The sequence below is a fragment of the Streptomyces europaeiscabiei genome (assembly GCF_036346855.1).
GTDB classification, from domain to species: Bacteria; Actinomycetota; Actinomycetes; order Streptomycetales; family Streptomycetaceae; genus Streptomyces; species Streptomyces europaeiscabiei.
Genome location: NZ_CP107841.1, coordinates 5971332 through 6201027 on the forward strand (window position 1 = coordinate 5971332; position 229696 = coordinate 6201027).

Here is a 229696-nt window from a genome sequence, read left to right on the forward strand (position 1 = left end):
GTCGTGGGCCAGTTGGCGCAGGACCTCCTGCACGGTGGTTCCCGCGAGCTCGACCAGCGCCTGGGTGAGGCGGATCCGCGTCGCGGAGTCCGCGGTGGGCGCGGCGAGTTCGTCGACCAGGGCGGTCGTGATCCGATCCGTGCACGCGGGGTCCAGGGACAGCGTGCCCAGAACCTCCGCCGCGTCCACGTCGTTAAAGCCCTCCACCACCATGCTGACGAGTGTGGGCACGGCCGCGGCCACGCCCTGCCTGCCCAGAGCCAGAGCAGCGTGCCTGCGCACCGTCGTGTCCGGGTCCCCGAGGGCGTCCGCGAGCACTGCGGTAGCACCCGGAGCCTCAGGCATCTCGGCGATCGCTAGCACCGCGCGCCGCCGGATGTCAGCGTCCCCCGAGTGCGTGGCGGCGTACAGTGTCGCCACACCGTCACCGCCCGATCGGGCGAGCGCCCAGCGCAGGGCGCCTGCGACGTGCGGGTCTGATTCGGTCAGGACCGCCCCAGCCAGCAGGTCGGCGGGTACCGACACGTCCTCCGGCCGGGCCAGGACGGCCTGCTGTCTGCGCGCGGCGCTGGGCGAGTTGAGTTCCCGCATGAGTGCGACGATGCGCAGCACTCCCTGCCAGTCGGTGGGCGCCGACGCGTCGATCGCACGGAGCCGCTCGAGCAGCTCCTGTTCCCGCGCCAGGCGGTCCTCAGTCCGCCGGATGAGGTCGCTGACCAGGGCGGACGGCGTGAAGGCCGGGTCCTCCAGCGCGCGCCCGATCTGCTTGAGCGAGAGCCCGAGGGACCGCAGGCTCTCCACATGGAAGATCCTGCGGACATCCTCGGCGGAGTACTCGCGGTAGCCACCGACAGTGCGGCCCGTGGGCCGCACCAACCCCAGGGCGTCATAGTGCCGGAGCATCCGGGTGCTCACCCTGGAGCGGCGGGCCACATCGCCGATCAGCAATCCCCGCCCTCCGATGCCTCTGCAGCCTTCGCGGCCTCCATCGACTCGGTCGTCTCCGCGGGCTCGGCGGCCTCCGAGGTTTCGGTGCCTGCTGACGCAGCCGCGGCGGCAGCGGCTCGTTCCGGGCCGAGTGCGACCACGCGCTTCGCCTCGTCGAGGGCCACGTCGAAACCGGTCTCCGGGTTCTGCCGGAGCAGCTCGGTGGCACGGGCGTGCGCGGCCACCGCCGGGTCGGAACTCTCCGCGGCCCTCTCCAGGGCCGACCTGATCACGTCACCGAGGTCGGCCAAGGCCCGGCTCAGACTCAGCTGCACAGTGCGGTCGCCACGGCCGAGCTGCAGAACCAGTTCGTCGGCCAGGTCCTTCTCCTCGCCCTCGGGCACGAGGACGACTGCGACGCGCCACGCGGTCCGCGCGACCTCGTCGTCGGCGTCCCGCAACATGTCGCGGGTGACCCAGGCCCACGTGCTCTTGTCGCCGATCTTGGAGAGTGTGTGCAGCGCCTGGCTGCGGGCCTGGGTACGCCTGGAGTCGAGCTCCTGGCGGATCCGGGGCAGGGTGGTCTCCGGCGGGAGGCGGGTCAGCGCCCAGGACAGCATGTCTCGTACGAAGAAGTCCGGCTCGACCGCGCACCGCTCGACGATCGTCTCCAGAAACACGGGGTCGGGGTTCGAGCCGACCGCCAGGGCCGTCTGAAGCCGGACCGACGAGTCCTCGGCGCCCAGGGCGTTGGTCACACGGGTGTTCTGCGGGGTTACGTCGGTCGTGTTGATCGGGACCACCTCCTGCGCCCAAGTGAAAACCTTGTCACCGTGTCAAGGTCAAGTTAGTGGCCGGCGAATACGGCGACGTCCTGGTCGCAGCGCGGCGTTCAGGGCTGCGGGTTCTTGCGGGCGGTGAGCATCGCGCGGAACGCGTCGATGGCGGCCTGGTCTCCGCGACTTTGTCGCCAACGCGCCGAATCGCTGCTGGGTCGCCGACTTCACCCACGTCGCCACGTTCTCCGGCGTCGTCTACGTCGCCTTCGTCGTGGACACCTTCTCCCGCCGGATTGTCGGCTGGTCCGCCTCGACCACGAAGCAGACCCGGCTCGTCCTGGACGCCCTGGACATGGGAACTGTGGCAACGCGACCGCGACCAACACCCGTACCTGCCAGGTGAGTTGATTCATCACTCGGACGCAGGATCGCAATATACGTCCTTCACGCTGGCCGAGCACTTGGAGAAGGCCGACATCGCCGCCTCCATCGGATCGGTCGGGGACGCATACGACAACGCGCTGATGGAGTCGACGATCGGCCTCTTCAAAACCGAGGTGATCAAGCCGCAACGGCCCTGGCGGTCCCTCGCCCAGGTCGAGCTGGCGACCGCCGAATGGACCGACTGGTACAACCACACCCGGCTCCACGGTGAAATAGGGCACATCCCGCCCGCCGAATACGAAGCCAACCACTACCTGAGCACCACGAAAGCCCAGGTCACAACCAACATCTGAGATCTCTACCGAACCCGGAACGGTTCAGTCCGCGGTCGCTGAGGATTCGCGATAGCGGCTGCGGAAGGATCTACGTCGGGCATCGCGCACGATGGCCCACTCGGCGAAGGGGCGGATGATCCGCAGGTGGTGGGAGAGGAGAGGTTCGAGGGCCTGGCGGAGCCAGATCTCTAGGCGCGCCAGGAACTCGTCGCGGCTGGGCAAAACTTGTGTGGTGATCAGGAGGTTTCGGACCGCGCGTGTGTCGTGGTCCTGAGGAAGGTCGTCCAGCAGATCATGAGTGATCTCAGCCTGCCCCGCGGCCAGGCTCGCCAGCAGCTGGCCGCCGCTTCGGCTCAGCCAGTTGATGACGGAGCGAGGGGAGGTGGCCGAGATGAGTGCCTCTGCCAGCGGGACGAGTTGGGGGCCCGGCTGGCCGTTTTCGCCGCTGAGGAGATCGCGGACCCGGTCACTGGCGACGCATCGCGTGCAGCGCCCGTCGGCGTAGATGTCGCCGGGGTAGGCGCAGCGTTGGCAGGTGAAGTCGACGTCGATGCCCCAGCAGGGCCCGCATGCTTCGCCGCCGACTTCGGTCGGGCCCACGAGGACCCGGGTGGTGCCGCAGAGAGTGCAGGGTGCCGGATTGCGGCGTCGGCGTCCGTAGCAGGTGGGGCAGAGCGGGCCAGCTGGCCAGGTCGCGAGACTACGGTCCGTGCGGCCGCAGTCTCCGCACTTGTGCAGGGGCCGAGGGCGGCAGCTGTTGCAGTGGAAGGCTCCGCCCCCTGCCGTACGTGCTTGCCTCTGCGGAAACGGCCACAGACGACACAGATGCCTTCGATGACGCGGCAGGTTGCGCAGAGCCCGGGTTCGCCGTTCCCGCCGCGCTTCGATATGTGGCGGAGCTGGCCGCACTTCCCGCAGATACGTTCCGGGGCGCGGTAGCAGCGTTTGCAGACGGGCCCTTCGCCCTTGGGGTTGGCATGCGCGGGTCCAGTGACGCCGCAGCGGACGCACTCGCGATCTGGTGTCTTCACGCAGGCGGAGCACACCAGGACCGCGGCTCCGTCCCTCTTTCGCCGGGTGTGGTTGCCGTGTCTGTGCATCGCCATGCGCATCCGGACGGCGTGGTGTCGCCCGCCGTCCGCGTCGTTGCCAGGGGCGGGGCGGGCCGGTGGTTCACGGCTTCTGCCTGGTCGGCCGGTCGGCGTAGTCCTCGACCAGGTCGGCGATGAGTGAGAGCAGGGCGTCGGCGCGGTGCCGGTCCTCGCGCTGGTCGCGCAGGGCCTGGTCCAGCGCCCGGAGCCGGTCCAGGGCGGCCGGAGCCCGGTCCCGCACCTCGTCGAGCAGCGGCGTGGTGATCAGGTCCAGGCATTCGGTGAACAGGAGTCGGGTGGCCGGAGCGGGGGGCGCCGGGTCGGGGGCGGCGAAGCCGGTGGTCAGGTACCGCGCAGGGTCGGTGAGGCTCCAGCCGACGACGGTGCCGTGCTGGACGAGAAGCGCCACGTCGGGGGCGATGCCGATGCGGGCTTCCAGCGGCTCGTCCAGGACGTCGAGGTCGCGTAGGCAGGTGAGCGCGGTGTCTCCGGGGGCGCGGCAGAGCTCGGTGGTCACCTCCAGGCGGAAGTCCCGGACTTCGTCCGCGCGAAGGCCGCCCGGGCGGACGGGGGGTGTGGCGGGAAGGCGGGCGGAGTCCTCGGCGTCGGTGGCCTCATAGGGCAACCGGAACCCTGCGCCGACCAGTTCCCGGCCGGCCTGGTCGAACCGGAGCTCGTCGGGAGCGTCCCACAGCCACTCCCGGCTGCCGAAAGTCTCCACGAGGAACCGCTGCCATTCCGTCACGTCCGCGTACTCCGCGATGCGCACACACTGGCCCGGGAAGTCGAAGCGCGGGGTGCTGCGCAGTGGATCGTCCGTCACCGTCGCGGTCCAGCCGTCGTCGAGGGTGAGTCTCATGGTGAATGCCGCCCTTATCGAATCTGCACAGCGGGAGCCATGTAGCCGTTCTTGGCCGGAATCCTGCCTTCCACCACGTCTGCGTGGGTAATCGGCCCACCGGGATCGGTGGGCAAGCCGCCAAGCGCCCTCACTCCGGAGTCGCCTCTGATGCCGGACGGGCCGTATGCCGTGATGACGTTGCCTGCCCCGGCGCCGCCACCCTCCGCCACCACGATGTCCTCCCCCTGTCGGAAGGTCAGCCTTCCGCTGCCCGCCGTTGAGTGGTACACCGCGTCCGGGTTCTTGAGGATCTCCAGGACCCGTTCGTCGCTGAAGCCGTGCATGGAATCCGCGTGGTAGTTGCCGGCCTTTCTCATCCGGTCTCCCTGAGCTCTCTCGACGACGTCGTCCGCGGTCTGGATGGCCCTTTCCCTGGCCTGTTGGGCCTTCTCCTCCTTCGTGTACTTGGGCATGAGGCCCAGCGGGTCACACCCGCTGTGCGGGTTGTCCACGTACGCGACGGGGTTCGGGGCAGGAGCGAGGCCGAGGGGGTCGGGGGAGGTGTAGCGGCCGGTCTCCGGGTCGTAGTGGCGAAAGTAGTTGTAGTGGAGACCGGTCTCGGGGTCGTAGTACTGGCCGGGGAAGCGGAGGGGGGTGTAGGTGCTGCTGTCACGGGCCCAGGCGGTGGTGCCCCACAGCGTGGTCCGGGAGCGCCACGCGATGTCGCCGGACTCGTCGATCAGTTCGGTGGGGGTGCCGATGAGGTCGGTGGCGATGGCGAAGAACCGGCGGTCGATCTCCTCCTGGCGATCGTCGGCCGTGAGGAGGCGCTCGGTCTGGGCCACGGGGACGACGTCCCGGTGGTCCCAGGTGAGGGCGACCGTGTTCGGGAAATCCGGCTGGTGGCTGGTTTGTTCGCACAGGGTGAGGCCGTCCCAGGTGAAGCGGATCTCCTCCACCACGCTCTCGCCGTCGGCCGCCAGGCGCTGTTTCGCGCTGCGGCGGCCCAGGGGGTCGTAGCGGTACCTCCACCGTGTCCCGTCGGGGGTGGTGACGGACGTAAGGCGGTTCTCCGTGTCCCACTCGTAGCGCCAGGTGTCGGGCTTGCGGGAGAGGCGGGTCTTCTGCCGCTGGACGACCCGGCCGAGGGCGTCGTGTTCGAAGCGGACGTCTCCGGCCCGATTGATGGTGGTGCCGGTGTAGGCGCGCGGTCCGGTGGCCTCGCTGCCGGGGTGGCGGGACGGCCAGGATGCCGAGGTCTGGTTGCCGGCGTCGTCGTAGGCGTACCGCTCCGTCCAGCCCTGGGCGTGGACGGCGGTGACGCGGCCCGCCTGGTCGAGATCGAAGGTGCGGGTGCCCGACAGCCGGTCGGCGAGGGAGATCAGGTGACCGTCGGCGCGGTAGGAGTAGGCGCGGCTGTTGACGGCGCGGGCTCCGGCAGAGATGTGCTGCGCGGAAAGCCGTCCGGCCTCGTCCCAGGTGGAGGACACGGTGACCGCGTCGCCGAAGACGCGGGTGAGCTCCCGGCCGGCGGCGTCGTGCGTGAAGTCGATCCGGTGATCGCCGCAGGTCAGGCGGTGGGGTAGCCCGTCGGCGCCGTAGGCGTAGGAGGTGACGTGACCGGTGGGCGTGGTGCGCTTCCTGCGGCGGCCCAGAGCGTCGTAGGAGTAGGAGACGGGACGGCCGTCCACCAGCTCGGTCTTGACCTTCCCTCGGCGGTCGTACTGGTACCGGAGTTCGCTGTCCGGCCCGGCCGCCTCCAGCAGGCGTCCTGCCCTGTCGTGGACGTAGGTCGTCACGTGGCCGTCGACGTCCTTGCGGACCACCTGGCCGAGCTGGTCACGCTCGAACGAGATGGTCCCGCCGAGCGCGTCGACGCGCTCGGCGAGCCGGCCCGCGGCATCCACCCGGTAGGTGAGGGTGCGGCCGTCGAAATCGGTCTCGGAGACGACGTCGCCGGCGGCGTCGTACTCGTAGGTCCAGGTCAGCCCTTGCGGGTTGATGACGCGAGTGAGGCGCAGCTCGGCGTCGTGCTCGAACTCGTAGCGGGCGCCGTCGGGTCGGGTGCGGGCTACCGGCAGGTCGAAGTGGGTGTACTCGAAGCGGGAGACGCCACCGGACGCGTCGGTGTGGGTGAGCAGGTTGCCCTCGCCGTCGTAGATCCACGACTCCGTGGCGCCGTCGGGGCCGGTGCGCCGGGCGAGCTGTCCGTCGGCGTGCCACTCCAGGCGGGTGACGCCGCCCATCGGACCGGTGATGCGGACCGGCCTGCCGAGGGCGTCCCGCTCCGTGCGGGTGATGGCGCCGGCCGGGTCGGTCGTCTCCACGGGCAGCCCTGCCGTGTCGCACACCACGCGTGTCGTGGCCCCGAGGGCGTCGGTGACCGAGGTGAGCCGGCCGGCGTGGTCGTAGCTGTAGCGGGTGGTGGAGCCGGCCTGGTCGGTGACCGCCGTGCGGTTGCCGCGTTCGTCGAACTCATGGACCATGCGGGCGCCGTCCGGCCCGACGACCTCCACCGGCAGACCGAACGGGCCGCGCACGGTACGCAGTTCGCTTCCGTCGGGGCGGATGGCGGAGACGGCCCGACCGTCCTCGTCGTAGGAGAAGGTGGTGGTGAGACCCAGCGGGTCGGTGCGGGTCAGGAGGTTGCCGCGCGGGTCGTAGGCGAACCGGGTGGTGTGGCCGAGCGGGTCGGCGACGGCCAGGAGACGGCAGCCGGGGCCGAACAGGTGGCGGGTCGCGTGCCCGTCGGCGGTGGTGAGCGTGGTGGTGTGGTGGCCGGTCTCGGGGTCGGGTTCGGTGTAGGCCAGCGTGATCTGGACGTGGCCGGCCTCGCCGCCCTCCGCCACGACGCGGTCGCGGTCGTCGTAGACGTAGTCGTAGCGGCTTGCGTTGGAGTCGATCCAGGCGACGACGCGGCGGCGGTCGTCGTAGACGAAGGTGGTGGTGGCGCCGGAGGGCTTGGTGACGGCGATGAGGTTGCCGTCCTCGTAGCCGTAGCTCATCAGGGGCAGGTCCGCGCCGCCCTCGCCCGCGCCTGCCAAGGACAGGGCGGTGACCAGGCCGTCGGTGAGGGACAGCTTCATCTGACGGCCCGCCGAGTGGACCAGGGCCAGCGGCAGGCCGTCCTCGCCGCGGTCGACGGTGATCGTGTGGCCGTTGCGTTCGGTGATGCCCGACAACCAGGCCGTACCGTCGCCCCCCGGCTCGCTGCCGGACGGGGTGGTGAAGTGGAAGGTCAGGCCGCTGTCGGGGTCGGTGACCGTGTAGTCGCCGTCGGCGTCGCGGGCCAGCAGGGTGTGGGCCCTGCCCGATTCCGGCGTGGTGGGCGCGCCGGGGACCGGGTGCGGGTACGTGATCAGGAGCCCGTCGGCGGTGACGTGGACGACGCCGATGGCGTCGATCTGCAGACGCTCGTCGACGGTGGACGTCCAGGCGGGCCCCAGGAAGCGCCCGACCGCGCAACCGGACTCGGTGCGGCGGGTGAAGACCAGCGGCAGGATGCCGGGGAGTTCGACGTCGGTCTGGGGCAGGTACATCCGGCCCGTGGCGAGGTCCACCGGGTCGCCGCCGGGGTTGCGGTCGCCGTCCGGGGTGTTGTGGGTGCCGTCCGGGGTGTCGTCGATCAGCTTGCGCGCCCGTGCGGCGTCGGCGGCCTCCTCTGCGATGCGCACGCCCTTCACCGCGGCGCCGCCGCCACCGGTGGCGGCGGTCAGCGCGAGGTCGGGTATCAGCCGGCCGAAGCCCTCGGCCGGGTCCTTCATGAAGTCCTTGACCATCTGGGTGCCGGTGCCGATGGGATCGTTGGCGGCGACCACCAGCCCCGCGGCCAGGCTGTTGAGGGACATGGCGTACTCGGCCGGGTGCGTGAGGTTGTACGGGTCCATGGGATTGACACCGCGGACGAAGTTGAGGATCCCCGCCGTGCCCTTGATGATGCCGCCGCCCACATGGTCGCCCATGATCTGAAACTCCTGGAGCCCGTCGTTCAACTGCTCGGCGTACGACGGCTTCTCAGGGGCCATGTCGCGGGCGGCGCGGACCGCGGTGCGCGCGGTCTCCGCCGCCGAGTTCCGCTGCTTGCGGGCATCGGCGAGGAGGTCCTGGGCATCCTGCATCAGCTTCTTGCCAGGGTCGTCGAACGTCGCCGCGGGCTTGGGAGGGAGCGAGGACGGGTCGCGCTTGTCGGCCGGCTGGGCGTTGTAGCGGTCGACGGCGCCGTTGTAGTCGTCGACCTTCTTGCGGTGGGCGTCGGCGGCGTCCTCGGACGCCTTGACACCCTCCTTCCACTTGTCGATCGCCATCTGCGCCTGTCCCTGCGCCCAGGTGACGGTGTCGGCGAACGCCTCGAGCGCGCCGACCGCCTTCGCGCTGGCATCGGCGGCGGCGTACCACTTGGGCGGCTGGGTGCTCACCGCGGTGCGCAGCGCGTTGGCCGTCTCGCCCTTGAGCTGGGAGGAGTCGAGGCCCTTGAGACCGTCGCCGGTGTCGTCGAAGGCCGTCTGGAAGGCCCGGAGTTTCCTGGCGGTGGCGTCGAGCTTGCCCGCGCTGCCGTAGATCAGCTTGGTCTTGTCCTCGGTCTGCCCGAGGTCCATCTCGTCGACCTCGGCGCCCATCCGGTTGGCGACGGAACGGGACTGCTCGCGCACCCAGTCCGCACCGGACTCCCAGCCGACGTCGTCCAGCCGGTCGGCGGTCCAGTTCCCGGCGTCCTCGACCCGGTTGCCGGCCCACTCGACGCCGTCCTCGACCGCGTTCTCGACCGAGTCGGGCGTGATGTCACTGATGAAGTCGCCGACACCCATGGTCAGTTACCCCCGGACTCACCCTGCTGCTGCGCCTGCTGGGCGCGTTCCTCCGGCGACGGGCCGAAGGTGTCGTCCAGTGCCTGGTTCCACTGGTCGTCGGAGATGCCGAGCGCGTCGTTGAGCATCTCGGACCGCTGGCCGCCCTGGCCCTCGGTGAGGACGGTGCGGCCCGTGTCCTTCCACGTCTGCTCCACCTCCTGACCTGCCTGCTCCCACGACTCGGCGCTCCAGTCCGGGTTGAGGGCGTCCGGCGTGAACACGTCGCCCCAGTCCTGCTGGGTGATCTCCTCCTCGGTGGCGTGCGGGTTGCCACCCATCACGGAGTTGACGCCCACCTTCAGCGCGCCCTCGACGTACTGGTCGTGCTCCCACTGGGTGCCCGCCGCCAGGCCGAGGCGGTTCGCGATCGCGCCGGCGTCGCTCACCAGGGCTCGCACACCCCACTCCCAGCGCTCGCAGAAGTCCTCGAAGTCGACCGAGAGGCCGTGGTGCCCGGCCTCCATCCCGGTCATCGACAGCTCCGAGAAGCCCTTGCCCATCACCGAACCGGTGGCGCCGCCGAGTTCACCGAGCTCGTCGATGGTCGCGCCCATGCCCTGTGTGAACTTCGCGACAGCCGCCTTGTCGAACCGCAGGTCAGCCCCGTCCCCGCCCATGACCGCGCCCCTCCTGTGCCTCGCCGGAGTCGACGGCGACGCCGTCCGGAACGACGCCGACGACCGGCGGGAAGAACATCGACCCGTCCTCGGTGGCGATGTCGACGGCGAGGCCGGCGGGCTCGTCCAGGGACGGCACGACCTCGTCGACGATGCGTGCGCCCAGCAGCGCCGCGTAGTCCATGGGCTGATCACCGGATCCGTGAAAGAGGGCGAACCGGGCCAGTGCGGCCTCGTCGGTGAACCCGCAGATCCACCGCACCCCGCCCGACCGCGCCGACCAGAGGCCTCCACCGGCCGTCGGAACCAGAAGGACCGAGCGCCGCATCTCACCGACCAGCGCACGAGGGTCACCGACTCCCCTTCTCCGCTCGGCAATTCGCTCGGCGAGCGCTGTCCTTGTCTGTTCCACGGCCCCTCCCCCTCGTAGGTGACTGATGGCACCGTAGATCAAGACGTGCGGCACGCCAGGGTCGGTTCTCGTGAAGGTTCTGCGCGGGGCCGACTGGCCTCAGGGCACGGGAGTCGCCGGCCGATGCCCGGCCCCTGCGGGCGGGACGCGCTGGTGGCCCGGGTACCTGCCCCCACGCCGATGACGATCACCAGTCTTGCCATGGCGGCCTCCGTCGACGGCTCTTGCTTGGTGGTCCTCGTGTCCGCGAAGAACCGAGCCCACAGCCGTACGGAATATTCGCGGCTACTCGGCTACTCGGCTGCCCGATCGTGTCGGCCAAGGACCGGCCACTTCTCCAACACCACCGCGCAAGGTTCCCATGACCCCCTTTTGTAGTTTTCTGGCCCTCCATGTCCTATTCACTCCACCGTCACGAACCGTCGCGGTCTGGTAGTGACCCCTGGCTGATTGTGATCATTTCGCATGCTCATGTCATGATCAGAGTGGGGCCGGGAGCAGGTCGCGGACTTCCACGGGGGTTCGGTGTGTGATGTGTCGACCACGAGTGGAACAAGGCCAGACTCTGGCTCCCGTCACAGTGGGCGAAGACACAGCAGCCGCGGTTGCACGGGCCGAGGAGGTCGCCGCCCTGGTGTCCGTCCACACCTCCCCGTCCGCCGAGGGTGAACCGCCCACCCGTCGCCTGCCCAGTGCGGAGTGCTGGACCTGATGACCGGCCGCAGCAGTACGAAAAGGACGTCCGTGCAATCGCCTGACTCCTACTGGCTCTCTACCGGACCCAAGTGGACTCGCGGCAGTGGCACACTGCCCCGGCTCGACCGGGGCGCATACGCGCGCTGGATCGACCGTGGACGGCCCCAGCCGAGCCATCGGGAATGGGCCGACTACCTGGAATGGGCTGCAGACCGGGTGGGCCTCAGGACTGTCACCGGAGAGGTGCAGCGCGCCGAACTCGTCGACGGCGGTTGGGCTTTGAATGTCGACAGCGCCGGCGGTCGGACTACGGTGCACGGCTGCGGACTCGTGGTCTCGGGCCCGGGTCCGACCACTGGTGTCGTGTCCACCGACGGTGACCGCGTCCTGAGCACCGGCGACTTCTGGCGTCTCACCGCCGAGGGACTGCCCGATTCGGCACGCAGGGTGTTGGTCGTCGGGGCCGGTGAGACCGCGGGCACGATCGTGCGTGATCTCTCTCTGTCGCTGCACCGTGATGTCACTGTGGTTACACCGTGGGCCACCATCTACAGCCGTGGCGAGAGTTTTTTCGAGAACCGCTACTACAGCGACCCCACCGGCTGGACCAGCCTCACCGAGGCGGACCGGCGAGAGTTCATCCGACGCACCGACCGCGCTGTCTTCTCCCAGGAGGTGCAGCGAGAGCTGGCCCTCGCCGCGAATGTCACCTGGGAGCCAGGCCGAGTGATCGGCACGCACCACATGACCGACGGGCAGTTCGCGGTGGACCTCGTAGTCAGTTCCCCCTTCCTTCCACGAGCGCAGGAGCATTACACCCGTGACCCGACAGACGATCACCGATCCCTTGGAACAGAGCGTGGATTTTGTCCAGTTGCTCTTCACCGACATCGCGGGACGCCTGAAGACGTTGGAGGTCCCCGCCAGCCGCTGGGCCGAGGTACGCGGCCAGGGCTGGACCCTCGACGGGGCAGTGCTACTCGGGTACGGCGACGCCCGGCACAGCGACCTCCGGCTGGTCCCGGACACATCGACACTCATACGCAGGCCCTGGACCACCCCCTCCGGGCGGGCGATCGCGATGGTCTTCTGCGACGTCCTGGATGCTACGGGCCGGCCGTTCGCAGCCGACCCGCGAGCCGTGCTGCGCCGGGCCGTGGAGAGCTCGGAAGCCCGCGGGCAGCGCCCGGTCTTCGGTGTGGAGGCCGAGTTCTATCTGCTGCGCCGATCAGACACCGGTGCCGTCGGGCAGCCGGCCGACAACGCCGGCTACTGGGACCTGGGCGTCGACGAACAGGCCGACGAGGTCTGCCGGGACATCAGCGAAGCACTGGAGCAGATGGGGCTGACCGTCGACGGGCATCATCACGAGGTCTGCCACGGACAGCGTGAGATCGTTTTCCGGCACGGAGGCGCCCTGGAGACGGCGGACCGGCTGCTGCTGCTCAAGCACACGGCCCGGGTCATGGCACGCCGCCGTGGCATGGCGGCGGTCTTCATGCCCAAGCCGCTCGCCCATCTCTACGGCAATGCCCTGCACGTCCATGTCTCGCTCGAGGACACTGAAGCGGACTCGGCACCGCTCTTCCACGATGCCGCCGATCCGCAGGGCATGTCCGCCCTCTTCCGTAGCTCTCTCGCCGGTGTTCTCGAGCACGCTCCGGCGCTGACGGCGCTGGGCAACCCGAACGTCAACTCGTACAAGCGGCTGGTCCCGGCCTCCGGCACGCCCATGCACCGCAGCTGGGCGCGGCACAACCGCTCCACGGCGTTCAAGGTCGTCGGCCACAACATCGCGCCGCGCTCGATGCGGCTGGAAATGCGCAGCCCGGATCCCGCGGCCAATCCGCATCTGTTGTTCGCCGGGGTGCTGGCAGCATTCGCCGACGGCCAGGACAAGAATCTCAAGCTCGCTGACGCGTGCGAGCAGCCGGCGGATGAGCTGACCGCAGACAACCTCGCCGTGCACGGGATCACCGCTCTGCCCTCGGACCTTCCTTCCGCCCTGCAGGCCCTGGCACAGGACACCACGGTCCGCGGCGCACTGGGTGACCTTGCCGCACAGGCCGTCGACCGGGGCGCCCGAGCGGACTGGTCCGCATGGCACCGCATCGTCACCCCCTGGGAGACGGAGCAGTACGCGGAGACCGTCTGACCCTCTGTCGGCCGTGCCGACGCCGGCCGCCATGACCGCCTTGTCGACTCACCGAGGAACCACCACCATGCACTTCACCGCCGAAAGCACCGATGGCCCGATCGGCGTGCCCTCCCCGGACCACGAATGGACCGCTCTGTTCTTCATCACCGAACCCGGCATCGGCGAGATCCTCCCCGAACTGGCGGGCTGCACGACGGGCCTGTGCTCCGCCCGCGACGACGCCGCCCGCTTCGCCCGTGCCGGAGTCCGGGTGCTCGGCGTCAGCGCGCATGCCCCTGGCCACCTGGCCGACTTCGCCCGGACCCAGGACCTGGGCTACCCCCTCATCGGTGACGGTGACCTGACGCTCGGCCGAGCCCTGGGTGTGCCCGAGGTACGAGCTGACGACCGCGTCCTGTTCGCCCGGGCCGCGGTGATCCTCGACCGTGCCGGTCGGATACGGGCCCTGCTCCACCCGGTGCCGAAGCCGGAGCACCACGCCGCACTGGTCCTGGAGAGGGTCACTCAGCTCAAGGCCGCGGAAGCCGCCGGGACCGACCGTGACTGAGGGCGGTACCACGCTCGTCTACGCCCCCGCCGAAAAGGACCTGGTCGAGAGGTTCCTTCCGTGGACGCGCGAGGTGCGGCTTTCCGACGCCTTCCACGGGACGGCCTTCAACAGCTCGACCGCGGACCGCCGCTGGGCGTTCTGCTCCACGATCTCGATGTTGGCGTCATTGATCGCGTCGAACATCCTGTCCAGATGGTTCACACGCAACTTGTCCAGGTAGAACAGGCCGAGGGGGGCATATGCGATCGGCGCCAGGAAGAAGATGGCGAGGGCCGGTTCGAGGAGGCTTACCCCGGTGGTCCAGCCCAGGACCCGCAGGGATCCGAGCCAGGCTGTACAGGGTGACCAGTGCGCTGACGCAGGCCAGCTGCCGCGCTCCCCGGCGACCATTCGATGAGGGACACCAGACAACTCATCGGAGGTGGGGAAGGCCGACACATACTCATCGGTCGGCACTGCCGGGCGGAACGACCCATTCGGTGGGTTGGCCGGTGAGGGAGGCGATCATGTCGAAGTCTCCGTCGTAGTGGAGGAGCGTTCGCCGGTTCAGTTCCGCTGTGGCGGCGATCAGCAGGTCGGGGAGGGAAAGAGCACGGTGGAAGCCTGCGTTGAGGGCATGGCGCTGGATCTCGAGAGCGCGGGTGAAGACGTTGTCGTCGGTGCGGAGGTAGTCGAAGGCGTGGAGCCAGGTGCTGATCCGTGTAGCTTCCGAGCTGTCCCGTGCGGAGTGGATCATTTCGAACTCGGTGGGCTGGCATACGGCGAGGAGGTAGCGCTCGTGCAGAGGCTTGAGCACCTCCTTGACGCTCGGCTTCGTCCAGCGGGCAAGGGCGGACTTGTCGATCAGGTAGCGGTCCTGCATCAGGCGGCCCGGCCTCCGTCGCGGTCGCCGTTGTGCTTGAGGGAGCCGTCTGCGTTGCGGGGCCCGGTGTTCTCGACGATCTCACTGAAGTCGAGCTCGCCGGCCTCCATGGCGTCGAATCCCTCCTGTCGCAGGTGCCTCTTGACGGCGTCTTCCATGGCGAGGCGGACGGCTTTGGCCTTCGTTTTGGTCCCGAAGATGCGCATGGCCTCGGTGACCATGTCTTCGTCGAGGTCGATGACGGTTCTGGCCATGTGGATGATCCCTTCGAAGACGTTCCTGCCAGCGAAACGATACCATTCTTCGCCCATGAGAGATATCGTTTCGATCGGAGGTGTCGTCGTGGATGGAGGCTGCGGCGTTTCGTGATGAAGCGCTGCGTGGTCGCCCCTTGTGAGGAATGGAAAGTCGTCCTCGTGCCTGGCTCTACCCCTGCCGGGATTTCGTCAGAAGCGAAGGGGTGGCGAGAGGCGGCTGGCCAAGCAGCCCTGTCGGTGGGCGGCCGGTGGACAGACGCCTGGATGGTGCATCACGTGGTAGCACGAGGTAACCAGCCCGCGGGTGCTCTGATCAGGTAAAACGTCACCACGCAGCATGGCAGGACACCATGTGACGCGAACGCTCACGGTCTCGTCATGCGTAGGTCTCGGGTTCGAATCCCGAAGGCGGCTCGGATTAACCCCAGGACTCACTCGCCGTGACCTGGGGTTTTTTCATGTCTGGGACATGCCGAGCCGCACGACGGGATGCCGTGGAAGTGCTTGCGTGAGCGATGCGAGAGCGGAGCGGCTCGACGACGTACTTCTTGGGCTTCACCCGCTTGGCCTTCACGGCGGCCTTGGAGCCTGCTTGCTCCGAGCGCAGGGCATCTCCGCATGGGCGCTGCGCTCGGAGCGAGGCGTACTGACACACACCTGCGGCGGTGGTCGTCTCATCTCGCCCGCTGCTTGTCGTGGTGATCTCTCGTAGCGCGGGGCAGCTGTCGGCCCGAAGCGATTCTCGGCGGGCTGGTCGTCGCGTATCGGACAGAACCTCGGGCCCCTATATATGGCCCCTCTTGTCCTCGGAGCATTGATGCGCCTCATCCACGGCCTGCCCCTCGGGGGGCGTTCGTGCCGTAGCTCGCCGACGTCCGCCCGGTGGTACCGGGCAACCGCGTTCCACGGAGGGCGAGGATGAGCGTCGGGAGTGTGGGTATTCCACGGCTGCAGGACCTCGCGTACATCGAGATCGCCATTGCCAACGTTGCTCAGGGCGCAACCTTCGAGCAGGTGCGTCGTGCTCTCGTCGACCGAGCTGCTGCGGGTGGCGCGTGAAGGGGATACGTACGGCTCGTACTCCGCCCGCAAGTTGGAGCTAGCGCGGTCGGACACCAGGGAAGCACGTCCACAGCACTGTCGACGTCCTCAAGGAGCTGATGCGTCTCCGCGAGACTTCGCTCCTGGATATCCCGGTGTACGCGCCGAGGGCTTTGACCGGGTCGACCGACCGTGTGGACACACCGTGGACGTAAGCCTCCATGATGACGGCGTACTGGGCCTGGTCGATGCGGCGGCGCCGCTCCAGCAGCGCGGGGAAGGGGCTCCTCGACCGCAGCTTGGGGATCGCGAGGTCCAGGTCGCCGGCTTGGGTGGTGAGCGTCCTGCCGCGGTTGGCCGTTGCGAAGCGCGGTGCGCGTCTGGGTGTGCTCGTTCCACTCCGCGCCGATATGGGCCTCGGCCTCGGCCTGTTTCTGGAGCGTCTGCCCGCCCACACCACGAACGAGTTCGAGCCCATCCGTTGAACGTAGTGACTCCAACAACCGGAGTAAGTCATGCCGAGACGGGGTCACCCTGCACCTCCCGTGCTGAACTGGCCGTTCACGACGCAGAGTTGCACGGTGGCCCGCCCTGGGGCAGGAGCGGCAATCACGTCAGCGCGCGCCCCCGTCGAAGTCCAGCTGGTCGAGCGACACGGCGGTCCCGCAACAGGGGGTGTCGACGGAGAGGGACGGGAAGCCGTCCTGGGGGTCCTCGATCAGGTCCCTCACCGGGCCGAGAGAGGCGGTGATGCGGCCGGTGCGGACCGGCGTGCCCCAGCGTCTGCGCGAGGATCCAACAGTTCCGTGAGCGCTCCGTCCATCCGGCTCCAGCAACAGCCCCACGGTCAACTCCCCTGCTGTGCCCGCACCCCTCTCCGCCCTCACATGCGGCGCTGAACGGCTGAGACATCGGAACTTCAGCTGCCGTGTCAATGGGCGTGGGCGCCTCGTAACGTGCGTCACACTGTGCGCCATTATCGCATTCCGGCCGGCGAGGACCGGCCGGGCACACGTGCCGCTCACGCCCTCCTGATAAAGGCGGGAATGGCGCGGATAGCGCCAGGCATGCATATCGCGACCATGTTTCACCAAAGCGGACATAAGGGTGCCAGTCGCTTCAGGTGAATTAGGATCTTGGAATGGTTGACCTCGAGTCGCGCTATCGCCTACGATCTTGATCATTACGCGGGAAATTTTTGACTGGCAGCGACGCGGGGGGCGACTGCTTGTGTTCTTCCTTCTACCTTGGGATTTTGCTGCGCCTGGTGGGCCCTGCCCGAGATGAATATCCATGACTGACTGACCCACGGATTCCGTGCGGAAGTTCATCCGTCAACTTCTACTGATCGCTGTGGCGCCCACGACGTTTGCGGCTTTTGGCATCACTCATGCCCTGGCCCGGTGGCTGGCTTCGCCATGCCGTGACGCGGCTCCGAGTGCTCTCCAAATGAACCATCGCCGACCTCAGAGTGAGATTTCGAGGAACTTCTGTGTCTTTTCGTGTCCTAGTGGTGCAGCCGGCGTTCTCGGCGAACGCCTATGTCGCGCACGCCCGTTCCGTCGGCTGGGATGTCGTCGTGGCCTCCTATGAGAAAGGGGGTCGCGTAATCGCCGACGCGGTGCGCTCGCTTACCACCGAGATAATCACGGTGGACACCAATGACAACGCCGCCCTCGAGGCCGCTGTCGTGGAATCCCATGAGCGAAACGCGATTCATGCCGTGGTGGCCGGAGGTGAATACTACGTACCCGGTTCCGCGCAATTGTCGGCGCGTCTCGGACTGCCTGCACTGACCCCCACAGCCGTCGATCAGGTCCGGCACAAGGGGAAAATGCGCCAAGCGGTGGCCGAGGCTGGCCTGGAAGTGCCGACTTTCGTGGTCGTGAGCGACCCGGCGGACCTCGAAGAGGCCTGTGCGCACGTCGGGTTCCCCGCGGTCATCAAGCCCGTCGATTCCGGCGGCAGCGTGCACGTCTCGCGCGTCGACAGCATCGAGGAGGCGCGCGCGGCACTGGCCGCGATGCACGCCGAAGAAGGGCTCGAATTCGACCGCGCGCTCACCCGCGACGCGATCCTCGAACAATACGTGCCCGGTACGGAGTACAGCGCCGACGGATATGTGCGCGACGGAGAAGTGGTCGTCGTCGCGGTGACCCGGAAGCTGCTCGGCCCCGAGCCCCGGTTCCTGGAACTCGGACACCTCACGCCCGCCCCGCTGGATGAGGCCACGCGCCACGAACTGGCGTCGTACGCCACGCGTGTCGTCGAGGCCGTGGGCATCACGACCGGTCCGTTCCACTGCGAACTGCGCCTCAGCGAGGGTCGCCCGATCCTCATGGAGGTGGCCGCGCGGCTGCCCGGCGACAAGATCACCGAGCTGATGGAATTGGCCACCGGCCTCATGCTGCCGGGCAAGGTCCTCGCGGGCATCACCGGCGCCGACCCGGAGCGCTCGGGTGCATACCGCGAGCCCGTCGCCAAGGCAGCCGGCATCCGCTTCCTGACGGCCGACGGCGCGGGTTCGTACGCGCGGCTCGAAGGCTGGGGCGAACTCGCCGCCGAGCCCTGGGTGGTGGCGAGCCACGTCCTCGTCGAGCCCGGCGCCGGGATCAAGACCGACGAGGCCGACTACAGCTGCCGGATCGCCGCCGTCGTCTTCACCGCAGACTCCCCCGAAGAGGCCCACGAGCGCTGGTCGGAGATCGGCGACCGCGTCCGCGTGCTCAACGCCTAGAAGTCAACGCGTGCCCGATGTCCGCAACGGAAGAAAGAATCACGATGGAACCCCTCCGTCTCCACTGGTGCTCCCCGCCCGACACGGGACAGGCGACGCCCACGGACACGTACAAGATCGGCAAGTTGGACATGGGCGAGGTCAGGGACTTCGTCCAGGAAGCCGAAGAACTCGGCGTCGACAGCCTGCTGTTCGGTATCTCCAACTACCTGCCCGACCCGCTGCCGGTGCTCGGCGCCCTCTCGCAGGTGACGGACCGCGTCAAGTTCATGCTGGCCTACCGCCCTGGCCTGATGTCGCCGACCCTGTTCGCGCAGGTCGTCAACACCCTGTCCTGGATGACCGACGGGCGCATTTCCCTCAACATCGTCTCCGGCATCTCCCCGGCGGAGCAGGCCGGTTACGGAGACTTCCTCAGCCACGACGAGCGCTACGCCCGGTGCAACGAGTTCCTCGAGGTCATCCGCGGCCTCTGGGAGGGCGAGTCGCCCATGAGCTACGACGGGCAGCACTACACCCTCAAGGACGCCGCGCTCGGCCTCGGCCACAAGGACGGCGGCCGCCCGGAGATCTACATCAGCGGAGCCTCCGCCGTCGCCCAGCAGACGGCGATCGCCTCCGGCGACTGCTGGCTGCGCTACGGCGACACCCCCGAGGGCATGGCCAAGGCGAGCAAGCCGCTCCTGGACGTCGGCCGCCGCGTGGGCACCCGTATGCACGTGCTCTCCCGCGACACGCGCGAGGAGGCGGTGGCGGAGCTCGCCAACCTCATGCGCAACCCGGACGAGGACCACACGGCGTGGATCCGCCAGTGGGTGAACACCACCGACTCCGAGGCGGTCAAGTCCTCGTACCAGCTGGCGGAAAGCGCCAAGGACGAGTGGCTCTCGCCCTACATCTGGACCGGTGCCGTGGCCTACCGCGGCGGCCCGGCGCTGTGCATCGTCGGCAGCCACGAGGAAGTCGCCCGCTACATCCACAGCTACAAGGCCGCGGGCATCAGCGAGTTCATCTTCTCCGGCTGGCCGACCCGCGACGAGATGCGGAACTTCTTCACCCACGTCGCCCCCCTGATCCGTCGTCTCGAAGAGCAGGGGTCATGAGCGGGCGGGAGGAGCGCGAACTGCTCCTCGTCGGCGTCGGGGTCATGGGCCGCCCCTACGTGGCATCCGCTCGCCGGCTCGGCCTGAGGGTCCGCGGTATCGAGTCGCAGGACTGGGCCGTCGGCATCGAAGGCCTGGTCGACACCGTCGAGCCGAGCCAGGGCCAGTACGGCTCGCTGGACGAGCTGTGGGCAGAGACCGCCCACGACGCCGCCCTGCGCAGCCGCCCGGCCGGGATTCTCGGGTTCACCGAGTGCCACGTCCTGGGCGCTGCCCTGGCCCAGGAAACCCACGGGCTGCCCGGACCGTCCCTGGGCGCGGCCGTGGTCTCGCGGAACAAGGCACTGCAGCGCGGGCGCTTCCGCGCCCACGGGATCGGCCAGCCCGACTACCTCCTCATCAACGACTTGGCCGAGGCGGCCGAGTGGGCCAAAGCCCGCCTCCCCGTGGTGATCAAACCGCTGTCGTCGGCCGGCAGCGACGGCGTCGAACTCGTCACCGACGCCGCCGCCTTCGACGCCGCGGCGGTACGACGCGCCTCGGAGCGGCCGCTGCTGGTGGAGACCGCGGTCGAGGGCCCCGAGTACAGCTGGGAGGCCCTGGTCCGCGACGGCGAGGTCTGGTTCGCGAGCCTGACCGCCAAGACCACCACCGGCGCGCCCAACTTCGTCGAACTGGAGCACCGGGCCGCGGTGTCCCTGCCGCCCGCCGAGGCCGAGCAGGTCGCCGAACTGGGTCGGTCTGTCATCGCCGCCATCGGGATGCGCACCGGCATCGTGCACCTGGAATTCCGGATGACGAGCTCTGGCCCCTCGGTGATGGAGGTCGCGGTCCGCACGCCCGGCGACTACATCATGGAGCTGTGCTCCCTGGCGTACGGGATGGACTGGTTCGAGCTGGTGTTGCGGCTCGTAGTCGGTGACGAGCTGCCGCCGCCGCCCGAGGGGCCGGTGAAGTTCGCAGCCAGTCTCTTCGTGGTCTCCGACCCCGGCGAGGTGATCGCCGTCGACGGCCTCGACGAGGTCCGCGCGCACCCCGCCATCGTGGACGCCGCCGCCAAGGTCAAGGCCGGCGACACCGTCCAGCGGACCTCCTCCTCCCTGCAGCGCACCGGGTACGCGGTGCTCGCCGCGGACTCGCGCGAGGAGCTGGAAGAAGCCATCGAGTTCGTCCGGCGAACCCTGTCGATCAAGACGGTTCCCGTGGCGACGGAGGAGTGAGCCATGCATATTGTCGTCGTCAACCGCTGGCCGCGGTTCACGAAAGGGCCGCGCTGGGACTTCTCGATGGGCCGCTTCGAGGAACTCATCGACCATGAGCGGCACCGCGTCAGCTACGTCGTCGATGCGGTCGGCGCCACTGGGATCCTTGCCGATCCCGAGCGGATCGCGAGCACCGTCCAGATCGAGGACGTCAACGACTTCGAGGCGTTGCGCGACGCGGTCCGCCGGGTCGCGGACGAGGTCGGCCCGGTCGACCGGCTGATCGCCGTCTCCGAGTTCACCCTCGGCATCGCGGCCGAGGTCCGCGTGGCGCTCGACATCCCCGGGCCTCGCCCGGAGGACGTCGCGGTCTACCGCGACAAGCTGCGGATGAAGGAGCTCGTCGCCGAGGCGGGCGTCCGCGTGCCCCGATTCGACGCCTGCGGAAGCGCCGAGTCCGCGCTGGAGTTCGCCCGGGCCACCGGATTCCCGCTGATTCTCAAGCCGGTTTCCGGGGCCGCGAGCATGGGTGTGCACCGGGTCGAGCACGAGGCCGCGCTCACCGCGCTGCTGTCGGAGGTCGACCTTGGCGGCTACGAGCTCGAGGAGTTCATCGAAGGCGCGATCTATCACGTCGACGGGTTCGCGGACGAGGACGCCGGGATCCCGTTCATGGCGGTGTCCCGCTACATCAACGACTGCCTGGCCTTCGAGGCCGGCGGGCAGCCGCTCGGCTCGGTCGTCGTCCAGGACTCCCCGCTGCGCACTCGTGTGCACGAGTTCGCCCGGCGCTGCGTGTCGGGGCTGGGCATGACCTCCATGCCGTTCCACCTGGAACTCTTCGTCACGCCCGACGGGGACCTGGTGTTCCTGGAGATCGCGGGCCGCATCGGCGGAGCCGAGGTGCCGTACCTCACGGACAAGCTCTTCGGGGTCAACCTCTTCGAGCTCTGGCTGGACGCCCTGTGCGAGGGCCGGGCGACGGTCCCGCCGCAGACGGGTGACCCGTCCGGCGGCTGGCTGATCATCCCGAAGCCCGCCGGACTGCCGGCCGAGGTCGTCTCGGCAACCTCCATGCGGGACCGCTTCGCCACGATCTGGCGGGAGTTGTTGCCGGCCCCGGGCGAGGTGATGGAGCCCGGCGGCAGCTATGACGCGGTGCACAGCGGACGGTTCATCTTCACCGGCGACGAGCTGGCCGTCGAGGAGGACATCCGGAAGATCATCGCCGATTTCCACATCGAAACCGTTCCGGTGGCGCAGTGAGAAGTCTCGGGCCGGGCCGCTCCCGGCCGAGCACAAGGGAGCGATCGATCTTATGACCACGCGATCCGTGCTGCACCAACGGCTCTTCGCCTGCGGTGTCCTTCTCGGGGTCGTTGCCGAGCAGATGGTGATGTTCGCCATCCCTCTGCTCATCTTCCAGGACACCAAGGAGGTGTCGGCCCTCGGCCTCGCCTACGCGATCGAGTGGCTCCCGGCCCTCCTCGCGTACCCCTTCGCCGGTCTCCTCGCCGACCGTGACGGCGGGGCGCGGCTGTTCTCCGTCGTCACGGCCGGCCGGGCCGTCGTCCTCGGCGGCGCCCTCGTCGGCTGTCTGGCTGCGCCCTCACTCCTGACGCCCATCCTGATGACGGCCGCGCCACTGCTCTCGTTGCTGATGGCGCCGGTGCGCATGTCCGTGGAGAAGGTCGTGCCCCAGTTGGCCAAGGGCACCGAACTGGCCAAGATCCAGGGCCTGGTGCAGAGCATGGAGGTCTCGGCGATGGCCGTCGGGCCCGCCCTGGCGATGCTGGGCGTGGCCTTCATCGACAAGGTCTGGCTGCTCGGCGCAGCGGCGGTGGTCTTCGCCGCCGCCGCTGTCTGCTGGCTGCCGCTGCCGCGCGGGCTGGGCACCCCGAGCAAGGGCGGTGGAGCCGCGGAGATCGTCGCCGATCTCCGGCTGGGCTGGTCCATGCTGGTCCGCAGCAGGCCCCTGGTCCTGCTGGCCTCGCTCAACTTCTCGATCAACCTGGTCTTCGCCGTGGTGCTCGCCGCCAACGTCGCACTCGTCACGGGTGTGTTCCACGCCCCGGAGTCGGCGTTCGCCCTGCTGAACATCTGTATCGGCGTGCTGGGGATCGTCAACCTCCTGGTCATCCCGTTCCTGCTCCGGTACGTCAACGTGCGGATGCTCGGGATCTTCGGCCTCGCCCTGCTCTGCTCCTGTCTGCTGCTCATCGGCTTGGCCTCCTCCATGCTGCTGTACGCCCCGGCGTTCGTGGCGGCCATGGTCGGCGTGACGTACTTCAACGTCTTCAACCGGACGCAGCGCATCAAGGTCCTTCCCCAAGAACACCTCGGAAAAGTTATGGGGCCGTTCTATTTGCTCAATATGTTGGCCATGCCCATCGCGGGAATTCTCGTGGCCGGCTCCGGATCCAATGTGGGACCGCAACAACTCGTCCTGATGCTGGCCGTGGCGCTCACCGCGTTCGGTGCGCTCATGCTGCCGCTGACGATCCGGGCTTTCGGCCACGCGATCGCCGCACGTGAGGCGACTCTCGCGGGCGCGACCGCAGAATAACCGCTGCCGCGAAGGGGCGGCCACGGTTACAAAAACACCATCATGGGCCGTTGGTTTCTTCGGCCTGCCCGAAAAAGATTCACGAGCTGTTCCGCGGAGGAACTTGATGGATGTCGGTTCTGTGCGCTTCAGCGAACTCTTTGGCTCGTTCCCGACCCCGATCGCCATCGTGACGGCAACGGACGGAAAGGGTGAGCCGTACGGTTTCACCAGCAACGCCGTCTGTGCGGTGTCGGCGGCGACGTCGACGCTGCTGGTCTCCGTCGGCAAGGAGTCCCGCACACTGCCGGCGATCATTTCGTCGCAGGCGTTCGCGGTGAACTTCCTCTCCTCGTCCGGGCGCGACGCCTCTCAGGTTTTCGCGAGCAAGGCAACGGACAAGTTCGCACATGTCGAATGGCGTCCCTCGGTTATTGCCGAAGGTGCGCCGCTGCTTATCGAAGTTTCGCTAGGCTTTGCGGAATGCAGGGTTGAAAATGCGATCGAGGCGAGCGATCATTGGCTTGTCGTAGGCCGGGTGGAAGGCGCCGCAGTCTTCCCCCGTGAGCCACTTCTCTACCGTCAGGGCGACTACGGTGTCTGGTCGCCGCTGAACGAGTTCTCCACTCTCTAGGGCGATGTTCGGAGCCGAATCTCTCGATTCACCCGCTCGCCACTCCCTGAAAACATCTCGACTTTCTCCTGCTCGAACATGAAAACAGAAGGGTTTTGCATGGATATCGGGGCCGTAGACCACGTCGAGTTCTACGTCGGAGATGCCCAGCAGTCCGCGTTCTATCTCTGCACCGCTTTCGGCTTCCGTATTTGCGGCCAGGCCGGTCCCGAGACCGGGCAGGCCGACTACCGCTCGCTGCTGCTGCGCCAGGGCGGCATCGAGGTCGTCCTCACCTCCGCCCTCAACCCCTCCCACCCGGCCGCGTCCTACGTGATGCAGCACGGTGACGGTGTCGCCAACATCGCCTTCGAGGTCAGTGACGCCGCCAAGGCCTTCGAGGTGGCCGTCGAGCGGGGCGCCACCGCCGTCGAGCAGCCCACCGTCCACAGCACGGACGGCACCGAGGTGGTCACCGCCACGGTCCTGGGCTTCGGCGACGTCGCCCACCGGTTCGTCCAGCGCACCGGCGACCGCGAGCAGTTCCTGCCCGGCGTGATGGACATCATCGCCGCCGACCCCGAAGCGGGCGAGGAACTGCTCAGCACCGTGGACCACGCGGCGATCTGCCTGCCCGCCGGCCAGCTGCGCCCCACGGTCGCGTTCTACGAGAAGGTCTTCGGCTTCTCGCAGATCTTCGAGGAGTTCATCGAGGTCGGCACCCAGGCCATGGACTCCAAGGTCGTCCAGAGCCCGTCCGGCAAGGTGACCTTCACTCTGATCGAGCCGGTCACCGACCGTGAGCCCGGCCAGATCGACACCTTCCTGACCCGCCACGGCGGCGCCGGTGTGCAGCACCTGGCGCTGCTCTGCGACGACATCGTGGGCACCGTGCAGACCCTGGAGAAGCGGGGCGTCAGCTTCCTGCAGACACCGGGCTCGTACTACGAACAGCTCCAGGAGCGCTTCGAGCGCCCGAACCTCCAGGTCGAGGACCTGCGCCGGACCAACGTCCTGATCGACGAGGACCACTGGGGCCAGGTGTTCCAGATCTTCACCCAGTCCCAGCACGTACGGAAGACGTACTTCTGGGAGGTCATCGACCGGCACGGCGCCCGGACCTTCGGCAGCGGCAACATCAAGGCGCTCTATGAGGCGGTCGCCCGCGAGAAGGCCGTCTCCTGACCCGGCTCCGCGCGCCGTCTCCGCACCGAACCACGCACCTGTAAGGAAGACCATGACCATCCAGGACGCCCAGAGCTTCACCCTCACCGACGAGGAGCGCGCGCTGCTCCCGACGGATGAGGACATCGTCTTCTACGCCGAGCACGGCTGGTACCTGTCGAAGAAGCTGTTCACCGACGAGGAGGTCGAGCAGCTGGAGGCCGCCAGCGAGCGCTTCTACGCCGGCCACCGCGACCGCACCCTGCCGGTACGCCCGCCCAAGCTGGCGTACTGGGAGCCGGAGAAGGGCGACGTCCAGCGGCACAACGACTACATCCACTACGAGGACGACACGATAGGCCGCATCCTGCGCAAGCCGCTGCTGGGCGCCGTCGCCGCGCGCCTGGCCGAGGCCGAGCAGATCCGGGTGTTCCAGTCGACGCTCATCTACAAGCCCCCGGTGGCGCAGGAGCAGTCGAACATAGTGCCCTGGCACTTCGACCGCCACTACTGGTCCACCTCCACTTCCGAGCGGATGCTGACCGCGTTCATCCCCTTCCACGACTGCGGTGAGGAGATGGGCACCATCACGATGGTCGACGGCAGCCACCTGTGGAAGGAGACGGCCGACAACGACGCCACCTCCCTGCACTTCGCCGAGCGCGACCGCTCCGAGCTGGACCAAATGCTGGAGGACAACGCGGCCTACAACGGGGTCGAGGTCAACAAGATCCCGGTCTACATCCCCAAGGGCCACGTCAACTTCCACCACTGCCGCACCTACCATGGCAGCGGTGCCAACGTCAGCGACCGCCCGCGCCGTGCCATCTCCCTCCACCTGCAGGACGGCGAGAACCGCTACCGCGACTTCGTCCGCTCGGACGGCACCCAGGTCAACTACAACCACGACGTGCTCGTGCGGCGCACCGCCGAGGGCACGCCCGACTACAGCGACCCCGAGTATCTCCCCCTCCTGTGGAGTCACCACTGATGCGGAGTGCCGCAGTGGTCGGAACCGGCCTGATCGGTACCTCGATCGCCCTGGCCCTTCGGGGCCGGGGCGTGACCACCTACCTGATCGACGCAAACCCGGAAGCGGCGCGCACCGCCGCGGACCTCGGGGCCGGAATCGCAGGAACACCTCGTGGCCCGGTCGACCTGGCCGTCATCGCGGTACCACCGCGGCACGTCGCGGCGGCGCTGAAGGAACACCAACTACAGCGGCTCGCCCACGACTTCACGGACGCCGCGAGTATCAAGGAACTGCCCCAGCGGGAAGCGGACCAGGCAGGCTGTGACCTGACCCGCTTCGTCGGCGGACACCCCATGGGCGGCCGGGAGCAGTCCGGCCCGCTCGCCGCCCGGGACGACCTGTTCCACGGACGGCCCTGGGTGCTCACCCCCTCCGTGCACACCCGGGCACAGACCGTCGAACGCGCACGGCGCCTGGCCGAGTTGTGTTGCGCCCGGCCGGTCGTGATGGCCCATGCCGAGCACGACCGTGCGGTGGCGCTCACCTCGCACGCCCCGCACCTGGTGTCGAGCCTGATCGCGGGGCAGTTACTGCACGGCGACCCGTCCCAGCTGGGGCTCGCCGGACAGGGACTGCAGGACATCACCCGCCTCGCCGCGGGCAGCGCCGACCTGTGGACCGACATCCTCGGCTCCAACGCCGTGGCCGTCGCCGACGTCCTCGCCGGTTTCGCCCAGGACCTGCACCAGGTGGTCGACGCCCTGCAGAGCCTGGGCACCGCCCACGAGCCTGAGCAGCGGCGCGCCCACACGGATCGGCTCACCACGGCCTTGGTCCGCGGCATACAGGGCCGAGCCCGGATCCCCGCACGCGCCACGGCCCCCACCCTGAGCACGGCTTACGCGGCCGCGCCGAGAGGAGTCTGAGCGGTGAGAGAAGCCGCCCTGCCGTCCCCGCACGCCCTGGCGCTCGACGAACTGCACGGGTCGCTCAGCGACGCGGTCCTCGACGCCATGAACTTCCTCAACGAGGTCGTCGGCCGGTTCCCGCAGGCCATCTCCTTCGCGCCCGGTCGGCCCACCGAGGGCGACTTCGAGCCCGAGGACCTCGCGCGTCACCTGCACACGTACACCAGCCACCTGGAAGAGACCCTGGGCTGGTCGCGCGACCAGGTGCGCACCCAGTTGTTCCAGTACGGCCGCACCAACGGGATCATCCACGAGCTGATCGCCCGGACGGTCGCCAACGACGAGGGGATCGAGGTACCCCCGGAAGCCGTCGTGGTGACGACCGGCTGCCAGGAGGCCATGCTTCTCATCCTGCGGGCGCTCTTCGCCGCTCCCGAGGACACGCTGCTGGTCAGCTCGCCGTGCTACGTGGGTATCACGGGCGTGGCCCGGCTCCTGGGCATCCGGGTGCGGCCCGTGCCCGAGGGCCCCGCCGGTCCTGACCCGGAGGCCGTGTCGGCGGCCGTGCGGGCCGCCAGGGAAGCCGGCGAACGGGTCCGGGCCTTCTACGTCGTCCCGGACTTCGCCAACCCGTCCGGCACCAGCATGAGCCTCCCGGACCGCGAGCGCCTGCTGCGGGTGGCCGCGGAGGAGGACCTGCTCGTCCTGGAGGACGACCCCTACGGCTTCTTCGTACGGACCGGCTCGGCCCGCCCCACGCTCAAGGCCCTCGACACGGGCCGCCACGTGGTGCACCTGGGCTCCTTCGCCAAGACGGCGCTGCCCGGGGCCCGGGTGGGCTACGTCATCGCCGACCAGGAGGTCATCGGCCCGGGCGGCCGGCGCTCACTGCTCGCCGATGAACTGTCCAAGATCAAGAGCATGACGACCGTCAACACCTCGGCCGTCAGCCAGGCCGTCATCGGCGGACTGCTCATCGAGAGCGACTGCCGACTGCGCGAGGCGAACGCCGGGGCCATCGCGTACTACCGCACGAACATGGACACGCTCCTCGGCGAGCTGGAGCGGCACTTCCCCGCGGAGCGCCGGGCCGAGCTCGGCATCTCCTGGAACCGTCCGGACGGCGGCTTCTTCGCCGTCGTCACCGTGCCCTTCGCCGCCGACCACAAGGCCCTGGAGCTGTCCGCGCGCACCTATGGCGTGCTCTGGACGCCGATGAGCGACTTCCACCTGGATGGCGGAGGCACCCACCAACTGCGCCTGTCATGCAGCGCGCAGAGCCCGGAGGTCATCACCGAGGGCATGGCCAGGCTGGCCGCCTTCATCACCGCGCAGAGCACCGGCACCGCCGCCTGACGGCGGTGTCCCGAACCCCCTGACCAGTACGGCGAACGGAGAAGATGTGGTGCTGCTGCGCGCCTACGAGGCAGCGGCCAAGGAGCGGCTGCCGCGACCGGTGTGGGACTTCTTCGCGGGTGGCAGCGGCACCGAGTCGATGCTGACGGCGGGACGGGAGGCCCTGGACCGGATCCGACTGCGGCCGCGTTGTCTCGTCGACGTCTCCCACTGCGACCCCCGCACGGAGCTGCTCGGGGCGGACCTCGCCGCCCCCCTGGGCATCGCCCCCATGGCGTACCACCAACTCGCCCACCCGGCGGGCGAGGTGGCGACGGCTCGGGCCGCGGGTGAGGTCGGCGCCCTGCTCACGGTCAGCATGTTCGCGAGCCGGACGCTGGAGGACATCGCCGCCGCGGCCACCGGCCCGCTGTGGCTGCAGCTGTACTGGCTCAAGCGCCGCGACCTCCTGGTGGACCTGATCCACCGAGCCGAGGCCACCGGTTTCCGCGCGCTGGTCCTCACCGTCGACGCGCCCAGGGTGGCGTTCCGTCCCCGGGACGCCACCAACGGGTTCGCGGTGCCCCCGGGCATCCGGGCAGTCAATGTGGCGCACGACGTGATGGCCGCCTCGCACGGCGGCCGGGACGGGGAGTCGGCCATCGCCCGGCACTCCAAGGAGCAGTTCGACGCCTCGATCACCTGGGAGGACCTCGCCTGGCTGCGCGAAGTGACCTCCCTGCCCGTGGTGCTGAAGGGCGTACTCACCGGGGAGGACGCCGAACTGGCCGTCAAGCACGGCGTCTCGGGGCTGGTCGTCTCCAACCACGGCGGCCGTCAGCTGGACTTCTCCCGCAGCGCCCCCGATGCCCTCGCCGAGATCGTGGACACCGTCGCCGGGCGGTGCGCCGTCGTCCTCGACGGCGGGGTCCGGCACGGCGCCGACATCGCCAAGGCCCTGTGCCTGGGCGCGGACGCGGTGATGGTCGGACGCCCGGCCCTGTGGGGGCTCGCCCACTCCGGAGCGGAGGGCGTCGCGGACGTCCTGCGGCTGCTCATGGGCGATTTTGAGGAGGTCATGGCCCTGATGGGGGCGCCCACCGTGGCCGACTTCGAGCGGTCCGGGGTGGTCATTCCCGGGTGTGCCCACCTCTCCGCCTGACGCCGCGCGTGGACCCGGACGCCCGAAGGCGCCCTCGGCCCGCACCGCGTGGTACGCGGCGGGGGCCAAGGGCGCCATTTCGTATGGTTGTCGGGAGCGCGGCGTCAGCCGAGCTGCCCGGCTGGCCGCATGGTGATGTGGTTGATGTCCACGCCCGCGGGCTGGTTGACGGCGAAGACGATCGTGTCCGCGATCTGCTCGGCGGTCATCGACGGCGCCGCCTCGGGGGTGCCGCCGCGCTTGTCCCAGAACGGGGTGTCCACCACCCCGGGGGCGACGACGGTCACGCCGACCCCGTCCTTGCCGACCAGCAGCCGGGTATTCTCGGCCAGCGCGTGCGCGGCCCACTTGGTGACCGAGTACAGGTTGCCGGGCGTGTTGCGCACCCCGGCGACCGAACCGATGATCACGATCCGGCCCTTGTACTCCCTGAGGTGCGGCAGGGTCTCCCGCACGAGCAGGGCCGGGCCCAGGACGTTGGTGAGGACCATGGCGCGCATGTCCTCGGGGGCGTGGCTCTCCAGGTTGCCGGGCAGCGAGAAACCGGCGTTGGCGATGACGTTGTCCAGCCGGCCCCACGCGTCCACCACGTGGCGCACGGCTGAGGCGACATCGTGCTCGTCGCTGGTGTCGCCGGTGATCGTCAGCAGTCGCCCGCCCGCTCCGGCCGAAGCGGCGAAGGCGGCCAGCTTGTCCGCGTCACGCCCGGTGACGGCCACGCGCTGGCCCTGCTTGAGCAGGGCGCGGGCGGTGGCGGCGCCGATTCCGGTCGAGCCACCAGTGATCAGCGTGACGGGTTCCATGCCGGCCTCCTCAGTGATGTGGTCATCGGGGGTCCGCCAGGGTCGCGGGCGTCGATGAGCGCGAGGTTGCGCGTGAGGCCGACCGACACCGGCCGCCGCCGGTTCTCCGAAACGCCTGCACTATACCCAGAGATCTTCCCGCCGAACCGGTACACCATCGCTGACCAGGCACGATGCCGTACGAAGTGCCGAACCGGAGCCGTCGGTCGCCGAGTTGGGCCCGGCGCGGCGCACAGGGCCCGGGCCACGCTCACGCTCCCTCGACAAGGTCATGGTGCGGATGGTGGCCACGACCATTTCGCCGGACCCCTCGGGGATCAGGGAGAACGCGTTCCTCAGGAAGTGCACCCGACAACGCTGCCAGGCGGGCCGAGCATGACCTTGCGGATAGCTGCCACCAGGCCGCTGTGGCTGTCGGAGATGACCAGGCGGACTCCGCCCAGGCCGCGTTGGCGCAGGGAGCGCAGGAAGTCGCTCCAGAATGCTTCGGTCTCACTGCCACCGACCATCACTCCCAGCACCTCGGGGCCGCCGTCCTCGCTGATGCCGGTGGCGATGACCAGGGCCTGGGAGACGATCCGATGGTTTACGCGCACCTTGCATTAGGTTGCGTCCAGGTAGAGGCAGGGGAGTCGGCTGTGATCCAGGGGTCGGCCGCGGACGCCCTTCTTCGGAAAGCCGGTGTCATCGACGATCAGAACGGCATTCCGGTCTCCGAGGTGCTCGACGACGTAACCGCGGAGGCCGTCCAGGACCTCGCCGGCGTCCCACTCGATCCGGTTCAGTAACCAGTGGGTGCGATCCTGACCTGAGTGCCCGGTCTGCTCCCCAAGTGTCCAGCCGTTCTTCCGCTCTGGTCGAGCGATGGGGCCAGCGGGTGGGCCGGTGTCGACCGGCGTGGGTCCTCCCTGTCGAACCGGTGCGCGAACCGCTCGGGCAGGGCGCGCTGTTCACCGGCTCGTGGCCTGGCATCGGCGAGGTCCCCGCTCGTGACCACGCCGATGGTCGAGCCGGTCGGCGATCACGACGGGCGCCGTTGCCGTACCAAGTCCTCGTAGACACAGGCGTGCGGTAGTGCGGACGGGGCTTTTGGGCGATATACAGTCATTTGGGTGTTCAAGCTTGCCGTCAGGCCTGATTCTCTGGAGTCCTTCCGATGACGTCGATGAGCCGCCTGACATGAGGCCCCACCCGACGCGGGGGCGGATCACGGCGCTGGACGCCTACGACATCCGGTTTCCCACGTCTCGTCGGCTTGAAGGATCGGACGCGATGAATCCCGATCCGGACTATTCGGCGTCCTATGTGATCATCCGCACCGATGCCGGGGACGGGCTGGAGGGGCATGGGTTCTGCTTCACCATCGGCCGGGGCAATGAGGTCGAGGTGGCGGCGATCAACGCCCTGCGCCCGCATGTGGTGGGGCTGCGGCTGGGAGAGGTCCTGTCCGACCTCGGGGGGTTCTGCCGCTCGCTCGTCGGCGACAGCCAGCTGCGATGGCTGGGGCCGGAGAAGGGCGTGGTGCACATGGCCATCGGGGCCGTGGTGAACGCCGTGTGGGACCTGTACGCGAAGCGGGAGGCGAAGCCGCTGTGGAAGCTGCTGGCCGACCTCGCGCCCGAGCAGGTGGTCTCGTTGATCGACTTCCGTTATGTGGAGGACGCACTGACCCCCGATGAGGCGCTGGGGATTCTGCGGCGGGCGCGGAGCGGGATGGGGGAGAGGGAAGCGCGGCTGCTCGCCGAGGGGTATCCGGCGTATGCCACGTCTCCCGGCTGGCTCGGCTATCCGGACAGCAAGGTCGCCGGGTTGGCCCGGGAGGCCGTGGACAGTGGGTTCACGCAGATCAAACTCAAGGTCGGCGCCGATCCTGAGGACGATGAGCGGCGGTGCCGTACCGCGCGGGGGGTGATCGGCCCCGGGGTGCGGATGGCGCTGGACGCCAATCAGCGCTGGGGGGTCGCCGAGGCGGTCGGGTGGGTCCGGCGGCTGGCGGAGTTCGACCCGTACTGGATCGAGGAGCCGACCAGCCCGGACGACATTCTCGGTCTCGCGGCGATCCGCCGGGAGGTGGCGCCGGTGCGGGTGGCGGCGGGCGAGCACGTCCACAACCGGGTGATGTTCAAGCAACTGCTCCAGGCGGAAGCGCTCGACTTTCTGCAGTTGGACGCCTGTCGGGTCGGGGGAGTCAATGAGAACCTGGCGATCCTCCTGCTCGCGGCCAAGTTCGGGATCCCGGTGTGCCCGCACGCGGGCGGGGTGGGCCTGTGCGAACTCGTGCAGCATCTGGCGATGTTCGACTATCTGGCGGTCTCCGGCACCCTCCAGGACCGGGTCATCGAGTACGTGGATCATCTGCACGAGCACTTCCTCGACCCGGTAGTGATCGTCCGGGGGCGGTACGCGGCCCCGACCGCCCCCGGCTTCAGCTCGGCGATGCGGCCCGAGTCGCTCGCCGCGTACGCGTTCCCAGGCGGCGCCGCCTGGCAGGCCCCGTACGACGAGTCCTCGGCCGGACCGTACGACGAGTCCTCGGCCGGACCGTACGACGAGTCCTCGGCCGGACCGTACGACGAGTCCTCGGCCGGACCGTACGACGAGTCCTCGGCCGGACCGTACGACGAGCCCCCGGCTGAAGGACCCGCGGCCGAAGGGCCTTCGGTATGAACACCGGGGAGGAATTCCAGGGGCTGGCCGCGGTCGTCACCGGCGGGGCGTCCGGGATCGGGCTGGCCACCGCCGAGACCCTGGCCGCGCGGGGATGCCGGGTGGCGGTGCTCGACCGGGTTCCCGGGCCCGTGCCCGCGTGGCTGCATCCGGTACAGGCCGATGTCGGGGACGCCGTGTCGGTGGCCGATGCCGTGAGCCGGGTGGCGGACCTGTTCGGAGGCCTGGATGTGCTGGTCAACAACGCCGGCATCGGCGCCCGGGGCACCGTCGAGGACAACGCGGACGAGGAATGGCACCACGTGCTGGACATCAATGTGCTCGGCATCGTCCGCACCAGCCGGGCGGCACTGCCGTATCTGCGCCGGTCTCCCAGCGCGGCCATCGTCAACACCTGCTCGGTCGCGGCGCTGGCCGGGCTGCCGCAGCGGGCGCTGTACGCGGCCAGCAAGGGCGCGGTGCTCGCGCTGACCCTGGCGATGGCCGCCGACCACATCGGCGAGGGCATCCGGGTCAACTGCGTCAACCCGGGCACCGTGGACACCCCCTGGGTGCGCCGACTGCTCGAACACTCCGACGACCCGGAGGCCGAACGCGCCGCGCTCATCGCCCGCCAGCCCACCGGCCGTCTGGTCACCGCCCAGCAGGTCGCGGACGCCATCGCGTATCTCGCCGGGCCGCTGGCCGGTGCCACCACCGGGACGGCACTCGTCGTGGACGGAGGGATCCAGGGCATCCGCACACGTCCGGACACCTTCCACTGACCTGACCTGACCTGACCGACCACCGACCGATCACCGACCGACCGCCGACCGACCACCGACCGCTGACCCACCACTGAGACCGACCGATCACCGACCGATCACCGACCGCTGACCCACCACTGACCACGCACTCGGAGCCGAGCACCATGAAGCGACGCATCGCCGCTGTCGGAACAGCCCTCGCACTCGGCTGCGGGCCGGCCGTCACCGCCTGCGGCGGGGACACGAGCAGCACCGACGACACCGCCTCGGGCGAGGTCGGGGTGGTGCTGCCGCTGCTCACCTCACCGTTCTGGGAGTCGTACGACTCCTACATCCCCGAACAGGCCGCCGCCCAGGACGTCCGCCTGCTTCAGACGGTGAACTCCGACTCCGATCCGAGCAAACAGATCACCGACATCCAGAATCTGCTCGCCCAGGACGTGAAGGGCCTGGTCGTATCGCCGCTGGACTCCGCGGCGATCGTCGCCGGGCTGAACGCCGCTCAGCGCAAGGACGTGCCGGTGGTCGCCGTCGATGTGGCGCCGGACAAGGGCAAGGTGGCGATGGTGGTCAGGGCCGACAACCGCGCCTACGGGGAGAAGGCCTGTCGGCACATCGGTGACGCGGTGAAGACGGGCAAGGTCGTCCAGATCCAGGGCGATCTGGCGTCGGTCAACGGACGGGACCGGTCTGAGGCGTTCAGCGCGTGCATCAAGAAGAACTACCCGGGCATCAGGGTGCTGGACATTCCCGCCGTCTGGAAGGCGGAAAGGGCGGCGGCGGGTCTCGAGGCGCTGTACACCGCCAACCCCGATATCAAGGGCATCTACATGCAGGCCGGCGGTGTGTACCTGGCACCCACGCTGAGCACGCTGCGGCGGCACAACGCGCTGGTGGCGGCCGGTAGTCCCGGGCACGTCGTGATCGTCTCCAACGACGGGATCCCGCAGGAGCTGGACGCGATCCGCAAGGGTCTGATCGACGCGACCGTCTCCCAGCCGGCCGACCAGTACGCCAAATACGGCATCTACTACATCAAGCGGGCGATGGAGGGCGAGACCTTCCGCCCGGGCCCGACCGACCACGACAGCACCATCGTCCGGCTGCCCAGCGGAATCCTGGAGGACCAGCTCCCGGCACCGCTGGTGACCGAGGACAACGTCGACGACGCGTCGCTGTGGGGCAACCAGATCGGCAAGAGCTCCTGACCGGGGAGACCGTCTCCCCGGGCCCCCAGGAAGCGAGACCGCGATGAACCGGACGCCACCGACCGACCCCCGCGCCGATGCCGCCGGACGCCCCGCGGTGGCCGAGGCCCGCGGCATCCACAAGCGCTACGGGCCCACCGTGGCCCTGGACGACGTAGGGATCGCCGTACGGGCCGGTGAGTCGCACGCCCTGGTCGGCCGTAACGGGGCAGGCAAGTCGACCCTGGTGGCCATCCTGACCGGGCTGCAGCGGCCGGACCGTGGCGTCGTTCTGTTCGACGGCGAACCCGCGCCCGGCCCGGCGGACCGTGAGGCGTGGCAGCGGCGGGTCGCCTGCGTCTACCAGCAGTCGACGATCATCCCTGATCTCACGGTCGCCGAGAACCTGTACGTCAACCGGCAGCCCACGGGGCGCGGCCAGGTGATCAGCTGGCGACGGATGCGGGCGGCGGCCCGTGCGCTGCTGGACGAATGGGGTGTGGAGGTCGACGAGAACGTGCCGGCCGGCGGGCTCACCGTCGAGGACGCCAAGATGGTGGAGATCGCGAGGTCGATCTCGCGCGGAACCCGGTTCATCATTCTGGACGAGCCGACGGCCCAGCTGGACAGCCGGGCCATCGACCGCCTGTTCACGCATGTCCGGCGGTTGCAGCGGGCCGGGATCACCTTTCTCTACATCTCCCACCATCTGGAGGAGGTCTACGCCGTCTGCCAGGTCGTCACCGTCCTGCGGGACGCCCGCTGGATCACCACGGCGCCCGTGGGCGAGCTGGGCCGGACCGAACTCGTCGAGGCGATGACCGGCGGGCGAGGGACGGGTGCGGTCCCCGGCTCCGGCGCGATCCGGCCGCGGTCGTCGGACGCGCCCGTGGCGGTACGGGTGCATCGGCTGAGCGGCCCGCACTTCACCGACGTCAGCTTCGTCGTCCGGTCCGGCGAGACGGTGGGGCTCACCGGGCTCGCGGGTTCAGGGAGCCATCAGGTCGCCGAGGCGCTGGCCGGGCTGTACCGGCCCGACAGCGGGCGGATCGAGGTTCTCGGCCGGCCGACGCGGCCGGGCAGCGTCCCCTCGGCGCTCGCGGCGGGCGTGGGCTGTGTGCCGCGCGACCGGCACCATGAAGGGCTGGTACCGGAACTGTCGGTGGCCGAGAACGCCTCCCTGAGCATCATGGACCGGCTGGGGCGGTTCGGCGTGATCTCGCGCCCGGCCCGGGACGCCTTCGCCCGGCGGACGATCACCGGTCTCGACATCACGACGGACGGCCCGCACCAGCCGGTCAAGGACCTGTCGGGCGGTAACCAGCAGAAGGTCGTCATGGGCCGGGCGCTGGCCACCGACCCGGGGGTACTGGTGCTCATCGACCCGACGGCGGGTGTCGACGTGCAGTCCAAGCGGGCCCTGCTGTCGGTCGTCGACCGGGCCAGGGCCGCGGGACGCGCGGCGCTCGTCGTCTCGGACGAGCTGGCGGATCTGCGGAGCTGCGACCGCGTCCTGGTGATGTTCAACGGTTCTCTCGCCGCCGAGTACACCGTCGGCTGGACCGACGAAGAACTGGTGGCCTCGATCGAAGGGGTCGGCACCGGCCATGAGTGACACCGCGTCGAACGGCCCGACGAGCGGCGGCCCGACGAACGGCGGCCCGACGAACGGAGGCCCGATGTCCGGTGGCGGGTCGGACGGAGCGGTCCGCCGTCCCGTCCGCGCGATCGCCCTGGGGCGGATCCGGGACCTGGCGCTGCTGCCCGCGGTGCTCCTGCTGCTGCTCATCGGTGCGGTCAGCAACGACAGCTTCCTTGAGCGGGACAACCTGCTGAACGTGCTCAGCGCGTCCTCGGCGCTCGGGCTGCTGGTGCTCGCCGAGGCGATGATCCTGATCAGCGGCAAGATGGATCTCTCGCTGGAGTCGATCGCGGGGCTCGCCCCGGCCCTCGGTTTCATGGCCGTGATCCCGGCCGCCTCGGCGGGGTTCGGCAGCGAGTTGCCCGTCTGGTTCGGCCTGCTGATCATTCCGCTCACCGGGGCGCTGATCGGCGCCGTGAACGGTCTGCTGATCGTCAAGCTCCAGCTCAACGGATTCATCGTGACCCTGGCGATGAACATCGTGCTGCGCGGAGTCCTGGTCGGCATGGTGTCCGGCAAGACCTTGTTCGATGCCCCCGCCGCGTTCCTGGCCCTCGGGTCCGACACCTGGCTCGGCGTCCCCGTCTCCGTGTGGGTGACCGGCGCCTGTTTCGCGGCCGCCGGGTGGGTGCTGCGCTGGCACCGGCTGGGACGCGCGGTGTACGCGGTGGGCGGCAACGCCCCCGCGGCGCGGGCGGCGGGCATCCGGGTCGACCGGGTGGCCTGGGGGGTACTGGTCATCGGCGGGACGCTGGCCGCGGTGGCCGGTCTGGTGATCGCCGGACGGGTCGGGGCGATCAACGCCAATCAGGGACAGGGCCTGATCTTCACCGTGTTCGCGGCCGCTGTCATCGGCGGCATCAGCCTGAACGGCGGCAAAGGATCCCTGGCCGGGGCGCTGCTCGGGGTCCTGCTGCTGGGCATGCTGGAGAACCTGCTCACCCTGGCGCAGGTGTCGTCCTTCTGGATCCAGGCCATCTACGGCGCGATCATCCTGGTGGCGCTGATGATCGCCCGGCTCACCACCGGCGAGGGCCAGGAGTAGAGCGAGGGCCAGGAGCGGAGAGAGGCCCAGGGGCGGAGAGAGGCCCAGGAGTGGAGAGAGGCCCAGGGGCGGTCCGAGGGGAGAGCAGTGTTGGGCGATACCTCATAGAATGACCCATATGCCATCCGTCAGATGGGACGGCCGTCATGATGTTCCCCAAGGAGGTAACAACGGACGGAACGCATGGACCGTTCGAGATGGCGAACGTGGCTGCCGTGGTGATCGACGCGAACGGCACGGTCATCGGCTGGACGGGGGCCGCCGAGCGGCTTCTGGGATACGGCGCGGCCGAGGTCCTCGACCGCTCCGCCGCCACTCTGCTGGCGCGGCCCGAGGACGCGTCACGGGCGGCCGAGGTCGCCGAGGAGTGCGGGACCCGGGAGAGCTGGGGCGGCCTGGTGGGCGCCCGGCACCGTGACGGCCACCGTCTCGAGGTCGGGCTGCGGGTGACCGCGATGTCCGACACCGACGACCGCAGGGCCTGGCTCGTCTCGGCGATCGACGTGGCGAAGGCTCCGACCTGGGCGGTCAGCGGGGAGGTGCTGGAGGGTTTTCTCACCCGCTCACCGCTCGGCATGGCCGTGCTCAGCCCGGACCTGCGGTACGTGTGGATGAACGACACCCTGGAGCGCTACGGCGGTGTGCCGCGCGAGGAGCGGCTCGGGCGCCGGATGTCGGAATCGTTGCCGGGCCTGAACACCGAGGCCCTCGAAGCGCAGATGCGGCGGGTGCTGGAGACCGGCGTGCCGGTCATCGACTACGAGTACCGGGGCTGGACCTGGGCGGATCCGCACCGGGAACACGCCTACTCCACCTCCTTCTTTCGGCTCGACGACCCGGACGGCAGCCCACTGGGCGTGTGTTACATGGGCATGGACGTCACCGACAGATGGCGGGCCCGGGAGCGCCTGGCCCTGCTCAGCGAGGCCAGCGCCTGTATCGGGGGCACGCTGAACGTGATGCGGACCGCCCAGGAGCTGGCCGACTTCTCGGTACCGAGGCTCGCCGACTTCGTGACCGTCGATCTGCTGGAAGCGGTGCTGCACGGTGAGGAACCCGGTTCGCGGCCGTCCGACGGCACGTATCCGGCGCGGCGTGCCGGGCAGCAGTCGATCCACGAGGGCTGTCCGGAATCGGTGATCGCCACCGGCGACCCGATCGCCGCCCCCCTGTCGTCGCCGTACATCCAGTGCATGGTCAACGGCACCTCGATGCTGGATCCGAGTCTGGACCCCGACACCACTCCTTGGATCGCCGAGGACCCGGCCCGGGCCGCGAGCATCAGGGAGTTCGGGATGCCCTCCGCGATGTGGGTGCCGCTGTCCGCGCGCGGCACCGTGCTGGGCGTGGCCACCTTCATCCGTACGGCCCATCCGGAGCCGTTCGAGGAGGACGATCTGCTGCTCGCCGAGGAACTGGTCAGCCGGGCCGCGGTGTGGGTGGAGAACGCCCGCCGCTACACGCGTGAGCACGCCGCGGCGCTGGCCCTGCAGCGCAGTCTGCTCCCGCAGGGGCTGAACGGCGGGACCGCCATGGAGGTGGCCTCGCGCTATCTGCCGGCCGATGCCCGGGAAGGGGTGAGCGGCGACTGGTTCGACGTGATCCAGCTGTCCGGCGCCCGGGTCGCCCTGGTCGTCGGTGACGTGGTCGGGCACGGCCTCAACGCCGCGGCGACCATGGGCAGGCTGCGTACCGCCGTACAGACGCTCGCCGACATGGACCTGCCGCCCGATGAGCTGCTGGCCCACCTGGACGACCTGGTGATCCGCCTGACGGAGGAGAAGGGCGGTGACGACGAGCCCATCGCCACCGCGGTACTGGGCGCCACCTGCCTCTACGCCGTCTACGACCCGGTCACCCAGCTGTGCACCATGGCCCGGGCCGGACATCCGCCGCCCGCCGTGGTCACCCCCGCCGGCAAGGTCGTCTTCCCGAAGCTTCCGGCGGGCCCTCCGCTGGGCCTCGGCTCGCTGCCCTTCGAGTCCGCCGAGATGTCCCTTCCCGACGGGAGCCTGATCGCCCTCTACACCGACGGCCTCATCGAGAGCAGCGACCAGGACATCGACGTCGGGCTGTCCCGCCTCAGCGATGTGCTCGCGCAGTCCGGCCTGCCGCCGGAGGACCTGTGCTCGGCGGTCGTGAACAAACTGCTGACCGGCCCGCAGACCGATGACGTCGCTCTGCTCCTGGCCCGGCCGCATGCGCTGGGCGCCGACCGGGTCGCGTCGTGGGACCTGCCGACGGACCCGGCGATCGTCGCGAGCGCCAGGGAGCTGGCCGTCCGCCAGCTCCTGGGGTGGGGGCTGGAGGACCTGGTGATGACCACGGAACTGGTGGTCAGCGAGCTGGTCACCAACGCCATCCGGCACGGCACCGCGCCCGTCAGGCTGCGCATGATCCGGCATGACAAGTTGATCTGCGAGGTGTCCGACGCCAGCAACACCTCGCCCCGGATGGGCCATGCGCGGACCACCGACGAGGGCGGCCGGGGGTTGTTCCTGGTCGCCCAGCTGACCCGCCGTTGGGGTACGCGCTACACCCGGGCCGGAAAGATCATCTGGGCCGAGCAGGACCTGCCGAGGCAGGCGGGCAAACAAGCGGGCGCTGACGGCCCGGGTGCTTGAGAGCCCCTCGCGAACCCCACGCGTCATGCATGCCGAGATGCTGTCGCCACTGTCGCCACCCGTGCTGGACCGACCGTACGGCGTGCCGGACGGCATCGTCCGACCCGTGTCTTCGCAGGACGCCCCGGTGACTCGTGACTCCGGGACAAGCGTCGTCGGTCGTGTCGCTGAGCGGCTGCTCCGGAGGCATGGGTGGGGACGAGTCGGACTCTGATCACGCGGACGCGGGGGCCGCACCGCATGTGGGGGTCCTCGGGGTCCGACGTCAGGACGGTCACCCGGATGCCCTCGGCCTCGGCGGCGGCGAGCCGTTCGGTGAGTCCGAGTGTGCGGCGTACGAGCTTGGACAGGCCCTCGACCGGGCCGGGCTCGGTTTCGGCGTCCTCGATCCACCGCGAGAACTGCAAGTACCGGTTCCGCGGTCCGGCGGCGGCGTGGGCGGGCCGCACCTGGGCGGGCGCCGGAACCGGTACTGGTTCGCGAAGGCGCACTCGAAGCACACGAGGATCCTCAGCGGGGTGTGGCACATGGGGACCTCGGATGTCGCCGGGCGGACCCTCACCGCGACCGACCATCGATCACATGATGGTCGTCACCGGGCTGTACCGGGGAGGATGACGTCGATGCCACACCACCCAGGGAGGGGAAGTGCAGCGCAGATGGCTGCTCGGCGCCGTGGTTGCCATGACGATCACGGCGGCCGGGTGCACAGGGGACGAACAGGGCACGGCGGACGACAAGGGGGCCCGGCAGGCGGTGAAATCCTACGTGGACGCCCTCAACTCCCGTGACGCCACCGCACTGATGCGTATCGGTGGCGTCCCGGAGGACCGGCGGGCGAAGAAGGAAGCCCGGCAGATCCTCGCGGAGAAGGGCGGCCGGGATCTGAGGATCGTCGATCTGGAGGTCGACTACGAATTCGGCCCGGACGTGGGCTCGGCCAGCCTGGCGGCGGAGGCCGAGGCAGGGGAGGACCTTCGCGAAACGGTGACCGTCATGCGGGAAAGCGGCGCATGGCATGTGGTGATCTTCGTTGACCGCCCGTCGGACAAGTCGTCATCGGCGACGGACAGACCCGCTTGATCGCCGGGCCCCGACGACAACACCCACACCGTCGGGGCCCGGCCTCCGTACGCTCCCGAGGGGCGGACGCCAGGCGGCGCCGGTGCCTGTCCGGCTGAGGGAATCGGCATGCGGCAGCCGTAAGGGCCGCTGTCGGTGGCCCCGCAGCGGTTGTCGCCTGCTGTCGCAGCTGCTCCGCACGGGCTGTCAGGGGAACCGAGAGGAACGCCGGGTGAAGGGAAAACCGAGATAGACAGAGAAAGGCCGACAAGGAAGGGGAAAAGCGTGAAAGGACCGAGAGAGAACGAGAAGGGCTGAGAAGGGCAAGTGGGGGCAAGTGGGGGTGAGGCGTCGGCTGTCGTTCGACCTGCAGAAATGTCATGGATCAAGCAGGGGCGAGGAAGTCTGCCCGGGAATTCTTTCGGCTCGGCGCGCGGGGGTTCCGGTTCGAATCCCGAAGGCCGTCGCATCCCGTCTCGTGGGCTCGATCGATGGGCGCCGACGGCGTCTGCCGCCCCGCCTGGGCGAGAGGGGCGGGCAACAGGGCCCGACGAGTGGACCGTTCGGCCTCTCGGCGGGTGCTCGTGGGTGGTGCTGCTCGGGAGTGTCACCGATGGGGTGCGCGTGGCGGTTGGGGATGAGGTGACAATCTGGTGAGGCGGGTGTGGCAGGAGTTCGCCGGAGCGACTCAGGTTTGACGTGATGTGCGTCACATTCGCTTTGTTTGTGCGAAGGTTGCGCGGGGCTGGATGCAAAGTGTCGGTGGGGAGGTCGGTTCCTGCTCGGGTTGCCCACAAGTGCTTTGCTGCTGATGAGGTTTGGGGATGCGTCAGCCGCGCGAGCCGTCTGGGGGCGGGTGCTCGGGTGGAGTGTGCTGTTCGCTGATGCGGATTCGCTCTGTGGAGTATTCGTGACTTCGACAGGTGAATTCTGTGTTTCTCGTGTGTCGAGAGAGGTCGATTCGGCCCTAGATTTCCCCGCGTAGACCGCGCACGTCGCACATTTCGGCCACGTGTTTGGGCAAGGCTCCGGCTGGGGGTTCTGGGTTCGTGTCGGATTTCTTCGACGATGTCTGGTCATGGATGGTCATGGTGACCGCCGAGACATCGTGGCGCGAGTTGATGCCGCTGGGCATCGCCGGCGCCTTCGTCTGGGGCCTGTGGCTCTATCGGGCAGTGCTCTCCCGGTTCGCCAAGCCAGTGGTGAACAACTACCGGACCACGGTGTCCGTGGTGGTCCCGGCATACCGGGAGGACGCGAGCATCCTGCTGGACTGCCTGGACACCTGGCTGGCGCAGGATCCCACCGAGGTCATCATCGTCCCGGACGTGGAGGACACGGAAGTCCTGCGCAGGCTGGCGCAGGTGACGGATTCCCGGGTCCGGGTGCTGGCGTTCGAGCACCGTGGGAAGCGGTCGGCCCTGGGGGTGGGGATCCGGGCCGCGACGAGCGAGCTGGTGGTGCTCGTGGACTCGGACACCCGTTGGGAGCCGGGACTGCTGGCCGCCGTCCAGATGCCCTTCGTCGATCCCGCGGTCGGCGGTGTCGGCACCCAGCAGAACGTCTACCAGCGCCGGACCAGCGTCTGGCGGCGCATCGCCGACTGGCTGGTCAACCTCCGCTACTACGACTACGTCCCGGCCATGGGCCGCGCCGGCGCCGTGGCCTGTCTGTCCGGCCGGACGGCGGCGTACCGGCGGGCCGCGATCGAGCCCGTGCTGGAGAACCTGGAGAACGAGTTCTTCCTGGGCCGGCGCTGCGTCGCCGGTGACGACGGGCGGCTGACCTGGCTGGTGCTGGCCTCCGGCTACAAGACCGTGCACCAGTCCTCCGCACGGGCGATATCGATGTTCCCGTCCTCGTTCCGCGCCTTCGTCAAGCAGCGGGTGCGCTGGAGCAGGAACTCCTACCGCTGCTACCTGACCGCCCTGTACAAGGGCTGGCTGTGGCGGGTCCCCCTGGTCACCAAGATCACTGTGCTGCAGATCCTGCTGACGCCGGTGACGATGGGCATGGCGCTCGGGTACCTGTTGTTCAGCCGCCTGGAGCTGACCGGCCGGGGCGTGGTCCTCGTACTGATCTGGCTGCTCGTGGGGCGTGGCATCCGTGGCTACTCCCACCTGCGCAAGCATCCGCAGGAGCTGCTGCTGCTGCCGCTGCTCGCTCTCGTCGTCATCATGATCTCGCTGCCGATCAAGCTGTTCGCCTTCCTCACCATGAACAGGCAGGGCTGGCTGACCCGCACCAGCGACCGCATCGGCGGAGAGGGACAGGACTCCTCCTCCCTGGGAGGTGCGACGCGGGTCACCGCGTCCTCGTGGCCGGAGGTGCAGCAGTCATGACGCGTCAACAACTCTCGTCCGTCCGGCGGACACTGCGGGGCGCGGTCGTGCTGCCGCTCGCCGCCGGTCTGCTCCTCGCTTCCGCGGCCATCTCACCGGCCGCCGACGGAGACGGCAAGCCGCAGGTCAGTGCCGCCGACGCGGAGAACGAGACCGCGCTCGTGGCAGCCGAGGACCATCGACTGGACCAGGTCCGCGCGGTCGCCGCCGTCGCCCCCCTGAAGGGCGGCGAGTGGAAGGCGCCGTACCGGCTGGACACCGGGGACGGCTACACCCTGGTCCTCACCCAGCGCAGCAACGCCTACACCGTCTCGGACCTGCTCGAACTGGCTCCGCAGACGTTCGTCCGCCAGCCGGACGGCGCGTATCTGCTGACCGAGAACATCTATCTCAACGCGGGTGCCAAGCTGAAGCTGTCCAACCCCGGCGGACTGACGCTGCGGATGGCCAGCAGCAACAAGGGCTTCGTCAGCATCGTCTCCTTCGGCGGCCGGCTCACCCTGGAGGGCACCCCGCAGGCGCCCCTGCGGATCACCAGCTGGAACGACAACAAGAAGAAGCCGGACAAGGACGTACGGGACGGCCGGGCCTACATCCGCGCCATCGGCGGCCAGTTCTCCATGAAGTACGCCAAGGTCGGCGATCTCGGGTTCTGGAGCGGGCGCACCGGCGGCCTGAGCCTGACCGGAACCGACCGCCCCGACACCGGCAACATCGACGACTCGACGGTGGCGCCGGGCTCGAAGGGCGGCAGCGGCGGCGTCGTGGCCCAGCCCTCCGGCTCGCTGGCCACGCCGGACACCCGGTTCTCGGTGCCCAGCCTCTCCTACGTCTCCGCGGAGATCGGACACTCCACCCTCACGGGCAACGCCTTCGGGCTGTTCCTGTCCGGCGCCAACGGCGTCAGCATCAGCGACAGCACCGTGCGCCGGAGCCTGGAACACGGTGTGGTCCTGCACCGGTTCGTCACCAACGCCGTGGTCGAGCGGACCGTCTCCAAGGACAACGGCGGCGACGGGTTCGTGCTCGCCCGTGCCACCGAGCAGGTCCGGGTCAGCGGTTCCACCGCCGAGGGCAACGGCGGCAACGGGTTCACGCTCAGCGGCCGGCCGCTCGCCAGCGGCCCCTCGGCATCCGGCGAGTCCATCAGCAGCTACGGCTCCAACTCCGTGTCCGACAGCACCGCCAGGGACAACGGCCACTACGGCATCGAGATCTTCGGCGGCAAGGACGTCGGTGTGCAGAACAACCGCGTCGAGGGCGGCGACATGGGCATCGTGGCCCGCAAGGACGCCACCAAGGTCGCCATCACCGGGAACCGGCTCGTCGGCCAGTCACGGCAGGGCATCTCGGTGCGTGACGGAGTGACCGCCGCGACCATCACGGGCAACATCGTCGAAAGCACCGAAACCGGCATCTACATACGGGACTCGGTCGGCGAGATACGCGGCAACACGATCCAGGACGGCACCAACCACGGGATCACCCTCGTCGGCGGCGTCGCCGAGTCGATCATCACGTACAACGTCATCTCCGGGGTCGGCCCGAGCGCCGTGGACACCACCCGGGCCCACGGTGGCATCGCGGTCAGGGAGAACCAGACGTTCGCCTGGCACGACACCAGCTCTTTCTGGGTCAAGTTCCGGCACTACGCCAGCCCGATGACGCTGCTCTGGACGTTCATCCTGCTGCTCATCCTGTTCTCCGCCGTTCTGGGCCGACGCCAGGCCCGCAAGGGACACCGTCACGGCGGACAACGCCTGGGCAGGCACCCGTACGAGGACAAGAAGTCGGTGACCAACAGCGCGTCCGTCGTCGAGATCCCCGTCCGTCAGGCGCCCGAGCGCAGCTGGTTCTCCAAGGAGGACGAGGAGACCACCAGCCTGCGCGCCCTGACTCCCCAGTCCGTCCCAGCCGCCCGTCCGCCCCGATGACGACGCGTTCCCGCTAACCGGAGTTGCCTCCCATGTCTTCCGAACCGACCACGTCGAACCCGCCGCCCACCCCCGAGCGCGGTCCCGCCCGGCAGCCGGCCCTCTGGCTGGCGGGGGGTGCGTTCCTGCTCGCCCTGACGGCGCTCATCGTGGCGGTGACGGGTGACGGCGACGGATCGGAACCGGAGGTGACGGCCGGGGCCACCACCGCGGGACCCAGGACGCCCGAGGCATCACCGAACGAGGAGGAACCGTCGGCCCTGCCGACCCGGTCGGTCATCGAGGAAGCCCCGACCGAACAGGCCACCAGCGGTTCGGTGCCCGACGCCGCGGTGACCTGCCCGGCCGCCTCCGTCAAGGTGAGCGACACCGCCACGCTCGAACAGGCTCTCGCCCAGGCGCGACCGGGAGACAGCATCTCCCTGGGCAACGGCACCTACGTGGGCAACTTCACCGCCGAGGTCTCCGGCACCGCCGCGAAGCCGATCTTCCTGTGCGGTGGTGCCGGAGCGGTCGTCGACGGCGGCGACACGGACGACGGCTACGCCTTCCACCTGGACCGCGTCAGCAACTGGCGGCTGGTCGGCTTCACCGTCCGCAACGCCCAGAAGGGCGTGATGGCGGACGGCACGGTGGGCACCGTCATCCAGGGCCTCACCGTCGAACAGATCGGTGACGAGGCCATCCACCTGCGTAACTTCAGCTCGGACAACATGGTCCGGGACAACACCATCCGCGACACCGGCCTGCGCCGCGAGAAGTACGGCGAGGGCGTCTACATCGGCACCGCCAAGTCCAACTGGTGCACCGTGAGCGACTGCAAGACGGACGCCAGCGACCGCAACGTGGTGCTCGGCAACCACATCAGCGACACGACCGCCGAGTCGATCGACATCAAGGAAGGCACCAGCGACGGCAAGGTCATCGACAACACCTTCGACGGATCGAAGCTGAGCGGCTCCCACAACAACGACTCCTGGGTCGACGTGAAGGGCAACGGCTGGCTGCTTCAGGGCAACACCGGGAGCCACTCCCCCGAGGACGGCTTCCAGACCCACAAGCTGGTCAACGGCTGGGGCACCGGCAACATCTTCAAGGACAACACCGCGAACGTGGACGGGCCCGGCTACGGCTTCCACCTCACGTCCGACGGCAACAAAGTCACCTGCGACAACAAGGCGAAGGACGCCGGCGAGGGTCTCGCCAACGTCGACTGCGCCTCCTGACCGCCTCCGCCCCATCGCTTCCGCAGGCCGGCACCGGCTCGTGCGGCGGGCCGACATGCCCGACACACCTCTGGAGACCACCATGACCTCGTCGGGCGACACCGACACAACCGCGCCGCGCCTCACCGTCATAGGCACCGGATACCTCGGTGCCACCCACGCCATCTGCATGGCCGTCCTGGGCTTCGACGTCCTCGGCGTGGACGTCGACCCCGGCAAGATCGAGCGGCTGAACTCGGGCGAGGTGCCGTTCTTCGAGCCCGGACTGCCCGAACTGCTCGCGAAGGCCCTCGACAGCGGCCGGCTGCGGTTCACCACGAGCTTCGCCGAGGCCGGGGAGTTCGGCGACGTCCACTTCGTCTGCGTGGGCACGCCCCAGCAGCGGGACTCGTACGCGGCGGACATGACCTTCGTCGACGGCGCGGTGAGCGAACTCGCCCAGCACCTGCGCAGGCGCACCCTGGTGGTCGGCAAGTCCACGGTCCCGGTGGGCACGGCCGCCCGGCTGACGGAGATCGTCCGGCGGACCGCCCCGGCCGGGGCCGACGTCGAACTCGCCTGGAACCCGGAGTTCCTGCGCGAGGGCTACGCCGTCGACGACACCATGCGGCCCGACCGGCTGGTCTTCGGCACCGCGTCGCAGTGGGCCGAGGAGCAGCTGCGTGCCGCCTTCGCCCCGGTGATCGCCCAGGGCACCCCGGTGGTCGTCACCGACCTGCCCACCGCCGAGCTGGTCAAGGTGGCCGCCAACTCCTTCCTCGCCACGAAGATCTCGTACATCAACGCCATGGCGGAGGTCTGCGAGGCGACCGGCGCCGACGTCACGGGTCTCGCGGAGGCGCTGGCCTACGACGACCGGATCGGCGGCCGGTTCCTCAAGCCGGGCCTCGGCTTCGGCGGCGGCTGCCTGCCCAAGGACATCCGGGCCTTCAGCCATCGCGCCGAGGAACTGGGAGTCGGCCAGGCCGTCTCCTTCCTGCGCGAGGTCGACGCCATCAACCAGCGGCGCCGGGCCCGCACGGTGGACCTCGTCCGCGAACTGGCCGGCGGGGAGCTGGCCGGTGCCAAGGTGACCGCGCTGGGGGCGGCGTTCAAGCCCAACTCCGACGACATCCGCGATGCCCCCGCCCTGGACGTGGCCAGGACCCTGCACCAGGCCGGCGCCCAGGTGACCGTCATCGACCCGGCGGCCGTCGAGAACGCCCGCCGCGCCTACCCGGACCTGACCTACGGTACGGACGTGCTCACCGCGGCCACCGGGGCCGATGTGGTGGTGCTGCTCACGGAATGGGCCGAGTTCCGTGAGATCGACCCGCATGCCCTGGGTGCGGTCGTGGCCCGGCGCCGGATCGTCGACGGACGGCACGCCCTCGACCCGGCGCAGTGGCGCGCCGCGGGGTGGGACTACCGCGCACTGGGCCGACCCTGACCGCACGCCTGCCGCGCGCTGCGGCGGCCGGGCCGGGTGTGCCGCACGGAGGTCACGTCCGCTGCTCCGCCGGTCGTCGGTGGAGCGGCGGCGACGAGAGCCGGGGTCGGAGTCGAGGGCCGGGCTCGTGGCTCCGGGCGGGCGGACACTCGGGATGCTCGGGGCCCCGGGCGGGGCGGGTACCCGAACGGCGCGCTCTGCGCTGCGGCGCGCACCTCGTCCGTGCTGCCCCGTGGTCTCGTCCGGAACGGCCGGCCGGCCACGCCCGCAGCCGACGGACCGTCATCCGTGGCTCTGGTGCTGCTCGGTCAGCCGGCTCTCGGGGTGTACCCACAGCACGACGTTGTCGAGATGCCCGACCGCTCCGCTCTCCAGCTCGTTCCGGAAGAACTCGACGACCTCCCGGTCGGAGTGGCGCAGGCTGAAGTGGGTCAGCACGAACAGGTTCTCCGGATGTGCCTCGACCACCGGACGGAGTTCGCTCCACACGGTGTGTCCGACCTCCCGGGCCCGGGTGAGCCGGTCGTCGTCGAGGTAGGTGCACTCGGTGATGATGACCGGGTAGTCGAACAGCCAGGGGTTCCGAGCGAACACGCTCGCGTGGGTGTCCCCGAGGAAGGCGAAGGCGGGGCGGCGGATCTCCCGGTCGACCGTGCCGGCGCCCTCCTTGCGTCGCTCGGCGATGATCCGGCCGAACTCCCGGGCCCGGCCCGCCGCGACCATCGATGCCTTCAGCTCTTCGTACTCCGGCTTCAGGACCGTCTTCTTCTCCGCGAAGCAGTAGCCCACGCACGGCACCTTGTGCAGGCACTCGACGACGCGGACCGCGTACTCCCCGCGGCGGCCCACGGAGAACTCCTCACCCGGTCGCACACCGTGCAGGCGGCACCCCGCGGAGAGGGACGGATCGAACCCCGCCCCGTGGTTCAGCTCGCTCGAAGCACGCAGATAGGCCTGCGCGTAGGGTTCGGCGTCGGCCGGCAGGTAGATGTCCACCCCCGCGTCCCTGGCGGCCAGATAGTCGAGGTCCTTGGAATGGTCGAGATGGGTGTGGGTCAGGAGCACCGTCTCCACCTGCCGGCCCTCGGCCAGACCGGCATCGAGGCCGCACCGCAGCTCGGGGACGTGGAAGAAGGTCTTGTCGTTCGCCCGTGAGTACCCGGTCAGGGTCAGACCGGTCCCGGGTATGCGCCACGTCTTCCACTGGCGGAACGGATGCCCCTTGTCGAGCCGTTGAGGGTGGCTGACACGCTGCTCAGGTCGGTGGGTCATCCCGGCTTGCTCCCCGGCCTCGTCGTCACGGTTCCTCACGTGCACGGATTCGGCTGATCGTACGGGGCGTCACCGGACTGGTTACGGTATTTTCCGCGGCCACTGCCCAGCGGTCCCCGCCTTGCCCCGCGACGAGGTGCTTGCGGAACGGGGGACTTGGCCGATCCCGATCCCGATCCGATCCGGGGCGGGCGGCTGCGGTCGTCGACGCCTGTTGGACCTGGTGGCGCCGGACGCCGCCGGTTGTCGTGGCCGACATGGGAGCGAGCCCAGGCCCGGCCCGCCCGCGTACTCCACCGGGACGTCATCCGGGGGGACTTCCCCACGACTGTGGATCTCTGTGTAGGGCTGATCGCGTGCGTGGTCCTGTCGGTCGCGTACAGAGCGCGCGCGGTGCGTCCGGCAGTGTTCGGGGTCTTGCTGGTGGCGGTTCTCGTCCACTCCGCCATCGAGGGGTGACGCCCGCGCCCTCCCGGCAGGAGGCTCCGGCTCCCGGGTCGGCCGCCGCGCCCCGCGCCCACATCGCGGGCGCCGGACGCGTGACGCCGGAGCCCTCCAGTGCCCCGGACGCGAGACCGCGGGCTCGGGCTAGGCCGTTTCTGACGGCTCTTGAAGCCGTTCGTGAGCGGTTACGGGCGAGTCCGGTGAGGCGGCCGGCGCCTCACGAGTCACCTCGCGCGGCGCCGATCGGCCGGATGATCTCCGACCAGGAGCCATCAGAAGCGCCCTAGTCGCGGGAGAGGGAGCCGGCCGATGGGTCCGGGCGCTCGGGGGTGGCGGGGTCCTCGCGGCTCACCTCGTGGTGGTGGCCGCCGGGGCCGGGGAGGGGTTTGAGGTCGACCTGGATGCGGTGGGTGGAGTCGTGGCTCACCGAGCCGCCGAGGCGGGCCTCGACCACGCCCAGACGCAGGCCCGCCCCGCCCTCGCCGGACCGGTGGAACTGGACCGCGAACTCCAGGCTGACCTGCTCCACGCTGAATCGCCAGTCGCTCGCCGCGCCTTCGGCCTGGGCCCTGGCCAGCTCCGCGCGGACCGTGCCGATGGCCTCCGCGAGACCGACCGGTTCGGTATCGCCCATGTGAACACCCCGTCGGATTCCGTTGACGGTCCGTTGATCGACCGATCCAAGTTGGTTCACAAGTCTAGGGACGCACGATGCTCCGCGCGTAGTGTGAGGCAACATGGGGGAATTGCGTGCGGACTGGAGGCTCAGGCTGCGGCGCGGGGGCGCGCACGGCCCCATCTGCGGCGCCGGCGTGCTCGTCGACCAGCACACGGCGCTGACCTGCGCACACGTGGTGCGCAGTCCGGACGCCGTGATGTGGCTGGAGTTCGCCGAGAACAGCGAACTCGCTCCGGTGTCCGCGCGTGTCCCGCCCGGTGGCTGGCTGCCCGAGGGCCCCGGGGGCGGTGAGGACGTGGCCGTGCTGCGGCTGGACAGTCCGCGGCCGCAGGCGCGGCCGGCCCGGCTGGAGACCCGGCTGTGGGGTGGGATGGAGGTGTCCGCGACCGGTTACGCGCAGGGCTTCGACGACGGCATGTCCCTGTGGGGCCGTATCGGCGGGGTCAGCGGTGAGCGGGTGCAGCTCGACGCCGTCACCAAGGCCGAGGTCGTGCGCCGGGGATTCAGCGGAGCCGCCGTGTGCACACGGCCGGACGAAGGGTGCCCCGCCCGGGTGGTCGGCCTCGTCGTCAGCTGGCGCGGTGACATGGGCGAGTTGCTGCCCGAGAACAACCGGCTCGCATTCTCGTATCTGATCCCCGTCGAGCGTATCGCCGAACTCTCGCCGCTGGTGAAGGAGTTGACCGGCCCGGACGCCTGGGACCACGACTTCGGGGAACGGCTGATCCGGTGGTTCGAGGACCCCGACGAGGGGCCGGTGAAGATCACCGTGGTGCCTCCGGGCAGCGGCAAGGACCGTTCCCTGCGCCATCTGCTGCACCGGGCCCCTCTCGTCCACCGCGCAGGGGGTACCTCCCGCTCGAGCGAAGCCGAGAGTGGGGGAGGCTCCGGCAGACCCGATCTCGCCGACCACGCCCTGGGCCACATAGCCTTCCCGGCCGGCCAGTACCTGGCCTACTGGGACTGGCTGCTCGGCGCCGGGCCCCGGCCGGCGCAGCCGCCCGTCCTCGCGTCCGGCGGCCGGGTCACCGTCCTCGTCGACGGCCTCGACGAGGAGCCCGAGCCGGGTCCGCTGATCGAACTCCTCGCCCGATTACGGTCGGTCGGCTTCCGCGTGCTGCTTGTCTTCCGCCATGAGGGCGGCACCGGCTGGACCGCCGCCCGTGACGAACTCCTCGCGCCCGCGCTCCTCACCCACGCGGACGCGCTGCTCGCCCGGCTGGAGCGCGCGGAGTTCAGCCGCGCGGTCCGCCACGGTGTCGTCGACAGCTCCTCCCTCGGCTCGATGACGGAGACGGCCGACCGGCGCAGGGCCGAGCGCCGCCTGATCGACGAGACCAGGGACCCGCAGTGGCGGCTCGACCGGCTGCGCAAGCTGATCAGGACCCTGCGCGCCGATCTGCGGCGCTCCGGAGACCTGGCATGAGGCCCGGCATGAGGCCCGGGGCGACGCCCGGGACGACGCCTGGGACGACGCCCGGCATGGGGTCCGGTGCCCGGCCGAGGCAGGGGCCGGACGACGGGAGGGCGACGCTCTGCCCGCACCGGCGCTTCACCGGCGCCCCCTGCGGCGGCACCGTGCTGCCCACCGGCCACTGCGCCGTGTGCGGCCGTGCGGAGAACGGCCCCCGGCTGCCCGCACTGCCCGAGGACCCCCGCGAGTTCGGTCCCGCCGAGCTGCTCGCGCTGCCCGAGCGGGTGCCGCGCCCCGCGCAGGAACGCCTCATCCACCCCGAGGCGCCGCTGCGCGTCCGCATGAGCTGCTCGTCCCCCGAGTGCGGCATCACCTTCGCACCGCCCTACACCGTGGGCCGGGTGCCGGTCGAGGGGTACTGCCCGGCCTGCGGCGAGCCCTACTCGTACCGGCCCGAACTCGCCGAGGGCGACGTGCTGCGCGACCAGTACCGGATCATGGGGCCCATCGCGCACGGCGGCCAGGGCTGGGTCTATCTCGCGGAGGACACCCATCTCGGTGACGTGGTCGCCGTCAAGGGCATGCTCAACCGCTACGAGCAGGACGGGGCCCGGCTCGCCGACGTCGAGCGTCGCAACCTCGTTGCCATCCGCCACCCCCGCATCGTCCAGATCCGTGACTTCGTCGCCCGGCGCGACGGCACCGGGCAGGTCACCGGCGGCTACATCGTCATGGACGACGTCGGCGACGGCACCCTCGAAAAGGTCGTCAAGGAGACCCGGCGCGGCGAGTCCGTCCTCGACATCGAACACGTCGCCGCGTACGGCTGCCAGATCCTCGAAGCCTTCGTCCATCTGCACGCGGGCGGCGAACGGGCCTTCGTGTACGGGGACATGAAGCCGTCGAACGTCGTGCACCACGGGGACGGCGTCAAGGTCATCGACCTCGGCGGGATGCGCGAACAGGGCCAGAGCCAGCCGCCCGCCCATGTCACCCCCGACTACATGGCACCCGAGACGGCGTTCTCGCCCATGCCCACCACCGCCCACGACCTGCACACCGTCGGCGTCACCCTGCGGGAACTCGCCGGCTGGGCCGTCGACGAGGTGCCCGGCCTCGGCACCGCCTCCTTCCGGGGGGTCCTCGACCGCGCCACCCGAGGCGACCCAGGCCTGCGCTTCGCCGACGCCCGGGAGATGGCGGGCCAACTGCGGGGCGCCCTGCGGGAGATCCGCGCCCTGCGCGGCAAGAGCGACCCGCCCGAACCCTCCGACTACTTCTGGCCGTCCCCGCAGCTGCTCGGCGCCCGGCTCGGCACGGTGCCGGGCATCGAACACTGGCTGGACCGCCCCCGCCGCGACCGCTACGACCCGCCCCTGGCCCCCGCCCTCGACCTCGGCGCCCCCACCCCCACCGAGATCGCCCGCCGGCTGCCGGTGCCCCGGCGCTACCCGGGCGACCCGCAGACCACACGGTTCGAGGTGAGCAGCGGCTACGACCCGGGCCGGCTCCTCGACCAGGAGGACGGCAAGCCGCCCTCGGTGGAGATCCGGCTGCACAACGTACGGGTCCTGCTGGGCCGGAACACACGGGACGACCTGGAGCGGGCCCAGGAGGAACTCGACACCGCCGACTCCCTGCCGGGACCGTCCGCCGTGCGCCGGTGGCGGCTGGAGTGGCACCGCGCCCTGGTCGCGCTGCGCCGCGCCGACCTCGACGACGACCCGCGCCAGGTCGCCGAGGCCCAGGGCCACTTCACGAAGGTCCGCCTCGAACTGCCCGGCGAGTACGCGCCCAAGCTGGCCCTCGCCTACTGCGGGGAGCGGCTCGGCGACAGCGCGGCCGGGCCCACCGCCAAGGAGCTGTACGAGGCCGTGTTCGCCCGCAACCCCGCGCACGGCGGCGCCGCCCTGGGCCTCGCCCGGCTCGCCCTCCGCGCGGGCGACCGCCGCACCGCCCTCGACGTCCTCGGCGGGGTCCGCCCCGGAACCCTGGACCACACCGTCGCCCGGATCGCCTCCCTGCGCATCCGCGCGGCCCGGCTGCCCCGGGACACCGCTCCGCTGCCCGAGCCCACCGAGGTCGACACGGCGCTGGCCGAACTGCGGGGCCTCGTACGCCGGGAGCCGGGCGCCGGCGGGCCGAGCCTGTCCGAGGACGAGGCGCTGCGCCTGAGCACCGAGCTGCACGAATGGCAACTGGACGCGCTGTACAGCCGCGACGACCGGCCCGGCCCCCGGGAAGGGGGCGGCGGCGGACGGCTCGACGCTCGCGGCCTGAGACGTCTGAGCGCGCAGGAGCGGCAGCTGCGCGAGCGGATCGAGTCGCACTACCGGCAACTGGCCGCCCGGCACGGCGGCTCGGCCGCCGCCCACGAACACCTCGTGGACCTCATGCAGGCGGTACGGCCACAGACGGTGGTCTGAGTGCCGGGCGGACGGGGTGCGGGGTGCGGTGCGGTGCGTGGTGGCGGGGCAGGAACGTGGGGTGTGACTTCCGTGGATCGTGATCCGCCGTGTGGCAGCGGTTCCGTGATCGCGTGGTGCGGCAGTGGTTCGGCGGGCGGCGGGCGGCGGGCGGCGGGCTGCGGGGTGGGGGCGGTGGTGGCGGGGCAGGGAGGTGGGGTGTGACCTTCGTGGATCGTGATCCGCTGTGTGGCAGCGGTTCCGTGATCGGGCCGCGCGGCGGTGGCTCGGCGGGGCGGCGGGGCGTGGGTGCGGTCGGTGGTGGCGGGGCAGGAACGTGGGGTGTGACTTCCGTGGATCGTGATCCGCCGTGCGGCGGCGAAACGGCGGACGGCAGCCGCGCGGTCCGCTCGGCGAGGACGGGGGAAGGAACGGTGACGCACGGCATGAGCAGGCACCCGAGCCGGGACACGAGCGGCCGTCCGAGCAACCACACCCGGCTGCCGCAGCCGGACATCCGGCTGCGCGTCGACCTCGGCGGCGATCTGCGACCGCACCGCAGCGCGAAGATCGAGGCGCATCTGCGGGTCGACGTGACCGCCGGTGGCGCGCCCGCCGAGCTGCCCGCGATCGAACTCGCCGTGATCATCGCGATCGACGTCGCCGAGCCCCTCCGGGCGGCCGTCCGGCACGCCCTGCCGGCCGCGCTGCGTGCCCTGCCCGACGGCATCTCCTTCACCGTGCTCGGCGCCGGCCCCGAGCCCGTCCGGTGCCACCCGTCCGGCGACGCCGAGTGGGCCGTCGCCGACGGGCGCGAGAAACGCCGGGCAGCCTTCGCCGCAGGCGCGATCCCGCTGCACCGGGACGGTCCGCGCCCCGCCGGGTACGCCGCCTGGGCGGCCATGTCACGCGCCCTGCTCGCCGCCCGCCCGCTGTCCGTACGTCATCTGCTGCTGATCACCGACGGCAGCAGCGCCCCCGGCGAGACCCGTCTCGACGAGGAACTCGACGCCTGCGCGGGGCACTTCACCTGCGACGTGCTCGCCGTGGGCGCGGACTGGGCCCCCGAACCGCTGCTGACACTCGCCGAACGGCTGCACGGCACCGCCGAGTTCGTGGACGACGGCCTCGGCGGTGCGATCACCGCCGCGATCCAGCGGCTGCGCCGGGTGCACACCCCCCAGCTGCCGATCGAGGTGACCGTACGGCCCTCGGTGCGGCAGGTCGCGCTGAGCGAGAAGGCGCCCCGGCCGCACCGCCTCGGCGGGCTGCCCCAGCCCGGCCGGCCGCACCGCTGGAGCTTTCCGACGTACCAGTGGGAGGAGGGGGGACGCGACTACCTGCTCACCCTCGTCGCCGACGCCGACAGAGACCCGTTGGAGACCTGCCTGCAGTTCGCGATGGTCTCCGTCGGCGACGTCCACGCGTCCGTCACCGCCCGCTGGCACCGCCCCGAACTGCCGCCGCCCGATGTGCCGGCGGGCGCCGCCAGTGTGCGCGACCAGAAGTCCACCACCGTGATGCGGGAGGCGCTGCGCCGGGGCCTCGTCGCTCTCGGGGAGGAGCAGCGGAACGCCGCCGAGGGCCACCTGGGGCGGGCCGCGCGCCTGGCGGACCGGTTCGGCACGGACTGGGTGCTGGACGAGATCCGCGCGGTCGCCGACATCGAGGACGCGCCCGCGGGGCGGGTCCGGCTGCGCCACGCCGTCGCCGCCGACACGCTCGGCCCGATGATCCTGCGCGCCGGGTCCCGTCCCGTGCCCCTGACCGACTCCGCCGGTCCGCTGCCGGGCCCGCGCTGCGGCCGGTGCGCCACCCCGGCCGGGGGTGAGGCCCGTTACTGCGTCGCCTGCGGGGAGAGGCTGCTGTGACGACCGGAAGCACGGGCTCCCGGAGCGGCCGGCCCCTCGCCGCTTCCCGGCACGGACACTCCCCGTACGCCTCTCCCTGTCCCTGGTACGCCCGGTACTTCCTGCACGCTCCCTCCTCCCTCGGCGCCTTCTGGCGCGAGCGGCTGCGCGGGCGGCGGACCCGTCGGCTGCTGGAGGCGCATCTGCTGGTCCTGGCGGTGTGCGCGCTCGTGGCGGCCGGCGCCCTGTACGTCTCCTGCCGTCAGATCCAGGGCGGCGCCCAGGCGCTCGCCACCGAGGAGGCGCCGGCCGTGCAGGGGCTCGCCGCCACCCGGCTCGCGGTGCTGCGCGCCGACCACGAGGCCCGGGTCCTGGTGGACCTGGAACTCGTCGACGTCGCGGGCGCGGGCGAGGCCTATCGGGCCCAGCTCTCCGCCGCCGACCAGGGGCTGTCCAGGATCGCGGACCGTACGGACCAGGACCTCGGCACCGTCAACGGGCTGCTCGCCACCTACAGCAACTCCATCAATCTCGGTACGTCCACGTACCGCGACCGGCCGCTCATGCGCGAGCAGAAACTCGCCGAGGCGCGCTCGCTGCTCACCCGGCCCGGTGTGGGACTCGTATTCCGCCTGGACGACATGCAGACGGTCCAGCTGAAACACGCCGAGGCCGTCGCCACCGAGGGGTGGCTGCAGCGGAGCGGCTGGTGGCTCGCCGAACTCGCCCTGGCAGCCATGGCGTTGGCCCTGCTCTCGGCGCTGTTCGTGCTGCGCGACCGCTGCGGCCGCGACTGGAACCCGTACCTGCTCGCGGCCTTCGCCCTGACCGTCCTGCTCGGGATCGTGCCGCTGCTGACCATGTCCTCCGCCCAGGACGACCTCGACAGGGTGGTCGGGGGCCTGGGGGACATCACCGGGGTCTCCCGGGAGCGCAGCGGTGGCCCGGAGCTGGAGGGCTTCCAGCAGACCGTCACGGACAGGTCCGAGGACATCCGGCGCGTCCTGGCCGACGACACCTGGACCGAACGGGTCCACCAGGGCACCCTGACCGGCGGCCTGCTGCTCGTCGTCCTGCCCGTGGTGGGGCTCGGTCTCCGGCTCGACAGCGACTACTGGAGGCGACGGTGACCCGGCGGTTCAAGGTGCTGGTGCTTCTCGTGGTGCTGGTGATGGTCTCGGCCGGCAGCATGGTGGCGGTCTGGTCGCAGCGGGACGACGAGCCGGTGACCATTCTCGGGCCGTGGACCGACGAGCAGGGCGCGCAGTTCGAGCACGTGCTGCGGGGCTTCGGCATCCCCTTCGAGTACCAGGGCACCGCCGCCCAGCGCGAGGTGCTGCTGTCCAAGGTGCAGTCGGGGGAGCCCCCGGACATCGCGATCATGCCCGGCGTCGGCGAACTCGCCGAGTACGCCGGCCAGCACCGCCTCAAGGCGCTCGACGGCCTCTTCGCCGAGGAGGAGTACGGGGCCCCGTGGAAGCCGGTGAACGAGTCCTCGCAAGACGCGTACTGGGTGCCGGTCAAGGCGGACCTGAAGAGCATCGTCTGGTACCGCAAGGGTGACAGGCCGGCCGGCTCACCGGCCCCGTCGGCGAGTTGGTGCATCGGCATGGGGGACGACGGTGCCTCCGGCTGGCCCGGCAGCGACTGGATCGAGGACCTCGTGCTGCAACGGGAGGGCCCGGCCACCTACGGGAAGTGGGCGCTGGGCGACGCGGAGGTGCAGTGGACCGGGACCGCGGTGCGCAGCGCGTGGGAGGCGTGGGCCGGTCTGCTGCGGCAGGACAGGAAGGCGGCCGAGCGCGCCCTGCTCACCGATCACCGCGGCGACCCCGCCGGGTACGGGCTCCTCTTCGAGGGCCTCCACGGGTGTGCCCTGGAGCACCAGGGCTCCTTCGCCCGCTCCTTCTACCGGGACAAGGGGAAGCAGGCGGGCCTCATGGACTCCGCCCCACTGCTGCCCGGAGGCCCCTACCGGGTGCGGGCCCATGAGGTGACCGGTGACTTCGCCGCGCTGTTCAGCGACCGTCCGCAGGCCCGTGACCTGATCGAACGGCTGGCTTCCCGGGAGGGCCAGCAGAAGTGGGCCGACTCCGCGAACGTCTTCTCGGCGAACCGCCGGGTGCGACCACGGGACCGACCCGTCGAGCAGGAGATCGCCAAACGCCTCACCGGCACGGGTCCCCGCTGCCTCGACGCCTCCGACGTCATGGCCCCCGCAGTCCGCGACGCCTTCTACGAGGCCGTCCTGCTGACCATCGCCAGGGCCGCCGCCGGGGAGGACCTCGACGTACCCGGCCTCCTGACGGACGTACAGAAGGTGGCGGCCGCACAGCCCGACCGGCGGCCGGCCCTGCGGACGGTGTGCAGCACGTAGGCGGGCGCCCGGCGGGAACTTCGCCGGCTCCGGTTCCGAGGCGCCGGAGTCACTGGCCGACGGTTCCGCTCGGTGCGCCGAAGGTGGCTGTACCCCGCAGTCGTCCTTGCTCGATCCCGTGCCCGCGCCGCCCGGACCGCGCGTACGCGCAAGGCCGGGGCGCCCGGCACCAGTACGCCAGGCAGGCCCAACGCGGCACAGGGCAGGATCACTTGGGCCAGGCTCGCGGTCCTGGCCCATCTGCGGCGCTGACCACCCCGCGGCGTCGTCAGGTGGGGTCGGCCACGGCCCGCACCTGGGCCTCCGACTCCGAGTGGGCGATGGTTCACCGGCGTCGACCTCTCCCGTGGCCGACGTCCGTCAGCGGGCGTCGGGGCGGGTGGCGTGGAAGGTGCGGCGGTAGGTGTCCGGGGGGACGCCGAGGGTGCGGTTGAAGTGGCGGCGGAGGGTGGTGGCGGTGCCCATACCGGTGGCGGTGGCGATGGTGTCGATGCTGTGCGGGGTGGTTTCCAGGAGTTCCTGGGCGCGGCGGATGCGTTGGGTGAGGAGCCACTGGAGGGGGGTCGTGCCGGTGGCGGCGCGGAAGTGGCGGGTCAGGGTGCGGGAGCTCATGTTCGCCCGGCGGGCCAGGTCCTCGACGGTCAGGGTGTGGTCGAGGCGTTCGAGGGCCCAGGGGAACAGGTCGGTCAGGGGATGGTCGCTTCGGGTGGGGACCGGGGCGGGGACGAACTGGGCCTGGCCGCCGGAGCGGTGTGGGGGTACGACCAGTCGGCGGGCCACCGCGTTGGCCGCCGACGAGCCGTGGTCCAGACGGACGAGGTGCAGACAGAGGTCCATCGCGGCGGCCTTGCCCGCCGAGGTGAGGACGCTGCCGTTGTCGACGTAGAGGACGTCCGGGTCGACCTCCACCCGTGGGAAGCGGGCGGCGAGGACGTCGGTGTGCGCCCAGTGCGTGGTCGCCCGGCGGCCGTCCAGCAGACCCGCGGCGGCCAGGACGAACGCTCCGGTGCACAGGGAGGCGATGCGTGCGCCCGCCTCGTGGGCCGCGCGGACCGCGGCGACCAGATCGGCGGGCGGGTCCTCGTCCACGTCGGCCCAGCCGGGGACGATCACCGTGGCGGCGTGGGCGAGTCGGTCCAGACCGTCGTCCGGCTCCAGGCGGAAGCGGTCCACCGTGACCGGGGCCGGGCCGCACAGGACCAGCTCGTACCAGGGGGTCACCAGGTGCGACAGGTCGGCGCCGAACACCTCGTAGGCCAGAGACAGTTCGAAGTGCAGCATGCCGTCGGTGACGGCCATCGCGATGGTGGTCCTGTCCGGTGCGGGCATGTCGGAAATTGTACGGGGCTCGTCGTTTCGGACACTCGTGGTCGGTGTCCGCTCTCGGAAGGATGGACTCGGCGGGGCGGTGGGCGCCCTGACGAGAGTGGGGAGAAGTCATGGGGACGGGGCGTACGGTCGCGGTGTTCGGGGCGTATGGGCACACCGGGCGTTTCGTGGTGGCGGAGTTGCGGGCGCGGGGGTTCGTGCCGGTGCCGGTCGGGCGGGACGCGGAGAAGCTGCGGGAACTCGTCGCGGATCAGCCGGGGCTCGAGGGCCGGGCGCGGGTCGCCTCCGTCGACGAACCGGCCTCGCTCGACCGGGCGTTCGCCGGAGCGGATGCCGTGGTCAACTGCGCCGGGCCCTTCGCGAAGACGGCCGCGCCGGTGATCGAGGCGGCGTTGCGCGCCGGGATCCCGTATGTGGACGTGGCGGCCGAGATCGAGGCCAATCTCGACACGTTCGCGGGGTTCGGGGAGAAGGCTCGTGCGGCGGGCGTGGTCGTGGTGCCCGCCATGGCCTTCTTCGGCGGGCTCGGCGATCTGCTCGTCACCGCCGCGCTCGACGCGGGTGACTGGACGGCGGCCGACGAGGCGCACGTCGCGTACGGGCTGAGCGGATGGCACCCCACGGCGGGGACGCGGGTCGCGGGCGCGGTCTCGCGGCAGCGCAGGGGCGGACGGCGGGTGCGGTACGGCAACGGGCGGCTGGAGTACCGGGACGACGCGGCGCCCGCCACGAAGTGGGACTTTCCCGAGCCGATGGGGACCCGGGCCGTGATCGGGGAGTTCAGCATGGCGGACATCGTCACCGTGCCCAGCCATCTGACCGTCCCCGACGTGCACACGTACATGACGGTCGAGGCCGCGCGGGACCTGGCGGCGCCCGACACACCCGCCCCGGCCGCCGTCGACGAGCACGGGCGGTCCGCGCAGACCTTCCTCGTCGACGTCGTCGTGCGCTCCGGGGGCGTGGAACGGCGGGCCACAGCGCGCGGGCAGGACATCTACGCCGTCAGCGCGCCCCTCGCCGTGGAGGCGGTCCAGCGGGTGGTCGAGGGGCGGACGAAGGGGGTCGGGGTCCTCTCCGCCGGGGCCGCGTTCGAGGCGGCGGACTTCCTGCGTGCGCTGTCCGCGCATGTCTCGGTCGAAGTGGGCCGGTAGAGGCCGGGGCTTATCCCTCCGGGGCCGGGGGCCCGGCTGCCGTTCCCGGCACGACGCCTGCCGTTCCCGGCACGATCAGGCCCGTCTCGTACGCCACCACCACGGCCTGCGCGCGGTCGCGGAGGTGGAGTTTGGCGAGGATGCGGGCGACGTGGGTCTTGACGGTGGCCTCGCTGAGGCGGAAGTGGGCGGCCAGTTCGGTGTTGCTGAGGCCGGTGGCGAGAGACCGGAGGACCTGCAGTTCGCGGGGGGTGAGCGGGGCCAGGTCGCGATGGAGGGCCGGGGTCTCGGGGGCGGGCGCGACGAAGCGTTCGATCAGGCGGCGGGTGATGGCGGGGGAGAGGAGGGCGTCGCCGGTGCGGGCCAGGTGGACGGCGGCCACCAGGTGTTCGGGGGTGACGTCCTTGAGGAGGAAGCCGCTGGCGCCGGCGGTGAGGGCGGCGTAGACGTAACGGTCCAGGTCGAAGGTGGTCAGCATGACGACGCGCGGCGGGTCGGGGACCGCGCCGCCGAGGATGCGGCGAGTGGCCTCCAGGCCGTCGGTGCCCGGCATACGGATGTCCATCAGGACGAGGTCGGGGCGCGTGCGATGGACCGCTTCGACGGCCTGGTCGCCGTCGGCCGCCTCGCCGACCACGTCGATGCCGTCGGCGGAGAGGATCATGCCGAAGCCGGTGCGGACCAGGGCCTGGTCGTCGGCGATGACCACACGGGGCCGATCGGCCTCTGCGGGGCTCGTGACGAGGGGGCGGCCGGCTGCCGTCATGAGGCGTGCCCGGGGGGTGGGTTGCCGGTGGCCGTGGCCGTGGGGTCGCTGGGCAGGTCCGCAGCGGGTGGAATTTCTGCGGCTTGGGCCCGGGCGACTGGGGGGCCGTCGGGTGGGGCGGCCACGGGTGGGCTGACTGCGGGCGGGCTCACTGCGCGTCGGTCGGGGGTGGGTGGGGGCTCGGCCGGTCGGTCTGCGGTGGGTGGGTCTGCGGTGGGTGGGGGCTCGGCCGGCCGGTCTGCGGTGGGTGGGTCTGCGGTGGGTGGGGGCCCGGCCGGTCGGTCTGCGGCAGGTGGGGGCCCGACCGGTCGGTCCACGGCGGGTGGGTTCGTGGTTGATGAGTCTTCGACGGGTGGGTCCTCAAGGGACGGGTTCCTGTCGGTTGGGTCTGTGTCCGTTGGGCCTACGGCTGCAAGGTCTACGGCCGTTGTGCTTACGGCCGTTGTGCCTACAGCCATTGTGTCTACAGCCGTTGTGCCTACGGCCGTTGGGTACGCGGCGGTTGGGTCCACTGGGCGCGGGCCCGCTGCCGGTGAGGCCCCGGCGGGCCGGTTCTCGGTGGGGGCGTCGTCGAGCGGTATGACCGCCTGTACGCGGTAGCCGCCGGTCGGGCGGGGGCCCGTGCGGAGGGTGCCGCCGTGGACGGCGAGACGCTCGCGCAGGCCGAGCAGGCCCCGGCCAGTGCCGGACGCGGCGGCGGAGGTGCGGGTGCCGCCGGTGTCCGTGACCTCCAGGCGGACCTCGGTGGGCGTGTGGTCGACAGTGACCCGTACCCGGGCGCCCGCGGCGTGCTTGACGGTGTTCGTCAGGGCCTCCTGGACGACGCGGTACGCGGCCAGACCGGCGCCCGGGGACAGCGGGGACGGTGTGCCGGTGACGGTCAGCTCGACCGGGACGCCGGAGGCGCGGACACGGGAGGTGAGGGCCGGGAGCTGGTCCAGGCCCGGCTGCGGGGCCAACTCCGTGTCGACGGCCGGCCCCGCCCAGGAACCAGCCGCCCCGGGCCCACTCCAGGAACCTGCCGGCCTCGCCCGACCTGCCGGCCTCGCCCGACCTGTCGGCCCGGCCCCGAAACCGGTAGGCCCCGCCTCATGACCGCTCGGCCCCGCCCCACCACCCGCGCCCACCCCGGCGGTCGCGGTCTGATCGTCTTCGGTCATGGTCAACAGGCCCATCACATGGCGCAGTTCGGTCATCGCCGTACGACCGCCCGCCTCTACGGCCAGAAGGGCCTCGCGGGCCCGGTCGGGGGCGACGTCCATCACCTTGCGTGCCGCGCCCGCCTGGATCACCATCACGCTCACATTGTGGGTGACCACATCGTGCAACTCGCGGGCGATACGCGAGCGTTCGTGCTCGACCGCGAGACGCGTCGCCGCTTCCTGCTGCTCCTGGAGGGCGTGCACGCGCTGCTTCCAGGTGTGGATCGCGTTGGCGCCGAGTCCCACGCCGAGCAGCACGAGGAACGGGATCACGGCCGGGGTGACGTACGGGAAGTTCTCCTCGACGAAGGCCGCGATCAGGGCGGCACCCGCCACCAGGCTGGTGAGCGCGCGCAGCCGGTACGGGCTGTGGACGGCGGCGCTGTACGCGGCGACCAGGCACGTCAGGAACGTGTACACGGTCGTGTCGCCCGCGCCCAGGCGCTGGTTGAGCACCATCGTCGTGACGATCACCGCCCAGAACGCGGTCAGCGGGTAGCGGCGGCGTACGAGGAGCGGCAGCGCGGTCAGGGCGGCCAGGAGCAGCTGCCAGGTGTCGACCCCGCCGAGGTCCTGCCCCGGGTACGCGGGGCTCGGCAGGGGTGGGGGCGGCGGCACCGGCACCACCGGTCCGCCTCCCGGACCCGGCGTCACCACCGCGCTCGGCAGCTGCAGGACCGCGCTCACGTCCTGCGCCAGCGCGGCCCCCACCGTGCAGGCGGCCAGGAGAAGGGCGAGGGACGCGTCGGCCGTCCACGCCCAGCGGGAGGGGCGGGGCAGCGGGACCGTGGTGTGCAGGAGGAACGACAGGCCGCTCCGCCAGAGCCGTGCGAACGCCGCCCACGACCCCACCCGAACCCCGCTCGACGGCGACCCGCCCGCCCGCGCCCCCGCCTGCGCCTCCCCGCCGTCCATGGGACCAGTGTGGCAAGCGGCGACGGCCGTCACATCCCTCGCGGTGGGGACGGGCCGTACATCATCCGCGTACATCTCGGGGATGACGAGGGCGCGGGGTCCCTCCGGTACGGCAGAGGGGTTCGCCGTCGTGGGTGACGACCGGGCGCGGGGCCCCTCCCTAGCGTCGGGGCCACATGTCAACCACTCTCCTGGGGAGGCTCCGTGGCCACGACCACGACCCCGTCCAACGCCGCGCCCGGCACCTCCGCCGCGCCCGTCATCGACATCCGTGAGGTGAGCAGGGCGTACGGCGGTGAAGGGCCGCCGGCGCTCGACGGGGTCTCGCTGTGCGTGCGGGCCGGGGAGGCGGTGAGCGTCATCGGGCCGTCGGGGAGCGGCAAGTCGACGTTGCTCAATCTGATCGCCGGGCTGGACCGGCCGAGTTCGGGGAGCGTCACCGTCGACGGGGTACGGGTGGACCGGCTGGGCGAGGCCGGGTCGGCGCGGTACCGGCGGGCCAAGGTCGGCATGGTCTTCCAGTTCTTCAATCTGCTGGACGACCTGACCGTCGCCGACAACGTGCTGCTCCCCGCCCAGCTGGCCGGCATGGCCAGGGCCGAGGCGCGTCGGCGTGCCGCGGGCCTGCTGGAGTACCTCCGCATCGACCGGCACGCCGACGCGTATCCCGGCCGGCTGTCCGGCGGTGAACGGCAACGGGTCGCCGTGGCCCGCGCGTTGATGAACCGCCCGGCCCTCCTGCTGGCCGACGAGCCCACGGGCGCGCTCGACACCGCGTCCGGCAACGACGTCCGGGCCCTCCTCACCGAACTCAACGCGGACGGCCAGACGATCGTCCTCGTCACCCACGACCTGCGCCTCGCCGAGTCCTGCGCCCGCCGGACGGTGGAGCTGGTCGACGGGCGGGTCGTGCGCGATGTGGTCCGGGACGGCGAGCGGGGCGGCATCACAGACGGCCTGGAGGGCATCGTGGAGGGCGGCTCCGGCACGGCGGCGGTGCGGCGGTGAGCGCGCTCGGGCGGGTGGTGCGGGCCGGGGTGGGGCGGCGGCGGGTGCAGACCGTGGTGATGGTGCTGACCACGCTGATGGCCGTCACCGCGTCGGTACTCGCGGTCGGGCTGCTCGTCGCCGCGCGGGCACCCTTCGAGCGGGCCTTCGCGGAGCAGCGCGGCGCGCATCTGACCGGACAGTTCGACGGCGCGAAGGTGACGGCCGCGCGGCTCGCGGAGACCGCCGACGCACCCGGTGTGACCGCCACGGCCGGGCCCTTCCTGGCCCTCTCGGTACGGCCCCGCACCGTCACGGGGTCCGACTTCATGCCGGCCGGGGTGGATCTGCCGCCGTTGACCGTCGTCGGCCGGGAGGACCCGGGCGGACCCGTCGACGAGATCGACCTGATCGCGGGCTCCTGGGCCACCAGGCCGGGCCAGATCGTGCTGGCCGCCGACGGCACCCCGCTACGGCCGGGCGCCCGCCTGACCGTCCCCGACGCCCCGGGCGCCCCGACCCTGACCGTCGTCGGGCTCGCCCGCTCGGTGACCGGCACGGGCGACGCCTGGGTGACACCGGCACAGGCGGAGGCGCTGGCGGAGACATCGGCAGGGAAGAACGCGAAGAACGCGAAGAACACAAAGAACGCGGAGAGTGGCAACGGCGGTGGCGGTGGCGGTGGCGTTGGCGGTGAGGGCGGTTCGGCGTCGTACGAAATGCTCTACCGCTTCCGTCACGCCGCCACCGACTCCGAAGTGGCCGTCGGCCGTGCCGCGATCGTGGCGGCCGTGCCGGACGGGGCGATGAGCGGTGCGCGGTCCTACCTGACGGTGAAGCAGGAGGAGACGGCGAACGCGATGGCGTTCGTGCCGTTCCTGGCGGCCTTCGGGGTGCTCGGGCTGTGTCTGTCGGTGCTGGTGATCGGGATCGTGGTCGGCGGCGCCGTCGGGGCGGCCACCCGGCGGATCGGTGTGCTCAAGGCGCTCGGGTTCACACCCGCGCAGGTCGTACGGGCTTACGTGGTGCAGGCGTTGGTGCCTTCGGCGATCGGCTGCGTCCTCGGGGTGGCGCTCGGCAACGCGCTGGCCGTTCCGGTGCTGGCCGAGGTCGGGGAGGCGTTCGGCGCGCCGGCCGGGGGGATCCCGGTGTGGGTGGACGTGGCGGTGCCCGGCGCCGCGCTCGTGCTGGTCGCCGGTGCGGCCGTGGTGCCCGCGCTGCGTGCCGGGCGGCTGCGGACGGTGGAGGCGATCGCGGTCGGGGGCGGGCGCGGGGTCGCCGGGCGCGGTGGGCCCGGACGTGGGCGGGTGGCCCGCCGGTTGCGGCGGTTCGCGGCCCGACTGCCGTTGCCGAGGGCGGTCGGGCTCGGGCTGGCGCATCCCTTCGCGCGGCCGGCGCGGTCGGCGACGGTGGCCGCGGCGGTCGCCTTCGGCGCCGTGTCCGTCACCTTCGCCGTCGGGCTGGCCCTGACACTGGGCGCGGTGCAGGAGGGCCGCAGGCTCGACTCGGCCGGAGCGGTCGTGGTGGAGGCGGGTGGCGGGCAGGGGCCGCCCGGCGCCGAGGTGGTGCGTGCGGACGGGGGCGGTGTGGCGGAGAAGGCCGATCCGGAGGCCGTGACCGCCGTGCTGCGGGCGCAGAAGGGCACCGGACGGTTCTACGGCACCGCCCAGGCCCAGGTCGGCGCCTCCGGGATCACCGGTGCGACGACCGTCGTGGCGTACGAGGGAGACTCGGCGTGGGGCGCTCCCGAGCTCGTCTCGGGGCACTGGCTCGACGGGCCCGGCCAGGCGGTGGTCACCTCGCGCTTCCTGACGGCCGCCGGGATCGGCGTCGGCGACACGGTGACCCTCACCGAGAACGGCCGACGGGCCACCGTACGGATCGTCGGCGAGGCCTTCTTCACCCAGGGCCAGGGCATGGTCCTGCTCACCTCGACCGCCACCCTCACCGAACTCGGGCTCGGCGCACAGGCGTTGCCGGGCCGGTACCACGTACAGACCGAGCCGGGCACCGATCCGGCGGCGTACCCGGACTCGCTGAACCGGGCGTTCGACGAGGCCGGCATCGGTGCCTTCGCCCTCGCCGCCACGGCCGACTCCTCCAGCGTGATCGTGGCCATGGACGCACTGATCGGGATGCTCACGCTGATGCTCGTCGTGGTCGCCGGGCTCGGCGTCCTCAACACGGTCGTCCTCGACACCCGCGACCGCGTCCACGACCTCGGCGTCTTCAAGGCCCTCGGCATGACACCCCGCCAGACCGTCGCCATGGTCGTCACCTCCGTCGCCGGGGTGGGGCTGCTCGCGGGGCTGGTCGCGGTGCCGGCCGGGATCGCGCTGCACCGGGCCGTCATCCCGCTCATGGGCGACGCCATCGGTATGACCCTGCCGGCCACGGACATCGCCGTGTACGACGCTCCCGTGCTCGCGTCCCTCGCGCTGGGCGGGCTGGTCATCGCGGTGGCGGGGGCGCTGCTGCCGGCGGGCTGGGCGGCGAGGGCGGGTACGGCCGCGGCGCTGCGGACGGAGTGAGTGGGCCCTTCACACGTCACTGTCGTGGAGGAGCGGCCACGCGGTTCCGGGATCCGGGGGCCGGGGTCCGCGTCGCTGGGTGCGCGTGCCGGGGTCCCCGGTTCCCGGAAGGCGTCCCGCGCACCCATGGGGTGCGCGGGACGCCCGCGTTCCCCCGTGCCCCCTGTCCAGCCCCTTCCCTTCCCCCTCCCCTCCGCCCTCCCCTTCCCCCGCCCTGCCCTTCCCCCTCCTCCTTTTCAATCGGCGTGTCCGGCAGGGGCGTTGACCGGTCCCGGGAGCACCAGCAGAATGAGCCCTCACGCGCTTGAGAGCGCTCTCAGAACGTGACTGCGGGCGCGCCCTCAGGCCGCACTTCCAAGGGAGACCCATGACCGGCAGCATCGACAGCACCGGCATGACCGGCGCGACCGGCAGACAAGGCCCGGCAGACAGACAAGGCCCGGCAGCCCCGGCTTCACCGGCGTTCAGCCGCCGGGCACTCCTCGGCACCGGCCTCGGGACCGCGGCGGCGCTCACCGTCGTCGGCTCCGGCCCGGCCCACGCGGCGCCCCGGACGGCCGGGGCCTCGGCCCGACGGCGCGGACAGGCCTTCCTCGCCGCCGCCATGGACGCCTACCCCGACCACGGCGCCATCCGGCTGACCCAGAGCTACACCGACCAGGCGGGCCTGTTCAGCACGGCGTTCACGTACGACAACGCGCTCGCGATCCTCGCCCACCTCGCCGTGGGCACCGAGGACGGCCGGGCCAGGGCGGTGATGCTCGGGGACGCGCTGATCCACGCCCAGGAGCACGACCCGGCGTACGACGACGGCCGGCTGCGCCAGGCGTACAACGTCGGGCCGTACGTCTACTACGACGGCGTACCGCAGCCGGACGGGTTCGTCCGGGCGGACGGGACCGCCAACGTCGGCACCCAGTTCGGCTTCACGGGCACGGCCGTGGGGGACATGGCCTGGGCGGGGATCGCGCTGAGCGCGCTGGCCCGGCGGACCGGGAAGCGGCGCTTCCTCGCCGCCGCGGTGCGGATCGGGGAGTGGATCGAGCGGACCGGCCGTACCGACGAGCCCCTCGGCGGCTACAAGTTCGGTGTGAACGGGGCGAACGAGAAGCTGCCGTTCACCTCGACCGAGCACAACACGGACCTGGTCTGCCTGTTCGGACGGCTCGCCCGGCTCACCGGCGACCGGGTGTGGTGGACGCGGCGCGCACGGGCCGAGGCCTTCGTGAAGCGGATGTGGGAGCCGGCCCAGGGCGCGTCGGGCGGCTTCTTCTACACCGGTACCAACGACGGCGTGACCGTCAACAGATCGCCGATCCCCGAGGACACCCAGACCTGGACCCACCTCGCACTCGACTCCGGCCGGTACGCGCGCTCCCTCGACTGGGCGGCCCGGGACCTGGCCGTTCTCGACCACGCCGAGCGCCGCAACAGCACGGTCCCCGCCGGGCAGTCGTACGAGGGCGTCACCTTCAGCTCCGTCAGCCTCCTCGCCAACGAGGACGCGCCCATCGCCGAGTTCCAGCCCAAGCCCAACCGCAACGGCGTCTGGTTCGAGGGCACCGCCCACCTCGCGCTCGCCCTGCGCGACCGGGGCGCGCGTGGCGACGAGACCCGCGCCCGGCGCCTGCTCACCTCCCTCGAACGCGCCCAGGACCACCTGGGCACCGCCCAGACCGTCGGCGGCCGCCCCCTCCCCGCCCGCTCCGGCATCGTCTCCGCCAGCAGCCCCCTCGACACGGGGTTCGGCTTCGGTTACTACCCGTACCGGCACACGGGCGCCACGGCCTGGTACCTGATGGCGGCGGTGCGGGCGAACCCGCTGCGGGCCTGAGCCCGACGCGGGAGGGACCCGAGCCTCAGCCCGGCGTGGACCAGCCACCGGCGAAGTCGCACAGCCGGGCCATGGCCGCCCGCTCCCGGTCGGGTGCGTACGCGGCACGGTCCGACTCGTGGATGACGGCGTCCACCCAGCGCTGATAAAGCCCGTCGGGTGCGGTGAAGGGCGCCGCGCGGGCCGTGCCGAGGCGGCTGTCGAGGTGCAGGAGGGTACCCAGGGCGACGGGCTGGTCGTAGCGGAGGTCGGTGCGGGGCAGGTAGCGGTTCAGGTAGGCGGTGAGGATCTCGGCGTCCTCGGGGGCGCCGAAACGGGCCAGGGCGAAGCAGTAGCCCGATCCCGCGAACATCACCTCGCTGTCCAGCAGCAGTTCACCGATGCGGGCCCGGTACGAGGTCCGCCGGGAGATGCCGATCAGCCAGGCCGCCGTGAGGCGGGGCCGCCAGCCGTGGGAGAGCAGGGAGTTCAGGTCGGCGTCCGTGATCGACGCGGCGTCGAGAAGCAGCGGGCGCAGGAACCGCCTGCGGGTGGCTCCCTCGAACCGCAGGAACCGGCCGCTCCCCAACTCGCCGTACCGGCCGATGCTCCGCCGGTCGGCGCGTGGACGGACGTACCGCCTGACGGCCTTCCAGTGGGCGACCTCCTCCGGCGTCATGCCCTTGCCCACCCGATTCCTCCGCTCCTGCGACCTGCGCTGTTCCCCGGACTCCGCCCTGCCGAGAGCGTAGATCCACACCACCCGCCCCACCCCTCGCAGAAGGGCCGGGAATGACCGGTGAGACCGGCTCCCGCGTCCGTACTCAAGTCTGTACGGAGGGCGGAGAGTCGGCGTATGCGCCGAGTCTGTGCGAAGCCTCCGACGTGAACGGCTAGCATCCCGGCCGTAAACAGTCGATGGAAACGGGATGTGGGCCGGCGGTCGTCGGCTCCGCCGCATGTCGTCGGCAGTCCGTGGACAGGATGGGGTTGGTGTCGTGGTGGAGGCCGGGCCGCGGGTCGCTGTCGCCGTGGTGACGATGGGCAATCGGCCCGCCGAGGTGGACGCGCTGCTCGCCTCCGTGGCCAAGCAGGACGTCGCGCCCGAGCGGATCGTGGTCGTCGGGAACGGGTGCCCCCTCCCCGAGTTCGCCGAACGGCTCGGCCTGCCCGGTGAGGTCACCCTCATCGAGGTGGACGAGAACCTCGGCTGCCCCGGCGGCCGGAACGTGGCCCTCGAACGGCTGCGGGAGTTCGGGGACGTCGACATCGTCGTCGAACTGGACGACGACGGGCTGCTCGTCGACGCCGATGTGCTGCGCCGCGTGCAGGACTTGTACGCCGCCGACCCCCGCCTCGGCATCGTCGGCTTCCGCATCGCCGACGAGCACGGCGAGACCCAGCGGCGGCACGTGCCGAGGGTCGGCGCCAAGGACCCGATGCGCGGCGGCCCGGTCACCGGGTTCCTCGGCGGGGGACACGCCCTCTCCATGGCCATGCTCGGCGAAACGGGCGACTGGGCCGCCGAGTTCTTCTTCGCGCACGAGGAGACCGACCTGGCCTGGCGGGCGCTCGACGCCGGCTGGACCGTGCTCTACGCCCCCGAACTGCTCCTCCAGCACCCGAAGACCTCGCCCGCCCGGCACGCCATCTACTACCGCGTCAACGCCCGCAACCGCGTCTGGCTCGCCCGCCGCCGCCTCCCGTTCCCGCTCATCCCCGTCCACCTCGGGGTGTGGGTCCTCATCACCCTGCTGCGGATGCGCTCGGTGGGCGGACTGAAGGCGTGGTTCGGCGGCTTCGTGGAGGGCTGGCGCGAGTCGGGCGGCGAGCGCCGACCCATGAGCTGGCGGACGGTGTGGCGCCTGACGCGGCTGGGACGGCCACCGATCCTCTAGGCCCAGACGATCCTCCGGGCCCAGACGATCCTCCGGGCCCAACGATCCTTTGGGCCCGCCGATCCTCCGGGCCCAACGATCCTTTGGGCCCGCCGATCCTCCGGGCCCAACGATCCTTTGGGCCCGCCGATCCTCCGGGCCCAACGATCCTTTGGGCCCGCCGATCCTCCGGGTCCGTCGATCCTCTAGGCCCAACGATCCTCTGGGCCCGCCGGGCACAAACGGGCAGGTCCAAGCCCAACAGGCCGGTCCGGCAACTGATTCGGCCGTTCGGTGGCCGAGTCGGCCTGCCCGGCCGCGGATGCTGACCGTCCCGCGACACACGAGTGCCCCGGTCGTTCACCTCCACCGACCGGGGCACAGCGCTTTGTGCGGTTCCCGGATCCGGCAGCGGCGGCGTCACTCCCCCGAGCTACGCGTACCACGCGTGCGCCGTCGTCGCCGGATCCGATGAAGTGATCACATCAGGTCCCGCCAACGGATCGCTAACATGAGCCCAACGGTTCCACGGGGAGCCGTACGGGAGGCGGCGGCAGGTCGCCGCGGGGCGGGCCCGGAACGACGGCGCGGGAAGGCAGCGGTCGGGTTCTATGCGGGACGGGCTGCGGTTCGGACTGCTCGGTCCGCCGGTTCTGTACGAGGCCGGGGATGCCGGGGACACCGGGGGTTCCGGTGACGGCCGTGCACGTGGTGCCGCCGACGGTGACGCCGGCCGTTCGGGCACCGGCTCCGGCGATGTCTCCACCGGTGTTTCCCGTGGTGTCTCCGGCAGCGTTTCCCGTGCTGTCTCCGGCGGCGGCGTGAGGTCCGTCGGCAGCGGCAAGATGCGGGCCCTGTTCGTCGCGCTGCTGCTCGAACCCGGGCGGGTCGTCTCCGTCGACACCCTCAAGGACGTGCTCTGGGACGCCACGCCACCGCCGTCCGCACAGGCTTCCCTGCACAACCATGTGACCCGCCTGCGCAGGCTGTTGGACGACCCCGAGCGGCTGCGCGCGATCCCGCCGGGCTATCTGCTGCGGGTCGACGACGGCGAGCTGGACGTCCGCGTCTTCGAGGCCCACGCCCGCGCCGCCCGCACCGCGCACGCCGGGCGGGACTGGACCCGGACGGTGCGTGAGTCCGCCGCCGCACTCGCCCTCTGGCGGGGGACACCGCTCGGCGGCCTGCCGGTCGAGGAGTTCCGCGCCCAGGCCTTCGTCCAACGCCTGGAGGAGGCCCGGCTGTTGCTCCTGGAGCGACGGTACGAAGCCGAACTCCACCTCGCGGCCGACACGGCGCGCGAGGAGGCCACCGGAGCGCACGCGCTCGGCGCCCTCGCCCCCGAACTGACCGCCCTCGTCGCCGAGCACCCCCTCCGCGAGGCCTTCCACCGGCTCCTCATGCTCGTCCTCCACCGCACGGGCCGCCAGGCCGAGGCCCTGGCCGTCCACCGGGACCTCCGCGCCCGCCTCCTCGACGAACTCGGGGTGGAACCGGGCCCCGCCGTACGCGACGCCCACGTGGAGATCCTGCACGAGCACGAGCACGAGCACGAGCACGACCCCGAGCCCCTGGCGACCCCGGCCGACCCTCCCCTCGACGAGCTCCCGCCCCGCCCGGCCCAACTACCGCTTCCGCCGGCTCATTTCACGGGCAGGGGAGAGGTGCTGGGCGAGCTTCGCCGTGCACTCGACCCGAGCATCAGCGCCTCCTCAGGGGTGCGGGGCGGCAACGATTCCGCGGCTGCCGCCGCGTGGACGCGACGCACGACCACGACGGACCCGCACCCGCCGACCCACAGCCCCTCCCGCGCACATGGGTGCCCGGCCCCTCCCAAGGGGACCGTCACAGCGGTCATCAGCGGCATGGCCGGCGTGGGCAAGAGCGCCCTCGCCCTCCACCTCGCCCACGAACTCGCCGAACACTTCCCCGACGGCCAGCTGTACATCAACCTCCACGGCGCCACCCCGGGCATGACCCCGCTCACCCCCGCCCAGGCCCTCGCCGCGCTGCTCCGGGACCTCGGCACCGCCCCGCGCCGCATCCCCGAACACCCGGACGCCGCGGCCGCGCTGCTCCGCTCGACGCTCGCCCCGACCCGCACCCTGATGGTGCTGGACGACGCCGCGCACGCCGCCCAGGTACGCCCCCTGCTCCCGGCCGGCGCCGGCTGTGCGGTCATCGTGACGAGCCGGTCGCCGCTCACCGCACTGGACGGCGCCCACCGCTTCCCGCTTGCCCCGCTGTCGGACGACGAGAGCGCGGCCCTGCTGCGTGCCGCGTCGGGCCGCGCGGCAGGCCTGGACGCCGCGCACCCCCTCGTCGAACTCACCGGCCGCCTCCCGCTCGCCCTCCGCGTCGTCGCGGCCCGCCTCGCCGCCCGCCGCGCACTCACCCCGGACGCGCTGGCCGGTCAACTGGCGGCCACGGAAGGACGGTTGCAGCACCTCGAATACGACGACCTGAGTGTCCGCCGCTCCCTCGCCGTCGCCCACGAGGCCCTGCACGCCTCCGACCGCGAGGCCGACCGCGACGCCGCCCACGCCCTCAGCCGTATCGGCGCCCTCGACCTGCCCACGTACGGCGCACCCCTCCTCGCCCGCCTCGGCGGCACCGACGAGTTCCGCGCCGAGAGCGCCCTCGACCGCCTCGTCGACGTGGCTCTCCTCGACGAGACGACGTACGGCCGGTACGTCCCCCACGACCTCGTACGCCACTTCGCCCGCGAACTCGCCGACGCGACGGACACGGCCGACACCACCGGGGCCGTCGAACAGGCCCTCCGCTGGTACGCCGGTCGCGCACGCCAGAGCCTGCTGGTGATGCTCCCACCGGGTTACGAGCGCGACGAACGCCTCCGTACGACGGCGTCCACGGCGGAGCCGCAACCGATGGAGCCGCCCTTCACCTCCGCCGAGGAGGCGTTCGTCTGGGGCGACCGCGAACTCCCCAACATCGTCGCCCTGGTGGAACGCTGCTCCCGAGAGCACGGCGGCGGCGGGTCCGACGGCGGTGTCGACGGCGGCAGGCGGGACAGCGGGGCCGCGGTGGCAGCACTCGTCCCCGCCCTCGTCCGCCACCTCTTCCCCTACCTGCACCGAGGTGGCCGGCTCGCGGAGCTGGACGTCCTCGGGCGGTTCGCCCTGGACGTGGCGAGATCGCTCGGAGACGACGAGGCCGAGGCGTTCGCGTTGACCGACCGGGCCGGGCTGCACTTCATGTCCGGCCGGGCCTCGGAGGCGCTCGCCCTCAACGACGAGGGCCTGACACTGTGGCGGCGCCTCGGGGTCGTGTCGTGCGTACGGCGGTGCCTGAACAACCGGGGGCTCGTACTGGAGAGCCTCGGCCGGTACGAGGAGAGCGAGGAGACACTCCGGGAGAGCCTGGAACTGTCCCGGCAACTCGGTGACCCGTACGGCGAGGCGGTGACCTTCAGCCACCTCGGCAACCTGTACAAGCACACCGACGCGCGGGCCGCCATCGCCCACCACGAACGGAGCCTGGCACTGGGCGAGATGGCCGACAGTCTCGTCGTACGGCACACCGCGCACTGCAACATCGGCTACGCCCACCTCAGACTCGGCGAACCGGCCGCCGCCGTACGCAACTTCGAGCAGAGTCTGCGCATCCTCGGCGACGACGAGGACTGGCAGGGGGAGTCCAAGTCCCGGCTCGGCCTGGTACGGGCCCTGCGCGAGCTGGGCCGGCCGGACCGCGCGTCCCACGAGTGCGCCCTCCTCCTCGACCTCGCCGAACGCCGCGCCGACCAGTACGCCGTCGGCCTCGCCCGGCACCAGCGCGGGCTGCTCCTGCGGGATCAGGGCCGCGTCGAGGAGGCGTACCGCGAGTGGGAGCGCGCCCAGACGGTCCTGGACGACACGGACTCGACGGTGGCGGTGGAACTGAGGGAATTACTGAAGGACCGCGCCCCGTAGTCCCCGCGCTCGACAGGGACCGCGACTGTCAGGGAGAGGCGGAGCACCGCGCGAGGGCCGGCCCCCGACCCCCCTCGCGCCCTGGAACGAGCGGCGCTCATTTCGCATCGGCATAGCACTCCACCACCGCCGTGGTGAACGGAAACCGCACCGGCGTCTGCCCGAACGTCAGCCGCCCCGACAGCTCGGACGCCTCCCGGATCGCCGCCACGACCGCCTCCGCCTCCTCCTGCGGACAGTGCACGATCACCTCGTCGTGCTGGAAGAAGACCAGCTCGGCAGCCATGCCGTCGAGGGCGCGCCGGAGGGCGGCGAGGAGGAGCAGGGTCCAGTCGGCGGCACTGCCCTGGACGACGAAGTTGCGGGCGAACCGCCCGCGGGCACGGGAGTTGGTGGAGGCGTACCCGGGCACCCACTCGCTCCCCTGCCCCTGCCCCTGTTCCGGGGATTCGAGGTCGGGGTCGGCCTGGGGGATACCCGCCTCCTCGGCCGCCGCGTCGGAGGCGCCGACCGCCGGTGGACACGTACGCCCGAGCCAGGTCCGTACGAGCCGGCCCTCCTCGCCCGCGCGGGCCGCGTCGTCGACGTACTGCACGGCGCGCGGGAACCGTCGGCGCAGTGCGGCGAGATTCTTGAGCCCGTCCCCGGACGTCTGCCCGTAAACGGCACCCAGCACGGCGAGCTTGGCCTGCGCGCGGTCGCCGGAGAAGGCGCGGTCGGAGACGGACTGGTAGAGGTCGGTGGCGCGGCCCGCGACCTCCATGAGGCCGGGGTCGCGGGAGATGGCGGCCAGCACCCTGGGTTCCATCTGGTCGGCGTCGGCGACGACGAGCCGCCAGCCGGGGTCGGCGACGCAGGCGCGGCGGATCACCTTGGGGATCTGGAGCGCGCCCCCGCCGTTGGTGACCCACCGCCCGGTGACGGTGCCGTGCGCGAGGAACTCGGGCCGGAACCGCCCGTCCCGGACCCAGTCCTGCAGCCAGGACCACCCGTGGGCGACCCAGATCCGATACAGCCGCTTGTATTCGAGGAGGGGCTTCACGGCAGGGTGATCGAGGGCCTCGATCTCCCAGCGACGGGTGGAGCGGATGCGGATCCCGGCCTGCCCGAAGGCTTTGACGACATCGGCGGGCAGATCGGGCCGCACGCGCCGCCCGAAGGCGTTCGACACCTCCTCGGCGAGTTCGGCGAGCCGACGCGGTTCGCCTCCGCCCGCGTACCGCTCGCCGAGCAGCTCGCGCAGCACCTCCCGGTGCACATCGGCCCGCCACGGCAGCCCCGCCCGGTTCATCTCGGCGGCGACGAGCATCCCGGCCGACTCGACGGCGGTCAGCAGCCGCATCCGGTCCGGGTGCGCGGTGGCGTCGTGCCGTCGCTGCTGGTCCGCGTACACCTCGACGAGGTCGGTGAGGGGGACGTGGACGGGGCGGGGCTCGAAGAGGGACGGCTGGGCGCCGGGGTCGGCCGACCGCAGGGGCGGATCCGGCGGGACGGGACCGTGACGGAGCCGGGCGAGCGCGGCCGCCGCGGAACGCGGCTCCCCGAGCCGCCCCTCATGCCCGAGGAGCAGGCTCTCGGCGTCCTCGATGTCATAACACCGCTCCACTCGCACCCCCGTCGCGAGCAGCCGCGGATACACCTCCCCGGTGGCCCGCCACACCCACCGCCCCACCTCCGGCCCCCGCCGCCGCACCGCCTCCCCGAGATCCGCCTCCCACACCACCGGCCCCGCGAGCACGCCGTCCACCCCGAGGGGGGCGACCTCCACGCCACCGTCCTCGGTCGTCGCGAGCGCCCACCGGTCGGTCATGGGTGCGAGTGTGGCAGGGGGGTCTGACAATGGCCGTCGGAGCGGAGGCAGGGTGGCCCCTACTCTTCCTCCTGCCCCTGCACGATCGACTGCAGGGCCTTCGCCACGTCCGCCTCCGTGGCCTCCTTGGTCGCACCCAGCCCGCTCAGCACCCCTTCCCCGTTCTCGAACTCCAGCAGCGCGAGCAGGATGTGTTCCGTGCCGATGTAGTTGTGGCCGAGGCGGAGGGCCTCGCGGAAGGTGAGTTCGAGGACCTTCTTGGCGTCGGGGCCGTAGGGGATCAGCTCGGGGACCTCGGCGGAGGCCGGCGGGAGGACGGCGGCGGCGGCTTCCCGTACGGCCTCGGGGGAGACGCCCTGGGCGACGAGCGCCTTGGCGCCGAGCCCCTCCGGCTCGGCGAGGAGGCCGAGGGCGAGGTGGGCGGGCAGCCCCTCGACGGCACCGGCGGCCTTGCCCTCGTTGTGCGCGGCCGTGACCACGTTGCGGGCGCGCGGGGTGAAGCGGCTGAACCCCTGACTGGCGTCGAGGTCGTTCTCGCCCTTCGGCACGAACCGCTTCTGTGCCGCCTGCCGTGTCACCCCCATGCTCCTGCCGATCTCCGTCCAGGACGCGCCCGAACGCCGGGCCTGGTCCACGAAGTGGCCGATCAGATGGTCGGCCACTTCGCCGAGGTGGTCCGCGGCGATCACCGCGTCCTGGAGCTGGTCGAGCGGTTCGGGGTGGACCTTCTTGATGGCGTCGATGAGTTCGTCGAGACGGATGGACGCGGTGACTCGCGGGTTCGTCGTCATGTGTCAACCTTAGGTTGACACCCTCTTGGTGTCAACCTTGGGTTGACAGCTGCTGTGCGCCCGCGGCTTCCCTCACCTCGGCGAGGTCGCCAACCGCACCGCCAGCCCCGCGAACACCGTCCCGGTGAAAATGTTGAGCCCCCGCGCCACCCGACGGCTGCGGCGCAGGACCTGGGTGAGACGACCGGCGACGAGCGCGACCGAGCCGTCCCACAGGAAGCCCATGACGACGATGGTGCAGCCGAGCAGCAGGAGCTGGCCGGGTACGTGTCCGAGAGAGGGGGCGACGAACTGTGGCAGGAACGCCACGTTGAAGAGGATCACCTTTGGGTTGAGGAGATTGGTGACCGCGCCCTGCCAGAACGCCCGCCGCAGCCCGGTGCCCCCACGGCCGTCCGCCGCGAACCCGGGGCCCGTGCCTTCGTCCCCCGGCACCGACCGGTCCCGGAACGCCTTCACCGCGAGGTACAGCAGATACGCCGCCCCCAGCCACCGTAGAACGTAGTAGAGCACCGGCAACGCCTCGAACAATGCCGAGAGACCCAACGTCGCCGCCACGGTGTGCACGAGCATCGCGCTCGCCACCCCCGCCGCCGCCATCACCCCGACCACGGGCCCACCCCGCCCCCCGACGGCCACGATGAACATCATGTCTGGCCCCGGCGTGACACACAGGGCGAAGGCCGCGACCAGGAACGCCGCGTAGAGAGATGCGTCAACCATGGCGCCATGCTTGGCGGTTCGGGCGGGGCAGGGCGACCGAGTTTCACGGATCGGACGTGCGGCGGCGGCCCCTGGCACGCACCCCTGGATCCCCGGATCGGCCCGGACACCCTGTCAACGGACGAGGGCGTCCGGGAGTTCGTCGAGCGTGGTGATGACGCGTATGCCGTCGTCGGTGGCGCCGCCGGTGCCGGTCTTCGCACGGTCGAGCCAGTACGCGTGCAGTCCCGCGTCACGGGACCCGAGGGCGTCGAGTGTGTACTTGTCCCCGACGTACGCCACTTCGTGCGGAGGGAGGCCGAGGGACGCGCAGCCCGCGAGGAAGATGCTCGGCGCGGGCTTCGCCGCGCCGTGCTGGTCGGAGCAGACGAGGACCTTGTCGATGTCGAAGTAGGGCAGCAGTCCGATGGCGTGGAGCTTGTGGCGCTGGTGGTCGGCGGACGAGTTGGAGACGATGCCGAGGCGGTAGTCGGCCGCGAGCCGTTCGAGAACGGGCTCGGCGTCGGGGAACGCCGCCCAGGCCGCGTTGCGGTGAGCCTCGTATGCGGCGAACCAGGCGGAGGCCTCGGCGTCCGACATGGCGGAGGTGTCCCGTCCCGCGTCGGAAAGGAAGCGGCGGGTGCGTTCGAGCCGCTGCTCGGCGAAGGTGAGTTCGCCGCTGAGGAAGCGCCCGTACTGCACCTCCATGATCGTCCGCCAGAACGAGAGTGCCGCGGCGGGGCCGGGGAATTGGTCGAGCAGCCCTTGCGCCCGCAGGTGGGCGAGCACGCCGACCTCCTCCGAAGTCGAGTAGTCGAACAGTGTGTCGTCCACATCGAAGAGCACACCCCGGATCGGCATGCGACCGCCCTTTCTGGCCTGGTGGGAGAACCGCTGTCGGCGTGGCGAGCATCCCACGAGCACGGGCGGGGAGTCAGGCTCCGGCCGGAACGCACCCGCCCCCGTACTGCGCTCCGCCCCCGTACTGCGCTCCGCCCCCAGTCCGGCGCATCCGCTCTCGCCCGCATACCCGGTCTCCGCCCGCGCACCCGCTCCCCACCCGCGCGCCCGGAAGGCGCCCACCTCATCTCAGCGCCGCCCCAGCGCCCCGCCGGCGGCGACCACGGCCACGACCCCGCACACCCCCACACACGCCCCCACGACCTCCCACGGCACCATCACCCCCACCGGCGCCGCCAACGACCCCAACGCACCCACCACCCCCGCCAGGTTCACCGCGGTGACCGCCATTCCCAGCACCACTCCCACCAGGACCGCGACCAGCGCCTCACCCACCACAACCACCCGCACCTGGCCCCGAGTGGCCCCGGCCAGTCGCAGCGACCGCAGCTCCGCACCCCGCGCCGACGTGGCCATCAGCAACGTCCCGGCCAGCGAGATCCCCGCGTACACGAGCGCGATACCCAGCACCACGAGAAACCCGAGCCGGGTGTGCGCCTTGGTGCCGGGACGGTTCGCCGCGAGCCACTCCTCGGCCGACCGCACCGTCCCACCGGCCCCCGCCGCCCCGTCCGCCGCCCTCTCCAGCACCGCCGCGACCCCCTCCCGGTCCACCCCGCTCCCCACCCGCACCTCGACCCGGTCCACGGTCGCCCCGCCGGCGTTCGCGGCCGTCACGTACGCCCCGTTGTCCCCGGTGCCCTGCGCGAGCACCGCCACGATCCGCAGCCGTACGGGACGCCCGTCGCCGAGCCACACGCGCACGCTCTGCCCCACCTCGTGCCGCTCCCACTCCTCGTTCACGACGATCGACCGGTCGTCGAGATCACGCACGTCACCGGCGACCACCGGCAGCCGCGACACCGCCGCGAAGGCGGCCACATCCGTCACCGCCCGTGCCTCGGACCGCACCAGCGCGCTCCCCTCCTCCACCACATACACAGCGGTGGAAGCCGACTCGGCCACGGTCGCCCCGGCGACCTTCCCGCCATCGATCCGCAAGCCCTCACCCGTACTTGTCTCACCCGCCGCATCCGACTCGCTCGTGACCACGAAGTCCGCCCGAGTCCGTGTGTGCGCCTCCGCCCCCTTCGCCTCCGCGACCGTCCCCGCGGCCCCCAGCAGGGAGCCGGCCAGCGCGACGGTCACCAGCACGGGCGCGGCGACGGCGGCGGTACGGCGCACCGACGTGGCCGCGTTCTCCCTGATCAGCAGCCCGGCGGCCCCGGGAACCCCCGCCCCCACCAGCCGTACGACCGGCCGGACGAGCAGCGGTGCGAGCGCGGCCGCCGCCGTGATCAGCAGCATCGGCTGGGTGGTGTACGTCTTCCGCTTCAGCAGTCCGGCGGGGTCGGTCCCCAACTTCCAGGCCAGCAGCCCCAGTCCAGCCGCCAGCAGAGCGGAACCGATCACCCGGCGCGACAGCGGCAGCACCCCCGTGTCCACGGACGCCTCCCGCAACGCCTCCACGGGCCCGATCCGCCCGGCCCGCCGCGCGGCCACCCAGGCCCCGGCGAGCGCCACCGACACCCCCGTCCAGAAGGCCACGTGGTACGGCCACACCACCGCACCCGGCACCGCGAACCACGTCGGCGCGATCCCGCCGTTCACCAACTCCCGTACCAGCACAGGCGCCCCCCACGCCCCCAGCGCACACCCGGCACCGGACGCCACGACCCCGACCGCCAAAGCCTCCCCGAGCAGCAGCCGCCGTACCTGACCCGGTGTCGCGCCCGCCATCCGCAACAGCCCGAACTCCCGCCTGCGCAGGGCCACCACGAAGGCGAACGTCGACGCCGTCACGAACACCGACACGAAGGTGGTGACCCCGCCCGCCGTCCCCAGCAGCGAGTTCACCGCGACCAGCGCCTCCGCGTCCCGCCCGTACGACGGATCCACCTGCCGCCGCGCGTCACCCGTCAGCACCCGCGCCCGATCCCCGACCACCGCCCGTACGTCGGCGACGGCCGCCTCCACCCCGACCGCGTCCGGCCCGGCCGGGCCCCGGCCCGCCGCGTCCGTCGTCACCGGCCCCAGCGCGCGCAACTCCGCGAGCAGTCGTTCGTCCACAGGGTGTGGATCCGCCAGCTTCTGCGACACCCGGGCCGTCCCCGGCCCCCGCCGCACCTCGACCGTCAGCCTGTCCAGGCCCGCGACCACGACGGGGGAGTCGCCGAAACGCTCCGGCGTACGCGCGGGCGGGTCGAGTGTCGCCGCGAGCCCGAGCCCCATGGCGGTCATCACCCCGACCCCCAGCGCCACCGCGACGAACGACCCGATCAGCGCCGCCCACCGCGTACGCAACGACGACAAGGTCAGCACGTCACACCCCCGACGATCCCGCTGCCGGCAGTACCGGCAGTACCGGCAGTACCGGCAGTACCGGCAGTACCGGCAGTACCGGCAGTACCGGCAGTACCGGCAGTACCGGCAGTACCGGCAGAACCGGGAGCACCGGGAGCACCGGCCGTTCCAGCCGCCCGCTCCAACCCGGCCATACGCGCCGCCACGCCCTCCACCGACGGCCGGACCAACTCCCCGCTCACCCGCCCGTCGACCAGGAACACCACCCGGTCCGCGTACGACGCGGCCACCGGATCGTGCGTGACCATGACCGTGGTCTGGCCCTCCCGGTCCACCAACTCCCGTAGCAGGCAGAGCACGTCACGGCTGGTCGTGGTGTCGAGCGCCCCGGTCGGCTCGTCGCCGAAGAGGACCGCCGGGCGGGTGATCAGGGCCCGGGCCAGGGCGACCCGCTGCTGCTGCCCGCCGGACAGCTGGGCCGGCCGGTGTCCGGCCCGCTCGGCCAGCCCCACCCGGGCCAGGGCCTCGCGCACCGCTCCGCGCGAGGGCCGCCGCCCGGCGAGCCGCAGCGGAAGGGCGACGTTCTGCGCGGCGGTGAGAGAGGGGAGGAGGTTGAAGGCCTGGAACACGAATCCGATCCGTTCCCGGCGCAGCAGCGTCAGCCGCCGCTCGCCCAGCCCGGCCAGTTCCACCCCGTCGACCCGCACTGTCCCGTCCGACGGCCGGTCCAGCCCCGCCGCACACTGCAACAGCGTCGACTTCCCCGACCCCGACGGCCCCATCACCGCCGTGAAGGTCCCGGCCCCGAAGTCGAGGTCCACCCCGTCGAGGGCGACGACCTCCCCGTACGACCGCCGCAGGCCCCGTACGCGTACGGCCGCGACCTCCGTCTTTCCCGCCTCTGCTACCGCTGTCGTGGTCATGCCCCAAGCGAACCGTCCGCGCGCCGCCCGCACACGACCACTGGAGGGTGTCCCGGGGGTATGGCCGGCCCTACCTCCCTGCGACTCATGACACGACCGCGCCTCATGACACGATCGAACACGTGAGTACGACCAGCACGGTGGACCGCGCCTTCGAAGCGGCCCTCTACGCCGACACCGACGCCGCCCTGGACACCGGGGCCTCCCTGCTCGCCGCCGACCCGGCGGCCGACGCGGAACTCGCCCGGCGCGGACGGGAGTTCGTCGCCGGGGCCTGGCGGCGCGGCTGGCAGCCCGCCGACGTCGTACGGTTCGTGCGGCGCGAGCTGGAGGACGAGCACGTCCGTCTCCTCGCGGTGCTCATCGTCGAGGAGCACGAGCGGGAGCAGGAGCAGAGGGCGACGGAGGGGAACCGGCAGTCACCACGCGGCCCGCGCTGGACCGCCCAGCTCGACGAGGTCGGGGAACTCGCCGCACACCCCACCCGCACGGACCGCTTCTCGTACGCCACCACGGCCCTGGAGCTGTACCGCCTCCTCCTGCGCCTGCCCACCCTCGAACCGCTGGACCACCCGCGGGCGGCCGGCGACGCCAAGAACTCGCCCCACCCCGAATCCCGCATGCTCGGCCGTATCCGCGCGCTCCTCGCCAAGGCGGAGGCGACGGGCTTCCCGGAGGAGGCGGAGGCCCTCAGTGCGAAGGCGCAGGAGCTGATGGCGCGGCACAGCATCGACGAGGCACTGCTGGCGGCCCGCGCGCACAGCAAGAACACGCCCGGCGCCTGCCGGATCGGCGTCGAGCCGCCCTACGAGACGGCCAAGGCGGTGCTCCTCGACGCCGTGGCGCGGGCCAACCGCTGCGAGACCGTCTGGAACGACGACCTCGGGTTCTCCACGGTCGTCGGGTTCGAGGCAGACCTGGAGGTCGTCGAACTGCTCCACACCTCGCTCCTCGTCCAGGCCACCACGGCGATGACGAAGGCGGAGGCCGCCCAGCGCAGGGGCGGCCGCAAGCGGACCAAGACCTTCCGACAGTCCTTCCTGGCCGCCTACGCCCACCGGATAGGGGACCGGCTGGCCGAGGTCGCCGAGGCCCAGGTCGCCGAGGCGGAGGCCGAAGGCGCGGGTCCGCACGGGGCGGGCGCCCCGGAACAGGACCTCCTGCCCGTCCTCGCCGCCCGCGGCGTCGCCGTCCGCGAGCAGTTCACCCGCATGTTCCCGGACACGGTCACCACCCGCGTCCGGGGCGTCAGCGACCTGGCCGGCTGGCAGCAGGGGGCGGAGGCAGCCGACCGCGCCCAGGTCAAGGCGCGGCCCCGGCTGCCGTCATGACCCGGACGCGGCGGCTCAGTCGCCCGCCGGCAGGAACGGCCCCACCGTCGCCTCCAGCGTGCTCTCGGACTTGACGGCGACCTCGGGGTCCGGCCACTTGAAGCTGCTGACCTTGCTGTCTCCGGGCAGGGTGAGCTTCAGCTGGTCCACGGCGGCGCTCTTCTCCGTGTCACCGGCGACCCCGCGCACGTACGCGATGGTGAAGGTCATCGACTGACCGGCCTCCAGCGTCGCCTCGGTGTCCTCGGACGCGCCCTCCTGCGGCTGGAGCGCCCAGGACCTGTCGCCGGCGAACAGGTCGACCCCGGCGAGGCCCTTCAGCGTGCAGGCGGCTTTGCCCTTGTTGGTGACGGTGACCGGCACGGCACCCTCGTCACCGGCGGCCGGGGCGGCGCTGCTGGGCCCGACCTCGAAGCCGGCCTGCGCGGCCGTGCAGGCGCCCCCCTTGCCGCTGTCGGCGGTGGCGGCGCCGGTCTTGCCGTCACCGCCCCCGTCACCTCCGTCACTTCCGTCACCCCCGCCACAGGCGGTCAGCGTGAGGGCCGCGAGGAGGGCGGCGGCGATGGCGGTCGGAGCGGTGCGCATGGAGTTCCCGGTGGAGTTCGTGGCTGTCACAGCACAGCCGATGACGGTGTGAAAGTGCGAACGGGCCACGAAACCCGGAGGTTCCGCGGCCCGTCCGACACATGATCTACGATCCACGGCTCGTCGTAGACCGGATCCTCAACCTGATCAGGACCGGATCCTCAACCTGATCGCGACCCGATCCGCGCCCCGATCCGCGACCCGATCCAAGCCCTGCTCTACGACCCGGCGCTCGCCGTGGGCAGGTCCGTCGGCAGCCCGGACGGCAGTGACCCCGCGGCCTTCTGGAACGTCTCCTCGCCGACGCCGCCCTCCCACGTGATCGTGAGGGACTTGGAGCTGACCTTGTCCACCATGCCCTCGGTGCGCTCGTCGCTGCCGTCCTGGCACTTGAGGCTGATCATCTGCATGTTCGCCGCGTCGGAGACCTTGCCGCTGCACACCGAGGTGTTCACGAAGACGGCGACCTCGTCACCGTTGACGAACAGGGCGACCGCCTTGCCGTCGGTCGTGGCCAGCCAGTTGCCCTGCAGCTCGGTCTTGGCTCCGGAGGAGTCCCCGGAGCCACCGCTGTCCGAGCTGTCCGTCGGGGTCGGGGCGGCCGACGACTCCTTGGCGTCGGAGCCGCCGTCGTCGCTGCTGCACCCGGTCAGCACGAGCGCCGCCGCGAGCCCGGCCGCCGCGGCCGCGACGCGTATGCGTGGGCGGGCGGAGGAAGCCCTGGTCACGGGCCTTGCCGTCATCGCCGTACTCGCCGTAGTCACTGGAGGTCTCCCAAAGCTGTGGCCGGATCCGGTCGCCGCGGCGACAGCGGCAAGCTACCAGGAGTGGCTCTGCGGCAGATGGCCGGGAACTGTGAGGACCCCGAGGACGACACAAGCCGCGACGGCCCGGCACACAAGCCGCGACGGCCCGGCACCTGACGAATTCCGCGATGCCCGTGGTGCCCGTCGGAAGCCGCGCCGCCCCGGTGCCTGACGAGATCCGTGACGGCGTGTACCCGTCGGAGGCCGCGCCGCCCCGGTACCTGACGAGATCCGTGACGGGCGAGTACCCGACACAAGCCGCGACGGGCCGGCACGCAAGCCACCGGCGGCCGGGCACCCGACGAGATCCGCGATGCCCCCGGCCCCGACGAGATCCGCGCTACCCCGGCCCCGACGAGATCCGCACCGCCCAGGCACCGACCAAACCCCGACACGCACCCCCTCCGCCTCCTCTGCCCTTACCAGGACGACTTGCGCACCCCCGGCAGGAACCCCGCGTGTGCCTGTTCCCGCAGGCTCACCCGGGACAGCCCGAACGTCCGGAAGTACCCCCGGGGCCGCCCGTCCACCTGGTCCCGGTTGCGGACACGGGTCGCGCTCGCGTCGCGCGGCTGTGCGCGCAGTTCCCGCAGGGCGGCCTCGCGTTCGGCCTCCGTTGCGGACGGCCGTCGGATGATCTCCTTCAGCTCGGCCCGTCGCACGGCGTACCGCGCGACGATCTCCTGCCGCTTCTCGTTCTTCGCGATCTTGCTCTTCTTCGCCATCAGACCCGCACCCCCCGGGCACGGATCCGCGCGACCGCGGCCTCGACGCCGATGACGTCCACGGTCTTGATCCCCTTGGTGCTCAGCCGGAGCCGCACATGACGGTTCTCGCTGGGCAGCCAGTACCGCTTGGACTGGATGTTCGGGTCGAAGCGGCGGGACGTACGCCGGTGGGAGTGCGAGATGCGGTTGCCGAAACCGGGCTGGGCGCCGGTCAGCATGCAGTGGGCGGACAAGGGTGATGCACCTCTCTCGATCCAGTGATGCAAATGGATGTCATTTTCAGTAAGGTACCAGCATGGCACGCAACGAACTCCGCCCGGTCGTCAAACTCCGGTCCACGGCCGGCACCGGTTACACCTACGTCACCCGCAAGAACCGCCGGAACGACCCGGACCGGCTGACGCTGCGCAAGTTCGACCCGAGGGTCGGCCGCCACGTCGACTTCCGAGAGGAGCGCTGACCGACATGAAGAAGGACATCCACCCCTCGTACGGGCCCGTCGTCTTCCGGGACCGCGCCGCGAACCACACCTTCCTCACCCGCTCGACGATGACGAGCGGGAAGACGATCGAGTGGGAGGACGGCAACACGTACCCCGTGGTCGACGTCGAGATCTCGAACGTGAGCCACCCCTTCTACACGGGCACCGCGCGCGTGCTGGACACGGCGGGCCGCGTGGAGAAATTCGAGAAGCGGTACGGCGCCGGGAAGAAGCGGGGCTGACCGACATGACCCAGCTGTCTGTCGCGATCGTCGGCGGGCTGCACGCCGACGCCCGGCGGGCCGCCGTCGAGGCGCTGCTCGCCGGGGTCCCGGGCAGCGTCGCGCTGCACCACGACCTCTCCACCGCCGCGGACGGTCCGGACGCCAAGGTCGTCCGGACCGTCCGGGACGCCACGGGCGTCGTCTCCACCGGTGAGACCCCGCTCGTCAACGACTGCGCCTGCTGCGCCCTCCGCGAGGACCTCGTCCCCGAACTGGAGCGCCTGGCCGACGCGGGGCTGACCCGCCTGGCCGTGGTCGAACTCTGGGACTCGGTCGAACCGAAGGCGATGGCCGAGGTGGTCGCCGCGAGCGGCCTGCGCCTCACCTCGGTGATCACGGCTGTGGACCCTGCCCTCCTCCTGCCCTGCCTCGGCGACGGCGACGACCTCGCCGACCGGGGCCTGGCCGCCGCCACCACCGACCAGCGCACCGTCGCCGACACCTTCGCCCGCCAACTGGAGTACGCCCCCGTCCTGGCCGTACTCGATTCGGACGAGGCCGACGAGGAGGACAGGGCGCTACTGGCCCAACTCCATCCGACGGCACGGAAGGTGCCCATCGGTGACGGCGCGTCCGAGAGCGCGGGGGGCGCGGCCGACGCATGGTCGGGCTGGTTCACGGAGGTGGACGCGATCGGCGCCCTTGAAGGGGCCGAAGGCCCTGAAAGGGGCGCGGGGCAGCATCGATATGCGGCTCCGCCGCAGGGCGCGACCAGCCACAACGAACCCGCACTCGGCAGCTCACGGCACGCCCCACGGCGCCCCCCGGCCCTGATCGCCGCAGCGTTCGCCGGCTTCGACGTCGACGCGGCCGCCGCCGCCCAGCATCCCGCCTGCGCCCTTCTCCCCACCGACGCCGACGAATGCGGTGTCACCACCCTGGTCTGGCGCCGCCACCGCCCCTTCCACCCCGAGCGGCTGTACGCGGCGCTGGAAGACCTCTGCTGCGCGGCCGCCCGCAGCCGCGGCAGGTTCTGGCTGGCCGAGCGCCCCGACACCCTGCTGCACTGGGACGCGGCCGGCGGCGCCCTGTGCGTGGAGTCGGTCGGCCCCTGGCTCGCCTCGCTCCCGGACGCGGCCTGGGACCTGGTCCCCCCGGTCCGCCGGGCCGCCGCCGCCCTCGACTGGCACCCGGAACACGGTGACCGCTGCCAGCATCTCGTCTTCACCTCCCCGGGCCTGGACCGCGACGGACTCGAACAGCTGCTGGAGTCCTGCCTGCTCACCGACGCCGAGTACGCCGCCGGACGCGCAGCCTGGGAACGGCTGCCGCGCCCCTTCGACACCTTCCTGGAGGTCTGACCCACCATGCCCCGCAAGCCGGAGCGCAAGCCCGTCAAGTCCCGCCCCAACCCGCTGGACCAGGCGAAGATCACGTACATCGACTACAAGGACACCGACCTGCTGCGGCGCTTCATCTCCGATCGCGGCAAGATCCGCAGCCGCCGTGTCACCCGCGTCACCGCCCAGCAGCAACGACAGCTCGCCCGCGCCGTCAAGAACGCCCGCGAGATGGCCCTCCTGCCGTACTCCACCCGCTGACTAGCACCCCCTGAGCCGTCGTCGAACCACGATCGACCACCGCCCGACCACCACCCCCACCCGGCCCCCGGGGAGGCTTCACGGCCTCCCCGGGGGCACTCGTTTCCCGCCATCCTGCGAAGACCGGCCCCACCCCCTGAACCGCGCGGACCCGCCCCCCGTAGGGAGGGACATGGGGCCGTGAATCGGACGACAGCAGTCGCCGGACCCGCCGATGGAACAGGATCGCCCTGTCTTGCGTCTCTCCAGTGCTGTAACCGCAGGACCACCCCTCGTGCACGTGCATCTGCTCGTGCATGTGCAGGTGCATCCGCTCGCGCGTCAGCACGTGAACAAAGCTATGATCCGGAGCAGTTGACCGTTGCATCACTGGCATCACTGGCCACACCAGTGCCCATGCGCATCAAGCGCACCACTGCACCACCCGGGGAGCGACCTGTGGACCACGACGTGTACGGCGTGGATGACGTGTACAACGGCATGGCCGCGACGGAGCTGACCCAGCTCCACGCGGTGGCCTGGCAGAAGAGTCGGCACAGCAACTCGCAGGGCAACTGCGTGGAGTTCGCGAGGCTGCCCGGCGGTGAGGTGGCGGTGCGCAACTCCCGCTTCCCCGACGGCCCGGCGCTCGTCTACACGCGCGCCGAGATCGAGGCGATGCTCCTGGGCATCAAGGACGGAGAGTTCGACCACCTGGTCGGATAATCCCGCCCAGCGGCGGGGAAGTCGGCGGTCCCGACGATGTGACACGCGTAGAACCGCGGCGCCGAAAAGCGCCGCGGTTCGTCAGTGGGCGGAGGGCAGACCCTGCGGGGACGGGACCTGGAACAGCGCCCACACCACCTTGCCGCTGAGCGCGCCGCCCAGCGGATGCCAGCCCCAGCTGTCCGCGAACGAGTCGACCAGGAACAGTCCGCGCCCCGACTCCGCCGAGAAGTCCTCGGAATCGCCGGCGACCGGGCTGTCGTGACTGGGGTCGCGCACCGCGCACACCAGCCGCTCGGTCCAGCGCATCAGGTGCAGCCGTACGGGCGGGTCCTGGGCCGGGCGCAGCCCGTTGCCGGAGGGCAGGCCGTGCCGCAGGGCGTTGGTGACGAGTTCCGAGACCACGAGACAGACGTCGTCGAAGCGGTCGTCCAACCGCCACTGGCCGAGGGTGCCCCGGGTGAACTGCCGTGCCTCGCGCACCGCTTCGTAGCGGGGCGGCAGAGCGCAGGACGCCGCGTTGGACACGGTCGCGGGATCAAGTGGCGGAAGCCCCTGCCGTAAGGGTTCGAGCATGGTCGATCCATTCGTCCCCATGCGAGGCACTCCCGGGTGTCTGCGGTCGTTGCGATGCAGCGGTGGCGCGAGACCATGGTTTCTGATGCGTACAGCAGATGCAAGGGCAGATGCACGTGCACGCGCCCGAAATGGACCTCCCCATACCGCTTGCTCAACATTTCTTCTGTCACTCTGCTCCCTCTTCCCCTCCGTCCCGTGCGTCTCAGACGTTGAAGACTTTCCATTTCTGTAACCGGGCGAGTGCGGATCGGAGTGGTTTAGTGGCAGACTGCGGCCCTTGAAGAAGTTGGGGAGGCTGGACGAACGTGGGCGCCGGTGAATCAAGCGGGTCGGTGGTGAGGCGGATGCTGCTGGGCTCGCATCTCAGGCGGTTGCGCGAGTCGCAGGGGATCACCCGGGAGAAGGCCGGGTACTCGATCCGCTCCTCCGAGTCGAAGATCAGTCGGATGGAACTCGGCCGGGTCAGCTTCAAGACCCGTGACGTGGAGGACCTGTTGACCCTCTACGGCGTCACCGACGAGGCCGAGCGCACCTCGCTGCTCTCCCTGGCGAAGGAAGCCAATGTCGCCGGCTGGTGGCACAGCTACTCGGACGTCCTGCCCAGCTGGTTCCCCACCTACGTCGGCCTCGAAGCCGCGGCCCATCTCATCCGCAGCTACGAAGTCCAGTTCGTGCACGGCCTGTTGCAGACCGAGGCGTACGCCCACGCGGTCGTCTCCCGGGGCATGAAGGGCGCGAGCGAGGCCGAGATCGACAAGCGGGTGGCCCTGCGCATGGAGCGCCAGAAGTACCTGGTGGCCGAGAGCGCCCCGGAGTTCCACTGCGTCCTCGACGAGGCCGCGCTGCGCCGGCCGTACGGCGACCGGGAAGTGATGCGGGGTCAGCTCCAGCATCTGATCGAGATCTCCGAGCGCCCGAACGTTCGGATCCAGGTCATGCCGTTCAGTTTCGGCGGACATGCCGGCGAGAGCGGCGCCTTCACCGTGCTGAGCTTCCCCGAGTCCGACCTCACCGACGTCGTCTATCTCGAACAGCTCAGCAGCGCGCTCTATCTGGACAAGCGCGAGGACATCGCCCAGTACGAGCGGACGATCAAGCAGCTCCAGGACGACAGTCCGTCCACGGACGAGAGCCGGGACCTGCTGCGGGGGCTGTTGCAGCTCTCCTGAGCCTCCCCGCCTTCCCTGTCTGCCTCCCTGAGAGTCTTCACGGAGTCTCCCGAGTAGCTCTCCAACTCCCTTTACCCACAAGTACGATGACGAGTGATCAATCTTGATCGATGCCGACTGATTGAGGATCACATGTCGTCCTACTTCACCGACCTGGCCCAGCAGTACATCGGCGGCGAGTGGCGCCCGGGCTCGGGTTCCTGGGACATCATCGACTTCAACCCGTACGACGACGCGAAGCTCGCGTCGATCACGATCGCCACGGTCGACGAGGTGGACGAGGCCTACCGGGCCGCCCAGGCGGCCCAGAAGGAATGGGCCCAGGTCAACGCCTACGCGCGTCGCGCGGTCTTCGAGAAGGCCCTCAAGGTCATCGAGGAGCGCGAGCAGGAGATCGCGGAGGTGATCATCGCCGAACTCGGCGGCACCCACCTCAAGGCCGGGTTCGAACTGCACCTCGCCAAGGAGTTCCTGCGCGAATCGATCCAGTTGGCGCTGCGCCCCGAGGGCAGAATCCTTCCGTCACCGGTCGACGGCAAGGAGAACCGCCTCTACCGCGTGCCGGTCGGTGTCGTGGGCGTCATCAGCCCCTTCAACTTCCCCTTCCTGCTCTCCATCAAGTCGGTCGCCCCGGCCCTCGCCCTCGGCAACGGCGTGGTGCTGAAGCCGCACCAGAACACCCCCATCACCGGCGGCACCCTGGTCGCGAAGATCTTCGAGGAGGCCGGCCTGCCCGGCGGGCTGCTCAACGTCGTCGTCACCGACATCGCCGAGATAGGCGACGCCTTCATCGAGCACCCCATCCCCAAGGTCATCTCCTTCACCGGCTCCGACAAGGTCGGCCGCCACGTCGCCACCGTCGCCGCCGCGAACTTCAAGCGCACGATCCTCGAACTGGGCGGCAACAGCGCCCTGGTGGTCCTGGACGACGCCGACGTCGACTACGCCGTCGACGCGGCCGTCTTCTCGCGCTACGTCCACCAGGGCCAGGTCTGCATGGCCGCCAACCGGGTCCTGGTCGACCGCTCGGTCCAGGCCGAGTTCACCGAGAAGTTCGTGACGAAGGTGAAGTCCCTGAAGGTCGGCGACCCGAGCGACCCGCAGACGGTCATCGGCCCGGTCATCAACTCCTCCCAGGCGGACTCCCTCAAGGCCGTCGTCGAGCAGGCCCTCGCCGAGGGCGCCACGGCGCTGGTCCACGGCTCCACGACCGACAACCTGGTCGAGCCGTCCGTCCTCACCGACGTCCCCGCCGGCTCCGCCCTCCTCCAGCAGGAGGTCTTCGGACCCGTGGTCTTCCTCATCCCCTTCGACGGCGAGGAGGAGGCCGTCCGTATCGTCAACGACACCCCGTACGGCCTCAGCGGCGCCGTCCACACCGGTGACATCGAGCGGGGCGTGAACTTCGCCAAGCAGATCGACACCGGCATGTTCCACGTCAACGACGGCACCGTCCACGACGAGCCCCTCGTCCCCTTCGGCGGCGAGAAGCACTCCGGCATCGGCCGCCTCAACGGCGAGACGACGGTGGACGCCTTCACCACCCAGAAGTGGATCTCAGTCCAGCACAAGCGGAGCTTCTTCCCGTTCTGACCCCCCGCTTCGCGCATTTCCTCTCCGACGGGCCCTTGCGGACAGAACCTGACCGCAAGGGCCCGTAGCTTCGTCGGTGTCAGAGGGGCTCTCCCGAGGCCCCCGGTCCGGCGAAAGGCAGACGGTCATGGTCACGCACGTGAGCGCGGAGGCGAAGGGCGACGAGCGAGGGGCGCTGCTGGCCTTCGTGGCGGAGCAGCGCGGCGGCATCCGCCGCGCGCTGCTCGGACTGACCGACGAGCAGGCCTCCAGCAGGCCGAGCGCCAGCGAACTCTCCCTGGCCGGGCTGCTCAAGCACGTCGCCGAGGTCGAGCAGGGATGGATCGCCCGGGCCAAGGGCGAGCCCCCGACCGTGCACCGGGACGAGTCGAACTGGCACGAGTGCTTCACCCTCGTGGGCGACGAGACCGTGGAGTCGCAGCTCGCGTACTACGAGAAGGTGGCCGCCGCCACGGAGGAGTTCATCCGCGCGGTGCCCAGCCTCGACGACACCTTCGAACTGCCGAGGACGTCCTGGAACCCGAAGGACGAGTGGCTCTCGATGCGCTGGCTGTGCCTGCACCTCATCCGCGAGACCGCCCGGCACGCGGGCCACGCCGACATCATCCGCGAGTCGCTGGACGGCGCCACCGCCTTCGAGCTGGTGGCGAAGGAGCAGGGTACGAGCTGGGGGTGACTCCTCGTGGTTCTACCCTGGGCCCATGTCAGCGATCCGTCTTCTCGTGCTCGGCGCCGTGCGCCAGCACGGGCGGGCCCACGGCTACCAGGTGCGCAACGACCTGGAGTACTGGGGCGCGCACGAGTGGTCCAACGCCAAGCCCGGCTCGATCTACCACGCCCTGAAGCAGATGGCGAAACAGGGACTGCTGCTCGCGCACGAGATCGCCCCCTCCACCGTCGGCGGACCGCCCCGCACCGAGTACGAGATCACGCCGCAGGGCACCGAGGAGTACCTCAGGCTGGTGCGCGAGTCCCTCACCGCCTACGACCAGAAGCCGGACATCCTCTCCGCCGCGCTCGGCACCATGGTCGACCTCGGCCGGGAGGAGGTGCTCGGACTCCTGGAGGAACGCGTGCGGTCCATCGAGAAGTGGCGCAGGTCCGTCACCGAGTACTACACGCCCGAGGACGGCCCCGGTCAGCTCGGCCACATCGGCGAGATCATGAACTACTGGATCCACTCCGCCGACACGGGCGCCGACTGGACCCTTGGCCTCATCAACCGCATCCGCGCCGGCGCCTACACCTTCGCGGGCGAGGGCGAACCGTTCGTCGGCGTCCTGGCGGAGGGCCAGAAGAACCCGTACGCGACGGGGGAGCGGCATCCGGACGACGACCACTGACCCCGCCCTCGCCTTTCAGGGGCGATTCGGGGAACGGCGCGAGCACCCACCCACAGCCCGCAGCCACCCACAGCCCGCAGCCACCCACAACGGCCCCACCCGCAACCCGCACCCACCCCCTAGGGCGCTTCTGATGGCTCTCGGTCGGAGCTCATCCCGCCGATCGGCGCCGTGCGAGGTGTCTCGTGAGGTGTCTCGTGAGGCGTCGGCCGCCTCACGGGACTCGTCCGTAACCGCTCACGAACGGCTTCAAGAGCCGTCAGAAACCGGCTAGTGGTGGAACCCTGTGGCAGTCCCCTTCTCCCGGATCAACGGCCCGGACTGCCGCCGGAGTTCAGGCAGCAGACTCCCGAGATCCTCCAGGAACAGCCCCGCGAGATCGGACGTGAACCCGTTGCGGCACACCACCCGGAGCACGGACAGATCCTCCCGGTTCTCCGGGAACGTGTACGCCGGCACCAGCCACCCTCTCTCCCGCATCCGCCGGGCCACGTCGAAGACGTCGTACGCGGTCACCCCCTCATCCGTCGTGAAGGCGAACACCGGCAACTCATCCCCCCGGGTGAGCAGCCGGAAGTCCCCGAACTTCCCGACCGCTTCCGCGAGCCCCGTCGCCACGTCCCGCGTCGACTGCTGCACCGCCCGGTACCCCTCACGCCCGAGCCGCAGAAACGTGTAGTACTGCGCGACGACCTGCGCCCCGGGCCGCGAGAAGTTGAGCGCGAACGTGGGCATGTCCCCGCCCAGGTAGTTCACCCGGAAGACGAGCTCCTCCGGCAGCTCCGCGGCGGACCGCCACAGCGCCCAGCCGACCCCCGGATACACCAGCCCGTACTTGTGCCCGGAGGTGTTGATGGACGCCACCCGAGGCAACCGGAAGTCCCACACCAGCTCCTCGTCGAGGAAGGGCGCGACCATCGCGCCGGACGCGCCGTCGACATGGACGGGCACATCCAGACCCGTACGTTCCTGAAGGGCGTCGAGCGCCGCGCACAACTCGGCGATCGGTTCGTACGACCCGTCGAAGGTGGAGCCGAGAACGCCCACGACCCCGATGGTGTTCTCGTCGCACAGCGCCGCGGCCGCCGCCGGGTCGAGATGGAACCGGTCGCCCTCCATGGGCACCTGCCGGGCCTCGACCTCCCAGAAGTTGCAGAACTTGTCCCAGCAGACCTGGACGTTGACCCCCATGACGAGGTTGGGCCGGGCGCCCGAGGGGTACCGGTCGGCGTTCCGCTTCGCCCACCGCCGCTTGAGGGCCATCCCGGCGAGCATGCAGGCCTCGCTGGACCCGGTGGTCGAGCAGCCGACGGCGGCGCTCGGATCGGGCGCGTTCCACAGGTCGGCGAGCATCGACACACACCGCCGCTCCAGCTCGGCCGTGCGCGGGTACTCGTCCTTGTCGATCATGTTCTTGTCCCGGCACTCACCCATCAGGACCCCGGCCTCCGGCTCCATCCAGGTGGTGACGAAGGTGGCGAGGTTGAGCCGTGAGTTGCCGTCCAGCATGAGTTCGTCGTGGACGACCTGATAGGCCGTCGAGGGGGCCAGCGGAGCGTCCGGGAGCCGGTGCTTGGGCGGGGCCTCGGTCATACCGCCGACCGGGTTGGCCTGGCCGTAGAAGGGGTTCACGGCGAGCCGGTGCCCGTCGTTCCGGTTGCGCCCGCCGTCCTGCGGGTCGTCGCTGTCCCATCGGTGCAGTGGCATGTCTTCGACGGTAGGTCCGCCACGGGGGACTCGCACCTCACGTGTACCGGGTGAGCTTGCCGCCCGCGGGCCGAGAGCAAGGGGCGCAGCCCCTGCTTTTCAGGGGCGCGGGGAACTGCGCGACCAGCCACAACGCACCCGAACCCGCCAATCCACCGACCCCCCACCCCCTCAGGCGTTCAAAGACTTGCACCTCACCCGACGTGAGGCCCCAGCCTGGAACCCGTACCGAGAAGGGACCGGAAGCATGAGCTACACCGTGGGACAGGTCGCCGGCTTCGCCGGAGTCACGGTGCGCACGCTGCACCACTACGACGGGATCGGCCTCCTCGTACCGAGCGAGCGCACCGGCGCGGGCCACCGCCGCTACGGCGACGGAGACCTCGACCGGCTCCAGCGGATCCTGTTCTACCGGGAGCTCGGCTTCCCCCTCGACGAGGTCGCGACCCTGCTCGACGATCCGGAAGCGGACCCGCGGACGCACCTGCGCCGCCAGCACGAGCTGCTGACCGCCCGGATCGAGAAGCTGCAGAAGATGGCCGCGGCCGTGGAGCACGCCATGGAGGCACGCAGGATGGGCATCAACCTCACCCCCGAGGAGCGGTTCGAGGTCTTCGGGGACAAGGACCCCGAGCAGTACGCCGAGGAGGCGGAACAGCGCTGGGGCGGCACGGAGGCGTACGCCGAGTCGCAGCGCCGCGCGGCCACGTACACGAAGGAGGACTGGAAGCGCATGCAGGACGAGGTGGCCGACTGGGGCGCGCGCTACGACGCCCTGATGGCCGCCGGCGAGGAACCGACGGGCGAGGCGGCCATGGACATGGCCGAGGAGCACCGGCAGCACATCGGCGCCTGGTTCTACGACTGCCCGTACGAGATGCACCGGTGCCTCGGTGAGATGTACGTCTCCGACGAGCGCTTCAAGGCGTTCTACGACGCCACGCGCCCCGGTCTGGCCGAGCACCTGCGGGACGCGATCAACGCGAACGCGGCCCGTCGGCGCCCCTGACCCCACGGCTGACCACACAGCTTGGTCTCAGTGCGGCCACAGGGCACTCTGGGGGAGCCGGTGGAACCTAGTGGGGTGACCGTGCGTTGATAGCTTTGGTCACCCCTATGGGTCCCACCGTCGTGGGTCCTCACCCACAGGCACTCCTTTTCTCTCACCCCCCAGGAGCCCGGAACCGTGACGACGATCGCCCTCGGACCGAGCTGGTTGGATCCGGACTATCTGCTCGACTCGTTCGGTATCTGGGGCCTGCTCCTGATCGTGTTCGCCGAGTCCGGCCTCCTCATCGGCTTCTTCCTGCCGGGTGACTCGCTGCTCTTCACGGCGGGCATGCTGATCGCCACCGATGTGCTGGACTTCCCGCTCTGGGCGGCCATCGTCCTGATCTGCGTCTCCGCGATCGTGGGCGACCAGGTGGGCTACATGTTCGGCAAGAAGGTCGGCCCCGCGCTGTTCAAGCGGCCCGACTCCCGCCTGTTCAAGCAGGAGAACGTCACCAAGGCCCACGAGTTCTTCGAGAAGCACGGCCCGAAGTCCCTGGTCCTGGCCCGCTTCGTGCCCATCGTGCGTACGTTCACGCCGATCATCGCGGGCGTCAGCGGCATGCGGTACCGCACGTTCCTCATCTTCAACATCGTCGGCGGCATCCTCTGGGGCGCGGGCGTCACCCTCCTCGGCTCCTGGCTCGGCAAGATCGAGTTCGTCAGGACCAACATCGAGGCGATGCTGCTCCTCATCGTCTTCGTCTCGGTGCTGCCGATCATCGTCGAACTCCTCAAGGCGAGGAAGGCGAAGAAGAACCAGCCCCAGCAGTCCCAGCAGCCCCCGGCCGCCCCGGTCATGGACGACGCGACGACCCAGCTCCGCCGCATCCCCCCGACCGACCCCCAGCAGCAGCCGTACGACCCCAACCAGGGCTACGACAACCAGGGCTACGACAACCAGGGTTACGGCAACCAGGGCTACCAGCAACAGGGCCACCAGCAGCAGGGCCACCAGGACTACGGCTACCAGCAGCCCCAACAGCAGCCGTACGCCCAGCAGTACCCCCAGGGCAACCAGTACCCCCCGAACCAGAACCAGCAGGGCTACCAGGGCCAGGACTACCCGCAGTACTGATCCAGCAGGTCACCACCCGCGCTCCTCTCACCTGGGGGCGCGGGTGTTCTTGCGTTCAAGGGAGCGGCGGTTCGCGTTCTTGAGAGGCCGGCGCGGTGCTTTCGAGGGGCGCGGGGAACTGCGCGACCAGCCGCATCCGACCCGCAGCAGCCAACACCCCAGTAACCCCCGAGCTGTCCGGCGCTCAGAACCCCCTGGTCCGCTTCGCGGCCCTCCGCCCCACCCGCGCGGCACCAGGCAGGAACAACCGGAACAGCTCGGACCCCAGGTTCACCCCGATCGCGATGGCCATCGCCAGCGCCGCCGCCTTCGTCAGCGACACCAGCCCTGCGTCCACGTCGTTCTGCGCGAACGCCAGCAGCCCGAAGTACGTCGCGGACCCGGGCAGCAACGGTCCGATCGCCGCGGTGGTGTAGGGCAGCGCGGAAGCGAACCGATACCGCGACAACAGCTGTCCGAACAGCCCCACCACCCCCGCCGCCACCGCCGTGGACGCGACCGGCGAGATCCCGCCCGCGTCGTGCATGGCCCCGTAGACAGCCCAGGCGACACCCCCGTTCAGGGTCACCGCCAGCACGGTGGATCGTTCCTGCTGAAGCAGCACCGCGAAGGTCAGCGACAACAGCATCGACGCGCCGAGCTGCCACAGGGGCCGCTCCGCGCTGCCGAGCGCCGCGTCGGGGTTCAGCTCGGCACCCAGCTTCACGCCGAAGTACAGGACGAGCAGCACCCCCACCACGATGCCCACGAAGAGGTACATGACCTCCAGGAGCCGGGCGGAGGCGGTGATGTAGTAGCCCGTCAGCCCGTCATGGGCGCCCGCCACCAGCGCCCGCCCGGGCAGCAGCGCGAAGAGCCCACCGGTGATGACCGCGGACGCCTCCACGTCCACGTGCGTCACCGTCAGCGCCACCCCGATCGCCGCCGGGGGCATCGCCGCCACCAGGAACTGGTAGAACTCCGGCAGCCCCCGCCCCGAGCACAGCCAGGCCAGCCGGTCGCCGAGCATCGCACCCAGCGCCGCGGCGACGAAGACCACGACCCCACCGCCGACCAGCACGGACGCGGCGCCGGCGAGCAGTCCGCTCGCCGCGGTCAGCGCCCAGCCGGGATACGGGTGCCGGTTGCGCCGTATCTCCGCGAGCCGCCGGTAGGCCTCCTCCAGCGTGATCGCGCTCTCCGGGTCGCTGAGGTCGTCCACCAGCTGGAAGACGGCCGCGAGCCGGGTGTAGTCGGTGGCCCGCCGCCGGACGATCCGGGACGCCGTGACCGGGTCGTCCACCAGCGACGGCTGGTGGGTGACCGACAGCTGGGTGAAGGTGACCGTCGGCTCGCAGCGGTCGAGGCCGTAGGACCTGCACACGGCGAACATCGCCGCCTCCACGTCCTCCGCGCCCTCGCCGCCCGCCAGCAGCAGTTCGCCGATACGCAGGGTGAGGTCGAGCACCCGCGGCACGGCGGGCCCCGAATCACCGTCCGCGCGTGCCGGCGGCTCCGGCGCGGGCCGCTCCGCAACCGGCATCCGCAGCATCGTGCGCATCCGGTCCTGCCAGGGCACGTCCTTGGTCAGGCTCACGGCCGGTATCCCGGTGGGAGGCGTGAACGCGACCGGCGCGTGTCGCGCGCTGTACGTCCGCGGCAGACTGAACGCGGACCCCTCCTGCTCCGTCGCCACCGGCTCGGGTGGCGCCATCCCCTCCGGCAGGGCGAACTCGGAGGTCGTCTGCGCCTCCGACTCGGCCCCGCCGGCCGGTACGTCCAGTCCGGCCGGGATCGCGAACTCCGAGGTCACCGACGCATCGCCGTCGATCCCCAGAACGACGCCCACCGGCACGAACGCGCCGTCCGCCGCGTCCGACACCGGCTTGCGGTCCTCCTTCGGCCCGGGCTTTCCCGGTTCCGTCACTCCCACTCAGCCGCGCTCCCTGAACGACACTTCGGTACGCCTCAGTATGCGTAACGACACGCACTGGTACGCGAACGGGCCGCGCGCCCCCTCAGGGGGGCACGCGGCCCGTTCACGAGAACAGCCGACAACAGAGCTGGGGTCAGTGACCGCCCTGCTCCTTGAAGCGCAGGTACGACTTCTCGACCTCGGCCTCGGCCTCCGTGCGGCCGACCCAGTCGGCGCCCTCGACGGACTTGCCGGGCTCCAGGTCCTTGTAGACCTCGAAGAAGTGCTGGATCTCCAGGCGGTCGAACTCCGAGACGTGGTGGATGTCACGCAGGTGCTCCACACGCGGGTCGGTCGCCGGGACACACAGCAGCTTGTCGTCGCCGCCGGCCTCGTCCGTCATCCGGAACATGCCGATCGCACGGCACTTGATGAGACAGCCCGGGAAGGTCGGCTCGTCCAGGATGACCAGCGCGTCCAGCGGGTCGCCGTCCTCGCCGAGAGTGTTCTCGACGAATCCGTAGTCGGTCGGGTAGGCGGTCGAGGTGAAGAGTCGACGGTCCAGGCGGATCCGACCGGTCTCGTGGTCCACCTCGTACTTGTTCCGCGAACCCTTCGGAATCTCGATCGTGACGTCGAACTCCACCGGTGGCTCCTCCATGATCAACACATAGTTCTGGTGGTTAAGTGTCCCTCACGCAGGTGGGTGATCGCGAAAGGGGCTGGTGGTCGTGCGGGAGCCGAAGGTCTGGCGGGCCGCGAGACCGCATGTGGTGCGGGTCGCGCGCGGCGTGAAACCGGGGATCGCGCGCGCCACGCGCGCCGTGAAACCCGGTGTCGCGCGCGTCGCGCAGGTGGTGAAACCCGGCGTCGTACGCGTCACGAGCGCCGTCACGGCACGCTCCTCGCAGCTCACGGGGAGCGCGAAGAAGCTCACGACCCTCCAGCTCACCGCCGGCGCGGCCACCCTGGGGCTGGTGCTCTCGGCCGGGGCGGTGACCGCCGCCGGACCCTGGGACTCCTCCGGTCAGCGTACGGCCGAGCGCGACTGGGCGGCATCGCGGGCCGGCCAGGGTGGCGCAGATCACGGAAGTGGTTCGGGCACGTCGTCCGGTACGGCGCCGGGGGCGCCCCAACCCGCGCCGAGCGCCCCCTCCGTACTGGCAGGCCTCGGCGGCGCCTCGGGCGCGGGCTCCGCGCCCGAGTCCGCCGCCCTGGCGGCCGCCCTCGACCCGTTCCTGAAATCCCCCGTCCTGGGTCCGCGCCGCGCGGCCGCCGTCGTCGACGTCGAGACCGGCGAGCAGCTCTACACCCAGAACGCGGACGACGCCCTGACCCCCGCCTCCACCACCAAGATCGCCACGGCGGTCGCGGCCCTCACGGCGGTAGGTCCCGACCACCGCATCGAGACCCGCACGGTCCTGGCGCCCGACTCCGCCGAGGTGGTCCTCGTCGGCGGCGGCGACCCCACACTCACCGCCCACAAGGACACGGGCGGCTACGCGAGCCTGCGCACCCTCGCCGACGAGACGGCCGCAGCCCTCGACAGGCGTCACCTGAACGAGATCACCCTCAGCCACGACACCTCCCTCTACGAGGGCCCCGAGCAGCACACCATCGGCGCGAACGGCAATCTCGCCCTGGTCGTCCCCCTCATGGCCGACGAGGCCCGCCTCGACGACTCCTCCAGCGGCAGCGCGGACCGCGACCCCGATCCGGCGGCGCACGCGACCGCGAAGTTCGCCGACCTCCTTCAGGAGCGGGGCATCAAGGCGAAGACCGAGGACTCCGGCCCGGCCCCGAAGGACGCCGAGGAACTCGCCGCGGTCTCCTCTCCGCCCCTCGCGACCCTGGTCGAGCGCATGCTCACCAACAGCGACAACGACATCGCCGAGGCCCTCGCCCGTCAGGTCGCGCTCGCGACGGGCGAGCAGCCGAGCTTCGAAGGCGGCGCGGCGGCCATCAAGAAGGAGCTGAAGAAGCTCGAACTGCCACTCGAAGGCGTCGAGTTCGCGGACGGCAGCGGCCTCAGCCGGGGCAACCGGCTCACCCCCGCCCTCCTCACCGCCCTCCTGGCCGAGTCCGCGGCCCCCTCCCACCCCGAACTCCGCCCGGTCCTCACCGGCCTCCCCGTCGCCGGTTTCACCGGCACCCTCCGCACCCGCTACTCCACCGACGCCACCGGCACCGGCATCGTCCGCGCCAAGACCGGCACCCTGAGCAACGTGAACACCCTCGCCGGCACGGTCGTGGACGCGGACGGGCGCCTCCTGGCCTTCGCCTTCCTGGCCACGGAGACAGAACTGGCGAACACCGACCTCGCCAAGAAGGCCCTGACGGACGCAACCTCGGCCTTGGCGATGTGCGGCTGCCGCTGAGGGGGGAAGCAGGCCGGGGAAGAGCAAGGGGCGCAGCCCCTGCTTTTCAGGGGCGCGGGGCTGTGTCGATATGCGGCTCCGCCGCGTGGGCGCGAGCAACCACGACCCACCCGCCCCCAAGTCACAACCGCACCCACCCCCCGCCCCACGGCCTGCCCTCAGCGGCAGCGCTCACGTACGGTTGACAGCATGACTCGTATCGGTGGTGCCGAGATGGTCGACTGGAATCTCGCGGTGGCGACCGCGACCCGGCTCGTACGGCCGGGCCCCGAGGTGAGCCGCGACGAGGCCAGGGCCATCGTCGCCGAGCTCCGCCGGCACGCGAAGGCGTCGGAGCAACACGTCCGGGCCTTCACGCGGATGCTGCCCGACACGGGCGACGACACCCCCGTCCTCGTCGTCGACCGGCCCGGCTGGGTCCGGGCCAACGTCGCAGGCTTCCGGGAACTGCTGAAGCCGCTGCTGGACAAGATGCAGGAACGTCGCGGCAACACCCCGGGCGGGGCCGTCCTCGGCGCGGTCGGCGGCAAGGTCACCGGCGTGGAGCTGGGCATGCTCCTGTCGTTCCTCTCCTCCCGGGTCCTCGGCCAGTACGAGACGTTCGCCCCGGCGACCCGCGAACTCCCTGCGGGGGAGAACGGCGGCGGCCGACTGCTCCTCGTCGCGCCGAACATCGTGCACGTGGAGCGCGAACTCGATGTCCAGCCCCACGACTTCCGTCTCTGGGTGTGTCTGCACGAGGAGACGCACCGGACGCAGTTCACGGCGGTCCCCTGGCTGCGGGACCACCTGGAGGGTGAAATCCAGTCGTTCCTGGGGGAGACCGAGGTCGACCCCACGACCTTCCTGGAGCGCATCAGGGAGGCCGCCCAGTCACTCGCGGGTGGCCGGCCCGAGGGAGAGGTGGGCGACGACGGTCACTCGATCGTGGAGTTGGTGCAGACCCCCGCGCAGCGCGAGATCCTCGGCCGGCTGACCGCCGTCATGTCCCTCCTGGAGGGCCACGCCGACTACGTGATGGACGGGGTGGGCCCGGCCGTCGTGCCGTCGGTCGCCGAGATCCGCGAGAAGTTCCAGCAGCGACGCGCGAAGGGGGCCTCCCGCCTGGACCAGGCCCTGCGCAAGCTGCTGGGCCTGGACGCCAAGCTCAGGCAGTACAGGGACGGCGAGCGGTTCGTACGGGCGGTCGTCGAACAGGTCGGCATGGACGGTTTCAACCGGGTGTGGACCTCCCCGAACACCCTGCCGACCAAGACGGAGATCGCCAAACCGGCGGACTGGGTCACGCGGGTGCACCACAGGGCGGAGTCGTGAGCCGCGCGCGAGCGTGGTGAACGAATTCGGCCGACGGCAGGCAAACGCTCCTCCAATCACCCGTCCGAGGGACCGTGAGGGAGGGGTAGGCGTGCAATGCTCGGGGAACGGCCCGGTTCTGTCACCATCTACACACTCTGAGTGACCGAACTCGGGCTCACCCCCCGACAATTTCATGAAGGGAACCGGACATGGGTCCCCACCCCGCGGTCGCGGCGATACGCCTGGCGGTCCGCCGCGTACTCCACGACCTCCTCACCGAACACCACACGAACACCTCCCAGCACGCGCCCGCCTGCGCGACCCCCGGCGCGCCGTCCGGCACGGGCGCACAACCCCTGCCCGCGCCCGCCACGGCCGTACCCCCCGCGGCCGTGCCCATCGGCGTCAGGCGCAACGCGTCCGCGCGCGCGGGTTCCCCGCACCCGGGGACCGCACACGAGCGGCCGCTCGTGCTCGTGGCGTGCTCCGGCGGCGCCGACTCCATGGCGCTCGCCTCCGCCCTCGCCTTCGAGGCGCCCAAGCTCGGCGTCCGCGCCGGCGGCATCACCGTCGACCACGGTCTGCAGCCCGGCTCCGACCTGCGCGCCGAGGAAGTCGCCCTGCGCCTGCGGGAACTGGGCCTGGACCCGGTCGAGTCCGTGGCCGTGACCGTCGGCCGCGACGGCGGCCCCGAGGCCGCCGCCAGGGACGCCCGCTACGGCGCCCTGGACGCCGCGCTGGAACGCCACGGAGGCACCGCCGTCCTGCTCGGCCACACCCGCGACGACCAGGCCGAAACCGTCCTGCTCGGCCTCGCCCGCGGCTCCGGCATCCGCTCCCTGTCCGGTATGGCCGCGGTCTCGGGGGCCGACGGCCGCTACCGCCGCCCGTTCCTCCAGCTCGACCGGCAGACCGCCCGCAAGGCCTGCATGGTCCAGTCACTGCCCGTGTGGGACGACCCCCACAACGCCGATCCCGCCTACACGCGGTCCAGGCTCCGGCACGAGGGCCTGCCCGCCCTGGAGAAGGCGCTCGGCAAGGGCGTCGTCGAGGCCCTCGCCCGTACGGCCCAGCTCTCCCGGGACGACGCCGACGCCCTCGACACCTGGGCCCGCCAGGCCGAGCCTGCCGTCCGGGACGCCGCGGGCCTGCTGGAGTGCGCGAAGCTCTACGCCCTGCCGCCCGCCGTACGCCGCCGGATCCTGCGCCGGGCCGCCATCGACGCCGGTGCTCCGGCGGGTTCCCTCTTCGCCCGGCACATCGAGGAGGTCGACCGTCTCATCACCGGCTGGCGCGGTCAGGGAGCCATCAATCTCCCCGGCCGGGTCGTCGCCCAGCGCCAGGGTGGCAGACTGGTGATTCGGCAAGGCTGATTCCGGACGCCGAAGGGGCCCCTCACACGGGCCCCCGAACCCCCGCACGGGACGCGGGCGTCCGGGAGCGGCCCCGGGACGACCGACCGAAAGTGATGCGGGTGGACGCGAAAGACATGGGTGCCGACCTCAAAGAGGTACTCATCACCAAGCAAGAGATCGACGCGAAACTGGCCGAGCTGGCCGCGAAGATCGACGCGGCGTACGCGGGCAAGGACCTGCTGATCGTCGGAGTCCTCAAGGGCGCGGTGATGGTCATGGCGGACCTCGCCCGGGCGCTGTCCACCCCGGTCACCATGGACTGGATGGCCGTGTCCTCCTACGGGGCGGGCACCCAGTCCTCGGGCGTGGTGCGGATCCTCAAGGACCTCGACACCGACATCAAGGGCAAGCACGTCCTGATCGTCGAGGACATCATCGACTCGGGGCTGACCCTGTCCTGGTTGATCTCCAACCTCGGCTCCCGCGAGCCCGAGTCCCTGAAGATCTGCACACTGCTGCGCAAGCCCGACGCCGCCAAGGTCGCCATCGACGTGGAGTGGGTCGGCTTCGACATCCCCAACGAGTTCGTCGTGGGCTACGGCCTCGACTTCGCCGAGAAGTACCGCAACCTCCCGTTCGTCGGTACGCTCGCGCCCCACGTCTACGGCGGCTGAACAACCCCCGTAAGACGCTCGGGAACCCCAGCGGGTTTCGCGCCGTTGGAGCATGCGAGGACGGGATTGCCGACAGTCCCCTGCGACTTCGGGTGACAATGCTGGGGTACCGTCCGAAGAACAGTCTTTTATCAAACTCACTATGGCAGGAGGGACGGGGCGGCACCGCTCCGTATGGATGGACGTGAAGCGATACTTCCGTGGGCCAGTCATGTGGATCGTACTGGCCGTCCTTGCCGTGGTCGTGTTGATGCAGGTCGTCGGCTCGTCCGGCGGCTACAAGACGGTGGACACCGGCCAGGTGGTCCAGGCGATCAATGACAACAAGGTCAAAGAAGCCAAACTGACCACCGGCGAAGAGCAGCTCCTCAAGGTTCAGCTCAAGGACGGCCAGAAGATCGAGGGAAGCTCGAAGATCCAGGCGAGCTATATCGGCGACCAGGGCGTCACCCTCGCCAACACCCTGCAGGACAAGTTCCAGAACAAGCAGATCCCCGACGGCTACACGGTCTCCCCGACCAAGCAGAACGCTTTCGTCGGCATCCTGCTGTCCCTGCTCCCCTTCGTCCTCATCGTGGTCGTCTTCCTGTTCCTGATGAACCAGATGCAGGGTGGCGGCTCCCGGGTCATGAACTTCGGGAAGTCCAAGGCCAAGCTCATCACCAAGGACACTCCGAAGACGACGTTCTCGGACGTCGCCGGCGCGGACGAGGCCGTCGAGGAACTCCACGAGATCAAGGAGTTCCTGCAGGAGCCCGCCAAGTTCCAGGCCGTCGGCGCCAAGATCCCCAAGGGTGTGCTGCTCTACGGCCCGCCCGGTACGGGCAAGACGCTGCTGGCGCGCGCCGTCGCCGGCGAGGCGGGCGTCCCCTTCTACTCGATCTCCGGTTCCGACTTCGTCGAGATGTTCGTCGGTGTCGGTGCCTCCCGGGTCCGTGACCTCTTCGAGCAGGCCAAGGCGAACGCCCCGGCGATCGTCTTCGTCGACGAGATCGACGCGGTCGGCCGCCACCGCGGCGCCGGCCTCGGCGGTGGTCACGACGAGCGCGAGCAGACGCTGAACCAGCTGCTCGTCGAGATGGACGGCTTCGACGTCAAGGGCGGCGTGATCCTCATCGCCGCGACGAACCGCCCGGACATCCTCGACCCGGCGCTGCTGCGCCCGGGCCGCTTCGACCGCCAGATCGCCGTCGACCGCCCGGACATGCAGGGCCGTCTGGAGATCCTCAAGGTCCACCAGAAGGGCAAGCCGGTCGCGCCCGACGTCGACCTCGGGGCCGTCGCCCGCCGCACCCCCGGCATGACGGGTGCCGATCTGTCCAACGTCCTGAACGAGGCCGCGCTCCTGACGGCCCGCAGCGACCGGAAGCTGATCGACAACCACATGCTGGACGAGGCGATCGACCGCGTGATCGCGGGCCCGCAGAAGCGGACCCGGATCATGTCGGACAAGGAGAAGAAGATCACCGCGTACCACGAGGGCGGTCACGCCCTGGTCGCGGCGGCCTCGCCGAACTCCGACCCGGTCCACAAGATCACCATCCTGTCCCGGGGCCGCGCCCTCGGTTACACGATGGTCCTGCCGGACGAGGACAAGTACTCGACCACCCGTAACGAGATGCTCGACCAGCTCGGCTACATGATGGGTGGGCGCGCCGCCGAGGAGCTGGTCTTCCACGACCCGACCACCGGTGCCTCGAACGACATCGAGAAGGCCACCAGCCTGGCCCGTGCGATGGTCACCCAGTACGGGATGACCGAGCGTCTCGGCGCCATCAAGTTCGGCGGCGACAACTCGGAGCCGTTCCTCGGACGTGAGATGGGTCACCAGCGCGACTACTCGGAAGAGGTCGCCGCGCTCGTGGACGAGGAAGTCAAGAAGCTCATCGAGAACGCGCATAACGAGGCCTGGGAGATCCTGGTCGAGAACCGCGACATCCTCGACAACCTGGTGCTTCAGCTGCTGGAGAAGGAGACGCTGGGCAAGGAGCAGATCGCCGAGATCTTCGCCTCCATCGTCAAGCGCCCGGCCCGGCCCGCCTGGACCGGCTCCTCCCGCCGTACCCCCTCCACCCGTCCGCCGGTGCTCTCCCCCCGGGAGTTGGCACTGACGAACGGCACCAACGGCGCGACGCCGGCGATCACCACCAAGGCGCCCGTCGACGCCACCCCGGAGGAGAGTCAGGAGAGCTGACGCCGAATCCGGTGAGAACCGGCCACCGGGAGCCCCGGCTCCCGGACCCGGCCGGCTCATCAGGCCCGGAATGGATGCCGTGCCCCCCTGGTTCTAGCCTGGGGGCACGGCATTTTCGTATGACCGGAACATGGCCGAAAGATGAGACGCGTAGTCCGTGCGCGTCACAGGCTCAGGAGCGAGGCACCACATGACCGACCCCGTGACGCTGGATGGTGAGGGCACCATCGGCGAGTTCGACGAGAAGCGCGCCGAGGACGCCGTACGGGAGCTGCTGATCGCGGTCGGCGAGGACCCCGACCGGGAAGGGCTCAAGGAGACGCCGGCGCGGGTGGCGCGGGCGTACAGGGAGCTTCTGGCGGGCCTCAGGCAGGAGCCCGAGGACGTCCTGACGACGACGTTCGATCTGGGGCACGACGAGATGATCCTGGTGAAGGACATTTCGATCGTGAGTCTGTGTGAACATCATCTTCTGCCGTTCCACGGCGTGGCGCACGTCGGCTACATCCCGGCCGAGTCCGGGAAGATCACCGGTCTGTCGAAGCTGGCCCGGCTGGTCGAGGTGTTCGCTCGTCGCCCGCAGGTGCAGGAACGACTCACCACGCAGATCGCGGACTCCCTGATGAGGATTCTCGAAGCGCGGGGTGCCATCGTCGTCATCGAGGCCGAGCACATGTGCATGTCGGTGCGCGGTATCCGTAAGCCGGGTGCCAAGACCACGACGTCGGCGGTGCGGGGCCAGCTGCGGGACGCCACGACCCGTGCCGAGGCGATGAGCCTGATACTGGCGCGCTGACCCGATCGTCGGTGCTGCCCGAGACGGTCCTCGATCAGCCCAGAGGCGCCTGCGCCGGTTGCGGGAGCCTCGTCGACGGTCAGCCGGCGGGCAGCCAGGGTGCCCCCTACGTCGCCCGCGCGGCCCCGCCGTTGGTGTCGTCGTCCTCCGGGAGCTTGCAGACGCGCTCCAGGAAGAAGGCGGCCACTATGACGGCGAGGCCCGCGAGGACGGAGAACCCGGCGTAGATGGCCTGGTCCCGGCGGGCAGGGATGTCCAGGGACTCCAGGAGGAAGACGCCGACGCCGCCGTACATGCCGGCGACGAGGGCGGCGACGAGAGCGCTGGCCTGGCCGAAGACGACCGCGCGGGCCGCCATCAGGGGCTCGACGCCTTTGGCGTCGGGTCGGCGCTCCCGCTGGGCCTTGAGCCGGTTGCGGAGGGACAGCGCGGTGGCCGTCAGGACGGCGGCGATCAGGGCGAGCACGATGGGGGCCGCCAGCGGGACGCTCGGCAGCGTGCCCACCGAGTTCCACAGGCGGGCCCCTGCCCAGGACAGCACCCCGGCCACGACGAACACCGCGGCCAGCGTCCTGATGCGCAGCTCTTTCACGATGCCCCTTCGACGAGCCCGATGGTCCACGGAAGCCGGGATCCACGGCGCCGGGTGGTCGGCCCGGCCGGTGATCCAGACGGTGTCGGGGGATGATCCCGACCCGGTAGACCTTAACGACTACTCGGGCAGGTGGAGTTCCAGGTCGGCGCGGGGCGACACACCTTCATGGGTGATGCCGTCGAGGAGCAGGGCGACCGGGCCGCGGCCGTCGAGCCGGGCCTCCGGCTCGACGTCGTGCCAGGGGGCGAGGACGAAGGCCCGCTCGTGCGCGCGCGGGTGCGGCAGGATCAGCGCCGGGTCGTCGGAGACCACGTCCGCGTACGCCACGATGTCGACGTCCAGGGTGCGCGGCCCCCAGCGCTCGTCCCGCACCCGGTGGAAGGCCTCCTCGACGGCCTGGGCCCGCTCCAGCAGCGAGGAGGGCGGCAGGGTGGTCTTCAGGACGACGACCGCGTTGAAGTACGAGGGCTGGCTGCCCGGTGCCACACCCCACGGCTCCGTCTCGTACACCGGCGACACGGCCTTGACGCGGACGCCCGGGGTGTCCTCCAGCGCGTCGACGGCGCCCTGGAGGTTCTCCAGCCTGTTGCCCAGGTTCGAGCCGAGGGAGAGCACGGCCCGGCGGGGGTTGTGCAGGGTGGTGTCGGCCTCGTCCACCTTCTGCACGACGGAGGCGGGCACCGGCTGTACGGTCGGGTCGCTCTGACCCTCGGTGAAGAACGCGGTCATACTCGGCTCCGGGTGATGGTGACGGTCACGTCGTCGAAGGGGACCGTGATCGGCGCGTTCGGCTTGTGGACGGCGACCTCGACCTCCTGGACCCCGTCGTGCTTCAGGCACGCCTGGGCGATGCGCTCGGCGAGCGTCTCGATGAGGTTCACCGGCTCGCCCTCGACGATGGCGACGACCTCCTCCGCCACGATCCCGTAGTGGACGGTCTTCGTCAGGTCGTCGTCGGCCGCCGCCGGCCGGGTGTCCAGACCGAGCGTGAGGTCCACGACGAAGGTCTGGCCCTCCTCGCGCTCGTGCGGGAACACCCCGTGGTGTCCACGGGCCCTGAGGCCGCGCAGCGCGACACGATCCACGCGAATCACTCCTGCAGTCGTCGGGAACGGCCGATGCATCCGTGTGCGGTCGGCACACCGGCCACCTTCGAATCTACCTGCGAGCACTGACAGCGCTCACTCACGGAGGCTCGGGTCCACCCCCTGTACGGGCAGGGTTCATCGAGCGCTTCCCTCAGGGAACACGGCGGCTCACGGGTCGGAAGCCGCGCATACCCGCGGTCCCGTGTTCCCAATCACCCCTTGGCCCTTGCGGGCCGCCCACCCACTCAGGAGGGTGAGTCGTCGGCCTCGTCGTCATCGGATTCGGTCAGCACCGGGGAGCCGTGGTGCGACCAGAGCTTCCAGCCGTCGGATGTGCGACGGAACACATTCGTGGCGACCACCAGCTGCCCCACGAGCGGCCCCAGCCCGTCACCGCCGTCCGGCGCCGGGCCGCCGCTGAGGATGTTCTCGGTGCAGGTGACGAGCGCGGTGTCACCGGTGACCGACACATGTATGTCGGTGAGGAAGAACTGGATGTACTCCGTGTTCGCCATGATCAGCGCGTACGACCGCAGCACCTCACCGCGGCCGGTGAGGACCGGCCAGCCCGGGTGCACGCAGGAGATCACACCCGTCTCGGCGGGGTCGTGGTACTCCTCGTCCACGCCCACGTCGGCCGGGGTCAGCCAGAGTGAGGAGAGTGTCTCGAAGTCGCCCTGTTCCATCGCCTCGTAGAAGGCCCGGTTGGCGAGTTCGACCTGTTCGACGTCGGTGTGGGGAGCGCTCACCGCTCACGGGCCCCTTCGATGGCGCGGGCCACGCGGACCGCGTCGGCGGTGGCGCGGACCTCGTGCACCCGGACCGCCCAGGCGCCCTGCTGGGCGGCGAGGGCCGACACGGCGGCCGTCGCGGCGTCCCGTTCGCGTGCGGGCGGCGGGGCGCCCTCCGGCCCCGCCAGGACCCGGCCGAGGAACCGCTTGCGGGAGGCGGCGACCAGCAGGGGGTGGCCGAGGCCGTGCAGCCGGTCGAGGTGGGCGAGGAGGGTGAGGTCGTGCTCGGCGTCCTTGGAGAAGCCGAGGCCCGGGTCGACGACGACGCGGTCCGCCGCGACACCGCCCTCCAGAACGGCCTCCACGCGCGCGTGCAGCTCGTCCGTCACCTCGGCGACGACGTCCTCGTAGACGCCCTTGACGTTGCCGCCCTCCAGGAAGCCCCGCCAGTGCATCACCACGAAGGGGGCACCCGCGTCGGCGACCACCGGGATCATCGCGGGGTCGGCGAGGCCGCCGCTGACGTCGTTGACGAGGGCGGCACCGGCGGCGAGGGCCTGCTCGGCGACGGCGGCGCGCATCGTGTCCACGGAGACGGTCACCCCCTCGGAGGCCAGTCCCCGCACGACGGGGATGACGCGCTTGAGCTCCTCCGCCTCGTCGACGCGGGCGGCGCCGGGGCGGGTCGACTCACCGCCCACGTCCACCAGGTCCGCGCCCTCCCCGACCATGTCCAGGCCGTGCTTGACCGCCGCCGTGGTGTCGAACCAGCGGCCGCCGTCGGAGAAGGAGTCCGGGGTGACATTGACGACCCCCATGACCGCGCAACGATCCCACACGGGCATTCCGGCCACCTGACCGCGCCGGTTCTGCTTGCTCATGCGTCAAGCCTAGGCCCCCGGCGCCGCGGGCCATCACCTGAGCCGGAGCCCCGGGGCGCGAGGGCGGCCGGGGCCTCGCCCGGGCCGGCTCCCGGCGGTGGCCGCGTGCTCGGGCAGGCGCTCTCCGAGATCTTCATGAGCCTCCTAGGCCGCGCGCACGTCCTGTTCGGTCATGCTTCGCTCCGCCGCCCGATGGGCGCACGGCGCCGGGGCCTTGGCGCGGCGCCTCAGGAGGCGGGGCAGGGCGAGGTTGACGAAGCCCTCGGCCTGCATCGCGGCGAGGCCGATGCGGGGCAGGTCGCGGGAGGTGGCGTAGACGACGAAGCGCGGCTCCCACCGCGGGCGGAACTTCGCGTTGAACTTGTACAGCGACTCGATCTGGAACCAGCGGGAGAGGAAGACCAGCAGTCCGCGCCAGGCGCGCAGTACCGGTCCCGCGCCGATCTTCTCGCCGCGCGCCAGGGCCGCTCGGAACATCGCGAAGTTCAGGGAGACCTGCCTGACGCCCAGGCGGGGGGCAGCTTGGAGGGCCGCGACGATGAGGAGTTCGTTCATGCCGGGGTCCGCCGCGCGGTCGCGGCGCATCAGGTCCAGGGAGGCGCCGTCGGGGCCCCAGGGCACGAAGTGGAGTACGGCCTTCAGGTCGCCGTACGCCCCCGGGGCCTCGTCGGCCTTGTGGGCGGTGGCGATGAGGCAGTCCCCGTCGGCCGGGTCGCCGACGCGGCCGAGCGCCATGGAGAAACCGCGCTCGGTGTCGGTGCCGCGCCAGTCCTCGGCGGCGCGCCGGATCCGGTCCAGCTCCGCCTCACCGAGGTCACGGACGCGCCGGACCCGGGTTTCGTAACCGAGCCGCTCGATGCGCTTCACCATTTGACGCACGTTGCGCATCGCGCGTCCGGCGAGGGAGAAATCCGCGACGTCCACCACCGCCTCGTCGCCCAGTTCCAGGGCGTCGAGGCCGGTCTCGCGGGTCCATACCTCGGCGCCCGTCTCCGAGCAGCCCATGACGGCCGGGGTCCAGGAGTGGGCCTTCGCCTCGTCCATGAAGCGCTCGATCGCGCCGGGCCAGGCCTCGACGTCGCCGATCGGGTCGCCGCTGGCCAGCATCACACCGGAGACGACGCGGTAGGTGACCGCCGCCTTGCCGCTCGGGGAGAAGACGACCGCCTTGTCGCGGCGGAGCGCGAAGTGGCCGAGGGAGTCGCGGCCGCCGTGCCTGTCCAGCAGGGCGCGCAGCCGTTCCTCGTCGTCGTCGGTGAGCCGGGCCGCCGGGTGTTCGGGGCGGAAGGCCAGGTAGACGGTGGTGATGGCGGTCAGCAGACCGAGGGCGCCGAGCGAGAAGGCCACCGTCCAGGACGTGTTGCCGGCGTAGTCGACCGGGCCCTCGAAGCCGAACAGGCCGTAGATGACGTGTTCGAGCCGGTCGGCGAGGCTGGGGTCGCCGACCATACGCCCGGGATGGGCGCTGACGACGAGCAGGCCGAGGAGCAGCGAACCGGCTCCCATCAGCACGAAGTTGGCGAGCGCCCGCCAACGGCTGGTCGGGTCGGGCAGGGCGCGGAACTCGTCGCGGTGGCGCAGCAGCGGAATGAGCAGTGCGAGCGAGACGAGGACACCGACGAGCGAGTGACGGTAGGTGAACTGGGCGATCGCCCCGGCCGGCAGCAGGATCACGGCCGCGCGCCAGGCCCGCCGTTTTCGCCGACGCAGGCCGTGGGCGAGCAGGAGCAGCAGGACGCCGGCGCTCAGTGAGAGGGCCGCTGCGAACGGGCCGAGTGCGCCCGGGAGCACCTCGGCCAGCGTGTGCATACGGCTGTTCCGGAAGCGGGGGAACACGCCCGCGGCGACGTCCACGAGCCCGACGAGCATGCAGGCCCGGGCGACCAGGGCGGGCACGGCCTCGGGGCGCGGCCCGCGCAGTGCGCCGCGCACGGCGCCGTATCCGCGCCCGACGGCGCTCGTCGGGAGTCGGTCCGACCGGACCGGAACCCCGCCCGACATTTCACCATCTGTCCTGACAGACATCGCATCCCGTTGTTCCGCGAGTGAGCTTGGATCCGGTGCCTTTTCCGGCATCCGGCGACATTGCGCCCTCTAGGACGGTGCCTTGGCGAGGGAGGTTCACTCTCCACCGGAAAGCTGAACCAAAGGACAAGGAAAGACAAGCAAAGAAAGGGCGGCGGGGGACAACCCGATGGGTCTTACGAGCAACAAGGTGCTGGTGCTGGCGGTTCTGTCCGCCGTGCTGCTGTTCGTCGGCACGGTGTGGCTGTGGCCGCGGCTGGCACGCCGTGGCTGGCGGGCGGTCGGCGGCCGGATCGCCGTACTGCTGGCCACGCAGGTCGCCCTCTTCGCCTCGGTCGGCCTCGTCGCGAACCAGGCCTTCGGGTTCTACGCCAGCTGGGCCGACCTCTTCGGCCGGGAGAACGGCCAGGGTGTGGTCGTCGACCACGACGGCGCCGACACCGGCGGGCCGTTGCGGGTCGTCGACACCCAGCAGGTGAACGTGTCCGGGGGCGCCCGCCCCCAGGTCGGCGGCCAGATCCAGAAGGTCGAGATCGTCGGCCGTACGACCCGGATCGCGAGTCCGGCGTACGTGTATCTGCCGCCGGAGTACTTCCGGCCCGAGTACCGCACCCGGACCTTCCCCGCCGCCGTCGTCCTCACCGGCTACCCGGGCACCGCCGAGGCGCTCGTCAAGGGCCTCCACTTTCCGCAGACGGCCCACAGGCTGGCCCGCGACGGCAAGGCGCAGCCGATGATCCTGGTCATGCTGCGGCCCACCGTGGCGCCGCCGCGCGACACCGAGTGCGTGGACGTCCCGGGCGGACCCCGGACCGAGTCGTTCTTCGCCGAGGACCTGCCGGACGCGGTCGGCCACCACTACAGGGTCGGGAAGAAGCCCGGGAGTTGGGGGATCATCGGCGACTCGACCGGCGGCTACTGCGCACTGAAACTCGCCATGCACCACCCTCGGGTGTATGCCGCGGGGGCGGGCCTCTCGCCGTACTACAAGGCGCCGGTCGACGCGACTACCGGTGATCTCTTCCAGGGGAACAAGACGCTGCGGAACGAGGCGGACCTCTTCTGGTTTCTGAAGCACCGTCCGGCGCCGGACACCTCTCTGCTGGTCACCAGCAGCAAACAGGGAGAGACCAACTACAAGGCCACGCTGGAGTTCATCGAGCAGGTGAAGGAGAAGCAGCCGACGCGGATCTCGTCGATCATCCTCGACAGTGGCGGGCACAACTTCAACACGTGGCGGCGGGAGATCCCGGCGACCCTGCAGTGGATCAGCGGGCGGTTGAGCGACCGCTGAGGGGCGGCTCGGGGCGGCTGCCGAGGTGGCTCGGGGCGGCCGCTGAAGGGTGGCTCGGGGCGGTCGCTGAGGTGCATGGCGGCGGGAGTCGGCGCGGGTCGGCATTCCGCGGAATTCCCCGCCCGGGGGAATGAGGCAGATGTGGCCAAGGCGTATCTGGATTCCCTCGCGTTGATCCAGTAGAGGAGTCGCCGGTGAGCGCATTGGCGCACCGGCGGTGAGGGAGCTTGTGAAGGCTTGTGAGAGGTGAGAGGGACGGCTGAGTTTTTACGGCCCGGGGCTCCATCATTCGCCTACGCGCGGTAAGTTTCTGGCCATGCCACGTGGACGTCACCGCCATTCACCTCCTCTGCACAGGCTGCTGCCCCCCACGGCGATCGCAGGCGTTTCGCTCGTCTGCGCCCTCGGGCCCTGGGTGTTCTCCGAGCCGTCGGTGCTCCGGGTCACCGCTGCCGTCGCGGCGGCGACCGCGGCCGTGGGCGCGGCTGTCATGCGCCGCTGGGACGTCGAGGCGGGCAAGCGCGTCGCCGACCTCACGCGCGCGCGGGCGAGCGACGAGTGGCGTCACGAGGAGAAGGCCGCCGAACTGGAGACCGACCTCGACGAGTCGCGCGAGCTGCGCACCAAGCTGGAGCACAAACTTCGCGCCAAGCGCACCGAACTCGCCAACCTCCGCAACGAGCACGCCGCGCTGCTGCGCCGCTACGCCACCGCCGAGACCGAGCGGGCCAGCGCCCTTGAGGGCCGCCGCCTGCTGGAGATCGAGGCGATCGCTCCGGAGGAGGCGCCGGAGCTGTCGGCGGCCGGTGCGGGCGAGGACGCGAGCGAGGGCGACGAGGCCACCACGGCGGTTCAGGCTTCGCCGGTGCCGCCGCAGGGGGTTCCGGCGGCGGGGGCGCCCTGGGCTTCTTGGGAGACGGCCTCCAAGGCCGCGGCGAAGGCGGCCAAGTCGGCTCAGGCACCGAAGGGCAGGGCTGTGGCCTCCTCGGCCGAAGCGGGTGCGGATGCCGCTGCCGAGAGTGGTGTCGACGACGGCGCCGACGCGGAGGCCGACGCGGACGGGGACGGCTCTGGGGCGAAGAAGTCGGGCCCCGCGGTGTTCTCATCGTCCGGTTCCGCGCTCTTCCTGCGCGCGAACTCGGCGTTGGACCGGATCATCACCCAGCGGGGCTCGGTGCAGGGTCCGGGCGGGGCCGAGGCCGACGCCGAGTCCGAGACGGAAGCCGGGGTCGGGACCGGGGTCGAGGCGGGGGCCGAGGCCCAGGCCGGGATCGGGGCCGCGAGCGAGGGTGCGGCCGGGGCCGGTGCCGACGTGGTGGTCGAGACCGGGATCGAAACCGAGATCGAGGCTGTGGCTGAGGATGGGGCCGCGGCTGCGGCTGCGGTTGAGGACGAGGCTGTGTCCGAGGCCGACGGCGGGTCCGTGACTGCGGGCGAGTCCGAGGCTGGATCCGAGACGGAGACCGTGTCCGCCACCGCGCCTGGGTTCACGTCCGAGCCCGAGGCCGAGCCCGAGCCCGAGGCCGGTGCCGAGGCGGACACTCGTGGCGACGCTGCGGAGGCCGGTGTCGGCGCGGAGGCCGATGCCACCGCGGACGCCGGCGTCGATTCCGAAGGCCCCGGTACCGAAGAGGGGAACGCCTCCGAGGTCAGGGGCGAGTCCGCCGACCACGCCGTTGCCGACTCCGCCGACGTACAGACCGAGGAGTCGGTCGACGCGACGGTCGACGAGTCCGCCCCGGCCGAGCCCGCCAAGGGGCAGGCGCCGAAGGAGGGTTCCCCCAAGGGGCAGGCGCCGAAGGAGGGTTCCCCCAAGGGGCCTTCTCCCAAGGGCCCTTCTCCCAAGGGTGACCCGGACGGGCCGACCGATGGGGGCACTCGGCAGGGACGTTCCGCCCAGGCGGTGGAGGAGCCGGTTCCGGTGCTCACCTCCGAGGAGGACGGGGCCGCGGGGAAGTCCGTGGCGGTCCGTGGGCATGAGCGCGCGGCCGCCACGCCCGTACCCGCGGTTTCCGCTCCGGCGCTGTCGACGGGTGTGGGTGAGCTGACGCGGGTGGAGCCGTCGGGGCGTGTCGGGCACGGGCAGCAGGCGGAGCCGGCCGCTCCGCCGGTGCTGCCCGCGCTTCCGCCGGCCGGTCACTTCACGGTGCCCACCGCCGTGGCCGTTGTTCCGGCCGCGCCGCAGCGGCGGGCGGCCGTCGAGGGCGGGTTCGACTTCTTCGGTACGCAGAACGGTGCGGACGCCCTGGAGGCGGTACAGAACGAGGACCTCGCCGACGTGGTCGGCCAGGAGGCCCTCGCGCTCCACAAGGCCGAGTCCGAGGCCCGGTTCAAGCTCGCCGACGAGGCGACCCGTGGCGTCGGCCAGGTCATCGACCTCACGGCCCACGACGAAACAGAACAGATCGACGTACAGGGCCTGCGCACGGCAGCGTCCTAGCCGCCGGGGCGCCCTGGCCCACCGCCCACCGCCCACCGCCCACCGCCACCTGTACCTGGCCGCGGGCCATCGTGCCGCTGGGGCGCTGGGGCGCTGGGGCGCTGGGGCGCTGGGGCGCTGGGGGCACCTCCCGCTCGAGCGAGGCCGAGAGTGGGGGAGGGGGCGCGCCGGCACCCGGCAAGCGCCGGTGCGCGTATGCCCACCCCCGCCCAGCCGGAGCCACGGGGCGCCCCACGCACCGACCGTCGCCCGCGCCCGCCGCCCCGGCGCCAGGCCGTTTCTGACGGCTCTTGAAGCCGTTCGTGAGCGGTTACGGACGAGTCCGGTGAGGCAGCCGGGGCCTCACGAGTCGCCTCGCGCGGCGCCGATCGGCCGGATGTTCTCCGACCAAGAGCCATCAGAAGCGCCTAACTCATCCACCGATCCGGCAGAGCCTCCCGCCGCCCGGTCCGCGACCGTTCCGCCTGCGCCCGCAACAGCTCCGCCGCCTCACCCGCGTCCCGCAACCGCGCGGTGACGGTCTTGTTGGCACCGGTGTCGACGTGGACGTCGGCGAGCCCCTTGTACCGCTCCCAGGGTCCCTGCGACAGCCGTACGCTCTGCACCTTCGCATGCGGCACGAGGTCGAGCCGGCGCCGCAGCAGCCCGTGCCGCGCTGCGAACACCGTGTCGCTCACGGCCAGCCCGTACCCCCGCCACCACAACGGCAGGCACCACCGCGCCCGGCCGGGCGGCCGTACGAGCGCCGCCGCGTCCGGCACGTTCACCCCCGGCAGCACCCGCGCTATCACGGCCTCGGCCACCTCGCGCGGTGCGACCGGCACGAGGACGGAGTTCGTGGAGCCGGCCACGTCCAGCTCCACCCGGACCCACCCGCGGCGCCGCCACAGCAGCGGTTCGACGATGCGTACGGTCTGCACGCGGCCGGGCGGGACCGTCTCGTGGGCCCGGTCGAGGAGCCCGTGGTCGATGCGGAGCCCGTCGGGGGAGTCTCCGACCGTCCAGTCGTACTCTCCGACGAACCGCCCCACACTGCTCGCCCCGGCCGCGCCGAGCAGCGGCAGCGCGGTCGCGAGGACGGTCCACACGCTCTCCGTGGCGAACCACAGCACGGACGGCACGACGACCGCGCCCACCAGGGACACCCAGGTGGCGCCGGTCAGGACGAGGGACATGGCCAGCGCCCCCGCCGGGACCTTCAGCAGTTCCCGTACGGGCGCCTCGCCGACCTCGTGCGCGGTCTCCGGCGCGAAACCGGCGGCGCGGGCGAGGAGTTCGGCCCGCAGGGCACCGGCGTGCGCCTCGCCGAGGTACGCCAGCTCGTCCTTCTTGTCGGTGCCGACGACGTCGAGTTTGAGTTTGGCGACGCCCGCGATCCGGGCCAGCAGCGGGCGGGTGACGTCGATGGCCTGAATGCGTTCGAGGCGGATGTGGGCGGTGCGGCGGAACAACAGCCCGGTACGGATGCGCAGTTCGCTGTCGGTCACCGCGAAGTGGGTGAACCACCAGGTCAGGAAGCCGTACAGGGCGGCGGCCGGGATGAACACCGCGACCGCGATCAGCAGGGTCGTCGTGTCGAGCCGCATCAGGTTGCGCTGCGCCCCGTCCGGATCGTGCACGGCCCACCCGATCAGCACCGCCACCGGCGCCCACGCCCGCCGCAACGGCGTCACCGGATGCAGCCGCTGCTCGACGACCGGCTTCCCGCCCGCCCTGCCGACGTCCCCGGCCCCTGCCTCCACCGCGTCGCGAGGCCTGTCCCCGGCCTCGGGCGCTTCGCCCGGCCCGTTCACCGCCGCGGGACCCGGCTCGCGCTCGGCACCATCCTCCGGCCGCTCCCCCCGCTCCCCCCGCTCCCCTCGCTCCCCCCGCTCCGCCCGTACCGCGTCGTCCGCGTCCTGGGCCGGCACCGTCACAGCCCCGCCGATCGGGCCTCGCCCAGTTGGGTGAGGTGGTCGCGGAGGCGTTCGGCCTCGGCCGGGGCGAGGCCGGGGATGCGCGCGTCCGTGGCGGCCGCGGCCGTGTGGAGCTGCACGCTCGCCAGGTTGAAGTGGCGCTCCACGGGCCCGGACGTCACCTCGACCAGCTGCATGCGCCCGTACGGCACCACGGTCTCCTCGCGCCAGAGCACACCCCGGCTGATCAGCAGGTCGTCCGCCCGTTCGGCATACCGCCAGGACCGCCAGTTGCGGCCCAGCATCGGCCAGCCCCACAGCAGCAGGCCCAGCGGCAGCAGCGCGAACGCCGCCCAGGCCGGGCCCGCCAGCCGGCCCAGCAGCACGGCCGTACCGACGGTGATCGGCCCCAGCCACACCACCAGCAGCAGCCGCCTCATCCGCAACAGTCCGGGCGGCAGTCCCGTCCAGACCGGTTCACCCTCCGCGCGCTCGGCGCCGTCCTCCAAGGTCCCCGTCTCCATCCCGCCAGCGTACGTACGACAGACTGTGTTCATGACTCCCCCGACGGAGACCCGAGAGACGACGGTCGGTATCGGCGGTGCCGCCGAGAGCACGGACATGGTGCTCAACATCGGCCCGCAGCATCCGTCCACCCACGGTGTGCTGCGGCTGCGGCTCGTCCTCGACGGAGAGCGCATCCGGCACGCCGAACCGGTCATCGGCTATATGCACCGGGGCGCGGAGAAGCTCTTCGAGGCGCGCGACTACCGCCAGATCATCATGCTCGCCAACCGCCACGACTGGCTCTCCGCCTTCTCCAACGAGCTCGGCGTCGTCCTCGGCGTCGAACGCATGCTCGGCATGGAGGTCCCCGAGCGCGCGGTCTGGATGCGCACGCTCCTCGCCGAGCTGAACCGGGTCCTGAACCACCTGATGTTCCTCGGCTCGTACCCGCTGGAGCTGGGCGGCATCACCCCGGTCTTCTATGCCTTCCGGGAGCGCGAGGAGCTCCAGAACGTCATGGAGGAGATCTTTGGCGGGCGCATGCACTACATGTTCAACCGTGTCGGAGGCCTCAAGGAGGACCTCCCGGCGGGCTGGACCTCACGCGCGCGGACAGCGGTCGCGGACGTCCGCTCCCGCATGGGCGTCTTCGACGACCTGGTCCTCGGCAACGAGATCTTCCGGGGCCGCACCCGGGACGTGGGCGTCCTCTCCCCGGAGGCCGTGCACGCGTACGGCGTCAGCGGCCCGATCGCCCGCGCCTCGGGCGTCGACTTCGACCTGCGGCGCGACGAGCCGTACCTCGCGTACGGCGACCTCCAGGACGTCCTGAAGGTCGTCACCCGTGACGAGGGCGACTGCCTCGCCCGCTTCGAGTGCCTGCTGGAGCAGACCCACAACGCCCTCGCCCTCGCCGACGCCTGCCTCGACCGCCTCGCCGACCTCCCGCCCGGCCCGATCAACCAGCGCCTCCCCAAGGTCCTCAAGGCCCCCGAGGGCCACACCTACGCCTGGACCGAGAACCCCCTCGGCATTAACGGCTACTACCTCGTCAGCAAGGGCGAGAAGACCCCGTACCGCCTGAAGCTCCGCTCCGCCTCGTACAACAACATCCAGGCCCTCACCGAACTGCTGCCGGGAACCCTGGTGGCCGACATGGTGGCGATCCTGGGGTCGCTCTTCTTCGTGGTGGGGGACATCGACAAGTAGGGACCGCCGCCCGGCGGTGTCAGCCGCCGTCGCCGAGCGGGTCCGGGACGCCGAGCGGGTCCGGGGCGTCGAAGGGGTCCGGGACGCCGACCGGCTGGACCAGCCACCCGAAGTCGCCCAGCCCGCCCGGCGCGGTCAGCTCGGCGGCCTCGCCCGCGCCCGCGAGGGCCCGTACGTACGCCGCCGGGTCGTCGGCCGCCAGGGACAGCGGGGGACGGCCACCGGAGACCCCCAGGGCGCGCAGGGCGTCCCGCTGGGTGAGCGGCCGCGCCCCCGGCAGAGCGCACGCGTCCAGCGCCACATGCGCGGTGATGTCGCACGACCCGTCCGGCACCGGCCTCGTCTCCCGCCCCTCCCGGAACCCCGTGAGCGTCCCGAACGGCGGCCGTGACCCCGCGAGGTGCGCGTAGTCGACGGCGACGGCGAGCCCCCGGTCGACGCCCGCCACGGCGGCGGCCCACGCGTGGTCCCGGGGCAGCCCGATCTCGGCCCGCAGCCCCTCCTGAGGGTCCAGCGGCCACCACCGGTCCAGCCACCGGGCGTCCTCCCCGCCGACGGGCTCCCCGAGCAGCTCGCTCCCGTCCTCCCGTACGAGCACCAGCCGCGCTGCGCCCGCCGCGTCCACCTCGACGACCTCCACGGGCACGTTGTCCAGCCACTCGTTGGCGAACAGCAGCCCGGTGATCCCCTCCGGCGGGGCCGCGAGCCACTCGACGCGGTCGTCGAGGCCGACGGGCCGGTCGGCGAGTTCGACGGCGTACGCGCGCGTGCGCTTCGCCACACCGGAGGGGAGCGCGGCCAGCACCCCGCTCACCAGTTCGCCCCGCCCGGCGGCCATGTCCACGAACCCCAGCCCGTCCGGCCGTCCCAACGCCTCGTCCACCCGGCACAGCAACCGCGCCACGGCCGAGGCGAAGAGCGAGGACGCGTGCACGGAGGTCCGGAAATGCCCTGCGGGCCCCTCCGGCCGCAGGTAGAAGCCGCCGGGCCCGTACAGGGCCTCATGGGCCGCCGCGCGCCAGCAACGCCAGGGCTGAGCCTCACCGGGCGCGCGGGACTGTGACCCAGAGGGCTCCGCCCCGTGGGCGCGGCCGGCCGCGGACGACCCGCAGCCGCACGACGAGAGGCCCTCCCGAGCTGTTGGGCGATCCATCATCACGTCAGGCTAAGCGGAACGGGTAACACGACCTCCACCTTGGGGAGTACGTGGCCCGGTCACGGATCGACCCTCCGGTTGACCCCGGCACACCGCGCGCATCCCTACGCTGGGTCACGTGCAGCGCCTCTATGACTTCTTCCGCCGACACCCGACATGGGTCGACAGCTTCTGGGCCGTCGTCCTGCTCGGGACGACCATGGTCAGCGGAGCGATCGCCACTGACTATGCGAACGACATGAACGACACCGCGTTCGCGGTGATCTCGCTCGCCCTGTGCCTGTCGATCGCCCTGCGGCGCCGCATGCCCGAGAAGATGCTGATGCTGGCCGCCGCGGCGGGCTTCGCGCAGCTGATCCTCGACGTGCCGAGAATCCCGGCCGACTTCGCGATGCTCGTGGTCATCTACACGGTCGCGGCGAACGGTGCCCGCTGGGCCTCCTGGTTCGCCCTGGGCGGCGGCCTCTGCGCGGCATCGCTGGCGCAGCTGCGCTGGACCGAGCAGCAGACGAGCACGCTGGGTAACGCGGTGCTCGCGGTGGTCCTGACCGTGCCGTTCGCCCTGGCCTGGGTGCTCGGCGACTCCCTGCGCACCCGCCGCGCGTACTTCGCGCAGCTGGAGGAGCGCGCCGCCCGGCTGGAGAAGGAGCGCGAGGCCCAGGCCAAGGTCGCGGTCGCCGCCGAGCGCGCCCGGATCGCCCGGGAACTGCACGACGTCGTCGCGCACAACGTCTCCGTCATGGTCGTCCAGGCCGACGGCGCCGCGTACGTCCTCGACGCCGCCCCCGACCAGGCGAGGAAGGCTCTGGAGACCATCTCCTCCACCGGCCGGCAGGCCCTCGCCGAGATGCGCCGCCTGCTCGGCGTGCTGCGCACCGGTGAGCACAAGGAGGTCGGCGAGTACGTCCCCCAGCCCGATGTCGAGCAGATCGACGACCTCGTCGAGCAGTGCCGGGTGGCCGGCCTGCCCGTCGACTTCAAGATCGAGGGCACCCCGCGCCCGCTGCCCAGCGGCGTGGAGCTGACGGCGTACCGCATCGTCCAGGAGGCCCTCACCAACACCCGCAAGCACGGCGGCCCGAACACCGGTGCGAGCGTCCGGCTGGTCTACTTCGACGACGGCCTCGGACTGCTCGTCGAGGACGACGGCAAGGGGGCGCCCCACGAGCTGTACGAGGAGGGCGGCGCCGACGGCCAGGGGCACGGTCTCATCGGCATGCGTGAGCGCGTCGGTATGGTCGGCGGCACGCTGGACGCGGGCCCCCGCCCCGGCGGCGGCTTCCGGATCAGCGCGCTGCTGCCCCTGAAGCCCGCACACTGACACGGTCATGCCACTCACTGGCACTTGTGGACCTGCTGTAGACCTGCTGTAGACACGGAAGAGGACCCGATGGCGATCCGCGTAATGCTCGTCGACGACCAGGTGCTGCTGCGCACCGGGTTCCGGATGGTGCTGGCGGCCCAGCCGGACATGGAGGTCGTCGCGGAGGCGGGCGACGGCGTCGAGGCCCTGCAGGTCGTACGGGCGACCGACGTGGACGTGGTCCTCATGGACGTCCGGATGCCGAAGCTGGACGGCGTCGAGGCCACCCGCCGCATCTGCGCCGACCCGAACCCGCCGAAGGTGCTCATCCTGACCACCTTCGACCTCGACGAGTACGCCTTCTCCGGGCTGAAGGCGGGCGCCTCCGGCTTCATGCTCAAGGATGTGCCGCCCGGCGAGCTGCTGGCCGCGATCCGTGCCGTGCACAGCGGCGACGCCGTGGTCGCGCCCTCCACCACACGGCGCCTGCTCGACCGGTTCGCCCCGATGCTCCCGAGCACCGGAACGCAACCCCAGCACAAGGAGCTGGAGCGGCTCACCGAACGTGAACGCGAGGTCATGATGCTGGTCGCCCAGGGCCTCTCCAACGGCGAGATCGCCGCCCGCCTCGTCCTCTCCGAGGCCACGGTCAAGACCCACGTCGGCCGCATCCTCACCAAGCTGGGCCTCCGCGACCGCGTCCAGGTGGTCGTCCTGGCGTACGAGACGGGGTTGGTGCGGGCGGGAGGACAGGGGTGATCCACCACCTTGCTTGCCGGGCGGGGTGCCCGGTCCTTCAGGGCTGGGGGTGGATGCCCGTTCCCGCGTAGCGGCAGGGGAAAGCCGACTCGCTGTCAGGGCGATTGGGCGTCTCGGGAGAGACGGTGGTGAGGCCGGCCTGGAGCCGTTCGTGGTGCCGGCAGGTTGAGGGCCCGGTGGGCGGGGGTGTCCTGGAAGGCAAGAGGGGGCCGGTCACTCGGGCGGGTGATGTTGATCGAAGTCGTGCGCGGGAGGGGAACGGGGTGTCTAGGTTCGTGGCATGTCACGTTTCCGGATGTATCCGTCGCGCGCGCAGGCCGAGCGGATGCTCACGCACTGCGCGCACGCCCGGTACGTGTGGAATCTCGCTGTCGAGCAGCACGCGCACTGGCGTCGGTGGCGTAGGAGCGCGCCCGGTTTCGCGGAGCAGTGCCGTCAGCTCACCGAGGCCCGGCGGGAGAGCGAGTGGCTGGGTTCGGGGAACGCGGATGTGCAGCAGCAGGCGTTGAAGGACTTCGCCCGGGCCAGGAGCGCCCGCTTCAGGTCCAGGTTCGGTGAGCCGACCTGGCGCAAGAAGTTCCGGCACGAGGGCTTCCGGGGCATCGGTACCGACCGTGTACCGGAGTACCAGGCGGACGGGTCGCCGAAGCTGAACGCGAAGACCGGCAGGCAGGTGATGGGCCGGTCGGTGGTCGTGCACAGGCTCAACCGGCGGTGGGCTCAGGTCAGGGTGCCCGGTTGCGGCTGGGTCCGCTTTCGCCTCAGTGCAAAGGGCAAGGTGCGAAGCTGCCCGGCGCGAAGACGTTCCGGGTCACCTTCCGCAACGGGCAGTGGCATATCGCGTTCGCCGTCGTCCCCGACCCGGTCGAGGGGCCGGGCACGGGTGAGGTGATCGGCATCGACCGGGGTGTCACCGTCACCGCGGCCCTCTGCGACGGACGGAAGCTGAACTGTCCCCAGCTCACCACCCGCGAGCGGGCGCAGATCCGCAAGCACCAGCGGCGGGCTGCTCGCGCCCCCAAGGGCGGCAAGGCCAAGACCGCCGAGTACGCCAAGGCCGCCAGGCTCAAGGCGCGGGTGGCGAACCGGCGTAAGGACTGGTGCGAGAAGACCAGCACCATGCTCGCCCGCACCTACGATCTGGTGCGGTTCGAGAAGCTGAACATCAAGAACATGACTGCCAGGGCAAAGGCCAAGCCCGACCCCGACCAGCCCGGCCAGTACCTCAAGAACGGCCGCGCGGCCAAGGCCGGACTGAACCGGGCGATCCTCGCCCAGGGCTGGGGCCTGCTGCGGCAGCGCACCGGGCACAAGGCCCCCGGCCGGGTCGAAGACTCCCCGCCCCGTACACGTCTCTGCGGTGCAGTGCCTGCGGATGGATCGACAAGAACTCGCGCAAGAGCCAAGCCGAGTTCGTCTGTTCCTCCTGCGGCTTCACCTGCAACGCTGACACCAACGCCAGTATCAACGTCGCGGCAGGACAGGGCGGGATCCCCCGCCCCCGGCGGACAGCCGGTGCCGGAGGGACGACACCGCCCACACAGCGGTCGAACGTCCGTGAACCTCAGCCTGAATGGGCTGGAATCCCCCTCTTTTAAGAGGGGGAGGATGTCAACAGCGCCACGAAGTCCGCCACGGCCCTCCGCACGTCCGCCGCCGTCCACTCCAGCGCGGCGGCCCGTACCTCGATCTCCGTGACGGCCAGCCCCGGCCCGCCACGGTCCCAAGGGCGGGCGAACAGCAGCGCGGCCGTCTGCTCGCCCTGTCGGACCGCGGCCTCGGAGACGACGTCGACCTCGTACGGCAGCCAGACCTGGAACTCGTTGGTGTGGGGCTGCTCGGGGTGCACGCGGGCCCACGGCACCCCCGCCGCCGCGAACCCCTCGCGCAGCGCGGCGGCGACCACGCGCGCATGGCGGACGTACTCCGGCAGCCGGGGCAGCTCGCGCTCCAGGCCGACGAGGGCCGACAGCGCGGTGGGGAACTGCTGGAAGAGCTGGCCGCCGTACCGGTGCCGCCAGGCCTTCGCCTCGTCGACGAGGGGCCCGGGGCCGGCGATCGCGGCACCGCCGTAGGCGCCGAGGGACTTGTAGTACGACACGTAGACGCTGTCGGCGAGGGCCGCGATCTCGTCCACGGGGCGGCCGAAGTGGGTCGCGGACTCCCACAGGCGGGCCCCGTCGAAGTGGACCACCGCGTCCCGCTCGCGTGCCGCCTCGGTGAGCTCCGTCAGCTCCTCCCAGGAGGGCAGCACGAATCCGGCCTCCCTGAGGGGCAGTTCGAGCATCAGCGCGCCGAAGGGTTCGTCGAGACCGCGGACCTCGTCGGCGGTCGGCAGCCGTGGCTCGCTCGTCAGCCGGACCGGGCGCAACCCGCTGAGCTGGCTGAACGCATGCCGCTCGTACATCTCGGGGTGGGCGAGCGCGTGCAGGGCGACGGTCGGGTTCCCGGTGCGGGCCGCCCAGCAGCGCAGGGCCACCTGCTGGGCCATCGTGCCGGTCGGGAAGAACGCGGCGGCCTCCATGCCGAGCAGTGCGGCGGTCCGCTTCTCCAGGGCCTCGACGACCCCGTTGCCGTACATGTCCGCCGTCTCGTCCAGGTCGTACACGTCGTCGGCCGCGTCCAGCAGCGCCAGCCGCTCCCGGAGCGTCGCCAGCGCACTCGTCCGCGCCAGCACCCGCTCGGCCGCCCGATGGGCGGCCTGCCGCCGTTTGTACCGCAGAGCCGCCGGGGACTCCTCGGTGGCCGCCTCTTCCGCGGTGGTCTCCGCCGTCTCAGCCGTCTCACTCATCCCGGGATCATCCCCCGGCCCGTCCCGCCCGGCACCAGGTTTTCGCACCGGTGACGCGTGCACCCGGCCCGTGGTCCCGGCCCGCGTCCCCGACCCGTGGAGGCGACCTGCGGAAACGGCTCGCGACCGCCCACAGCCTGTGGACAACCGAACGCCCCTCGAACCAATCGCGTTAACATGACGAGAAATCGTCCGGTACCCAGAGCGGACTGGAACGGGAAGGCCACCACCGAGTGAGTACATTCCAGCAACCAGAGCCGAAGGACCGCCCCGCGCGGCTCGCCGTCGGTGTCGTGGGCGCCGGCCGCGTCGGCCCCGCGCTGGCGGCGGCGCTGCGACTCGCGGGTCACCGCCCGGTGGCCGTCTCCGGTGTCTCCGACGCCTCCCGGCGACGCGCCGCCGAACTGCTGCCCGATGTGCCGCTGATGTCCCCGGCCGATGTGCTGCGACACGCGGACCTGGTCCTGCTGACCGTCCCGGACGACGCCCTGCCGGGCCTGGTCGAGGGCCTCGCCGAGACCGGCTCCGTGCGGCCGGGGCAGCTCCTCGTGCACACCTCGGGCCGGTACGGCGCGAAGGTGCTGGACCCCGCGCTCAGGGCCGGGGCGCTGCCGCTGGCGCTGCACCCCGCGATGACGTTCACGGGGACGCCGGTGGACGTGCAGCGGCTCGCCGGGTGCTCCTTCGGGGTCACGGCGCCCGACGCGCTGAGGCTGGCCGCCGAGGCGCTGGTGATCGAGATGGGCGGCGAGCCCGAGTGGATCGCCGAGGAGAACCGCCCGCTCTACCACGCGGCCCTCGCCCTGGGCGCCAACCACCTGGTCACGCTGGTCGCCCAGTCCATGGAGCTGCTGCGCACGGCCGGTGTCTCCGCCCCCGACCGCATGCTCGGCCCGCTGCTCGGCGCCGCCCTGGACAACGCGCTCAGGTCGGGCGACGCGGCCCTCACCGGCCCCGTCGCGCGCGGGGACGCGGGCACGGTCGCCGCGCACATCGCCGAGCTGCGCGCGCACGCCCCGGCGGCCGTCGCCGGGTATCTGGCGATGGCCCGCGCGACCGCCGACCGGGCCCTCGCCCACGGCCTGCTCAAGCCGGAGCTGGCCGAGGACCTCCTCGGGGTACTCGCGGGCGGGACGGACACGGCCACCGGAGCAGGCGGCACCGACGGGACCGAAGGGGACGCCCGATGACCACCACCGTGCTGCGCACCGCCGACGAGCTGCACACACGCGCGCGTGCGGGACGCCGGGCCGTCGTGATGACCATGGGCGCCCTGCACGAGGGCCACGCCACCCTGATCCGCACCGCGCGCGAGATCGCGGGCGGCACGGGCGAGGTCGTCGTGACCGTCTTCGTCAACCCTCTCCAGTTCGGCGCCGGCGAGGACCTCGACCGCTACCCGCGCACCCTGGACGCCGACGTGGAGCTCGCCGGAGCGTCGGGCGCCGACGTGGTGTTCGCCCCGTCCGCGGACGAGGTCTACCCGGGCGGCGAACCGCAGGTCCGGGTCACCGCGGGGCCCATGGGCGGGCGCCTGGAGGGGGCCTCCCGCCCCGGCCACTTCGACGGCATGCTCACCGTCGTCGCCAAGCTGCTCCACCTCACCCGCCCCGACGTGGCGCTCTACGGCCAGAAGGACGCCCAGCAGCTCGCCCTGATCCGCCGCATGGTCCGCGACCTGAACTTCGGCATGGACATCGTGGGCGTGCCGACCGTCCGCGAGGACGACGGCCTGGCCCTGTCCAGCCGCAACCGGTATCTGTCCACCGAGGAGCGCCGTACGGCCCTGGCGCTCTCCCAGGCGCTGTTCGCGGGCCGTGACCGGCACGCCGCCCAGGAGGCGCTGCGCGCGCGGGCCCGCGAGGTGCCCGCCACGCGCGCGCGTGCCGAGGCACTGAGCGCGATCGGCGAGTCCCGCGCGGCCGCCGACGCGCACGCCATGTCCAAGGCCGCCCCCGGCGGCCCGGCCGCCGTCCGAGCCGCCGCCCGCCTGGTCCTCGACGAGGCCCTGCGCATGAAGCCGCCGCTCACCCTGGACTACCTGGCCCTGGTCGACCCGTCCGACTTCACCGACATCCCCGACGGCTTCACCGGAGAAGCCGTCCTCGCCGTCGCGGCCCGGGTGGGGACGACCCGGCTGATCGACAACATCCCCCTGACCTTCGGAGCCGCCTCGTGACCAGCACAGGCATACGACTGCACGCCCCCGCCCCCGGCTGGTCCGTCGCCGCCGACGTCGTGGTCGTCGGCTCGGGCGTCGCCGGCCTCACCGCCGCGCTGCGTTGCGAGGCCGCGGGCCTGCGTACGGTCGTCGTCACCAAGGCCCGCCTCGACGACGGCTCCACCCGCTGGGCCCAGGGCGGCATCGCCGCCGCCCTCGGCGAGGGCGACACCCCCGAACAGCACCAGGACGACACCCTGGTGGCCGGCGCGGGCCTGTGCGACGAGGAGGCCGTACGGCTCCTCGTCACCGAGGGCCCCGACGCGGTGCACCGCCTGATCGAGACCGGCGCCCACTTCGACGAGTCGGAGGAGGGCGGCCTGGAGCTGACCCGCGAGGGCGGCCACCACCGCCGCCGCATCGCCCACGCGGGCGGCGACGCGACCGGTGCCGAGATCTCCCGGGCGCTCGTCGAGGCCGTACGCGCGCGCGGGCTGCGCACGGTCGAGAACGCGCTCGTCCTGGACCTCCTGACGGACGCCGACGGCCGCACCGCCGGTGTCACCCTGCATGTCATGGGCGAGGGCCAGCACGACGGCGTGGGGGCCGTCCACGCCCCCGCCGTGGTCCTCGCCACCGGCGGCATGGGCCAGGTCTTCTCCGCCACCACCAACCCGTCCGTCTCCACCGGCGACGGCGTCGCCCTCGCCCTGCGCGCGGGCGCGGAGGTCTCCGACCTCGAATTCGTGCAGTTCCACCCGACCGTGCTGTTCCTGGGCGCCGACGCGGAGGGCCAGCAGCCCCTGGTCTCCGAGGCGGTACGCGGCGAGGGCGCCCACCTGGTCGACGCGGACGGCGTCCGCTTCATGCTCGGCCAGCACGAACTGGCGGAACTGGCGCCCCGCGACATCGTCGCCAAGGGCATCATGCGCCGCATGCAGGAGCAGGGCGCCGAGCACATGTACCTGGACGCCCGGCACTTCGGCGCCCACATGTGGGAGCACCGCTTCCCGACGATCCTCGCCGCCTGCCGCGCCCACGGCCTCGACCCCGTCACCGAGCCCATCCCGGTCGCCCCGGCCGCCCACTACGCCTCCGGCGGCGTCCGCACCGACTCCCACGGCCGCACCACCGTCCCCGGCCTCTACGCCTGCGGCGAGGTCGCGTGCACCGGCGTCCACGGCGCCAACCGGCTCGCCTCGAACTCCCTCCTGGAGGGCCTGGTCTACGCCGAGCGCATCGTCGCCGACATCGCCGCGGCCCACGCCGGGGACGGCCTCCACGCGCGCGTGCCCCAGCCCGTCCCGTACGCCGAGAAGCCCGCGCACCCGTTGCTCGATCCGGAGATCCGGTTCGCGATCCAGCGGACCATGACCGAGGGCGCCGGCGTCCTGCGTTCCGAGGCCTCCCTCGCGACCGCCGCGGCGGCCCTGGACCGGCTGCACGCGCAGGCCCGCGACGCCCTCGCCGAGCACGGCAAGACGGCCGAGCCGGGCGTCGACACCTGGGAGACCACCAACCTCCTGTGCGTGGCCCGCGTCCTGGTCGCCGCCGCCCGGCTGCGCGAGGAGACCCGCGGCTGCCACTGGCGCGAGGACCACGCCGAGCGCGACGACGCCGCCTGGCGCCGCCACATCGTCGTACGGCTGAATCCGGACCGGACGCTCGCCGTACACACCACGGATACCGCAGACTTCCCCCCGACCCGGCCGCATCACCAGGAGCAGTGACAGACGTGAGCACCCCCGAACTTCCCCTCGCCTCCGGCGGCGGCTGCGGCGACGGCTGCGCCTGCGGCGCCGACGACGGGTCGACCGAAGAGGAGTACCTGCAGTGCGGGCTCGATCCCGCGCTCGCCCAGCTCCTGGCCGACGCCGGACTCGACCCCGTGGAGGTCGAGGACATCGCCAACGTCGCCATCCAGGAGGACCTCGACCACGGCGTGGACGTGACCACGGTCGCGACCATCCCCGAGGACGCCCGCGCCACCGCCGACTTCACCGCCCGCGAGGGCGGCGTCGTGGCGGGCCTCAGGATCGCCGAGGCGGTCCTCTCGGTGGCCTGCACCGACGAGTTCGAGGTCGAGCGGCACGTCGACGACGGCGACCGCGTCGAGGACGGCCAGAAGCTCCTCAGCGTCACCGGCGCCACCCGCGATCTCCTCACCGCCGAGCGCAGCGCCCTGAACCTGCTGTGCCGCCTCTCCGGCATCGCGACCGCCACGCGCGCGTGGGCGGACGCGCTGGAGGGCACGAAGGCGAAGGTGCGCGACACCAGGAAGACGACGCCGGGGCTGCGCTCCCTGGAGAAGTTCGCGGTCCGCTGCGGCGGCGGGGTCAACCACCGCATGTCCCTCTCGGACGCGGCCCTCGTCAAGGACAACCACGTGGTCGCCGCGGGCGGTGTCGCCCAGGCCTTCAAGGCCGTGCGCGAGATGTTCCCCGAGGTGCCCATCGAGGTCGAGGTCGACACCCTCCACCAGCTCCGCGAGGTCCTCGACGCGGGTGCCGACCTGATCCTCCTGGACAACTTCACGCCGCTCGAGTGCGAGGAGGCCGTGGGGATCGTCGCCGGCCGAGCCGCCCTGGAGGCCTCGGGCCGCCTGACCCTCACCGACGCGAAGGCGTACGCGGACACGGGCGTCGACTACCTGGCCGTCGGAGCCCTGACCCACTCGGCCCCGATCCTGGACATCGGCCTCGACCTGCGCGCGGCCGAGTAGGGCGGGGACGGGTCATGCTGCTGACGATCGACGTGGGCAACACCCACACCGTCCTCGGTCTGTTCGACGGCGAGGACATCGTCGAACACTGGCGCATCTCCACGGACGCGCGCCGCACCGCCGACGAACTGGCGGTCCTCCTCCAGGGCCTCATGGGCATGCACCCGCTCCTGGGCGAGGAACTGGGCGACGGCATCGACGGCATCGCGATCTGCGCCACCGTCCCGTCCGTCCTGCACGAGCTCCGTGAGGTGACCCGCCGCTACTACGGCGATGTCCCCGCGGTCCTCGTCGAGCCCGGTGTGAAGACGGGCGTCCCGATCCTGACGGACAACCCCAAGGAGGTCGGCGCCGACCGCATCATCAACGCCGTCGCCGCCGTCGAGCTGTACGGCGGCCCGGCCGTCGTCGTGGACTTCGGTACGGCCACGACGTTCGACGCGGTCAGTGCGCGCGGCGAGTACGTCGGCGGCGTCATCGCCCCCGGCATCGAGATCTCCGTCGAGGCCCTCGGCGTCAGGGGTGCCCAGCTCCGCAAGATCGAGGTCGCCCGTCCCCGTAGTGTGATCGGCAAGAACACGGTCGAGGCCATGCAGTCCGGCATCATCTACGGGTTCGCCGGCCAGGTCGACGGGGTCGTGAGCCGCATGGTCCGCGAACTCGCCGACGATCCCGAGGACGTGACGGTCATCGCCACCGGTGGACTGGCGCCGATGGTGCTCGGCGAGTCCTCCGTCATCGACGAGCACGAGCCGTGGCTGACGCTGATCGGGCTGCGGCTGGTGTACGAGCGGAACGTGTCGCGTCTCTGAGGCTTGTTCCGCCCCCGCCGCCCCTACCCGTCCCCTCCTCGGGGCTCCGCCCCGGACCCCGTTCGCGTGGTTCCCCGCGACCCTGAGAAAAGGGGCGCGGGGAACCACGCGAGAAGCCCGCCCACCCGCAGCCGGGGGTCGAAGGGGCGCAGCCCCTGGAGGATGGGACGGGTAGGGGCGGCGTGGGCGGAAGAAATCCGTCCACGCGGGTGGAACCCCGGCGCCACGCACTGTCGGGTCATCTCTTTTGTCTGATTAGCGCGTATCGTCGCCGCATGCCCACGCCCCACGGAACCCGCGGCGGCATGGCGTTCGGCGCGGAGGAGCTGCGTGTGCTCCGTCGTGCCCTCGCCCTCGCCCTCAATCCCAGCCCCGTCTCCGCGGAGGAGGTGCAGGACTGCCTCCGGCTCGCCGAGTCCGTCGACGAGGCGACCCGCGAGGACGCCCGCCTGAGGGCCTTCCTGCTGGCCGACCTCGCCCGCTACCGCGCCGCGCTCCCCGGCACGGTCACGGGCTACGCCGCGCTCCTCGCGGAGGCCCTGGACACCGGGTACCGACCCCACCCGGACGACCTCGCCGCCCTGCGCGCGCTGCGCGGCAGCCCCGCCGCCGCAGCCCTCCTGGAACGCTGCCGTCCGCTCGCCGAACAGGACGTGCGCGCCCGCTTCGCGGGGCGCGCGGCCACGTCGGTGGTGGTCGTCCCGGCCTCCCGCTCCGGCTCCGGCCGCTCCCGGCTCCGGCTCACCGCTCTTCCCGGAGGCCTGTCGGAACAGGACACACACATGCGCGGCGCCGCCGGAGAGCCCGCCCAGCCGAAGCCCGCCCGGCCGTCCCGCCCCGCCCAGCCCGCCGAGAAGCCGGGCCCGGTCCCCCGGCCCGACGCCCCGAGCCCGGCCCGCCGCCCCGTCCCCACCCCCGGCGAGGTCTTCCCGCCCAAGCGCCGACCGGCCGCCCCGCCCGCGAACCCGCCCCAGCAACTGGCCGCCGTCTAGCCCTGGCTACCCTGGACCCATGGACTACGTCTCCGCGCTGCTGCCCCCCTTCGTGATGGCCGTGCTGTTCATCGCCGTCATCAGAGTGATCGTGAAGACCCAGGGCGGCCCCAACAAGGCCAAGGAGGACGCTGTCGTCGACGCGGCGCTGGCCCGCGCGGAGAACGCCCGGCAGGCCGACGGCACCCGCCCCAAGGGCACCGGCGCCTGACGCGACCCGCCTCGTCGGCGTACGACTCGTGAGTTTTTCGAGTCGTACGCCCTTTTTGTTCTGTTTTCCAGGGGTCTTTCGGATACCGTGCGGAACTGTGCCTCGCCCATTGGGAGAACTCGAAGACGCGGTCATGACGCGGGTGTGGAAGTGGAACCGCCCGGTGACCGTTCGGGAAGTCCTGGAAGACCTCCAGCGGGAACGGTCCATCGCGTACACCACGGTGATGACCGTTCTGGACAATCTCCACCAGAAGGGCTGGGTGCGCCGGGAGGCGGAGGGCCGGGCCTATCGTTATGAGGCGGTCTCCACCCGCGCCGCCTACGCGGCCGCACTGATGAACGAGGCCTGGTCGCAGAGCGACAACCCCGCGGCCGCTCTCGTCGCCTTCTTCGGGATGATGAGCGAGGAACAGCGGCAGGCGCTCACCGACGCCGTACGCATGGTGGAGGGCCCCGACCCCGTCAAACCGGAACCGGCCGCGCCGGCCGCCCCGGTCGTCGAAACCCCTGTTGAAACCGTCGGAGAATCCGCCGAATCGTCCGGCGAAACACAGGGGACCCCCGGCGAATCCCCGGATCTCCCCGGGCGATAGCGTCCGCTCATGCCAGCAACGCGTCCAGGAGTCACCGCAAAAGCCATCACCGTCAGGCGGGCCCGGACCAGCGATGTCCCGCACGTGCGCCACCTCCTCGACTCGTTCGTCCAGCGCCGCATCCTGCTCGACAAAGCGACGGTCACGCTTTACGAGGACATCCAGGAGTTCTGGGTCGCGGAACGGGACGACAACGCCGAGGTCGTGGGCTGCGGCGCGCTGCACGTGATGTGGGAAGACCTCGCGGAAGTCCGCACTCTCGCGGTGAACCCGGACGCCAAGGGTCTCGGTGTCGGTCACCAGTTGCTGGAGAAGTTGCTCCACACCGCTCGCTGGCTGGGTGTTCGCCGGGTTTTCTGTCTGACCTTCGAAGTCGAGTTCTTCGCGAAGCACGGCTTCGTGGAGATCGGGGAGACTCCGGTCGACACCGATGTCTACGCGGAGCTGCTGCGTTCCTATGACGAGGGCGTCGCTGAGTTCCTCGGTCTCGAACGGGTGAAACCGAACACCTTGGGCAACAGCCGGATGCTTCTGCATCTGTGATCGTCAGGGATCCGGAAGGAACCTCGAGGTTCATCGGGGAACCTCGCCCCTTATTCCACCGGGGTCGCCTTGCCCGGGTGCCCTATGTCCGAAACGCGCATGTTTCCGGTCTTCCTCGGGCTCCCCGCCCTCTCCGCAGCCTCTCCCCGGTCTCTCCCAGGGGTTTGTGTTTTTCCTGGAAAAGCGGTTTGCTTTCCGACGTACTGCAGTACTGCATATAACAGGGGACGTGAAACAGCGGCGCACGCCGCAGGCCCTCGGTCCTGAAGTTATCGATGAAAGGAAATCCAGTGGCACAGAAGGTTCAGGTCCTTCTTGTCGACGACCTCGACGGCGGCGAGGCGGACGAGACCGTGACGTTCGCGCTGGACGGCAAGACGTACGAGATCGACCTCACGACCGCCAACGCGGACAAGCTTCGCGGCCTTCTCGACGCCTACGTCAAGGGTGGCCGACGTACCGGAGGCCGTGCTTCGGGCGGGCGTGGCAAGGCCCGTGCCGCCGCCGGCGGCAGCCAGGACACCGCGGCCATCCGCGCCTGGGCGAAGGAGAACGGCTACGAGGTCAACGACCGCGGCCGCGTCCCCGCCTCCATCCGCGAGGCCTACGAGAAGGCCAACGGCTGAGATTCCGACGGCCCGGTGCTCGCGCGCCGCAGCCGGACGCGGTGGCAGTGCGTCGCCACCGTGTCCACCACTCGCACGAGGTCGGGGGCGACCCCACCGCCTCCCAACGCCGACATGCTCGGCAGCGAGGGTTCCACCTCGCACCCCGGCTCGGGGGGCCGCAGCCAGTCGGCGGCCCCCTGTGAACCGGCCTCCCCACGCCCGCCCGCGAGCCTTCCGGCCCCGCCCGGAGGCGTCGGCGCCACCATGTGACCGCCCGTTCCGACGGCAGTGAGGTCCAGGTCGAGGCCGCCCCAGTCCAGCCACTCCAGCAGACCCGGCAACTCCTCCGCGCAGCCCGCCGCGACCAGCAGCAGCATCCGCCCGCCGCGCAGCGCCACCGGCGAACCGGGACCGGGCACCGGACCCAGATGCCTGAGCGCCGCGACCCCCGCTTCCGCCGGTACGTCGAGCACATCGAAGCGCAGGCCCGTAAGGAGATGTACGGGCGTCCCGGGCACGGTCGCCCAGCCGAGATCGTTCTCGTACCACTGCCGCACCGCGTCGCACGCGATGTCGCCCGGAACATCGCGCTCGACGGTGCCCGGGTCGTCGCTCGGGTCGAGCGGTCGGCGGGGAAGGGGGACGATGGCCATGTCAGGAGCAACCGTGCGAAGGACCCCGGAGTTACGCTGGGTGTCGGAGCGTATGCGAAGGGTGCCGGGAAAGGGGGCGTTCCGTGAGATGCGACGACGCAAGGGTGTTCGCCCTTAGCGGAGGGAACCGGTGCATCCGGCATGGAGTGTCAGTGCCTACGGGTAAGACATCCCTAGTGGGAGGGGGCGACACGCAGGAAAGGCCGTCTCACGTTCGCCATCGGCGTACTGATGGTGGGGGTAACTGCCTGGCCTGCGGGAACATCGTCTCGCACCATCGGGTTGAGCAGATGTCGGCGTTCGGGCGGCAGGAGGCAGTAACTTCTGTCTCCGCGAGAGCGGAGGTGAACCGGACGGTGTCGGCAGTTGGAATGAGCGGTCCCCGCTTGCGGGACTAAGCTGCGGAAGGACAGAGAGGGGAGCGTCCCCTAACTGCCTGACCGCTCTGAGGAGCGATTAACGATGTTCGAGAGGTTCACCGACCGCGCGCGGCGGGTTGTCGTCCTGGCTCAGGAAGAAGCCCGGATGCTCAACCACAACTACATCGGCACCGAGCACATCCTCCTGGGCCTGATCCACGAGGGTGAGGGTGTCGCCGCTAAGGCCCTGGAGAGCCTCGGGATTTCGCTCGAGGCGGTCCGCCAGCAGGTGGAGGAGATCATCGGGCAGGGGCAGCAGGCCCCGTCCGGGCACATCCCCTTCACCCCCCGTGCCAAGAAGGTCCTGGAGCTCTCGCTCCGCGAGGCCCTTCAGCTGGGCCACAACTACATCGGCACGGAGCACATCCTGCTCGGCCTGATCCGTGAGGGCGAGGGCGTCGCCGCCCAGGTCCTGGTCAAGCTGGGCGCAGATCTCAACCGGGTGCGGCAGCAGGTCATCCAGCTGCTCTCCGGTTACCAGGGCAAGGAGACCGCCACCGCCGGCGGCCCCGCCGAGGGCACCCCCTCGACGTCCCTGGTCCTCGACCAGTTCGGCCGGAACCTCACCCAGGCCGCTCGTGAGTCCAAGCTCGACCCGGTCATCGGGCGCGAGAAGGAGATCGAGCGGGTCATGCAGGTGCTGTCCCGCCGCACGAAGAACAACCCGGTCCTGATCGGTGAGCCCGGCGTCGGCAAGACCGCCGTCGTCGAGGGCCTCGCCCAGGCCATCGTCAAGGGCGAGGTGCCCGAGACCCTCAAGGACAAGCACCTCTACACCCTCGACCTCGGCGCACTGGTCGCCGGCTCCCGCTACCGCGGTGACTTCGAGGAGCGCCTGAAGAAGGTCCTCAAGGAGATCCGCACCCGCGGCGACATCATCCTGTTCATCGACGAGCTGCACACGCTGGTCGGTGCGGGTGCCGCCGAGGGCGCCATCGACGCCGCGAGCATCCTGAAGCCGATGCTGGCCCGTGGTGAGCTGCAGACCATCGGTGCCACCACGCTCGACGAGTACCGCAAGCACCTGGAGAAGGACGCCGCGCTGGAGCGCCGCTTCCAGCCCATCCAGGTCGCGGAGCCGTCGCTGCCGCACACCATCGAGATCCTCAAGGGCCTGCGGGACCGCTACGAGGCGCACCACCGCGTGTCCATCACGGACGAGGCCCTGGTGCAGGCGGCGACGCTCGCCGACCGGTACATCTCGGACCGCTTCCTGCCGGACAAGGCGATCGACCTGATCGACGAGGCCGGTTCCCGGATGCGCATCCGCCGGATGACCGCGCCGCCGGACCTCCGCGAGTTCGACGAGAAGATCGCCGGTGTCCGCCGGGACAAGGAGTCCGCGATCGACTCGCAGGACTTCGAGAAGGCCGCCTCCCTCCGCGACAAGGAGAAGCAGCTCCTGGCCGCCAAGGCCAAGCGGGAGAAGGAGTGGAAGGCCGGCGACATGGACGTCGTCGCCGAGGTCGACGGCGAGCTGATCGCCGAGGTCCTCGCGACCGCCACCGGCATCCCGGTCTTCAAGCTGACCGAGGAGGAGTCCTCGCGTCTGCTGCGCATGGAGGACGAGCTCCACAAGCGGGTCATCGGCCAGATCGACGCCGTCAAGGCGCTGTCGAAGGCGATCCGTCGTACGCGCGCCGGTCTGAAGGACCCGAAGCGTCCCGGTGGTTCGTTCATCTTCGCCGGCCCGTCCGGTGTCGGTAAGACCGAGCTGTCCAAGGCGCTCGCCGAGTTCCTCTTCGGTGACGAGGACGCGCTGATCTCCCTCGACATGTCGGAGTTCAGCGAGAAGCACACGGTCTCGCGTCTCTTCGGTTCCCCGCCCGGATACGTGGGCTACGAGGAGGGCGGCCAGCTGACCGAGAAGGTCCGCCGCAAGCCGTTCTCCGTCGTCCTCTTCGACGAGGTCGAGAAGGCCCACCCGGACATCTTCAACTCGCTGCTGCAGATCCTGGAGGACGGTCGCCTGACCGACTCCCAGGGCCGGGTCGTGGACTTCAAGAACACGGTCATCATCATGACGACCAACCTCGGCACCCGGGACATCTCCAAGGGCTTCAACCTGGGCTTCGCGGCCTCGGGCGACAAGAAGACCAACTACGAGCGCATGAAGAACAAGGTCTCGGACGAGCTCAAGCAGCACTTCCGCCCCGAGTTCCTCAACCGTGTCGACGACGTCGTCGTCTTCCCGCAGCTCACGCAGGCGGACATCCTGCAGATCGTCGACCTGATGATCGGCAAGGTCGACGAGCGCCTCAAGGACCGGGACATGGGCCTCGAGCTCTCCCAGTCCGCCAAGGAGCTGCTGTCCAAGAAGGGTTACGACCCCGTGCTGGGCGCCCGGCCGCTGCGCCGGACCATCCAGCGCGAGGTCGAGGACACCCTCTCCGAGAAGATCCTCTTCGGCGAGCTGCGCCCCGGCCACATCGTGGTCGTGGACACCGAGGGCGAGGGCGACGCGGCCACCTTCACCTTCCGGGGTGAGGAGAAGTCGGCGCTGCCGGACGTCCCGCCGATCGAGCAGGCGGCCGGCGGTGCGGGGCCGAACCTCAGCAAGGACGCGTAACCCGCTGCGCTCGGCCTGAGCGAGAGCGGGCGGGGCTGCCCCGGGACTTCGGTCCCGGGGCAGCCCCTTTTGTATTTCCGGTGGTTCTTTCGGCCGTGGTTTCGGTTCTTCCGGCCGTGCCTCCGGTTCGGAGAACCGTGGCGGTCCTCTCGACGACGGGAGCCATCGGGGGAGTTCGAGGACGTGTTCGGGTACGTCGGTGACCTCGGGCGCGAGATGAATGGTGACCCGGCGCAGGTCCCGAAGGAGGCCGGGGAGTTTCGAGACGTCTTCGGTGCCGGAGAAGTCGGCGAGCCGCAAACCGGTGATGCCCGGCAGCACCGGCGCGGCTTCCCAACCGGTTGCGCCCCGGTTGGCGCGCAATTCCGTGAGTGCGGGCATCCGGGAGATCTCCGTGAAGTCGTCGGGGACGAGCCTTTCCGGGAGCTTGGCGAGGCTGAGGTGCTTCACCGCGTGCATACGGCTGAGGCCGGGTAGTCCGGTGAACCGCAGAGCCCCCTTGCCGAATCGTGGATAGTCCGGCGGTAGGCCCCGGGGAAGGGCTTCGTCGAGGGAATCCGTGTGGAGCGGGAAACCCAGGTCGAGCGCGTCCAAAGTGGTGGATGCCGCGAGTGAATGCAGGGCGCCGGGCTTTCCGGACCCGGCAGACGGTCCAATGTCGGCCAGGTGAGCGGGAGTTCCGTGGGCGGCCGCAGGTCCTTCCGATGAGGGTGCCGCCTCCGACGCACAGAAGCCTGATCCGGTCCTGCCCCGAGAGGAAGTCCAGGCCGCCGAGCACCCGGTTGTCACGCATCACGAGATTCGACGGCCCGTCCGGCTGCGGCGCCGCTCCGAGTTCGGCGGCACCGAGGTCGAGTGGGCGGTGAAATGGAGGCTTTCTTCCAGGAGAGGGCTGATGACTTCCCTGGCGTACCGCCGGGGTGGCGAACCGGTATCAGGACCAGGCGAGGGCCGGGACGGCGGCGTCGGTGCCGATGAGGGACGCGGTCAGAAGGACACGAGCACGGCGATCCTTCACCGCCCTGTCGACCCGACCCGACCCGTCCCCGCCCCGTCGTCCACGAACGGCTTTTCTGATCAGCGGCGTCATCGCGCTCGACGACAGGCGTATGTCTATCGCTGACGCCTCCACCATTCCCTCCTGGGGTCGCGTTCGGCCGGGAGGGGGTCATTTCCCCGCGTTTCGAGTGACGTGGGCCTCGTAGGCGGCGTCACACTCCACCGCTTTCCGATCCAGGGACCGGTGACATGGCGCACAGGATGCTCACCCTGTACTAGGCGGAATAGTGGATGCCACTTGAGGGGCAAAACGGACTTTTAGGTTGGGAGGTGCGGGTTTCGGGCGGTGGGGTGCAGGTGGGGATGTGTTTGTAGGTGACTGTCAAGGAGTGCGGGGATTTATGGGTGTGTACGACGTTCGGTCGTAGGTCACACGTTTGGGGGGTTTCGAGGCGTAGGGGTACCAAGGGTTATCCCATTCGGCGGTCGCAGAGATGCGCCGGGTGGGATTCGTGTCCGTCGAGGCACAGTCCTTGTCTCCGTCCTCCGTGAGGTACTCCATGTCGCAGCGTGTTCGCACTTCCCGCACCCGTACGTCCCAGCTCCGTGTCCGCGCCGCCGTGATGGCCGTCGGGATGGGGGTCTCGGGTGTGCTGGGGGCCGGGGTCGCGGCCGCCGCCGGTGGGGCTCAGGCCTCGGGTGCCGTGCAGGCCGCGAGCACCGGCACCGTCCAGGCCGCCGCCGCCAAGAAGGCCACCTCCTGGGTCAGCCCGGTGAAGGGCTACAAGCTGAGCGCGCGGTTCGCGCAGGCCGGCAACATGTGGTCCGCCAAGCACAGCGGGCAGGACTTCGCCGTCAAGAGCGGTACGACGGTCGTCGCCGCGCACGGCGGCACCGTCGTGAAGGCCGGCGGCAACGGCGCCGGTGACGGCCCCGCGTACGGCAACGCGGTCGTCATCAAGCACGGAAACGGCACGTTCTCGCAGTACGCCCATCTCTCGAAGGTCGGCGTGAAGGTCGGGCAGGTCGTCAAGACGGGCCAGCGCATAGCCTTCTCCGGCAACACCGGTAACTCCAGCGGGCCCCACCTGCACTTCGAGATCCGTACGACCGCCGGCTACGGCTCCGCCGTCGACCCGGTCGCCTTCCTGCGCACCAAGGGCATCACCATCTGAGCCCTCTGGGCCGGTGGCCGAGCCGTCTGAGCCGTCCGAGCCCTCTACGGCCGTCGCGTGTGGCGTGCCGTGTCAGCACGGGCCGTGGTCCTGGCCCGTGCCGCACATCGGGGTGTCGCCGTAGTGGTCGATGAGGACGAGCATGACCAGGAACATCACCACTGTCACCGCCGCCGTGACGGCGAGGGCGACGACGTGGCGGCCGCGCAGGAACTCGGCGCGTTCCTCCTCGGTCATGCGGGTGTATTCGTCGGCGTCCACGGGGGCCTCCTCGTGCGAGTGCCCGGGAGGTTCCCGAAAGCTCTGAGGTTTTACCCGGATATCGGGGCCTTCAAGAGCTTTGCGGGGGCCTTCAGGGGCTCTGGGTGCCGGCGTGTGCCTGTGTCACCAGATCGATCGCGACCTCCAGGACCGCCTGGCGCTTCTCCTCGGGGTCGCCTTCGACGTCCCGGAGGGCGAACATGCCGGCGTGCATGGTGAACAGGGCGCTCGTGCAGCGGACCTGGTCGGTCAGGGCGGCGTCGGGTTCCTTGATGGTGTCGACCAGGCGGATCATGCGGTCCTTGAACGACTCGCCGACGCTCAGCTCGCGTACCGTCGCCTGGTTCTCCTGCATGAAGCGGAACAAGGGGGCCACGTCGGCCAGGGCCACGCTGTAGCGACGCAGGATCTCCTGTTTGGTGTCGAGGGTGCGCGGCTGGGTGCCGGCCCATTCGATCAGCTCGTCGATCGGGCGCTGCAGATCCTGGAAGAGGCCGATGAGGATGTCTTCCTTGGTCTTGAAGTGGTAGTACAGCGCCGCCTTCGTCACATCGAGGCGTTCGGCGATCTCCCGCAGTGAGGTCTTCTCGTACCCCTGTTCGGCGAAGAGTTCGAGGGCGACGTCCTGGATGCGCTGACGGGTGTTGCCGCGACGCTGCCGCTTCGTCGTCGCGTCCGTCGCGTCCTGCGTCGTGTCGCTCATCCTCGTACTCCTCGCCGTCACGGAAGGCCCGGGTCCGGTCAAGCCTCGGCCAAGCCCGTCGAACTTACTTGACGCCCGGCTAGTTAGGGACCTAGCTTCCCTAAGTGTAGACAACTAGCCGGTCGGCAAGTAAGTGCACGGAGCTCCGGGGGGAGTGGAGGACCGCGATGGATGCGGAGACGAAGAACGAAGTGAGCGGTGGGGCCGAGAAGGACGGGCCCCAGCCGCGCAGTGTGCGGGTGGTGCTGCTCGCGCTCATGATCGCCATGCTGCTGGCGATGCTCGACAACATGATCATCGGCACCGCGATGCCTACGATCGTGGGCGAGCTGGGAGGTCTGGAACACCTCTCCTGGGTCGTGACCGCGTACACGCTCGCGACCGCCGCCTCCACCCCGATCTGGGGCAAGCTCGGCGACCTCTACGGTCGCAAGCGGGTCTTCATGACCTCGATCGTGATCTTCCTGATCGGGTCCGCGCTGAGCGGGATGGCCCAGGACATGGGCCAGCTGATCGCGTTCCGCGCGGTGCAGGGACTCGGCGCCGGCGGGCTGATGGTCGGCGTCATGGCGATCATCGGCGACCTGATACCGCCGCGGGAGCGGGGCAAGTACCAGGGGATGATGGCCGGTGTCATGGCCCTCGCCATGATCGCCGGGCCGCTGGTGGGCGGGTCCATCACCGACCACTGGGGCTGGCGCTGGTCCTTCTACATCAACCTGCCGCTCGGGGTCGTGGCGCTGGTCGCTGTGAGCGCCGTACTGCATCTGCCGAAGCCGTCGCGGGACGGGCGGTCGGCACGGAACATCGACTACCTGGGCGCGGCCCTGCTGACCGTCGGCATCACGGCGATCGTGCTGGTCACTACGTGGGGCGGGACCGAGTACGCCTGGGGGTCGGCCGTCATCATGGAGCTGATCGCGCTCGGGGTGGCCTCGCTGGTCGGGTTCCTGTTCGTGCAGAAGCGGGTGGCGGAGCCGGTGATACCGCTGCACATCTTCCGCAGCCGGAACTTCACGCTGATGTCCCTGATCGGGTTCTTCACCGGCTTCGTGATGTTCGGCGCGGTGCTGTTCCTGCCGCTGTACCAGCAGTCCGTGCAGGGCGCGTCCGCGACCAACTCCGGGCTGTTGCTGCTGCCGATGCTGGGGGCGATGCTCGCGGTGTCGATGGTGGCCGGGCGGGTGACCACGGGCAGCGGCCGTTACAAGGTCTTCCCGATCGTCGGGAGCGTCCTGATGATCGTGGGGCTGTTCCTGCTGGCGCAGATGGACACCGGTACGAGCCGGGTGACGTCCGGGGTGTTCATGGCCGTGCTGGGTGCCGGTATGGGGTGTCTGATGCAGATCACCATGCTGGTCGCGCAGAACAGCGTCGAGATGAAGGACATGGGGGTCGCCTCCTCGACCACCACGCTGGCCCGGACGCTCGGGTCGTCCTTCGGCGTCGCCATCATGGGGGCGCTCTTCAACAGCCGCGTGCAGGATGTGATGGCCGAGCGGGCCGGGGCGCTGGGTTCCAAGGTGACCGAGCAGTCGGCGCAGCTCGACGCGGCGAGCCTGGCGAAGTTGCCGGAGGCCGCTCGGGAGGCGTACCAGTACGCGGTCGCGTCGGGGACGCACTCGGCGTTTCTGCTGGGGGCGGTTGTGTCCGTGGTGGCGCTGGTGGCTGCTGTGTTCGTGAAGGAGGTGCCGTTGCGGGGGGCCGGGGGGCCTTCTGCGGAGGGCTCCGCCGGTGAGGCCGCGGTTCGGGAGACGGCGGCGATCTGATTACGCCGTGTGCCTTTGACCCCCTGAGCGCGCGGGAGAGCTCGGGGGGTTCGGTGCGTTGGCGGGTGCGGGTGCGTCGTGGTTGCTCGCGCAGTTCCCCGCGCCCCTTAAAAGCAGGGGCTGCGCCCGTGCTTTTAAGGCCCGCAGGGCCGGGGTCTTTCAGGCGCGCAGGGCCGAGCATCCCCTTCAGGGGCGCGGGGAACTGCGCGACCAGCCCCCACTCGCCCGCGGATGACGCACGACCCCCGGCTCACATCGGCAGCATCGGATAGCTGCCCGTGCTCGTCGGGGCGTGTTCCGGGAGCCACAGCACCGCGACCGCGCCCTCGGACGGTACGTCGTCCGGGGCGCCGGGCGGGCGGACGTTGCGGAAGGTGAGGCGGGCGCCCAGCACGCGCGCCTGACCCGCGGCGATGGTGAGGCCGAGGCCGTGCCCCTGGCCGGCGCGGTCGGAGGCGCCGGTGCGGAAGCGGCGGGGGCCGTCGGCGAGCAGGTCCTCGGGGAAGCCGGGCCCATGGTCGCGCACACGGATGACGCGGCCCTCGACGGAGACCTCGATCGGCGGCTTGCCGTGCTTCGCCGCGTTGGCCAGCAGATTCAGCAGGACGCGTTCGAGGCGGCGGGGGTCCGTCGTCACCTCCGACTCGTGCACGACCTGTACCCGCACCCCCGCGTCCTTCGCCGCCACCCGCCGGGCCACGAACTCGCCCAGCATGATGTCCTGCAGCTCGGCCCGCTCGGAGGCCCCGTCGAGGCGGGCCACCTCCAGGACGTCCTCGACGAGCGTGCGCATCGCCTGGGCCCGGTCGCGGACCAGCTCGGAGGGGCGGCCCGGCGGCAGCAGTTCCGCGGCCGTGAGCAGGCCGGTCACCGGTGTACGCAGCTCGTGGGCGATGTCCGCCGTCACCCGGCGCTCCGCCTCGATGCGCTGCCGCAGGGTGTCGGCCATGGCGTCCACGGCCCGCGCCAGCTCCGCGGTCTCGTCGCGTACGACACCGCCGATCGCGTCCTGCACCCGTACGTCGGACTCGCCCTTGGCCACCTGGTGCGCGGCGGCCGCCGCCTTGCGCAGCCGGCGGGACATCTGGCCGCCGATGAGCACACCGAGGGCCGAGCCGCCGAAGACGACCGCGATCGAGCCGATGAGCAGGGCCTGGTCGAGGTCACGCATCACCGCGGAGCTGTGGTCGGTGAAGTCGGTGTGCAGGGAGAGGACGCGCTTGTCCTTCAGCGGGACCGCCGCCCAGATGTCGGGCACCCCGTTCTCGCCCTCGGAGACGTACGTGGCCCGGCGGCCCTCCCCGACCCTGGCCAGCAGGTCCTTCGGGATGTCGGGGTCGTCGATTTTCACCCCGAAGGCGCCGGACTTCAGCGGGCGGCCCGACTCGTACATGCGCTGGGCGACCTGGATGCGCTCGTCGGCGAGGTCGCGTGAGTTGTCGAGCATCGACACCCGCGCCGCGTTGTGCACGACCAGGCTCAGCGCGACCGCCACCAGCGCGCCGACCAGCGCGATCGCGGCGCTCAACTGCCACCGCAGGCCGGTACGGATGCCCGAGGCGAGCCCCGCGCCGGTCCGGCTCGGGGCGGCGCCCGGTCCCCGCTCCCGCCCCCCTCGTGTCCTCCTCATGTCCATGCCGCCCCGCCCGCTCAGGCCTTGAGCTTGTAGCCGAAGCCGCGGACCGTCTCGATGCGGTCCTGGCCGATCTTCGTGCGGAGCCGCTGGACGTGGACGTCGACGACCCGGGTGTCGCCGCCCCAGCCGTAGTCCCACACGCGTTCGAGCAGCTTGTCGCGGGAGAGGACCGTGCCGGGGGCGGACGAGAACTCGAGGAGCAGCCGCATCTCGGTCGGCGTCAGCGCCACCGGCTCCCCGGACTTCCGTACCTCCATGCCCTCGGTGTCGATCACCAGTTCGCCGAAGGTGAGGACCCCGCCGGTGCTCGCGGCCCCGGCCTCCTCGGCCCTGCCGTCGCCGCCGGTCGCGTGCCCGAAGCGGCGCAGCACCGCGCGGATCCGGGCGACCAGGACGGCACCGTCGAACGGCTTGGTCACGTAGTCGTCGGCACCCGCCTCCAGGCCCAGCACCACGTCGATGGAGTCCGCGCGCGCGGAGAGCATGATCACGGGGACGGTCGACTCGTCACGGATGCGGCGGCACAGAGAGACCCCGTCGAGGCCCGGGACCATGACGTCGAGGAGCGCGATGTCGGGCCGGTCCGCGCGGAACGCCTCCAGCCCCGACAGCCCGTCGGGCATGGCCGTGACCGCGAAGCCGTCCCGCTCCAGTGCGAGCTGGGTGGCCTCGCGGATCACGTCGTCGTCCTCGACGAACAGGACATGGGTCTGCTCTGCCATCCGGTGATCTCGCTCGCTCTCGGTCGGGGTCGGTCAGGACCGGTCGGTACCGGCCAGGGTCGTTCGTGTTCGATGGCGATGGTCGGCGTCGGTGTGCGGCATCGGTCTCAGCTCGGCTCGGGGGTCGCCGACTCCGCGCCGCCCACCGCGCTGCTGTACTCGGTGCGCGTGCTGGAGCGCTGTACGAAGCCGTCCTTGATCCAACGGTAGGTCGTGACTTCCTCGCTGGACGGGTAGGAGGACGGGTCGCCATTCTCGTACAGCTGCCGGGTGACCAGGAGGTCGCCCCGGTCGATCTCCGCGTAGACGGGGGGCTGTTCGGAGAGGAAGACGCTCCGGTACTCCCCCTTCTCCGAGCGGTACACGTACGAGGCCACGCCGACGGCGTCCGCACAGGTCATCACATTGACAACGAGGTCGTCGGCCGAACTCCCGGTCAGGTCCCCGTACGTCACGTCCACCGGGTACTCGTCGGCCACGCACGGCTTCAGGTCGCTCTTCACGGTCCGGCTGACCTCCGGGTCCGCGCGGACCATGCGTACGACCTCGTCGACACTCGGGTGATCGCCGTCACCGTCGGCGTCGGCGGACGCGGAGACGGACGGCGAGGCCGCGCCCGCCGCGAGGGAGTCGTTGTCCGCCGGTCCCTCGTCGCGGGCGCCGGTGCCGCCCGTGCCGCAGGCGGAGAGGGAAAGGCCGAGGGCGGTGAGCACGGCCACCGCCGTGATCACCGCCTTCGGGGAATGCCTGGCCCCTGGCCCCGGGCCGGCCGCTGTGCTCAGGCCGCGCAACGCTCCTGCTCCTCGCTCGCTTCGAGCACGCGGGCGGCGCGCTCTTCGACGTCCCGCGACTCCAGCTCCTCGCGGAGCCGGGCCAGCGCACGGTGCAGCGTGCTCTTGACCGTGCCGGCCGACATACCGAGGGCGGCGGCCGTCTCCTCCGTGGACATCTGCTCCCAGTGTCGCAGCACCACGACACTGCGCTGCTTGGGAGCCAGGACCTTCATGATGTCCATGAGGAGGGCGCGGTCCGCGTGCTGCTCGGTGGAGTCGTCGACGCAGGCGTCGGGCAGCTGCTCGGTCGGGACCTCGTCCAGCTTCCGGGCCCGCCACCACTCCGTCCGCGTGTTGATCATGACCCGGCGCAGATAGGCGTCCGCCAGCCGCTTGTCCGCGATGCCGTCCCAGCGGCCGTACGTCCGTGCCAGCGCCGTCTGCAGCAGATCCTGGGCGTCCACCGGGTCCGGCACCAGCCGGCGGGCGCTGCGCAGCAGCGCGTCCTGCCGGGTACGGACGTACTCCTCGAATTCGAGCACCTCGCCGTGCGCCATGATCAACCGCCTCCGTTCCCCGTTTCCGACGTCCGCGCTGTCCGCGCGGTGCCGGCTGTCCGCCGCTTCGTCCCGCTGGTGCGATCCGCTGTGCGTGTCGCCCGTCCCGCCGGATCCGCTGGTTCGTTTCGCGGGTTCCTGCGGTACGCCAATGAAGCTACGGAGGGGTTGTCACGGTGACGTCCGAGACAGCCTGCGGAGAACGCTCGGCTGTCCGTCGGTTGTGTAACAGAAGGAGGAACGGGGTAAAGCGGTCCGGGCTTTGGGGAGAGAATGTGCCGATTTACCCCGTCGGGCGCGAGTGAAGGCTGTGTTGCGGTGAGGCCTCGGCGATGCGGGGCCTGTGACGTGGGGGTGTGACGTGGGGTGCGGTGGCGGTCAGGTGAGGGGAAGGCGGTAGAGGCCGCCCGGGAGGGGTTCCACCAGACCGTCGGAGACCAGCCCGTCGAGGGCGCGGGCGCGCTGTACCGGCTCGTCCCAGACCCGGTCGAGGACCGCCTGCGGCACAGGCGCGATCGCGTCCCTCAGTACGGCCAGCAGCTTGCCGCGGACCTGACGGTCGGTACCGGCGTACGTCTGACCGCGCCGCGCCGGACCCTCGTGCGGGGGCTTCCCGGCCAGCCGCCACGCGCACTGCCCGGCGATCGGGCAGCGCTGGCACGTCTCGTTCTTCGCCGTGCACACCAGCGCGCCCAGCTCCATCGACGCGGCCGCCCAGCGGGAGGCCGTACCGTCGTCCTCGGGCAGCAGGGTGCGGGCCAGTTTCCGTTCGGCGGCCGTGGTCGCGTTCGGCGGGTACTGGGTGCCGCCGACCGCGCGGGCGAAGACGCGCCGCACGTTCGTGTCGAGGACGGCGTGCCGCTGCCCGTAGGCGAACGACGCCACCGCCGCGGCCGTGTACTCGCCGATCCCCGGCAGCGCGAGCAACTGCGCGTGCTCCCGCGGTACGTCCCCGCCGTGCCGTTCCGTTATGGCCACCGCCGCGCCGTGCAGCCGCAGCGCGCGACGCGGATACCCGAGCCGGCCCCACGCGCGCACCGCCTCACCCGGCGGCTCCTTCGCGAGGTCCGCCGGACGGGGCCAGCGCGCCAACCACTGCTCGTAGACGGGCAGTACACGGTTGACCGGCGTCTGCTGCAGCATGAACTCGCTGACCATCACCCCCCACGGCCCGGCCTCCGTCCGCCGCCAGGGCAGGTCACGGGCATGCGTCTCGAACCAGGCGATCACCGGGGTGTGCAGTGCGGTCGGGGTTGCGTCGGCAGGGCTGTTCTGAGGCTTCGTGGGTGCAGTCATGGCACGGTCGATCCTGCCATGCGGGGGTGGGTGGGGGTGGGTTCTGGCGGGGGGTGTCTGGGGTGGGTTGGTCGGTCGTGGGTGGCTGGGGGCCGGCCGGGCCGCGGAAGGGCACGGCCTCCGAGGGCCGGGCAGCAGGGGGCGCAGCCCCCCGCTTTTGAGGGACGTGGGGAACTGCGCGAGCAACCACGAACCACCCGCACCCGCCGACGCACAGGTACCCCCGAGCCCTTACGCGTGCGGTCTCACCCAGCGGAGCGCCACCCCAGTTCCGGCCCCAGCTTCGTCGCGATGTCGGTCAGGATCTGGACGTAGTCCTCGTGCTCGAAGGTGAACGGCAGCGCGAAGGCGACCTCGTCGACCTCACGGAAGGCGGCGTGGGCACGCAGTCGTCCGGCGATCTCGGCGGACGTGCCCACCAGGTCCGGCGCGAAGAGCAGCCGTCCCGGCCCCTGCGGCGCGGGGGTCCGGGGCAACCGCTGCGTCGCGTACGCCTCGTACTTGGCACGCTGCTCCGGCGTCGCCGAGTCGGTGGGGATGACGACGAGCCCCTGCGAGACCCGGGCCCGCTCCCCGTCGGGGTGATGCGCCCGGAACTCCCGGATGTGGGAGAGCTGGACACCGGCGAAGTCCACGGTCCCGGAGCCGGACGCCGACTTTGGCCCCTCCGCCTTCACCACGCTGCTGGTCAGGAAGTTCATGCCGTTCTCGGCGGCCCACCGCGCCGACCGGAGGCTGCCGCCGCCGTACCACATACGGCCACCCAGCCCGGGGGAGTGCGGCTGCACCCGTTCGGAGCTGTACTCGATATGCGGCTGCCGCCGCGTGGCCTCGAACCCCTCGGTGCCGCTGAAGTCGCTGGCCGCCTCGCCCCGGACGAAGCCGAGGAGCCGCCGGACCCGTTCGAAGCTGAAGTCCTCCGCGTCGGCGGTGTCCGGGTAGAGCGCCGCCTTGACGGTGTCGTAGTGCATCGGCGGCCCGACGCTGATCCCCGGGTTGAGCCGGCCGCCGGAGAGGAGGTCGACCGTGGCCAGGTCCTCGGCGAGCCGTAGCGGGTTCTCCCAGCCCAACGGGATGACGGCGGTGCCCAGTTCGATACGGCTGGTGCGCTGCGAGGCCGCCGCCAGGACGGCGACGGGGGAGGAGATGCCGTACTGCAGATGACGGTGGCGGAGCCACGCGCTGTCGAAGCCGAGCCGTTCGCCCAGCTCGATGATCTCCAGCGTCGACTCGTGGCCCCGGCGTGGGTCGGCCTCGTCGAACAGCCCGATGGTCAGAAACCCCAGCTTCCGCAACGGCCTCGATGCCGGTGCGGTGACGCCGGCCTCCACGGATCCGTCCATCGTCTTCTCCAGGTCCTCCGACGCGCTTCGGTGGTGGGAACGATTGTGGCAGGTGGGGACAGGGAGACGGTGAGCGGAGCCGTCCGGGACGAGGAGCTCGTCCCGGGCGTGGTGGCCGTGCGGGGATCTCGTGCACGTGTTCCGTGAACGGCTCTGTGAGGCTGGGGAGTTCATGCTGCTCGCCCGGCGCCGATCGGTCACGGAGGGTGGCCGTCCGGGCGTTACGATCACGCACCGCGATCATGTGCCGCCTGGTCGGGCCGGTGGTGGGAACGACCGGAATGATGATCCGGAAAAGATGCGGTTTCGGGCGGCGGGTGGGGCCGGGGAAGTGCCGGATCTCTCGTACAGTTTGCGCCGTGGGATCTCTGCGCAATCCGATCGGGCCGCTTCCCTCCACCATCTACTGGCGACGGAGGGCCATTCTGCTGACCCTCGTCGGCCTGCTCGCGATCCTGGTGGTGTGGGTCGTCACCGGCGGCGGGAACAGCGGGAACGACGCGGGCGAGCCCGACGGAAAGAATCCCGCGACCTCGATCACTCCCGGGCCGTCCGGGTCCGGCCCCGCGATCAGTGAAGCGCCGGGCGGGCGGGACGAGTCGGGCGACGAATCGAGCACGGGAGGCGACGGTTCGGGCTCCGGCTCGGGTTCCGGCTCCGGCTCGGGTTCCGGCTCCGACTCCGGGTCCGACTCCGGGTCCGCGGGCGCCGGTGGTGGTACGTCGGACGACGGCGGTAAGAACGGGAGCAGTTCCGGTGAGCAGGTTCCGGCGGGGTCCAGTCTGCCCAACTGCACTCCCGGGGCCGTGAAGCTGACCGTGCGCAGTGTGCGTAACGCCTACGAGCCCGGGGTGAACCCGACGTTCGAGCTCATTGCCCGTAACTCCTCCGGTGGTGACTGCAAGCTCGATCTCGGGCCGGACAACACGGTGGTGACGATCACCACGGCCGATGACGACGATGCGTTCTGGGCGTCCGACGACTGTCATGAGACCGCGGGCAGCCTGTTGTTCAGGGTGCCGGCCGGGGACCGGGTCACCTACACCGTGGAGTGGAACCGGGACCCCAGCGCGCCCAACTGCGCGACTCCGTCGGCGGGTTCGGCCACCGCCGGGACGTACCTCGTGGAGGCGAAGGCGCCGGGGCTGGCCACGGCCCGGACGTCGTTCGTGCTGGAGAAGGACTGACGGTCGGAGTCCGGCCGGGATTCTCTTCGCCCCCGCCGCCGCTGCCCTTCCCATCCCCAGGGGCGCTGCCCCTTCGACCCCGCGCCTCTGCGCGGGCCCTCTGGGGGCTGCGCCCCCAGACCTGCTGCCGGCTGTCGGCCTCGCTCGCGAATGCCGGACGGGTCGGCCTCGTCCTCGAACGCCGAACGGGTCGGCCTCGCTTGCGAACGCCGGACGGGTGGCGAATGCCGGGCGGGTCGGCCTCGCTCGCGAATGCCGGACGGGTCGGCCTCGCCCTCGAACGCCGAACGAGCTGATCGAGCCCGAGGTCGGCGGACGCCCGAGCGGGCTGCGTGTGTCGAGGCCGGCCGAGCGGGCTGCGTGTGTCCGAGGCCGGCCGCGTTCGGACGGGCCGCGTGTGTCCGAGTCGGGCCGGGCAGTGGTGGTCAGACGTAACGTTCCAGGATGGACGACTCCGCCAGGCGTGACAGGCCCTCGCGGACGCTGCGGGCGCGGGCCTCGCCCACTCCGTCGACCGTCTGGAGGTCGTCGACGCTGGCGGCGAGGAGTTTCTGGAGGCCGCCGAAGTGTTCGACGAGGCGGTCGATGATGGCGCCAGGCAGGCGGGGGACCTTGGCCAGCAGGCGGTAGCCGCGCGGGGAGACCGCGGAGTCCATGCCCTCCGGGGATCCGGTGTAGCCGAGGGCGCGGGCGACGGTGGGGAGTTCGAGGAGCTCCGCGTGGGTGAGGGCGTCGAGTTCGCGCAGGGCCTCGTCGACCGTGCGGGAGCGTTTGGCCGTCGGCTCGGGGACGTAGTCCCTGACCACCAGTTCGCGCTCCGGTTCGACGCCTGCGATCAGTTCGTCGAGCTGGAGGGCCAGGAGGCGGCCGTCCGTGCCCAGTTCGACCACGTATTCAGCGATTTCGGTGGCGATGCGCCGGACCATCTCCAGCCGCTGGGCGACCGCCGAGACGTCCCGGACCGTCACCAGGTCCTCGATCTCCAGCGCCGAGAGGGTGCCCGCCACCTCGTCCAGGCGGAGCTTGTACCGCTCAAGGGTCGCCAGGGCCTGGTTCGCGCGGGACAGGATCGCCGCGGAGTCCTCCAGGACGCGCCGGTGGCCGTCGACGTACAGCGCGACCAGGCGCATCGACTGGGAGACCGAGACGACCGGGAAGCCGACCTGCTTGCTCACGCGGTCGGCCGTACGGTGCCGGGTGCCCGTCTCCTCGGTGGGGATCGTCGGGTCGGGGACCAGTTGGACGCCCGCCCGGAGGATCTTGGAGAGGTCCGAGGACAGGACGATGCCGCCGTCGAGCTTGCACAACTCACGCAGGCGCGTGGCCGTGAACTCGACATCCAGGACGAAACCGCCGGTGCACATCGGCTCCACGGTCTTGTCGAATCCGAGCACGATGAGCCCGCCCGTGTTGCCGCGGAGAATCCGCTCAAGCCCGTCGCGCAGGGCCGTGCCTGGTGCCACGGCGCTCAGTGAGGCGCGCATCAGGCCATCGGCACCGGAGCTCCCGCCGGACTTTCCGGGAGCTGCTGCCCGGTCGTTGGCTGCCACTGCACTCCTCCGGTCGCAGGTTCTGGAACGCTCCCGTTTCGCACATGTGGTTCGTACGGACGGGCGAGACCTGGGCAAAGTCTACCGGCGGTCCTCCTCGTCCCGTGGGGCCTCTCGCCGACGGGATCGGGGCAGTACCCGGAGCGCGTCTCCCATGTCGGCCACTTCCAGGACCTTCATACCGGGAGGAACCTTCCCGGGATCGGACGGAACGAGCGCGTGCGTGAAGCCGAGACGGTGTGCTTCGGACAGGCGGCGCTGGACCCCGGTGACCCTTCTGACCTCGCCCGCGAGGCCCACTTCGCCGATCGCCACGAGGTTCTTGGGCAGGGGGGTGTCGGTCGCCGCGGAGGCCAGGGCCAGGGCGATCGCGAGGTCCGCGGCGGGCTCCGAGAGCTTCACTCCGCCGACCGTCGCCGAGTAGATGTCCCGCTTGCCGAGGGCGCTGATACGGCCGCGCTGCTCCAGGACCGCGAGCATCATCGAGACCCGGGAGGTCTCCAGACCGGAGGTCGTGCGCCGGGGGGAGGGGAGTTGCGAGTCGACTGTGAGCGACTGCACTTCCGCGACCAGGGGACGTCGGCCCTCCAGGGTCACGGTCAGGCAGGTGCCGGGGACCGGTTCGTCGCGGCGGGTGAGGAAGAGGCCGCTGGGGTCGGTGAGACCGGTGATGCCCTCGTCGTGCAGTTCGAAGCAGCCGACCTCGTCCGTGGCGCCGTAGCGGTTCTTGACGCCGCGGACCAGGCGGAGGCGGGCGTGGCGGTCCCCCTCGAAGTGCAGGACGACGTCGACGAGGTGTTCGAGGAGACGCGGGCCCGCGATGGCCCCGTCCTTTGTGACGTGTCCCACGAGGAGCGTCGACATTCCGCGCTCCTTGGACGCGCGGATGAGGGCGCCGGCGACCTCGCGGACCTGGGCCATGCCGCCGGGGGCCCCGTCGATCTCGGGGGAGGCGATCGTCTGGACCGAGTCGAGGATCAGGAGGGACGGCTTCACCGCGTCCAAGTGGCCGAGTACGGCGGCGAGGTCGGTCTCGGCGGCGAGGTACAGATGGTCGTGGAGGGCGTGGATGCGGTCGGCCCTCAGGCGGACCTGGCTGGCGGACTCCTCGCCCGTGACATAGAGGGTCGGGTGTTCGGCGTCGGCGGCCTTGGCGGCGACGTCGAGGAGGAGGGTGGACTTGCCCACGCCTGGTTCGCCGGCGAGGAGGACGACGGCGCCGGGGACCAGGCCGCCGCCCAGGACCCGGTCGAGCTCCGGGACTCCGGTGGTGCGGGCGGTGGCCTGGCGGCCGTCGACCTGGCCGATCGGGACGGCGGAGGTGGTGACCCGGCCGGGGGCCGTCGTACGGACGGCGGGCGTTCCGTACTCCTCGACCGTGCCCCACGCCTGGCATTCGGGGCAGCGGCCGAGCCACTTGGCCGTCTGCCAGCCGCACTCTGTGCAGCGGTAGGACGGACGGTCCTTCGCGGTCTTCGTACGGGTGGCCATGCACGAACCGTAACGGAGCCCACCGACAGCCTCCGGCGGTCGGCCGGGTTCGGGGGTGGGCCGGGGGCTTCGGGGGTGCCTGTTGGCCGTCTAGGTGCCTATCCGCCGTGGGGGTGTGCTCTTGTACGGCGACCTCGGGTGGATCGTGGTTGCTCGCGCAGTTCCCCGCGCCCCTGACGGGGCGCGGTCGCCCCCTTGCCTACTTCCGGCGTCCGATCGTCAGTTCCGCCGGCCGGTACGGCACGTACGCCGCGCCGTCGAGACCGAGGGCGAGCGCGGCGGTCTGCAGGGCGCCCGGGGTCGCGGAGGCGCCCCAGCGGCCGGAGTCGAGGCGGGACTCCAGCGCGTGGAGGGCGGCGACGGTCTCGGCGGTGGTGAAGGTGCAGTGGCCCTGGCGTTCGACGTAGGCCTGGCGCAGGAGGGCGGCGTCGCCGGAGGCGCGCACGCGGGCGGCGAAGCGGGACTCCTGTTCGACGGGGACGAGGTCGTCCGCGACGGTGTGGATGTCCAGGAGCGGGACCGCGAGGCCCTGTCCGGCGGAGGAGGTGCGCTCGCCGGCCGCGACGGCGGCCGGGTCGGCGGCGATGTCGGCGTGGGAGGTCAGGTTCCGCAGATCGGCGCGCAGGTTCAGGCCGGCCTTCTTGTACAGAGCCTTGACCAGGGGCGCGTGCTGCGAGTTCGCGAGCACGCGCGCGTAGTCGACGCCCTTGTTCCCGGAGTTGTTGCCGCCCAGGGCCTTCTCGACGTGGTGGCGGGCGGGTTCGACGCGGTTGAGGACACCCTGCGCGAGCCACGCGTACTGCTGGGCCTGCTGCGCCTCCCAGTCCCCGTCGGCGGGGCGGTCCTTGCCGGGTGCCCAGGTGGGCAGGTTGAGGTAGGCGGCGGCGAGGGCGATACGGGCGCGGCCCTCGGGAGTCTGCTGCGCGGCGACGACGGCGTCGGTGAGCTGCCGGCCGGTCGCGGCGCCCTCGGCCTCGGAGGCGAAGTCCACCAGTTTCACCGGCGTGTCCGGGAGCAGGAGCCGGGCGATCGTGTACTCGGCGTCGAGCTGGTAGGTGTGCAGGTCGTTGGCGCCGGCCACGAGACCGCACAGGCCCAGGGCGCCGTCGATCCCGCCGGCGCCGGAGCGGGCCAGCCGGGCGTTGACCAGACCGCCCATGGACTGCCCGACGGAGAGGGTGCGGGTGGGTTCGCCGATCTTCTCGGTGACCGCCGCGATGGTGGCGACCTGGTCGCGCTCGGCGCTCTCCAGGGCCCAGAGGGTCTCGCTGACGTCGTAGGAGGAGCCGGTGAGGGCGTAGCCCTCTTCGAGGAGACGCAGGCGTACGGCCTCACGGGGGGCGTTCTGGGGCACCGTGACGCCGAAGCCGTGGCTGAAGACGATCAGGGTGCCGTTCCAGTTCTCCGGGACGTCCGCGATCCAGGTGGCGCCGTCCGGGAGGGTGCCGGTGAGGCGCTCGGCGACGGGCGCGGGCGCCTGGGGGGCGGCGGTCGAGGCGGAGGCGCTGGTCAGCGAGAGGACGACGGCCGCGGCCAGGGCGGCGAGCGTGCGGGTGGAGGACGAGCGGGGGGTGCGTGCGGCCATGAGAGTGGGGCTCCTGACTCGGCGTACCTGAAGGTAACTTGGACCCCTGGGAATGTAGGCTGATTGGTGGTCGTCGTCAATAAAGTGCACAACATAAAGAGGGTGGCCCCGGAAGCAGGAGTTCCCGTCCCCTTATGAGGGATCGTTTCACCCATACGGAGTAAATGTGCTGAAGGGGTGGGAAGGTGCTGGTTCCGGGCGCCTACCGTCCATGAATGATGAGCATCAGTCCGGAAGCCTCGACCCGCACCACCGGCGCACACCGGGCGCACCGCGAGGCGCGCGATCGGGCGGCGGCGCACGCGGTGGCGCAGCGCCCGCCGGCGCGCTACGAGCCGTACCTGGACGGCCTGTTCACCTACTGCATGTCCGTGCTGTGCGACCACGACGCGGCGACCGCGGCTCTCGCGGACGTGCTCGCGCTCGCCGAGCGCCGCCGGGGCCCCGACGAGGCCGACGACCGCCGGGCCCGGCTGTACGCGCTGGCCCGGTGGGCCTGCCTGCGCAGGCTCGCCGAGGTCCGGCGGAAACGTCCGGCCCCGCATGCCTCCGCCCGCCCACCCGCACACGGCGATGGGACCGAGAAACCGCGCGCCGCGAAGACCGCCGCCGGCTCCGCCGCCCTCCCCGAGGACGAGGAGCGGCGGCGCAGACGTGAACTGGCCCTGCTCGCCTGGCCGGAGGCCGCCGGCACCACTCCCGAGCAGCGCGAGGCGCTGGAGCTGGCCGTGCGGCACCAGCTCACCGCGCACGAGGTCGCCGACGTGCTGGGGATGGACCCGGCCGCCGCGCGCGAGTTGCTCGCCTCCGCCGCCTGCGAGGTGGAGCGCACCAGGGCGGCCCTCGCCGTCGTCGAGACCGGCGCCTGTCCGAGCGTCGCCCGCCTCACCGGCGATCAGCAGCTCGTCCTGAGCGCCACCCTGCGCCGCGAACTCGTCCGGCACGTCGACGACTGCCCCGTCTGCCGCCGCGCCGCCGAGCGCGCCGTCCCCGGCCGCTGGCCCGGCACCAGCGTCACGCCCGCCGCGCTGCCCGTGCTCGAAGCACCGCGTGCGGCCCTGGCGCCCGCGAGGGCGCACTTCACGCGCGCGCGTGGCGGCGCCCCGCGCTTCGACCGGCGGGGTTTCCCCATGGACCCGAGGGACCACGCGGCCCGCCGGGACCGGCTGCGCGCGCGTGCCGTCACGACGACCGTCGTGGCCACCGTGGTCGCCGCGCCGGTCTTCGCCCTCTGGGCCGCCTACCGGGCCGCCCCCCTCATCGGCGAGGGCGGCGACGGCCGTTCGGTCAGCGCGGGCGAGGAGCAGGGCGACGGCACCGTCGGAGACGGCAGCGGCGACGCCTACGAGAACGCCGCGAGCGCTCGCACCAGGCCCGGCGCCCGCCCGGGCAAGGGGAAACACGCGGCGGACGACGTGTCCGTGGAGGTCATCCAGGGCAAGGGGCGGGGCACGCTCGCCGTCGCCGCCGCGAACGACGGTGACACCACGCTCATCACCCTGAAGGCGACCGGCGACTCACCCGTCCGCTGGTCCGCCCGCACCGGCGCCGACTGGCTCTACCTCAGCCGCTCCTCGGGCACCCTGGAACCCGGCGAGTCCGCGACGATCAAGGTGTACGTCGACCAGCTGAGCGAGCCCGCCGGGTACTGGACGGCGCAGGTGTCGCTGGCTCCGTCGGGGGCCGTGGTGACGATCGAGGGCTACGGTCCGGTGCCGACGCCACCGGTCGACTCCCGGCCGACCCCACCGGCCCCGGACCCGCCGAGGCCCACCGCCCCGCCCCCGGCACCCGATCCGGAGCCCACGCCCACCGGCCCGGCACAGCCCGACCCGACGCCGACACCCACCGACCAGGCCCCCACGGACCCGCCGGGCCCGACCCCGCCGCCGAGCGACGGCGGAGGCGACCCCCCGCCGGCCGCGTAGGCACGGCGGGGAGGCGAAGACCTTGGTTCGTCTACGGCCAGGTGAAAGACCTTGGTTCGTCTACGGCCAGGCCGAGACCTTGGTTCGCCTACGGCCGAGGTGAAGACCCTCGTTCGCCTACGGCCCGACCGGATCCGCCGGATGCGGAGCCACCAGCGGCAGCCTGGACGCCAGGCGCTGCTCGCACAGCTCGACCAGACGGTCGTACCCCGCCTTGCCCATCAGCTCGATCAACTCCGGCCGGTACGAGACGTACACCGGGTCGCCCGCGCCGTGCGCCGAGGTCGCCGACGTGCACCACCAGTGCAGGTCATGCCCGCCCGGACCCCAGCCGCGGCGGTCGTACTCGCCGATCGACACCTGGAGCACCCGCGTGTCGTCGGGCCGGTCGATCCAGTCGTACGTGCGTCGGACCGGCAGCTGCCAGCAGACGTCCGGCTTGGTCTCCAGCGGCTCGCGGCCCTCCTGGAGCGCCAGGATGTGCAGCGAGCAGCCGGCGCCCCCGGCGAATCCCGGCCGGTTCTGGAAGATGCACGACCCCTTGTACGGGCGGGTCTGGCGATCGCCGTCCTCGTCCTTGGAGACCCAGCCGGTCTTGGTGCCCACGTCGTGGAACTGCCAGATCTCCGGAGTGAGCCTCGCCACATGTCCGGCGACGCGCTTCTCGTCGTCCTCGTCCGAGAAGTGGGCACCGAGGGTGCAGCACCCGTCGGCCGCGCGACCCGCCTGGATGCCCTGGCAGCCGCTGCCGAAGATGCAGTTCCAGCGGGAGGTCAGCCATGTCAGATCGCAGCGGAAGACCTGCTCGTCGTCCGCCGGATCAGGGAACTCCACCCACGCGCGCGCGAAATCGAGCCCCTTCTCGTCCGGCGCGGTGGACTCCGCCGAGCCCTTCGTCGGCTTCGGTGGCCTGGTCGCCGCCTTCGCCCGCGAAGAGCCGTCGGCCGCGGCCGCTCCCGCTGCCGACTTGTCAGCCTTTGCCTTTTTCGTCTTTGGCACCCGTCCAGGGTACGGCGCCGGAGACCGGATCGAGGACGGTGCACGGCTCGGCTGGCAGTAGCGTTCCGCCCATGAGACTCGGTGTCCTCGACGTGGGATCGAACACGGTGCATCTGCTGGTGGTGGACGCACACCCGGGCGCGCGCCCCCTGCCCGCGCACTCGCACAAGGTGGAGCTACGCCTTGCCCAACTCCTCGACGAGGCCGGGGCCATAGATCCCGAAGGGGTCGACAAACTCATAGCCGTCGTCCACGAGGCGCTCCAGGCCGCCGAGGACAAGGGTGTCGAGGAGCTGCTCCCGTTCGCCACCTCCGCGGTGCGCGAGGCCAGCAACGCCGACGACGTCCTCGCCCGGGTGAAGGACGAGACCGGCGTCGAGCTGCAGGTTCTCACCGGCGCCGAGGAGGCCCGGCTGACCTTCCTGGCCGTCCGCCGCTGGTTCGGCTGGTCGGCCGGCAAGCTCCTCGTCCTCGACATCGGCGGCGGCTCCCTGGAGATCGCCTACGGCATAGACGAGGAGCCCGACGCCGCCGCCTCGCTGCCCCTCGGCGCCGGCCGCCTCACCGCCGGCTGGCTCCCCCGCGATCCGGCCACCCCCGACGACATCCGCGCCCTGCGCCGCCATGTCCGGGCCCAGATCGCCCGTACGGTCGGCGAGTTCAGCCGCTTCGGCGCCCCCGACCACGTCGTCGCCACCTCCAAGACCTTCAAGCAGCTCGCCCGCATCGGCGGCGCCGCCCGCTCCACCGACGGGCTCTACGTCCAGCGCGACCTCAAGCGCGAGGCCCTGGAGTCCTGGGTGCCCAAGCTCGCCGGCATGACCACCGCCCAACGCGCGGCTCTCCCCGGCGTCTCCGAGGGCCGCGCCAACCAGCTCCTCGCGGGCGCGCTGGTGGCGGAGGCCGCGATGGACCTCTTCGAGGTGGAGACGCTGGAGATCTGCCCGTGGGCGCTTCGGGAGGGCGTGATCCTGCGGCGGCTCGATCACATGGGTACGGCGTAGGCGGCGGGGTGGGCGTGTTGGTTGTCCCCCCGCGCCCCTGAGAAGCAGGGGGCGCAGCCCCTGCTTCTCAGGGGCGCGGGGATCTGCGCGACCAGCCGCCACCGGACCCGCAGCCGGTCCCCACCGGACCCGCAGCCGCCCTCCTGAGTACCCCCAACGGCGCACAGGCGAGGGCCCTCCGCCCCCGGCCGAGAACCAGACCCAGGCCCACACGACCAAACCCACCCCGTTAGGCTGTCCCGCGTGGCAGACGTCGTACGGATTCCGGATGCGAAGGTCGCCCTGTCCACGGCCTCCGTGTACCCGGAGTCGACGGCCACGGCCTTCGAGATCGCCGCGCGCCTGGGCTACGACGGCGTGGAGGTCATGGTCTGGACCGACCCGGTCAGCCAGGACCTGGAGGCCCTGCGCCGCCTCTCCGACTACCACCAGATCCCGATCCTCGCCGTACACGCCCCCTGCCTGCTGATCACCCAGCGGGTGTGGTCCACCGACCCGTGGGTCAAGCTCCAGCGCGCCCAGGCGGCCGCCGAGAAGCTCGGCGCCAGCACGGTCGTCGTGCACCCCCCGTTCCGCTGGCAGCGTCAGTACGCACGTGACTTCGTCACCGGGATCTGGCGCATGGCGGGCGAGACGGACGTGCGGTTCGCCGTCGAGAACATGTACCCCTGGCGCTACCGCGACCGCGAGATGCTCGCGTACGCCCCCGACTGGGACGTCACGAAGGACGACTACCGGCACTTCACGATCGACCTCAGCCACTCCGCGACCTCCCGCACCGACGCCCTGGAGATGGTCGACCGCATGGGCGACCGTCTGGGCCATGTGCACATGGCGGACGGCAAGGGGTCGGCCAAGGACGAGCACCTCGTGCCGGGCCGCGGCAGCCAGCCCTGCGCCGAACTGCTGGAACGTCTCGCCCGGACAGGTTTCGACGGCCACGTCGTGATCGAGGTCAACACCCGCCGCGCCATGTCCGCCGCCGAGCGCGAGGCCGACCTGGCGGAGGCCCTCGCCTTCACCCGGCTGCACCTCGCCTCCGCCGTGCGGGTGCCCCGGCCGTGACCTCGGCCACCCCCCGCCGCCGGGGCCGGCCCTCCCGTACGGAGTCGGCCGACACCCCCGCCGCCCGCGACCGCATCCTCGCCGCGGCCCGCGAGGAGTTCTCCGAGCGCGGCTACGACAAGACGTCCGTACGCGGCATCGCCAAGGCCGCCGGGGTGGACTCGGCGCTCGTGCACCACTACTTCGGCACCAAGGACCAGGTGTTCGAGGCGGCCATCACGCTCTCCTTCGCCCCGGCGATGGACGCGCCCCGGATGGTCGAGGAAGGCCCCCTCGACGGTGTCGGCGAGCGGCTCGCCAGGTTCTTCTTCAGCGTCTGGGAGAACCCGGCGACCCGTGTGCCCCTGCTCGCGATCGTCCGCTCCGCCGTGAACAACGAGGCCGCCGCCGCCGTCTTCCGCCGCATCGTCGCCACCCAGGTCCTGCGTCGCATCGCCGACCGCCTGGACGTCCCGGACGCGGAACTGCGGGCCGAGCTGGCCGCCGCCCAGCTGGTGGGCATCGCGATGCTCCGGTACGTGATCAAGGTCGAGCCGCTGGCGTCGGCGGACCCCGAGCAGATCATCGGGAGAGTGGCGCCCGTGGTGCAGGCCCACCTCACCGGGCCCGGTCTTCAGGAGCGCGGGGCTGTATAGACGTGCGCTCCACCGCGAGCGCCGACCGGTCCCCGCCGGACCCGCAGCCGAAAACCGAGACACTCATCCCGCATTACGGACAAGCTGTCCAACCCTTGGAGCAACGGGCGTACGCTCGACTCAGTCAGAAGTCTCTGATCGCAGTCTCTGAAGGAGCGAGCGCGATGCCCCAGCTGAGGTCCCGCACAGTCACCCACGGCCGCAACATGGCGGGCGCCCGCGCCCTTATGCGGGCCTCCGGTGTACCGGGCGCGGACATCGGCCGCAAGCCGATCATCGCGGTGGCGAACTCCTTCACCGAGTTCGTTCCGGGCCACACCCACCTCCAGCCGGTGGGCCGCATCGTCAGCGAGGCGATCCGCGAGGCCGGTGGCATCCCGCGCGAGTTCAACACGATCGCCGTCGACGACGGCATCGCGATGGGCCACGGCGGCATGCTGTACAGCCTCCCCTCCCGCGACCTGATCGCGGACAGCGTGGAGTACATGGTCGAGGCCCACTGCGCGGATGCCCTGATCTGCATCTCCAACTGCGACAAGATCACCCCGGGCATGCTGAACGCGGCCCTGCGGCTCAACATCCCGACCGTCTTCGTCTCCGGCGGCCCCATGGAGTCCGGCCGGGCCACGCTCGTCGACGGCACGGTCCGTACGCTCGACCTGGTCGACGCGATCTCCGACGCGGTCAACGACAAGATCTCGGACGAGGACATCCTCCGTATCGAGGAGAACGCCTGTCCGACCTGCGGCTCCTGCTCCGGCATGTTCACGGCCAACTCGATGAACTGCCTCGCGGAGGCCATCGGACTCGCCCTCCCGGGCAACGGCTCGGTCCTGGCCACGCACACGGCCCGCCGGGCGCTGTACGAGAACGCGGGCCGCACGGTGATGGACATCACCCGCCGCTACTACGAGCAGGACGACGAGACGGTCCTGCCCCGCAACGTCGCCACCTTCGCGGCCTTCCAGAACGCCATGGCCCTCGACATCGCGATGGGCGGCTCGACCAACACGATCCTGCACCTGCTGGCCGCCGCCCAGGAGGCGGGCGTCCCGTTCGACCTGGACGACATCAACGAGGTCTCGCGGCGGGTGCCGTGTCTGGCGAAGGTCGCGCCGAACGTCGCCAAGGACCGCACGTACTACATGGAGGACGTGCACCGGGCCGGCGGCATCCCCGCCCTCCTCGGTGAACTGCACCGCGCGGGCCTGCTCAACGAGGACGTGAACTCGGTTCACAGCCCGTCCCTCGCCGACTGGCTGAAGACCTGGGACGTGCGTGGCGGTTCCCCGTCGCCGGAGGCCCTGGAGCTGTGGCACGCGGCACCCGGCTGTGTCCGTTCCGCCGAGGCCTTCTCCCAGTCCGAGCGCTGGGAGGCCCTGGACGTGGACGCCGCCGGAGGCTGCATCCGCAGTGCCGAGCACGCGTACTCGAAGGACGGCGGCCTGGCGGTCCTCAAGGGCAACCTCGCCGTCGACGGCTGCGTGGTGAAGACGGCCGGTGTCGACGAGTCGATCTGGACGTTCGAGGGACCGGCGGTCGTCTGCGAGTCGCAGGAAGAGGCCGTCCAGAAGATCCTCATGAAGGAGATCACCGACGGCGACGTCGTCGTCATCCGCTACGAGGGCCCCAAGGGCGGCCCCGGCATGCAGGAGATGCTCTACCCGACCTCGTACCTGAAGGGCCGGGGCCTGGGCAAGACCTGCGCGCTGATCACCGACGGCCGCTTCTCCGGCGGCACCTCCGGCCTCTCCATCGGCCACGCCTCGCCCGAGGCGGCCGCCGGCGGCACGATCGCCCTCGTCGAGGACGGCGACCGCATCCGCATCGACATCCCGAACCGTTCGATCGAGCTGCTGGTCGACGACGCCGAGCTGGCCCGCCGCGAGCAGGCCCTGGGCGGCGTCCACGCCCCGAAGAACCGGGAGCGCAAGGTGTCGGCCGCCCTGCGCGCCTACGCCGCGATGGCCACCAGCGCCGACAAGGGCGCGGTGCGCGACATCAGCAAGCTGGGCTGAGCACCGGGCGCCGAGGGCCGTTCCCGTAGGGGGGCGGCCCTCAGCCGTGAAGCGGTGAAGCCGTGCGGTGCTGCGGTGGTGTGGTGCTGCGGTGGTGGTGTGGTGCTGCGGTGGTGCGTCGTCCAGCCGAGCAGGGCCGCGTCACCAGCTCGCCGGGTCGCTCCCGTCCAGACCGAGCACGGTCCCGTCGAGCGCGCCCGCGCAGACGCGGCCGTCGATGATCACGGGCTCGGGCAGCGACCCGGTGACCCGGTCGGAGCCCCCGAGCCGTGACGGCGTGTCCCCGCTGATCCGGCCCTTGAGCAGGTCCACCGCCAGCAGTCGTCCGTCGGACGAGGTGAAGTACACATGCCGGTCGTCGGCGACCGGTGCCGAACCCCGCGCGACCCCCGTCTCGGTCCGCCACAGCTGCTTGCGGGCCTTCATGTCGACGGCCACGAGCGAACCCCCCGCGCCGCTCAGCAGGTACACGACGTCGTCCCGCACGACCGCGCGGGCCTGTTCGAGCCGCACGGGCAGCGCGAACCGGACCGTCGCCCCGGTGCCGGGGTCGTACCGGACCACGTCGACCGTGTCGGAGAAGGCGCCGCCGATCGCGGTGAGGAAGAGGACGCCGTCCTGGGCCCCCACCGGTTCCAGGCGACCCTCCAGCCGGGCGTCCCACCGCACGTCCCCCGTGTCCGGGTCCACCGCGGTGATCCGTGTCCGCGTCCCCGCCCCCTCGCCGGTGACGCTCGCCACGTACGCCGACCGGTCCCCGTCGAACGACGTGAAGTAGGCCTCCGGCTGCCCGGGGATCCGCCCGCTCCACAACGTGTCGCCGGTGGCGCCGTCCACGCCGGTGACCGTCCCGTCGGCGGCGGTCAGCAGCAGCGTGCCGCCCACGTACCGCTTGCCGCCGTACGAGGAGATGTCCCGCTGCCACCGCACCTTGCCGGTGCCGGGGTCGAGCGCCTGGACCCGGCGGCCCCGGTCCGTCAGCACCTGCACCAGCCCGCCCGCCTCGACGGGCGGGTCACCCGTGCCCACCGCACCCGCCCCGCCGACGGTGTGCCGCCACAGCACGCTGCCGTCCGCCGGATCCAGCGCGGAGACCAGCCCCGGCTGGACGCACAACAGCTTCCCCGCCCCGTACGAGCACTGCGGCGCGCTCTTCTCCTTCGCCGCCGGTCTGGTGGCCCAGGCTTCCAGGGCGGGCGTGGCTGCCGCGGCACCACTGGCCCGCGGCCGGGGCGTATCACCGCCCGACCGCCCACCGTCACCCCCCAGCGCCCGCACCGAGGCGAACCCCCCACCCACGACGAGGACCAACGTGGCGGCGACCAGCACGGCCCGCCTGCGCGGCCGGCCACCGGCCCGGTCCCCACGCCCGGAGTGGCCCCGCCCGTCGGCCCCGTCACGGCTGCCGCTGGTATCGGCGCCCGTGCCGGGGGCCGAGCCCGCCCTTGTGTCCTTGCCCGCCCATGTGCCCCTGCCCGTGCCGTCACGGGTGTCCTTGTCGGCGGCCTGACCGGGCGAAGACGCCCAACCCGCTCCCTCTCGCTCCCGCTGGGTCGTCACGAAGGTCTGGGTGTCGTACGAGGCGGCCACGGACCGGAGTTCGTGCATCAGGTCGTCCGCCGTGGGCCGGTCCTCGGGCTCCTTGGCGAGACAGGCGCGGACGAGCGGCGCGAGGTTCTCGGGTACGTCGGTGAGGTCCGGCTCGTCGTGGACGACCTGGTAGGCGACGACGTAGGGGCTGTCGGAGTCGAAGGGCCCGCGCCCGGTGGCCGCGTGCACGGTGACCGAGCCGAGGGCGAAGATGTCGGCGGCGGGCCCGACCTCCCTGGGCCGCCGGAACTGCTCGGGGGCCATGAACGGCGGCGTGCCGATCAACTTCCCCGTCTCGGTGCGCAGTTCGCTGTCCTTCGGCCGGGAGATGCCGAAGTCGATGACCTTGGGACCGTCCTCGGCGAGCAGTACGTTGCTGGGTTTGAGATCCCGGTGCACGACACCGGCGCGATGGATGTCGCGCAGGGCCTCCGCGAGCCCGGCCATGAGCCGCCGCAACTGCCCCGGCGGCATGGGCCCGTTCCGCTTGACGTGCTCGGCGAGGGTCGGGCCGGGGATGAAGAGGGTGGCCATCCAGGGTCGGGCGCTGTCGGTGTCGGCATCCACGACCGGCGCGGTGAAGGCACCGCTCACCTGTCGGGCGGCAGCGACCTCCTGCCTGAAACGCCCTCTGAACTCGGGGTCCTTCGCGAACTCGGCGTGCACCACCTTCACCGCGAGCCGCAGTCCGGAGGTCGAGGTGGCCAGATGGACGACGCCCATGCCACCGGAACCCAGACACGACTCCAGACGGTACTGGCCGGAGTACTCGGGAAGTTCCGCTTCCGCTCCCGACCCGGTGCCCCGCTGCGGTGCCATGGGTCCACCCCCGTGCTGTTTCGGCCGCTCGCGCGACGCTCGGAGCCTAGTCGATGACGCGTACGGGACAGAGGCGGCTTGCTAGCCTCCACGTGCGAAAAACGGACAGGTGTGTGTGTCCTGATTCAGGGGTATCAAAGGGTCCCCATGGCTCGCATGGGGACTAAACGGGGTTCCAAACGGGGGGAGTTCAGCCATGTCTGTCGACCATGTCGAAGAGATCGCGGGGAATGGCGAGGGGGAGGGGATCGCCACGGCGTCGGCCGAGGCATCGGCCACCGCAGCGACGGTGACGGCAGCCGTTCGCTACTACTCGGTCGCTCCGGGCGTCCGTGTCAACGTCCGCAGCGGCCCGAGCACCAGCTACGGCATCGTGCGAGTCCTCGCCGAGGGCGCCAGGGTGCCGATCTACTGCCAGACCCCGGGCCAGACCATCACCGGCCCCTACGGCACCACCAACGTCTGGGACAACATCGACGACGGCCAGTACATCTCCGACGCCTACGTCTACACCGGCAGCGACGGCTACGTGGCCGGACGCTGCGGCTGACCCGAGGCGGGACGACGTGACGTGACGCGGCGTGACGCGGCGTGACGTACTGACGGCGAGACGGCACGGTGCCGACGGCGACGTGGACCGCCTTTGACGGCGACAGGGCGCGGCGACACGGCGCGACGGCATGTCGCGACGGCACTGAGATCGCCGCAGTACCCGTGCGGGTACTGCGGCGAAGCCGCCGGGGATTCTTGGGAGGGCGCCCGGACGGGGCCGAGGGCGCTTGGTGCCGCGGTGCGGCCGCTCGACGCCGCCGCGGGGAATCACCGCGAAGCCGCCTCGCACCGCCGTGAAGCCGCCCGGTTCGCCAGGGGCCGCCTGGCGCCGCCGGATATCCACCGCCAGGCCTACGGACGCCGCCACGAAGCCGCTCCCGCCCCGCGGCCATAATCGACCCGTGAGCGACATGAGCGACAGATCGAAGAACAACGAGGCGGAGCAGGGGCAGCAGCCGCGAGACCCGCAGGAGCTCCAAGCGTCCCCGGCTTCCCCGAAGACCCCCACAGGCCCTCGCCCCGAACCCATCCGCTTCTTCGGGACGACCTGGCTGAACCACGACGGCAACTACACGGCTCGCCGCGCTACCGTCACCGCCGGCTCGCTCGCCGCCCTGGCCGTCTCCTGCCTGGTGCTGCGCCTGGCCTACGAGGGCCTGCAACTGGCCGCCGTCGGTGGTTTCGTCAGCATCCTGGTCGTCGTCATGTTCGCCACCTGCAGCGTGCTGGCCTTCGGTCATACCTGGGGAGCCTTCACCAAGCGCCCCGACCCGGCCCGCCAGTCCTCCCTGCGGGGCCTCCTCACCATCGGCTTCCTCGGCTCCCTGACCGCCTACTTCCTCCGCTCCCTGAAGGAGGCCCCGGGCGAGTCCCGCCACCGCGAGGAATACACCGCGGCCCGTCGGCAGTACGACCGCCGCACAGCCAAGCGCACGAAGAATCCAGCAAAGCGACGTCGGCCCTAGCCGACCGGGGGCGCCGCGCCCGCAACGGGCAAGGGGAACTGCGCGAGCAACCACGAACCACCCGCACCCGCCCCCCCACACATACCGAGATCGCACCCCTTCCTCCTTTCCCCCTTTCCGCCTTCCCCTCCGCCGCAACGCGGCCCCCGGCGCAAAGGAAGGAGCGACACCTGGATCGACATGGACTTGGGGTATCGCGATCACGGGGACTCACCACGGAAGCGCACGCCCCCGGAACCCCCACCTCCGGTCACCCCACCGGGCGCCCGCGCCCCTTCTCGCTCCCGCCGCGCCCCCACGCAACGAACCCGGGCCGCCCCTCCCTTGACGTCCCACCCGCCCTGCGCAATATTCATCGCATGATGAATTATTCGCGGAGCGAACCCCCACCCCAACCCACCACTCCCGTCGGCTCCGTCCCCCTCCCCGCCGTCCACGCGCAAGCACTCACCGTCGCCCGCGGCCCGCGCACGGTGCTCCACGCCCTCGACTTCGCCGTGCCCCAAGGCCAGATCACCGGCCTCCTCGGCCCCTCCGGCTGCGGAAAATCCACCCTGATGCGAGCGATCGTCGGAACCCAGGCCAAGGTCACCGGCACCCTGAACGTCCTCGGCCACCCCGCAGGCGATGCCACCCTCCGCTCCCGCATCGGCTACGTCACCCAGGCTCCCTCCGTGTACGACGACCTGACGGTCAGCCAGAACCTCGCCTACTTCGCCGCGATCCTCGACCCCGGTCGCTCCGCCGCCGACCGTCGCCACGAGAACGTCACCCGGGCCATCGCCGACGTCGACCTCACCACCCACGCCGACGCCCTCGCCGGCAACCTCTCCGGCGGCCAACGCAGCCGTGTCTCCCTGGCCGTGGCCCTTCTCGGCACCCCCGAACTCCTGGTTCTCGACGAACCCACCGTCGGCCTGGACCCCGTCCTGCGCCGCGAACTCTGGACCCTCTTCCACACCATCGCCACCGAACGCCGGGCCACCCTCCTGATCTCCTCCCACGTCATGGACGAGGCCGAGCGCTGCCACCGCCTCCTCCTCATGCGCGAGGGCGAGATCCTCGCCGACGACACCCCCGAGGCCCTCCGCACCCGCACCCAGGCGGAAACAGTCGAAGCGGCCTTCCTCCGCCTGGTCGACGAGGCCACCGCGACCACACCCACGGCCGCGACCGGGACCGACGCACACCACAAGGAGCCGGCGCGATGACCACGACGACGAACACCGACGCGAAGAAGATGAAGAAGGCGAAGAAGGCGAAGAAGGGGAAGACGGAGAAGAAGATCGAGTCCACGACCCCCGCAGCCCTTCGCCCCAGGGCGCTCAGCTACTCCCGTACGACCGCCACAGCCGCCCGAGTCCTCCGACAACTCGGCCACGACCCCCGCACGATCGCCCTGCTGATCCTCATCCCGTGCGTGATGCTGTTCCTGCTGCGCTACGTCTTCGACGGCAACCCACGCGTCTTCGACTCCATCGGCGCCTCGCTCCTCGGCATCTTCCCGCTGATCACGATGTTCCTGGTGACCTCGATCGCGACCCTGCGCGAACGCACCTCGGGCACCCTGGAACGACTCCTCTCCATGCCCCTGGGCAAGGGAGACCTCATCGCCGGCTACGCCCTGGCCTTCGGCACCCTGGCGATCATCCAGTCCGCCCTCGCCACGGGTCTGGCCGTCTGGTTCCTCGACCTGGACGTCACCGGCTCCCCCTGGCTCCTCCTGGTCGTCGCCCTCCTAGACGCCCTACTGGGAACCGCCCTCGGCCTCTTCGTCTCGGCCTTCGCCTCCTCCGAGTACCAGGCCGTCCAGTTCATGCCGGCCGTGATCTTCCCCCAGCTCCTCCTCTGCGGCCTGTTCACCCCCCGCCCCGACATGCACCCCGCCCTGGAAGCCGTCTCGAACGTCCTCCCCATGTCCTACGCCGTCGACGGCATGAACGAAGTCCTCCTCCACACCGACATGACCGCCACGTTCGTACGCGACATCGCGATCGTCGCCGGCTGTGCCCTCCTGGTCCTCACCCTCGGAGCGGCCACCTTGAAGCGCCGGACGGCCTGACGCACACCAGCCACCCCGTCCACCTGACATCCCGCCCACCGGACAGCGCAGCCGAACCGCCACCCCCGGTGCGAGGATGGACCTAGGACGACGCACCCCCGGAGGGCACCCGCACCATGAGCCAGAAAGTCGCAGTCCTCGGCACCGGCAAGATCGGCGAGGCCCTTCTCAGCGGCATGATCCGGGCCGGCTGGGCGCCCGCGGACCTCCTGGTCACGGCCCGCCGACCCGAACGCGCCGAAGAGCTCCGCACCCGCTACGGCGTCACCCCGGTCACCAACGCCGAGGCCGCGAAGACCGCCGACACGCTCATCCTCACGGTCAAGCCTCAGGACATGGCCACCCTCCTCGACGAACTCGCCCCGCACACCCCCGCCGACCGCCTGGTCGTCAGCGGCGCGGCGGGAATCCCCACCTCCTTCTTCGAGGAGCGCCTGGCCGCAGGCACCCCCGTCGTCCGTGTCATGACGAACACCCCCGCCCTGGTCGATGAGGCCATGTCCGTCATCTCCGCCGGCAGCCACGCGAGCGAGGCCGATCTCGCGCACGCCGAAGAGATCTTCGGCGCCGTCGGCAAGACACTTCGCGTCCCCGAGTCCCAGCAGGACGCCTGCACGGCTCTCTCCGGCTCCGGCCCGGCGTACTTCTTCTACCTGGTCGAAGCCATGACCGACGCCGGCATCCTCCTCGGCCTGCCCCGGGACAAGGCCCACGACCTGATCGTCCAGTCCGCCATCGGCGCGGCCACGATGCTCCGCGACAGCGGCGAACACCCCGTCAAGCTCCGCGAGAACGTCACCTCTCCCGCCGGCACGACGATCAGTGCCATCCGCGAACTCGAGAACCACGGAGTACGCGCCGCACTGATCGCCGCCCTGGAGGCCGCCCGCGACCGCAGCCGCCAACTGGCCTCCGGCAACAACAGCTGACGGCGCCCGCGGTCAGCCGACCAGCAGACCGATCGCCCGATACGCCTCATCCACCCTCGGGCGAGCCATCCCTCTGGCCTTCTCCGCACCCAACCGCAGCACCCCCTCGACATACGCAGGATCCGCGCACAACTCCTTGTGCCTCTCCTGTACGGGCCTGAGGAGCTCGACCACGGCCTCTGCGGTGTCCTTCTTCAGTGCTCCGTACGATTCATATACACCGCTCAGGTCCTCGGGGTTCCCACCCTCACAGGCAGCGAGGATCTCCAGCAGATTCGCGAGCCCCGGCCGCTCCTCCCGGTCGTAGACGACGTCACGCCCGCTGTCGGTCACGGCCCGCATGACCTTCTTCCGTACCACGTCCGGCTCGTCCAGCAGATAGACGATCCCCGGCCCGACGTCGTCGGTCTTCCCCATCTTCGACGTCGGGTCCTGCAGATTCATCACCCGGGCCCCGACCTTCGGAGGAGTGGCCCGCGGCACCACGAAGGTCTGCCCGTACCGCTGGTTGAACCGCACCGCCAGATCGCGCGTCAGCTCCACATGCTGCGTCTGGTCATCGCCCACGGGCACCTCGTCGGTCCCGTAGGCCAGGATGTCCGCAGCCATCAGCACGGGATACGTCAGCAGCGACAGCCGGACACTCCCGCCCCGCTCCCGCTCCCGCGCCGCCTTCTCCTTGTACTGGATCATCCGCCGCATCTCGCCGTCCGTGGCCACGCACTCCAGCAGATACGACAACCGCGCGTGCTCATCCACATGACTCTGCACGAAGACGGTGCACAGCTCCGGATCCAGTCCCGACGCCAGCAACAGGCTCGCCGCCTGTCGGCTGAGCCTGCGCACCCGCGCCGGATCGTGGTCCACGGTCAGCGCGTGCAGATCCACGACGCAGAACAACGCGTCCGTCCCGTGCTGATCGACCTCGGCCCACCGCCGTACGGCTCCCAGGTAGTTCCCCAGCGTCAGATGCCCTGTCGGCTTGACTCCACTGAAGACCCGTGTCATCTCTCCACCTCCTGATCGGGACCGCCGCCACCGGCCGGCCGTCCCTCAGGAGGGAGATACGAAAACGGCCGCCGGGGCGGCGGCCGTCGAGTACATACGTGCGTACGGCCGCCTTCAGGCGGCCCACCACTGCTGGTGACACGTACGCGTAGTCATGGACGCCAGGCTACGCCCGTGGGGGACCGCACGACGGCGAGTTGACACACCCAGAGCCGGTACGTAGTGTTCTCCGGGTTGTCCGACGTGAGCGCCGACCTCGGTCGGTCCCCGGACAGCCATTCGCAGGTAACCACCAACAACCGACGACCCGTCGTCGTGTCATTGGCGTGCGTATTTGCGAAATGAGGAATCCGCGTTCGAAAGGACGCAGCCCCCGATTAGCTCGGGAGCCGGGAATCCGCTAAAGTCTCACTCGTCGGAACGGCCCAACAGCCGCGAAGACAACGCCCGCTGACTGGGAATCAGGCCCGAAAGGATCTGATAGAGTCGGAACCGCCGGAAAGGGAAACGCGAAAGCGGGAACCTGGAAAGCACCGAGGAAATCGGATCGGAAAACGATCTGATAGAGTCGGAAACGCAAGACCGAAGGGAAACTGCCCGGAGGAAAGCCCGAGAGTAGCTTGGGTGAGTACAAAGGAAGCGTCCGTTCCTTGAGAACTCAACAGCGTGCCAAAAATCAACGCCAGATATGTTGATACCCCGTCCGCCGAAACTTTTCGGTGGTCGAGGTTCCTTTGAAGTAAAACACAGCGAGGACGCTGTGAACGGTCGGGCTTATTCCGCCTGACTGTTCCGCTCTCGTGGTGTCGACCCGATTACGGGTAAACATTCACGGAGAGTTTGATCCTGGCTCAGGACGAACGCTGGCGGCGTGCTTAACACATGCAAGTCGAACGATGAACCACTTCGGTGGGGATTAGTGGCGAACGGGTGAGTAACACGTGGGCAATCTGCCCTTCACTCTGGGACAAGCCCTGGAAACGGGGTCTAATACCGGATACAACACTCTCGGGCATCCGATGAGTGTGGAAAGCTCCGGCGGTGAAGGATGAGCCCGCGGCCTATCAGCTTGTTGGTGAGGTAACGGCTCACCAAGGCGACGACGGGTAGCCGGCCTGAGAGGGCGACCGGCCACACTGGGACTGAGACACGGCCCAGACTCCTACGGGAGGCAGCAGTGGGGAATATTGCACAATGGGCGAAAGCCTGATGCAGCGACGCCGCGTGAGGGATGACGGCCTTCGGGTTGTAAACCTCTTTCAGCAGGGAAGAAGCGAAAGTGACGGTACCTGCAGAAGAAGCGCCGGCTAACTACGTGCCAGCAGCCGCGGTAATACGTAGGGCGCGAGCGTTGTCCGGAATTATTGGGCGTAAAGAGCTCGTAGGCGGTCTGTCGCGTCGGATGTGAAAGCCCGGGGCTTAACCCCGGGTCTGCATTCGATACGGGCAGACTAGAGTGTGGTAGGGGAGATCGGAATTCCTGGTGTAGCGGTGAAATGCGCAGATATCAGGAGGAACACCGGTGGCGAAGGCGGATCTCTGGGCCATTACTGACGCTGAGGAGCGAAAGCGTGGGGAGCGAACAGGATTAGATACCCTGGTAGTCCACGCCGTAAACGGTGGGAACTAGGTGTTGGCGACATTCCACGTCGTCGGTGCCGCAGCTAACGCATTAAGTTCCCCGCCTGGGGAGTACGGCCGCAAGGCTAAAACTCAAAGGAATTGACGGGGGCCCGCACAAGCAGCGGAGCATGTGGCTTAATTCGACGCAACGCGAAGAACCTTACCAAGGCTTGACATACACCGGAAACGGCCAGAGATGGTCGCCCCCTTGTGGTCGGTGTACAGGTGGTGCATGGCTGTCGTCAGCTCGTGTCGTGAGATGTTGGGTTAAGTCCCGCAACGAGCGCAACCCTTGTTCTGTGTTGCCAGCATGCCCTTCGGGGTGATGGGGACTCACAGGAGACTGCCGGGGTCAACTCGGAGGAAGGTGGGGACGACGTCAAGTCATCATGCCCCTTATGTCTTGGGCTGCACACGTGCTACAATGGCAGGTACAATGAGCTGCGAAGCCGTGAGGCGGAGCGAATCTCAAAAAGCCTGTCTCAGTTCGGATTGGGGTCTGCAACTCGACCCCATGAAGTCGGAGTTGCTAGTAATCGCAGATCAGCATTGCTGCGGTGAATACGTTCCCGGGCCTTGTACACACCGCCCGTCACGTCACGAAAGTCGGTAACACCCGAAGCCGGTGGCCCAACCCGTAAGGGAGGGAGCTGTCGAAGGTGGGACTGGCGATTGGGACGAAGTCGTAACAAGGTAGCCGTACCGGAAGGTGCGGCTGGATCACCTCCTTTCTAAGGAGCACTTCTACCGAACTCTTCGGGGTGAGGTCAGAGGCCAGATCATCAGCGAACGTCTGATGCTGGTTAGCTCAGGGTGGAACGTTGATTATTCGGCCGGTTCACGGGCCGGAGGCTGTGAGTACTGCTCGTAAGAGTGTGGAAAGCATGATCTCTGGACGAGGACCGGTCGGGCACGCTGTTGGGTGTCTGAGGGTATGGCCGTATGGCTGCCTTCAGTGCCGGCCCCAGTGCACTCACTGGCTTGTCCAGTGGGGTGATGGGTGGTTGGTCGTTGTTTGAGAACTGCACAGTGGACGCGAGCATCTGTGGCCAAGTTTTTAAGGGCGCACGGTGGATGCCTTGGCACCAGGAACCGATGAAGGACGTGGGAGGCCACGATAGGCCCCGGGGAGTCGTCAACCAGGCTTTGATCCGGGGGTGTCCGAATGGGGAAACCCGGCAGTCGTCATGGGCTGTCACCCTTGCCTGAACACATAGGGCAAGTGGAGGGAACGCGGGGAAGTGAAACATCTCAGTACCCGCAGGAAGAGAAAACAACCGTGATTCCGGGAGTAGTGGCGAGCGAAACCGGATGAGGCCAAACCGTATACGTGTGAGACCCGGCAGGGGTTGCGTGTACGGGGTTGTGGGATCTCTCTTGATCAGTCTGCCGGCTGGTCGACGAGTCAGAAACCGTTGATGTAGGCGAAGGACATGCGAAAGGTCCGGCGTAGAGGGTAAGACCCCCGTAGCTGAAACATTGACGGCTCGTTTGAGAGACACCCAAGTAGCACGGGGCCCGAGAAATCCCGTGTGAATCTGGCGGGACCACCCGTTAAGCCTAAATATTCCCTGGTGACCGATAGCGGATAGTACCGTGAGGGAATGGTGAAAAGTACCGCGGGAGCGGAGTGAAATAGTACCTGAAACCGTGTGCCTACAAGCCGTGGGAGCGTCGCGCATCGAGTTTACTCGGTGCGTCGTGACTGCGTGCCTTTTGAAGAATGAGCCTGCGAGTTTGCGGTGTGTTGCGAGGTTAACCCGAGTGGGGTAGCCGTAGCGAAAGCGAGTCCGAACAGGGCGACTGAGTAGCACGCTCAAGACCCGAAGCGGAGTGATCTAGCCATGGGCAGGTTGAAGCGGAGGTAAGACTTCGTGGAGGACCGAACCCACCAGGGTTGAAAACCTGGGGGATGACCTGTGGTTAGGGGTGAAAGGCCAATCAAACTCCGTGATAGCTGGTTCTCCCCGAAATGCATTTAGGTGCAGCGTCGTGTGTTTCTTGCCGGAGGTAGAGCACTGGATAGGCGATGGGCCCTACCGGGTTACTGACCTTAGCCAAACTCCGAATGCCGGTAAGTGAGAGCGCGGCAGTGAGACTGTGGGGGATAAGCTCCATGGTCGAGAGGGAAACAGCCCAGAGCATCGACTAAGGCCCCTAAGCGTACGCTAAGTGGGAAAGGATGTGGAGTCGCACAGACAACCAGGAGGTTGGCTTAGAAGCAGCCACCCTTGAAAGAGTGCGTAATAGCTCACTGGTCTAGTGATTCCGCGCCGACAATGTAGCGGGGCTCAAGCGTACCGCCGAAGTCGTGTCATTCATACACATATCCCCAACGGGAGTATGGATGGGTAGGGGAGCGTCGTGTGCCGGGTGAAGCAGCCGCGGAAGCGAGTTGTGGACGGTTCACGAGTGAGAATGCAGGCATGAGTAGCGATACAAACGTGAGAAACGTTTGCGCCGATTGACTAAGGGTTCCTGGGTCAAGCTGATCTGCCCAGGGTAAGTCGGGACCTAAGGCGAGGCCGACAGGCGTAGTCGATGGATAACCGGTTGATATTCCGGTACCCGCTGTGAAGCGTCAAACATTGAACCAGGCGATGCTAAGTCCGTGAAGCCGTTCCGGACCCTTCGGGGAAAGGAAAGTGGTGGAGCCGACGGACCAGACTTGCAGTAGGTGAGTGATGGGGTGACGCAGGAAGGTAGTCCATCCCGGGCGGTGGTTGTCCCGGGGTAAGGGTGTAGGCCGTGCGATAGGTAAATCCGTCGTGCATGTGGCTGAGACCTGATGCCGAGCCGATTGTGGTGAAGTGGATGATCCTATGCTGTCGAGAAAAGCCTCTAGCGAGTTTCATGGCGGCCCGTACCCTAAACCGACTCAGGTGGTCAGGTAGAGAATACCGAGGCGTTCGGGTGAACTATGGTTAAGGAACTCGGCAAAATGCCCCCGTAACTTCGGGAGAAGGGGGGCCATCACTGGTGAGAGGATTTACTCCTTGAGCTGGGGGTGGCCGCAGAGACCAGCGAGAAGCGACTGTTTACTAAAAACACAGGTCCGTGCGAAGCCGTAAGGCGATGTATACGGACTGACGCCTGCCCGGTGCTGGAACGTTAAGGGGACCGGTTAGTCACATTTCGGTGTGGCGAAGCTGAGAACTTAAGCGCCAGTAAACGGCGGTGGTAACTATAACCATCCTAAGGTAGCGAAATTCCTTGTCGGGTAAGTTCCGACCTGCACGAATGGCGTAACGACTTCTCGACTGTCTCAACCATAGGCCCGGTGAAATTGCACTACGAGTAAAGATGCTCGTTTCGCGCAGCAGGACGGAAAGACCCCGGGACCTTTACTACAGTTTGATATTGGTGTTCGGTTCGGCTTGTGTAGGATAGCTGGGAGACTTTGAAGCGGCCACGCCAGTGGTTGTGGAGTCGTCGTTGAAATACCAGTCTGGTCGTGCTGGATGTCTAACCTGGGTCCGTGATCCGGATCAGGGACAGTGTCTGATGGGTAGTTTAACTGGGGCGGTTGCCTCCTAAAGAGTAACGGAGGCGCCCAAAGGTTCCCTCAGCCTGGTTGGCAATCAGGTGTTGAGTGTAAGTGCACAAGGGAGCTTGACTGTGAGACCGACGGGTCGAGCAGGGACGAAAGTCGGGACTAGTGATCCGGCGGTGGCTTGTGGAAGCGCCGTCGCTCAACGGATAAAAGGTACCCCGGGGATAACAGGCTGATCTTCCCCAAGAGTCCATATCGACGGGATGGTTTGGCACCTCGATGTCGGCTCGTCGCATCCTGGGGCTGGAGTCGGTCCCAAGGGTTGGGCTGTTCGCCCATTAAAGCGGTACGCGAGCTGGGTTTAGAACGTCGTGAGACAGTTCGGTCCCTATCCGCTGCGCGCGCAGGAATATTGAGAAGGGCTGTCCCTAGTACGAGAGGACCGGGACGGACGAACCTCTGGTGTGCCAGTTGTTCTGCCAAGGGCATGGCTGGTTGGCTACGTTCGGGAGGGATAACCGCTGAAAGCATCTAAGCGGGAAGCCTGCTTCGAGATGAGTATTCCCACCCACTTGATGGGGTAAGGCTCCCAGTAGACGACTGGGTTGATAGGCCAGATATGGAAGCCTGGTAACGGGTGGAGTTGACTGGTACTAATAGGCCGAGGGCTTGTCCTCAGTTGCTCGCGTCCACTGTGTTGGTTCTGAAACCACGAACAACCCCATTCCCTTGTTTGGTCACGGGGGATGGTGCGGTTGAGTGTTTCATAGTGTTTCGGTGGTCATAGCGTGAGGGAAACGCCCGGTTACATTCCGAACCCGGAAGCTAAGCCTTACAGCGCCGATGGTACTGCAGGGGGGACCCTGTGGGAGAGTAGGACGCCGCCGAACAAATATTGCGAAAACCCCCGTCGGGAAACCGGCGGGGGTTTTCTGCGTTTAGGGTCGAGTCATGCGCTATGACCTCGTGATCTTCGACAATGACGGTGTTCTCGTCGACAGCGAGCCGATCTCCAACCGGCTCCTCGCCGAGTACCTCACCGAACTCGGGCACCCGACCTCGTACGAGGAGTCCATCCGGGACTACATGGGGTCGGCCATGCACCGGATTCACGAGCTCGTTCTGGAGCGGACCGGGACAACGCTGCCGGGGGACTTCGACGACGTCTTCCATCAGCGGGTGTTCGCCGCTTTCGAGCGGGAGTTGGAGCCCGTGCCGGGTGTGGTGGCGGTGCTGGAGAAGCTGGTCGCGGACGAGGTGCCGTACTGCGTGGCGTCGTCCGGGAGTCATGAGCGGATCCGGGTGGGGCATCGGACGACCGGGCTCGACCGGTGGTTCCGGGAGGGGCTCGTGTTCAGTTCGCAGGACGTGGGGCGGGGGAAGCCGGCGCCGGACCTCTTCCTGCACGCGGCCGAGCGGATGGGCGTCGCGCCGGAGAGGTGTGCTGTCGTCGAGGACAGCCCTCTCGGGGTGCGGGCGGGGATCGCGGCCGGGATGGATGTGTACGGGTATGCGGCGATGACGCCCGCCGGCAAGCTGGGCGGAGCCAGGGGGCACTTCTCGGACATGGGGGAGCTGCTCGACCTGCTGAGTTGAGCAGTATTCAACTTCCTCTACCCATGAGTAGGCCGCGCCCCCTACTGTGCCGCCATGACAGATGTGCTGCGGCGCGGTAGGGCCGCGTTGGCGTTCAGCTTCTTCGCTCAGGGTGTCGCGTTCGCGCTGCTCGTGACGCGGATTCCGGCCATTCAGGACCGGTACGGGGTTTCCGACGCGCTCTTGCCCCTCTTCCTCGCAGCCGTGCCCGTCCTCGCCGGGGTCGGCAGTGTCTGCACCGAGCACCTCGTGAAGAAGGTGCCGCCGAGCCTGGTGCTGCGGTGGTCCCAGCCCGTCGTGCTCCTGGCGCTGCTCGGCGTGGGGGCCGGCGAGCAACTGGTCGTACTCGGTGCCTCGCTGGCGGCCTTCGGGCTGGCGGTCGGGGCGCTCGACGCGTCCATGAACATGCTCGGGGTGAGCCTGCAACGGTCGTACGGGCGGAGCATCATGCTCGGCTTCCACGCCGTGTACAGCCTCGGTGGGATAGCAGGGGCCTCGCTGGCGTGGGTGGGGGCGCACTGGGATGTGCCGCTGCTCCAGCTGTATCTGCCCGTGGTGATCGTGCTGTTGCCCGCCACCCTGGCGGCGAGCCGGTGGTACGTCGACGGGGGTGGCCCCGAGGACAAGGCCCCGACAACCAGCGAGGCGGGCGGGAACGTCGCCTTCAAGATGCTGCTGCCGCTCTGTCTGGTGATGTGCTTCGCGTACATCGGAGACTCGACCGTCTCCAACTGGAGTGCGAAGTATCTGCAGGACGTGCTCGGGAGTTCCGACCAGATGTCGACCGTCCCGTACAACGTCTACATGGTCACCACGCTGATCGGGCGGTCGATCGGGGACCTGGGGGTGCGGAAGTTCGGGGCCGTGGCCGTCGTACGCGCCGGGGCGGTGGTGGCGGCCGTCGGATTCGCCGTGGTGGCGGGCGCGCCCGGGGCCTGGGTGGGCATGCTCGGGTTCACGTTGCTGGGTCTCGGGCTGTGTGTGCTGGTGCCGCAGACGTTCGCGGCGGCCGGGAGGCTGTTCCCCGGAGCTTCGGATGCGGCCGTTGCTCGGCTGAATATCTTCAACTATGTCGGGTTCTTGATCGGTTCTCCGTTGGTGGGGGCCCTGGGAGACCTCTGGAGCTACCGCGGGGCGATGCTCGTACCGATGGTCCTGGTGCTGGTCACGTTGGTGTACGCCCGGTCGTTCGAGACCGAACCGGACCGATACGGTGGCAAGCATGAGCGGCCGCGCACAGCTGATGTGGGACGAGGCAGTAACGGGCTATGACTTCGGGCCGGACCATCCGATGGATCCGGTCCGGCTGAAGTTGACCCGGAGTCTCGTGAGTGCCTTCGGGCTCGACCGGGAGATGGACGTCGTCTCGGCGAAGCCGGCGGGGGAGTCGACCCTGCGGCTCGTGCATCGCGAGGATTATGTGGCGGCGGTCAAGGCGGCTTCCGCCGACCCCCGGAGCGCGGACGGGGCGTACGGGCTGGGGACCGTGGACGATCCGGCCTTCGCAGGGATGCACGAGGTGTCCGCGCTCATCGCGGGACAGTCGGTGGGGGCGGCGGAGGCCGTGTGGCGGGGGGACGCGCTGCACGCGGTGAACTTCGCAGGCGGTCTGCACCACGCGATGCCCGGGGGTGCGTCGGGGTTCTGTATCTACAACGACGCGTCGATCGCCATCGCCCGGCTGCTGGAGCTGGGGGCCGAGCGGATCGTGTACGTGGACGTCGACGTGCATCACGGGGACGGGGTGCAGGCGGCGTTCTGGGAGGATCCGCGGGTTCTGACGATCTCGTTGCACGAGCACCCTCGGACCCTGTTCCCGCAGACCGGGTGGCCGGAGGAGACGGGCGCCTCGCCGAGCGCGGAGGGGTCGGCCGTGAATGTGGCGCTGCCGGCGGGCACCGGGGACGCCGGGTGGGTGCGGGCGTTCCACGCGGTGGTGCCGGAGCTGATCGCCGACTTCCGGCCGCAGGTGCTGGTGACCCAGCACGGGGCCGATACGCACTTCGAGGATCCGCTGGCGCACCTGGCGGTGTCGTTGGACGCGCAACGGGCGTTGCAGATGGCCCTGCACGAGCTGGCCCATGAGTACGCCGACGGGCGGTGGGTCGCGCTCGGTGGGGGCGGATACGCGGTGGTGGAGGTGGTGCCGCGGTCGTGGACGCATCTGGTGGCGATCGCGGCGGGGCGGGAGATCGCGCCGGAGAGTGTGATTCCCGAGGAGTGGCGGCAGCAGGTGTTCGCTCGTACGCGGCAGTTGGCGCCGGCGCGGATGACCGATGGGCGGTGGCCCGTGGCCTGGGCGGACTGGGAGGCGGGGTACGACCCCGCGGATCGGTTGGACCAGGCGGTGCTCGCCGCGCGGAAGGCTGTGTTTCCGTTGCGTGGGTTGTTGCCGTAGGGGTTTTCTCGCCCCCGCCGCCCCTACCCGTCCCTACCCGTTCCTCCCTCACTCTCGGCTCCGCTCGAGCGGGAGGTGCCCCCATCCAGGGGCTGCGCCCCTTCTACCCCCGTCAAGGATTCGGGGCTCCGCCCCGGGCCCCGTTCGCGCGGTTCCCCGCACCCCTGGAAGGAAGGGCGTGCTAGGCCAACTGTGTGGTTGGAGGTGGGTTTTGGCAGTTCGGGGGCCGGGGGTGCGTCAGCATCGGGGGCGTGGTGAGTGGGGCGGCGTTGCGGGAGCACCTGGTGGCCTCCCGGCTGGCTGGGCGAGTCGCCACCTCCCGGGAGGCGAGTCTGCGGAGCTACCGGTTGTTCGCGGCCCGGGACCCTCGGTTTCTGATCGGGCTTGATCCCGAACTGTCCTGGCGGCAGCGGGACGTGCTCGATCTGATGGCGGAGAAGTGCGGGGTTTCGGCCGATCCGCGGTGTACATCGGGGCAGGATGTGATTGATCCGGAGCGCACGATGGGGGCGCTGGACCGCTTCGCGGAACGTGTCGCGGCAGTCGCTCGGAGTGGTGGAACGGTGCTCTTCGGGACCGGCCATCCGCATCGGCTGATCGGCTTCTACGGCGCGTTGGCGGACGCCTTGTCGGCGTCGGGATGTGAGGTCCTCACCCCTGCGACGGGTAGACGTGTCGACATAACGACCCGGTTCGGTCTACGCACCTACAACCTCGACTACGTACGAGGAGTCGCTCTCGTCCGCGAGGCGCCCGCCTTGCGCCCGGGTGGTGCGACCGGCGTGCACACGCATTCACCACTCCCGGTTCGGGCGGTTCTGGAGGCCGCGGTGGAGGCCGGCGGGCCGCTCCCGGAGCTCGTGGTGGGAGACCACGGATGGGTCTGCGGGGCAGGTCAGCTGGGGTTCGAGGCGATCGGTCTTGCCGATACGGACGATCCGGCACTCTTCGTGGGGGAGGCGGAGGGACGGGTGTCCGTCGCCGTTCCACTTGATGACGGTGTGCGGTCCGCTTACTACCGACCACTGACCCGCTACGTACTCAATCGGGCGTGTCTGTCACAGTAGGCCTGCGACGGCATCCCCTCTTCCCCACTCGCATCACCCGCCCCTACATTGGGGAGTGAGCACGCAACGACGAAGAGTCACCGGAAGGGGAAGCCGGTGACCGTCGAGTGCGGAAGGTTCAGGTGTGTCATGGCTGCAGCTGGCGAGAGGCCTCTGAACGAGGTTCAGTTCCTGACCGTGGCGGAAGTCGCCTCGGTGATGCGAGTGTCCAAGATGACCGTGTACCGGTTGGTGCACAGCGGTCATCTGCCGGCGATCCGGGTGGGCAGGTCCTTCCGGGTGCCGGAGCAAGCGGTACACGAGTACCTCCGCGAGAGCTATGTGGGGGTGGAGACGGCCTGACGGCCAACGGGGCCGAGGGGCTCCCGGAGGCCCTGCGGGACCTCCGGGAGCCCCCCGCTCCCCCCTCGATTACGACCTCAGCGCTCGGACCGGTAGGCTAGCCCCTCGTAGGTCGTATGGGCCCATGGCGCCCAAACGCCGAGTGATGAGAAGTGAGCGAGGGTAGTCGTGGGCTCTGTTATCAAGAAGCGGCGCAAGCGGATGGCTAAGAAGAAGCACCGCAAGCTGCTCAAGCGCACCCGCGTTCAGCGTCGCAACAAGAAGTAAGGCGGTCCGGCCCCGAAACGGGGTCCTGGCCGGCCCCCCTCGCGTAAGGGGGCCGCATGCCTTGCTTTTTTGCGCGAGCGCTGTTGAGAGCGCGTTGCTGTGACCCCCCACCGAAAGCGGTGGGGGGTCACAGTGCTTTCACCGGTTGTTGTTTTTGCCGGTCATTGACGGGGTCGCGGTCACCACAGCGCAACATCGACCCGCTAACGTGGCCGCACACGGGGAACGCGGCAGAGGACGAGCAGAGTTACGCCTCTGCGAGCCGACATCTGGGAAGGAAGGCGCTGATCTTGGGGAAGGTCGTGCTCGTCACCGGGGTGGCCCGTCAGCTGGGGGGCCGTTTCGTGCGGCGGATCCAGCGTGACCCGCAGGTCGACCGGGTCATCGCGGTCGACGCCGTGCCGCCGGGGCATCATCTGGGCGGTGCGGACTTCGTCCAGGCCGACATCCGGCAGCCGGCCATAGCCCGTCTGCTGGCCGAGCACAACGTGGACACCGTGGTGCACATGGACGTCACGGGCACCCCGCTGGGCAGCGGCGGCCGGGCCACGCTGAAGGAGACCAACGTCATCGGCACCATGCAGCTGCTCGGTGCCTGCCAGAAGTCCCCCCTGGTCAAGCGACTGGTCGTGAAGTCCAGTACGAACGTGTACGGGTCCGCGTCGCGCGACCCGGCCGTGTTCACCGAGACCACGCCACCCAAGTCGCTGCCCAGCGGCGGCTTCGCCAAGGACACCGTCGAGGTCGAGGGATACGTACGCGGATTCGCCCGCCGACGGCCCGATGTGGCCGTGTGCGTGCTGCGGTTCGCGAACATCCTCGGGCCGAGCGCCGACTCACCGCTCGCCTCGTACTTCTCGCTGCCGGTGCTGCCGACCGTGCTGGGCTACGACCCGCGGCTGCAGTTCGTGCACGAGGACGACGTCATCGAGGTGCTGCGGATCGCCTCGCACGAGCCGGAGCGGGGCACGCTCAACAGCGGCACGTTCAACATCGCGGGTGACGGGGTCCTGCTGCTCTCGCAGTGCGCGCGGCGCCTCGGCCGGCCGACGGTGCCGCTGCTGATGCCGGCGGTCAGCTGGGTCGGCTCGATGGTCCGCACACTGGGCTTCACGGACTTCTCGCCGGAGCAGCTGCGGCTGCTGACCCACGGGCGGATCGTGTCGACGAACCAGATGCGCGAGACGCTGGGCTACCGGGCCAGGTACACGACCGCGGAGACCTTCGCGGACTTCGCGCGCAGCAGGGGCCCCGGGCTCCTGCCCCCCGAGGCCCTCGCCGGGGCCATCGACCGGCTCGCCGCACTGTCCGTGCCCACACTGCCCGTGTCCGTACCGGGCGGTGGCCACCCCCCGACGCAGAGCGCCAACTGAGGAGCGCATCAACGATGGCGGATGCCAAGGTCATTCCGTTCGACGACGACCGGACGCGCGGCGGCGCCGTGCAGCGCCCGCCGCGCCGCCGGTCTGCGGGGAGCCGGCGCACGGGCGAGAGCGCGGTCGTACGCGACGTTCGTGAATCCGGCGAGGTCCAGGCCCTCCCCGGACGGCCGACCAGCACCGATGATGTCCCTGTGACACGGGAGAAGCCGGAGCCGCCCCAGGAGGCCGCCGAGGCAGAGGACGGCGGTGGCCTGGAGCGCCGGATCGCGGGCGGTCTCGCGTTCCTGCGCAAGCGGCTCACCGGTGACTACGAGGTCGACGACTTCGGCTACGACGCCGAACTCACCGACCAGGTACTGATGTCCCTGCTGCGGCCGGTGTACGAGAAGTACTTCCGGGTCGAGGTGAAGGGCATCGAGAACATCCCGACGGACGGTGGCGCCCTGATCGTCGCCAACCATTCCGGGACGCTGCCGCTGGACGGCCTGATGATGCAGGTCGCCGTCCACGACAACCATCCCGCTGGGCGGCATCTGCGGCTGCTCGCGGCGGACCTGGTGTTCATGCTGCCTGTGGTCAACGAGCTGGCCCGCAAGCTCGGCCACACCCTCGCGTGCGCGGAGGATGCCTCACGGCTGCTGCAGCAGGGCGAGCTGGTCGGGGTCATGCCGGAGGGCTTCAAGGGCCTCGGCAAGCCCTTCGGGGACCGCTACAAGCTGCAGCGCTTCGGTCGTGGCGGCTTCGTCTCCACCGCCCTGCGCGCCGGTACGCCGATCATTCCGTGCTCGATCGTGGGCGCGGAGGAGATCTACCCGATGATCGGCAACTCCAAGACGCTGGCCCGGCTGCTCGGCTTCCCGTACTTCCCGATCACACCGACGTTCCCGTGGCTCGGCCCGCTGGGAGCGGTGCCTCTGCCGACGAAGTGGACGATCCAGTTCGGCGAGCCGATCCCGACGGACGGCTATCCGCCGGAGGCCGCCGAGGACCCGATGCTGATGTTCAACCTGACCGACCAGGTGCGGGAGCAGATCCAGCACACGCTGTACAAGCTGCTGGTGCAGCGGCGGTCGGTGTTCTTCTAGCCGGTCTTCCAGAGGGATTGCGGCTGTTGTACGGCGGTGGGGGCGCCCTTCTTCGAGAAGGGCGCCCCCACCGCCGTACGGAGCAGGTCCAGCAGGTCTAGTTCGAGTCGTCGCCGTCGATGCCCAGGCCCGGGATGAGGCCCGGGAGGAGGGGCGGGAGGGTGACGTCGGGCTGTTCGGCCGGGGTGGACCTGCCGGTGGACGGGGAGGAGCTGGTGGTGTCTTCCTGGGGCGGGTCGAGGAGGCCGCCGGTGGTGCCGCCGACAAGGCCTTCGCCGCCGCTGTCCGAGGTGGACGGCTTGGGCTTGCCGGTGGTGTCCTCGCCGCCGTCGACGGAGCCGCCGGTGACGCTCGGGGCCGGACGGCCGGGGTCGGTGGTGCCGGGTGTGCCGGAGTCCGTGGAGCGCTGTCTGCCGTCGCCGTCCTGGGTGGGCGGCTGCGGCAGGAGCGACGAGTGCGGCGCGACCTCGTCGTCTATGGCGTCGAAGACCGACGAGACCTGCTGACTCACGTCCCCGAGCTGCACGGGCAGCCGGTCGCGGAGCGTGCCCCAGGCCTCGCGGTGGGACCGGGAGAAGGCCGAGAGCGCCCGGATGGGGCCCAGGGACTCCGGGTCTCGCTCGAAGGCCTCGTGGAGCAGACGGTGGCCCTCGGAGGCGTCGTGCCGCATCCCGGTGAGGGCGCGGCGGATCTCGCCGAGGGACTCGTGGTCGAGCTGTCCGCCCCGGCCGCGCTCCATGAGGCGGCGGGCCTCGCTGAGCCGGGTGGACGCCTGGTCCAGATAGAGCCGGCCCCGGTCGTCGCTGTCGTCGGCCAGGGTGAGCTTCACGTCCTCGATGCCGCGTTTGAGGCCGTAGAGCGAGTCACCCGGCAGGGCGTCCGAACTGGCGGCGGCCACACCGCCGAAGGCGCTCGCGGCCACCCCGACGCTGAGCCCGCCCGCGGCGAGTCCCTTCGTCAGGCGGGACCGTGGTCGCAGCTTGCCCAGCGGACTTGCCCGGTGAGCGCCTCGCGCCTTGCCCGAACGCTGTTCGGGCACCGAAGGGTCCTCGCGCCCCGGCAGCGTGCCGTCCCGCAGCATGGCTTCCATCGCGGCCACCAACTGGGCGCGATGGACCACCTTGACCTCGGGGTCGAGCACCGGCTTGGGCAGCTCGTCGAGACCGGTGGTGAGGGCCAGCATGCGGCCCTGCTCGGTCTGTCGTGCTGCCGGAGCCGGCGCCGATCCCTCGGGCTGCTCGGCCGCTGTGCCCCGGTCGGACAGCTCCTCCAGGGCCTGGGCGAAGGCGTTCGCCCGCCGGTGCGCCGATACGTTCGCGATCACTGGCGGCACCTCCTCTCGTCATGACGGTCGACTCCCCAGGGGGTCCTGAGGGTTGCACGTCCCCGACCGGTCCACACGATCGAGTGATCGGTGTCGGCCAGGCGCGACCACAGGGAGCCTGTATCCCGCACAACGAGCGGCGTGGCACTTGGGTTACGGACGGCGGATGATCGGGCTGGGAAGTCAACGGACATCGACGTAGGGTGAGTTGAGGATCGCGGAGCGTGTGCGATCGGCCCGCTCGGCGCGGTGTCGCTCAGCGGTGGTCGTCCTGTTCGGCGGGGTTCAGCGGGCGTCGTCCGGGAGGAGACGGGCGAGGGTGCGGACCGCGCGGTACTGGAGGGTCTTGATCGCGCCCTCGTTCTTGCCCATCACGCGGGCGGTCTCGGCTACGGAGAGGCCTTGCAGGAAGCGAAGGGTGACGCACTCCTGCTGCTGGGGGTTGAGGCGGCGTACGGCCTCGAGGAGGGCGGCGTTGGAGAGGGACTCCAGGACGGAGTCCTCGGGGGAACGCGCGACCTCGTTGGCGTCGAGCATTTCGCCGGTGGTGACCTCCAGACGGAAACGGCTGGACTTGAAGTGGTCGGCCACCAGGTTGCGGGCGATCGTGACCAGCCAGGCGCCGAAGTCGCGGCCCTGCCAGGTGAACGTGCCGATGCGGCGCAGGGCGCGCAGGAACGTCTCGCTGGTGAGGTCCTCGGCGGTCGCCTTGCCGCCGACGCGGTAGTAGATGTAGCGGTAGACGGTGTCGCTGTACTGGTCGTACAGGCGACCGAACGCGTCGGCCTCGCCGGACTGGGCGCGTTCGACGAGGTCCATCATGCGGGCGCTGTCGCTGTCCGCGGCGGGACGGCGGGTGGTCGTGGCGGTGGATCCCGAACGGCCTCGTCTCCCCACCGCCGCGCTGCCGTCGGCCAGTGCGTAGCACGGGCCGACGGGCGCGGCGGAGGTGGCGAGGGCGGGGACGGCGTACGCGGTGGGGACGAAGCCGCGCAACAGTTGGTTGACCGTCGCGCGCAGCGTAGCCAGGCCCGAGGCGTCAACCCCGACGTGTGGGTACACGGGACTCCCAGAGGCAGAGCTTCCATCACGTGCAGTGCGGAACCTTTCACCCGTCGTAGCGACGGAGGGGTACCGGTTTGCGTTTGAGGAGAATAACGCTTCGTGCAGGCACTGCTACACCCAGTTGCTCAAATCATCGATTACGTCGCTTCTGTTACTGATTGGCGACTGCTCAAGTGCCGGTCCGTGATCGGTTGTTGATCGATCGGGTTCGTGTTCCGTCTGGGTGTGGGGCGTGTTGTGGTCGGGTGCGGATGGCGTGACTGAGGGGGGCGGAGTGGGGGTAGGACGGCTGGAATGCGAGGCTGCGGGGTCCGACGCGCGAACGCCGGAGGGGCTGGTCTCCCAGCCCCTCCGGCGTTCGAAAAACGACAGACAGTTCAGTTCAGCGGCGACGGCGGTGCAGGGCGATCGCGGCCGCCGTGCCGCCGGCCACCGCGCCCACGCCCGCCGCCGCGGGGAGGCCGACCTTGGCGGCCTTGCGGGCGGTGCGGTAGTCCCGCAGCCGCCAGTCCATGTGCCGGGCGTGCTTACGGAGTTTGCTGTCGGGGTTGATGGCGTACGGGTGACCCACGAGCGACAGCATCGGGATGTCGTTGTGGGAGTCGCTGTACGCGGCGCAGCGCGAGAGGTCGAGGCCCTCCGCGGCGGCCAGGGCGCGCACGGCCTCGGCCTTCGCGGGGCCGTGCAGCGGCTCGCCGACCAGCTTTCCGGTGTACACCCCGTCGACCGACTCGGCGACCGTGCCCAGGGCGCCGGTCAGGCCGAGGCGGCGGGCGATCACCTGGGCGATCTCCACGGGCGCGGCCGTGACGAGCCAGACCTTCTGGCCGGCGTCGAGATGGGCCTGGGCCAGGGCGCGGGTGCCGGGCCAGATGCGCTCGGCCATGTACTCGTCGTAGATCTCCTCGCCGATGATCGTCAGTTCGGCCACGCGGTGGCCCTGGACGATGGAGAGCGCGGAGTTCTGGGCGTCCTGCATGTGCTCGGGGTCCTCGGATCCCGCCAGCCTGAACCATGCCTGCTGCCAGGCGAATCGGGCGAGGTCGCGGGTCTCGAAGAACTTCCGTTTGTACAGGCCGCGGCCGAAGTGGAAGAGCGAGGCGCCCTGCATGACGGTGTTGTCGAGGTCGAAGAACGCGGCGGCCCTGTCGTCGCCGAGGACCGGGAATTCCGGTTCCTGGACGGCGGTGTCGGGCGCGGGGGAGACGTCCTCCAACTCCTGGGAGGACTTGCGCGCTGCCTCCGCAGAGGCCTCGCCTGCCAAAACGCTCCGAGCCGTGGCGGAACGCCTACGGGGAGTGAGCCATCCGAGAGCGGCCATGTCGTGAGCATAGCCAGTCTGTTCGGTGCTTCCGGAGCCGAGAGGTTTGCGGGTTGTGAACTCTCCGTGACCGTGTCGTCGAAGAAGTGACGCGAGCGGCGTGTCCAGGCGCGCAACAGGGAGGAACCGGTGGGGAAAAGGGCAGGTCGTGCGCTCCCTGGTGAGGAAGAGGTGTGGACTTCCGGTGCGGAGCGACAATGGCCCACATGAGTGCCATGTTCCGGCGGACGCCGAAGAATTCCGGTGAGCGGCTCGTCACACTGATCGGAAAGCCCGGGTGCCATCTGTGTGACGACGCGGAGGCGGTGATCGGGAAGGTCTGCGGTGAGCTGGGTGTTCCCTGGGAGAAGAAGGACATCACCGAGGATGCGGAACTCCACCGCCAGTACTGGGAGCAGATTCCGGTGGTGCTCGTGGACGGTGCGCAGCACACCTTCTGGCGGGTGAATGAGGAACGCCTTCGCAAAGCCCTCGCACAGAGGTGACGATGATGTGACCTGACCGACCAGTCCAAGTGGTCCAAAAAGTCGCTTAGGATCGATGGGCTGGTTGGTCTCGGGGGCGGGATTCGTGAGGAGAGTGTGCGGTTTTGCCCCCGTCGTGCAAGGCGTCCGGTGAGGAACGAAGGTGCGTGTGTGCCGGTTCCGTACGCGTGCGTCGAGTGTGCGTGACCCCGGTCACGTTGGCCGGGCAAATCGGACACCATCTTTGTGCACGCGTTCACAAAGACATAGCCTGCTGTCGACGGGGCGGTCTGGGGACGCATGACCGCCCGCAGCCCCGCTCTACCCGCAGGAGCACCGTGGCAACTGGCCGATCTCACCGACCGGCGACCCGTAGCCGAGGGATTCCCGAGGCCACCGTCGCCAGGCTTCCGCTCTATCTCCGTGCCCTGACCGCGTTGTCCGAGCGCTCGGTACCCACCGTTTCATCCGAGGAACTCGCGGCCGCCGCGGGGGTCAACTCCGCGAAGCTGCGCAAGGACTTCTCGTACCTGGGTTCCTACGGGACGCGGGGTGTGGGCTACGACGTCGAGTATCTCGTCTACCAGATCTCGCGTGAGCTGGGGCTGACCCAGGACTGGCCGGTTGTGATCGTCGGTATCGGTAATCTCGGCGCCGCGCTGGCCAATTACGGCGGGTTCGCCTCCCGCGGCTTCCGGGTGGCCGCGTTGATAGACGCCGATCCGGCGATGGCGGGAAAGCCGGTCGCGGGTATTCCGGTGCAGCACACGGACGAGCTGGAAAAGATCATCGACGAGGACGGCGTGTCGATCGGTGTGATCGCCACTCCCGCCGGCGCCGCCCAGCAGGTGTGCGACCGGCTGGTCGCCGCCGGAATCACGTCGATCCTGAACTTCGCGCCCACCGTCCTCTCCGTTCCGGACGGGGTCGACGTCCGCAAGGTGGACCTCTCCATCGAGCTGCAGATCCTCGCGTTCCACGAGCAGCGCAAGGCCGGCGAGGAGGCCGCGGCCGAGGCCGCAGCCGTGCCGTCGGCTCCCGAGGAGGCCGGGAAAGGGCCCGACGGGGATGTCCCCGCGGTGATGCCGGCATGAGTCTTCTGGTCGTCGGACTGAGCCACCGCAGCGCTCCGGTGAGCGTGCTGGAGCGGGCCGCGCTCTCCCTGGACGCGCAGATCAAGTTGCTTCACGACACGGTCGCCGCCGAGCCGACCTCCGAGGCGGCCGTCCTCGCCACCTGCAACCGCATCGAGCTGTACGCGGACGTGGACAAGTTCCACGCGGGTGTCGCCGAGCTGTCCACGCTGCTCGCCCAGCACGGCGGGGTGGGGCTCGACGAGATCACTCCGTATCTGTACGTGCACTACGAGGACCGGGCCGTCCACCATCTTTTCTCCGTGGCCTGCGGGCTCGACTCGATGGTCGTCGGCGAGGGACAGATCCTCGGGCAGATCAAGGACGCGCTGGCCCGCGCGCAGGAGCTGCACACCGCCGGGCGGCTGCTGAACGACCTGTTCCAGCAGGGCCTCAGGGTCGGCAAGCGGGCGCACTCCGAGACCGGGATCGACCGGGCCGGGCAGTCGCTGGTGACCTTCGGCCTGGAGCAGTTCACCGCAGGCACGGACGTCGAGAGCTGGGCCCGGGGCAAGCGGGCCGTGGTGATCGGCGCGGGGTCCATGTCCTCGCTGGCCGCCGCGACCCTCGCGCGCGCGGGCGTGGGCGAGATCGTGATCGCCAACCGGACGTTCGACCGGGCCGAGCGGCTGGCGCACCTGCTCGAGGAGCAGTACGGGCAACGTCTCACCGAGCAGGGCGATACGGACGTGCTGGCCCGCGCGGTACCGATGGAATCGGTGCCGGCCGAGCTGACATGTGCCGATGTCGTCATCTCCTGTACGGGCGCCACGGGCCTGGTCCTGACCGCCGAGATGGTCGCGGCGGCGGTGGAGGGGCGGGTGCCCGAGGGCGCGTTCCCCGCACAGGCGGAGACTCGTACGGACGTACGGCCGGTTCTGCCGCCGACCTCCATCGGCAGTGACGACGACTGTCCCCTCGACCTGCCCGCCGTGCAGGGCGGTGGCTTCTCCGTGCTCGGGGAGGCCGCGGTGGCCGGGATGAACGCGGCCACGCTGGAGCAGCACGCGGCCTGGGTGGACAACGCGACCGTGGACCGGCGCGTGAGCCGCCGTGCACCGGAGCGCGAGGCCCCACGCACGCCCGCCGCCGACGCCGAACTGATCGCCGCGCTCGTCGCGGCCGTGGCCGTCACCGGGCGGATCACCGAGCTGCGCCGCCCCGAGCCCGTCGTCGAGGTGCCCCGGCCCGCGCCCGTGCTGGCGCTGCTGGACCTGGCGATGCCCCGGGACATCGACGCGGCCGCGCACCGGCTGGCCGGGGTTCGGCTCGTCGACATCGAGTCGCTCTCCGAGGTCTCCGCCGACGCGCCGATGGCCTCGGACGTCGACCTCGTGCGGAGGATCGTTTCGGAAGAGGTGGCCGCCTTCGGCGCCGCTCAGCGGGCCGCGCACATCACACCCACCGTCGTGGCGCTGCGCGCCATGGCCGCCGATGTCGTCGCGAGCGAGATCGCCCGCCTGGAGGGCCGGTTGCCGGGCCTCGACGACAAGCACCGCGGCGAGATCAACCAGACCGTGCGGCGCGTCGTCGACAAGCTGCTGCACGCGCCGACCGTTCGGGTCAAGCAGCTCGCGGCCGAGCCCGGCGGCGCCGGGTACGCGGACGCGCTGCGGACCCTGTTCGACCTGGACCAGGAGACGGTCGCCGCCGTGTCCCGGGCCGAGGACAGCGACCAGCACACAGCCGGCGACACGTACGTCGAAGCGAACGCCGAGAACCGAGGGCGATCATGAGTGAGCCGCAAGACAGGGCCCTGAGGCTCGGGACCAGGCGGAGCAAACTCGCCGTGGCCCAGTCCGGGCAGGTGGCGGACATGGTCCGCCGGCTGACCGGGCGGCCCGTCGAACTCGTGGAGATCACGACGTACGGCGACGTCTCCCGCGAGCAGCTGGCGCAGATCGGCGGCACGGGCGTGTTCGTCGCCGCGCTGCGCGAGGCGCTGCTGCGCGGCGAGGTCGACTTCGCCGTGCACTCCCTCAAGGACCTGCCGACCGCGTACCCGGACGACCTGGTGCTGGCCGCGGTGCCGGTGCGGGCGGATGCGCGGGACGTGCTGGTCGCCCGGGACGGACTGACCTTCGAGCAGCTCCCCGAGGGAGCCCGGGTCGGTACCGGTTCGCCGCGGCGGATGTCCCAGCTGAACGCGTACGCGCGCAGCCACGGGCTCACGATCGAGATGGTGCCGATCCGCGGGAACGTCGACACGCGGATCGGATACGTACGGAAGGGTGAGCTGGACGCCGTCGTCCTGGCCGCCGCCGGACTGAGCCGGATCGGACGGATCGACGAAGTGACCGACTTCCTCTCGGTCGACACCGTTTTGCCCGCCCCCGGCCAGGGGGCACTGGCGATCGAATGCAGGGCGGGGCACACCGCCCAAGACACTGCGCTGATCGCCGCGCTCGCCGGGCTCGACGACCCGTACACTCGGGCCGCCGTGACCGCCGAGCGGTCCCTGCTCGCCGCCCTGGAGGCCGGTTGCAGCGCACCTGTGGGTGCGTTCGCCGACCTGCTGGCCGACGGGCAGATTGTCAAGGAGATGCGCCTGCGCGGCGTCGTCGGCACGACCGACGGCTCGACGCTGGTGCAGCTGTCCACCACCGGTCCCGTGCCCGAGACGTACGACCAAGCAATGGCGCTCGGCCGTGAACTCGCCGCCGAGATGCTCGCTAAGGGCGCGGCCGGTCTGATGGGGGAGCGAGCACATTGAGCCCCACCACCCTTCCCGCCGGTCCGGACCACGGTCACGTCACCTTCCTCGGTGCCGGACCCGGGGATCCGGGACTGTTGACACTGCGCGCCGTCGAGGCGCTGGCGAACGCGGACGTTCTCATCGCCGAGCACGATGTGCTCGACGTGGTACGTACGCACGCCCGCGCCGGCGTCGCCCTACTGGACACCGACTCGAGCCCGCCGTCGGCTCTGACTGCGGCGCCCTCTGCCTCTTCCGCGGCTACTTCAGCGGATACGTTCTCGGGCACAGGCACGCCTCAGCTGACGGTTGTTGACGGCGCGTCAACAACCGTTGGTGCACCCGCTGTGCGGGATGCGGCACATCTTGTCATGGAGGCTGCGCGGGGCGGCAAGCGGGTCGTACGTGCGGTGTCCGGGGACCCCGGACTCGACACGTACGCCACCGAGGAGATGTTGGCGTGCGCCGCCGCGGGCGTGCCGTTCGAGGTGGTGCCCGGTGTGGCCGCCGCCGTGGGTGTGCCCGCGTACGCCGGTGTGCCGCTGCGGGACGCGCAGGGCGCGGACGTGCGGTTCGTCGACGCGCGCACGGCGTCCGACCGGTGCTGGGCGGAGGTCGGAGCGTCGGACGGGACCGTCGTCGTCTCGGCGACGCTGGAGACCGTGGCCGCGGCCGCCGGTGAGCTGGTCGCCACGGGCCGCAAGCCCGATACGCCGATGACCGTGACGGTCGCCGGTACGACGACCCGGCAGCGGACCTGGACCGCGACGCTCGGCACGATCGCGCAGACGCTGAAGCAGGCGAAGGTGCTGCCCTCCCCGGAGGGGGGCCGGCCGGTGATAGCCGTGGTCGGTGAGCGTTCCTCCGCGGCCCAGCGCGACCAGCTGTCCTGGTTCGAGAACAAGCCGCTCTTCGGCTGGCGGGTCCTCGTGCCGAGGACGAAGGAGCAGGCCGCCTCGCTCTCCGACCAACTGCGCTCGTACGGGGCCGTACCGCACGAGGTGCCGACGATCGCGGTGGAACCGCCGCGGACGCCGCAGCAGATGGAGCGGGCCGTGAAGGGGCTCGTGACGGGGCGTTACGAGTGGATCGCCTTCACGAGCGTCAACGCCGTCAAGGCGGTGCGGGAGAAGTTCGAGGAGTACGGGCTCGACGCGCGCGCCTTCGCCGGGATCAAGGTCGCGGCGGTCGGTGAGCAGACCGCCAAGGCGCTCATCGCCTTCGGTGTGAAGCCGGACCTGGTGCCGAGCGGGGAGCAGAGCGCTGCAGGGCTGCTGGAGGACTGGCCGCCCTACGACCCGGTCTTCGACCCGATCGACCGGGTGTTCCTGCCTCGGGCCGACATCGCCACGGAGACACTGGTCGCCGGGCTGATCGAGCTCGGTTGGGAGGTCGACGACGTCACCGCGTACCGGACCGTGCGGGCCTCGCCGCCGCCGGCCGAGACCCGGGAGGCGATCAAGGGGGGCGGGTTCGACGCCGTTCTCTTCACGTCGTCCTCCACCGTGCGGAATCTGGTCGGGATCGCCGGGAAGCCGCACAACGTGACCGTGATCGCCTGTATCGGTCCCGCCACCGCGAAGACCGCGGAGGAGCACGGGCTCCGGGTGGACGTGATGGCTCCCGAGCCGTCCGTGCACAAGCTGGCCGAGGCACTGGCCGACTTCGGGCTGCGGCGGCGGGCGGCCGCGGTGGAGGCGGGGGATGCCCCTACTCGGCCGAGTGAGCGGCGGCCGGGGGCCCGGAGGCGGCGGAGCACGACCTGAGCGGGCCACCACGTGAGGGGCTGTGCCCCTTTCACCCCCTGAGCGCCTGTTTGCTCAGGGGGTTTCGTGGTGTGGCGGGTACGGGGGGCCGTGGTCGCCCACACGGTTCTTCGGACCTCCGGCAAGAACGAGCCCGCGGCCGTCTCTGCCGACGGGCCGTCGGCAAAGGGGGCGGTGGGGCGGGCGTAGCGTAGGTGTATGTCGAAGTACGGATCGTTTCCCGGTACGCGGCCCCGCCGGCTTCGTACGACGCCCGTGATGCGGCGGATGGTGGCCGAGACGCGGTTGCATCCCGCGGACTTCATCCTGCCTGCCTTCGTGCGGGAGGGTGTGAGTGAGCCGGTGCCGATCACCGCGATGCCGGGGGTCGTGCAGCACACGCGGGACAGTCTGAAGAAGGCCGCCGTGGAGGCCGTCGAGGCCGGGGTCTCCGGGATCATGCTGTTCGGGGTGCCGGAGGACGAGAAGAAGGACGCGCTCGGGACGCCGGGGACCGATCCGGACGGGATCCTGCAGGTCGCCATCCGTGATGTGCGGGCCGAGGTCGGGGACGAGCTGCTGGTGATGTCCGATCTCTGTCTCGACGAGACCACGGATCACGGGCACTGCGGAGTTCTCGACGACCAGGGGCGGGTCGACAACGACGCGACCCTGGAGCGGTACGCCGAGATGGCTCAGGTGCAGGCCGACGCCGGTGCGCACGTGGTCGGGCCCAGCGGGATGATGGACGGCCAGATCGGGGTCGTCCGCGACGCGCTCGACCAGATCGGGCGCGAGGACGTCGCCGTTCTCGCCTACACCGCCAAGTACGCGTCCGCGTTCTACGGGCCCTTCCGGGAGGCTGTCGCCTCGTCGCTGAAGGGGGACCGGAAGACCTACCAGCAGGACCCCGCCAATGTGCGGGAGTCGCTGCGGGAGCTCGCCCTCGATCTGGCGGAGGGCGCCGACATGGTGATGGTCAAGCCGGCCGGGCCCTACCTGGACGTCCTCGCGCGGGTCGCGGACGCCGTGGACGTGCCGGTCGCCGCGTACCAGATCTCCGGGGAGTACTCGATGGTCGAGGCCGCCGCCGAGAAGGGGTGGATCGACCGGGACCGGGCGATCCTGGAGACGCTGACGGGGATCAAGCGGGCGGGTGCGCAGAACATCCTCACGTACTGGGCCGTCGAGGCGGCCCGCATGCTGCGCTGAAGATCTCAAGGCCATCGGCCGGCTCCGGGACACCGAGTCCCGCATGCCGCTCACCGCGTCCGCAGTCTGGCTTGCCCTCAGCCGTATCCACGGTGACGCCGCGCTCGACGGGGAGAGCGGCCGCATCGATTTCGGTGGTGTCGTGGACGGGCAGATCCCCGCTGGACAAACTCCTCTCCGTCCAGAGGGTGCACGGGGTGAAGCGGCCCACGCAGGTGGGGTTCTGCGGACGGGTGGGGATGCGGCCCCAGGCGGCGTGGTGCCCGCCGCCCGAAGGGGCTCCCTGACCGGCCGCCGCTCAGTACATGAGGGCGTCCGACGCGCTCGACTGCCAGTAAGTGACAGCAACGGAGTTGTCGACGTACACGCCCTTGGCCGGGAGCGCGGGGGACGCGGGGGCGCCGGCGTCGCTGCCGGGCTCGCGGCCCTGGAAGTGGATGACGACCTTCTTCTCCGTCACGCCCTTGCCGCCGCTGCCGTCGGCGGACGAGAGGAGGACGCCCGCGTAGCCGGACTCGCCGGGGGCCAGGGTCACGACCGCCTGCGGCTGGGACTCCTCCATCACGCGCGGTGCCGACTGCGCCTCGCCGAACCGGACCGTGGGGTTGTAGTAGAGGTCGCAGAACTTCGAGCCGGTGTTCTTGACGGTGATCAGCATGTGGTTGATCGGGCGGGACACCGGCTTCGCGGTGACGGTGGTGTTGGAGCCGTTGCAGGTGACGCGGTTGGCGGGGTCGGAGGGGTCCTTGGCCGCGCCGTTCGGGGGGGTTTTGTCGGCGTCGGTGCCGGTGCCGCCGCTGGTGCTGGTGCCGGTGCCGCCGCTGGTGCTGGTGGTGGAGTCGGTGCCCGTCCCCGTCCCCGTCTTCGAGGAGGCCTTGTCGGTCGTGGTGGCGCCGGTGGTCGTGCCCGAGGTGCCGGTGTTCTGCGAGGTCGAGGTGGATCCGCCCGCCGAACCCTCGTCCCTGGTGCCCATGCCGTTGTCGCACGCGGTCAGGGCGAGGGCGGCGAGGGTGACTCCCGTCGCGGCGAGCAGACGGACCGGGCGGGCGGTGCGAGTGGTGCGGAACGTGCGCATGGTGGATCCCTTTCGGACAAAGCCGGTTGAGAAGGCTGAGAACAAGTGGTCGAAGCCGCGCCGCTCGACCGGTGTGCCGGGAGCGGCGTGTTTGGATGACCAAAGCCTGTGGGGTGATCCGTCCCGGCCGCCACAGCCGACGGACGATCAGGGACGCTGGAACGTTCGCATCGGCTTTGACCTGCGAGAACGTCTCGTCCCTGGAATGCGGAACGGGACGTGCGGGACATGAGGGGACGGAGGAAGACGTGTCGGGGAGCGGTACCGCGAACGGCCTGGGGGCTGATTTCGCCGAACTGCTGCGGGAGTTGAAGGGGCGCTCCGGGCTGAGCTACGGGGTGCTCGCCAAGCGGCTCCACATGAGTACGTCGACGCTTCACCGGTACTGCAACGGGGACGCCGTACCGGCGGACTACGCCCCCGTCGAGCGGCTGGCCCGGCTCTGTGGGGCGAGCCCGGAGGAACTGGTCGAGCTCCACCGGACGTGGGTGCTCGCGGACGCGGTGCGGCGCCGCAAGAAGGGTGACTCCGTCGGGGTGGCGCAGGGGCCGGCTTCGGGTGCGGCGGACGAGCGCCGTGCGGCATCGGAGGAGGGCCCGGTCCCGGAGACGGTGATCGGGGGCGCGGGTTCCGGCGGGGTGGGGGAGCGGGCGCCGGCCCGGCGGCGTACGCGGGTCGCGCTGGTCGCAGGGCTGGCCATGGCCGCCGTGCTCGGTGCGGTGACGCTCGCCGTGAGTCTGCCGTCCGGTGGGGCGGAGGACGGGGCCGGCGCACGGTGGGCCGGGGACGTGTACCGCGGGGACGAGGCGGCTGAGGGGGAGGAGAGGGACGACCAGGGCTCATCCGCACCGTCCGGTGCCTCGCCCTCCGTCTCCGCGAGCGAGTCGGGTGACAAGGGCGCGAAGGGCGCCGACAAGGGCAGCGCGCCCTCGGCCGGTACCACCCCGACCAGCCCCGGTGGGGCGGGCGGGGGCGGCCAGGACGCGTCCCTCCCGGCGCCGCTGTCCGTGAAGGTGGAGCCGTACACCTGGGAGAACCCCTGCTCCCAGCGGTATCTGGTCGACCGGCCGCCGACGGAGGTGGAGCCGCCGCCGGTGGAGCAGGACGCGGCGGGCTGGGTGTCGTCGGCGAGAGCCGTGACGTCGGGCCGGCAGTTCCTGACGCTCACCGTGCAGGGCACCGGTGAGGAGACCGTGGTCGTACGGAGCCTCAAGGTCCGCATGGTCGACAGGCAGCCGCCCCTCGCCTGGAACGACTTCATCATGGGTTACCCGGGCTTCGGCTGCGGTGGCGGTGTCCCGACCCGGTCCTTCACGGTCGCCCTCGACGCCGCGCGCCCCGAGGTGAAGCCGAAGGCGGGCAGCAAGAACTTCCCGTACTCCGTCAGCGAGTCCGACCCGGAGGTCTACTACATCACCGCCGACGCCTCGGCGTACTACGTCAGTTGGTACCTGGAGCTGACGTGGACCAGCGGCTCCCGCAGCGGCACGCTGACCGTGAACGACAACGGTCTGCCGTTCCGCACGAGCGGCAACAACGGGCGTCCGGCGTACGAGTATCCGTACGGCGGGCCGAAGTGGGTCCAGGAGGGGACGACGCTGGGTGAGAGCGAGGCGAGCGGTAACTGATTGACGAGTTCTCGTCAATCGGCATAGGTTCTGCGCCTGCCCCGATCCTCGGGGCAGGCGCATGCGCATGCCGTTTTTCGGGGGGACATCATGAACTGGTTCGTCGAGGTGCTCAGGAAGTACGTGGTCTTCAGCGGGCGGGCGCGCCGCCAGGAGTACTGGATGTTCACGCTGATCGCCTCGCTCATCTACCTCGGGCTCGTCGTCCTCGGCCTGGTCATGGACACGGAGGTGCCCGAACTCGTCTTCGTCGCCGCCATCTTCCTGCCGTCCCTGGCGGTCAGCGTCCGGCGGCTGCACGACATCGGTCGCAGCGGCTGGTGGGTCCTCATCGGGATCGTTCCCTGTGTCGGCACCATCGTCACGATCATCTTCATGGCCACCGAGGGCCAGCGGGACGCGAACCAGTACGGCCCCGACCCGAAGGCGTATCCGACCCATCTCTGACGCGGCAACTTCCTTGGAACGTTAGGTTGTTGGTCATCCAATGACTCGACTCTCCAGGGAGAGCCTTATGGCCGGTGACGCGCTCAGCCAGGACCCCGCCGAACTGCGGAAGAGGATCGACACCACCAAGGCGCACCCGGCGCGCGTCTACGACGTCTTCCTCGGCGGCAAGGACAACTACCCCGTGGACCGGGAGGCCGCCGGCGCCGCGCTGGCGGCCAATCCGCGCGGCTACCTCGATGTCCGGCACAACCGGGACTTCATGCGCCGCGCGGTGACCACACTCACCAAGGACGAGGGCATCCGCCAGTTCCTCGACATCGGCACGGGGCTGCCGACCGCCGAGAACGTCCACCAGATCGCCCAGGAGATCGTCCCCGACTCCCGGGTCGTGTACGTCGACAACGACCCGGTGGTGCTCGCCCACGCGCGCGCGTTGCTCACGAGCGGGCCCGAGGGTGTCACGGACTACATCGACGCCGACTTCAAGGCACCGGCGCAGATCCTCGAAGCCGCCGCGAAGACACTCGACTTCGACCAGCCGATCGCGCTGTGCCTGGTGGCACTCCTGCACTTCGTGGAGGACGACGAGGCGTACCCCGTCGTGCGGGAGCTGGTGGACGCGCTGCCCGCCGGGAGCCGACTGGTCCTCAGCCATCTGACCGAGGACCTCAATCCGGCGAAGATCCGTGCGGTCCAGGAGACCTACACCAAGCGGGGGTTCACCTTCGTGCTGCGGTCCAGGGACGAGGTCGCGCGCTTCTTCGAGCAGAGCGACCTCGTGGTGGACGAGCCCGGGGTGGTGCCGGCGCACCACTGGCGGTTCGAGGACGGTGCGCCGGCGCCTCAGGCCGTGGAGCCGCATGTGCTGGCCGGGATGGACGACATCGAGAAGGTTCGGTACCGGGACATCAACGACGTGACCGACGCGGACATCAACGTGTATGCGGCGATCGGGCGTAAGGGTTGATCGGGTCGTAAGGGGCAGAGGTTGGTGGTCGGGTGCGGGTGCGGGTGCGGGTGCGGGTGAGCGGGGGTTGGTCGCGCGGTTCCCCCGCCCCGGTGAAGGGGGCTGCGCCCCCTTCACACCCGTCTCCCCTTCACCCCCCGGTTCCGAACCAGGTCTCCGCCAGTGCATCCAAGGTCTGGCTGGGCGGAGCCGGCAGGCTGCGCAGGTACCAGTTCAGGTCGCTGTACACGTGGAGCAGGGTGTAGGCCATCAGTTCTCGGGGGTCGAACGGGGGGTGGCCGTATGCCTTGTAGAAGAGTTTCAGCAGGGTGGGGTCGGCCCGGGTGAGGAAGAGGCCGACGCTGACGAAGTCGTAGGCGGGGTCGCCGACCATGGCCGGCTCGAAGTCGAAGAGGCCGGTGAGGCGCCAGCCGTCGTGCGGGTCGACGGTGAGGTGCTCGCGCATGAACTCGGTGTGCAGGAGGACCGGGCGGCGTGGGGCGGGCAGGGGCACGGAGCGGAGGAAGTCCGGGATCTGTTCCAGCCAGGGGCCCGAGAGGCCGCCGATCTGCTGCTGTTCGACCGCCGTCGCGCGCTGCGTGGCGATGAACCTGCCCCAGTCCGGCGGCCCGGTGAGAGGGATGACCGGGGTGGCGTCCAGGGCGTGCAGGGCGGCGAGGCCCTCGGCGGCCTCGACGACGACACGTTCCTGGTCGGGCCGGGGGATCCGGGGCCAGGCCTCGTTGAGGTCCTCGCCGGGCAGACGCGACATCAGCACATAACGCCAGCCGCTCTTGTACTGGTCGGCCGAGTGCAACCTGGGTGTGGGGATGGGGAGTTTGCCCCACAGTATCGACAACAGCCGGGCCTCGCGGACGGCTTCGGCCGCCTCGAAACCCGGATAGAGCTTGAGGACGAGGGAATCGCCGACGGCGTACACCGGCAGCGAGCCCTCGGGGAAACGTACGATTCGCGCGCCTGCGAGACCGAGTTGACCGCAGAGATCCTGGGCAGCCGGTCGCAGCAGTGCCTCGTCACCGACGACTTCTTGCAACTCGTCGTTCGTGTCCACGCTGGGCAGCATGGGCGCAGCCTAGGGGTACGGAGCACGGTCCGCATCGCGGAATTGGTGGGTGTAAGGGGCATATACCTGTCTAGGGTGCGGGCAGGGGGCGGGGCCGTGCCGTCCGGGAGTGGCGAAGGAGCCGTGTGATGGGTGCCATGGATGCTGTGCGTGCCGCGCATGACGTGGGGTTTGTCGCGCACATGGGGGGCGAGGGCGGTTCGGGGCGCGTGGCCGCGGTGGGCGGCGGAGTGGCCGTGCCCGGCTTCGCCGAGCGGGTCACGGCGGTCGGAGGTTCCCCCGTACGGGACATTCTCGCCGTCACCTCGCGTCCCGAGGTCGTCAACTTCGCGGGTGGACTGCCCGCCCCTGAGCTGTTCGACGCGGAGGGGATAGCGGCCGCCTACCGCGATGTGCTCGCCGAGTCCGCGGGGCGCGCCCTGCAGTACGCGACGACCGAGGGCGAGCCAACGCTCCGGGCGGCGCTCGCCGCGCGCTATGGGGCGCGCGGGCTGCCGACCGGCGCGGACGGGGTGCTCGTCACCACCGGGTCGCAGCAGGCGCTGTCGCTGCTCGCCACCGCGCTGCTGGAGCCGGGGGACGTCGTCCTGGTCGAGGAGCCCTGCTATCTGGCGGCACTTCAGGCGTTCCGGTTCGCGGGGGCGCGGGTGGTGGCGGTGCCCGGCGACGCGCACGGGGTGGACCCGGCGGCGCTGGAGGAACTGGTGGTGCGGAACCGGCCCAAGCTCTTCTACACCGTGCCCACCTTCCAGAACCCGACCGGGCGCACGCTCCCCGCCGAGCGGCGGGCGGCCGTCGCCTCCGTCGCAGCCCGGCGCGGACTGTGGATCGTCGAGGACGACCCGTACGGCGAACTCCGCTTCGAGGGCGACCGGGTGCCGTGGATCGCCACGTACCCGGGTGCCGAGGACCGTACGGCGCTGCTGGGGTCCTTCTCCAAGGTGATGGCCCCCGGGATGCGGCTGGGCTGGCTGCGCGCGCCCGCGGAGCTGCGCCGGGCGTGCGCGGTCGCCAAGCAGGCGGCCGATCTGCACACCCCGACCGTCAACCAGCTCGCCGCGGCCCGCTATCTCGCCGACCGCGACCTCGACGCCCATGTCGTCCGGGTCGCCGGCGCGTACCGGGAGCGCCGCGACACGATGCTCGACGGCCTCGCCGAAGCCCTGCCCGAGGGCTCCACCTGGAACCGCCCCGAGGGCGGCATGTTCCTCTGGGCCCGCCTCCCCTCCTCCTACGACACCACCGTCCTCCTGCCGCGCGTCGTCGAGCAGGACGTGGCGTACGTGCCCGGCGCGCCCTTCTACGCCGGTGAACCGGACCGGGCGACGCTGCGGCTGTGCTTCGTGACGCAGACGCCGGGGGAGATCCGGGAGGGGCTGCGGAGGCTGGGGAAGGGGTTGCGGGCGGCAGGGGAAGCGGGTTGATGCGTGGCTGGGGGCCGGCGCGCGGCTGGGGGCTGACACGCGGCTGCGGGCCGGCCCGTGGCTGGGGTCAGTCCCACCAGAAGGACCAGGTGTGTTCGCCGACGAGGGTGCGGGCGTAGGAGCGGAGGGTGCCGTCGGCCGTGCCCTGGGACACGTTGTCCGGGCAGAACGCGAAGTGCTCGGCGGCCACCGACTCCGCCTCGGCCGCGGTGGTGGGGGGTGCCGCCACCGAGACCACCAGCTGGGCGAAGTTCAGGGCCACGACGCGTATGCCGAAGCGGTCCTCCCAGGAACGCAGGACCGCGCTCAGCCGGGCCACGTCCCGCTCGTGATTCATCGCGCCCGCCCAGCCGATGGCCGCCGGGATGTCCGCGCTGCGGCGGGCGGGGACTAGGGCGAGGCGGGGGTCCTTGACCCGGGAGGGGTCGCTTGCCAGGGCGTCGGCGGTCTCGGCGGCGAGGGCGTCCGGGTCGGTGTCGGACGCTTCGGAGGCAGGGGTGGCGGCGAGGCCGGGCCACTCGCCGTCCTCCTGGGCCGCGCACTCCTCCCAGAACTCGGCCAGGACCTCCTCGGCGTCGTGATCTCCGGGATACGACGTCTCGCCCGGCGCCAACTCCCAGTCCTGCGGCCCGCCTTGGCTGCCGCCGACATCGACCAGCACCGGCAGGAGTCCCGCCGTGCGCCGCGCGGGCTCCGCGATGGTCCAGACGCCGGGTGCGGCCGGTCCGTCCGCGCACCACAGCAGCGGCTCGTGCCACGGGCCGTCGTCCGTCGCGTCTATCAGCCGGCCAGGGGGGAGCGGGAGTTCAAGCCCGAGTGTGTGTCCGCTCGGGTCGGCGGCCAGTGCGGGCAGCGGGTTGGGAAGTGTCGCCATGAGGTGACTGTAGGGGCCGACACTGACAGCGGGATCTGAGAGTCCCGATGCCTGATGGCTCAGGGGCTCGGTGCGGGTGCCTCAGCGCTCCGCCGTGTGCGTGATGAAGGACGACCAGGCGGTGGGGGAGAGCCGGAGAGTGGGATCGTCCTCCGGGTTCTTGGAGTCGCGGATGTGGACGGTGTGGGGGTGGAAGGCGACTTCTAGGCACTGGCCGCCTTCGCTGCCGCTGTAGCTCGACTTGAACCACTTAAGCGTGGTGCTCATTTCTCTCCTAGCAGACGGTCGAGCAACCCCTTGGACTCCTGAGGAGAAAGGGCCTGAGACCGCAGCATCGCATACTTGCGCGCAAGGATGGACACCTCTTCCGGGTCGGAAACCCACTGGCTGCCGCGCTGGCTCTCGGTGTAGGCGAGGTGCAAGTGGTCGGGGGTTTCCAGGAGGGTGAAGGGGCCGTCCAGACCGGCGTGCGAGGCGGTGTTCATCGGCAGGAACTGGAGCGCCAGGCCCGGAAGTTCGGCGTACTCGTGCAGGCGCCGGAGCTGCTCTCGCCGTACCTTCGGCCCTCCGATGCCCAGTTGGAGCACCGACTCCCACACGATGAAGCTCATCGTCGGCGGGGTCTTGCGCTGAAGGATCTCCTGACGCTCGACGCGCGCCGCCGTCTTTGTCTCGATCTCGTCCTCGTCGAACGCCGGAACGCGTTCCCGAAGCACCGCACGCGCGTACGCCTCGGTCTGGAGCAGACCCGGCAGGACCGCGTTGTCGTACCAGGACAACGCGATCGCCTCACGCTCGTGCACCATGTACTGCTCCGCGAAGAGAGGGAACTGGTCGATCTCCGGCATGTTCCGCACGCCGGCGAGCAACATCCCCTTCGTGTCGAGGAGTTGGTCCAAGGTCTCCGCCAGGTCCGGCAGTAGTGGCCGCCTCCCTTGCTCGATCGACGCGATCGTCTCCTCGTCCGCCAGGACCGCGTCGGCGATCACACGCTGGGTGTACCCCGCCGTCTTGCGGGCCGCCTGCAGCTGCGCACCGACCATGCGCATGGTGGAGAGGTTCCGCTTTCGGGGCTGCTGCTTCTTGGAGTTCATGCCGGTCTAACTCCCCGTGCCCGTTGGTACCGACCCCGCGTGAACCCGTACAAAAAATCCGTACGGGTTCACACACTGATCCACGGTAGTGACTCTCAGCAACTCTCGTACCGTGAACGAGACAACCCAACTCCCGTACCTCCGTTCGAGGTTCTTCCGTCGTGAGCGCCGTTCCGTCCCGGCCGCCAGGCGATTCGTGTACGAGACCCTGGCCGGGTGGGGGCTCGCCGAGGCCGAGCGCAGCGGTGACCTGTTGCTGTGCGTGAGCGAGCTGGCGACCAACGCGTTGGCGCACGGGGTGCCGCCGGGGCGGCAGTTCCTGGTGTGTCTGCGGTACGGCGGAAACGCGCTGCGGGTGGACGTGCACGACAGCGGAGGCGGAACCCCACGGATCGCCGACGGGGCGGGGCTGGGCGAGGGCGGGCGCGGGCTGCTCCTCGTCGCCGCGCTCAGCGACAAGTGGGGCGTGGGGGAGCGGGAACTCGGCAAAGTGGTGTGGTGCGAGTTCGCCCGAGGCGGCTGAGCCGGACTTCTGTCTCCCGCTACGGTGTCGGCAGAGTGATCGGTGACACCAAGGGGGACGGGATGGCCGACGGGCCGGTGCTGGCGCGGCTCCACTTCGGGCGCGAGGACGCCGAACGGGACGTGACGGAAGGGCTGTTGCTGCGCGGCGGCTTTCTTCCCAACGCCGCCTACCGAGGTGCGCTGAGCGGCCGGAAGATGCTGATCATCGGCCGTAAGGGCTCCGGCAAGAGTGCCATCTGCATGCAGTTGATGGCAGCGGGCGACTCGGGTGGGCACAGTGGCGGGAAGGTGCTCGTCACCCCTGACGAGGCGGCGGGCGAGGAGATCCGGCGCTTCGAGTTGCAGGGGTTACCGGGGGACTCGGCCAAGGCGTTGATCTGGCGGTATGTGTTCGCCGTCCATGCGGCCCGGTATCTCGTCGACCACGCCAAGGGCGCACACGACGGCGGCCACAAGGCCGACTCGGTGAAGGCGCTCGGGCGGTTCCTCAAGCAGAACGGTGAGGCGGTGGGCGGGAACGGCCGGCTGGTGGAGCGGCTGGCGCAGGGCGCCCGGGGGCTGCAGACCTCACTGTCGTTGGAGGCGTTCGGGGTCAAGGCCGCCGTGGACCTCGCGCAGTCGCCGTCCGAAGGGGCGCGGGCCGCACGGCAGTTGGAGATCGTCGAGCGGGGAGTGGCACGGGCCTTCGCCGACCTGGGCTGTGACGGTGACGTCCATGCGCCCCTGCTGCTCATGGTCGACCAGCTGGAGCAGGTGTGGTCCGCCGAGCCGGACAGCAACGCCATGGTGATCGGGATGCTGTTGGCGGCCAAGCACGCCGCGAGTCTGTACGGGCGGTCGGTACGGTTCCTGCTGTTCCTGCGCGCCGACATCTACGACTCGCTGTCGTTCGGCGAGGGCGACAAGTTCCATGGCGACGAACTGCGGATCACCTGGACGGAACAGGCCCTGAGGGACCTCGCCCTGGCCCGGGCCAGGGCATCCGTCGGCGCGGAGCTGAGCGAGGAGCTGCTGTGGAAGGAACTGTTCCCTCAGACGGTGGGCGGGGAGGAGACCGCGAGCCATCTCTTCCGACGCTGTCTGCCGAGGCCGCGTGACGCCATCCAGTTCCTCAACCTCTGCCAGGAGAAGGCCTGGCTGGACCATCAGCGGGACCGGGTCACCGAGGCGGACGTCGAGCAGGCAGGGCGGCAGTTCTCGGAGTGGAAGCTCAAGGATCTGGCCTCGGAGTACCTGGTCGCGCATCCCTTCCTCAAGAACCTGTTCCCCCTCTTCCAGAACACCGGGTACGTCGTCACCCGCGCCGCGCTCTCCCGTCGCTTCGAGGCGGCGGCCGAGACGCTCCACCACGATTTCCCCGCGTACGCCCACGCGTTGACGCTGTCCGGCGTCGTCGACGTGCTGTACGGGGTCGGCTTCCTCGGGGTGCGGCGCGGCAACGACGTGGTGTTCGCGGGCGACCACGGTCTGCCGGTCCAGCCGTACGAGGCGGAGTTCCAGGTCCATCCCTGCTTCCGGGCGGCGCTCGGCGCGACGACCGCGTTCGACCTGCGGCGCTATGAGCCCCGGCTCGCGGACGCGCGGATCGCCTCGGGCAGCCTGCACCCTGGGGCGTCGGGCTCCTCCTCCCTCAACCGCGACGACCGGCTCCTGATGCAGCTCGCGCGCTCCTGCCACTCGATCCTCGCTCAGGTGGGGCGGGCGGTGGCCCTGACGCGGGACGTCCGCGACGAGATCACCTTCCAGGTCGACCGCGTCCTGGACGAGGTCAACCGCGTCCCTCCGGGGGCCGCGACCTCCGTCGGAGTCGACGTGGACGACTACCTCCTCACCACCGCCCACTACTTCACCGGCCTCGCCGCCGAACTCCGCCACTGCGGGCTCGATGAGGCCACGGGCATCGGAGAGGTCGCCGGCCGGGTGGAGGAGGAGGCGCGGCGGCTGCGGCGTGCGGCGGGCGGGTCGTACGGAAGCTCTGGTGAGTCCGGGGGCCCCTGAAGCCGCCATACTCGTAGGGGACTTGCGGGTCGTGGTGCCGATGGGAGTGGGGACCGGTGCTGAACAAGGTGGTCGCCGGGCGGTTTCGTATCACCGGGCTGCTGGGCTCCGGTGGAATGGGGCAGGTCTGGGCCGCCGAGGACGAGCGGATGCGGCGAGATGTGGCCGTGAAGATCGTCCATCCGCAGCACGGGGTGGGTGAGGCGGAATCGCAGGCCCGCTTCCGGCGTGAAGTGCAACTGGCGGGACGGCTGACCCACCAGAACATCGTGACCGTGCACGATTGGGGAGAAGTCGAGGTCGACGGGGGGCGCGAGACCCTCTATCTCGTCATGGAACTCGTACGGGGCGTGCCGCTCGGCAAGCGGCTCAAGGGCGTCGATCCCCCGTCCTGGCCTGTCGCCGTCGGATGGGCCGCGCAGATCGCCCAGGCGCTCGACGCGGCGCACCGCCAAGGGGTCGTCCACCGGGACATCAAGCCCGCGAACATGCTCCTCACCGACGAAGGGGTGGTGAAGGTCCTCGACTTCGGGGTCGCCAAGTTCATGGGGGAGACCATCGGGGCCCGCGATCTCACCGTCACCGGGACACCACTCGGCTCACCGATGTACATGTCCCCCGAACAGGCCCAGGGCGTACGGGAGATCGACCACCGCAGCGACCTCTACTCGCTGGGCTGTCTCCTCTACCACGCTGTGACGGGCAGGCCGCCCTTCACCAGCGCCACGCCGTGGGCCGTACTCCGCATGCAGATCGAGGACGTGCCGGTCCCGCCCGTCGAGAGGGGCCGCGGCATGCCGGCCGCTCTGAACGACCTGATCCTGCAACTCCTCGCCAAGAACCCCGAGCACCGGCCGCACGGCGCCGCGGTCGTTCACGACGCCCTGGTCACGATCCTGGTCGAGCACGCCCTGATGCGGCCCGGCGGTGACCTTCTGGGCCTCGGCGAGCTGGGGCATGCCCTTGCTGTCTCCGGGCGGTTCTTGAGGGCGGCACAGGCGGAGGCCGCGCGGATCGTCGAGGAGGCCGAGGAGGTCAAGGCCGGAGTCGGAGTCTGGGTCAACGGCATGCTCAAGAGGCTGGATCGCGAGATGAAACGCCTCGACCCGCGTAGCGACGGCATGGACACAGAGATCGAAAAGACCAACGCGTTGATATCGGAGGAGGACTACTACCGGCTCTTCAAGAAGTCGATCGACGGCAGCTACCCCACCCCGGACCAGCTCGTCAACGCGGTGGAGGCGACGTACGGCACCCTACTTCCGCTGGATGATGCCCTCGGCATGGTCCTCCGCTTCATCAACCGTCACACGGCAGAGTTGGAGGAGGACCACATCGCGTAGGACCGGCTCCTCAGAGCTTGTCGGGGGTCCTGATGCCCAGTAGGCCCATCCCCCGGTGCAGGGTGCGGGCCGTCAGGTCGATCAGGAACAGGCGGTTCTCCATCTGGGCCGGGGTATCGGCCTTCAGGACCGGGCACTGGTCGTAGAACGTGGTCAGCAGGGTCGCCAGCTTGAAGAGGTACGAGGCCAGCTTGTGCGGCTCGTACGACTCCGCGACCTCGGCCAGGGTCTCGCCGAACTGGTCCAGGTGCAGGCCCAGCGCCCGCTCCGCCGGGGCCAGTTCGACCTCCGGGTGTGCGGTGGGGGCGGCGGACTCGCCCGCCTTGCGGAGGATCGACTGGATACGGGCGTACGCGTACTGGAGGTACACGGAGGTGTCGCCGTTCAGCGAGACCATCTGGTCCAGGTCGAACTTGTAGTCCCGTACGGCGGAGGTCGACAGGTCGGCGTACTTCACCGCGCCCACGCCGACGTACCGGCCGTTCTCGACGATCTCCTCCTCGGTCAGGCCCACCTTCTCGGCCTTCTCCCGGACGACGGCCGTGGCGCGGTCGATCGCCTCGTCCAGCAGGTCGACCAGGCGGATCGTCTCGCCCTCACGGGTCTTGAACGGCTTGCCGTCCTTGCCGAGCACTGTGCCGAAGGCGAGCTGGAACAGCTTGATCTCGGCCTTGACGTCCTCGTCGTTCAGCCAGCCCGCCCTGCGCGCGGTCTCGAAGACCATCTTGAAGTGCAGGGACTGGCGGGCGTCGACGACGTACAGGAGGGAGTTCGCCTTGAGGTTGAAGACGCGGTCCCTGATCGCGGAGAGGTCGGTGGCCGCGTAGCCGTAGCCGCCGTCCGACTTCTTGACGATCAGGGGGACCGGGTTGCCGTCCGGGCCCTTGACGTCGTCGAAGAACACACAGAGGGCGCCCTCCGAGCGGACCGCGACGCCCGACTCCTCCAGGAGGCGGCACGTCTCGTCCAGCATGTCGTTGTAGCCCGACTCGCCGACGATGTCCGCGTCCCGGATCTCCATGTCCAGCTTCTCGAAGACGGAGAAGAAGTAGATCTTCGACTCGTCGACGAACTTCTGCCACGTGGCGAGGGTGTGCGGGTCACCGGCCTGGAGGTCGACCACCCGGCGGCGGGCCCGTGTCTTGAACTCCTCGTCGGAGTCGAACAGCTTCCGGGCGGCCTTGTAGAGGCGGTCGAGGTTCGACATCGCCTCCTCGCCACTCACCTGGGCGTCCTTGTGGTCCAGCTCGTGCGGGTGCTCGTCCAGGTACTGGATGAGCATGCCGAACTGGGTGCCCCAGTCGCCGATGTGGTGCCTGCGCACCACGTTCTCGCCGGTGAACTCCAGGATCTGGACCACCGCGTCGCCGATCACGGCGGAGCGGAGGTGGCCGACGTGCATCTCCTTCGCCACGTTCGGCTGGGCGTAGTCGATGACCGTCGTGCCCGGGTGCTCCGCGAGGGGCACGCCGAGGCGGGCGTCAGCGTCCGCGTACCGGGCCGCGAGGTTCTCGGTGATCGCCCGGTCGGTGAGCGTGATGTTCAGGAAGCCGGGGCCGGAGACCTCGATCTCCTTGATGACCTCGCCGGACTCCACCTGGGCGACGACCTGCGTGGCCAGCTCCCTCGGGTTCGCCTTCGCCTTCTTCGCGAGGGCGAGGATCCCGTTCGCCTGGTAGTCCGCCCGGTCGCTGCGTCGCAGCAGCGGGTCCGCGTCGGCCTCCGGCAGGGCTGCCGTGAGGGCGGTCGCGAGGCGCTGGTGGACGGAGGCGGTGAGGGACGTGACCGAAGCCATCAGGGGGTGCCGTTCTCCTTGGGGTACGGGTGGATGTTCTCAGTATCCCACGGGGGGTAAACGGGTTTTTCTGGTGCGGTGGTCGGGTGAGGGCCGCCTCGGGGGTGGGGGTTCGGGGTGCGTCGGCGGGTGCGGGTTCGTCGTGGCTGGTCGCGCAGTTCCCCGCGCCCCTGAAAAGCAGGGGCTGAGCCCCGTGCTTCTCAGACCCGCAGCCTCTTGTCCTCAGGCCCGCAGCCGCTCGTCTTCAGGCTCGCAGTCTCTGGTCGTCGGGCCTGTAGCCGCTCGTCTTCAGGCTCGCAGTCTCTGGTCGTCGGGCCCGCAGCCGCTCGTCCTCAGGCCCGCAGCCGCTCGTCTTCGGACCCGCAGACCCGTCGTTCTCCGGGCCCGAAGGGCCTGGTCTTTTGGGGGCGCGGGGAACTGCGCGATCAGCCCCCACCGGAGCTGCGGCCGCCGACGCAGCCGCACCCCCGAGTTATTGGGCGCCCGGTTCGACCCACGGAGTGAAAGGCTGGGAGGATGGGGCCGTCGGCCGGGGACCGTACCGGGCGGCCATGGACAACCTTCGGAAAAAGAGGACGTGCCGATCGTGGCTCAGAGCACCGAGACCACCGACTGGGTCTCCCGTTTCGCGGATGAGGTCATCGAGGAGTCGGAGCGTCGGGCCCCGGGCAAACCGGTCGTCGTCGCGTCCGGACTCTCCCCCTCCGGCCCGATCCATCTCGGCAACCTCCGCGAGGTCATGACCCCGCACCTCGTCGCCGACGAGATCCGCCGCCGCGGCCACGAGGTCCGGCACCTGATCTCCTGGGACGACTACGACCGCTTCCGCAAGGTCCCGAACGGCATCGACGGTGTCGACGGCTCCTGGGCCGAGCACATCGGCAAGCCGCTCACCTCCGTGCCCGCCCCGCCCGGCTCCGCCCACCCCGACTGGGCCGAGCACTTCAAGGCGGCGATGACCGCCGCGCTCGCCGAGATGGGCGTCGAGTTCGACGGGATCAGCCAGACCGAGCAGTACACCTCCGGCGTGTACCGCGAGCAGATCCTGCACGCCATGAAGCACCGCGGCGACATCGACGCGATCCTCGACCAGTACCGCACCAAGAAGGCCCCGGCCAAGAAGCAGCAGTCGCAGAAGCCGCTGGACGAGGCCGAGATCGAGGCCGCCGAGGGCTCCGGCGCCGCCGGTGAGGACGACGGCAGCTCCGGCAGCGCCGGGTACTTCCCGTACAAGCCCTACTGCGGGGGTTGCGGCAAGGACCTCACCACCGTCACCGCCTACGACGACGACACCACCGAGCTGACCTACACCTGCACCGCCTGCGGCTTCTCCGAGACCGTCGCGCTGAACGAGTTCAACCGCGGCAAGCTCGTCTGGAAGGTCGACTGGCCGATGCGGTGGGCGTACGAGGGCGTCGTGTTCGAGCCGAGCGGGGTCGACCACTCCTCGCCCGGGTCCAGCTTCCAGGTCGGCGGCCAGATCGTCGGGATCTTCGGCGGCAAGCAGCCCATCGGGCCGATGTACGCCTTCGTGGGCATCAGCGGCATGGCCAAGATGTCGTCGTCCAAGGGCGGCGTACCGACCCCCGCCGACGCGCTGAAGATCATGGAGCCGCAGCTGCTGCGCTGGCTCTACGCCCGTCGTCGGCCCAACCAGTCGTTCAAGATCGCCTTCGACCAGGAGATCCAGCGGCTCTACGACGAGTGGGACAAGCTCGACGCCAAGGTCGCGGACGGGTCGGCCCTGCCGGCCGACGTGGCCGCCCACTCGCGCGCGGTGCGGACCGCCGCCGGTGACCTGCCCCGCACCCCCCGCCCGATGTCGTACCGGACCCTCGCGTCCGTCGCCGACATCACCGCGGGCGCCGAGGTCCAGACCCTGCGCATCCTCAGCGAACTCGACCCCACCGACCCGCTGTCCGCCCTCGACGAGGTCCGGCCGCGGCTCGACAAGGCCGAGGCGTGGATCAACACGCAGGTCCCCGCCGAGCAGCGGACCATCGTGCGCGAGGAGGCCGACGCCGAGCTGCTGAAGTCGCTCGACGAGCCGTCCCGGCAGTCGCTGCGGCTGCTCCTGGACGGCCTCGCCGAGCACTGGTCGCTCGACGGGCTCACGCATCTCGTCTACGGCGTGCCCAAGGTGCAGGCGGGGTTCTCGGCGGACGCCACCCCGAAGGAGCTGCCGGCGGAGATCAAGACCGCCCAGCGGTCGTTCTTCGCGCTGCTGTACCACCTGCTCGTGGGCCGTGACACCGGCCCGCGACTGCCCACGCTGCTGCTCGCGGTGGGACAGGAGCGGGTACGGGTCCTGCTCGGGGAGTAGGCCGACTCGTGTGACGACGATGGGGGCGCCCGGTGAACACCGGGCGCCCCCATCGTCGTACGTGCGCGGTCACGCGATGTGGTCGTCCTCCAGCTCCGCCGCGTGGCGGTTCTGGAAGCGCAGCACCATCCGCTTCGCCTCGGCGTCCAGGACGGAGACGCCGTAGGTCATCTCGATGTTGTCGCTGAACTCGCGGGGAGTCGGGTAGCCGCTGCCGGGGACTATCGACTGCTTGAAGACCTGGTAGTACGACTCCTCGTCCGGGGCGGCGGGTTCAGGGGTGCCACCGCCTTCGCCCAGCTCACGGGTGCGGCCCGGACCGGCCGGGATGGGGAAACTGCCGGTCTCCTCCGGGGAGGGTTCCGGGTCCTGGAGCTCGGGGGCCTCGAACTGTTGCTGCCGGTAGCGGGGGTCCCGGGGGTCCGGCTCGAACTGCTGGTACTGCTGGTACTGCTCCGGGTCCTGCTCCTCGTACCACTCCTCGTACTGTTCCTCGGGATTGAACGAGGGGTCGTAGCCGCCCTGGTAGGGGACCTCCAGGGGGTGGCGGGCGTGGAGCCAGGGGCTTTCGTCCGGGGCGGGGGCCTCGGCCTGCGGGGCCTGCTCCCGGTACTCGGCGTATTCCGGCTGCTGCTGGGTGGGGGTGGTGCTCTCCAGCTGGGGGCGCTGCTCGCCGGGAGGTGCCGCCGCGCCCACCCGTGCCGCCGCGACGGCACGACTGCCCGCGCCGTCGGCGGCAGGGAGGGCAGGGCCCGCGGCCGGGGCGATCTCCACCGGCGGAAGCACCGCCGGCTCTATGCCCGCCGCTGCCAGGCCCGCCGGGGCCGTCTCCGCCAGCGGGACGCCGTAACGGGCCAGCCGCAGCGGCATCAGGGACTCCACCGGGGCCTTGCGGCGCCAGGCCCGGCCGAAGCGGGAGCGGAGGCGGGCCTGGTAGACGAGACGTTCCTGCTCCAGCTTGATGACCTGCTCGTAGGAGCGGAGCTCCCAGAGCTTCATGCGGCGCCAGAGGAGGAACGTGGGCACGGGCGAGAGGAGCCAGCGGGTGAGGCGGACACCCTCCATGTGCTTGTCGGCGGTGATGTCGGCAATACGGCCGACCGCGTGCCGGGCCGCCTCGACCGAGACGACGAACAGGATCGGGATCACCGAGTGCATGCCGACGCCCAGCGGGTCCGGCCAGGCCGCCGCGCCGTTGAACGCGATCGTCGCCGCCGTCAGCAGCCACGCCGTCTGACGCAGCAGCGGGAAGGGGATGCGGATCCAGGTCAGGAGGAGGTCCAGGGCCAGCAGGACACAGATACCCGCGTCGATGCCGATCGGGAAGACATAACTGAAGTTCCCGAAGCCCTTCTGGAGGGCCAGCTCGCGGACCGCCGCGTAGGACCCCGCGAAGCCGATCCCGGCGATGATGACGGCGCCGAACACGACCACGCCGATGAGAACGCGGTGCATTCGAGTCAGCTGCATTGGCGCGGCCACCCGTACTCCCCTCCCCTTGCGTGTTGTTGCGCGCAACAGAGTGGCACATGTGTATGGCGAACGGGTTGCCGGAGGGCGCCGAGCCCGGCCCCCGAGGGGACCGGGCTCCGGCGGACCACCAGGTGAAGGGAGGCTACGACTTGGTCTTCCGGCTGCTGGACTTGGAGGAGCCCGAGTCCGAATCGGTATCCGAACCGCTGTCCGAGTCGTTGCTCACATCCGCGCCCGAACCGCCCGACGACGACTTCGACGGCGTCTTCGACGGCGTCTTGGAGGCGCTCTTCGACGGGGACGCCGACGCGTCCGTACCGTCGTTCGCGTCCGCGATCGCCTCCACGGCCTCCTCGGCGGCGGACTTCGCGGACTTCAGCAGCGCGGCCGCGTCCGGCGTCTTCTCGCCGGCCAGACCGGCCCCGTTGTAGTCGAGCGTGATGACCACGTTCGCCGTGCGCACCACGATCGTCTGCTGCTTGAAGGTGTCCCCGTCCTTCTTCAGGTCGTACTTGACCACCGTCGCCTGGTCACCCGTGCCGGTCAGCGGCTCCGTCTTGACGTTCTTCGCCCCGTCCACGACCTTCGCCGCGGTCACCTTCGACTCGTACGCCTTGGCCGCGCGGTCCTCACCGGGGCCGTTCGCCTCGTCCGAGGCCAGCAGGTGCAGTGACACGCTCAGCCAGCGGTACTGGGAGCCGTCCACGCCGTTGTTGTCGAGGCTGATCCAGCGGCAGTCGCCGGTCACGTTCTCCTCGGCCTTGTTGATCGCCTTGCCGGACTTCACGCCCTCCGGTACCACCGACTTCAGCGTCTTGTCGGCGAACACCTCGCACGCGTCCGGCAGCGACGCGTACTTCGCCTCGACCACCTTCGGCGTGGGGCTCTCCTTCGCCGCTTCGTTCAGCCCCGCCGGTGTCTCGTCACCGGAGGCGCTGTCGGAGCCGGAGTCCGACGAACAGCCGACCGCCAGCAGCATCACCGGCACGACCGCGGCGCCCACGAAAACCCGGGCCCGGCCCGGACGCCCGACGCGCGCCACCCGCGGCGAACGCGTGCGGCGCGGCGACTGATGCTGCTCTGACTCTGCGGCTCGTTGCATGGTTCCTTCACAATCGGATCGGGTCTCCGAGAGGCCACCGTACGCGGTGATGAAGAAGTGCGGTCCTGAATCAGGGGGTTCACGCGGACGCCCGAACCCTCCCCGAGCGCCCCTCAGTCGTCGAACGACTCGGCCAGCCGCTCCGCCAGATTCACGGCCCTGTCCTGCAATTCCTCACTGTCCGGCACCACTGTCGTGGTCGCCGGCTGCTCCTCGTACTCCACCGTCACGATCACGTTCGACGTGCGGAAGACCACAGTCACCGTCCGCTGCCTGCTCGTCCCGAGCGCGTCGTCGAGGAAGGCCTCGTCGCCGAGACCGTCGAGTGTGCGGGGCAGGAGGGAGGCGGGGGTTCCGGACGCGGAGGGGCTGGAGGAGCCGGAGGACGATCCCGAGGGGGAGGCGGAGACCGAGGGGTTCGCCGACGGCTCGGCGGTGCTCGCTCCCGTCTGCGCCGGCTCGTCGCTCTCCTCGTCCGTCCCCTCGCTCTTCTCCTCGGACTCGGTCGGCGTCGGCTCCGGGAGGTCGGCCGCCTCGACCTTGCCGCCGTACACCTCCTGCGCCTTGCTGTCGTCGCTGACCGCGTTGGTCCACGACACGACACGCTCGAAGTCGACGAACACGTAGTGGGTGGCGTCCGTGGACTCCACCTTCCAGCGGCAGCCGGCCTTGGCATCCGTGTCGTACGTCTGCGTCGCCTCGCCCTCGTACGCCTGCTTGCGCCGGGCCGCGCCGGGGAGTTGCCTGATGCCGGGGAGGAGGATGTCGAGGGTGTCGGGGTCGATCGAGCCGCAGGGCTCGGGGAGCGTGTCGTAGCGGCCGGGCTGGGCGACGGTGGCCGACGCGGTGGCCTCGCCCGGGCGTGGGTCGTCCTTCGAACTGCTGTCGTCCGATCCCGTGCACGCGGCCAACAGTGCCGCGAGGAGCACGGCGACGCCGGGTACGTACGCCTTCCGCTGCACGGTGGGGCTCCTCTCGACGGGGTCCCTCGGGACGCCTGCGCAGTCCTGCCTGTGGTTATTCACTTGCCGCCCGGGGGTGACCCCCGGGCACCATGTGTATCGCACGCACTGCCGTGGACGCCGGTCCGGCATCCCATTCGTTGACCTTGGCGCCGGTTTTGCGTTTTGAGACTTACATCTGTTCTTCGGGGGAATTGAGGCGTTGTGTCGTACGTAGAGATACCGGGCGCGAAGGTACCCATCCGTATGTGGACCGATCCCGCGTCGGTCGAGGAGGGTGCCCTGCAGCAGCTCCGCAACGTGGCCACCCTCCCCTGGATCAAGGGTCTGGCCGTCATGCCGGACGTCCACTACGGCAAGGGCGCGACGGTCGGGTCCGTCATCGCGATGCGGGGGGCCGTCTGTCCCGCGGCGGTGGGCGTCGACATCGGCTGCGGAATGTCCGCGGTCAAGACGTCCCTGACGGCCAACGACCTGCCCGGCGATCTGTCCCGGCTGCGGTCGAAGATCGAGCAGGCGATCCCGGTGGGGCGGGGGATGCATGACGACCCCGTCGATCCGGGGCAGCTGCACGGGTTCGCCGCCGGGGGGTGGGACGGGTTCTGGGGACGGTTCGACGGGGTGGCGGATGCGGTCAAGTTCCGTCATGACCGGGCGGAGAAGCAGATGGGGACGCTGGGCGGAGGAAACCATTTTGTCGAAGTCTGCACCGATTCGGATGGTTCTGTCTGGCTGATGCTGCACTCCGGCTCCCGGAACATCGGCAAGGAGCTGGCGGAGCATCACATCGGCATCGCCCAGAAGCTCCCGCACAACCAGGGTCTGGTCGACCGCGACCTCGCCGTCTTCGTCGCGGACACCCCGCAGATGGCGGCGTACCGCAACGATCTGTTCTGGGCGCAGGAGTACGCGAAGTTCAACCGCACGATCATGATGGCGCTTCTCAAGGACGTCGTCCGCAGGGAGTTCAAGAAGGCGAAGCCGACCTTCGAGGCGGAGATCAGCGCGCACCACAACTACGTGGCCGAGGAGCGCTACGACGGCATGGACCTCCTGGTGACCCGTAAGGGTGCGATTCGCGCGGGGTCCGGCGAGTACGGGATCATCCCGGGCTCGATGGGTACGGGGTCGTACATCGTGAAGGGCCTCGGCAACGAGAAGGCGTTCAACTCGGCTTCGCACGGCGCCGGTCGGCGCATGAGCCGGACGGCGGCGAAGCGGCGCTTCTCGACCAAGGACCTGGAGGAGCAGACGCGGGGCGTGGAGTGCCGCAAGGACTCCGGCGTCGTGGACGAGATCCCGGGCGCCTACAAGCCGATCGAGCAGGTCATCGACCAGCAGCGGGACCTGGTGCAGGTGGTGGCGAAGCTGAAGCAGGTCGTGTGCGTGAAGGGCTGACCCGCGGACCCGCGGACCCGCGGACCCGCGGACCCGCGGACTTGCGGACTTGCGGCGGCACGGAGCCTCGGCCGAGCAGACCGAGGCTCCGTGTTCTCTACGCGACACCGCTGTGGCGCCCCGGCAAGAACCCCCGCCCGTATCACCGTGCGAAGCTCGGGGCCATGGTCATCGCCCGGTCCGTCGCCCTGTTCGTGCTCGCCGCGCTGTTCGAGATCGGTGGGGCCTGGCTGGTGTGGCAGGGGGTGCGGGAGCACCGGGGGTGGGTGTGGATCGGGGCCGGGGTGGTGGCGCTGGGGGCGTACGGGTTCGTGGCGACGTTCCAGCCGGACGCGCACTTCGGGCGGATCCTCGCCGCGTACGGCGGGATCTTCGTCGCCGGGTCGATCGCCTGGGGGATGGCCGCGGACGGCTACCGGCCCGACCGCTGGGACGTGTCGGGCGCGCTGATCTGCCTCGCGGGCATGGCGGTGATCATGTATGCGCCGCGCGACGGGTGACGCGGCGGCTGTCGCGGTGACGGTCGGCGGCTGCCGCTCTACGACGGCTGGGCCAGCTCCTCCGGCAGCAGGCCGAGCTGGTTCAGGAAGTCCAGCTGGTCGAAGTAGAGCCGGTAGCTGGTGATCTGCCCGTCCCGGACGGTGGCGAAGTCCACGCCGCGCATCCTGATGTCCTTCTGGGTCGCGGGGATGGACGTTCCGTCGGGGAAGGCGATCGGGCCGGTGTTCGTGCCGCTGAAGATTCCCTCGTCGATGGCGGTGTCGCCGACCTCGAACGAGGCGAGCGACTCGTAGGTGGCCTCGGGCATGGCGTCCGTCATCTGGCGCCAGTACTCGGCTATGTCGTCCCGCCCGTGGATCTCTCCGCCGTCGGGGGTGTGGGCCACCGCGTCCTCCGCGAAGAGGTTCGCGACGGTCTTGGGGTCCTGGTGTGTGGTGAGCGCCTCGGTGAGCTGGTCCATCAGCTCGCGCGCTTGTCCCATGATCCACCTCCTGCACAGGGGATCACCCGTTTCATTGTCTCACCGCCCGCCTATCCTGGCCGGGCGGGAACCGTTCGACCGCCGGTCGGTTCCCTGCCCGGTCCCGGCCGGTTCCGTTCGATTCCGTACCGCCCCAGGAGCAGCTCATGGCCACCGCCGCACCGTCCGCCGCCTCACGCATCGCCGTCGTCACCGGTGCGAGCAGCGGGATCGGCGCCGCCACGGCCCGGCAGCTTGCCGCGGCGGGGTACCGCGTCGTGCTGACCGCACGCCGCAAGGACCGTATCGAGGCGCTGGCCGAGGAGATCAACGACGGCGGCGGGCAGGCCACCGCGTACCCCCTGGACGTCACGGACCGCGCGGCGGTCGACGAGTTCGCGACCGCGTTCAAGAAGATCGGTGTGCTGGTCAACAACGCGGGCGGCGCGCTGGGCGCCGACCCGGTCGCGACCGGCGATCCGGCCGACTGGCGCACGATGTACGAGACGAACGTCATCGGCACCCTCCACATCACCCAGGCCCTGCTGCCCGCGCTGACCGCGAGCGGTGACGGCACGGTGGTCGTGGTGTCGTCGACGGCGGGGCACGGGACGTACGAGGGCGGCGCGGGCTATGTCGCCGCCAAGCACGGCACGCACGTCCTCGCCGAGACGCTGCGGCTGGAGATCGTCGGCACACCGGTCCGGGTCATCGAGATCGCGCCCGGCATGGTGAAGACGGACGAGTTCGCCCTGACCCGCTTCGGCGGCGACGCGGAGAAGGCGGCGCGCGTCTACGACGGCGTCGCCGAGCCCCTGACCGCCGACGACGTCGCCGACACGATCACCTGGGCGGTCACCCGGCCCAGCCACGTCAACGTCGACCTCCTCGTCCTGCGCCCCCGCGCCCAGGCCTCCAACACCAAGGTCCATCGGGAGCTGTGATGGCGCCCGAGGACGGCCTGGCGCCCGAAGCCGGTCTGAGGTCCGAAGCCGGCCTGGCGCCCGAAGCCGGCCCGACGCCCGAGGCCGGCCTGGCGCCCGAAGCCGGCCCGACGTCCGAGAAGCGTCGCCTCGCCGAGGACGGTTTGAGGTCCGAGGCCGGCCCGGCGTCCGAGGCCGGCCTGGCGTTCGAGGCCGGCCCGGCGTCCGAAGCCGGCCTGACGTCCGAGAGGCGTCGCCTCGCCGAGGACGGTCTGAGGTCCGAGGCCGGCCCGGCGCCCGAAGCCGGCCTGACGTCCGAGAAGCGTCGCCTCGCCGAGGAGAAGAAGAACGAGCGGTATGTGTGGTGGTTCCTCGCGTACTTCCTGTTCGGTATCCACATCGTGGCGTTCGTGATGATCTACGCGGTCACGCACGCGAAGTAGACGACGACGGGACCGGCACCGACGCCGACACCGCTTCCGTGTACGCCGTCGGCGGCACCCCCACCGTCGCCGTGAAGTCGCGGACGAGGTGGGCCTGGTCCGCGTAGCCGAGGTCGGCGGCGAGGGCGGCCCAGTCGACGGCCCGTGCGGTCTCGGCGCGTTCGAGGGCTTCGTGGATGCGGTAGCGGAGGATGACCCACTTGGGGCCGACGCCCACGTACGCGGAGAACAGGCGCTGCAGGAGTCGTACGGACACTCCCTCGGCGCGGGCGAAGTCGGTGACGCGGCGGATCGTGCGGTCGGTGCGGATGCGGTCGACGAGGGCCATGGCGAGGTCCGCCTGGGGGTCGGGGGCAGGGGCGAGCCCCGTCAGGAACGTGTCGAGGGCGGCGACGCGGGCGTCCTCGTCGTCGGGGGCGAGGATCGCGGCCGGGTCGATGTCGGTGTCCGGGAACGCCTCGGGCTGTCGTACCCGGCGGCCGGTCCAGTGGGTCGCGGGGTGGGACGGCGCGAAGGGGCGGAAGCCGCCGGGGCGGAACTGGATGCCGCAGACCCGGCCCCTGCCCTCCAGTTTCTGGGTGAAGAGGCCGAGACCGATGCCGGAGATCTCGGCGAAGGGCTCCTGCCCCTCGTACCGCTGGAGGACGACGTTCACCGACGGGTGCGAAACGACCTGGGAGACGTACGGCTCGGGCAGGTCCCAGTCGATCAGCCAGTAGTGCTCCAGGTACGGGCGCAGCGGCTCGGCGGGTTCGCGGCGGCGGAAGCGGACCCGGGCGAAGAGCTCCGGGGCGTCCACGATGCCTCGGGTGTCACGGCGTGGGGCGGCCATGAGGAGATCGTAGGGACGGCCACTGACAACGGCGGGGAATAGTGGGGAGGGGGCCCTCGTTCACGGGTATAGTTGAATCGTAAACAACCTGGGAGGGTGGCAGCGATGATGCAGTTCGGGATCTTCAGTGTCGGAGACGTGACGCCGGACCCCACCACGGGCCGGACGCCGACCGAGCGCGAGCGCATCAAGGCGATGGTCGCGATCGCGCTGAAGGCGGAGGAGGTCGGGCTCGACGTCTTCGCCACCGGTGAGCACCACAATCCGCCGTTCGTGCCGTCGTCGCCCACGACGATGCTCGGCTATGTCGCCGCACGCACGGAGAAGCTGATCCTCTCCACCTCCACCACCCTCATCACCACCAACGACCCGGTGAAGATCGCCGAGGACTTCGCGATGCTCCAGCACCTGGCCGACGGGCGGGTGGACCTGATGATGGGGCGCGGCAACACCGGGCCCGTCTACCCGTGGTTCGGGCAGGACATCCGGCAGGGCATCAACCTCGCCGTCGAGAACTACGCGCTGCTGCACCGCCTGTGGCGCGAGGACGTCGTGAACTGGGAGGGCAAGTTCCGCTCGCCGCTCCAGGGGTTCACCTCCACGCCCCGCCCGCTGGACGACGTACCACCGTTCGTCTGGCACGGCTCCATCCGCTCGCCCGAGATCGCCGAGCAGGCCGCCTACTACGGTGACGGCTTCTTCCACAACAACATCTTCTGGCCGGCCGACCACACCAAGCGGATGGTCGAGTTGTACCGGCAGCGGTACGCGCACTACGGGCACGGCACGCCCGAGCAGGCGATCGTCGGGCTCGGCGGACACATCTTCATGCGCAAGAACTCGCAGGACGCGGTGCGGGAGTTCCGGCCGTACTTCGACGTCGCTCCGGTGTACGGCAACGGGCCGTCCCTGGAGGACTTCACCGACCAGACGCCGCTGACCGTCGGGTCGCCGCAGCAGGTGATCGAGAAGACGCTGGCGTTCCGGGAGTACGCCGGTGACTACCAGCGGCAGCTGTTCCTCGTAGACCACGCGGGGCTGCCCCTGAAGACCGTCCTGGAGCAGCTCGACATGCTCGGCGAGGAGGTCGTGCCGGTGCTGCGCGAGGAGTTCGCGAAGGGGCGGCCGGCGGACGTGCCGGACGCGCCCACGCACGGGTCGCTGCTGGCCGCGGAGAAGAAGGAGAGCGTCGCGTGAATGCCGCAGGAGGGCGTCGTACGAAGCTGGTCGTCGTCTCGGCGGGGCTGAGTGTGCCGTCGTCCACGCGGCTGCTGGGGGACCGGCTGGCCGCGGCGGTGGTCGGGCACGACGCCGCGGTGGAGGTCGAGGTCGTCGAACTGCGTGACCTGGCCGTGGAGATCGCGCACAACTTCACCAACGGGTTCCCGGGCCGCAAGCTCGCCGCCGCGTCGGACGCGGTGGCGGGGGCCGACGGGCTGGTGGTGGTGACGCCGGTGTTCTCGGCGTCGTACAGCGGGCTGTTCAAGTCCTTCTTCGACGTGCTCGACCGGGACGCGCTCGCGGGGAAGCCGGTACTGATCGCCGCCACCGGGGGGTCGGCACGGCATTCGCTGGTGCTGGAGCACGCGATGCGGCCGCTGTTCGCGTATCTGCGGGCCGTGGTGGTGCCCACGGGCGTCTATGCCGCGTCCGAGGACTGGGGCGCGGAGGGGCTGGCCGGGCGGATCGAGCGGGCGGCGTCGGAGCTGGCCGGGTTGATGGCTGGGCTGTCCCGGAGGGCGGATGCCGCGCCGGTCGAGCCCGAGGGGTTCGTCGTCGTTCCCTTCGCGGAGCAGTTGGCCGCGTTGAAGGGCTGAGTCCCGCCGTCGGGGTCGGTAGCCGAGTGCCAAGGAGTGCGAGAGGTCGAATCAGCTTGATCGCGTGATGGCTGACTCCGTCGCCTGCGGCCTTACCCTCTTCTGGCCAGGTCGCGCAGGGCCGTGTTTTTCAGCGGCCTCCGGCCGCGGGGGCCTCCCGGGCCCGGACCACGTACAGGATGCGTGTCGCCACCCGGGGTCGAGTACGCCGGGGACCAGCTCGCCCGGGACCGTTCGGGGCGCGCGGCTGAACGGACTCACCCCCGCTCGGTCCACAGGAACGGCGCGGAGGGCTTCAGGCCGCGGGTTGTTCGTGGTTGCTCGCGGCCGCGCGGCGGAGCCGCACGGGTGACAGCCCTGCGCTCCTGAGAAGAGCCGGGGCCGCCCTCTTCCCCGCGCGCACGCGGCGCCGCAGCCAGGCCCTCGCGCTCGTCGATCCCCGCTCCCAGGTCCGCTGGAGCCTCGTCTCCCGCAGCTCGGCGAACAACTGCTCGTACCTGGTGACGATCGGGGCCGCGTCGAAGCGGTGGGCGCTCGCCAGGGCGGCCCGGCCCATGGCACGGCGGAGGTCCGGGTCGGCGGTGAGGTCGAGGACGGCTTCGGCGAGGGCGTGGGGGTCGTCGACGGGGACGAGGCGGCCGTCGGTGCCGTCGGTGATGATCTCGGCGGGGCCGAGCGGGCAGTCGGTGCTGACGACCGGGACGCCGCAGCGCATGGCCTCGACCAGGGTCATGCCGAAGGACTCGGCCTCCGAGGCGCTGACGACGATCGAGGCGTGCGCGAACTCCTCCTCGATGGGAGTGTGCGGGCCCATCAGATGGGCCTGGTCGGTGAGCCGGAGATCCTGGATGAGGGTTTCCAGCCGGTCCTTCTGCTTGCCGCCGCCGTAGATGCGCAGCTGCCAGTCCGGTTCCTTCGCGGCGACCATCGCGAACGCCTCCAGGAGGAGGTCGAAGCGTTTGCCGCGGACGAGGCGGCCGGCGGCGGCGATGACGGGCGCCGTACCGTCCGACGGGGCCACCCCGGACGCCGGGACGATGTTGGGTACCGACATCACCCGTACGCCCGGCAGTTTCATCCGTGCGCCGTACACCGCCGCGTCCGCCGCCGTGGTCGTGACGACCGCGTCCAGGGCACGGTAGTGGCGGGCGAGGACCTTGCGGAGCTGCTTGGTGTGGGCGTCGTGGCGCAGGTGCTCCTGGCCGATGCGCAGGGCGCGGCGCGGGGCGAAGCGGGAGACGTAGACGTTGATGCCGGGGCGGGTGCCGATGACGACGTCCGCGCCGCAGCGGGCCAGGTAGGCGCGGACCCGGAGATCGGTGAGGCGGCTGTACTGGCGGTGTCGCTTGTCCTGCGCCGGGAACTCCACGGCGGGCTGCACCTGCGCCGGATCGCGCAGGTCGGGGCTGTACGGGCGGATGTCCACCAGCGGGACGAGCGTGATCCTCGGGTCGACCGTGAAGCGCGGTTCGTCCAGGTGGCGGGCCATCGAGGCGATCTCCACGTCGTGGTGGTCCGCGAGTGCCGACGCCAGGTTCAGCGTCGTACGGACGGTGCCGCCGATGGCGTACGCGTTGTGCAGCAGGAACACGATCTTCATGCGGCGGCTCAAGGTCCTGCCTTCCCGACGGGGTGAGCGGTGCGGTGACACGGTGATGCAGTTGTGCGGGGCGGACATGGCCGACGCGGGTGGCGTGCGGTTGTCCGGTGATGCGGTGCTGATGATGGTTTGGCTGGTTCGGCTGTTTCGGACCCTTTGTACTCCATCTGCTTGCTCTGCCCGGGTTCCCGTGCGGAGGGGTGTCACACGAACACGCTGCTCCGGAGTGGTAAGTCCGACGGGCGGTCGGGGTGAGAGGCCGGTAAGAAGGGCGGCCCTGCCCCGCTGACGAGGTGGTGGGCGCCCGTGACCTTGGCAGACTGGTGGGGTGCCCCAGAACGTGCTGCTCGCCGAGGACGACCGCGCCATCCGCCATGCCCTGGAACGCGCGCTGACCCTGGAGGGGTACGAGGTCACGGCGGTCGCCGACGGCGTCGAGGCGCTCGCCCAGGCCCACCGCAACCGGCCCGACGTGCTCGTGCTCGACGTGATGATGCCCGGCATAGACGGCCTCCAGGTCTGCCGGGTGCTGCGCGCGGAGGGCGACCGGACGCCGATCCTGATGCTCACCGCGCTCGTGGAGACCGCCGACCGGATCGCCGGCCTCGACGCCGGCGCGGACGACTACGTCGTCAAACCGTTCGACGTGGAGGAGGTGTTCGCACGGCTGCGCGCGCTGCTGCGGCGGACGGGCAACCCGGACGGTTTCGCGAAGCCCCTTCCGTCGTCGGCCGGCGCGACGGCCTCCGCCGCCGGGGCTGCGGGCCCGGACACCGGGGGGCTGCTCACGGCCGCCGGGCTGCGGATGGACGTACAGGCGCGGCGGGCATGGCGCGGGGCGCGGGAACTGGAGCTGACCCGGACCGAGTTCGACCTTCTCGAACTGCTGGTCCGCAACGCGGGCATCGTGCTCGACCACGCGACGATCTACGACCGCATCTGGGGCTACGACTTCGGGCCCGGCTCCAAGAACCTGGCCGTCTACGTCGGTTATCTGCGCCGCAAGCTCGACGAGCCCGGGGCGCCGGCGCTGATCCACACCGTGCGGGGTGTGGGGTACGCGCTGCGGGAAGACTGAGGGCGGCGCCCGGTGCCGTCCCGTCCCGTCCGGGCGCTGTCCCGCCTGCTCTCCCGGCTGCGGCCGGTCCCCTCACTGCGGGCGACCTTCACCGTGTCGTTCGTGGCGGTGGCGTGCGTCGTCACCGTCCTCGTCGGGATCCTCAGCTACAGCGCGGCGGCGCGGCTGGTGCGGGTCGACGAGCAGACCGTGTTCGCCGAGGTCGTGCGTGATCTGCGGGAGTTGGTCGAGCAGGACCCGCTGACGCCGGAGGACTTCGCGCCGAGCGGCAGCGGCGGTCCGCGCGACGACCTGATCCGCTCCGGTCGTACGGACGTCCAGGTGCTCGGCCCGCGCGGGGAGATCCTCGAGAAGGGCGCCCCCGGCCTGCCCGTTCGCGACGCGGACCGCAGTACGGCCGACGCGGCCCTGGCCGGGGTGATGGTCGAGCACGGCGAGGTCGAGGTCGGCGACGACCGCTACCGGGTGGTGACCGTCGCGCTCGGCGGCGGCCGAGGTGCCGTGCAGGTCGCGCAGGAGTTCAGCGACACCGAGGACCTGCTGCGGGAGCTGCAGCAGCGGACCCTGCTGTTCGTCTCCGGCATCGTCATCTCGGCCGGGCTGTTCGGGTGGTGGCTGGCGCGGCGGCAGACCCGGCGGCTCGTGCAGTTGGCGGGGGCGGCGGAGGACGTGGCCCGGACCGGGCATCTGGGCATCCAGGTGCCGGTCGCGGGCCGGGACGAGGTGGGCCGGCTGGGGCGTTCCTTCGACCGTATGCTGGTCCGCCTCGCGCAGTCCGAGGAGGACCAGCGGCGGCTGGTCCAGGACGCCGGCCACGAACTCCGCACCCCTCTCACCTCCCTCCGTACGAACATCTCCCTGCTCCGGCGTATCGACGAGCTGCCGCCCCGGATGCGTACGGAACTCGTCGACGACCTCTCCCAGGAGGCCCTCGAACTGACCGACCTGGTCAACGAGTTGGTCGACCTCGCGGCCGGGCAGTCCAGCACCGAGCCCGTGCAGCGGGTCGAGCTGGCCGACCTCGCGGAGGACGTCGCGGGGACCGCGCGCCGCCGTACCGGCCGCGAGGTCGTCGTACGCGTGGCCGGTGACACGACCGTCGAGGGGCGGCCGGGGGCTCTCCAGCGGGCCATCTCCAACCTGGTGGAGAACGCGGCGAAGTTCGACCGCGCCGGGTCCGGGGCGATCGTGGTCGTCGTGGCGCGGGGGTCGGCGGGAGGCCTGGGCGAGCTGGGCGGACTGGAGGAGCTGGGCGGCCCGGGGGGCATCGGGGAACCGGGGGGCACGCGTGAACCGGGCGAGGCCTCGGACGTCGTCCGTGTCGAGGTTCTCGACCGGGGTCCCGGCGTCCCCGACTGCGACCTCGAACGCATCTTCGATCGCTTCTATCGCGCCCCGGACGCCCGCAGTCTGCCCGGGTCCGGGCTCGGGCTGTCGATCGTCCGAGCCGTGGCGGCGGCGCACGGCGGGGCACCGTTCGCGTTCCGGCGGGAGGGCGGGGGGCTGGTCACCGGGTTCACGGTGCGGGGTGTGAACGGGGGCCGGTGAACGGGGGCCGATGACCGGCCACCGTTGACCGGCGAGGGCGGCCGGTGGAGGTGGTCGGTGGGGGTGATGGGTGGGGGTGATGGGTGGAGGACCGGCGTGGCGGGCCGGTCCGATCAGAGGCAGGTCCAGCGCCAGGTGTTCGAGCGGTGGCGCACCTGACCTCCGTGCCGCCCTTGGTGGTGAAGGCCCCGTGGCCGGCGGCCGGGCCGGGCTCGGGTGTGTTGCCCGTCAGGCGGTGCGGCGGGTCGCTCCCGCGCTCCAGCGGCCGAGTACCGGTTCGGTGAGGGTGCGGGCCGTTCGGCAGAGGGTCTGACCGTGGCGTGCGAAGAGTTCGTCGCGGTCGTCGAAGTGGCCCAGGTCGGCGACCACTTGGGCGGAGAGGTCGCAGGCGATGCCGGGGGCCGTCCCGCAGGTGCCCCACTGGACGCCGGTACGGGCGATCGCGTCGAAGAGGGTTTCGCCGCCCTTGTTGGCGAAGCCGTCGCCGCCGGGGTCGGGGGCGTCGAAGAGTTCGCCGACCGGGACCCACGCGCCGCTGATCCTGAACTCCGGCCAGGCCAGCAGGACCTGCTCCGGCACGAACGGCTTCAGCCGCGGGAACCGCGGATACCAGAAGGCCCCGTCCACCAGCAGCCCCCGCACCCGCGTCCGTACGCGCACGGCCCGAGCGACCGCCTCCAGCGCCGCCATCCGCTGACTGCACGAGCCGCGCCCCAGCCGCAGCGTCCGCGACACGCGGCGGCGGTCCTCGACCGAGTACACCGGGCGTACGTCCCGCGCGATGATCCGGTGCGCGGCCCGCAGCGCGTCACGCGGCGTCGCCTCGCTCAGCACCCGGCGTGCGACCGCCCCGACCAGTGGGTCGTCGTGGTCCAGGATCGCCGTGGCCCGCGTGGACCCGACCACGCCCGCCGGCTCCCGGGCCGGCACCCCGGCCCGCTTGGCCTGCGTGTTGTACGACATGAGCAACCGACTGGTCATGACAGTTCCGTCCCCGTACCCGTTCTGTTCCCGTTCCCCGTGGGAGCGCCGCCCGTCCCCTACGGGTGCGCGCCGCCCATCATCACACGGCGGCCCGGCCGCGCCGCGGGCCACTCGGGGTGAGGGTCGGGCCGGGGCTGCCGGGGCTCGGCGACGCGCTTTCGTAGTACTTCCACCGACCCCATTGCGGCGGCGCGAACACGCCGACTACGGTCAGTCCTGCGCTCACGGAGAGTGCTCACATGATTACTCATATGCATTCTGCCTGCATCTCGCCTCGCACTCGGCCTCGTATCCAGCACTCGCCATCAGCCTCGTACTCAGACCTCCCTCGCCGTTCATCCACACGTCCGCCCGGAGCCGTCCGCAGCAATCCGCAGCCGTCCGTAATCCACCCCTGCGTACCGCCAGTTGAAAGCGCACCCCGGGCCGTCGACACCCGAGGAGGAGCCGCCGACGCGGTAGGGACCCGAGCAATCCCTCTTCGTCGCAATGGAGTTGATCACATATGACCGAAACTGCCCAGACTCTCCCCGCCCCAATCCCCAGCGCCACCTCCTGGCTTTCGCCCGCGGCGACGACGTACACCCTCTTCTGCCCGCCCCTCGACATCTCCCCGCAGATCGCCCGCGACTTCGTCGCCACGGTCCTGCGGGCCCTCGGCCTCGACACCCTCGTGGACGCGGCCGCCCTGTGCACATCCGAACTGGTCACGAACGCCTGTGTGCACGCCAAGGGTGGAGGATCGGTTCTCTGGCTGGCGGTGGAGGCCTGGCGGGTCCGGGTGATCGTCTACGACGGTGACGAGAACCCGCCGGTCATAAGGGAGTTGACCCCGGGCGGGTGGGAGGAGGGCGGCCGCGGCCTCTACCTCGTGGACGCCCTCACCGAGGGCCACTGGGGAACCGCCGCCGTCCCGAACAGCGGCGGCCTCGTCCACCCCGACGGCAAGGCGGTGTGGTTCGACCTGGCGGCGCCGAGCGGATCCATGTCGAGGTGACGGTGCGGGACTTCGGGTGAGCGCGCCGACGTACAAACCCGTTTGTGTCCGGTGGTCCCCCGCGTATTACATGCCGGGGGATTCAGCGGGGCGAGCGGAAGGTGACTCATGCGGAGCAGGGCCGGCTTTGTCGCGGACGTGTACTCCCTCGGTGGCGGGGCGTGGGACATGGTGCCCGTCGCCCGGGGTGCGCTGGGGCAGATCTGGAGACTGTCGGCCGGGGCCGGGGCCGCTGGTGGGGCCGCTGGTGGGGCCGGTGGCGGTGGCGGCGGGTCGTGGGCGGTGAAGGAGCTGCTGTTCGGGTGCGACGAGGGGCAGGTGGGGCGGGAGGCCGCGCTACGGAACGCGGCCGAGGAACTGGGGATATCGGCGCCACGGTTGTTCGCGGACCGTGACGGGGCGTACGTGTCGCGGCTGCCGGACCATATGGGCGGGTCGTACGTGAAGCTGTACGACTGGGTCGACGGGAGCGAGGCGGACCCGGCCGATCCGGAGCTTCTGGGGTGGTGCGGGCGGACGCTCGCTCTTCTGCACCGGGCCGGGGAGGGGACGACGGAGACACCGAACGACTGGTACGAGCGGTGTCCCAAGGAGACCGACTGGGCGGAGTTGTGCGAGGGGGTCCGGACGGCCGGGGTGCCGTGGGCGGACGCGCTGGAGCGGTTCGCCGCCACCTCGGCGGTGGAGTTGGCGCGGTACGTCACCCCGTCCGGGGGCGGTGACGTCGTGACCTCCCATCTCGACATGCGGCCGCAGAACGTACTGGTGGGGCGGTCCGGGCCGGTCCTCCTCGACTGGGACAACGCCGGGCCCGTGTCGGCGGAGCGCGAACTCGCCCATGCCGTCCATGTGTGGGCCGGCGGTGACGACTTCTGTGCTGATTCCGCCCGGCGGTTGGTGCGGGGCTATCTGGATGCCGGGGGGCGCGCGGTCATCAAGGGGGTGGAGTCGTTCTCCCTGCTCTTCGCGACGGA

General features: G+C 70.6%; 190 protein-coding genes, 3 rRNA genes and 5 pseudogenes (2 of these 198 only partly in view). 123 read left to right on the forward strand and 75 right to left on the reverse strand.

Annotation, left to right across the window (positions count from 1 at the left end):
- Positions 1-948: the 5' portion of a MerR family transcriptional regulator gene (locus OG858_RS26150; RefSeq protein ID WP_328544362.1), read on the reverse strand. The gene continues 75 nt to the left of window position 1, outside the view; the window shows 948 of its 1023 coding nt (coding positions 1-948); the start codon lies at positions 946-948; its stop codon lies off the left edge, out of view.
- A complete protein-coding gene (locus OG858_RS26155; RefSeq protein WP_328544361.1) occupies positions 942-1685 on the reverse strand; it encodes a HEAT repeat domain-containing protein in 744 nt (247 codons plus the stop codon). The genes OG858_RS26150 and OG858_RS26155 overlap by 7 nt, the downstream gene beginning before the upstream one ends.
- Positions 1686-1911: 226 nt before the next feature.
- On the opposite strand from OG858_RS26155, the pseudogene OG858_RS48220 reads away from it, so the two are divergent.
- Together OG858_RS48220 and OG858_RS26160 are read left to right on the forward strand one after the other, a co-directional pair.
- Positions 1912-2109: pseudogene (locus OG858_RS48220) on the forward strand (DDE-type integrase/transposase/recombinase); the annotation flags it as partial.
- A gap of 58 nt (positions 2110-2167) precedes the next feature.
- Positions 2168-2443, forward strand: coding sequence for an integrase core domain-containing protein (locus tag OG858_RS26160; protein ID WP_328544360.1), 276 nt, complete (start codon positions 2168-2170; stop codon positions 2441-2443).
- A gap of 24 nt (positions 2444-2467) precedes the next feature.
- On the opposite strand, the gene OG858_RS26165 is transcribed toward OG858_RS26160, so the two are convergent.
- From OG858_RS26165 to OG858_RS26185, 5 genes are all read right to left on the reverse strand, one after another.
- Positions 2468-3025, reverse strand: coding sequence for a hypothetical protein (locus tag OG858_RS26165; RefSeq protein WP_328544359.1), 558 nt, complete (start codon positions 3023-3025; stop codon positions 2468-2470).
- A 573-nt stretch (positions 3026-3598) separates the two neighbouring features.
- Positions 3599-4375, reverse strand: coding sequence for a hypothetical protein (locus OG858_RS26170; protein WP_328544358.1), 777 nt, complete (start codon positions 4373-4375; stop codon positions 3599-3601).
- A gap of 14 nt (positions 4376-4389) precedes the next feature.
- Positions 4390-9162, reverse strand: coding sequence for a putative T7SS-secreted protein (locus tag OG858_RS26175; RefSeq protein ID WP_319317841.1), 4773 nt, complete (start codon positions 9160-9162; stop codon positions 4390-4392).
- 2 nt (positions 9163-9164) lie between these two features.
- A complete protein-coding gene (locus OG858_RS26180; RefSeq protein WP_086746306.1) occupies positions 9165-9821 on the reverse strand; it encodes a hypothetical protein in 657 nt (218 codons plus the stop codon).
- Complete coding sequence (locus tag OG858_RS26185; RefSeq protein ID WP_179200753.1) at positions 9802-10233, reverse strand: hypothetical protein; 432 nt, start codon at positions 10231-10233, stop codon at positions 9802-9804. Before OG858_RS26185 ends, OG858_RS26180 begins: the two co-directional genes overlap by 20 nt.
- A 711-nt stretch (positions 10234-10944) precedes the next feature.
- On the opposite strand from OG858_RS26185, the pseudogene OG858_RS48225 reads away from it, so the two are divergent.
- The 3 genes and pseudogenes from OG858_RS48225 to OG858_RS26195 all read left to right on the forward strand — a co-directional run.
- Positions 10945-11571: pseudogene (locus OG858_RS48225) on the forward strand (SidA/IucD/PvdA family monooxygenase); the annotation flags it as partial.
- Between the two features lie 178 nt (positions 11572-11749).
- Positions 11750-13084, forward strand: coding sequence for a glutamine synthetase family protein (locus OG858_RS26190; protein WP_327724635.1), 1335 nt, complete (start codon positions 11750-11752; stop codon positions 13082-13084).
- Between the two features lie 67 nt (positions 13085-13151).
- Complete coding sequence (locus tag OG858_RS26195) at positions 13152-13634, forward strand: redoxin domain-containing protein (protein WP_327724636.1); 483 nt, start codon at positions 13152-13154, stop codon at positions 13632-13634.
- 18 nt (positions 13635-13652) lie between these two features.
- Here the strand turns inward: OG858_RS26195 and OG858_RS26200 are convergent, their stop codons facing one another.
- The 3 genes from OG858_RS26200 to OG858_RS26210 are packed head-to-tail and all read right to left on the reverse strand — an operon-like array spanning position 13653 to position 14753.
- Positions 13653-14027, reverse strand: coding sequence for a hypothetical protein (locus OG858_RS26200; protein WP_319262816.1), 375 nt, complete (start codon positions 14025-14027; stop codon positions 13653-13655).
- A gap of 52 nt (positions 14028-14079) precedes the next feature.
- Positions 14080-14499, reverse strand: coding sequence for a PIN domain nuclease (locus OG858_RS26205; protein WP_319262611.1), 420 nt, complete (start codon positions 14497-14499; stop codon positions 14080-14082).
- A complete protein-coding gene (locus OG858_RS26210) occupies positions 14499-14753 on the reverse strand; it encodes a type II toxin-antitoxin system VapB family antitoxin (protein WP_013001761.1) in 255 nt (84 codons plus the stop codon). Before OG858_RS26210 ends, OG858_RS26205 begins: the two co-directional genes overlap by 1 nt.
- 921 nt (positions 14754-15674) lie before the next feature.
- On the opposite strand from OG858_RS26210, the gene OG858_RS26215 reads away from it, so the two are divergent.
- Positions 15675-15815: a hypothetical protein gene (locus tag OG858_RS26215; protein ID WP_179200755.1), complete on the forward strand. Its 141-nt coding sequence runs from the start codon at positions 15675-15677 to the stop codon at positions 15813-15815.
- A gap of 52 nt (positions 15816-15867) precedes the next feature.
- Here the strand turns inward: OG858_RS26215 and OG858_RS26220 are convergent.
- Positions 15868-16330, reverse strand: a pseudogene (locus OG858_RS26220) (transposase); the annotation flags it as partial.
- Positions 16331-17289: 959 nt separating this feature from the next.
- Between OG858_RS26220 and OG858_RS26225 the strand changes: the two are divergent.
- The 11 genes from OG858_RS26225 to OG858_RS26275 all read left to right on the forward strand — a co-directional run bounded on the left by OG858_RS26225 (position 17290) and on the right by OG858_RS26275 (position 29539).
- Positions 17290-18534, forward strand: a complete 1245-nt coding sequence (locus OG858_RS26225) for an ATP-grasp domain-containing protein (RefSeq protein WP_319262609.1) — start codon at positions 17290-17292, stop codon at positions 18532-18534.
- Between the two features lie 44 nt (positions 18535-18578).
- Positions 18579-19637 carry an LLM class flavin-dependent oxidoreductase gene (locus tag OG858_RS26230; protein WP_086746314.1) on the forward strand — a complete coding sequence of 353 codons (1059 nt, stop codon included), beginning with the start codon at positions 18579-18581 and terminating at the stop codon, positions 19635-19637.
- Complete coding sequence (locus tag OG858_RS26235) at positions 19634-20857, forward strand: ATP-grasp domain-containing protein (RefSeq protein WP_319317838.1); 1224 nt, start codon at positions 19634-19636, stop codon at positions 20855-20857. Before OG858_RS26230 ends, OG858_RS26235 begins: the two co-directional genes overlap by 4 nt.
- 3 nt (positions 20858-20860) lie before the next feature.
- The gene (locus OG858_RS26240; RefSeq protein WP_086746316.1) at positions 20861-22105 is read left to right on the forward strand and encodes an ATP-grasp domain-containing protein; all 1245 of its coding nucleotides are present in this window, start codon (positions 20861-20863) and stop codon (positions 22103-22105) included.
- Positions 22106-22157: 52 nt separating this feature from the next.
- The gene (locus tag OG858_RS26245) at positions 22158-23405 is read left to right on the forward strand and encodes an MFS transporter (RefSeq protein WP_086746317.1); all 1248 of its coding nucleotides are present in this window, start codon (positions 22158-22160) and stop codon (positions 23403-23405) included.
- A gap of 106 nt (positions 23406-23511) precedes the next feature.
- Positions 23512-24018 carry a flavin reductase family protein gene (locus OG858_RS26250; protein WP_086746318.1) on the forward strand — a complete coding sequence of 169 codons (507 nt, stop codon included), beginning with the start codon at positions 23512-23514 and terminating at the stop codon, positions 24016-24018.
- Positions 24019-24117: 99 nt separating this feature from the next.
- The gene (gene hppD / locus OG858_RS26255; RefSeq protein ID WP_327724637.1) at positions 24118-25182 is read left to right on the forward strand and encodes a 4-hydroxyphenylpyruvate dioxygenase; all 1065 of its coding nucleotides are present in this window, start codon (positions 24118-24120) and stop codon (positions 25180-25182) included.
- A 52-nt stretch (positions 25183-25234) separates the two neighbouring features.
- Positions 25235-26152 (forward strand): phytanoyl-CoA dioxygenase family protein, encoded by a 918-nt coding sequence (locus tag OG858_RS26260; protein ID WP_086746320.1) that lies wholly within the window; start codon positions 25235-25237, stop codon positions 26150-26152.
- Complete coding sequence (locus OG858_RS26265; protein ID WP_086746321.1) at positions 26152-27060, forward strand: prephenate dehydrogenase; 909 nt, start codon at positions 26152-26154, stop codon at positions 27058-27060. The genes OG858_RS26260 and OG858_RS26265 overlap by 1 nt, the downstream gene beginning before the upstream one ends.
- Positions 27061-27063: 3 nt before the next feature.
- Positions 27064-28398 carry an aminotransferase-like domain-containing protein gene (locus tag OG858_RS26270; RefSeq protein ID WP_256960156.1) on the forward strand — a complete coding sequence of 445 codons (1335 nt, stop codon included), beginning with the start codon at positions 27064-27066 and terminating at the stop codon, positions 28396-28398.
- Positions 28399-28444: 46 nt separating this feature from the next.
- Positions 28445-29539, forward strand: coding sequence for an alpha-hydroxy acid oxidase (locus OG858_RS26275; protein WP_179200752.1), 1095 nt, complete (start codon positions 28445-28447; stop codon positions 29537-29539).
- A 104-nt stretch (positions 29540-29643) separates the two neighbouring features.
- Here the strand turns inward: OG858_RS26275 and OG858_RS26280 are convergent, their stop codons facing one another.
- Positions 29644-30342 (reverse strand): SDR family oxidoreductase, encoded by a 699-nt coding sequence (locus OG858_RS26280; protein ID WP_086746322.1) that lies wholly within the window; start codon positions 30340-30342, stop codon positions 29644-29646.
- Between the two features lie 270 nt (positions 30343-30612).
- Positions 30613-31339 (reverse strand): annotated as a pseudogene (locus tag OG858_RS26285) (transposase); the annotation flags it as partial.
- Between the two features lie 182 nt (positions 31340-31521).
- On the opposite strand from OG858_RS26285, the gene OG858_RS26290 reads away from it, so the two are divergent.
- The 11 genes from OG858_RS26290 to OG858_RS26340 all read left to right on the forward strand — a co-directional run bounded on the left by OG858_RS26290 (position 31522) and on the right by OG858_RS26340 (position 48246).
- Complete coding sequence (locus tag OG858_RS26290; RefSeq protein WP_327744765.1) at positions 31522-33009, forward strand: L-fuconate dehydratase; 1488 nt, start codon at positions 31522-31524, stop codon at positions 33007-33009.
- Positions 33006-33773 carry an SDR family NAD(P)-dependent oxidoreductase gene (locus OG858_RS26295; protein WP_086746324.1) on the forward strand — a complete coding sequence of 256 codons (768 nt, stop codon included), beginning with the start codon at positions 33006-33008 and terminating at the stop codon, positions 33771-33773. The genes OG858_RS26290 and OG858_RS26295 overlap by 4 nt, the downstream gene beginning before the upstream one ends.
- A 146-nt stretch (positions 33774-33919) precedes the next feature.
- On the forward strand, positions 33920-34963 hold the full coding sequence (locus OG858_RS26300) for a sugar ABC transporter substrate-binding protein (protein ID WP_086746325.1): 1044 nt from the start codon (positions 33920-33922) through the stop codon (positions 34961-34963).
- A gap of 43 nt (positions 34964-35006) precedes the next feature.
- The gene (locus OG858_RS26305; RefSeq protein ID WP_086746326.1) at positions 35007-36557 is read left to right on the forward strand and encodes a sugar ABC transporter ATP-binding protein; all 1551 of its coding nucleotides are present in this window, start codon (positions 35007-35009) and stop codon (positions 36555-36557) included.
- A gap of 64 nt (positions 36558-36621) precedes the next feature.
- Positions 36622-37629, forward strand: a complete 1008-nt coding sequence (locus tag OG858_RS26310) for an ABC transporter permease (protein ID WP_086746330.1) — start codon at positions 36622-36624, stop codon at positions 37627-37629.
- A 146-nt stretch (positions 37630-37775) separates the two neighbouring features.
- Entirely contained in the window at positions 37776-40253 is a 2478-nt protein-coding gene (locus OG858_RS26315) for a SpoIIE family protein phosphatase (RefSeq protein WP_179200756.1), read from the forward strand.
- A 648-nt stretch (positions 40254-40901) separates the two neighbouring features.
- Positions 40902-41336 carry a hypothetical protein gene (locus OG858_RS26320; protein WP_086746327.1) on the forward strand — a complete coding sequence of 145 codons (435 nt, stop codon included), beginning with the start codon at positions 40902-40904 and terminating at the stop codon, positions 41334-41336.
- A 1028-nt stretch (positions 41337-42364) separates the two neighbouring features.
- Positions 42365-43657: a glycosyltransferase gene (locus OG858_RS26325; RefSeq protein ID WP_107482244.1), complete on the forward strand. Its 1293-nt coding sequence runs from the start codon at positions 42365-42367 to the stop codon at positions 43655-43657.
- Positions 43654-45591, forward strand: a complete 1938-nt coding sequence (locus OG858_RS26330) for a right-handed parallel beta-helix repeat-containing protein (protein ID WP_328544357.1) — start codon at positions 43654-43656, stop codon at positions 45589-45591. The genes OG858_RS26325 and OG858_RS26330 overlap by 4 nt, the downstream gene beginning before the upstream one ends.
- A 32-nt stretch (positions 45592-45623) precedes the next feature.
- Positions 45624-46817, forward strand: coding sequence for a right-handed parallel beta-helix repeat-containing protein (locus OG858_RS26335; protein ID WP_319065520.1), 1194 nt, complete (start codon positions 45624-45626; stop codon positions 46815-46817).
- Positions 46818-46899: 82 nt separating this feature from the next.
- Positions 46900-48246: a UDP-glucose dehydrogenase family protein gene (locus tag OG858_RS26340; protein ID WP_086747688.1), complete on the forward strand. Its 1347-nt coding sequence runs from the start codon at positions 46900-46902 to the stop codon at positions 48244-48246.
- A 282-nt stretch (positions 48247-48528) separates the two neighbouring features.
- Here the strand turns inward: OG858_RS26340 and OG858_RS26345 are convergent, their stop codons facing one another.
- Together OG858_RS26345 and OG858_RS26350 are read right to left on the reverse strand one after the other, a co-directional pair.
- Positions 48529-49518, reverse strand: coding sequence for an MBL fold metallo-hydrolase (locus tag OG858_RS26345; RefSeq protein WP_179201023.1), 990 nt, complete (start codon positions 49516-49518; stop codon positions 48529-48531).
- A gap of 727 nt (positions 49519-50245) precedes the next feature.
- A complete protein-coding gene (locus OG858_RS26350) occupies positions 50246-50596 on the reverse strand; it encodes a trypco2 family protein (RefSeq protein WP_086746226.1) in 351 nt (116 codons plus the stop codon).
- A gap of 103 nt (positions 50597-50699) precedes the next feature.
- Between OG858_RS26350 and OG858_RS26355 the strand changes: the two genes are divergently transcribed.
- The 5 genes from OG858_RS26355 (at position 50700) to OG858_RS26375 (ending at position 58687) form a co-directional block, all read left to right on the forward strand.
- The gene (locus OG858_RS26355) at positions 50700-52067 is read left to right on the forward strand and encodes a S1 family peptidase (protein WP_107482241.1); all 1368 of its coding nucleotides are present in this window, start codon (positions 50700-50702) and stop codon (positions 52065-52067) included.
- A gap of 56 nt (positions 52068-52123) precedes the next feature.
- Positions 52124-54481 carry a tetratricopeptide repeat protein gene (locus OG858_RS26360; RefSeq protein ID WP_328544356.1) on the forward strand — a complete coding sequence of 786 codons (2358 nt, stop codon included), beginning with the start codon at positions 52124-52126 and terminating at the stop codon, positions 54479-54481.
- Positions 54482-54906: 425 nt separating this feature from the next.
- A complete protein-coding gene (locus OG858_RS26365; protein ID WP_319262596.1) occupies positions 54907-56331 on the forward strand; it encodes a hypothetical protein in 1425 nt (474 codons plus the stop codon).
- Complete coding sequence (locus OG858_RS26370) at positions 56328-57440, forward strand: hypothetical protein (protein WP_327724642.1); 1113 nt, start codon at positions 56328-56330, stop codon at positions 57438-57440. Before OG858_RS26365 ends, OG858_RS26370 begins: the two co-directional genes overlap by 4 nt.
- Positions 57437-58687 carry an extracellular solute-binding protein gene (locus tag OG858_RS26375; protein ID WP_328544355.1) on the forward strand — a complete coding sequence of 417 codons (1251 nt, stop codon included), beginning with the start codon at positions 57437-57439 and terminating at the stop codon, positions 58685-58687. The genes OG858_RS26370 and OG858_RS26375 overlap by 4 nt, the downstream gene beginning before the upstream one ends.
- A 360-nt stretch (positions 58688-59047) precedes the next feature.
- Here the strand turns inward: OG858_RS26375 and OG858_RS26380 are convergent, their stop codons facing one another.
- Positions 59048-60016 carry a helix-turn-helix domain-containing protein gene (locus OG858_RS26380; RefSeq protein ID WP_319065516.1) on the reverse strand — a complete coding sequence of 323 codons (969 nt, stop codon included), beginning with the start codon at positions 60014-60016 and terminating at the stop codon, positions 59048-59050.
- Between the two features lie 110 nt (positions 60017-60126).
- Here OG858_RS26380 and OG858_RS26385 point away from each other — a divergent pair, with 110 nt between their 5' ends.
- Complete coding sequence (locus OG858_RS26385) at positions 60127-61170, forward strand: saccharopine dehydrogenase family protein (RefSeq protein ID WP_319065515.1); 1044 nt, start codon at positions 60127-60129, stop codon at positions 61168-61170.
- Positions 61171-61180: 10 nt separating this feature from the next.
- Here the strand turns inward: OG858_RS26385 and OG858_RS26390 are convergent, their stop codons facing one another.
- The gene (locus OG858_RS26390) at positions 61181-61936 is read right to left on the reverse strand and encodes a response regulator transcription factor (RefSeq protein ID WP_328544354.1); all 756 of its coding nucleotides are present in this window, start codon (positions 61934-61936) and stop codon (positions 61181-61183) included.
- Entirely contained in the window at positions 61933-64053 is a 2121-nt protein-coding gene (locus OG858_RS48545) for a histidine kinase (RefSeq protein WP_412775403.1), read from the reverse strand. Before OG858_RS48545 ends, OG858_RS26390 begins: the two co-directional genes overlap by 4 nt.
- Before the next feature lie 204 nt (positions 64054-64257).
- Here OG858_RS48545 and OG858_RS26400 point away from each other — a divergent pair, with 204 nt between their 5' ends.
- The 3 genes from OG858_RS26400 (at position 64258) to OG858_RS26410 (ending at position 69405) form a co-directional block, all read left to right on the forward strand.
- Positions 64258-65061 carry an ABC transporter ATP-binding protein gene (locus OG858_RS26400; RefSeq protein ID WP_327724644.1) on the forward strand — a complete coding sequence of 268 codons (804 nt, stop codon included), beginning with the start codon at positions 64258-64260 and terminating at the stop codon, positions 65059-65061.
- Positions 65058-67571 carry an ABC transporter permease gene (locus OG858_RS26405; RefSeq protein WP_328544353.1) on the forward strand — a complete coding sequence of 838 codons (2514 nt, stop codon included), beginning with the start codon at positions 65058-65060 and terminating at the stop codon, positions 67569-67571. Before OG858_RS26400 ends, OG858_RS26405 begins: the two co-directional genes overlap by 4 nt.
- Before the next feature lie 367 nt (positions 67572-67938).
- Positions 67939-69405 (forward strand): Tat pathway signal sequence domain protein, encoded by a 1467-nt coding sequence (locus tag OG858_RS26410; protein WP_086749194.1) that lies wholly within the window; start codon positions 67939-67941, stop codon positions 69403-69405.
- 25 nt (positions 69406-69430) lie between these two features.
- Here OG858_RS26410 and OG858_RS26415 read toward each other — a convergent pair whose 3' ends face one another.
- Entirely contained in the window at positions 69431-70147 is a 717-nt protein-coding gene (locus OG858_RS26415) for a DUF6000 family protein (protein WP_328544352.1), read from the reverse strand.
- Between the two features lie 196 nt (positions 70148-70343).
- Between OG858_RS26415 and OG858_RS26420 the strand changes: the two genes are divergently transcribed.
- The gene (locus tag OG858_RS26420) at positions 70344-71282 is read left to right on the forward strand and encodes a glycosyltransferase family 2 protein (RefSeq protein WP_319321602.1); all 939 of its coding nucleotides are present in this window, start codon (positions 70344-70346) and stop codon (positions 71280-71282) included.
- A 590-nt stretch (positions 71283-71872) separates the two neighbouring features.
- Positions 71873-75196 (forward strand): AfsR/SARP family transcriptional regulator, encoded by a 3324-nt coding sequence (locus OG858_RS26425; RefSeq protein WP_328544351.1) that lies wholly within the window; start codon positions 71873-71875, stop codon positions 75194-75196.
- Positions 75197-75293: 97 nt separating this feature from the next.
- Here OG858_RS26425 and OG858_RS26430 read toward each other — a convergent pair whose 3' ends face one another.
- The 6 genes from OG858_RS26430 to OG858_RS26455 form a co-directional block, all read right to left on the reverse strand.
- Positions 75294-77006: a bifunctional 3'-5' exonuclease/DNA polymerase gene (locus OG858_RS26430; RefSeq protein ID WP_319065508.1), complete on the reverse strand. Its 1713-nt coding sequence runs from the start codon at positions 77004-77006 to the stop codon at positions 75294-75296.
- 59 nt (positions 77007-77065) lie between these two features.
- A complete protein-coding gene (locus OG858_RS26435) occupies positions 77066-77797 on the reverse strand; it encodes a Clp protease N-terminal domain-containing protein (RefSeq protein WP_319262580.1) in 732 nt (243 codons plus the stop codon).
- Positions 77798-77869: 72 nt separating this feature from the next.
- Positions 77870-78520, reverse strand: a complete 651-nt coding sequence (locus OG858_RS26440) for a LysE family translocator (RefSeq protein WP_327744769.1) — start codon at positions 78518-78520, stop codon at positions 77870-77872.
- Between the two features lie 114 nt (positions 78521-78634).
- The gene (locus OG858_RS26445) at positions 78635-79360 is read right to left on the reverse strand and encodes an HAD family hydrolase (protein WP_086754383.1); all 726 of its coding nucleotides are present in this window, start codon (positions 79358-79360) and stop codon (positions 78635-78637) included.
- Positions 79361-79588: 228 nt separating this feature from the next.
- Positions 79589-81781, reverse strand: a complete 2193-nt coding sequence (locus OG858_RS26450) for an ABC transporter permease (RefSeq protein WP_328544350.1) — start codon at positions 81779-81781, stop codon at positions 79589-79591.
- Entirely contained in the window at positions 81775-82686 is a 912-nt protein-coding gene (locus OG858_RS26455; protein ID WP_328544349.1) for an ABC transporter ATP-binding protein, read from the reverse strand. The genes OG858_RS26450 and OG858_RS26455 overlap by 7 nt, the downstream gene beginning before the upstream one ends.
- Before the next feature lie 122 nt (positions 82687-82808).
- On the opposite strand from OG858_RS26455, the gene OG858_RS26460 reads away from it, so the two are divergent.
- Positions 82809-84017, forward strand: coding sequence for a DUF2786 domain-containing protein (locus OG858_RS26460; protein ID WP_319320860.1), 1209 nt, complete (start codon positions 82809-82811; stop codon positions 84015-84017).
- 15 nt (positions 84018-84032) lie between these two features.
- Here the strand turns inward: OG858_RS26460 and OG858_RS26465 are convergent, their stop codons facing one another.
- The 4 genes from OG858_RS26465 to rpmB all read right to left on the reverse strand — a co-directional run bounded on the left by OG858_RS26465 (position 84033) and on the right by rpmB (position 86369).
- Positions 84033-84632, reverse strand: a complete 600-nt coding sequence (locus OG858_RS26465; protein ID WP_256960781.1) for a DUF4232 domain-containing protein — start codon at positions 84630-84632, stop codon at positions 84033-84035.
- Between the two features lie 188 nt (positions 84633-84820).
- On the reverse strand, positions 84821-85345 hold the full coding sequence (locus tag OG858_RS26470) for a hypothetical protein (RefSeq protein ID WP_086750936.1): 525 nt from the start codon (positions 85343-85345) through the stop codon (positions 84821-84823).
- Between the two features lie 482 nt (positions 85346-85827).
- Positions 85828-86133 carry a 30S ribosomal protein S14 gene (gene rpsN / locus OG858_RS26475; protein WP_319065502.1) on the reverse strand — a complete coding sequence of 102 codons (306 nt, stop codon included), beginning with the start codon at positions 86131-86133 and terminating at the stop codon, positions 85828-85830.
- Positions 86133-86369, reverse strand: coding sequence for a 50S ribosomal protein L28 (gene rpmB, locus OG858_RS26480; protein WP_037702498.1), 237 nt, complete (start codon positions 86367-86369; stop codon positions 86133-86135). Before rpmB ends, rpsN begins: the two co-directional genes overlap by 1 nt.
- A gap of 62 nt (positions 86370-86431) precedes the next feature.
- Here rpmB and rpmG point away from each other — a divergent pair, with 62 nt between their 5' ends.
- The 5 genes from rpmG to OG858_RS26505 all read left to right on the forward strand — a co-directional run bounded on the left by rpmG (position 86432) and on the right by OG858_RS26505 (position 89147).
- Complete coding sequence (rpmG, locus tag OG858_RS26485; RefSeq protein WP_037702495.1) at positions 86432-86596, forward strand: 50S ribosomal protein L33; 165 nt, start codon at positions 86432-86434, stop codon at positions 86594-86596.
- A 5-nt stretch (positions 86597-86601) separates the two neighbouring features.
- Positions 86602-86859 (forward strand): type B 50S ribosomal protein L31, encoded by a 258-nt coding sequence (locus tag OG858_RS26490; protein ID WP_046705934.1) that lies wholly within the window; start codon positions 86602-86604, stop codon positions 86857-86859.
- Positions 86860-86864: 5 nt separating this feature from the next.
- On the forward strand, positions 86865-88202 hold the full coding sequence (locus OG858_RS26495) for a CobW family GTP-binding protein (protein ID WP_327748531.1): 1338 nt from the start codon (positions 86865-86867) through the stop codon (positions 88200-88202).
- A 6-nt stretch (positions 88203-88208) separates the two neighbouring features.
- A complete protein-coding gene (gene rpsR / locus OG858_RS26500; protein ID WP_086754642.1) occupies positions 88209-88442 on the forward strand; it encodes a 30S ribosomal protein S18 in 234 nt (77 codons plus the stop codon).
- Positions 88443-88880: 438 nt separating this feature from the next.
- Positions 88881-89147, forward strand: coding sequence for a DUF397 domain-containing protein (locus tag OG858_RS26505; protein WP_005475842.1), 267 nt, complete (start codon positions 88881-88883; stop codon positions 89145-89147).
- An 81-nt stretch (positions 89148-89228) separates the two neighbouring features.
- Here OG858_RS26505 and OG858_RS26510 read toward each other — a convergent pair whose 3' ends face one another.
- The gene (locus OG858_RS26510; RefSeq protein ID WP_086748930.1) at positions 89229-89723 is read right to left on the reverse strand and encodes an ATP-binding protein; all 495 of its coding nucleotides are present in this window, start codon (positions 89721-89723) and stop codon (positions 89229-89231) included.
- Between the two features lie 347 nt (positions 89724-90070).
- On the opposite strand from OG858_RS26510, the gene OG858_RS26515 reads away from it, so the two are divergent.
- The 4 genes from OG858_RS26515 (at position 90071) to OG858_RS26530 (ending at position 93831) form a co-directional block, all read left to right on the forward strand.
- Positions 90071-90895: a helix-turn-helix domain-containing protein gene (locus OG858_RS26515; protein ID WP_086748931.1), complete on the forward strand. Its 825-nt coding sequence runs from the start codon at positions 90071-90073 to the stop codon at positions 90893-90895.
- 132 nt (positions 90896-91027) lie between these two features.
- Entirely contained in the window at positions 91028-92488 is a 1461-nt protein-coding gene (locus OG858_RS26520) for an aldehyde dehydrogenase family protein (protein ID WP_037702484.1), read from the forward strand.
- 127 nt (positions 92489-92615) lie between these two features.
- Positions 92616-93164, forward strand: a complete 549-nt coding sequence (locus OG858_RS26525; RefSeq protein WP_086748932.1) for a DinB family protein — start codon at positions 92616-92618, stop codon at positions 93162-93164.
- Between the two features lie 25 nt (positions 93165-93189).
- Positions 93190-93831: a PadR family transcriptional regulator gene (locus OG858_RS26530; RefSeq protein WP_086748933.1), complete on the forward strand. Its 642-nt coding sequence runs from the start codon at positions 93190-93192 to the stop codon at positions 93829-93831.
- A 270-nt stretch (positions 93832-94101) separates the two neighbouring features.
- Here the strand turns inward: OG858_RS26530 and OG858_RS26535 are convergent, their stop codons facing one another.
- Positions 94102-95538 (reverse strand): glutamate decarboxylase, encoded by a 1437-nt coding sequence (locus tag OG858_RS26535; protein ID WP_327748530.1) that lies wholly within the window; start codon positions 95536-95538, stop codon positions 94102-94104.
- Between the two features lie 247 nt (positions 95539-95785).
- Here OG858_RS26535 and OG858_RS26540 point away from each other — a divergent pair, with 247 nt between their 5' ends.
- Entirely contained in the window at positions 95786-96547 is a 762-nt protein-coding gene (locus tag OG858_RS26540) for a MerR family transcriptional regulator (protein ID WP_086753336.1), read from the forward strand.
- 177 nt (positions 96548-96724) lie between these two features.
- Positions 96725-97666, forward strand: a complete 942-nt coding sequence (locus tag OG858_RS26545) for a DedA family protein (protein ID WP_319065499.1) — start codon at positions 96725-96727, stop codon at positions 97664-97666.
- Positions 97667-97850: 184 nt separating this feature from the next.
- Here the strand turns inward: OG858_RS26545 and OG858_RS26550 are convergent, their stop codons facing one another.
- Together OG858_RS26550 and OG858_RS26555 are read right to left on the reverse strand one after the other, a co-directional pair.
- Positions 97851-99578, reverse strand: coding sequence for a threonine/serine exporter family protein (locus OG858_RS26550; RefSeq protein WP_373420920.1), 1728 nt, complete (start codon positions 99576-99578; stop codon positions 97851-97853).
- A gap of 136 nt (positions 99579-99714) precedes the next feature.
- Positions 99715-100206, reverse strand: coding sequence for an inorganic diphosphatase (locus OG858_RS26555; protein ID WP_020113767.1), 492 nt, complete (start codon positions 100204-100206; stop codon positions 99715-99717).
- 79 nt (positions 100207-100285) lie between these two features.
- Here OG858_RS26555 and dacB point away from each other — a divergent pair, with 79 nt between their 5' ends.
- The 6 genes from dacB to folE all read left to right on the forward strand — a co-directional run bounded on the left by dacB (position 100286) and on the right by folE (position 108253).
- Positions 100286-101938, forward strand: a complete 1653-nt coding sequence (gene dacB / locus OG858_RS26560; protein WP_319262558.1) for a D-alanyl-D-alanine carboxypeptidase/D-alanyl-D-alanine endopeptidase — start codon at positions 100286-100288, stop codon at positions 101936-101938.
- A gap of 189 nt (positions 101939-102127) precedes the next feature.
- Entirely contained in the window at positions 102128-103252 is a 1125-nt protein-coding gene (locus OG858_RS26565) for a zinc-dependent metalloprotease (protein WP_319065497.1), read from the forward strand.
- A 191-nt stretch (positions 103253-103443) separates the two neighbouring features.
- Positions 103444-104607 (forward strand): tRNA lysidine(34) synthetase TilS, encoded by a 1164-nt coding sequence (gene tilS, locus OG858_RS26570; protein ID WP_319262556.1) that lies wholly within the window; start codon positions 103444-103446, stop codon positions 104605-104607.
- Between the two features lie 95 nt (positions 104608-104702).
- A complete protein-coding gene (gene hpt, locus OG858_RS26575; protein ID WP_086753040.1) occupies positions 104703-105263 on the forward strand; it encodes a hypoxanthine phosphoribosyltransferase in 561 nt (186 codons plus the stop codon).
- A gap of 178 nt (positions 105264-105441) precedes the next feature.
- Positions 105442-107457, forward strand: a complete 2016-nt coding sequence (gene ftsH / locus OG858_RS26580; RefSeq protein WP_037702464.1) for an ATP-dependent zinc metalloprotease FtsH — start codon at positions 105442-105444, stop codon at positions 107455-107457.
- 190 nt (positions 107458-107647) lie between these two features.
- Positions 107648-108253: a GTP cyclohydrolase I FolE gene (gene folE / locus OG858_RS26585; RefSeq protein WP_319262554.1), complete on the forward strand. Its 606-nt coding sequence runs from the start codon at positions 107648-107650 to the stop codon at positions 108251-108253.
- Positions 108254-108359: 106 nt separating this feature from the next.
- Here folE and OG858_RS26590 read toward each other — a convergent pair whose 3' ends face one another.
- The 6 genes from OG858_RS26590 to OG858_RS26615 all read right to left on the reverse strand — a co-directional run bounded on the left by OG858_RS26590 (position 108360) and on the right by OG858_RS26615 (position 113549).
- A complete protein-coding gene (locus tag OG858_RS26590; RefSeq protein WP_319065494.1) occupies positions 108360-108845 on the reverse strand; it encodes a DUF3180 domain-containing protein in 486 nt (161 codons plus the stop codon).
- Positions 108846-108965: 120 nt separating this feature from the next.
- Positions 108966-109577 carry a 2-amino-4-hydroxy-6-hydroxymethyldihydropteridine diphosphokinase gene (gene folK, locus OG858_RS26595; protein WP_319065493.1) on the reverse strand — a complete coding sequence of 204 codons (612 nt, stop codon included), beginning with the start codon at positions 109575-109577 and terminating at the stop codon, positions 108966-108968.
- On the reverse strand, positions 109574-109933 hold the full coding sequence (folB, locus tag OG858_RS26600; RefSeq protein ID WP_319262549.1) for a dihydroneopterin aldolase: 360 nt from the start codon (positions 109931-109933) through the stop codon (positions 109574-109576). The genes folK and folB overlap by 4 nt, the downstream gene beginning before the upstream one ends.
- Before the next feature lie 248 nt (positions 109934-110181).
- A complete protein-coding gene (locus tag OG858_RS26605; protein ID WP_319065492.1) occupies positions 110182-110685 on the reverse strand; it encodes a nuclear transport factor 2 family protein in 504 nt (167 codons plus the stop codon).
- The gene (gene folP, locus OG858_RS26610) at positions 110682-111548 is read right to left on the reverse strand and encodes a dihydropteroate synthase (protein WP_037702449.1); all 867 of its coding nucleotides are present in this window, start codon (positions 111546-111548) and stop codon (positions 110682-110684) included. The genes OG858_RS26605 and folP overlap by 4 nt, the downstream gene beginning before the upstream one ends.
- Before the next feature lie 144 nt (positions 111549-111692).
- On the reverse strand, positions 111693-113549 hold the full coding sequence (locus tag OG858_RS26615; RefSeq protein WP_179201249.1) for a phosphatidylglycerol lysyltransferase domain-containing protein: 1857 nt from the start codon (positions 113547-113549) through the stop codon (positions 111693-111695).
- A gap of 193 nt (positions 113550-113742) precedes the next feature.
- Here OG858_RS26615 and OG858_RS26620 point away from each other — a divergent pair, with 193 nt between their 5' ends.
- A complete protein-coding gene (locus OG858_RS26620; protein WP_086750681.1) occupies positions 113743-114867 on the forward strand; it encodes an alpha/beta hydrolase in 1125 nt (374 codons plus the stop codon).
- Positions 114868-115183: 316 nt separating this feature from the next.
- The gene (locus tag OG858_RS26625; protein WP_328544348.1) at positions 115184-117307 is read left to right on the forward strand and encodes a prolipoprotein diacylglyceryl transferase; all 2124 of its coding nucleotides are present in this window, start codon (positions 115184-115186) and stop codon (positions 117305-117307) included.
- 407 nt (positions 117308-117714) lie between these two features.
- Here OG858_RS26625 and OG858_RS26630 read toward each other — a convergent pair whose 3' ends face one another.
- Both OG858_RS26630 and OG858_RS26635 read right to left on the reverse strand, forming a co-directional pair.
- Positions 117715-119049: a PH domain-containing protein gene (locus OG858_RS26630; protein ID WP_319262805.1), complete on the reverse strand. Its 1335-nt coding sequence runs from the start codon at positions 119047-119049 to the stop codon at positions 117715-117717.
- 170 nt (positions 119050-119219) lie between these two features.
- Positions 119220-119726: a PH domain-containing protein gene (locus OG858_RS26635; RefSeq protein WP_086748209.1), complete on the reverse strand. Its 507-nt coding sequence runs from the start codon at positions 119724-119726 to the stop codon at positions 119220-119222.
- Positions 119727-119757: 31 nt separating this feature from the next.
- On the opposite strand from OG858_RS26635, the gene OG858_RS26640 reads away from it, so the two are divergent.
- Positions 119758-120918: an NADH-quinone oxidoreductase subunit D gene (locus OG858_RS26640; protein WP_328544347.1), complete on the forward strand. Its 1161-nt coding sequence runs from the start codon at positions 119758-119760 to the stop codon at positions 120916-120918.
- 19 nt (positions 120919-120937) lie between these two features.
- On the opposite strand, the gene OG858_RS26645 is transcribed toward OG858_RS26640, so the two are convergent.
- Positions 120938-122071 carry an SAM-dependent methyltransferase gene (locus tag OG858_RS26645; protein ID WP_408059489.1) on the reverse strand — a complete coding sequence of 378 codons (1134 nt, stop codon included), beginning with the start codon at positions 122069-122071 and terminating at the stop codon, positions 120938-120940.
- Between the two features lie 121 nt (positions 122072-122192).
- Between OG858_RS26645 and OG858_RS26650 the strand changes: the two genes are divergently transcribed.
- Together OG858_RS26650 and OG858_RS26655 are read left to right on the forward strand one after the other, a co-directional pair.
- Positions 122193-123395: a sensor histidine kinase gene (locus OG858_RS26650; protein WP_086748207.1), complete on the forward strand. Its 1203-nt coding sequence runs from the start codon at positions 122193-122195 to the stop codon at positions 123393-123395.
- 69 nt (positions 123396-123464) lie between these two features.
- Positions 123465-124136 (forward strand): response regulator transcription factor, encoded by a 672-nt coding sequence (locus OG858_RS26655; protein WP_086748206.1) that lies wholly within the window; start codon positions 123465-123467, stop codon positions 124134-124136.
- A 435-nt stretch (positions 124137-124571) separates the two neighbouring features.
- Here the strand turns inward: OG858_RS26655 and OG858_RS26660 are convergent, their stop codons facing one another.
- Positions 124572-124844, reverse strand: a complete 273-nt coding sequence (locus OG858_RS26660) for a hypothetical protein (RefSeq protein WP_327745953.1) — start codon at positions 124842-124844, stop codon at positions 124572-124574.
- A gap of 180 nt (positions 124845-125024) precedes the next feature.
- Between OG858_RS26660 and OG858_RS26665 the strand changes: the two are divergent.
- Positions 125025-125258: pseudogene (locus tag OG858_RS26665) on the forward strand (transposase); the annotation flags it as partial.
- Positions 125237-125734, forward strand: a complete 498-nt coding sequence (locus OG858_RS26670) for a zinc ribbon domain-containing protein (protein WP_327745876.1) — start codon at positions 125237-125239, stop codon at positions 125732-125734. The pseudogene OG858_RS26665 and the gene OG858_RS26670, both read left to right, overlap by 22 nt.
- On the opposite strand, the gene OG858_RS26675 is transcribed toward OG858_RS26670, so the two are convergent.
- Entirely contained in the window at positions 125731-126927 is a 1197-nt protein-coding gene (locus OG858_RS26675) for a threonine aldolase family protein (RefSeq protein ID WP_319065489.1), read from the reverse strand. The two genes, OG858_RS26670 and OG858_RS26675, sit on opposite strands and share 4 nt — an antisense overlap.
- Positions 126928-127160: 233 nt before the next feature.
- On the opposite strand from OG858_RS26675, the gene OG858_RS26680 reads away from it, so the two are divergent.
- The 10 genes from OG858_RS26680 to OG858_RS26725 all read left to right on the forward strand — a co-directional run bounded on the left by OG858_RS26680 (position 127161) and on the right by OG858_RS26725 (position 135589).
- Positions 127161-128117, forward strand: coding sequence for a Rossmann-like and DUF2520 domain-containing protein (locus OG858_RS26680; RefSeq protein ID WP_037702435.1), 957 nt, complete (start codon positions 127161-127163; stop codon positions 128115-128117).
- Positions 128114-129106 (forward strand): pantoate--beta-alanine ligase, encoded by a 993-nt coding sequence (gene panC, locus OG858_RS26685; protein WP_327724656.1) that lies wholly within the window; start codon positions 128114-128116, stop codon positions 129104-129106. The genes OG858_RS26680 and panC overlap by 4 nt, the downstream gene beginning before the upstream one ends.
- Positions 129103-130818: an L-aspartate oxidase gene (locus tag OG858_RS26690; protein WP_319262537.1), complete on the forward strand. Its 1716-nt coding sequence runs from the start codon at positions 129103-129105 to the stop codon at positions 130816-130818. Before panC ends, OG858_RS26690 begins: the two co-directional genes overlap by 4 nt.
- A 5-nt stretch (positions 130819-130823) precedes the next feature.
- Positions 130824-131810, forward strand: coding sequence for a carboxylating nicotinate-nucleotide diphosphorylase (gene nadC, locus OG858_RS26695; protein WP_086750216.1), 987 nt, complete (start codon positions 130824-130826; stop codon positions 131808-131810).
- A 14-nt stretch (positions 131811-131824) separates the two neighbouring features.
- On the forward strand, positions 131825-132622 hold the full coding sequence (locus OG858_RS26700) for a type III pantothenate kinase (protein WP_086750217.1): 798 nt from the start codon (positions 131825-131827) through the stop codon (positions 132620-132622).
- Between the two features lie 305 nt (positions 132623-132927).
- The gene (locus tag OG858_RS26705; protein WP_319065626.1) at positions 132928-133614 is read left to right on the forward strand and encodes a hypothetical protein; all 687 of its coding nucleotides are present in this window, start codon (positions 132928-132930) and stop codon (positions 133612-133614) included.
- A 19-nt stretch (positions 133615-133633) separates the two neighbouring features.
- Positions 133634-133825: a hypothetical protein gene (locus OG858_RS26710; protein WP_319065488.1), complete on the forward strand. Its 192-nt coding sequence runs from the start codon at positions 133634-133636 to the stop codon at positions 133823-133825.
- A 133-nt stretch (positions 133826-133958) separates the two neighbouring features.
- Positions 133959-134420: a BlaI/MecI/CopY family transcriptional regulator gene (locus OG858_RS26715; protein WP_373420767.1), complete on the forward strand. Its 462-nt coding sequence runs from the start codon at positions 133959-133961 to the stop codon at positions 134418-134420.
- A gap of 9 nt (positions 134421-134429) precedes the next feature.
- Positions 134430-134963, forward strand: coding sequence for an amino-acid N-acetyltransferase (locus OG858_RS26720; RefSeq protein WP_046705119.1), 534 nt, complete (start codon positions 134430-134432; stop codon positions 134961-134963).
- A gap of 290 nt (positions 134964-135253) precedes the next feature.
- Entirely contained in the window at positions 135254-135589 is a 336-nt protein-coding gene (locus OG858_RS26725; RefSeq protein WP_086746555.1) for a histone-like nucleoid-structuring protein Lsr2, read from the forward strand.
- Here the strand turns inward: OG858_RS26725 and OG858_RS26730 are convergent.
- Positions 135568-136224 (reverse strand): SCO3374 family protein, encoded by a 657-nt coding sequence (locus tag OG858_RS26730; protein WP_086746554.1) that lies wholly within the window; start codon positions 136222-136224, stop codon positions 135568-135570. The genes OG858_RS26725 and OG858_RS26730 overlap by 22 nt on opposite strands.
- A gap of 462 nt (positions 136225-136686) precedes the next feature.
- Between OG858_RS26730 and OG858_RS26735 the strand changes: the two genes are divergently transcribed.
- Positions 136687-139212: an ATP-dependent Clp protease ATP-binding subunit gene (locus OG858_RS26735; protein ID WP_037702414.1), complete on the forward strand. Its 2526-nt coding sequence runs from the start codon at positions 136687-136689 to the stop codon at positions 139210-139212.
- A 1559-nt stretch (positions 139213-140771) separates the two neighbouring features.
- Positions 140772-141386 carry a M23 family metallopeptidase gene (locus OG858_RS26740; RefSeq protein WP_179200786.1) on the forward strand — a complete coding sequence of 205 codons (615 nt, stop codon included), beginning with the start codon at positions 140772-140774 and terminating at the stop codon, positions 141384-141386.
- 72 nt (positions 141387-141458) lie between these two features.
- On the opposite strand, the gene OG858_RS26745 is transcribed toward OG858_RS26740, so the two are convergent.
- Both OG858_RS26745 and OG858_RS26750 read right to left on the reverse strand, forming a co-directional pair.
- Positions 141459-141647 (reverse strand): hypothetical protein, encoded by a 189-nt coding sequence (locus OG858_RS26745; protein WP_046705123.1) that lies wholly within the window; start codon positions 141645-141647, stop codon positions 141459-141461.
- A gap of 91 nt (positions 141648-141738) precedes the next feature.
- Positions 141739-142350, reverse strand: coding sequence for a TetR/AcrR family transcriptional regulator (locus OG858_RS26750; protein ID WP_327744785.1), 612 nt, complete (start codon positions 142348-142350; stop codon positions 141739-141741).
- A 167-nt stretch (positions 142351-142517) separates the two neighbouring features.
- Here OG858_RS26750 and OG858_RS26755 point away from each other — a divergent pair, with 167 nt between their 5' ends.
- Positions 142518-144119 carry an MDR family MFS transporter gene (locus tag OG858_RS26755; RefSeq protein WP_319262532.1) on the forward strand — a complete coding sequence of 534 codons (1602 nt, stop codon included), beginning with the start codon at positions 142518-142520 and terminating at the stop codon, positions 144117-144119.
- A gap of 250 nt (positions 144120-144369) precedes the next feature.
- Here the strand turns inward: OG858_RS26755 and cseC are convergent, their stop codons facing one another.
- The 6 genes from cseC to OG858_RS26785 form a co-directional block, all read right to left on the reverse strand.
- Complete coding sequence (gene cseC / locus OG858_RS26760; RefSeq protein ID WP_319065487.1) at positions 144370-145755, reverse strand: two-component system sensor histidine kinase CseC; 1386 nt, start codon at positions 145753-145755, stop codon at positions 144370-144372.
- A gap of 14 nt (positions 145756-145769) precedes the next feature.
- A complete protein-coding gene (cseB, locus tag OG858_RS26765; RefSeq protein ID WP_319065486.1) occupies positions 145770-146477 on the reverse strand; it encodes a two-component system response regulator CseB in 708 nt (235 codons plus the stop codon).
- Between the two features lie 107 nt (positions 146478-146584).
- A complete protein-coding gene (locus OG858_RS26770; RefSeq protein ID WP_319262529.1) occupies positions 146585-147268 on the reverse strand; it encodes a hypothetical protein in 684 nt (227 codons plus the stop codon).
- Positions 147256-147807, reverse strand: coding sequence for a SigE family RNA polymerase sigma factor (locus tag OG858_RS26775; protein ID WP_086754158.1), 552 nt, complete (start codon positions 147805-147807; stop codon positions 147256-147258). The genes OG858_RS26770 and OG858_RS26775 overlap by 13 nt, the downstream gene beginning before the upstream one ends.
- 378 nt (positions 147808-148185) lie before the next feature.
- Positions 148186-149103, reverse strand: a complete 918-nt coding sequence (locus OG858_RS26780; protein WP_086754156.1) for an HhH-GPD family protein — start codon at positions 149101-149103, stop codon at positions 148186-148188.
- Positions 149104-149348: 245 nt separating this feature from the next.
- Entirely contained in the window at positions 149349-150446 is a 1098-nt protein-coding gene (locus OG858_RS26785; RefSeq protein WP_328544345.1) for an LLM class flavin-dependent oxidoreductase, read from the reverse strand.
- 359 nt (positions 150447-150805) lie between these two features.
- On the opposite strand from OG858_RS26785, the gene OG858_RS26790 reads away from it, so the two are divergent.
- Positions 150806-151633 (forward strand): hypothetical protein, encoded by an 828-nt coding sequence (locus tag OG858_RS26790; protein ID WP_328544344.1) that lies wholly within the window; start codon positions 150806-150808, stop codon positions 151631-151633.
- Between the two features lie 425 nt (positions 151634-152058).
- Here the strand turns inward: OG858_RS26790 and disA are convergent, their stop codons facing one another.
- From disA to OG858_RS26805, 3 genes are all read right to left on the reverse strand, one after another.
- On the reverse strand, positions 152059-153183 hold the full coding sequence (disA, locus tag OG858_RS26795) for a DNA integrity scanning diadenylate cyclase DisA (protein WP_037702381.1): 1125 nt from the start codon (positions 153181-153183) through the stop codon (positions 152059-152061).
- 81 nt (positions 153184-153264) lie between these two features.
- Complete coding sequence (radA, locus tag OG858_RS26800; RefSeq protein ID WP_037702379.1) at positions 153265-154674, reverse strand: DNA repair protein RadA; 1410 nt, start codon at positions 154672-154674, stop codon at positions 153265-153267.
- Between the two features lie 199 nt (positions 154675-154873).
- Complete coding sequence (locus OG858_RS26805) at positions 154874-156259, reverse strand: alpha/beta hydrolase (protein WP_086751016.1); 1386 nt, start codon at positions 156257-156259, stop codon at positions 154874-154876.
- Positions 156260-156474: 215 nt separating this feature from the next.
- Here OG858_RS26805 and OG858_RS26810 point away from each other — a divergent pair, with 215 nt between their 5' ends.
- Positions 156475-158187 carry a BACON domain-containing protein gene (locus OG858_RS26810; protein ID WP_328544343.1) on the forward strand — a complete coding sequence of 571 codons (1713 nt, stop codon included), beginning with the start codon at positions 156475-156477 and terminating at the stop codon, positions 158185-158187.
- 117 nt (positions 158188-158304) lie between these two features.
- Here OG858_RS26810 and OG858_RS26815 read toward each other — a convergent pair whose 3' ends face one another.
- Positions 158305-159186 carry a hypothetical protein gene (locus OG858_RS26815; RefSeq protein ID WP_086749168.1) on the reverse strand — a complete coding sequence of 294 codons (882 nt, stop codon included), beginning with the start codon at positions 159184-159186 and terminating at the stop codon, positions 158305-158307.
- A gap of 71 nt (positions 159187-159257) precedes the next feature.
- Between OG858_RS26815 and OG858_RS26820 the strand changes: the two genes are divergently transcribed.
- From OG858_RS26820 to ilvD, 4 genes are all read left to right on the forward strand, one after another.
- Positions 159258-160190 (forward strand): Ppx/GppA phosphatase family protein, encoded by a 933-nt coding sequence (locus OG858_RS26820; protein ID WP_086749169.1) that lies wholly within the window; start codon positions 159258-159260, stop codon positions 160188-160190.
- Positions 160191-160433: 243 nt separating this feature from the next.
- Entirely contained in the window at positions 160434-161255 is an 822-nt protein-coding gene (locus OG858_RS26825; protein ID WP_319065484.1) for a sugar phosphate isomerase/epimerase family protein, read from the forward strand.
- Positions 161252-161890 (forward strand): TetR/AcrR family transcriptional regulator, encoded by a 639-nt coding sequence (locus OG858_RS26830; RefSeq protein WP_319065483.1) that lies wholly within the window; start codon positions 161252-161254, stop codon positions 161888-161890. The genes OG858_RS26825 and OG858_RS26830 overlap by 4 nt, the downstream gene beginning before the upstream one ends.
- 164 nt (positions 161891-162054) lie before the next feature.
- Positions 162055-163908 carry a dihydroxy-acid dehydratase gene (gene ilvD, locus OG858_RS26835; RefSeq protein WP_319065482.1) on the forward strand — a complete coding sequence of 618 codons (1854 nt, stop codon included), beginning with the start codon at positions 162055-162057 and terminating at the stop codon, positions 163906-163908.
- 141 nt (positions 163909-164049) lie between these two features.
- Here ilvD and OG858_RS26840 read toward each other — a convergent pair whose 3' ends face one another.
- The gene (locus OG858_RS26840; protein WP_328544342.1) at positions 164050-166317 is read right to left on the reverse strand and encodes a serine/threonine-protein kinase; all 2268 of its coding nucleotides are present in this window, start codon (positions 166315-166317) and stop codon (positions 164050-164052) included.
- A 196-nt stretch (positions 166318-166513) separates the two neighbouring features.
- On the opposite strand from OG858_RS26840, the gene OG858_RS26845 reads away from it, so the two are divergent.
- The 5 genes from OG858_RS26845 to proC all read left to right on the forward strand — a co-directional run bounded on the left by OG858_RS26845 (position 166514) and on the right by proC (position 170825).
- Positions 166514-166867, forward strand: a complete 354-nt coding sequence (locus OG858_RS26845) for an SH3 domain-containing protein (protein WP_086750548.1) — start codon at positions 166514-166516, stop codon at positions 166865-166867.
- A 412-nt stretch (positions 166868-167279) separates the two neighbouring features.
- A complete protein-coding gene (locus OG858_RS26850) occupies positions 167280-167834 on the forward strand; it encodes a hypothetical protein (protein ID WP_086750549.1) in 555 nt (184 codons plus the stop codon).
- A 359-nt stretch (positions 167835-168193) separates the two neighbouring features.
- The gene (locus OG858_RS26855; RefSeq protein ID WP_319065480.1) at positions 168194-169045 is read left to right on the forward strand and encodes an ABC transporter ATP-binding protein; all 852 of its coding nucleotides are present in this window, start codon (positions 168194-168196) and stop codon (positions 169043-169045) included.
- 29 nt (positions 169046-169074) lie between these two features.
- Entirely contained in the window at positions 169075-169896 is an 822-nt protein-coding gene (locus OG858_RS26860) for an ABC transporter permease (RefSeq protein WP_319065625.1), read from the forward strand.
- Positions 169897-170012: 116 nt separating this feature from the next.
- Positions 170013-170825, forward strand: a complete 813-nt coding sequence (gene proC / locus OG858_RS26865; RefSeq protein ID WP_046704897.1) for a pyrroline-5-carboxylate reductase — start codon at positions 170013-170015, stop codon at positions 170823-170825.
- Between the two features lie 12 nt (positions 170826-170837).
- Here the strand turns inward: proC and trpS are convergent, their stop codons facing one another.
- On the reverse strand, positions 170838-171833 hold the full coding sequence (gene trpS, locus OG858_RS26870) for a tryptophan--tRNA ligase (RefSeq protein WP_319065479.1): 996 nt from the start codon (positions 171831-171833) through the stop codon (positions 170838-170840).
- 828 nt (positions 171834-172661) lie between these two features.
- On the opposite strand from trpS, the gene OG858_RS26875 reads away from it, so the two are divergent.
- The 11 genes from OG858_RS26875 to OG858_RS26925 all read left to right on the forward strand — a co-directional run bounded on the left by OG858_RS26875 (position 172662) and on the right by OG858_RS26925 (position 185086).
- A 16S ribosomal RNA gene (locus OG858_RS26875) occupies positions 172662-174187 on the forward strand.
- A gap of 316 nt (positions 174188-174503) precedes the next feature.
- Positions 174504-177626, forward strand: a 23S ribosomal RNA gene (locus OG858_RS26880).
- Between the two features lie 96 nt (positions 177627-177722).
- Positions 177723-177839, forward strand: a 5S ribosomal RNA gene (rrf, locus tag OG858_RS26885).
- Together the 16S, 23S and 5S rRNA genes form the textbook arrangement of a ribosomal RNA operon.
- Positions 177840-177900: 61 nt before the next feature.
- Positions 177901-178545 carry an HAD family hydrolase gene (locus OG858_RS26890; RefSeq protein ID WP_086747191.1) on the forward strand — a complete coding sequence of 215 codons (645 nt, stop codon included), beginning with the start codon at positions 177901-177903 and terminating at the stop codon, positions 178543-178545.
- Between the two features lie 54 nt (positions 178546-178599).
- Complete coding sequence (locus tag OG858_RS26895; RefSeq protein WP_086747192.1) at positions 178600-179817, forward strand: MFS transporter; 1218 nt, start codon at positions 178600-178602, stop codon at positions 179815-179817.
- Positions 179768-180943 (forward strand): acetoin utilization protein AcuC, encoded by a 1176-nt coding sequence (locus OG858_RS26900; RefSeq protein ID WP_086747193.1) that lies wholly within the window; start codon positions 179768-179770, stop codon positions 180941-180943. Before OG858_RS26895 ends, OG858_RS26900 begins: the two co-directional genes overlap by 50 nt.
- A 251-nt stretch (positions 180944-181194) precedes the next feature.
- Positions 181195-182010: a phosphatase gene (locus OG858_RS26905; protein WP_086753963.1), complete on the forward strand. Its 816-nt coding sequence runs from the start codon at positions 181195-181197 to the stop codon at positions 182008-182010.
- 129 nt (positions 182011-182139) lie between these two features.
- Positions 182140-182352 carry a helix-turn-helix domain-containing protein gene (locus OG858_RS26910; protein WP_004984898.1) on the forward strand — a complete coding sequence of 71 codons (213 nt, stop codon included), beginning with the start codon at positions 182140-182142 and terminating at the stop codon, positions 182350-182352.
- A 168-nt stretch (positions 182353-182520) separates the two neighbouring features.
- Positions 182521-182619: a 30S ribosomal protein bS22 gene (locus tag OG858_RS26915; RefSeq protein ID WP_003948845.1), complete on the forward strand. Its 99-nt coding sequence runs from the start codon at positions 182521-182523 to the stop codon at positions 182617-182619.
- 290 nt (positions 182620-182909) lie between these two features.
- Positions 182910-183992 (forward strand): NAD-dependent epimerase/dehydratase family protein, encoded by a 1083-nt coding sequence (locus OG858_RS26920; RefSeq protein ID WP_086753961.1) that lies wholly within the window; start codon positions 182910-182912, stop codon positions 183990-183992.
- 14 nt (positions 183993-184006) lie between these two features.
- Complete coding sequence (locus OG858_RS26925) at positions 184007-185086, forward strand: lysophospholipid acyltransferase family protein (RefSeq protein ID WP_086753959.1); 1080 nt, start codon at positions 184007-184009, stop codon at positions 185084-185086.
- Positions 185087-185183: 97 nt separating this feature from the next.
- Here the strand turns inward: OG858_RS26925 and OG858_RS26930 are convergent, their stop codons facing one another.
- From OG858_RS26930 to OG858_RS26940, 3 genes are all read right to left on the reverse strand, one after another.
- Positions 185184-186410: a DUF5667 domain-containing protein gene (locus OG858_RS26930; RefSeq protein WP_086747539.1), complete on the reverse strand. Its 1227-nt coding sequence runs from the start codon at positions 186408-186410 to the stop codon at positions 185184-185186.
- A 285-nt stretch (positions 186411-186695) separates the two neighbouring features.
- Entirely contained in the window at positions 186696-187472 is a 777-nt protein-coding gene (locus OG858_RS26935; RefSeq protein ID WP_037688750.1) for an ECF subfamily RNA polymerase sigma factor, BldN family, read from the reverse strand.
- 385 nt (positions 187473-187857) lie between these two features.
- A complete protein-coding gene (locus OG858_RS26940; RefSeq protein ID WP_086747540.1) occupies positions 187858-188796 on the reverse strand; it encodes an HAD family hydrolase in 939 nt (312 codons plus the stop codon).
- Between the two features lie 197 nt (positions 188797-188993).
- On the opposite strand from OG858_RS26940, the gene OG858_RS26945 reads away from it, so the two are divergent.
- From OG858_RS26945 to hemB, 6 genes are all read left to right on the forward strand, one after another.
- Positions 188994-189281 (forward strand): glutaredoxin family protein, encoded by a 288-nt coding sequence (locus tag OG858_RS26945; RefSeq protein WP_086747541.1) that lies wholly within the window; start codon positions 188994-188996, stop codon positions 189279-189281.
- A gap of 317 nt (positions 189282-189598) precedes the next feature.
- Positions 189599-190354, forward strand: coding sequence for a redox-sensing transcriptional repressor Rex (locus tag OG858_RS26950; RefSeq protein ID WP_086747542.1), 756 nt, complete (start codon positions 189599-189601; stop codon positions 190352-190354).
- Positions 190351-192129, forward strand: a complete 1779-nt coding sequence (locus tag OG858_RS26955; RefSeq protein WP_086747543.1) for a glutamyl-tRNA reductase — start codon at positions 190351-190353, stop codon at positions 192127-192129. Before OG858_RS26950 ends, OG858_RS26955 begins: the two co-directional genes overlap by 4 nt.
- Complete coding sequence (hemC, locus tag OG858_RS26960; protein WP_086747544.1) at positions 192126-193106, forward strand: hydroxymethylbilane synthase; 981 nt, start codon at positions 192126-192128, stop codon at positions 193104-193106. The genes OG858_RS26955 and hemC overlap by 4 nt, the downstream gene beginning before the upstream one ends.
- On the forward strand, positions 193103-194854 hold the full coding sequence (locus OG858_RS26965) for a bifunctional uroporphyrinogen-III C-methyltransferase/uroporphyrinogen-III synthase (RefSeq protein WP_037688769.1): 1752 nt from the start codon (positions 193103-193105) through the stop codon (positions 194852-194854). The genes hemC and OG858_RS26965 overlap by 4 nt, the downstream gene beginning before the upstream one ends.
- 198 nt (positions 194855-195052) lie before the next feature.
- Positions 195053-196045 carry a porphobilinogen synthase gene (gene hemB / locus OG858_RS26970; protein ID WP_319066405.1) on the forward strand — a complete coding sequence of 331 codons (993 nt, stop codon included), beginning with the start codon at positions 195053-195055 and terminating at the stop codon, positions 196043-196045.
- 298 nt (positions 196046-196343) lie between these two features.
- Here hemB and OG858_RS26975 read toward each other — a convergent pair whose 3' ends face one another.
- Positions 196344-197120, reverse strand: coding sequence for a DUF4232 domain-containing protein (locus OG858_RS26975; RefSeq protein ID WP_319066404.1), 777 nt, complete (start codon positions 197118-197120; stop codon positions 196344-196346).
- A 248-nt stretch (positions 197121-197368) separates the two neighbouring features.
- On the opposite strand from OG858_RS26975, the gene OG858_RS26980 reads away from it, so the two are divergent.
- The 3 genes from OG858_RS26980 (at position 197369) to OG858_RS26990 (ending at position 200165) form a co-directional block, all read left to right on the forward strand.
- Positions 197369-198748: a helix-turn-helix domain-containing protein gene (locus OG858_RS26980; protein ID WP_319066402.1), complete on the forward strand. Its 1380-nt coding sequence runs from the start codon at positions 197369-197371 to the stop codon at positions 198746-198748.
- Positions 198749-198838: 90 nt separating this feature from the next.
- Positions 198839-199195: a DUF805 domain-containing protein gene (locus OG858_RS26985; protein WP_086749744.1), complete on the forward strand. Its 357-nt coding sequence runs from the start codon at positions 198839-198841 to the stop codon at positions 199193-199195.
- Between the two features lie 67 nt (positions 199196-199262).
- The gene (locus OG858_RS26990) at positions 199263-200165 is read left to right on the forward strand and encodes an SAM-dependent methyltransferase (protein WP_086749743.1); all 903 of its coding nucleotides are present in this window, start codon (positions 199263-199265) and stop codon (positions 200163-200165) included.
- A gap of 130 nt (positions 200166-200295) precedes the next feature.
- Here OG858_RS26990 and OG858_RS26995 read toward each other — a convergent pair whose 3' ends face one another.
- Positions 200296-201228 carry a phosphotransferase family protein gene (locus tag OG858_RS26995; RefSeq protein ID WP_328544341.1) on the reverse strand — a complete coding sequence of 311 codons (933 nt, stop codon included), beginning with the start codon at positions 201226-201228 and terminating at the stop codon, positions 200296-200298.
- 182 nt (positions 201229-201410) lie between these two features.
- On the opposite strand from OG858_RS26995, the gene OG858_RS27000 reads away from it, so the two are divergent.
- Positions 201411-202652 (forward strand): aminotransferase-like domain-containing protein, encoded by a 1242-nt coding sequence (locus tag OG858_RS27000; protein ID WP_408059490.1) that lies wholly within the window; start codon positions 201411-201413, stop codon positions 202650-202652.
- A gap of 67 nt (positions 202653-202719) precedes the next feature.
- On the opposite strand, the gene OG858_RS27005 is transcribed toward OG858_RS27000, so the two are convergent.
- The 3 genes from OG858_RS27005 to OG858_RS27015 all read right to left on the reverse strand — a co-directional run bounded on the left by OG858_RS27005 (position 202720) and on the right by OG858_RS27015 (position 204620).
- Entirely contained in the window at positions 202720-203526 is an 807-nt protein-coding gene (locus OG858_RS27005) for a DUF4253 domain-containing protein (RefSeq protein WP_327748511.1), read from the reverse strand.
- A gap of 81 nt (positions 203527-203607) precedes the next feature.
- Positions 203608-203793, reverse strand: coding sequence for a DUF397 domain-containing protein (locus OG858_RS27010; protein WP_086754093.1), 186 nt, complete (start codon positions 203791-203793; stop codon positions 203608-203610).
- Positions 203790-204620 (reverse strand): helix-turn-helix domain-containing protein, encoded by an 831-nt coding sequence (locus OG858_RS27015; protein WP_328544340.1) that lies wholly within the window; start codon positions 204618-204620, stop codon positions 203790-203792. Before OG858_RS27015 ends, OG858_RS27010 begins: the two co-directional genes overlap by 4 nt.
- Before the next feature lie 112 nt (positions 204621-204732).
- Between OG858_RS27015 and OG858_RS27020 the strand changes: the two genes are divergently transcribed.
- From OG858_RS27020 to OG858_RS27030, 3 genes are all read left to right on the forward strand, one after another.
- Complete coding sequence (locus OG858_RS27020; protein ID WP_327748510.1) at positions 204733-205143, forward strand: ATP-binding protein; 411 nt, start codon at positions 204733-204735, stop codon at positions 205141-205143.
- Positions 205144-205205: 62 nt separating this feature from the next.
- Positions 205206-207143 carry a P-loop ATPase, Sll1717 family gene (locus OG858_RS27025; protein WP_408059491.1) on the forward strand — a complete coding sequence of 646 codons (1938 nt, stop codon included), beginning with the start codon at positions 205206-205208 and terminating at the stop codon, positions 207141-207143.
- A gap of 56 nt (positions 207144-207199) precedes the next feature.
- Entirely contained in the window at positions 207200-208486 is a 1287-nt protein-coding gene (locus tag OG858_RS27030) for a serine/threonine-protein kinase (protein ID WP_319268731.1), read from the forward strand.
- Between the two features lie 10 nt (positions 208487-208496).
- On the opposite strand, the gene argS is transcribed toward OG858_RS27030, so the two are convergent.
- Positions 208497-210281 carry an arginine--tRNA ligase gene (gene argS, locus OG858_RS27035; protein ID WP_086746414.1) on the reverse strand — a complete coding sequence of 595 codons (1785 nt, stop codon included), beginning with the start codon at positions 210279-210281 and terminating at the stop codon, positions 208497-208499.
- A gap of 577 nt (positions 210282-210858) precedes the next feature.
- On the opposite strand from argS, the gene lysS reads away from it, so the two are divergent.
- Positions 210859-212604 carry a lysine--tRNA ligase gene (lysS, locus tag OG858_RS27040; protein ID WP_319268728.1) on the forward strand — a complete coding sequence of 582 codons (1746 nt, stop codon included), beginning with the start codon at positions 210859-210861 and terminating at the stop codon, positions 212602-212604.
- A gap of 69 nt (positions 212605-212673) precedes the next feature.
- On the opposite strand, the gene OG858_RS27045 is transcribed toward lysS, so the two are convergent.
- The 3 genes from OG858_RS27045 to OG858_RS27055 form a co-directional block, all read right to left on the reverse strand.
- Positions 212674-214059: a DUF2637 domain-containing protein gene (locus tag OG858_RS27045; RefSeq protein ID WP_328545305.1), complete on the reverse strand. Its 1386-nt coding sequence runs from the start codon at positions 214057-214059 to the stop codon at positions 212674-212676.
- Positions 214060-214219: 160 nt separating this feature from the next.
- Positions 214220-215179 carry a hypothetical protein gene (locus tag OG858_RS27050; RefSeq protein WP_328544339.1) on the reverse strand — a complete coding sequence of 320 codons (960 nt, stop codon included), beginning with the start codon at positions 215177-215179 and terminating at the stop codon, positions 214220-214222.
- A gap of 113 nt (positions 215180-215292) precedes the next feature.
- A complete protein-coding gene (locus OG858_RS27055; RefSeq protein WP_328544338.1) occupies positions 215293-216141 on the reverse strand; it encodes a DUF3558 domain-containing protein in 849 nt (282 codons plus the stop codon).
- Between the two features lie 204 nt (positions 216142-216345).
- On the opposite strand from OG858_RS27055, the gene OG858_RS27060 reads away from it, so the two are divergent.
- Complete coding sequence (locus OG858_RS27060; RefSeq protein ID WP_319066395.1) at positions 216346-217539, forward strand: RtcB family protein; 1194 nt, start codon at positions 216346-216348, stop codon at positions 217537-217539.
- 164 nt (positions 217540-217703) lie between these two features.
- A complete protein-coding gene (locus tag OG858_RS27065; protein WP_319066393.1) occupies positions 217704-218039 on the forward strand; it encodes a YnfA family protein in 336 nt (111 codons plus the stop codon).
- Between the two features lie 38 nt (positions 218040-218077).
- On the opposite strand, the gene OG858_RS27070 is transcribed toward OG858_RS27065, so the two are convergent.
- Positions 218078-218521 carry an ester cyclase gene (locus tag OG858_RS27070; RefSeq protein ID WP_086748085.1) on the reverse strand — a complete coding sequence of 148 codons (444 nt, stop codon included), beginning with the start codon at positions 218519-218521 and terminating at the stop codon, positions 218078-218080.
- Positions 218522-218667: 146 nt separating this feature from the next.
- Here OG858_RS27070 and OG858_RS27075 point away from each other — a divergent pair, with 146 nt between their 5' ends.
- Together OG858_RS27075 and OG858_RS27080 are read left to right on the forward strand one after the other, a co-directional pair.
- Positions 218668-219444 (forward strand): SDR family NAD(P)-dependent oxidoreductase, encoded by a 777-nt coding sequence (locus tag OG858_RS27075; RefSeq protein ID WP_037688810.1) that lies wholly within the window; start codon positions 218668-218670, stop codon positions 219442-219444.
- Complete coding sequence (locus OG858_RS27080) at positions 219444-219866, forward strand: collagen-like domain-containing protein (protein ID WP_328544337.1); 423 nt, start codon at positions 219444-219446, stop codon at positions 219864-219866. The genes OG858_RS27075 and OG858_RS27080 overlap by 1 nt, the downstream gene beginning before the upstream one ends.
- Here OG858_RS27080 and OG858_RS27085 read toward each other — a convergent pair.
- A complete protein-coding gene (locus tag OG858_RS27085) occupies positions 219850-220698 on the reverse strand; it encodes a helix-turn-helix transcriptional regulator (RefSeq protein ID WP_086748086.1) in 849 nt (282 codons plus the stop codon). The two genes, OG858_RS27080 and OG858_RS27085, sit on opposite strands and share 17 nt — an antisense overlap.
- 108 nt (positions 220699-220806) lie before the next feature.
- Here OG858_RS27085 and OG858_RS27090 point away from each other — a divergent pair, with 108 nt between their 5' ends.
- Both OG858_RS27090 and OG858_RS27095 read left to right on the forward strand, forming a co-directional pair.
- Positions 220807-221895, forward strand: a complete 1089-nt coding sequence (locus OG858_RS27090; protein ID WP_179200937.1) for an LLM class flavin-dependent oxidoreductase — start codon at positions 220807-220809, stop codon at positions 221893-221895.
- A complete protein-coding gene (locus OG858_RS27095; RefSeq protein WP_086748088.1) occupies positions 221892-222515 on the forward strand; it encodes an FMN reductase in 624 nt (207 codons plus the stop codon). The genes OG858_RS27090 and OG858_RS27095 overlap by 4 nt, the downstream gene beginning before the upstream one ends.
- A 295-nt stretch (positions 222516-222810) precedes the next feature.
- Here the strand turns inward: OG858_RS27095 and OG858_RS27100 are convergent, their stop codons facing one another.
- Positions 222811-224115 carry a glycosyltransferase family 4 protein gene (locus OG858_RS27100; RefSeq protein WP_328544336.1) on the reverse strand — a complete coding sequence of 435 codons (1305 nt, stop codon included), beginning with the start codon at positions 224113-224115 and terminating at the stop codon, positions 222811-222813.
- A 328-nt stretch (positions 224116-224443) separates the two neighbouring features.
- Here OG858_RS27100 and OG858_RS27105 point away from each other — a divergent pair, with 328 nt between their 5' ends.
- Together OG858_RS27105 and OG858_RS27110 are read left to right on the forward strand one after the other, a co-directional pair.
- Positions 224444-225193: a response regulator transcription factor gene (locus OG858_RS27105; protein ID WP_319320787.1), complete on the forward strand. Its 750-nt coding sequence runs from the start codon at positions 224444-224446 to the stop codon at positions 225191-225193.
- Positions 225194-225205: 12 nt separating this feature from the next.
- The gene (locus OG858_RS27110; RefSeq protein WP_319066392.1) at positions 225206-226741 is read left to right on the forward strand and encodes a HAMP domain-containing sensor histidine kinase; all 1536 of its coding nucleotides are present in this window, start codon (positions 225206-225208) and stop codon (positions 226739-226741) included.
- 228 nt (positions 226742-226969) lie between these two features.
- Here OG858_RS27110 and OG858_RS27115 read toward each other — a convergent pair whose 3' ends face one another.
- A complete protein-coding gene (locus OG858_RS27115) occupies positions 226970-227722 on the reverse strand; it encodes a transglutaminase domain-containing protein (RefSeq protein ID WP_319066390.1) in 753 nt (250 codons plus the stop codon).
- A 508-nt stretch (positions 227723-228230) separates the two neighbouring features.
- Here OG858_RS27115 and OG858_RS27120 point away from each other — a divergent pair.
- Together OG858_RS27120 and OG858_RS27125 are read left to right on the forward strand one after the other, a co-directional pair.
- Positions 228231-228722 (forward strand): ATP-binding protein, encoded by a 492-nt coding sequence (locus OG858_RS27120; RefSeq protein WP_319066388.1) that lies wholly within the window; start codon positions 228231-228233, stop codon positions 228720-228722.
- A 108-nt stretch (positions 228723-228830) separates the two neighbouring features.
- Positions 228831-229696 carry the 5' portion of a phosphotransferase enzyme family protein gene (locus OG858_RS27125; protein WP_328544335.1) on the forward strand. 160 nt of this gene lie beyond the right edge of the window, so only the first 866 of its 1026 coding nucleotides appear in the window; its start codon is at positions 228831-228833; its stop codon lies beyond the right edge, outside the window.

What these genes read in the sequence shown, in the direction of transcription:
- OG858_RS26750 (WP_327744785.1), bottom strand. Translation starts at nt 142,350, where the DNA reads ATGAGCGACACGACGCAGGACGCGACGGACGCGACGACGAAGCGGCAG.
- OG858_RS26635 (WP_086748209.1), bottom strand. Translation starts at nt 119,726, where the DNA reads ATGGAGACGGGGACCTTGGAGGACGGCGCCGAGCGCGCGGAGGGTGAA.
- OG858_RS26850 (WP_086750549.1), top strand. Translation starts at nt 167,280, where the DNA reads ATGAGCGACAGATCGAAGAACAACGAGGCGGAGCAGGGGCAGCAGCCG.
- OG858_RS26775 (WP_086754158.1), bottom strand. Translation starts at nt 147,807, where the DNA reads ATGGCGCACGGCGAGGTGCTCGAATTCGAGGAGTACGTCCGTACCCGG.
- OG858_RS26205 (WP_319262611.1), bottom strand. Translation starts at nt 14,499, where the DNA reads ATGCAGGACCGCTACCTGATCGACAAGTCCGCCCTTGCCCGCTGGACG.
- OG858_RS26350 (WP_086746226.1), bottom strand. Translation starts at nt 50,596, where the DNA reads ATGGGCGATACCGAACCGGTCGGTCTCGCGGAGGCCATCGGCACGGTC.
- OG858_RS26700 (WP_086750217.1), top strand. Translation starts at nt 131,825, where the DNA reads ATGCTGCTGACGATCGACGTGGGCAACACCCACACCGTCCTCGGTCTG.
- OG858_RS27050 (WP_328544339.1), bottom strand. Translation starts at nt 215,179, where the DNA reads ATGCAACGAGCCGCAGAGTCAGAGCAGCATCAGTCGCCGCGCCGCACG.
- OG858_RS26435 (WP_319262580.1), bottom strand. Translation starts at nt 77,797, where the DNA reads ATGACGACGAACCCGCGAGTCACCGCGTCCATCCGTCTCGACGAACTC.
- OG858_RS26860 (WP_319065625.1), top strand. Translation starts at nt 169,075, where the DNA reads ATGAAGAAGGCGAAGAAGGCGAAGAAGGGGAAGACGGAGAAGAAGATC.
- hemC (WP_086747544.1), top strand. Translation starts at nt 192,126, where the DNA reads ATGAGTGAGCCGCAAGACAGGGCCCTGAGGCTCGGGACCAGGCGGAGC.
- OG858_RS27005 (WP_327748511.1), bottom strand. Translation starts at nt 203,526, where the DNA reads ATGGCGACACTTCCCAACCCGCTGCCCGCACTGGCCGCCGACCCGAGC.
- ftsH (WP_037702464.1), top strand. Translation starts at nt 105,442, where the DNA reads ATGGACGTGAAGCGATACTTCCGTGGGCCAGTCATGTGGATCGTACTG.
- OG858_RS26535 (WP_327748530.1), bottom strand. Translation starts at nt 95,538, where the DNA reads ATGCCACTGCACCGATGGGACAGCGACGACCCGCAGGACGGCGGGCGC.
- hppD (WP_327724637.1), top strand. Translation starts at nt 24,118, where the DNA reads ATGGATATCGGGGCCGTAGACCACGTCGAGTTCTACGTCGGAGATGCC.
- OG858_RS27015 (WP_328544340.1), bottom strand. Translation starts at nt 204,620, where the DNA reads ATGAACTCCAAGAAGCAGCAGCCCCGAAAGCGGAACCTCTCCACCATG.
- OG858_RS26640 (WP_328544347.1), top strand. Translation starts at nt 119,758, where the DNA reads ATGACTCCCCCGACGGAGACCCGAGAGACGACGGTCGGTATCGGCGGT.
- OG858_RS26780 (WP_086754156.1), bottom strand. Translation starts at nt 149,103, where the DNA reads ATGACTGCACCCACGAAGCCTCAGAACAGCCCTGCCGACGCAACCCCG.
- hemB (WP_319066405.1), top strand. Translation starts at nt 195,053, where the DNA reads ATGTCGAAGTACGGATCGTTTCCCGGTACGCGGCCCCGCCGGCTTCGT.
- OG858_RS26490 (WP_046705934.1), top strand. Translation starts at nt 86,602, where the DNA reads ATGAAGAAGGACATCCACCCCTCGTACGGGCCCGTCGTCTTCCGGGAC.
- OG858_RS26345 (WP_179201023.1), bottom strand. Translation starts at nt 49,518, where the DNA reads ATGACCCACCGACCTGAGCAGCGTGTCAGCCACCCTCAACGGCTCGAC.
- OG858_RS26455 (WP_328544349.1), bottom strand. Translation starts at nt 82,686, where the DNA reads ATGACCACGACAGCGGTAGCAGAGGCGGGAAAGACGGAGGTCGCGGCC.
- OG858_RS26525 (WP_086748932.1), top strand. Translation starts at nt 92,616, where the DNA reads ATGGTCACGCACGTGAGCGCGGAGGCGAAGGGCGACGAGCGAGGGGCG.
- OG858_RS26720 (WP_046705119.1), top strand. Translation starts at nt 134,430, where the DNA reads ATGCCAGCAACGCGTCCAGGAGTCACCGCAAAAGCCATCACCGTCAGG.
- OG858_RS27080 (WP_328544337.1), top strand. Translation starts at nt 219,444, where the DNA reads ATGGCGCCCGAGGACGGCCTGGCGCCCGAAGCCGGTCTGAGGTCCGAA.
- OG858_RS26510 (WP_086748930.1), bottom strand. Translation starts at nt 89,723, where the DNA reads ATGCTCGAACCCTTACGGCAGGGGCTTCCGCCACTTGATCCCGCGACC.
- rpmG (WP_037702495.1), top strand. Translation starts at nt 86,432, where the DNA reads ATGGCACGCAACGAACTCCGCCCGGTCGTCAAACTCCGGTCCACGGCC.
- OG858_RS48545 (WP_412775403.1), bottom strand. Translation starts at nt 64,053, where the DNA reads ATGGACGGCGGGGAGGCGCAGGCGGGGGCGCGGGCGGGCGGGTCGCCG.
- OG858_RS26265 (WP_086746321.1), top strand. Translation starts at nt 26,152, where the DNA reads ATGCGGAGTGCCGCAGTGGTCGGAACCGGCCTGATCGGTACCTCGATC.
- OG858_RS26890 (WP_086747191.1), top strand. Translation starts at nt 177,901, where the DNA reads ATGCGCTATGACCTCGTGATCTTCGACAATGACGGTGTTCTCGTCGAC.
- OG858_RS27045 (WP_328545305.1), bottom strand. Translation starts at nt 214,059, where the DNA reads ATGCACCGCGTTCTCATCGGCGTGGTCGTGTTCGGCGCCGTCATCATC.
- OG858_RS26175 (WP_319317841.1), bottom strand. Translation starts at nt 9,162, where the DNA reads ATGGGTGTCGGCGACTTCATCAGTGACATCACGCCCGACTCGGTCGAG.
- proC (WP_046704897.1), top strand. Translation starts at nt 170,013, where the DNA reads ATGAGCCAGAAAGTCGCAGTCCTCGGCACCGGCAAGATCGGCGAGGCC.
- OG858_RS26195 (WP_327724636.1), top strand. Translation starts at nt 13,152, where the DNA reads ATGCACTTCACCGCCGAAAGCACCGATGGCCCGATCGGCGTGCCCTCC.
- folP (WP_037702449.1), bottom strand. Translation starts at nt 111,548, where the DNA reads ATGAGCAAGCAGAACCGGCGCGGTCAGGTGGCCGGAATGCCCGTGTGG.
- rpsN (WP_319065502.1), bottom strand. Translation starts at nt 86,133, where the DNA reads ATGGCGAAGAAGAGCAAGATCGCGAAGAACGAGAAGCGGCAGGAGATC.
- OG858_RS26655 (WP_086748206.1), top strand. Translation starts at nt 123,465, where the DNA reads ATGGCGATCCGCGTAATGCTCGTCGACGACCAGGTGCTGCTGCGCACC.
- ilvD (WP_319065482.1), top strand. Translation starts at nt 162,055, where the DNA reads ATGCCCCAGCTGAGGTCCCGCACAGTCACCCACGGCCGCAACATGGCG.
- folK (WP_319065493.1), bottom strand. Translation starts at nt 109,577, where the DNA reads ATGACCGCGTTCTTCACCGAGGGTCAGAGCGACCCGACCGTACAGCCG.
- OG858_RS27025 (WP_408059491.1), top strand. Translation starts at nt 205,206, where the DNA reads ATGGCCGACGGGCCGGTGCTGGCGCGGCTCCACTTCGGGCGCGAGGAC.
- OG858_RS26280 (WP_086746322.1), bottom strand. Translation starts at nt 30,342, where the DNA reads ATGGAACCCGTCACGCTGATCACTGGTGGCTCGACCGGAATCGGCGCC.
- OG858_RS26925 (WP_086753959.1), top strand. Translation starts at nt 184,007, where the DNA reads ATGGCGGATGCCAAGGTCATTCCGTTCGACGACGACCGGACGCGCGGC.
- OG858_RS26440 (WP_327744769.1), bottom strand. Translation starts at nt 78,520, where the DNA reads ATGGTTGACGCATCTCTCTACGCGGCGTTCCTGGTCGCGGCCTTCGCC.
- OG858_RS26420 (WP_319321602.1), top strand. Translation starts at nt 70,344, where the DNA reads ATGTCGTCGGCAGTCCGTGGACAGGATGGGGTTGGTGTCGTGGTGGAG.
- OG858_RS26200 (WP_319262816.1), bottom strand. Translation starts at nt 14,027, where the DNA reads ATGGTCGCCGGGGAGCGCGGCAGCTGGCCTGCGTCAGCGCACTGGTCA.
- OG858_RS26390 (WP_328544354.1), bottom strand. Translation starts at nt 61,936, where the DNA reads ATGACGGCAGCCGGCCGCCCCCTCGTCACGAGCCCCGCAGAGGCCGAT.
- OG858_RS27100 (WP_328544336.1), bottom strand. Translation starts at nt 224,115, where the DNA reads ATGAAGATCGTGTTCCTGCTGCACAACGCGTACGCCATCGGCGGCACC.
- OG858_RS26715 (WP_373420767.1), top strand. Translation starts at nt 133,959, where the DNA reads ATGACGCGGGTGTGGAAGTGGAACCGCCCGGTGACCGTTCGGGAAGTC.
- OG858_RS26910 (WP_004984898.1), top strand. Translation starts at nt 182,140, where the DNA reads ATGGCTGCAGCTGGCGAGAGGCCTCTGAACGAGGTTCAGTTCCTGACC.
- folE (WP_319262554.1), top strand. Translation starts at nt 107,648, where the DNA reads ATGACCGACCCCGTGACGCTGGATGGTGAGGGCACCATCGGCGAGTTC.
- OG858_RS26540 (WP_086753336.1), top strand. Translation starts at nt 95,786, where the DNA reads ATGAGCTACACCGTGGGACAGGTCGCCGGCTTCGCCGGAGTCACGGTG.
- OG858_RS26645 (WP_408059489.1), bottom strand. Translation starts at nt 122,071, where the DNA reads ATGGATCGCCCAACAGCTCGGGAGGGCCTCTCGTCGTGCGGCTGCGGG.
- OG858_RS26515 (WP_086748931.1), top strand. Translation starts at nt 90,071, where the DNA reads ATGCTGCTGGGCTCGCATCTCAGGCGGTTGCGCGAGTCGCAGGGGATC.
- OG858_RS26840 (WP_328544342.1), bottom strand. Translation starts at nt 166,317, where the DNA reads ATGGCACCGCAGCGGGGCACCGGGTCGGGAGCGGAAGCGGAACTTCCC.
- OG858_RS26425 (WP_328544351.1), top strand. Translation starts at nt 71,873, where the DNA reads ATGCGGGACGGGCTGCGGTTCGGACTGCTCGGTCCGCCGGTTCTGTAC.
- OG858_RS26740 (WP_179200786.1), top strand. Translation starts at nt 140,772, where the DNA reads ATGTCGCAGCGTGTTCGCACTTCCCGCACCCGTACGTCCCAGCTCCGT.
- OG858_RS26945 (WP_086747541.1), top strand. Translation starts at nt 188,994, where the DNA reads ATGGCCCACATGAGTGCCATGTTCCGGCGGACGCCGAAGAATTCCGGT.
- OG858_RS26230 (WP_086746314.1), top strand. Translation starts at nt 18,579, where the DNA reads ATGGAACCCCTCCGTCTCCACTGGTGCTCCCCGCCCGACACGGGACAG.
- OG858_RS27000 (WP_408059490.1), top strand. Translation starts at nt 201,411, where the DNA reads ATGGGGGGCGAGGGCGGTTCGGGGCGCGTGGCCGCGGTGGGCGGCGGA.
- OG858_RS26995 (WP_328544341.1), bottom strand. Translation starts at nt 201,228, where the DNA reads ATGCTGCCCAGCGTGGACACGAACGACGAGTTGCAAGAAGTCGTCGGT.
- OG858_RS26295 (WP_086746324.1), top strand. Translation starts at nt 33,006, where the DNA reads ATGAACACCGGGGAGGAATTCCAGGGGCTGGCCGCGGTCGTCACCGGC.
- OG858_RS26730 (WP_086746554.1), bottom strand. Translation starts at nt 136,224, where the DNA reads ATGGCCATCGTCCCCCTTCCCCGCCGACCGCTCGACCCGAGCGACGAC.
- OG858_RS26430 (WP_319065508.1), bottom strand. Translation starts at nt 77,006, where the DNA reads ATGACCGACCGGTGGGCGCTCGCGACGACCGAGGACGGTGGCGTGGAG.
- OG858_RS26895 (WP_086747192.1), top strand. Translation starts at nt 178,600, where the DNA reads ATGACAGATGTGCTGCGGCGCGGTAGGGCCGCGTTGGCGTTCAGCTTC.
- trpS (WP_319065479.1), bottom strand. Translation starts at nt 171,833, where the DNA reads ATGACACGGGTCTTCAGTGGAGTCAAGCCGACAGGGCATCTGACGCTG.
- OG858_RS26675 (WP_319065489.1), bottom strand. Translation starts at nt 126,927, where the DNA reads ATGAGTGAGACGGCTGAGACGGCGGAGACCACCGCGGAAGAGGCGGCC.
- OG858_RS26900 (WP_086747193.1), top strand. Translation starts at nt 179,768, where the DNA reads ATGAGCGGCCGCGCACAGCTGATGTGGGACGAGGCAGTAACGGGCTAT.
- OG858_RS26530 (WP_086748933.1), top strand. Translation starts at nt 93,190, where the DNA reads ATGTCAGCGATCCGTCTTCTCGTGCTCGGCGCCGTGCGCCAGCACGGG.
- OG858_RS26985 (WP_086749744.1), top strand. Translation starts at nt 198,839, where the DNA reads ATGAACTGGTTCGTCGAGGTGCTCAGGAAGTACGTGGTCTTCAGCGGG.
- OG858_RS26620 (WP_086750681.1), top strand. Translation starts at nt 113,743, where the DNA reads ATGGGTCTTACGAGCAACAAGGTGCTGGTGCTGGCGGTTCTGTCCGCC.
- OG858_RS26360 (WP_328544356.1), top strand. Translation starts at nt 52,124, where the DNA reads ATGGGGTCCGGTGCCCGGCCGAGGCAGGGGCCGGACGACGGGAGGGCG.
- OG858_RS26215 (WP_179200755.1), top strand. Translation starts at nt 15,675, where the DNA reads ATGAGCGTCGGGAGTGTGGGTATTCCACGGCTGCAGGACCTCGCGTAC.
- OG858_RS27085 (WP_086748086.1), bottom strand. Translation starts at nt 220,698, where the DNA reads ATGGCCGCCCCACGCCGTGACACCCGAGGCATCGTGGACGCCCCGGAG.
- OG858_RS26380 (WP_319065516.1), bottom strand. Translation starts at nt 60,016, where the DNA reads ATGCCCGCACCGGACAGGACCACCATCGCGATGGCCGTCACCGACGGC.
- OG858_RS26615 (WP_179201249.1), bottom strand. Translation starts at nt 113,549, where the DNA reads ATGTCGGGCGGGGTTCCGGTCCGGTCGGACCGACTCCCGACGAGCGCC.
- OG858_RS26975 (WP_319066404.1), bottom strand. Translation starts at nt 197,120, where the DNA reads ATGCGCACGTTCCGCACCACTCGCACCGCCCGCCCGGTCCGTCTGCTC.
- OG858_RS26820 (WP_086749169.1), top strand. Translation starts at nt 159,258, where the DNA reads ATGAGACTCGGTGTCCTCGACGTGGGATCGAACACGGTGCATCTGCTG.
- OG858_RS26805 (WP_086751016.1), bottom strand. Translation starts at nt 156,259, where the DNA reads ATGGCCGCACGCACCCCCCGCTCGTCCTCCACCCGCACGCTCGCCGCC.
- cseC (WP_319065487.1), bottom strand. Translation starts at nt 145,755, where the DNA reads ATGGACATGAGGAGGACACGAGGGGGGCGGGAGCGGGGACCGGGCGCC.
- OG858_RS26520 (WP_037702484.1), top strand. Translation starts at nt 91,028, where the DNA reads ATGTCGTCCTACTTCACCGACCTGGCCCAGCAGTACATCGGCGGCGAG.
- panC (WP_327724656.1), top strand. Translation starts at nt 128,114, where the DNA reads ATGACCACCACCGTGCTGCGCACCGCCGACGAGCTGCACACACGCGCG.
- OG858_RS26330 (WP_328544357.1), top strand. Translation starts at nt 43,654, where the DNA reads ATGACGCGTCAACAACTCTCGTCCGTCCGGCGGACACTGCGGGGCGCG.
- OG858_RS26305 (WP_086746326.1), top strand. Translation starts at nt 35,007, where the DNA reads ATGAACCGGACGCCACCGACCGACCCCCGCGCCGATGCCGCCGGACGC.
- OG858_RS27115 (WP_319066390.1), bottom strand. Translation starts at nt 227,722, where the DNA reads ATGACCAGTCGGTTGCTCATGTCGTACAACACGCAGGCCAAGCGGGCC.
- OG858_RS26365 (WP_319262596.1), top strand. Translation starts at nt 54,907, where the DNA reads ATGAGCAGGCACCCGAGCCGGGACACGAGCGGCCGTCCGAGCAACCAC.
- tilS (WP_319262556.1), top strand. Translation starts at nt 103,444, where the DNA reads ATGGGTCCCCACCCCGCGGTCGCGGCGATACGCCTGGCGGTCCGCCGC.
- OG858_RS26710 (WP_319065488.1), top strand. Translation starts at nt 133,634, where the DNA reads ATGGACTACGTCTCCGCGCTGCTGCCCCCCTTCGTGATGGCCGTGCTG.
- OG858_RS26785 (WP_328544345.1), bottom strand. Translation starts at nt 150,446, where the DNA reads ATGGACGGATCCGTGGAGGCCGGCGTCACCGCACCGGCATCGAGGCCG.
- OG858_RS26355 (WP_107482241.1), top strand. Translation starts at nt 50,700, where the DNA reads ATGGGGGAATTGCGTGCGGACTGGAGGCTCAGGCTGCGGCGCGGGGGC.
- OG858_RS27065 (WP_319066393.1), top strand. Translation starts at nt 217,704, where the DNA reads ATGGTCATCGCCCGGTCCGTCGCCCTGTTCGTGCTCGCCGCGCTGTTC.
- OG858_RS27120 (WP_319066388.1), top strand. Translation starts at nt 228,231, where the DNA reads ATGACCGAAACTGCCCAGACTCTCCCCGCCCCAATCCCCAGCGCCACC.
- OG858_RS26565 (WP_319065497.1), top strand. Translation starts at nt 102,128, where the DNA reads ATGACTCGTATCGGTGGTGCCGAGATGGTCGACTGGAATCTCGCGGTG.
- OG858_RS27090 (WP_179200937.1), top strand. Translation starts at nt 220,807, where the DNA reads ATGCAGTTCGGGATCTTCAGTGTCGGAGACGTGACGCCGGACCCCACC.
- OG858_RS26385 (WP_319065515.1), top strand. Translation starts at nt 60,127, where the DNA reads ATGGGGACGGGGCGTACGGTCGCGGTGTTCGGGGCGTATGGGCACACC.
- OG858_RS26990 (WP_086749743.1), top strand. Translation starts at nt 199,263, where the DNA reads ATGGCCGGTGACGCGCTCAGCCAGGACCCCGCCGAACTGCGGAAGAGG.
- OG858_RS27075 (WP_037688810.1), top strand. Translation starts at nt 218,668, where the DNA reads ATGGCCACCGCCGCACCGTCCGCCGCCTCACGCATCGCCGTCGTCACC.
- OG858_RS26315 (WP_179200756.1), top strand. Translation starts at nt 37,776, where the DNA reads ATGATGTTCCCCAAGGAGGTAACAACGGACGGAACGCATGGACCGTTC.
- OG858_RS26250 (WP_086746318.1), top strand. Translation starts at nt 23,512, where the DNA reads ATGGATGTCGGTTCTGTGCGCTTCAGCGAACTCTTTGGCTCGTTCCCG.
- OG858_RS26180 (WP_086746306.1), bottom strand. Translation starts at nt 9,821, where the DNA reads ATGGGCGGGGACGGGGCTGACCTGCGGTTCGACAAGGCGGCTGTCGCG.
- OG858_RS26260 (WP_086746320.1), top strand. Translation starts at nt 25,235, where the DNA reads ATGACCATCCAGGACGCCCAGAGCTTCACCCTCACCGACGAGGAGCGC.
- OG858_RS26235 (WP_319317838.1), top strand. Translation starts at nt 19,634, where the DNA reads ATGAGCGGGCGGGAGGAGCGCGAACTGCTCCTCGTCGGCGTCGGGGTC.
- argS (WP_086746414.1), bottom strand. Translation starts at nt 210,281, where the DNA reads ATGGCTTCGGTCACGTCCCTCACCGCCTCCGTCCACCAGCGCCTCGCG.
- OG858_RS26170 (WP_328544358.1), bottom strand. Translation starts at nt 4,375, where the DNA reads ATGAGACTCACCCTCGACGACGGCTGGACCGCGACGGTGACGGACGAT.
- cseB (WP_319065486.1), bottom strand. Translation starts at nt 146,477, where the DNA reads ATGGCAGAGCAGACCCATGTCCTGTTCGTCGAGGACGACGACGTGATC.
- OG858_RS26340 (WP_086747688.1), top strand. Translation starts at nt 46,900, where the DNA reads ATGACCTCGTCGGGCGACACCGACACAACCGCGCCGCGCCTCACCGTC.
- hpt (WP_086753040.1), top strand. Translation starts at nt 104,703, where the DNA reads ATGCGGGTGGACGCGAAAGACATGGGTGCCGACCTCAAAGAGGTACTC.
- OG858_RS26210 (WP_013001761.1), bottom strand. Translation starts at nt 14,753, where the DNA reads ATGGCCAGAACCGTCATCGACCTCGACGAAGACATGGTCACCGAGGCC.
- radA (WP_037702379.1), bottom strand. Translation starts at nt 154,674, where the DNA reads ATGGCCACCCGTACGAAGACCGCGAAGGACCGTCCGTCCTACCGCTGC.
- OG858_RS27070 (WP_086748085.1), bottom strand. Translation starts at nt 218,521, where the DNA reads ATGGGACAAGCGCGCGAGCTGATGGACCAGCTCACCGAGGCGCTCACC.
- OG858_RS26940 (WP_086747540.1), bottom strand. Translation starts at nt 188,796, where the DNA reads ATGGCCGCTCTCGGATGGCTCACTCCCCGTAGGCGTTCCGCCACGGCT.
- OG858_RS26245 (WP_086746317.1), top strand. Translation starts at nt 22,158, where the DNA reads ATGACCACGCGATCCGTGCTGCACCAACGGCTCTTCGCCTGCGGTGTC.
- OG858_RS26240 (WP_086746316.1), top strand. Translation starts at nt 20,861, where the DNA reads ATGCATATTGTCGTCGTCAACCGCTGGCCGCGGTTCACGAAAGGGCCG.
- OG858_RS27010 (WP_086754093.1), bottom strand. Translation starts at nt 203,793, where the DNA reads ATGAGCACCACGCTTAAGTGGTTCAAGTCGAGCTACAGCGGCAGCGAA.
- rpsR (WP_086754642.1), top strand. Translation starts at nt 88,209, where the DNA reads ATGCCCCGCAAGCCGGAGCGCAAGCCCGTCAAGTCCCGCCCCAACCCG.
- OG858_RS26845 (WP_086750548.1), top strand. Translation starts at nt 166,514, where the DNA reads ATGTCTGTCGACCATGTCGAAGAGATCGCGGGGAATGGCGAGGGGGAG.
- OG858_RS26810 (WP_328544343.1), top strand. Translation starts at nt 156,475, where the DNA reads ATGATGAGCATCAGTCCGGAAGCCTCGACCCGCACCACCGGCGCACAC.
- OG858_RS26310 (WP_086746330.1), top strand. Translation starts at nt 36,622, where the DNA reads ATGTCCGGTGGCGGGTCGGACGGAGCGGTCCGCCGTCCCGTCCGCGCG.
- OG858_RS26705 (WP_319065626.1), top strand. Translation starts at nt 132,928, where the DNA reads ATGGCGTTCGGCGCGGAGGAGCTGCGTGTGCTCCGTCGTGCCCTCGCC.
- OG858_RS26445 (WP_086754383.1), bottom strand. Translation starts at nt 79,360, where the DNA reads ATGCCGATCCGGGGTGTGCTCTTCGATGTGGACGACACACTGTTCGAC.
- OG858_RS26735 (WP_037702414.1), top strand. Translation starts at nt 136,687, where the DNA reads ATGTTCGAGAGGTTCACCGACCGCGCGCGGCGGGTTGTCGTCCTGGCT.
- OG858_RS26290 (WP_327744765.1), top strand. Translation starts at nt 31,522, where the DNA reads ATGAGGCCCCACCCGACGCGGGGGCGGATCACGGCGCTGGACGCCTAC.
- OG858_RS26410 (WP_086749194.1), top strand. Translation starts at nt 67,939, where the DNA reads ATGACCGGCAGCATCGACAGCACCGGCATGACCGGCGCGACCGGCAGA.
- OG858_RS26955 (WP_086747543.1), top strand. Translation starts at nt 190,351, where the DNA reads ATGAGTCTTCTGGTCGTCGGACTGAGCCACCGCAGCGCTCCGGTGAGC.
- OG858_RS26755 (WP_319262532.1), top strand. Translation starts at nt 142,518, where the DNA reads ATGGATGCGGAGACGAAGAACGAAGTGAGCGGTGGGGCCGAGAAGGAC.
- OG858_RS26625 (WP_328544348.1), top strand. Translation starts at nt 115,184, where the DNA reads ATGCCACGTGGACGTCACCGCCATTCACCTCCTCTGCACAGGCTGCTG.
- OG858_RS26495 (WP_327748531.1), top strand. Translation starts at nt 86,865, where the DNA reads ATGACCCAGCTGTCTGTCGCGATCGTCGGCGGGCTGCACGCCGACGCC.
- OG858_RS26300 (WP_086746325.1), top strand. Translation starts at nt 33,920, where the DNA reads ATGAAGCGACGCATCGCCGCTGTCGGAACAGCCCTCGCACTCGGCTGC.
- OG858_RS26855 (WP_319065480.1), top strand. Translation starts at nt 168,194, where the DNA reads ATGATGAATTATTCGCGGAGCGAACCCCCACCCCAACCCACCACTCCC.
- OG858_RS26335 (WP_319065520.1), top strand. Translation starts at nt 45,624, where the DNA reads ATGTCTTCCGAACCGACCACGTCGAACCCGCCGCCCACCCCCGAGCGC.
- OG858_RS26470 (WP_086750936.1), bottom strand. Translation starts at nt 85,345, where the DNA reads ATGACGGCAAGGCCCGTGACCAGGGCTTCCTCCGCCCGCCCACGCATA.